Genomic DNA, 227,264 nt, shown 5'->3' with positions numbered 1-227,264 from the left:
CTCGATTAATGTTGAACTGCCGACCGACAGCGGCCTGACCCGTCTCGCGCCCGACAAGGATGCGCGCCAGATCGAAGGCGCGATGGGCAAGGTAAAATCCGACCTCGTCGAGGCGAAGGATGCGAGGAAGCGCTTCAAGCACGCTCCGCGTTTCGCGCCCGCGGGCCAGTCGACTCAGATGATCGTCGGTGCCGATGCCGCGACCGATGCCGATATCGTGGGCAAGGCCAGCCGGCTCTACGACAATTTCCGCCTGCGCCGCGTCTATTACAGCGCCTTCTCGCCGATCCCCGATGCCAGCGCCGTGCTGCCGCTGAAGCGCCCGCCGCTGATCCGCGAACACCGGCTCTACCAGTCCGACTGGCTGATGCGCTTCTATGGCTACAAGCCCAGCGACGTGATGCAGGCGACCGAGGCGGATGGAAACCTGCCGCTCGATATCGATCCCAAGCTCGCCTGGGCGCTCAAGTTCCGAGAGGCCTTTCCGGTCGACGTGAACCGCGCGAGCAAGGAGCAATTGCTGCGCGTGCCGGGTCTCGGGGTAAAGGCGGTGGGCAAGATCCTCGCCAGCCGCCGCCATCGCGCGCTGCGGCTGGACGACGTGGCACTGCTCACCCAGTCGATCACCAAGGTGCGACCTTTCATCTGCACCGTCGACTGGCGGCCTATCACGCTGACCGACCGCGCCGACTTGCGCAGCCTGCTCGCGCCCAAGGCAGAGCAGCTTGAATTGTTCGCGGCATGACTGCGCTCCAGCACGTCAAGCTCGGCACCTATTACGTGGTGCATTTGCCCGAAGCCGATGACTTCGACTTCTGGCGCGAGAGGGCGCGGGCGCTGGTCCAGTGCGATGTCCCGCCCGATCGTATCGCGTGGGTTGAACCGGGCGGAAGTGGCGACCTGTTCGCTCACGGGGAACGGCGCATGCCCGTGCCGCCGATGGATGCGAAGCCGGTGCGCGCCAACCGGCGCTTCGTGAGCCTGGCGAGGAATGCGATCCTGCATTCCGACCCCGAGCGGTTCGCGCTGCTCTACCGCCTGCTCTGGCGGCTCCAGTCTTCCCCGCGGATGATGGAAGACAAGGCCGATCCCGATGTCCGCCGCGTGGAAGAACTCGACAAGAACGTGCGGCGCGACAGCCACAAGATGCACGCCTTTGTCCGTTTTCGGCTGGTGGAGAGCGAGGACGAGGAAGTGGGCGAGCATTACGTCGCCTGGTTCGAGCCCGAGCATCACATCCTGCGCGCCAATGCGGGTTTCTTCATGCGGCGCTTCTCCAACATGCGCTGGTCGATCCTGACCCCGCGCGGCAGCCTGCACTGGGACGGGGAGACCATGTCCGAAGGTCCGCCTGCCGAGCGCCACGATGCGCCCGGCGGCGATCCGATGGAGGACCTCTGGCGCACCTATTACGCCTCCATCTTCAACCCCGCGCGTCTGAAAATCGGCGCGATGCTAAAGGAAATGCCGAAGAAATACTGGAAGAACATGCCCGAGGCATCGCTCATCCCCGAGCTGGTCGCGGGCGCGCAGGGACGCGAGGCGAAGATGGTCGAGAAAGGCGCGCTCGAATTCGAGGAGCGGCCCGATACGCTCGCCGCGATCGACAAGGCGATCCATGCCTGCCGCAAATGTCCTATCGGCAGCCTCGATAACCATGCGGTCATGGGCGAAGGACCTCAGGACGCTGCGCTGATGATTGTCGGCGAACAGCCGGGCGACCAGGAGGACCAGATCGGCCGTCCCTTCGTCGGTCCTGCCGGTCAGCTGCTGGACGTGCACCTGGAAAAGGTCGGGATCGACCGGCGCGCTGCTTATGTCACCAATGCGGTGAAGCACTTCAAATATGTCCAGCGCGGCAAGCGGCGGCTCCACCAGAACCCGGGTGCGAAGGAGATCGACACCTGCCGCTGGTGGATCGAGAGCGAGCGCGCGATCGTAAAACCGAAACTGGTGCTCGCCATGGGGGCGAGTGCGGCGCGGGGGCTGCTCGGCAAGACGGTGAGCATTTCCAAGGTCCGCGGCGCGCCCATTCCGCTCGAAGACGGCAGCGAGCTGTGGGTCACCGCGCACCCCTCCTATCTCCTCCGCCTCGAAGGCCCCGCGCGCGAAGAGCAGGCACGGCTGTTCGATGCCGATCTCGCCGCAGTGAAGACGCGGCTGGAGGAGCTGGCGTGACATGCCCGAGAACGACCTCCAGATACCCAAGCGGACGATCGATCTCGACCCTGCGGGCATAGACGCCCCTCCGCGCAGCCCCTTTGTCGAACTCGGCCTTGTATCCTGTTTCAGCTTCCTTCGCGGCGCGTCGGACGCGGTCGACCTCGTCCTGCAGGCGCGCGCGCTGGGCTATGACGCGGTCGGGATCGCCGATGCCAACACCATGGCAGGCGTGGTGCGCGTCCATACCGAGGCGAAGACACTCAAGCTGAAGCCCTGCATCGGCTGCCGGATCGAAACGGTCGAGGGGCTGGCCTTCCTCGCCTATCCCAATAACCGCAAGGCCTATGGCCGCCTGTGCCGCCTGATTTCCGCCGGGCGCATGCGCACGCTGTCGGGCGAATGGCAGGAGAAGGGCGAGTGCGACATCTCGCTTCTCATGCTCGCGCGACATAGCGAGGGCGTGCAACTCATCCTGCTTCCCCCGCGCGACCTTGCGCGCGAATTCACCGTCCCCGCATGGGCAAGCAATGTCGTCGGGCTCGGCGGCGAGAAGGTGCAGGAACTGGTCGCCGCCCCCTTCGAGGACATCATCCCGCACCTTGCCGCGGGCCTGCCGACCCTGCGCCATATCGCTGCGGCCTTTCTTTATACCGATAGTGACATCGCGCGGATCGAGCGGCTCGATGCGCTGGCCCGTGCGAACGGCCTGTCGATCCTTGCCACCAACGATGTCCATTACGCGACGCCTGACAGGCGGCCGCTGCAGGACGTGATGACCGCGCTCCGGCATAAGACCACCGTGGCGCGGGCTGGGCACCTGCTCCACGGCAATGCCGAGCGTTACCTGAAACCGCCCGAGACCATGTGCCGCCTGTTCGAACGCTGGCCGCACGCCATTTCCGCCGCGCGCGAAGTGGCCGATGCCTGCGATTTCAGCCTCGACGAGCTGAAATACGAATATCCCGAAGAACTCTATCCCGGCGGCGTCGAACCGCAGGAATATCTCGAAAGCGAAACGTGGAAGGGTGCCGAGTGGCGCTATCCGGCAGGCATTCCCGATAGCGTCACCGAAACGCTGCACAAGGAACTCGCGCTGATCGACAAGATGGAGCTGGCGCGCTACTTCCTGACCATCAAGGACATCGTCGATTTCGCGCGCGAGAAGGTCGACCCGCCGATCCTGTGCCAGGGACGCGGCAGCGCGGCCAATTCGGCCGTCTGCTATTGCCTCGGCATCACCAATGTCGACCCGGCACAGCACCAGCTGCTTTTCGACCGCTTCATCTCCAAAGACCGCAAGGAGCCGCCCGATATCGACGTCGATTTCGAGCACGAGCGGCGCGAGGAGGTGATCCAGTATCTCTACCGCAAATACGGCCGACACCGCGCCGGGCTATGCGCCACGGTCATCCATTACCGCCCGCGCATGGCGATCCGAGAAGTGGGCAAGGCGATGGGGCTGACCGAAGACGTCACCGCCGCGCTCGCCAAGACGGTGTGGGGCGGGTGGGGCCGCGAGATCAGCGAGAAGCACGCCCAGGAAACCGGCATGGACGTGACCGATCCGCACCTGAAGCGGGTTCTTAAACTGACCGAGCAAATGATTGGAATACCGCGCCATTTGTCGCAGCATGTCGGCGGGTTCATCCTGACCGAAGGCGCACTGACCGAGACGGTGCCGGTCGGCAATGGCGCCATGCCCGATCGCAGTTTCATCGAGTGGGACAAGGACGATATCGAGGCACTGGGCATCCTCAAGGTCGATGTGCTGGCGCTGGGCATGCTGACCTGCATCAGGAAATGCCTCGACTTGCTCGACGATCATCACGGCCGCACGCTGACGCTGGCCAATGTCCCGCGCGAGGACCCGGAAACCTATGCCATGTTGCGCACAGGGGACTCGCTCGGCGTCTTCCAGGTCGAAAGCCGGGCGCAGATGAACATGCTTCCGCGCCTGCGCCCGCGCCAGTTCTACGATCTCGTCATCCAGGTCGCCATCGTGCGTCCCGGGCCGATCCAGGGCGACATGGTCCACCCCTATCTGAAGCGCCGACGCGGAGCCGAACCCGTGGTCATCCCGGCGCCAAGTCCGCAGCATGGCCCGCCGGACGAATTGTCGAGCATTCTCGAGCGCACGCTGGGCGTCCCGATCTTTCAGGAACAGGCGATGAAGATCGCCCTCGATGCGGCGAAGTTCTCCTCCAAGGAAGCGAACCGGCTCAGGAAGGCCATGGCGACCTTCCGCAGCCGCGGGATGGTGGACGAGCTTCAGGACATGATGGTCGAGCGCATGGTGACGCGCGGTTATGATCGCGACTTCGCGCAGCGGTGCTTCAACCAGATCCGCGGCTTCGGCGAATACGGCTTTCCCGAGAGCCATGCGGCGAGCTTCGCGCATCTCGTCTACGTATCGAGCTGGCTCAAATGCCACTTCCCCGCCGCCTTCGCCTGCGCGCTGCTCAATTCGCAGCCCATGGGCTTTTACGCGCCTGCCCAGATCGTGCGCGATGCGGCGGAACACGGCGTGCGTGTGCTCCCGGCGGACGTGAACCTGTCGCAGTGGGACTGCACGCTGGAGCGGACCGGCGAAGGCGGTGCGGGTGCGGGCGATAGCGGACGGCTCGACAAGCATATCGCGCTGCGCCTTGGCCTGCGCCAGATCGACGGCTTACCCGAGGCGGTGGCGGCGCAGCTGATCGCGGAGCGCGAGGCGAACGGCGCCTATGCCGATGTGCGCGCCCTGCGCGACCGTGCCCGCACCGGTCCCGCCCATGTCGAGCGGCTGGCGAGTGCGGATGCTTTCGGCTCGATGGGCCTTACGCGGCGGCAGGCCCTGTGGGATGCCCGCAGCCTTGTCGGCGGACCGGACCTGCCCTTGTTCGCTGCAGCGGTTGCGCGGGACGAAGGGGCGGAAAAACAGCCTACGCGCCTGCCGCAGATGCCGCTGTCGGAAGAGGTCGTTGCGGATTACCAGACCACGCGCCTCAGCCTGAAAGCGCATCCCATGGCCTTCCTGCGCGCCAGCCTTGCAGAGCGCGGCTTCGTGCGCGCCTGCGACCTGCGCGCGAAGAAATTCCGCTCCATGGTCCATGTCGCAGGTGTGGTGCTGATCCGCCAGCGTCCGGGCAGCGCCAAGGGCGTGTGCTTCATCACGCTGGAAGACGAGACGGGCGTGATCAATCTCGTCGTCTGGCCGGACCTGAAGGAAAAGCAGCGCCGCGTGGTCATGGGCGCGCGCCTGATGGAGGTGCGCGGGCGTGTCGAATATGATGACGAGGTGATCCACGTGATCGCGCATCACATGACCGATGCGACCGACCAGTTGCACAGGCTGTCCGACGACATGCTCAACGCCCCGCTTGCGCGTGCGGACCATGTCTCTTCGCCGCTGCCGGACAAGTTCAATCCACGCGACAATCTGCGCGAGGGCAGGGACGATCCCTACCAGCCCGTCGAGCCGTGGCAGGAACCGCCGCCGGGCAATCGCGAATGCGGCTGGCATGGCAGCCACCCGCGCGATGTGCGCATCATTCCGAAATCGCGCGACTTCCATTGAGGCCGCGGTTAAGGGCGCTGGCGTGATCGGCACCGAAACCCTCCTCGCATTCCTGATCGTCACGGCCACGACCAGCATAGTGCCCGGCCCGTCGATGATGTTCGTCATGGGACAGGCCATCTGGCGCGGGCCGCGCTCGGGATGGGCGGCGCTGATGGGTATGCAGGTCGGCTATTTCGTCTGGTGGGCTTTCGCCGCGCTCGGCCTTGGCGCCTTGGCGAGCGCCTATCCGCTGGCTTTCCGGCTGCTCGCGATTGCCGGCGTCGCTTATCTCGCGTGGCTCGGCATCAAGGCTATCCGCCATTCATTTCACGCGGACGAAGGCGAGGGCGAAGCGCCGCCGCGCAAGGTATCCAACCACGCTTTCCGTGACGGTATCGCGGTCGCGATCGGCAATCCCAAGTCCCTTGTCTACATGGTCGCAATCATCCCGCCCTTCGTCGATCCTGCGCGCAGTGTGCCGATGCAAATCGTAGTATTGGCGGTGGTCGCCCTGGTGGCGGACCTCGTGATCGGTTGGCTCTACATTGCAGCGGGAAAGCGGCTCGCCCGCCTGATGGAGCGCGCGGCAACACGCGTCTGGATCGATCGGAGCATCGGAATCGTATTCGTCCTGATAGCGATCGCCATCCTGGTCGATCTCATGGGTACGCAGATTTGAAGTTCACGCTTTCGCGCCACATCGGGAAGTTCGTAGGAGACCGGCGGGTGATCGCCTTGCTGATCCTGATTGGATTGGCTGTTGCTGGCCGTGCCTGGCTGGCCGCGCATCCAGAGCATGATCCGTGGGCACCGCTAGACCTGAACGACCCGGTTGGCTGGGCTACCGAAGCGAAGCTGTTGGCCCTGCGCGGCGATGTCCCGCAGTGCCGGGCCGTGCTGGAGCGGAGCGCCGTTGCGTTCAACGCGCTCGAACCTGCCGGCGAGGGGCCGTGCCGGCGCGAAGACCGCACGCAACTGTCGGATTTCCCCCTCAGCCCGGACACGCCACCCACGACATGTCCGGTCGCAATCGCATTGCAGTTATGGAAGCGCGACGGCCTCGATCCTGCGGCGCAGGAGATTCTCGGCAGCGAAGTGGCTCAGATCGAGCATTTGGGCGCGTATTCCTGCCGCCGCCTCTATGGTCGTGGTGAAGGGCCCTGGAGCCAGCACGCCACGGGCAACGCGCTGGATATCGCAGGCTTCGTCCTCGCCGACGGAACGCGCATCAGCGTTCTGGGCGACTGGGAGGGGGAGGGGGACAAGGCCCGCTTCCTGCGCGAAGTCCGCGACCGCGCCTGCGACAGCTTCGGCATCGTGCTGTCACCCGATTACAATGCCGCCCACACCGATCACTTCCACTTCGACATGGGAGCTCGGCGCGGGGGGCTGTGTCGCTAGACCGCTTCGAGCGAGTATCCGGCGCTGCGGACGGTACGGATCGGGTCTTTCAATCCTTCGACCTCCAAGGCCTTGCGAAGGCGCCGGATGTGCACATCGACGGTCCTGAGTTCGATATCGCTTTCCGTGCCCCAGACCGCGTCGAGCAGCTGGTTGCGGCTGAACACACGGCCCGGGCTCTCCATGAAGAACTTCAGCAGGCGGTATTCGGTCGGCCCAACCTTGAGCACCTTGCCGCGGCGCATGACCTTGTGCGCGACCGGATCGAGCGAAAGGTCGCCAGCCTCGATGGTCTCGCCTGCCAGAACCGGCCGGATGCGCCGCATCACGGCGGCGACACGGGCGAGCAGTTCGCGCGGTGAGAAAGGTTTGGTGAGGTAATCGTCGGCGCCGGTCTCGAGGCCGCGCACTCGGTCGTCCTCGGTCTCGCGCGCGGTGAGCATGATGATCGGGACATGCGCCGTCGATTTGTCGCGTCGCAGCCTGCGGCAAACCTCGATCCCGCTCGTCCCCTCGATCATCCAGTCGAGGATGACCAGATCAGGCGTTTCCTCACTCGCAAGCAGGATCGCTTCATCACCGTCCGGCGTGGTCCGGACGTTGTAGCCTTCATTCGAAAAGCGGTATTCCAGAAGCTCGGAGAGGGCGGGATCGTCCTCAACCAGAAGAAGTTTGGCAGCCTGCACTTTCGCGTCTCCATGCGAGCGTGGTTTCTCGTTGGACACGTCTTTATGACCCCCAGGCTACAGGAATGTGTCAGCCGTCCTCGTCTACCGGATATTGTCCGGTAGCTGCAAAGTGCACCATTTCGGCTACGTTAGTCGCGTGATCCCCTATACGTTCGAGATTGCGGGCTACAAAAAGTAGCTGCGCCGCGCTCGAGATCATCGAGGGATTTTCGACCATGTGGCTGACGAGGTTGCGGAAGATCGAGTTGTAGAAGGCATCGACCTTCTCGTCGGCCAGGATGACTTCCTTGGCGAGTTCCGGATCCCGAGCAGCGTAGGCAGTCAGCACATCGTGGACCATCTCGCTGGCGACTTCGGCCATGGCGGGAAGCAGGGTGAGCGGTTCGAACTTCTTGCGATTGTCGCCGATCTCGCGGCTCGCCTTGGCGATGTTCTTGGAATAGTCGCCGATACGTTCCACCACTCCGGCGATCTTGAGCGCGGCGATCACTTCGCGAAGGTCGTCCGCCATGGGTGCGCGCAGGGCAATGATGCGCACGGCAAGCTTGTCGATCTCGCTTTCCAGCGCGTCGATCTTCTTGTCGCCTTTGACGACCTTCTTCGCCAGATCATCGTCGCCGCGCACGAGTGCGTCGAGCGATTGCTGGATCGCGACTTCGGCCAATCCGCCCATTTCGGCGATCAGGCCGCGCAGGCGCGTGATGTCTTCGTCGAAGGCTTTTACGGTATGTTCTTGCATCTTTTCCAAAGCCTTATCCGTACCGGCCGGTGATGTAATCCTGGGTCCGCTGTTCGAGCGGATTGGTGAATATGTCAGAAGTACGACCATATTCCACCATCTTTCCGAGGTGGAAGAAGGCCGTGCGCTGGCTGACGCGCGCCGCCTGCTGCATCGAGTGCGTGACGATCACGATGGCATATCGGCCATTGAGTTCGTCGATCAGTTCCTCAATCTTCGCCGTGGCGATCGGGTCGAGGGCCGAGCAGGGCTCGTCCATGAGGATGACTTCGGGATCGACCGCAATGGCTCGCGCGATGCACAGGCGCTGTTGCTGGCCGCCCGAAAGCGCGGTGCCGCTGTCCTGCAGGCGATCCTTCACTTCTTCCCATAGACCGGCACGGCGAAGCGATTTCTCGACGACCGCGTCCAGTTCGTCTTTACCTTCGGCCAGACCGTGAATCTTCGGACCGTAGGCGATGTTCTCGTAGATCGACTTGGGGAAGGGGTTGGGCTTCTGGAAGACCATGCCGACGCGGGCGCGCAGCTGCACCACGTCCATGCCTGATTTGTAGATATCTTCGCCGTCGAGCATGATGTCCCCTTCGACGCGGGCCGAAGGGATGGTGTCGTTCATGCGGTTAAGCGTGCGCAGGAAAGTCGACTTGCCGCAGCCCGAGGGGCCGATGAATGCCGTGACGTAGCGCGTGGGGATATCGATCGACACTTCGTCGATCGCTTTCTTGTCGCCGTAGTAGACGGACACGTCCCGCGCGCTCATCTTGGCGTCGGTATCTTCCAGGTTTTCGTGAACTACGGTCACCACTTTTTCTCGAACTTGTTGCGCAGGTAGATGGCGAGGCCGTTCATCAGCAGGAGGAACAGCAATAGGACGATGATAGCCGCACTTGTCCGTTCCACGAAACCGCGGTCGATTTCATCCGACCAGAGGAAGATCTGCATGGGCAGGACGGTGGCAGGCGATGTAAAGCCGTCGGGCGGGCTGGCGACGAATGCGCGCATCCCGATCATGAGCAGCGGAGCGGTCTCGCCGAGCGCGCGGGCCATGCCGATGATCGTACCCGTCAGGATACCGGGCAAGGCCAGCGGCAGGACGTGGTGGAACACCACCTGGACCGGCGATGCCCCGACGGCCAGCGCGCCGTCGCGAATGCTCGGCGGCACCGCCTTGATCGCGTTGCGGCCTGCGATGACGATGACCGGCATCGTCATGAGCGCGAGCGTCATACCACCGATGACGGGGGCGGAACGCAGGTTGGGGAACAGGGTCAGGAATACGGCGAGCCCGAGCAGGCCGAAGATGATCGACGGCACGGCCGCAAGGTTGTTGATCGAAAGCTCGATCAGGTCGGTCCAACGGTTCTTCGGCGCGTACTCTTCGAGATAAAGCGCGGCCAGAACGCCGATCGGGAAGGCCAGCAGGAGCGTGACGATCATCGTCAGCATCGAGCCCTTGAGGGCGCCCCAGATGCCCACCTGCTGCGGGTTGGTGGCATCGGCGCGGGAGAAGAAGCCGGCATCGAAATTCTTGTCGATCTTACCCGCTGCATCGAGCTCTGCGGCCAGCGCTTGCAGGTCTTGCGACCCTTCGCCCGAATATCCGCTCGCGAGGTCTGCACTCGCGGGGAGCCAGAAGGTTTCCTGTCCGCGAACGATCGACGGATCGTCGATTATTGCCTGCGCGACGTCACGCCAGGCCTGTGCACCAAGCTCTTCGGCTCCGGCTTCGCCCAAGGATTCCTGCGCGAAGTACTGAACCACTTCGGGAAGTCCCTGACCTTGCAGCGATTGCAGCGCTTGGGGGGAATCCATCGTCGCGGGGTCTGCGGATAGACCTGCTTGGGTAAAGTCGATCGGCACTTCCAGCTCGGCGCGCTGGAAGCCGCCGATGCCGTTCAGCGTCATCGTGCCAAGCAGGTAAACCAGCACGGCGACCGAGAAAACGATCGCTGCAAGGCCAAGCGACCGGAAGCGCTTCTCCGCTGCATAGCGCTTTTTGAGACGCGCCTCGAAAGCGGGCGTACGCGTGGGGGCGATGTGCTCACTCATAAGCTTCGCGGAACCTCTTAACGACGCGCAGGGCGATGAAGTTGAGACCGAGCGTGACCATGAACAGGACAAAGCCGAGCGCAAAAGCGCTGAGCGTGGCCGGGTGGTCGAAGCTGCCTTCGCCCGTCAGCATGGCCACGATCTGCACCGTGACGGTGGTCATGGAATCGAGCGGGTTGGCGCTGAGGTTGGCCGCGGTCGATGCGGCCATCACCACGATCATGGTTTCGCCAATCGCGCGGCTGATCGCGAGCATCACACCGGCCACGATGCCGGGAAGGGCTGCCGGAACCAGAACACGGCGAATGGTCTCGTTCGTGGTGGCGCCCATCGCAAGGCTGCCGTCGCGCATGGATTGCGGCACGGCTGCAATGGAATCGTCGGCCATGGAAGACACAAACGGAATGATCATGACACCCATGACCAGGCCTGCAGCGAGCGCACTTTCGGAAGACGGGTTCGATGCGCCTAGGTCGACGGCCAGGTCGCGGATCGCAGGGGCGATGGTGAGCGCGGCGAAGTAACCGTAGACCACGGTCGGCACGCCAGCGAGGATTTCGAGGGTCGGTTTCACCCAGGCGCGCAGGCGCGGGTTGGCATACTGCGTCAGGTAGACAGCGCTCATCAGGCCGAGCGGTATCGCCACGATCATGGCGATGATCGCACCGATGAACAGTGTGCCCCAGAAGAGCGGGATCGCGCCGTAGCGGGTGGCATCCGGGTTCTCCGGATTGCTCATCGGGTCAGGTGCCCAGTGCGTTCCGAAAAGGAAGTCGATCGGGTTGACCATTCCGAAGAAGCGCAGAGTCTCGAAAACGAGGCTGACGAAGATCCCGATGGTCGTCAGGATGGCCACCAGCGAAGCGCCCAGCAGGATCGCCATAACGATACGTTCCACCCGCGTGCGCGCAGTGAAATCGGGCTTCAGGCGCAAGAAGGCGAAGGCCCCGCCGAGGAAGGCGATGACCAGCGTCGCGGCGATGCCGATCCAGTTATAGAACGACAGGGCTTCACGATAAGGCTCGACGAACTCGCGGGCGAGGGGGTTGAAGACACCCTGGGCAGCCCCGGTGGCAACCGCACGCGCTTCGTTGAGGATCGTCTGGCGCTGGAAGCCGAAGGCAGGAAGCTGGTCGGCCGCGGGCGCAGCCAGCACCGATTGGGTCACGAGACCTGGCGCAACCGCACTCCATATAGCTATGAAGACAAGGACGGGCAGGACTATCCAGAGCGCGACGTACCACGCGTGATAGCTCGGCAAGCTGGCGAGCCGCCCGGTCGGGCTCGCCTTGCGGAAGGTCCACGCACGCGCACGAGCCGCCAACCATCCGGCGAGCCCGAGCCCGAGGGCCAGGAGGAGCAGAATGGTTAGCGACATTGTGTGCGTGGTTACCCTTACTTCAGCTCGGAACCGTCGAGCGTGGTGTACTCGGTGACAGCAGCATTGGCTGCAGCTGCCGCATCATCGGGATTGGCGACGAGGCCGATCTTGGCGAGCGGTCCGTCCTTGCCCCACATGCCTGCCCACTGGCCGAGGAATTCCTTCAGGCCGGGGATGGCGTCGAGGTGCGCCTTCTTGACGTACATGAAGAGCGGACGTGCGCCGGGATATTCGAAGCTGGAGATGTTCTCGTAGGTCGGGTCGACGCCGTTCATCGGCAGGCCCTGCACCTTGTCGAGATTCTCCTCAAGATAGGAATAGCCGAAAATCCCCACGGCATTCGGATTGCCTTCGATCTTCTGCACGATCAGGTTGTCCTGCTCGCCCTGGTCGACATAAGCGCCGTCGCTACGGACTTCGGTGCAGACCTGGTCGTAACGGTCTTCGTCGGTTTCCTTGAGAGCCTTGGTGGCTTCGTCGGTCTTGCAGCCTGCTTCGAGGATCAGTTCCTTGAGCGCGTCGCGCGTGCCCGAGGTGCTCGGCGGACCGTAAACGAGGATCGGCTCGGCCGGGAGCGAGGGATCGACATCCGCCCAGGTCTTGGTGGTCTGCTCACCGCCATAGGGCGACGCAGCAAGCGCTTCGTACACCATCTTGGGCGTGAGGTTCATCATGATGCCACCCTTGGAGGAGGCAAGGGCGATGCCGTCGAGGCCGACCTGGACTTCGATGATGTCGGTCACGCCATTGGTCTGGCAAGTCTCGAACTCGCTGGCCTTCATGCGGCGCGATGCGTTGGCGATGTCCGGCGTTTCGGCGCCGACGCCGGCGCAGAACAGCTTCATGCCGCCGCCAGTACCGGTCGATTCGATGATCGGCGATGCGAACTGGGTGCCGCGGGCAAAGGCTTCCGAAACGGCCTTCGAGAACGGGAAGACGGTCGAGGAGCCGACGGCCTTGATCTGTTCGCGCGAACCGCCACCGGCGGAATTGTCACCACAAGCGGTGAGCGCGAGAGCCGAAGCGGCGGCGAGAGCAATCTTGAAAGTCTTGGTCATGGTAGAACCCCTATGTTGTCCAACTAGCCGCGCAAGAGCGCGGGATTGTTACAAGGTGACGACAAAAGTGTGACTTCCGCTCCGGGGCACCGAATCGTTGTCGATGCCCCTAGCGGGATATGGATCAGAAATCGACCTGAGCGCGAATTCCGAAAGCATCTACGGTGTAATCCGTGTCGCCATCCGCCTTGGCATGGACTGCATCGGTGTAGTCCATCTTGCCGTAGTTGAGGCTGAAGAGCGTGTAATCCGTCGGTTTCCAGATCAGCGACGCGAGGTAGCCGTTCTGGATTCCGCCTACGATTCCTGCGCTGTTGAGGTCGAGATAGTCATAGCGCAGGTTCAGCTGAACCGAACCCATGCCGCCTTCGCCGACGGGGCTTTCAGGCTTTGTGCGATCGAACTTACCGCCCTTGTAACCGCGGCTGTCCCCCTCGGTGAGGAAGTAGCCGACTTCGGCATAGCCGCCGAAGAAAGTCGGGTTGTCGGTCATCGCGGGCATGTCGACGTTCTGCCAGAAGCCTTCGGCAGCAGCATGGAAAGGACCGGAGATTACGGCGCCTTCGAGCCCGACGCCGAACTCGCTGTCGGCATCCAGATTGCCGGTGTTAACGAACCGCTCGGAGGTGAAGTGCACGAGCGGGCGCTGGCGATAACGTACGCTGGCGTCATCCTCGCCCAGATCGTTGTAGTGAAGCGATCCGCCGAGGTGGAACTGGGTGTTGCCGCTTTTCGGCATCACGACCACGCGACCGTCGAAGCCGCGATTGTTCGTCCCGGTGTCATCGAAATTGTCGGTGAAGACACCGGCCTGCGCCAAGACGATGCCGGTGCTGTAACTGACCGATGCGCCGATGCGGCGTTCGAACCCGAAAGCATCCGTGAAAGCGGCACGTTCGATGAAGGTCGTGTGCAGGCTGCTGGTCAGTTCCTCGAGGGACTGGAAATTGTTGTGGTGGCCGATCGCGATGTCCAGCCCGCCGTCCTCGTAGGTCAGGATGGCATCGGCCGCTTCGACTTCGTTTCCGGCGAAATCGAGCTCGAACTTGTAGCCGAAGCCACCGCCAAGCCCACCGGATGCACCAAGGCGCGCGCGGCGCACTTCGTTTCCGAAGCCGTCGTCGCGGCCCGTCGATTCGGGAACGCTCGTGAAACCGACATCATACATCAGGCGGCCGCGCGGCTTGAAGCTCCAGCCATCCTTCTTCTCAAGGGTAGCAACCTGCGGCTCTGGTGCGGGGGCAGGAGCGGCGACGGCTTCCGCGTTGGCGGCGATCGTCGCGTCCTGCGCAGCGTTTGCAGCCTTCTCTTCAGCGAGTTCGCCTTCGAGCTGGTCGATACGCGAGACAAGCGCAGCAAGCTGGGCGCGCATCTCTGCCAGTTCCTGGGCAGCCGAAGGGGCCGTCTCGGCCTGAGCAAATACGGGTGTGGCGATGGTGCAGCTTAGTGCGGCGGCAATGACGGAGAGCCGGATTGGCGAATTCATGTGACGAATCCCCTACAAGGTTACGATCCGGAGACGCCTCTATGACCCGATAATTACGGGTTTGTGACACAAGTTCACACGACGCTCCAAGCCTGTGGATTACATGTGCATAGCTGTGGGAAAGCCCGGAAAACGGGGCATTGGGCGCGCTCAGTCGGCAAGGGGAAGGGTGATCTTCACCCGCGTTCCTTCACCTTGCTTGCTCTCGATCACAAGCTTGCCGCGATGCCGTTCGACGATGTGCTTCACGATGGCAAGGCCGAGCCCGGTTCCTCCGGAGGCGCGGCTTCGCCCGGGATCGGTACGGTAAAACCGGCGCGTGAGATGCGGAATGTGTTCCGGAGCGATACCGTCGCCCCGATCGGTTACGGTCATCAGCACTCGTGCATCGCCCTGAGGCACGAGCCTGACCGTGACCGGCGTACCCGGCGCGCCGTATTTCATGGCGTTGTCGACCAGGTTGCGGACCAATTGTTCAAGCTGCTGTTCGTCGCCGCGGACGAGGAAGTCGCCATGGGACTCGAAATCCAGGCGATCCAGGCGTTCTGCTCCGGCGCCATCCTGGGACGCGCGCTTGGCAAGATCTGCGAGCGCAACCGTCTTGGCGGGCAGGTCGTGTTTCTCAGCCTCGATACGCGACAGCGACATGAGATCGCTGACAAGGTCCTGCAGGCGCTTCGCCTCGCGCTGGATCGTCGCGAGGAACTTCTCAGCCATCTTCGGTTCGATATCCGGCCCGTCCTCGCGAAGCGTTTCGACATATCCGAGGATTGCTGCAAGCGGCGTGCGCAATTCGTGACTGGCGTTGGCGACGAAATCGGTGTGGGCGCGACTGATATCGGCCTCGGCCGTCTTGTTGACCAGTTCGATGACAGAGAGGTTCTTGTCCAGCTTCTTGCGATTGATTCGCCAGATGTCCTTGCGCCGAGCGAGGCCTCTCACAACGGCGGCACCGTCTTCCGGCTTTTCCAGCAGTCGCACCGCTTCCGGCTGGCGCAAGGCCATCTTCACATCCTGTCCAAGGATGTGTGCCCCCAGCAGCCTGCGCGCGGCAATGTTCGCGATGATGACCCGTCCGCCCTCTGTGAGCAGGACTGGCGTTTCTGAGTGCTCGAAGAGATCGCCCATGGAATCGCGCGAGATCGCGCCGTCGCTGTTCTTTTCCGCAGGAGGGGGCGGCGTCGAGCCGACAAGCCAGAGTGACCCCGCCCAGACGAGCAGGATGACAGTCACAACAAGCAAGGGAATCTCGAGCACGAGAAGACCGATGGCCGTCGCAATCGCCAAGGCAAAGGCGGACCAGGGGAAGGAGCGCGCGCTCATGCCAAGCCGCTTAGCTTGGCGCGATTGCCTGCGCCAGCCGTAATCGGAGCGAAATTTGGGAGAAGTGGTGACCCGTACGGGAATCGAACCCGTGTTTCAGCCGTGAAAGGGCCGCGTCCTAACCGCTAGACGAACGGGCCACAGAAGTGGCGCTTTGCGCGGATTGCAGATGCAATAACGCCACCGTGGTGACCCGTACGGGAATCGAACCCGTGTTTCAGCCGTGAAAGGGCCGCGTCCTAACCGCTAGACGAACGGGCCACACCCGTTGCCGGGTCGGTGGCGTGGCGCGGCACTTAGGCGGGGGCGTCGAAAGCGTCAAGCCTCGAATTGTGCAACTTGCCGATCAGTCTGCGAAAGCGGCGTCTTCGAGGTGCAGTTCCGCTTGCGGACGGCTGCCCCAATCGTCGATCTTCGCGCGGCCTGCCAGCCACAGTCGTCGTCCACGCGAGCCATGGAGCAGGGCCTGGCCCATCTCGCTGTCGGCGGCCCGGAATGCGATTCCCTTAAAGCTTTTTCCGTCATCGCCGCTGGCGATCAGGCGGACATGGTCCGTGCCCACGATATCGCATTTTACGAGCCTGACGGGACCGACTGCTACACGCGGACCGGGCCAACCAACCCCGTAAGGTCCCCCGGCATCAAGCGTGTCGACCAACTCGGGCGTGAGACCTCCCGGAGCGACCGCGATATCGAGCAGCATCTCGAGGTTGTCGGAAGCGCGTGCGACCGCCTGCTCGAGATGGCTGTCGAGCCAATCGGCCAGGGCATCGATCTTGCCGGCCTCTACCGTGAGGCCTGCGGCCATCGCGTGTCCGCCTCCCTTGACCAGAAGGCCTTCCTCGCGCGCACGGATAATGGCAGCGCCCAGATCTACGCCGGAGATCGAACGTCCCGAGCCTTTGCCTTCTCCTGACGCTTCGTCCACCGCGATGACCACCGAGGGTTTGCCGGTCTTTTCCTTGATCCGCCCGGCGACAATGCCAATCACGCCGGGATGCCATCCTTCGCCGTTGAGGACGTGGACCGCACGATTGTGCTGGGCGCCGAGCTGTTCTTCCGCTGCCTGCTGGACTTCGGCCTCGATGGCGCGCCGTTCCTCGTTGAGTGCGGAAAGCTGGGCGGCAATCTGCGCAGCTTCCTCCGGATCCTGCGTGGTGAGCAATCGCACGCCCAATGTGGATTCGCCGACACGCCCACCCGCGTTGATGCGCGGTCCCAACGCAAAGCCCAGGTCGGAGCAGACCGGGCTGCGCTTGAGGCGGCTGGCATCAATCAGTGCCGCCATGCCCGTATTGGCGCGCTTGCCCATCACTTTCAGACCTTGTGCGACGAATGCGCGGTTGAGGCCATGCAAGGCGGCGACATCGGCAACGGTGCCAAGCGCGACGAGGTCGAGTAGGGCCAGCAGGTCGGGGGCGGGACGGTTCTCGAAGTATCCGCTTTCGCGCAGGGTACGAACCAGCGCGATCGCTAGCAGGAAGGCCACGCCAACTGCCGCGAGGTGGCCATGCGCTGCGGCAAGGTCGTTCTCGTCGAGCCGGTTCGGATTTACGAGCGCGACCGTGCGCGGCAACTCGGGCGAGCATTTGTGGTGATCGACGACGATCACGTCCACGCCCGCATCGCTCGCCATGGACAATGCGTCATGAGCCATTGCGCCGCAGTCGACCGTAACCACGAGGCTGGAGCCGGATTTACCCAGCTTGACCAGCGCTTCGCCAGACGGACCGTAACCTTCCAGCAGGCGATCCGGGATGTAGTAGTCCGCATCGACCCCGAGTTCCCTAAGCAGCCGGATCAGCAGCGCGGAACTGGTTGCGCCATCGACGTCGTAATCACCGTAAACGGTGATTTTCTCATTCGTCAGAATGGCCTGCGCAATACGTTCTGCGGCCACGTCCATGTCATTGAATTCGGACGGATCCGGAAGGAAATCGCGCAGGGTCGGGGTCATGTGGCGATCGATGTCGTCGGAAGCCACCCCGCGCGCGAGCAGGATCTGCCGCAGGATGTCCTTGCCGCCCGCGAAATTTCCTTGGCCCAAGTCCATATTGCCGCCGCGCCAACGCCAGGCTTTGCCGGTGAGCGAGCGCGAAACGCCATAGACATAGGGAAGTGCAGATGTAGCCATCCTGTCGTTCTACCTCTTCCCGACAGGTCGCAGCAAGCAGGCGCCATTGACAATCGACAGCCATGCTGGATGGTTCAGCGCGAAATGGAAATAGGGCCGCTACTCATAATCTGGCATAGCCGAACAGGCACGAGCGAGGCGCTCGCCAAGGCCGCCAAGGATGGCGCCGGAGAAGCTGCAATCATTCTTGCCGCGGGCGAGGTGGAACCGGCCGATATACTCAAGGCGGGCGGGTATCTTTTCGTGTGCCCGGAAAACCTCGCATCGATGAGCGGCTGCATGAAAGAGATGTTCGATCGCTGCTATTATCCGGTGCTGGGAAAAATCGAGGGTAGGGCCTTCGCCACCATCATAGCCGCAGGTTCCGACGGGGAAGGTGCGCAGCGCCAGATCGATCGCATCGCGAAAGGCTGGCGGTTGAAACGCGTCTTCGATCATTTCATCGTCAACACGGATGCCCAGACTGCCGAGGCGATATTGGCATCGAAGGTCGTGCCTGAAGATCATTTGAGGACCGCGAGAAGTCTGGGGGAGGCATTCGCCGAAGGCATCGGGCAGGGTATTTTCTAGACGCAGTAGAATCATCCAATCTGGAAGTAATTCGGCGCAAGAGCCTCGACGTCATAGAGCTTTTCGCTAAAGGCATTGAAGGAGTGGGATCGGGGGTTTGGGACGCAGTATGGGGAAGGGGTCGGACAAAGCGAATGATCGCTCGGCCCCCGTCAATGCCCTGTTCCTGATATTCGAGCGCGACTGTCGGCCACATCGGTCGGATTTGACCGATGCTATCTCGACTATCCAAGACATTACGATCAGTCATGACCCTTTCCAGCGCGATGCTGCGCACCGCCACGCTCGAGAAGCGTTGGGGGACATGCCGGAAGGTACGTGGCTGGAACTGCTCAAATGGGGCATGACTTTCGACTGTCTCGGGCTCGCCCCGGGACCGAAGCTCGTATTGCCCCCTGTCAGGCACCGGTTGAGCCTTTCCTCCGACATCGACCTGGCTTCTCATGACGCCATTGCACTTACGCCGGGGCCTCACCTCGCCGATGCTTCGAGCAGTATCCCTGTGGTGCGAGCCTTGCTTGATGCCGCAATGGCACTGATCGAGGCCCTCGGAGGCGTTCAAGCCGTATATTGGGGGCCGAGTGGTTCGGCGATGTCCCGGGCTGTCTTCACCTCGCTCGCTTCTTCCTGGATGGAAGGGGGGGCATTTCCCGCTCTCGGAATGGTTGGACACATTGTCGATGGGCAGGGGCGCCTCTGCACAGATGGGCTGCGGTGGTTTGTGGGACGCGAGCTTGCACTCTCGCCGGAGCTCTCGCTCGATCGAAGTGCCGCAATGCGCATCGCGATAAGATTGATCCACGAACTGGTCCCTCTCGGGCGGCTGGATCAGGAGACGCGGTTCATCCTGGATGATGGGGTCGAGCTGGGTCTTATGCCTGTCGATGACGCTCTGATCGAGGTTCGGACGATGTAAGGAATTCGCTTTGGGTCGCCATCTCTACCTGGAACAGCGCTTCCGCGTTCCCTTTCGTGCGGTTAACCGGCGAGGTGCGCAAGGCCATGATCCGGCAATGCAACGCCATCATCTTCTCCCGCGGCAATTGCTGAATCGATCATGCTTCGGCTCGATGTTCGCTGCCTTGGGACGAGAGCGCATCGGTTTCGACGACTTCAGGATAAACGGGATGCTGTTGCCGTCGTGCGAAAAGGCTGCACGGCGCACGGCCCTGCCTCTCCATCGCGGTCCGCATCAGGACTATAACGCAATGGTCATAAACCGGGTCGGAGATATCGAGGCACTATGGCAAATTCGTCGCAAATCCGATTGCGACGCAGCCGGTCAGGATGCGATTGCCGAGTTGCGACTGCTCCAGAAAACCCTTCGTAAACAGCTATTGGACGAAGCGCGCCCAATCCGTCTCAATCGCAAGAATCCAGCTGGCCAGGGCATCGATTTCTCCGAACTCGATGCTCTGGCCGATGATCTGTGGGCGGCCGCGGCCTAGGCGGTCGCTTCGGCGAGCGCTTTCTTGGCCGCGGTATATTCGGTTTCGAGCCGGGCAACCATGTCCTCTACCGGCCCGACGCTCTTCACCGTTCCGATACCCTGTCCCGAACCCCAGATGTCCTTCCACGCCTTCGCCTTGGTATTGCCGCCGCTGCCGAAGTTCATCTTGCTGGGATCGCTTTCCGGGAGGTTTTCCGGATCGAGGCCTGCCTTCTCAATGCTCGAACGCAGGTAATTACCATGCACCCCGGTGAAGAGGTTTGAGTAGACAATGCCGTCTGCGCTGCCTTCGACAATGCCTTCCTTGTATCCGTCGACTGCGTTTGCTTCCTCGGTAGCGATCCACGGCGAACCGATATAGGCAAAATCCGCTCCGAGAGCTTGCGCTGCAAGGATGGAGCGACCGTGAGCGATCGAACCGGATAGCGCGACCAATCCATCGAACCACTCGCGGATTTCCTGCATCAAAGCGAAGGGGCTGAGCGTACCGGCATGGCCGCCAGCGCCTGCGGCGACCGGGATGAGCCCATCGGCGCCCTTCTCGATGGCTTTGTGAGCGAAGCGATTGTTGATGACGTCATGCATGGTGATGCCGCCCCAGCCGCGGACCGCGTCGAAGATTTCTTCCCTCGCGCCTAGGGAGGTGATTACCAGAGGAACCTGCCATTTCGCGCAGGTCGCCATATCTGCTTCGATGCGGTCATTGGATCGATGAACGATCTGATTGACCGCGAATGGCGCTGCCGGGCGATCCGGGTTGTCCCGGTTGTGGGCTGCCAGTTCTTCGGTAATACGATGAAGCCATTCGTCCAGCTCGCTTTGCGGACGCGCGTTGAGAGCCGGGAAGCTGCCGACGATGCCTGCCTTGCATTGGGCGATCACCAACTCCGGCCCGGACACGATGAAGAGAGGCGAACCGATTACCGGAATACGCAGTTTGTCGAACGGGGCAGGCAGGCTCATGCTGGAAGGCTCCTCTACTCTTCTGAAGCAGCGTGCCTATGGCGCAGCATCGGACTTGTCGAGTGTGACGTTACGTAAACGTTAGGCCCCCTCCAGCAAGTGCTCGACCCCATATACGCGTGCCGCGGTTCCAGCGAAGAGCGCGCGCTTCTCATCGGCGGAATGGCCTTGTGCCAGGCGCTTGAATGCATTCCACAGGACAGGATAGCTCGCACCCCATCTGTCGACAGGATAATTGCTTTCGAACATCGCGCGATCCGGGCCAAAGCTCTCGATGCAAGTCTCGACATACGGGCGCCAGAGCGCTGCCAGATGCTCCGACCCGAGACCCTTCGCCGGGCCTTCTTCGGGCATGCCGCAAAATGCCATCGCCAGGCCTCCCAGCTTCACCGATACGTTGGAGCATTCGGCGAGAGCGTGGATCGATCTGCGCCAGCGATCAAAGTTTTCATGCAGTTTGCCGCGATAACTCGCGATGTTGAGCGGTGTACCGCAATGGTCGAGGATGATTGCCTGGTCCGGAAACCTTTTCGCCAATTCGATGACGTCGCCAAGTTGCGGCTCGAGAAGCCAGGCATCGAAGGTCAGTCCGTATTCGGAATAGGCTTCGAAACCGGACAGGAATGCGTCACTGCGATACAGGCCTTCGGGGGCGTGGAAAGGCGGGCCCAGCACCTCCGGGTCGGCGTCCCACGCACTTGCATGCCGTATGCCTCTGAAGCGGCCATTGCCTGCCGCGACCAAGGCTTCGATGACGGGGCGAACCGCATCCCCGAGCGTCAAATCGGCATGGCCGACAATCCCGGCACAAGGGCGAATGTCTCCGTAGAGTCCGCTGGCACCCTGCGCAGCTACGCCGTTCACAAACTCGACTTCGCCGACGCTTTTGAGCGCATCATCCCGTGCAGCATCATAAAATGCACCGCACTCCATGAAGACGGTGCCGATGATGTTGTGGCCTGTGCTGGTGTCGGCCAGCAATTCGTCGAAAGTGTAATAGGCTGCAACTGCGATCGCTTCGATAAAGTCGTGGCGAGGTTCGGGAAAGGCAGGAACGAGCGGCCTCAGGTCCCACAGGTGATGATGGGGATCAATGATTGGCAGTTCGGGTTCGAGAATTTCTTCCGACATCTTCAATCTCCTGCAAAGGCACTAGGATAGGCCGCCAGATTCAAGTCCTGCCGTCTTGCCGCCGGCTTCGTCGAGCGTCTTGTGGATCTTGGCCGGATCGCAATTTGCATCGACGCAGTCGACCGATACGAAGACGCGTCCTTTCCGAATTTCCTGTTCGTATAGAGTGGCAGCAACACCATCCACATCATGGTCGGTCAGCATCTTGGCAATCCCGCTTCCGGTTGCGCCGACAATCCCCGAGAATGCAGCCACGGAAGAGAACGCAGAGGCAGTAAGCGCCCCGGCAACCGCGACCGGTCCGACGCCGGGAATGATAAGGATTGCCGTTCCCAGCATCGCACCTGCAATACCACCGCCAGCCATGGCAGAGGCAATGCCGAGATAGCCATGCCCCTCGCTCGGCTTGTAATCCGCATCGAGATATTGGCTGGTGCGCCACACCATAGACACGGCTTTGTCCGGAATACCTTCCTCACGCAGCTTCTCTACCGCCGCTTCCGCACTTTCGGAGCCCTCGAAGACCGCCGTTACTATTCGGGCGGAGTTAGACCTCATGTGACGCCGCGCTTCCAGGAAGGTGCGGGCGAACTTGTCTCTTTCGGACTCGCCAGCGAATGTAACCCTCAGTCCGGAGGTTTCGTGCAGTTTCTTGACGCTTGGCGAGCGTGGATGCCTGAAAAGGGTGCGCAACAGCATATCGACCGTGGACGGACGCAGCACCGAATTGGTGCCCCGATTGATCCATTCCATACGACGCGGGCGAGGGTGCGAACGCTCCAGATAATAAAGCGCCGGCAGATGGTCAGCCTTGATGACGTAGAAGGGGTCTTCCAACGGGATTGCTACTCAACCAGCGGCGATAACAGCCTGTTTTATTGCGATAGTGACCCTTCCTCTACCATACACGGTATGATGTGCTTGTATAGAACCAGCATGTAATCCCGCTATGGGACAAGTTTCCTCTCAGGGCGTCTTCGCCACTGCGGAGTTGGCCGCACTCAGAACCGACCGGACACTGGCCGTCGCGACATCTTCATCGATGCCGCACCCCCATATGGTGTTGCCCTCTCCGTCGCGGCATTCGAGATATGCTGCGGCCTGGCTGTCGCGACCGGTGGTCAGTGCGTGCTCGCTGTAATCGACGATTTCGAGTTGCAGGCCAAACGCCTTTTCGATGGTCGAAAGCACCGAGGAGATCAGGCCGTTGCCGCGGCCGGAAACGCTTTGCTCGACACCATCGACCGCGATCGTCCCGCTGAACAGCCTGGTGCCGTCCGACGCGCGCCGCTCGTCATAATCGACAAGCTGGAAGCGCTTCTCGCTGGTTTGGACGTGGTAAGCCCGTTTGAAGGCTTCCCAGATGTCCGCTGCACCCAGTTCGCGGCCGAGTTCGTCGGCCATGCGCTGGACATGCGGGCTGAAATCGGCCTGCATTTTCTTCGGCAGCTTGAGGCCCTGATCCTGTTCGAGAACCCATGCGAAGCCTCCCTTGCCGGATTGCGAATTGACGCGGATGACCGCCTCGTAGGTCCGCCCGAGATCGGCGGGATCGATTGGCAGGTAGGGGACGCGCCAATGAGGATCGTTCTGCACCTCATGGGCCGCGAAGCCTTTCTTGATGGCGTCCTGATGGCTGCCCGAGAACGCGGTATAGACCAGCTCGCCGCCATAGGGATGGCGCTGGTGCACGGGCAATTCGTTGCAGTACTCCACCGTCTCGATAACCCGGTCAATGTCGGAGAAATCGAGGCGGGGATCGATACCCTGCGTGTACATGTTGAGCGCCATGGTCACGAGGCAGCAGTTCCCCGTCCGCTCGCCGTTCCCGAAAAGACATCCTTCCACCCGGTCGGCCCCGGCCATCAGGGCCAGTTCGGCTGCAGCAACGCCGGTGCCACGATCGTTATGGGTGTGAAGGCTGATGACCGCACTATCCCGATTGGGCAGGTTGCGGATGAAATACTCCACCTGGTCTGCGTAGATATTCGGAGTGGCCGCTTCCACCGTCGCAGGCAGGTTGAGGATGATCGGATGCTCGGGAGTAGGGGCAAGGACCTCCATCACAGCTTCGCAAACCTCGAGGCTGAAATCGAGCTCTGCGGTGGAGAATGTTTCCGGCGAATACTGGAAGTACCAGTCGGTGCCCGGTTGCTGCGCCGCCTCGTCCCGCATGACCTTTGCGCCGCGAACGGCGATGTCGCGCACCTGCTCCCGTGTCATGCCGAAAACGACTTCGCGCCATGCGGGGCTGACCGCGTTGTAGAGGTGGACGATGGCCTGCTTCGCCCCCGTGAGGCTGGCGAAGCTCGTACGGATCAGGTCTTCCCTGCTCTGGGTGAGGACTTGCACCAGCACATCGTCCGGGACGCGGCCTGATTGGACGAGGCCGCTGATGAAATCGAACTCCGTCGCGCCCGCGCTGGGAAAGCCGACTTCGATCTCCTTGACGCCGATCTCGACGAGGAGATCGAAGAAGCGGTTCTTCTTGTGCGCATCCATAGGGTCGACAATCGCCTGGTTGCCGTCCCGAAGATCGGTCGACAGCCAGCGGGGCGGGGCGGTGATTGTTCTGGTCGGCCACTGACGATCGGTCAGGGGGACCTGGGGAAAGGCCGAGTATTTGGCGCTGGGATCGCTAAGCATTGGCATGGAGAAACTCGTATCGGGGTTCGGCTATCTTCGGAAAGGCCCTTGGGTGCGCGGTGCACCCTGATGGCACACCGAGTTCACGCCCAAGGGCGTGTAAGTCGCAGAAGTAGTCCGATGCGGTTCATGCCATGATGAATTGCGCAATTTTTCGCGCAGGACAAGGTGAAGTTTTCTTTTCTATCGCCAACGCAGGCGATCGCGGGTCAATTCTTGCACGTTTGTAACACCCATGAGGCGCATACCCCGCTCGATTTCGTCCTGCAGGATGGCAAGTGCGCGCTCGACACCTTCCTGGCCGGCCGCGGCAAGAGCATAGAGGTAGAGCCTGCCACCGGAGGCAGCGGTTGCGCCCATCGCAAGGCTTTTCAAAACGTGGGTGCCACGCCGGACCCCGCCGTCGCAGATGATTTCGATCTCGCCTCCGACGGCATCGACGATTTCCTGCAACTGGTCGAAAGGGGCGCGGCTGCCGTCAAGCTGCCTGCCGCCATGGTTCGAGATCATGATCGCGTCCGCTCCGATCTCGACTGCGCGCCTTCCATCGGCAGCGCTCATGACGCCCTTGAGGCAGAACGTGCCGCCCCAGTCCTGCCGTATCCTCGCCGCAGTGTCCCAATCCATGTTCGTGTCGAGCATGGTGTTGAAATAATCCTGAATGCTCACGGCCTTGCCGGTCCCCTCCTGCACATGGCCGTCGAGGTTGGGGAGGCGGAACTTGGGGGAGAAAATGTAATTGAGTGTCCAGTACGGCCGCGTCGCGTAACTCCACAGCGATGAGGCGGAGAAGCGGGGCGGGGTTGTGAATACCGAGCGCAGGCAGCGCTCTCTCTTGCCCGATACGATCGTGTCGACTGTCAGCGCCAAAGCGTCGAAGCCGCTCTCCTGGCAGCGTTCGATCATGCTTGCATTCAGCCCCTTGTCCTTGTGCACATAGAGCTGGAACAACTTGGGGCCGCTGGTCAGGCCGGCGATTTCCTCGATCGAGTGTGTCGCCAGGCTGGAGATACCGAACCACAGGCCGAATTTCTCCGCAGCCAAGGCAACCGCACGCTCGCCGTCGCGGTGAAAAGCCCGCTGCAGGGCTGTCGGGCTGAGCATGAGGGGAAGCGCGCTCTTCCGCCCCATAATCGTGCAGCTGGTGTCGATTTTGCCGACACCGGCAAGCACGTCCGGCACCAGGTCCACATTGTCGAAGGCGCTGGTATTGCGGGCCTTGGTCAGCTCGTCGTCTGCCGCACCGTCGATGTAATCGAAGACCGGCCACGGCAGGCGTGCCTTGGCCAGTTTGCGGAAATCATCGATATTGTGACAGTCGGACAAGCGCATGCGGACCGTCGTGAAGGCTCGCGATGCGCTTGTCGAGAGGCCTTACTGCAGTTCGAAGGCTGCGCTTATGTCGAGGTTGACTTCGCTGCCGACTACTGGCGCGAGGTAATCGATGCCCCACTGCGTCCGGTCGATCGTCGCGCGCGCATGGAAACCAACTGTGCGCGCCTCGTTCATGGGGTTCTGGCCTGCGCCGGTGAAGTCCACGAGCATGGTGACCGGACCGGTGTTACCGTTCATCGTCAGCTGTCCGGTGACGACCGCCGATGTGTCGCCAACCCGGCGAACGGAGGTCGAAACGAACCGTGCAGCTTCCGGATCGGGACCGAAGAAATCCGGTTCCGCCCCGTCCTTGCCAGGGCGCAGGAGATGGTCGCGCAAGCCCTCGCTGGGTACGGCGACGCTGGTGATGGGGATCGAGATGTCGAAACTGCTCGCCTCGATATCGGAAGGATCGAAGGACATCGTCCCCTCGATATCGCCGAACAGGCCGAAGTAGTCGTTGAAGCCGAAGTGGCTCACGCTCCACTGCACGAGGGTGTGCGCAGGATCGAGGGCGTAGGTGCCCGCAGCGACGCGGCTGGCATCGACTGCGCCCGGCACCTGACCTTGTCCATGGGCAGAGAAAGAAGTGACGGCAAGGCCTGCGCTGGTGGCGAGGGCTAGGGCGAGGATCGGCTTTTTCATGTTCGGTCTCCTGCGGGATTGCCCTCTAGGAAAACCGCAGCGTCAGCCTCGTTCCTGAACAGGCGACACGAAAATCCGATCACTCTAACCGAGTGTGCGACGTTCTTCCGGTGTGAGTCTTCGCGGAGTGGCTATCGGCTGCAATGTCGTCGGATCGAACAGCGGATTGCGCCTGCGGTCGCCGGAAAAAATATCGCGGATCAGCCGCTTGAAAAAGCTGCGTAGCAGGGCGTTCATGGAAAGTGGCTTCAGGCCGTCGGTATTGCCCGGAGCGTCTTCCAGGAAGAGGTGTCCGCGCACCGGCCCCAACGCCGATCGGCCGCTCGCCTCGCAATTCGCGACAAGCACGGTGGTATAGGGAAGCTTCCCGTTCGCGTAGGTGTTGAACATCGGCGTGTCGCAGCACTTTGCAAACCAGCGCAAGGTCGGCTTGTCGGTCATGCGAAGACCGGCAAGCTGGTCCTTGCCGGACTGGAATGCCAGCCGGGCGCAGCGGGTCTGGTAAAGCTCGGTCCCACCAGCCTTGTCCAGGATGCGGTCTTCGGCACCAAGGAACTTGGGCACGGACTGGCAATCGGAACAGTGACAATAGACGTGGTCCCCTTCACCGGGGCCGACATCTTTCACGACACCCGTCACGGTGCCGCAAGCGCAAGAGAAGGCGAGGTCCGTCATGACCTCACCCTCTCCGTATCGCACTGAACCGCAAAGGGTTTTCGACTAATTGCGTTCTTTGTCGACGAGCTTGTTGGCGCCGATCCACGGCATCATGGCGCGAAGCTGCGCTCCGGTCTTCTCGATCGGGTGGGCTGCTGCGGCCTTGCGGCTGGCCTTGAGTTCGGGCTGTCCTGCCTGGTTGTCGAGCACGAAGTCCTTCACGAAGCGACCCGACTGGATGTCCTTGAGGACGCGGCCCATCTCGGCCTTGGTCTCTTCTGTGATGATGCGCGGGCCGGTCTTGATGTCGCCGTATTCCGCCGTGTTCGAGATCGAATAGCGCATGTTCGCGATGCCGCCTTCATAGAGCAGGTCGACGATCAGCTTGGTTTCGTGGAGGCATTCGAAATAGGCCATCTCGGGCGCGTATCCGGCCTCGACCAGCGTTTCGAAACCGGCCTGGATGAGGTGGGTGATCCCGCCGCACAGAACTGCCTGCTCGCCGAAGAGGTCGGTTTCGCACTCTTCCTTGAAGTCGGTTTCGATAATCCCAGAACGGCCGCCGCCGACTGCGCTGGCATAAGAGAGCGCCAGTTGCTTGGCGAAGCCGTTGCCGCCGGACTGATTGCTTTCCTGGTGGACCGCGATGAGGCAGGGGACGCCGCCGCCCTTGATGTACTCCCCGCGCACCGTGTGGCCGGGGCCCTTGGGGGCAATCATGATGACGTCCACGTCAGCGGGCGGATCGATCAGGCCGAAGTGGATGTTGAGACCGTGCGCGAAGGCGAGGGCGGTTCCGGGACGCATCTTGCCCGCAACTTCGTTGGCGTAGATCGCCGCCTGGTGCTCGTCAGGTGCGAGGATCATGAGCACGTCGGCCCATTCGGCGGCTTCAGAGACCGTCTTGACGGTGAAGCCGGCACCTTCGGCCTTCTTTGCCGTGGCCGAGCCTTCGCGTAGGGCAATGACGACTTCGCCCACACCGCTGTCGCGAAGGTTCTGCGCGTGAGCGTGGCCCTGGCTGCCGTAACCGACAATGGCGACCTTCTTGTCCTTGATCAGCTGCTGGTCGCAATCGGCGTCGTAATAAACTTGCATTTCTAACCCCATATTAGGCGCGGTCTGGCCCGCGCATCATACCAACGATCCCCGAGCGCCCGACCTCTACGAGGCCGAGTTCACGCATCAGGACGATGAAACTGTCGATCTTGTCCGGCGCGCCGGTCAGCTCGAAAACGAAGCTTTGCGTTGTGGTGTCGACGACATTCGCGCGAAACAGCTCTGCAATGCGTAGCGCCTCGACCCGGTCGTCGCCCTTTCCGGCGACCTTCACCAAAGCCAGTTCGCGTTCGACGTGCGCGCCGTGTTCGGTCAGGTCGATGACCTTGTGAACCGGCACCAGCCGTTCCAGCTGGGCGCGGATCTGGTCGATCACCGGCTCGGGACCGCGGGTCACGATGGTGATCCGGCTGATCGCATGGTCTTCCGATATGTCGGCCACGGTCAGGCTGTCGATATTGTACCCGCGCGCGGTGAACATGCCCGATATCTTCGCAAGGATACCGGCTTCGTTGTCGACGATCACATTGAGTACGTGACGTTCGCTGGACTGTTCGGCGATTTTCACGGCTGGCGCTCCTGCCAGACGGGTTCGAACATTCGGCCTTCGCCGTCGTAATCGCGCAGGAAATCGCGTCCGCGGCGGACAGCTTCGAAATTGTCCGTCTGGCGCGAGAGATCGAGCTGGTCCAGCAGCAGGACCCAGCTGCCGTCATCGCGCTTTTCGGCGACATCCATGCCGATGAAACGGTGACCGTCATCCTCGAGCCAGTCGAGCAGACGCTCCGCATCTTCGCGCGCGAACCATTTCTTGCGTTCCGCGCGCTGCGCGAATTCGGTGGGAATTTTCATATGCATACCCATCACACCAGCGCCTTCGCTTCGTCGTCCATCGTGCCCCCGACCTGGTCGCCATAGAGAAGCATTTCCGTGTGCGCCGCACCGCTCGGGATCATCGGGAAGCAGTTGGCATCCTTGGACACCTGGCAATCGACGATTACCGGCCCGTCATGGGCTAGCATCGCCTCGATCCCCGCATCGAGCTGGCTTTCATCTTCGATCCGGATCCCCTTCCAGCCGTAGGCTTCGGCCAGCTTCACGAAATCGGGCAAGCTGTCGGAATAGCTGTTCGAATAGCGGCTTTCATAGGTCAGTTCCTGCCACTGGCGGACCATGCCCATATACTCGTTGTTGAGAATGAAGACCTTCACCGGGAGACGGAACTGGCTTGCGGTGCCTAGCTCCTGGATATTCATCTGGATGCTCGCTTCGCCAGCGATATCGATGACAAGGCTGTCGGGGTTGCCCAGCTGCGCGCCGATGGCTGCGGGAAGGCCATAGCCCATCGTGCCGAGGCCGCCGCTGGTGAGCCATTTGTTCGGGCCCATGAAGCCGAAATACTGCGCCGCCCACATCTGGTGCTGGCCGACTTCGGTGGTGATGATGGGATCACGGTCTTTCGTCAGGGCAAAGAGGCGCTCGATGCTCTTTTGCGGCATTATGACATCGGAACGTTCTGGATAGGCGAGGCAATCCCGAGCTTGCCAACCAAGGATACGCGCCTGCCATTCCGACAGGTCGTTGGGTTTGCGCGCGCCCCATTCCTGCAGCAGCTGGTCGAGCACATTGCCGCAGTCGCCCACGATGCCGAGATCGACTGGCACGATCTTGTTGATCTGCGCGCGGTCGATGTCGATGTGGATCTTCTTCGCTTGCGGAGCGAATGCGTCGAGTCTGCCGGTCACGCGGTCGTCGAAGCGCGCTCCGACTGCGACAATCAGGTCAGCCCGGTTCATGGCCATGTTGGCCTCGTAAGTGCCGTGCATGCCGAGCATGCCGAGCCAGTCGGGATGATCGGCAGGGAAGGCGCCCAGGCCCATGAGGGTGCTGGTCACCGGGGCGCCGGTTGCCTTTTGCAGTTGGCGCAGGCGTTCAGTCGCCTTGGGTCCAGCGTTGATGACTCCGCCGCCGGTATAGAAAACCGGGCGTTCCGCCTGCGCCAGCATCTGGATGGCCTGCTCGATCTCGCTCGCGCTGCCGTCGACTTCGGGCTGGTAGCGGTGCGAGGGCAGCGGGGCATCGTCCTGGTCGCCCCACGATGCGAGCGCGATCTGGACATCCTTGGGAATGTCGATCACGACCGGTCCCGGACGGCCGGTGGTAGCAATACGAAATGCTTCCTCGATCGTCGCGCGCAGGCGTTCCGGGTCTTTGACCAGATAGTTGTGCTTGGTGCAGTGGCGCGTGAGGCCAACAGTATCGGCTTCCTGGAAAGCGTCGGTGCCGATCAGGCCCGTGGGGACCTGTCCGGTGATGACCACCATAGGAATGGAATCCATGTAGGCATCGGCGATGCCGGTGACTGCATTGGTGGCGCCCGGACCACTGGTGACAAGGACGACGCCCGGTTTGCCGGTCGATCGCGCGTAGCCTTCAGCCGCGTGGGCAGCGCCTGCTTCATGACGAACGAGGATGTGCCGGATATCGTCGTCTGCAAACAGCTCGTCATAGATCGGCAGCACTGCACCGCCGGGGTAGCCGAATACAAATTCGACGCCCTGCCGTTTCAGGCATTCGATCAGGATTGCGGCGCCGCTGCGCTCTTCCGACACGGGTATTCCTCCACTTCCAGTCACAAATCGGCCCGGCGCTGGGGTCATAGCACCGGGCCGACAGGAGCCTCCGTATGAGTAACGAATAGCGCGTTGTCAACTCGATTTGCGTAACAAATAAACAAAATGATCCGCCAACGCGGCATTAATGTTACTCGTCCGCGGCCATGTTTCCGGCGGCTGGTGCCTGAACCACGTGTATTGCCGTTTGGCGTACCGACGTGTCGCAATCTGGCCAGCGATGATGGCTTCATCGCGCGATAGTTCGCCTTTGAGATAGCCCGCGATTTCACGCACCCCGATTGCGCGCATGACGGGAAGCCGGGGTTCGAGGCCTCGCGCGAGCAAGCTTTCCACTTCCTCGACCGCTCCTCCCTCCATCATCAAGACGAAGCGGCGATCGCAGCGTTCGTAGAGCCATTCGCGCTCGGGCAGCAGGACAAGCGGGGAAAGGGTGATTTCGCCACCGATGCCGCCGGTCTTGCGCGCCTGCCAATCCTTGAGCGTTCTGCCGGTCGATCGCACCACTTCCAGCGCCCTGGCGGTGCGCGCAACATCCGCCGGCGCAAGGCGGGATGCGGCCTCCGGGTCCTCTGCCTCCAGCGCTTCGCGCGCCTCTGATTGGGATAGAGCTCTTACCTCATCACGTAGACTTTGTACGATAGGAGGTACGGGCGCGATGCCTTCCAATAGCGTGCGCATGTAAAGGCCAGTACCGCCGCACAGGATCGGGACCGCGCATTCGTTATGAAGTGCGACAATTTCCCGTTTGGCGGCTTCGGCCCAGTCGGCTGCCGAGCATGCGGTCGCACCGTCCCAGGCGCCGTAGAGGCGATGTTCGATGCCTTGCATCTCCTCTTCGTCAGGCCGGGCGGAAAGGACCTGGAGATCGGCATAGACCTGTGCGCTGTCCGCGTTGATGACGACGCCGCGGCCGCCGCGCTCTTCGATGGCCTTGGCCAGGCGTACCGCGAGATCGCTCTTGCCGCTTGCGGTCGGCCCTGCGATGAGCGCCACCGGTTTTTCAAGAGACGGTTCTTCAGGAGAATAGGCAGTGCTCATCGCGCGACTGATAGCAGAGCAGGAGGGACTGGAAACCCGCTTGGAAAATGCGCGGGCGCAGCTGGGCCAGGCGGGAATGCCGCTGGCGTCCGCTGCCATGCTGGATTTCTGCGGCGAGGTACTGGAAATCACCTTCCCCGACGGGCAGGCCGACACTGTCACGCGCATCCTGTCCGAAAGTTTCGGCGGATGCGACATGCTGGTCGCCGACCATGCCATTGAAATTCCTCGGCTCTTCGTGTCCGACATGGATAGCACCATGATCGGGCAGGAATGTATCGACGAGCTGGCGGACTATGCGGGCATAAAGCAGCACGTCGCCGAAATCACCGAACGTGCTATGCGCGGCGAGCTCGATTTCGAAGCGGCGCTCAGGGAACGCGTAGCTTTGCTCGAGGGGTTGGACGAGACGGCGATCCAGCAATGCCTGGATGAACGTATTCGCCCGGTCGCAGGCGCACGCACTCTGGTGCAGACGCTGAAGAGCCACGGTTGCCGTCCAGTTCTCGTCACCGGTGGGTTCCATCATTTCGCGGATCCTGTCGCTGAAACGCTCGGCTTCGATCGGGTGGTCGGCAATCGACTCGCCGTTGCCGAGGGCAAGCTCACTGGCAAGTTGGCAGGGCCCGTAAGCGATGCGTCGACTAAACTCGCCACGCTGGAGGAAGAGCGGGACCAGCTGGGCGAGGGAGCGCGCGTCCTGGCGACCGGAGACGGTGCCAACGACATACCCATGATTGTCGCCGCGGATTACGGCGTTGCGTACCGGGCGAAGCCCAAGGCCCGCGATGCGGCAAGCGGCCGGATAGTCAGCGAAGACCTTAAAGTCTTGCTCTCGCTACTTGGTATCGCGCGATCCGATTGGGTAGAAGGCTGAAAATGATACGGTTTTTTGGCGCATCCTTCCAATAGGATCGCACAATAGGGCGCTACGGTCCCAATAGGGATCAAAAGTGGTAGGCGAAGCAACTCATATGGCCGGACCGGGCGTGGATCACGCGGCAGACGGAATCCCGTTTCGCCATCCAGTGCGCCCCTATCGCAAACGCAATCTTCGCCGGGCCCTTCACCACTACCGCAAGCTGGTCGAAAACAAGGAAGATACCTCCCACGTTTTCCATATCTACGACGCCCTTCCGTCCGAGCATTTCGAACCGGATGCCGAGCGGCTTGCATTAAGCGATCATGGGGAGATGCTCCGCAAAACGGAACCCTATCTTCCGCACATTCTAGACGATCGCGAAGCGCTGCGCGCTATGCCCACCGGGTCGGTCGGACAGGCCTATTGCGATTTCATGGAAGAGCAGGGCCTGACTGCAGAAGGCCTGGCGAGGAAAGGCACATGGTCCGGCAGGCCGATCTACGGCGATATGATCGAATGGTTCGGCTGGCGACAGCGCGATACGCATGATCTGCTGCACGTGATGACAGGCTATGGCCGGGACACTCTGGGAGAGGCGTGTGTCCTCCTCTTCACGCACGGCCACTCGCCAAGTCCCGCGCACCTCCTTCTCGGCTATTCAGGCGCTCTGAAGATCAGGCAGTCGGTACAGACACAGGCACCCGTAATCGATGCCGCACGTGAAGCGCGGCGCGCGGGGAAAGGCTGCGAGGGGCTTGTCGGCCACCCCATCCGCGAGATCCTGCATATGGACCTCCATCACGCTCGCGAGGTGCTGGGGTTCTCGGCACCGCTTGCCTATTTTCGCTGCCACGAGATCTGGCAGGACGAAAATATCGACCCGCACCGTCTGCTGTCGCGTCGGGCCTGAAAAGTCAGAGCCAGGAACTGATCGTCGACAGCGGTTTCTTTTCCAGAGCGTGTTTGGGCACCGTGGCTCCCTCTGCCGGTAGCCCTGCTACGATGACCATCAGCGGCTTCTCGTATTCCGGCCGCTCACAGATTTCGCGCAGGAAACCCATGGGCGAGGGGGTGTGGGTCAACGTCGCGAGGCCCGCTTCGTGCAAGGTCGAGATCAGCATTCCGCAGGCGATCCCGACACTTTCGTTGACGTAGTAGTTCTGCGTTTTCCCGTCTTCGGCGATCCCGCCCTTTCGCTGGGCGAAGACGACGATCAGCCAAGGTGCGGTCTCCAGGAACGGCTTGTCGGCATCGGTGCCCAGGGGCGCCAGCGCATCGAGCCATTCCTCGCTCGCCTTGCCGGCATAGAATGCGCGTTCCTCTGCCTCGGCAGCTTCGCGGATGGCGCGCTTTTTTTCGGGCGATGAGACGACGGCGAAATGCCACGGCTGGTGGTTCGCGCCATTGGGTGCCGTGCCTGCCGCCTCGATCGCGGCTTCGATCACCTCACGCGGAACGGGCGCGTCGGAAAAATACCGGCAGGTGCGCCGCTCCTTCAACCTGTCCCGCATGGAACGCGCGCGCTCGATACGCTGCGCATCGTCCATTGCAGGCAGGGAATAGGCTACTGTCTCGTGATCTTGCATGGTCCCTCCTATCCCTGTTCCGACCGTGAAAGGGAACCCGTTACATGGACAGGCAATTTACAGTATTGTAAGTTGCTGCCTGCAATGGAGTCTCGCATGGCGCTTTCTGATCGACCTCTCGTTCATCCGGACCGCAAGACCAGCGGCATTCGTCCGCTCAAGGCATGGCGGCATTTCCGGAAACTCGTCGCCGACAAGGAAGACACCGCGCAGGTGTTCCACATCATCGAATCGCTGAAGGGCAAGCGTAGCCACCAGCAGGCATGGAATTTCGTGCAATCGGACGAAGGACGCCGGTTCCTGGACAATGGCACGGACATTCCTGCCATGCTCGACGATCATGAACGCTGGGCCGATTGCGGGCCGAATACGGTGGCCGCGAAATACATTGCCTTCATGAAGCGCGAGGGATTGTCCGCAGCGGGCCTGGTCGCAGAGTCGCACAAGTTCAATCCGCCGGAAAACCGCCATGACGACCTGACGGAATGGTATTTCTGTCGCCTGCGCGACACGCATGATCTCTTCCATATCCTGACCGGTTACGGACGCGACGCCCTGGGCGAAGCAGCGCTCTTGGGCTTCAGTTACGAGCAGAATCTCAATCCGGGCGTGCTGTTCATCGCGTACGCCGGTGCACGCCAGATCAAGAAGGGGACAAGCACCTCGGCCCCGATCTTCGCTGCGATCAACGAAGGACGGCGCCTGGGTAAGGAAGCCAAAAAACTCGCGCATATGGATGTCGAGCAGGTGATGCGCGAAGACATCGATGTCGCGCGCAGGCGGCTGAATGTCGGCAGGCCGGAGACCTATTTCCGCTGCCTGGAAATCATGCGGGAAGAGGGTCTGACCGAAGACCAGATCATGCCGCCGCAGCAGCAGGCTGCCTGAGTATCAGCGCAAATCCTTGCGGATGGCGAATTTGAGGCCCGACCAGGTCTCGTCCACCGCGCATTTCTTCGTATCAACGAATCCCAGCGCCAACCCCGCTTCGCGCACGGCGTGTTCGTCGATTTCGGTGGCGACGCCCGACGCCTGTTTGGGCCAGCTGACCCAGACATGGCCGTTTGGCGAAATCGCGTCGCGCAGCACGGCCAGCTTCTCTTCAAGGGCGGCCTGATCGGTCACGAAGATATGGGCGGCGTCCGGCCCGGCTTCCGGGCCCGGTACGAAGGTCAGTTCGAGCGCATATTCATCGATCTCGTCGAGGATGCTTTCGGGCATGCCGTCGAACCAGACGGTTATCCCGTCCCTCAGGGAAAGCTTCTTGGCGAGGGGTGTGTCCGAATAGCCAGCGCTCATCGTGTCAGCTCCAATTCTGCATGCCGCAATCGCCAAGATCGACCGCAAGATGCCATAGCGCGCCCACCGCGAATGCGCGAACCCACCACTTGGGCATCAGCAGCATCGCGCAATAGACGCCTGCCGCAAGCCAGCCGTGGAGTGGATGGAAGCCGATACTGCAACGGTCCGGATCGAACATGGGGTCGGCCAGCAAGTGGTCGAGGTCGATCAGATTTGCCGAAGCGACAACCAGCCCCGCTCGCAGCCAGTTCTTCGCCCGCAGGGCGCGGGCGATCAGGAAGGGGACGAGCCAGTGCCCGCCATAGTGCAGGGCAATCTGCAGCAGCGCCATTGGCGCCGCTTCAGCCCTCCATCCACTTGCTGAAGAAGCTCTTGTGCGCTTCGCGCAGCTTGGTCACCGGAACGCCGAACAGCTCGTTGCCGCCGACGGTGCCAAGACGGCGGAAGCCGACGCGGGCGGTGTCTTCGTTTTCCGTACCCTTGGCGAGATAGGCATTGAACGCCTCTGCATCGGGGACGGTGATGACATAGCGGCCCTGGTCTTCGCCGAACCACCACTGCGCCTGCGTGTAGTCGTCATTGCCGATGGTTTCGGCGCCCATGCCGCTGGCCATCGCCATTTCGGCGAGCGTTACGGCGAGACCGCCATCGGAGACATCGTGTACCGCGCTGACCAGTCCTGCCTCAATCAGTTCGCGCACACCTTCGCCCGCGTTCTTTTCGAGCGTCAGGTCGACCGGCGGTGCGCGGCCTTCGTCGCGGCCGTGGATTTCCGCGAGCCACAGCGACTTGCCGATATGCGAACGTTCAGGATCGGGGGTCGCCCATTCTTCGGGCCAGATGAGGTAGATCGCCTCGCCTTCGGCCTTGAAGGGCATAGTCATCATCTTGGCGTAATCGTCGATCAAGCCGACGCCGCCGATAGCCGGGGTGGGCAGGATCGCGCTGCCGCCGCCGGTCGCCTTGCTCTCGTTGTATAGGCTGACATTGCCCGATACGATCGGGAAGTCGAGCGCGCGGCAGGCCGCGCCCATGCCTTCGAGGGCGTGGACGAACTGCGCCATGATTTCGGGGCGCTGCGGGTTGGCGAAGTTGAGGCAGTTCGTGACCGCGAGGGGACGCGCGCCGACTGCGCATAGGTTGCGGTATGCTTCGGCGATCGCCTGTTTGCCGCCTTCATAAGGGTCTGCGTGAACGTATCGCGGCGTGCAGTCGGTGCTGATCGCCAGCGCCTTCTTCGTGCCGTGCACGCGAACCACGCCTGCATCCCCGCCGGTCTGGAGCGTATCCGCGCCGACCTGGCTGTCGTACTGCTCCGAAATCCAGCTGCGCGAGGACAGGTTGGGGGAGGCCAGCAGCGTGAGCAGATCTCCGCCGACGTCGCTGGTGTCGGGACGATCGGCCATCGGCTTGATCCCGGCCCAGGCGGTGTATTCTTCCTTCGAGAGGTACGGGCGGTCGTATTCGGGCGCATCCGCTGCGAGCGGGCCGAGTGGAATGTCGCACACCACTTCGCCGCCGAATTCGAGCACCATGTGCTGCGTGTCGGTGACTTCGCCGATGACTGCGAAATCGAGTTCCCACTTCTCGAAGATGGCCGCCGCCATTTCTTCCTTGCCGGGCTTCAGCACCATGAGCATGCGCTCCTGGCTTTCGCTCAGCATCATCTCGTAAGGCGTCATGCCCTCTTCGCGGCAGGGAACCTTGTCCATGTCGAGGCGGATGCCCGCCTTGCCGTTGGTCGCCATCTCGACGCTGGAGGAAGTGAGGCCCGCTGCGCCCATGTCCTGGATCGCGACGATAGCGTCCGTCGCCATCAGCTCGAGGCACGCTTCGATCAGCAGCTTTTCGGTGAAGGGGTCGCCGACCTGCACCGTGGGGCGCTTGGCGTCGGCATCTTCCTCGAAATCCGCGCTGGCCATGGTCGCGCCGTGGATGCCGTCGCGGCCTGTCTTCGAGCCGACATAGACGATCGGGTTCCCGACGCCGGTCGCGGCCGAGTAAAAGATCTTGTCGGCGTCAGCGACGCCCACCGTCATCGCGTTGACGAGGATATTGCCGTCATAGGCCGGGTTGAAATTGGTCTCGCCAGCCACGGTCGGGACGCCCACGCAATTGCCATAGCCGCCGATGCCCGCGACCACGCCCTGCACGAGGTGCTTCATCTTCGGATGGTCGGGCCGCCCGAAACGCAGAGCGTTGGCATTCGCCACCGGACGCGCGCCCATGGTGAAGACGTCACGCAGGATGCCGCCGACACCCGTCGCCGCGCCCTGGTAGGGTTCGATGTAGCTCGGGTGGTTGTGGCTCTCCATCTTGAAGATGGCGGCCTGGCCATCGCCGATGTCGATCACGCCCGCGTTTTCGCCCGGTCCGCAGATCACCCACGGTGCCTCGGTCGGCAGCTTCTTCAAGTGCAGGCGGCTGGACTTGTAGGAGCAATGCTCGCTCCACATGACGGAAAAGATGCCGAGTTCGACGAGGTTCGGTTCTCGTCCAAGTGCGTTCAAGACGCGCTCGTATTCTTCTTCGGACAGGCCATGCTGGGCAACGACGTCGGGGGTGATTTCGCTCATGGCCCGCGCCCTTACGGTGCTGCGCGCCGAGGCGCAATATGCTCGGCTACCACAATGGTGGGCTTGCTACCCCGAGGCCGACCTCGTTGCGATGCCAGCGTGTAGTGCCGACCCAGTATGCGAGCGCCGTGAGTAACCCGAAGGCGAACAGGGCGGTCAGCGGCAAGGCTATCGAATATTCCATGGGTTGCGGACCGAACCAGCTGATCGCCTGGAAAACGAGCATGAACCCCATGAGGATAAGCGGGGGTACGATCGGCCCCTTGGTCGCGCGCATGAACCAAATGAATGCGCCAAGGGTTATTCCCAGTTCGAGCGGGATTTCGATCCAGGGATAGTTCCACAAGCCCCAGCCCATCTTCTCCTCTCCACCTGCGAGGGTCAGATCCGGCCGGTGGACGAGGAGGTCGAGCACCCAGTGGCTCATCACGACGATTGCCGTCCAGGTCGCGGCCACCGCGTTGCGCAAGGTGATGCCGACCACTGCAGCAAAAGCGACCGCGAATACGGCCGTACCAAGCAGGCTGTGCGTATAGGGCATGTGATACAGGTCCAGCCCGTTCATCACTGTAATGCCGGGCTCGATGCGCGCCTGCTCTATGCCGACCATGAAGAAGGCCATAAAGGCCCAGTCCACCAGCTGCGCGGCAATGAACAGCGTGCCCAGCTTGGGCGCTTCGCTCGTGATTGCGCTTGCGGCGAAAGCCGGTGCGAAATGACCTATGAACATGGGGCCGCTCTATCCTTCAGGCGAGCTTGCTCGCAGCATAGGTGGCAACGGTTGCGGCAACCGATGTGGCAAACGCGCCCCAGATGATGTCGGCGATCGTGACCGTGGTGGACCATTGCTTGAGCGTCGCCTGGTTCGTCAGGTCGTAGGTCGCGTAACAGATCGCGCCGAGCAGGGCCCCGTTGAGTGCGGCATTGCCGAGCCCTGCGGAAAGACCCGGGCGGACTGCGAACCAGACCATCGCGGCCACGTAAGCGGCGTAGAACACGAGGGCAGGGCCCATGCGGAAGCTATCGGCAAGCATGTCGCCAAGGCGCGGCCTGTAGAAATTATTCCCGGCCCAGCCCAGCCAGAGTGCATCGAGTGCGCCGAATGCCAGCGCCGCCGCGACAAATGCGATAATCCACGTCATACCTGCTCCCCCGGTTTTGCATCTTCTTGACCGCGCGGCTGTGCGCCGTCAATGCTCACCCGATATGACAGAGGGTCAAGACAAGCCGATCGGCGAAATGAGTTTCGAGGAAGCGCTCCGCGCCCTTGAGGGTGTCGTGCGTAACCTGGAAAGCGGCGACGTACCGCTTGATGAAAGCATCGCGCTTTACGAACGCGGCGAGGAATTGCGCAAGGCGTGCCAGGCACGGCTGGATGCAGCGCAGGCGCGGATCGAAAAAATCGTGCAGGGAGCCGACGGGAAGCCATCGGGCACCATGCCTTTCGATGCGGAAAGCTGAGGCGTGAACGCGATGACCGCAATGCCCGATCTCCTGGCAAACGCCTTCGACCAGATCCAGGCCGAGGTCGACGGGGCATTCGATGCTTTCCTTCCCGTGCCGCAAGACACGCGGGCGCGCCTGGTAGAGGCGATGCGCTATGCCGCGATAGGCGGGGGCAAGAGGGTCCGCCCGCTGCTAGTCTGCGCAACGGCGCAATTGTTCGGGGTTACGCGACAGGCCGCCGTCAACGCGGGCTGCGCGGTCGAGGCGATCCATTCCTATTCGCTGATCCACGACGACTTGCCCTGCATGGATGATGACGACCTTCGTCATGGCAAGCCGACGCTGCACAAGCAGTTCGACGAAGCGACGGCAGTCCTCGCCGGCGACTGCCTCCACGCGCTTGCATTCGATATCCTGACCATGCCCGACACCAGCAGCGATCCCTTCGTTCGCGCAGAGCTGGTGGCCGCGCTTGCCAAGGCGAGTGGCCATGAAGGCATGGCAGGTGGCCAGATGATGGACATCGTTTCGGACGAAGAGGATTACGACCTGCGCCAGGTGACGCGCCTGCAACAGCTCAAGACCGGCGCCTTGCTGGCGGCCAGCGTCGAGATGGGTGCCATTCTTGGCCGGGTGCCGCCGGAAGGGCGCACACACCTTCGCGCCTATGCACGCGATATCGGTCTCGCATTCCAGATCGCCGACGATCTTCTCGACGTGGAAGGCGACGAGGAGAAAGCCGGCAAGGCATTGCGCAAGGACGAGGGGCAGGGCAAGCAAACCTTCGTGACTCTGATGGGCCGCGATGCCGCGCGCGCGCAGGCCGAAATGCTGGTCGAACAGGCGGGGCAGCACCTTGCCAGCCACGGTTCGGACGCGGCACTGCTTGTTGAACTGGCACGATTTGTCGTGAAGAGGGATCACTGATGGGCGAACGTATCGGCATTTATCCGGGGACCTTCGATCCCATCACGCTCGGCCATGCGGACATCATCCGCCGTGGATCGAAGCTGGTCGACAAGCTGATCATCGGCGTAACCACGAACCCGTCGAAGAACCCGATGTTCTCGACCGACGAACGCTTCGCCATGGTGGAGCGCGAGATTGCGCGCATGGGCCTCGACAATGTCGAGGTGGTGGGTTTCAACGCGCTGCTGGTAAAATTCGCTCAGAAGATGGGCGCCAACGTCCTTATCCGCGGCCTGCGCGCCGTCGCCGATTTCGAATATGAATACCAGATGGCGGGCATGAACCAGCAGCTCGACGACGATATCGAGACGGTTTTCCTCATGGCCGACGTTTCGCTCCAGCCGATCGCGTCCAAGCTGGTGAAGGAAATCGCACTGTTCGGCGGCGATATCACACCGTTCGTAAGCCAGGAGGTTTGCGAGGATGTCGTCAAGCGTGTGGATGAAAAGGGACGGCTGGGCGACTATTGATCCTGCCAAAGCTATTCATTGAACCGACAGCGCCCGCTCGCTAGGGCGTTCTGCATACCAGACAATTCGACGGAAACCCGATGCTCAAGACCTCGCTTGCCCTTGCTGCCGCCGCCCTGACGGCTCTCGCTCCGCTATCCGCGACAGCGCAGGATGCCGAAGTGCCGGCTGAGCGCGCACCTTTCCAGCCGATCAATTACAGCGTGCAGGAAGATCCGGAGAATATCCTGCTGCTCGACCTTTCCAATGGCGAGCGTGTGGCGATCCGCCTGATGCCGAGCTGGGCGCCCAATCATGTTGATCGTATCAAGACGCTGGCCCGCTCCGGCTTCTATGACGGCGTGATCTTTCACCGCGTGATCGACGGCTTCATGGCGCAGACGGGCGATCCGACGGGTACGGGCCAGGGCAGCTCCGAGCTTCCCGACCTCGAGGAAGAATTCAACATTATGCCGCACGTGCGCGGCACAGTGTCGATGGCCCGCGCAGCCGATGAAGACAGCGCGAACAGCCAGTTCTTCATCGTCTTCTATCCGCGTTTCAACCTGGACAAGCGCTACACCAATTTCGGTCGTGTCATCTCGAACATGGCAGCCGTGGACGCGATCAATCGCGGCGAACCGCCGCAGGACCCGACGCGCATCCTCCAGGCGTCGATCGCGGCTGACAATCGTCCGGTCCCGGCTGCTCCGCGTATCATGGCGGATCCCGAGGTGACTGCCGACGATCTGAACGCCCCGATCGGCTAAGCGCTTTTCCTGACACCGTCCTGCGTCTAGAGGCGCTGGCGATGAAGGTAGACCTGTTCGATTTCGATTTGCCGCCCGAACGCATAGCCTTGCGTCCGGCGCGCCCGCGCGATGCCGCCCGCATGCTCGTCGTCGAGGGTGCCGAAGGGGCAATGCGCGACTGCGGCGTGCGCGATCTCCCGTCCCTGCTGAAGGCGGGCGATGTGCTAGTCTTCAACGACACCCGCGTCATCCCGGCACAGCTCGAGGGGCGCCGCGGCGAAGCGAAGATTGGCGCGACCCTTCACAAGCGCGTCGACCTGCGCCGGTGGCAAGCCTTCATCCGCAATGCGAAGCGGGTGCGGGCAGGGGACCTGATCGAGTTCGGCGGGGGCGTTTCCGCCATTGCCGAAGAGCGCTTGCCGGACGGTTCTTTTATCCTGGCCTTCCAGGGAGATGAACCGGTTGAAGTCCTGCTCGAACGCGCAGGCCGCATGCCCCTTCCGCCCTATATCGCCAGAAAGCGCGAGACCGATGCGCAGGACCGGGAAGACTACCAGACCATGTTCGCAGCCGAGGACGGTGCCGTGGCAGCACCGACGGCGTCACTGCATTTCACCCCCGAACTCGTCGCTGCGCTGGATGATGCGGGCGTGGGCAGGGAAACCCTCACCCTCCATGTCGGGGCCGGGACCTTCCTGCCGGTAAAGGCGGACGATACGGACGATCATGCCATGCACTCGGAATGGGGCCGGATCGAACCCGAGGTTGCAGACCGGCTCAACGCCGCGCGCGCATCGGGCGGCCGGATTATCGCCGTCGGGACGACGAGCCTCCGCCTGCTCGAAAGTGCGACGCAGGACGATGGCGTGATCCGCGCGTTTGCAGGCGACACCGACATCTTTATCACGCCCGGATATCAATTCCGCGCGGTCGACGGCCTGATGACCAATTTCCACCTACCGAAATCGACCCTGATGATGCTGGTGAGCGCGCTTATGGGCAGGGACCGCATGATGGCGGCTTACGCGCACGCCATTGCCAACGAGTACCGTTTCTACAGCTACGGCGACTCATCGCTTCTCATTCCCTGAGCCGGGGATCGGTCCGCAGTCCGAACTTGGCTCTTCCGATCCTTGGCCTATGGTGACCGCGAGGTCCGAATCGCGACCTCAATTCAACGGAGGGACGCAATGAAATTCACCGGTCTGGCAGCGCTAGCCGCAGTCGCCATGAGCACACCGCTCGCGGCGCAAAGCATGGTTGCAGCGCCGAACGAAGCATCGGCCAAATTGGGGCAGTGCCTGGTCGACAGGACCACCGGCAGCGATCGAACGCTGGTCGCTCGCTGGATGGCAGGCAGCATGGCGTCCTCACCGATGATGGAGGGCCTGGTCGAAGTCGATACCTCAGCGAAGGAGCAGGTCGATCGCGAGATGGCCGACCTATTCGCGCGCCTGCTTACCAAGGATTGCAAGGCGCAGGCCAAGGTAGTCATGCAGAGCCGCGACCGGATGGGTATGCAGGCTGCGGGCGGTCGGCTCGGCGAGATCGCGATGGCGGAACTGATGATGGACCCGGCGGCCATGCAGGCGCTGATGGCGTATATCCAGTATATCGATCCCGCTGCCATGACTGCGCTGGCCGAGTAGGAGCGCTATCCTGAGCTCGGACCCGATCCTCGAACTTCAAGGGCTGACCAAGGTCTACCCAGGCGGCCTGAAGGCGCTCGACAATGTCGACCTGACTATCCGCCGGGGAGAGATCTTCGCCCTGCTCGGGCCGAACGGTGCGGGCAAGACGACCCTGATCGGCGCGGTTTGCGGCCTTGTGCGGCCCACATCCGGCACAATGCGTGTATTCGGGCATGACCTAGCTACCGAGTGGCGCCAGGCGCGTAGCCGGATCGGCCTCGTGCCGCAGGAACTGAGCACCGATATGTTCGAGCCGGTGAAGCGGGCTGTGGCCTATTCCCGCGGGCTGTTCGGACTTCCCCCCAATCCGGAGCGGATAGAGGAAATCCTGCGCTCGCTCAGCCTGTGGGACAAGCGGGACGAGCGGATCATGGCCCTGTCGGGCGGAATGAAGCGCCGCGTCCTCATTGCCAAGGCGCTTGCGCACGAGCCGGACCTGTTGTTTCTCGACGAGCCCACTGCCGGTGTCGACGTCGAACTGCGCAAGGGCATGTGGCGGATCATCGACGAGATGCGAGAGCGCGGCGTCACGGTAATCCTCACCACCCATTACATCGAAGAAGCCGAGGAAATGGCCGACCGCGTCGGCATCATCAGCGGCGGCCGCATCCTGATGGTGGACGAAAAAGACGCGATGATGTCGCGCCTCGGCCGGACGGAAGCGCACATCACGCTAGCGAAGCCGCTGGACGCTTTGCCGGAGCAACTGAGCCAATTCCCCGTCGAATTGGAAGATGGCGGCAACAAGCTTTGCTACCGCGGCGGTGACGGGACCGGAAAGGGGAAGGAAGAGGTCGCAGCCCTGACCAAGGCCCTTATCGCATCGGGCATCGACTATACCGGTATCGACACGCGCGAGAGCAGCCTGGAAGACATTTTCGTCACCCTGCTGGGTGAAGACGGGGAGGCCGCATGATCAACTGGCGTTCGACCTGGTCAATATACACGCGCGAGCTGATGCGCTTCCTGCGCACGGCTTTCCAGTCCGTCCTTGCGCCGGTCCTGACCACCTCGCTCTATTTCATCGTTTTCGGAGCGGCCATCGGCGGGCGGATGCCTGACCTTGGCGGGGTCGATTACGGCGCCTTCATCATTCCGGGACTGCTGATGCTGACTTTGCTGGGCGAGACCACCAGCAATTCCAGTTTCGGCATCTATATGCCGCGCTTCACCGGCACGATCTACGAGTTGCTCAGCGCGCCTGTCGGCGTTGGCGAGACCCTGATCGGCTTCGTCGGCGCGGCCATGACCAAGAGCCTTATCCTTGCGGCAATCATCCTCCTGACCGCGCGCCTGTTCGTCGACTATTCGATCGCGCACCCGCTGCTCGCGATAATCTACATCATGCTGGTCGCTGCAGCATTCAGCCTGTTCGGCTTCATCCTCGGGATCTGGGCCGACAATTTTGAGAAGCTGGGGATCATCCCGATGCTGTTCCTGACGCCGCTGACCTTCCTTGGCGGGACGTTCTATTCGATCGATATGCTGCCCAAGCCATGGGACACGATCGCGCTGGCAAATCCGATCGTTTACCTCGTAAGCGGTTTGCGCTGGACCTTCTACGGCAGCAGCGATGTGAACATCTGGATCAGCTTCGGGATTACGCTCGCTTTCCTGGCGGCATGTACCGGCGTGATCGCCTATATCTTCAAGACAGGCTGGCGACTGCGCGCCTGACGCGCTAGGCGCGGGCGCCATGAAGAACCTGCGTCATATCCTGATAGCCCTTTTGGTCGGGTGCCTGGCTGTGCCCGCCAGCGCCGAGCTTCCCGAAGCCGCCCGCACGATGATCGAAAACGCAATCGCGACCGGCGATGCGGCCAAGGTGGATGCCGTGATCTCGGTAGCCCGCTCGAGCTTTCCGGACGATGCCGGTGAAATCGACACGCTGGAGAACGGCTGGAAGGCTACCCTTGCGAAACGCAACGCCGAGGCCGAGCAGGCGCGGATTGCCGCGATAGAGAATGCCGGAGCGCTCGACCTGTGGTCTGGCGAGGGCGAGATCGGTGGCTTCCAATCCTCCGGCAATACCGACAGCGTCGGCATCGCAGCGTCGCTCAAGATGAAGCGCGAAGGGATCGACTGGAGCCACCGCCTGCGCGCGCGCCTCGATTACCAGCGCCAGAACGGCCAGACGAGCCGCGAGCAGTACCTGCTCGCCTATGAGCCCCGCTGGCAGTTCAATGACCGCATGTTCATTTACGGCCTCGCCCAGTACGAGCGCGACAAGATCCAGGGCTTTTCCGGCCGGTATGCGGTCTCGGGCGGCGTTGGATACAAGCTGGTCGATAGCGACACGCTCAACCTGTCGGTCAAGGCCGGACCCGCATACCGCGTGACCGAATATACCGACGGCCGGACGGAAAACAGCATCGCGGCCCTCGCAGGCCTCGATTTCGACTGGCAGATTTTCGAGCGGCTTTCGTTCACTCAGGATGCCAATGCGCTGGCCGAAACGGGCGGGCAGGCGCAGCTCATCGTCGACGGATCGAACACCAGCCTGACCTTCGTCAGCGGCCTCGATTTCGAAATCAGCAATCGCCTCCGCTCGCGCCTGTCTTACCAGATCGATTACGACAGCAATCCGCCGGTCGGAAAGGTGTCGACCGACACGCTGACCCGCGCCACCCTAATTTACGGTTTCTAACATGGCCAATCGGTTCGACTTCACGATCGACGCGACGGACGGCGCTGCGCGTACCGGGCGGATTTCCATGCTGCGCGGTGACATCCGCACGCCGGCGTTCATGCCCGTAGGCACCGCTGCGACGGTGAAGGCGATGAAGCCGGAGACAGTGCGCGCAACAGGCGCGGACATTATCCTTGGCAACACCTACCACCTGATGCTGCGCCCGGGTGCAGAACGGGTCGCCAGGCTCGGCGGCCTCCACAAGTTCATGAACTGGGACCGGCCGATCCTGACCGACAGCGGCGGTTACCAGGTGATGAGCCTGTCGGACCTGCGCAAGCTCACCGAAAAGGGTGTCGAGTTCCGCAGTCACATCGATGGGTCGAAGCATATGCTTACCCCCGAACGCTCGATGGAGATCCAGAGGCTTCTGGGGTCGGACATCGTCATGGCATTCGACGAGTGTCCGCGCGCCGATCGTCCGCGTGACGAAATTGCGGCGAGCATGGAAATGTCGATGCGCTGGGCGCAGCGTAGCCGGGACGGGTTCGATGCTGGCGGAGAGCACGCCGAGCGATCCGCGCTATTCGGCATCCAGCAGGGCGCCCTCGACGAGGAATTGCGCAAGATCAGCGCAGAGAAACTGACCGATATTGGCTTCGATGGTTACGCGATCGGCGGACTTGCCGTGGGCGAGGGGCAGGAGGCGATGTTTGCCACGCTCGATTTCGCGCCGGGCCAATTGCCGAATGACCGGCCGCGCTACCTCATGGGCGTCGGCAAGCCGGACGACCTGGTCGGCGCGGTCGAGCGCGGGGTCGACATGTTCGATTGCGTCTTGCCGAGCCGGTCGGGACGAAACGGGCAGGCATTCACCTGGCATGGCCCGCTCAACCTGCGCAATGCGCGGTTCGCCGAGGACACGGGACCGCTGGACGAGAAATGCACCTGTTCGGTTTGCGCGACCTATTCGCGTGCCTATCTCCATCACCTGCAGAAGTCGGGCGAAATCCTCGGAGCCATGCTGATGACCGAACACAATATCGCATTCTACCAGCAGCTGATGCAGGCCATGCGCGATGCGATTGGTGGCGGTACTTTCGCTGCCTTTGCGGCTGATTTTCGCAGGGATTACCTCGGAGACGCCAAGCAGTGACATGGCGCCGCGCAGCTGTGATCGGCGCATCCGGCGGCATTGGCGCAGCGATTGCCGAAAAGCTTGAGGCGGGTGGAACCACGGTCCTGCGATATGCCCGCTCCGGCGATAGCGCACGCATCGACATCGAGGACGAAGGCAGCATCGCGGCTGCCGCGGATCGAGCTGGCGAGAATGGGCCGGTCGACCTCGTCTTCGTCGCTACTGGCTTTCTCCACGAGGAAGGCAGTGGTCCTGAAAAGGACTGGCGACACCTCGACGCGGAAAACTTCGCGCGCAATTTTGCGATCAACGTCACCGGTCCTGCATTGGTCGCCAAGCATTTCCTGCCGCTCCTGCCCGACGATCGCCGAGGCGGCTTTGCGGCGCTGTCGGCGAGGGTGGGGAGCATCTCGGACAACCGGCTCGGCGGTTGGTATGCCTATCGGGCGAGCAAGGCCGCACTCAACATGATGGTGCGCAGCCTGTCCATCGAACTGGCGCGCAAGAAGCCGGAGGCTTTTTGCGTCGGCCTCCATCCCGGCACGGTCGACACGCGGTTGAGCGAGCCGTTCCAGCGCAATGTGCCGCAAGGCAAGCTGTTCACCCCGGACTATTCGGCAGGAATGCTGGTCGATGTGCTTGCGTCGCTGGAGCCTTCGGACAGCGGCAAGTGCTTCGCCTATGACGGCGAGGAAATTCCGGCGTGATGGCTGCGAGAGGCTCGACATGACGAGATGGCGTTCGGGGGGAGGGCTTGGCTCCAATGACCGCAGCGAGATAACCGCGCTGGTGGTGATGGCGATCATTACCATCCTCCTCTGGCATTCGCCTTACGGCGGATATCTGCTCTACCCGTTCACGATCCTGTCGACCTGGTTTCATGAAATGGGCCACGGCCTTGCGGCGATGGCATTCGGCCACGAGTTCGAGCGCTTGGTCATTTTCCCCAACGGTTCGGGCTATGCTGCGCACCTGTCCGAGGGCGAGCCGTCCAGATTGTCGAGTGCTCTGATCGCAGCAGCCGGACTTCTGGGGCCGACATTCGCAGGATGCGCGCTGATCCTGTCATCGCGCACAAGGCGCGCTACTCGGAATGCGCTGGTCTTGCTGGGCGGGGTATTGTTGATCTCGACGCTTATCTGGGTGCGTTCCCTCACGGGATGGCTGGTCCTGCCCGCAGTCGGGCTGGCCTGCCTGTGGTTCGCTTTCAAGGCACGGGCGAACCAACGCCATTTCGCGGTCCAGTTCCTCGGCGTGCAGGGCTGCATCAGCATCTATCGCGACTTCGGCTATTTGTTCAGCCAAGGCGGCATGCTCGGCGGGCGGCCGCAGCTATCGGACACCGGTCATATCGCGCAGGCGCTGTTCCTGCCGTACTGGTTCTGGGGTGGCCTCATCACAGCGATTATCGTCGCGATGATCTACTGGTCCTTGCGCTTGGCCCATTCGCGCTGACCCGGCTTTTCCTGCATTTCCAGGATCGTCCCGCGATAGGCCGTGAAGCTGCCGCCGGGCCCTGTGAAGCCGGCGCCGATCGCGTTTGCATTGCGCTGTGCGTCGGTGAGCGAGGCATACCATTTGCCGATGCGATTGCGTGTCACGAAGCGATAGAAGACCATAGCATCGACACAACGCCAGACCCGGGTCTGGTTCCTGCAACTTCTTGAAAATGCGACCAATCGAAACGAAAAAGGGCGGCCCCGCAGGACCGCCCTTTCGTGTTTCGTTGCCGAAGTGATCAGCGCGAATAGAATTCGACGACCAAGTTCGGTTCCATGGTGACCGGGTAGGGCACTTCGTCGAGCTTCGGCACGCGGGTGAAGGTCACCTTGTCGTTGCCGTCGGGCGCGACGTAGTCGGGAATTTCACGCTCGGGCAGGCTCTGCGCTTCGATGACGAGAGCCATTTCCTTGGCCTTACTGCCGAGGCTGACGACGTCGCCGACCTTGACGCGGGCCGATGCGATGTTGGTCTTCACGCCGTTGAGGTAGATGTGGCCGTGGCTCACGATCTGACGGGCGGAGAAGATGGTCGGAGCGAACTTGGCGCGATAGACGACCATGTCGAGACGCTGTTCGAGCAGGCCGATCAGGTTCTGACCGGTGTCGCCCTTCATGGCCGACGCTTCCTTGTAGGTGCGCTTGAACTGCTTCTCGGTCACGTCGCCGTAGTAGCCCTTGAGCTTCTGCTTGGCGCGCAGCTGCAGGCCGAAGTCGCTCATCTTGCTCTTGCGGCGCTGACCGTGCTGGCCGGGGCCGTAGGAACGCTTGTTGACCGGGGAGTTCGGACGACCCCAGATGTTTTCACCCATCCGGCGGTCGAGTTTGTACTTGGCGCTCTTGCGCTTCGACATAAGTCTTTCCTTCAATTTGCTGAGCGAACCCAATGTCCGCCATCCAACCCGGCATCGCACCGCTGGAAGAGTGTTCCAGCGCGGCTACCGCTTCACCGGGGTGCGGAGCCAATTAGCGAAGGCGCGCGCATAGCAGGATTGTGCAGCGCGTCAAGCGTTGCGCGCTGCATCGCAGAAGGCGCGGATCAATTCCGGGTCCTTCTGGCCGGGCGCGCTCTCTACACCGGAGGAAGTGTCGAGCAATGGCGCGCCCGTCCGCTCCAGCGCATCTGCTACATTTGCGGGAGAAAGCCCGCCTGCAAGGCCCCATCCGGGCCTGCCGCGCCAGCTGGCCAAGAGCGACCAGTCGAAGCTGAGCCCCATGCCACCCGGGAGCGCCGCGTCCTTCGGCGTTCGAGCGTCGAACAGAAACAGATCGGCAATCCCTTTATACGCCTGAGCTTTTTCGACGTCTCTGCCGGTTGCGACGGGAATCGCTTTCCAGACTGGTAAACCGAAACGATCCTTAACCTGCGCGACGCGTTCCGGCGTTTCTTCGCCGTGCAACTGGATGACATCGAGGCGGCCAGCCTTGACGCTCTCGGCAATGAGACCGTCGTCTGCGTCCACGAACAGGCCGACGCGCCCGATGGACGAACCTGCACGCGCGGCCAGTGCCGCCGCAGCATGGCCATCGACGTTGCGCGGGGATGGCGGGAAAAACACCAGTCCAATGAAATCCGCACGGGCCGCAATCGCCGCGTCGAGGGCATCAGGGGTTGAAATCCCGCAAATCTTGATGGCTACGCTGGTCATGAGCAGAAGCTAGGTGTTCGCAAGCCGCTTTGCCAGCACGGCGAATTCCAGCGGTGGATCGCGCGGAACCGGGAAAGGGCGCGTTTCACCCGTCCGCTCATATCCGCGCCGCTCGTACCATGATATCAATGAGGAACGCTGCGTAATCACGGTCATCTCCAGCGTTTCTATGCCGCGTTTCAAAGCTGCCAGTTCAGCCGCTTCGAGCAGCATTCCGCCAAGCCCTCCCGACTGCATCGTTGGCGCGACGCACAGCATTCCGAGATAGCCGCATGTCGCGTCGAGCTGTGTCACGGCAACGCAGCCGGTCGGCGCTCCGGCATCGCCCCGGGCCACCTGGAAGCTGACTTTCTCGTCTTTGATGAGGCGCTCGATCTCTTCGAGAGAAGTGCGTTCGTCGTCGAGGAGGTCGGCTTCGTGGTTCCAGCCCTGCCGCGCGCTGTCGCCGCGATAGGCGCTCTCTATGAGGAGCTTGATCTCGGCGGCATCCGCAAGGGATGCCTCGATAATGGAAGTCAAAGAGTGGCCTCGATCGCGCGGGCCGCTTCTGCGGGGTCGTCCGCCCGGCTGATGGGGCGTCCGATGACGAGGACGCTGGCGCCGTCGTCGCGCGCCTGGCGCGGTGTGACCACGCGTTTCTGGTCGCCGACCGCGCTGCCTGCCGGACGCAGGCCGGGGACGACGAAATAGCCGTCTTTCCATTGATCGTGCACGGCTTTCACCTCGTGACCTGAACACACGATCCCGTCGAGTCCACTGTCCTTGGCGAGTTCCGCGAGACGCATGACCTGGTCGTGCGCCGTGCCCTGGACGCCGGTGCGCTGTAAATCGCGGTCATCCATGCTGGTGAGCATGGTGACGCCGACCACCTTCGTGTTCTCTCCCGCAGCAGCTTTCGCGTCTTCCATCATTGCGCGTCCGCCGCTGGCATGGATGGTAACAATGGAAGGTTCGAGCTGGTGGATCGCGTGCATGGCGCCGGCCACCGTGTTCGGGATGTCGTAAAGCTTCAAATCGAGGAAGATCGGCAGGCCGAGCTGCCCGATCATGTGCACCCCGTGCGCGCCATGGGCGCAGAAAAATTCCAGCCCCAGCTTGATCCCGCCGACGTGCGCCTTGACCTTTTCTGCCAGTGCAACTCCATCGCGCAGGCGAGGGACGTCGAGAGCGAGATAGACAGGGTTGCTCATGACCGCGTGTCGGGTTCCGGATCTACAGGATTTGCAGGCTCGGCGACTGTCGAGGCCGCCGGCGTAGGGGCAGGTGCAGGTGCAGGTGCAGGGCGATCATCGGCACGCGGTGCCGCCATCTGAGAGGTCGCTTGCTCAAGTGCGGTAATCCGGCGCGTGTGACGCCAGCGTACCCCGCGATGATAGAGCCACATCGGCACGATCCCGATCAGGAAAGACACGATGACGAGGGCAGGCACGCGCGTGTCCCACACGATGCCGGGCCAGATGCGCACATCGATCTGCTTGTCCCAATTGCCGAAGGAAAAGGCGAGGATCGCCACCAGCAGTGCAATCCACAGGATCGTTCGGACGATTTGCATTTCTTAGCTACCCCTCACCGGTTTTCCGGCAATGCTAGGCGCACACCAGACGTGTCGCAAGGCTCAGCCGAAAACGCGGTCGAAGATCGTGTCGACCTGCTTGAAGTGGTAATCGAGGTCGAAGCGCTCCTCGAGCTGCTCGTTCGTCAGCGCGGCGGTCACCTCCTCGTCCTGCTTGAGCAGGTCGAGCAGCATCAGCCTGCCATCCGATTCCCACACCTTCATCGCGTTGCGCTGGACGAGGCGATAGGCGTCCTCGCGGCTCACGCCGTTCTGGGTCAGGGCAAGCAGGACGCGCTGCGAATGGATGAGGCCGCCCATGCGATCCATGTTGGCCTGCATGCGCTCGGGATAGACGAGCAGCTTGTCGACTACGCCGGTCAGGCGCGCGAGCGCGAAGTCGAGCGTGATGGTCGCATCGGGACCGATGAACCGCTCGACCGAGGAATGCGAGATATCGCGCTCGTGCCACAGCGCCACGTTTTCGAGTGCCGGCAGGGCGTAGGCGCGGATCATGCGGGCCTGGCCGGTCAGGTTCTCCGTCAGGATCGGGTTACGCTTGTGCGGCATTGCCGACGAGCCCTTCTGCCCCTTCGAGAAAAATTCCTCGGCCTCGAGAACTTCGGTGCGCTGCAAGTGGCGGATTTCCACCGCAACGCGCTCTATCGATCCGGCGATCACCGCGAGCGTGGCGAAATACATGGCGTGGCGATCACGCGGAATGACCTGCGTGGAAACCGGCTCTGGCTTGAGGCCGAGCTTTTCCGCGACATATTCTTCGACGCTCGGATCGATATTGGCGAAGGTGCCGACCGCGCCGGAAATCGCGCAGGTCGCGATTTCCTCGCGCGCAGCCAGCAGGCGGGTCTTGCAGCGGTCGAATTCGGCATAGGCCTGCGCAAGCTTGAGGCCGAAGGTTACAGGCTCTGCATGGATGCCATGGCTGCGACCGATGGTGGGGGTGTATTTGTGCTCTTCCGCGCGGCGCTTGATCGCGGCCAGCAGTTGGTCGAGGTCTTCTAGCAGCAGGTCGGTCGAACGCGCCAGCTGGACCGCCAGTGTCGTGTCGAGCACGTCGGAACTGGTCATGCCCTGGTGCATGAAGCGCGCTTCGTCACCGACGTTTTCCGCGACCCATGTGAGGAAGGCTATCACGTCGTGCTTTGTTACCGCCTCGATTGCGTCGATCGCTTCGACGTCGATCTTGGGGTCGGTTGCCCACCAGTCCCAAAGGGCCTTTGCCGCGCTTTTGGGGACGACGCCAAGCTCGCCGAGTTTCTCGGTCGCGTGCGCCTCGATCTCGAACCAGATGCGATACTTCGCCTCCGGCTCCCAAATGGCGGTCATGGCTGGACGGGCATAGCGGGGGACCATCGGTCGACTCCGAGTCTTGTGATTGGGGTGCAGGGCAGCGCGCTAGGCAAGGGCGCGCGCGCTGGCAAGGGGAGCGGCGGCATGCATTCGAAATATTGGTGAACAGGCGGTTTCCCAGCCTCACTCACTGTGATTGCATGTAGTTCCAATTGCGGTAAGTTGTTCTGCATGAACGATCAGACGATACTTCCGATTTCTCGAACAAGCCTGGCTGCATCGGCCGCGATGGCCATTATTCTGGCGGCTCCTGCCAATGCGGGTGAAGCCGTTCTTTATGGACCGGCGCCCGATTGGGTTGACGCTGCAACGCTTGACCTTGTCGACGTGGAGGATGCGCCGTCGACGCTGATCTACGACTGGCAGCAGCGCCTCGAGGATGGTGTCGTCACCGAATACGAAGATGCCGCGATCCGCATCGACAATCCCGAGCTACTCATGGACCACGGGACTGTTTCGCTTTCCTGGCTGCCCGACAAGGGCGACCTGACTGTGCATCGGGTCGAGATCATCCGCGCAGGCCAGAGCATCGACGTTATCGGCGGCGGGACACAATTCGAGGTTATCCGCCGCGAACGTGGCCTTGAGCAGCGTCTGCTCGACGGACAGCTTACCGCAACGCTTGCCGTGTCGGGCTTGCAGGTGGACGACATTCTGCGGGTAACCCACTCGGTAACGGTAGATGACCAGGCGCTCGGCGATGAAATGCAGGCGTCGCAATACCTTTTCCAGGAGCCGTGGCAGGTCGGCTTCTCCCGGGCCATCGTCAGCTGGCCGGAAGATAGTGAAGTATACTGGCGAGCCGAAGATGTAGCCGGTGTAGAGCCTCCTGTAGTGGTCGACGGCTATAAGACGCTCACTATCGCGCTGCCGATTGACGAGCTCCCCGATATGCCGGGCGATGCCCCGTCGCGCTTCAATCGCGATCCGGTTCTGCGGGTCGGGACCTTCGCCAACTGGCAGGATTTGTCGCGCGCCTTCGCTCCGCACTACCAAGTAGCGGCCCAAGTGGCTGATAACAGCGACGTCGCCGCCAAGGCTCGCGAAATCATGGCGGCTACCCGCGATCCGCTTGAGCGCACGGCCTTGGCAGTGCGGCTGGTTCAGGACGAGGTGAGCTACCTCCTCAACGGTCTCGATGGCGGCAATTACATGCCGCAGTCGGCGGAAGAGACGTGGGAGAAGCGCTACGGAGACTGCAAGGCCAAGTCGGTCCTTTTGTACTCCCTGCTGTCGCAAATGGGTATCGACGCGATCCCGGTGCTTGTCTCCACCAGGGGAGGCGATGCGATCCCCGAATTGCTGCCGATCCCTGGCAATTTCGATCATATGATCGTGCGCGCAAACATCGACGGCACGGATTACTGGCTCGATGGCACCAGTACCGCAACGCGCCTGTCCAACATCGGCGAAGTCCCGGCATTCTTCTATGCGCTGCCGTTGCCCGTAGCGGGGGCGGACCTCGTCCCGATGACTCAGCGGCGCAAGGCGTCGCCGGACATGGTGATGGAAGCCACCTCCGATTATTCGGCCGGGATCGATTTTCCCGCGCTCTTTTCGCTGACGATGAAAATCTCGGGACCGCAGGGCGCCACGCTCAGGGCGGCTGCGGATGAAGCCGACGAGGAGCAGCTCAAGCGTTTCGCCTCGAGTTTCGCGTCCGGGCCGGGCGGGGCGCTGACTTCGGTTTCCCTTTCCTATGACGACGACCGGGCCTTAGGAATCCTGACCGCCGAAGGAATCATGGCTAGCGACTTCTCCTGGGCTGACGGGCGGATGCGTCTCTCGTCCGACCAGACCGACAAGTTCGCCTTCAATCCCGACCGTGCGCGTCCGGAATGGCGCAACATTCCGGTCCAGACCGGCGGCCCGCAATACAATCGCGTCAACGCCTCCGTCATCCTGCCGGAGGGAATGGACGATTTCGAGGTAACCGGCGATGCCGTAATCGACGAAGGCTTTGCGAATACCGCCATCTACGGCACTCGCGCTATAGAAGGGAATGTCATCCGTTTCAGCGTCGACGTATGGAACGACCTGGGCGAAATCCCCGCGTCCGAGCTTCCGGCGCATAAGCGCAAGGTGCGCCAGCTCAACGCACTGGAGGCCGAGGTGCTTGCGCCAGAGGATTTCGCATGGCGCTGGGAAATCGATAGCGCCACGTTGGCCAAGCGCGTGAAACCGCTCCTCGATGCCTATGACCGGGCCGTGGATTTCTCGGCCGCCGACGACTGGGGGCCGCTTACCCAGCGAGCAACTTTCAAGGCGCAGATTTTCGACTGGGACGGGGTGCTTGCCGACCTCGACACACTCATCGCCAATCAGCCGAGCGCATATCTGCACAGCTGGCGCGGCGGAGTCCACGAGGCGCTCGGCGACCGCGAGGCCGCAATTGCCGATGCACAGGCCGCCTACGACCTGGACCCGAGCACGTATTTCGCGCTCAATCTCGCAGAGCTGCTGGCTTACGGCGGGAAGCGTGACGAGGCACTCGACCTGCTGGCAGACCTTCCCGTCAGCGACGATGAGGAAGGGTCATACGCCAGTACCTTCGCTACGGTCGCCGGTCTCGCCGGTCGTACGGACGATGCGATTGCAGCGCTGGAAGAGCAGGTGGCGGACAAGCCGACCAATGCATCGGTCCTGAATGCAGATTGCTGGTTCCGCGGACTTTTCAATGTCCAGCCGGAAGCTGCCTTGTCTTCCTGCACGAAAGCCATCGAACGCGCGACAAACAGCGCGCCGATGCTCGATAGCAGAGCGATGGTCAGCTACCGGATGGGCGATTACGACGCTGCGCTCAGCGACCTCGACAGCGCTCTGGAACTGGCGCCGGGCCTGTCCGCTTCGCTGTACTTGCGCGGGATCGTGCGGCTCGAAAAAGGCGACAAGGCCGGCCGTACGGATGTCGAGCGGGCGCTGCGCATGGCACCGGAATTGGCTGCCAAATATGCGATGCACGGGGTCGTCCCCAAGAATTGAGGCTATAGCCTAGATCAGGCCCTTGGCGCGCAGCGATACATGGCTGCCGCGCCCCATGATCACGTGGTCGTGCACGGTGATGTTGAGCAGCCGGCCTGCCTCGGCGATCCGGTTGGTGATCTGGATGTCGGCGCGGCTGGGTTCGGGGTCGCCGCTCGGGTGGTTGTGGACCAGGATCAGGGCCGACGCACCGATATCGAAGGCCTTGCGGATCACCTCGCGCGGATGGATCGCCGCTTCGTCCACCGATCCTTCTGCGGCGAGATGATCGAGGATCAGCCGGTTACGGGTGTCTAGGTAAAGCACACGCACGCGTTCGTGCTTCAAATGGCTCATGTCGATGGCGAGATAATCGATAAGGGCCTGCCAGCTGCCGAGAACGGGCTGCTGTTCGATTTCGCCGCGCGCCATGCGGCGGGCCGACAGGGCGATGGCGTGCAATGTGGCGGCGCTGGCATCGCCCATGCCCTTTACCTGCGCCAAGGCACCCGGGTCCGCATTCAACACGCCGGAGAAGGAGCCGAAGCGTTCGATCAGGCGCTTTGCCAGCGGTTTGGTGTCTCCTTGCCGGAATGCGCCGAAAAGGAGGTATTCGAGCAGCTCGTAATCGGCCAGCGCCTCTGCGCCGCCATTAAGCAGGCGGCTTCGCAACCGCTCGCGATGACCGGCGCCTGCATGCGGTTTTGCATTGCTGGTTTCCTGCGACAAATTCGACCCCCGAAGCGCGACCTTTCAAATGCTTGCATTGCCTTCGCGCCGCGATGGGCGCAAGTGTGCACGCGATGGAAGAGGTCGCACCGCCCCCACATTCCGATTCCCGGCCGCGGTGGCGCAAGAAACGCTATGCCGCGCCCGGCCTCACGCTGCTGTTGCTGCTGGCCCTGTCCCTGACCGCGTGGTCGAGCCGCGAATCCATCGCCGACGACTTCATCCGCGACCAGCTCGATGCTTACGGGGTCGAGGCGACTTACGAGATCGAACGGATCGGCGGGCAGACGCAAATCCTTCGCAACGTGGTGGTCGGCGATCCTGACAGGCCGGATTTCACGGCCGAAAAAGTCATCCTCCAACTGCAGCACCGGATCGGATTGCCATCGGTCGGCAGCGTCGAACTGGTCGCGCCGCGTTTGTTCGGAACCTATCGTGACGGGCAACTGAGTTTCGGTGCACTCGACCCGATCGTTTTCGACGATAGCGGCGAATCCACGGGATTGCCCGATTTACGCCTCTCCATTCGCGACGGGCGCGGCCTGCTCGAAACCGACTTCGGCAATGTGGGATTGAAGCTGGAAGGCGCAGGCCCGCTGCGTGACGGGTTCGCGGGGGTCCTTGCGGCCACCGCGCCCGATTTCACCGCATCGGGCTGCGACCTTTCGGGAGCGACGCTGTTCGGGGAAATCACGACAGCAGCGGGAGCACCCGGTTTCGACGGTCCTCTCCGAATCGAAGAGCTTGCCTGCGGGGATCAGGGCGTGACAGTGGCGAACGTCGTCGCACAGCTGGAAGCGGACCTCGAACCCTCGCTGGCGGATCCGAAAATCGCTGCCCGTTTCGATAGCGATGCAGTCTCGCTTCCGGGCGTTGCGGCCCAGTCCCTGTCCGGCAACCTGCGCGTGCAGCTACGGAATGACGATCTCGCCGGAAGCTATACGATCGCTGCCCGCGGCCTCGCCAACGAACAGGTCATGGCAGCACTGCTGACCGCCGATGGGGATGTGCGCGGCAGGGATGGCTTCTCGCGCATCGAGATCGACAGCGCTGTCGAAGGCAACGGCCTGCGGCTCGGGCCAGCGCTGATCGCATCGGTGGAGAGCCTTGCGAGCACCGGCGAGGGTACGCTGGTCGAACCGGTCGCGCGGAAAATCGCTGCCGCATTGCAGGCGCAGACCCGGGGCAGTTCGCTCCAGGGTCGCATTCGTGTGAGCCGGACGGACGATGCGCTGACCCTGCTCGTTCCTGAAGCCGAAGTTCGCGGGGGGCAGGGCGCAAGGCTGCTGTCCGTGTCGCGGTTCGAGGCGAGCAGGCAGGGCGATACGCCGATGCGCTATTCGGGCAATCTCGCGACCGGCGGACCCGGCATCCCGCGCATTTCTGGACGGATGGAGCGACGGACCGAGAGCGGACCTGCATTCCGCCTGTCCATGGCCCCCTATGACGCAGGCGTGGCGCGCCTTGCCATACCAAGCCTGTCGATCGTCCAGTCCGATCGCGGCGCATTGGGCTTTTCGGGCGAAGTCGAGGCAAGCGGGCCGCTTCCGGGCGGCGCGATCGATGGCCTGTCGATGCCGGTGTCGGGCCGATATGAGCCCGGTGGCAGCCTGGCACTGTGGCGGGATTGCACGCGCCTGTCCTTCCGCCGACTAGCCGTGTCGAACCTCAATATCGAAGGTCCGGGCCTGACCCTGTGCCCGCCCCCCGGCAAACCGATCCTCGCTTACTCGGCCAGCGGGTTGCAGCTTGCTGCAGGCGCACCGCAACTGGATGTGAGGGGAACCCTCGCGGATACGCCGATCCGCATTGCCAGCGGGCCGATCGCCTTTGCCTGGCCCGGCGTGGTGAAGGCGCGCGATCTCGATGTCGTGCTCGGCCCCGAGGAAACGGCAAGCCGTTTTGCAATCACCGATCTGGATGCGCGGCTTGGCGAGGATATCGAGGGAAGTTTCTCCGATGCCGAGATCACCCTCGCATCCGTGCCGCTGGATATCCGCAACGCCCAAGGAAACTGGTCCTATGCGGGCGGGGTCTTCGCGATTGCCGATGCCGCCTTCCGCCTCTTCGACAGGGCAGAGCCCGACCGGTTCGAACCACTAGAAGCGCGCGAGGCTTCGCTTGCCTTGCGCGACAATATCATCACCGCGCAGGCTGACCTGCGCGAACCGGAGAGCGACCGTCTCGTCACCGCAGTGGACATCGACCACAATCTCGGCACGGGAGCAGGATCGGCGCGGCTGGTGGTGGACGACCTGCTGTTCGACGATCGCCTGCAATTTGCGGACCTCATGCCGCTCGCGCTGGGCGTGATTGCCAATGCGCAAGGGTCTATCGACGGGGTGGGGCGCATTGCCTGGTCCACCGATGGTGACGTGACCAGCAGCGGCGAGTTTTCGACCGACAGCCTCGACTTTGCGGCCGCCTTCGGCCCGGTAAAAGGCGCAAGCGGGACCATCCGTTTCACCGACCTCCTCAATCTGACGACCGCTCCCGGCCAGAAGCTGCGCGTCGCGTCGATCAATCCGGGGGTCGAGGTGCTGGACGGCGAAATAGAGTTCGCGCTGCGCAACGGCGAAGTCCTTGCCATTGCAGGCGGCAGCTGGCCCTTCATGGGCGGACGCCTTGTCCTGCGGGACTTCGACTTCAACCTCGGTGTCGAGGAGGAGCGACGCTACGTCTTCGAGATCATCGGGTTGGAAGCGGCGCAGTTCGTCGCCCAGATGGAGCTGGAGAACATCTCCGCCACCGGCACATTCGACGGCACGGTGCCCATCGTGTTCGACAGCGACGGCAACGGCCGGATCGACGAAGGCATCCTTATTTCGCGGCCGCCGGGAGGCAATCTCTCCTATGTCGGCGACCTGACCTACGAAGACCTTTCCGCAATCGCCAATTTCGCCTTCGATGCGCTACGAAGCATGGATTATTCGCAAATGCGCGTGGTCATGGAAGGGCCGCTTGCGGGCGAGATCGTCACCCGCGTGCGCTTCGATGGCGTGCAGCAGGGCGAGGGCGCGAAACGCAACATCATCACGCGCCAGATCGCCAAGCTGCCGATCCAGTTCCGGATCAACATCCGTGCCCAGTTCTACCAGCTGCTGACCTCCATGAAGGCGCTCTACGACCCTTCGGCCGTCCGCGATCCGCGCGAGCTGGGACTGCTGAGCGACGACGGACAGCGCCTGCTGCGCCGCTCCATCACCGGCGAGGAAGCCGCACCCGAAATCGACCCGGAAGATGTCATTCCGGATGAACCCACCATTCAGGACCAGGAAAGCGAGGATGCGCGATGATACGAGCATATTTGACTGACCCTTCGCCCCTTGCGACAAGCGAATTCATGCAGATCACGGGGGCCACGATGGGCAGACGGTTATTGGCGATTGCGGCGGTTCCGCTCGCGCTGGGAGGGTGCATCACAGTCGAGGCACCGACCGAGCCGATCGTGATCGAGTTGAACGTCAATATCCGCCAGGAAGTGATTTATCGTCTAGCCGAAGATGCCGGCGATACGATCGAGAATAATGCGGATATCTTTTGATGGGTGAGAATATGACCAGGTCGATTATCAGGACTGCACTCGGTGCGGCAGCCGTCGCAACCGCTCTAGGCGGCATCGCCGCGCCCGCTTTCGCCCAGCGCGACCCCGCCTATGCCGCGGCGCGCGCGGCCGGACAGGTCGGTGAGAAGATGGACGGCTACCTCGGCATCGTCGGTGCGGAGACCGCCGAACTGCGCCGTGTCGTCAACGATATCAACATCAAGCGCCGCGCCGTTTACGCAGAGCGTGCGCAGGCGAATAACGCAACTCTGGAAGAGTATGCGCTGACGGCCGGTTGCCAGGCGATTCTCGCCACTACCCCAGGCGAAAAATACCAGGCGCCCGACGGCACCTGGCAGACCCGTACCAGCGCCGCACCCCTGCGCGATTCGCGTTGCCCGTAAGGCCGATTGGCGGGTGCACGAAGCGGGCTGCCTGCGGAACGCTAGTCACTAAGTCCTAGAAACACGCAATTCACACCCCCTTCGTGTTGACTCGCCAATGCCCCCCTTCTAAGGGGGCGGCGCCCTTGGCGGGCAAGTCCCTGCGCGTGCCGCGCAACCCCCTGTAGTAAGGAGCAAGGCATGAGCGAAGACGAACCCGCACGGGAACCCATCGAGGAGGATGCGCGGATCGACGCGCTGGAAAAACGGCTAGCAGCCGCCCAGCAGCGCGAAGAGCAGCGTAACCGACCCCAAGGCTCCGGAGCCGATGCGAATTATCGCAGTGGAAACCGGGTATTGGCGGATCTTCTTGGCGGGCTCCTTGGCGGTACGGTGATCGGATATGCCATCGGCTATTTTACCGGCACCAACCCGTGGGGTCTGTTGGTCGGGCTGTTCCTCGGGATAGTCGTGGCTTTCAGGAACATCATCCGCGCGGCAAATCAGGGCCCCGGCGAATAATCCGCAAGGATTTCCGGGGCTTTCGTTACAGGATTTGAAGGACTAACTGACGTGGCAGCCGAACAGGCCAAAGTCGATCCGATGTACCAGTTCACCATCAAGCCGCTCGGCGGTTCGGATGAGTGGGTGCTGGGCGAAGGCTTCAACATCGCCTTCACCAACAGTGCAATGTGGATGCTCATCACGACCGTGGTGCTCTTCCTCTTCGTGCTGGGCGGAATGAGGCGTCAGCTGGTCCCGGGCCGCTGGCAGATGATGGTGGAAACCTTCACCGGCTTCATCGACAACATGCTCGAAGCGAACATCGGCAAGGCAGGGCGCAAATACGTGCCTTACGTCTTCAGCCTGTTCATGTTCATCCTCTTCGCGAACCTGCTCGGCCTCCTGCCGCTCGGCGTCGTGGGCGTTCACCCGTTCACCTTCACGAGCCACTTCACCGTTACCGGCGTGCTCGCGATCATCAGCTTCTCGATCGTCCTGCTGGTCGGTTTCTGGAAGCACGGCTTCCATTTCTTCAGCCTTTTCGTGCCGCACGGCACGCCGCTGCCGATGATCCCGGTCATCGCACCGATCGAATTCATCTCCTTCATGGTCCGTCCGTTCAGCCTGGCCCTGCGACTTTTCGTTGCAATGATGGCCGGCCACGTCCTGCTGGAAGTCCTTTCCAGCTTCGTGATCGACGGCACCAATGCCGGTGTAGGCTTCGGCCTCCTCGTCGGCCTGCCAAGCTTCATCCTGATGATCGGCATCTGCGCGCTCGAACTGCTCGTCGCCGGTATCCAGGCCTACGTCTTCGCGCTGTTGACTGCACTGTACATCAACGACGCTGAAAATCTTCACTAAGACCTTTCAACAATACACGTTTTTCCCAAAGGAGTTTGTCATGGAAATGGAAGCTGCAAAGCTCATCGGTGCGGGCCTCGCGGCGATCGGTGCCGGTATGGCTGCGATCGGCGTTGGTAACGTCTTCGGTTCGTTCCTCGAAAGCGCGCTGCGCAATCCGGGTGCTGCCGACGGCCAGCAGGGTCGCCTGTTCATCGGCTTCGCCGCTGCCGAGCTTCTCGGCCTGCTGGCGTTCGTCGTTGCCATGATCCTGATCTTCGTCGCCTAATCGACGACAATCGAGATCGCGCCGGTCGGGTCTGACCCGGCCGGTGCATTGAATTTCCCGTACCCGCTTTTCGAGAGCTGCAATGCCACAGATAGCACAGCTTGCCGATACATGGTCCAGCCAGGTTTTCTGGTTGCTCGTGTTCTTCGGCATCACTTTCCTCGTTGTCGGCAACCTCATGGTGCCCAAGGTGATGAGTACCGTCGCTGAACGCGATGGCCAGATCGCTGCCGACCTCGCCGCTGCCAAGGCCGCGCGCGATGCTGCCGACGAGCAGGAAGAGGCATGGCGGGTGCGTGAAAACGAGAACCGCGCTGCCGCGCAGGCAATCGTTGCCAAGGCCAAGGACGAGGCTGCCGCCAAGTCCGAGAAGAAGCTGAAGGCGGCGCAGACGCGTATCGACAAGAAGCTGGCCGATGCGGAAGCTCGGATCGGCGACGCCCGGACGGAAGCGCTGGCAGAAGTCGAAAGCGTTGCCGTCGAAGCTGCGCAGGACATCGTCAAGACGCTTGCAGGCGTCAAGGTGACCAAGCCTGTCGCAACCAAGGCGGTGAAGGAGGCCATGGCAAATGGCTAACACGACTGTTCCCGAAGTGTTTGCGACAGAGACGCCCGAAGCGACTGTCGAAATCGATGCCGGTGCCGGCAAGCATGTAGAGCCGATGCTGTGGGGCCTTGCGCCCTACCAGTGGGTTTCGATCTCCATGCTGGTCCTGCTCCTGTTCGCTTTCTTTGGTGCCAAGGTGCACAAGACGATTGCAGGCGGCCTCGACGGCAAGATCGCAGCGATCAAGCAGCAGCTCGACGAAGCCAAGCAACTTCGCGCCGAAGCGGAAGCGCTTCGCAAGGAGTATGCCGACAAGATCGCCGGTGCCGAAAAGGACGCCGAAGCCATGCTGGAAAATGCCCAGCATGAAGCCGATGCGATCCTGGAAAAGGCGGAAGCCGACAGCAAGGCGATGGTCGAACGTCGCAAGCGCATGGCGGAAGACAAGATCGCCGCTGCCGAACGCGAAGCCGTCGAAGACGTCCGCAATCGCGCAGCACTGGCGGCCACTTCGGCCAGCCGCAAGCTGATCGGAGAAAAGCACGATGCGGAAGCGGACAAGGCACTGGCCGACAAGGTTATCGCCGGGATCTGATCTCGCTCTTAAGCGACACGGAAATAGCGCGTGAAGCCTCGGGTTTCGCGCGCTTTTTCGTCGTCTGAAGGGAAGGGGCCGGGCTGACGGTCCGTGGAGCGCAGATCAGGGTTCCAGCACAATCTTTCCGAAGACTTCGCCCGACTGCATCGCCTCGAAGGCTTCCCGCCAGTCCGACATCGGCAAGACACGGTCGATATGCGGCGTGATCTTGCCGGTGCTGGCCAGATCGTCGAGTTCTCGAGCTATCCGCGCGCCTCGCTCGGGGAAGCGGCGGCTGTATTCGCCCGCTCTCACACCAACGACCGAGAAGCCCTTGATGAGGGGGATGTTGACGGCGATTTCGGGAATCCGTCCCGCCACGAAGCCGACGACCAGCAGCTTGCCGCCAAAGGTGACGCAGCGGGTGCTCTCGTCGAAGACATCGCCACCGACAGGATCGAAGACGAGGTCGCAAAGCCGCCCGTTCGTGAGCGCCGACACATCCTCACGAAATCGGCCCTGATTGCTGATGACGGAGTCGGCACCGGATGCTGCAGCCAGGCGGTCCAGCTTGCCTGCGGAGTGGGATGCCGCGATCACTTTCGCTCCGAGCGCCTTCGCTAGATCGCATGCAGCCAGGCCGACCCCGCCGCTTGCCCCATGTACCAGGATCGTCTGGCCAGCCTCCAGTTTGCCCAATTCGACCAGGGCGACATATGCGGTCTGATAGGCGGCACCCATCGCTGCAGCCTGCGGGAAGTCCAGCCCCTCGGGCACATGCCTGAGGGCGGAGGGGGGTAGCGCGATGGCCTCGGCAAAGGCGCCGGTCTTGGCACCGCCCATTACCCGGTCACCCGGTACGAACCCGCTGTCCGGCTCCGCCTTGATGACCTCGCCGGCCATCTCCAGGCCGGAGGTGAAAGGAAGCTCCGGTTTGAACTGGTACTTGCCCTGCGTCATCAGCAGGTCTGGATAATTGAGCGATGCAGCGCGCACGCGAACCAGCACTTCGCCTTTTGTGCGCACAGGATCTGGAATGTCGACCAATTCGACGCCGGACAAGTCGCCCGTCAGGTCTTGGACGCGAACTGCCTTCATTTCAGGCGAAGATCGATAGGTCGAGTGCTTCGGAAGTGCCGAACCAGATGACGTGCTGCGTATGATCGGCCAGGTCGTCGCCGCTGAGGCCATGCACGAAAAGAGTAAGGTCGCCGCGGTTCTCTACGGCCCAGGAGGCGAAAGGACCGAACTGGTCGGCCCTGAGTGTGAGCTGGCACGATCCGCGCGGATGGGGGCCGACCGGCCTGGTGTGGAAATGCCCGACCGGAACGCCGAATGCGGCGCGTGCCGCAGCAGCGAATTCCTGGGCCTGCGCCAGCTCGCTCTCATCGAAATAGATGTGAGCGTGGTATCCCTTGATGCTCATCGTCAGAAACTGTCCTTGGCTGCGCGAAGTGCGGCGAAGGTTTCCGCGGGCGAACTGCCACCCCAGCGGTCACGCAATTCGGCGCTGTCCGCGCGCAGGAACGGGTTGGTAGCGAGCTCTCGCGAAAGCACAGTCGGCACTGTCGGCTCGCCCTTGGCGCGCTTCTCTTCGACACGCGCGGCGTAGAGCTGCAGTTCGGTATTGTCCGGATCCGCATGCAGGGCGAACTTCGCGTTCGCGGCGGTGTATTCGTGTGCGCAGTAAAGCTGGGTATTATCGGGAAGCTGCCGGATGCGGTCGAGGCTGTTCCAGAATTGCTCCGGCTCGCCCTCGAACATCCTGCCGCAGCCCAGCGCGAACACGCTGTCACCCACGAAGGCGGTATCGGCTTCGGCGATATGGTAAGCGATGTGGCCGTTAGTGTGGCCCGACACGTCGATCACCCGGGCCTTCCACTCGCCGAGCTCGACGCTGTCGCCATTACCGACTACCCGGTCGATCGGGCTCAGTTTCTCGACCTCCTGCGGAGCGATGACCTTCGCTCCGGTAGCCTCGACAATAGCCTTGTTCCCGCCTGCATGATCGGGATGCCAGTGGGTGTTCCAGATCTGGGTGATGGTCCAGCCCTTGGCCTCGGCCTGCCGCAGGTATTCCGCCCCGTCGGGCGTGTCGATCGCCGCGGTCTCTCCGCTATCGGGATCGTGAAGAAGGAATCCGTAATTGTCGGACAGGCAGGGGAACTGGTGAACTTCTAGCATGTGTTTCGGTCTGTCCTAACGCTGCGCTACTTTAGGACAGGGAACGTAAGCTCCCCGGCGCCAAAGGGAAAGGCCCGCCTGCTCCTGAGAGCAAGCGGGCCTTCCTTATTAGCCTTGAGAAGGCAGGAAGAGTTTAGTCTTCCTTCTTCTTCAGTGCTTCGCCGAGGATGTCGCCGAGCGATGCACCCGAATCCGACGAACCGAACTGTGCAACCGCTTCCTTCTCTTCCGAGATCTGGCGAGCCTTGATCGAGAAGGTCGGCTTCTTCGAACGATCGAAGCCGGTGACCATGGCGTCGACCTTCGCGCCGGGCTGGAAACGGTCGGGGCGCTGTTCGTCACGATCGCGGCCGAGGTCCGAACGCTTGATGAAGCCGGTTGCGCCATCTTCGCCGACCTGGACTTCGAGACCGCCATCGCGGACTTCGAGGACGGTGACGGTGACGACCTGGTTCTTGCGGAGCGAGCTGCCTGCGCCTGCTTCGGTCGGAGCGCCCTTTTCGAGCTGCTTCATGCCGAGGCTGATGCGTTCCTTCTCGATGTCGACATCGAGAACGACGGCTTCGACTTCCTCGCCCTTGCGGTGCAGGGCAAGCGCGTCTTCACCCGAGATGCCCCATGCGATGTCGGACATGTGGACCATGCCGTCGACGTCGCCCGGAAGGCCGATGAAGAGACCGAATTCGGTGGCGTTCTTGACTTCGCCGGTGACCTTGGCGCCAACGGGGTGCGCTTCGGCGAATTCTTCCCACGGATTGCGCTGGGCCTGCTTGAGGCCGAGCGAAATGCGGCGCTTTTCGCTGTCCACTTCGAGGACCATGACTTCGACTTCCTGCGAGGTCGAGACGATCTTGCCGGGGTGGACGTTCTTCTTGGTCCAGCTCATTTCCGAAACGTGGACCAGGCCTTCGATGCCCGGCTCGATTTCGACGAATGCGCCGTATTCGGTGATGTTCGTAACCGTACCGGTCATCTTCATGCCGACCGGGTACTTGGCTGCGACACCGTCCCACGGATCCGATTCCAGCTGCTTCATGCCGAGGCTGATGCGCTGGGTGTCTTCGTTGATGCGGACGATCTGGACGGTCACGGTCTGGCCGATTTCGATCATCTCGCTGGGGTGGTTGACGCGCTTGTAGCTCATGTCGGTGACGTGAAGCAGGCCGTCGATGCCGCCGAGGTCGACGAATGCACCGTAGTCGGTGATGTTCTTCACGACGCCGTCGATGACCTGGCCTTCAGCCAGCTTGTCGATCAGTTCGCTGCGCTGTTCCGCACGGGTTTCTTCCAGCACGGCGCGACGCGAAACGACGATGTTGCCGCGACGACGGTCCATCTTCAGGATCTGGAACGGCTGCGGCATGTCCATCAGCGGGGTGACATCGCGCACGGGGCGGATGTCGACCTGCGAACCGGGCAGGAAGGCTACGGCACCATCGAGGTCGACGGTGAAGCCGCCCTTGACGCGGCCGAAGATGCGGCCGTCGACGCGCTTGCCTTCGCCGAACTCGCTTTCAAGCTTGTCCCAGGCAGCTTCGCGACGTGCGCGATCGCGCGACAGCATGGCTTCGCCGTCGGCGTTCTCGATGCGGTCGACGAAAACTTCGACTTCCGAACCGACCGAGAGGCCGTGGTCGTCTTCGCCGCGCATGAATTCCTTGAGGTCGACGCGGCCTTCGCTCTTCAGGCCGACATCGATATGCGCCATGCCGTTTTCGATGGCAGTGACGGTGCCCTTGACGACGCGACCTTCGAAGCCGCCGTCATCGGCGCCACCGAGTTGCTCGTCGAGCATTGCCGCGAAATCGTCGCGGGTGGGATTGGCTGAGGTTGCCATAGGTTGTGTAGTCCTAACGTTCGTTTTGCTACCGGCCACCGGTTTTACCGGGGTCTTTCTCCGTCTGCCTGTGCACCATTGCACGGGCCGTACGGGGCAAGAGGGCCGTGATCTCCGCAGAGCCGTATGCCGCTGCGAAGGTCCATCGAATCCAGCAGGTTTCGTGAACGGGCGCGCGCCTAGGCCAATGTGGGCCGGAAAGCAAGGAAATACGGCGCTCTTACGGCGTCTTTGCGCTGGCCGGTCGAGGTGATACGAAAAGCTCTATGACCGCTCTTGTCCAATCGCTCGCCAGCTACCGCGAATTCCATCGCGACCATCGCAATGTCCTCACGCACGCGCTCGGAATCCCGATGATCGTGCTGTCGGTGGAAGTTCTGCTCTCTCGGCCCGTCTGGGACGTGTCCGGCATAGTGCTGACACCGGCGATCGTCGCGAACGTCCTCGCGGCCTTGTGGTATCTCAGGCTGGACCTGAAGTTCGGCGCGCTGATGACGTTGCTTCTTGCCGTCTTTGCCTTCGCAGGTCACCAGATAGCGCAGGTGTCCGACCTTGCCTGGCTTGGCGGGGGGATCGGCCTGTTCGTGATCGGATGGCTGTTCCAGTTCGTCGGCCACCATTACGAGGGGCGCAAACCGGCATTCGTCGACGATATACGCAGCCTGCTGGTCGGGCCGCTGTTCATGGTGGCGGAAGGCCTTTTCGCGCTCGGCCTGTGCCAGGACTTGCAGCGCAAGGTCGAGCAGGGCCCGGCGCAGGCGCCGGTCAGGAGCTGATTGCTTCTTCGACCGCCGCGATTGCCGCGGCGATCGCCTCGTCGCGGTCGAGCGAGCTGGTATCGATCACCATGGCATCCTCTGCCGGGACGAGCGGAGCGACGGCCCGGTTGCGGTCGCGTTCGTCGCGACGGCGCAAATCGTCCTGTATCTCCAGCAGTGTAACGCCCGCACCCCGGTCGCGCATTTCCAGGAAGCGGCGGCGGGCGCGCGCTTCCACACTGGCCGTCACGAACAGCTTCGCGTCTGCCTCGGGAGCGATCACCGTGCCGATGTCGCGTCCGTCGAGCACTGCGCCGCCGTCGCGTGTGGCGAAAGCGCGCTGTCGCTCGAACAAGGCCTCTCGCACTGCGGGATGGATGGATACGCGGCTTGCAAGGCCGCCGGTCGCCTCATCGCGTAGATGCGGATCGCCCAAGAGGCTGTCTGGAAAGCTGGCGGCCGCCAGCGCGTCGGCTCCGTTGTCGGGATCGCCTCCGTCCAGGAAGACCTGTCGGCCGACTGCGCGATAAAGCAGTCCGGTATCGAGATGGGGAAGGCCGAAATGCTGGGCGAGGGCCTTGGCAATCGTGCCCTTGCCCGAGGCGGTCGGTCCGTCGACGGCGATGATCATTCCGTGATTTCCTTCGCCTCTTCTTGTTCGATCCGCCTGCGTTGGCGAGCCTTGTCGCGTTCATCCCACCACATCTTGATAATTGGACCGGCGAGAACAACGAAGAAGATTGCGGCGGCGGCCCGGCCTGGCTCGATCTCGCCTCCACCACGGAAAACATAGGTGAGGACGGCGAAACTGCTGATCGCCGCGTAAATATACAGCAACTTTCGGCTCATGCGCTTTTCCTGCGCGTCTTGAGCGCTTTCGCCAAGCCCCAGACGGCGATCGCTGCCCAGAAACCTTCGAGCACCAGGCTCGGCCAGTTGGTGTGCACCACCAGGGAGACGGTCAGCAGGGCGGCGCCCGTCAGGTTGGTGCCATGCAGGATGAACGGGTTCGGCTCTTCCTTGTAGGTCAGGTAGGCATAGGCGCCGATGATGCAGGCCGTGCCGACGAAGCCGACCATGGACGCCCAGTCGAGATTGATCATGCCGATGCCTCGTCGATCAGCGCAGTGAAGTTGGGGAAGCTGGTTGCGATGGGTTCGGTGCTGTCGATCTCGACGCCGGTTTCGCTGGCGAGGCCCGCGACCGCCATACTCATCGCTATGCGGTGGTCGAGATGGGTGGTGACCGTGCCGCCTCCGGGCAGTGGCTCGCCGCTCGAACCGGTGATCAGCAATCCGTCTTCGCGCTCTTGCACTTTCGCTCCGGAGATTTTGAGCGCGGCTGCCATGGCGGACAGACGGTCGCTTTCCTTGACGCGCAGCTCCTCCAGCCCGCTGGTAATCGTGGCCCCTTTCGCCATAGCGGCTGCTACAAAGAGGACCGGGAATTCATCGATCATGCTCGGCGCGATATCGGGATCGACCTCGATGCCGGTGAGGGGCGCATGCCGCACCTGCAAATCAGCGACAGGCTCGCCGCCGACTTCGCGCGGGTCGAGATAGTCGATGTCGGCGCCCATCTGTTTCAGCACCCGGAAGATACCGTCGCGCGTCGGGTTGAGGCCGACATTCTCGATCAGGAGATCGCTTCCCGGCACGATGCTTGCCGCCACGGCGAAGAATGCTGCCGAAGAGGGGTCGCCCGGCACTTCTATATCGCAGGGAGACATATCTACCGGTCCGGTGACGGAGATGTGTTTTTCGCCGTCGATCTCCTCGACCGTGACTTCGACACCGAAGGCGCGCAGCATGCGTTCCGTGTGGTCGCGGGTTGGAACCGGCTCGATGACAGTGGTCGTGCCGGGAGTATTGAGGCCAGCCAGCAGCACGGCACTCTTCACCTGCGCGCTGGCGACAGGAAGGCGATAGGTCATCGGGACGGCTGGCTGCATCCCCTCCGTGATGAGCGGCAGCGTGCCGCCGGGGGAGGGGGTGAAGCTCGCGCCCATGTCCGACAGCGGATCGATCACGCGGCCCATCGGGCGCTTGGAAAGGCTCGCATCGCCGGTGAAGGCCGCTGTAATGCCGTGGCTCGCGACGAGACCCATGAGGAGGCGTGTCGACGTGCCCGAATTGCCCATGTCCAGTGCGCCTTCGGGTTGCAGCAGCGTGCCGACCCCGACGCCATCGACGCTATAGGTGCCATCGTCCGCCTTGCGGACCTTCGCGCCCATTTGCTCGAGCGCGCGGCCGGTCGCCAATACGTCCTCGCCTTCCAGCAAGCCGCGGATGGTGGTGGTCCCTACCGCCAGGGCCCCGAACATGAGCGAGCGGTGGCTGATCGATTTGTCGCCCGGCACGCGAATGCGTCCGGTCAGCGGGCCACGGGGAGTAAAGCGATGGGCGGTCAAGCGGGCTTCCGGCTGGAATTGCAGGGATGGAGCGCGGGTCTTTGACAGTGGCAATGGCTTCTGGCAAGGCGCGCGCGCAGTTGATTCCTGCCCAGCGGGATCCCATCAATACAATTACGAATTCACGGCGACCCGGCCCGATGCCGGGGCGGCAAACATCAAGGATTACACATGGTCAAACCTGAATGGGGCACCAAGCGCACTTGCCCGAATTGCGGCACTCGCTTCTACGATCTGAACAAGGAAGATCCGGTCACCTGCATCGAATGCGGTGAAGAATGGACCCCCGAACCCGTTCTCAAGTCCAAGCAGCCGATCCTCGCCGAGGAAGAGAAGAAGGACAAGAAGGGCGAAGCCGACAGCGATCTGGGCGGTGACGACGATGACGATCTGGATATCGACATCGACGAAGACGACGATTCGCCCGACAATGAAGTCGATCTGGGCGGCGACGACGACCTCGGCGTCGAAACCAAGTCCAAGGGCGACGACGACGACGCCGACGATTCTTGATTGACCCTCAAACGCCGGGCTCACGCCGTCCGGCGTGCTTGGCTTCGCCGCAGTGGCGGCGTCGAGCGGTCGCTCGCTGACTGCCGTGACCAGGAACCGGGCCGACGGAGGCCCGGCAAGGCCGACTGGCCGCCCGCAGGGGCCTGTAGCGAAGCGGAAGAATAGCCCCAAGGACGCTCGCACGGAGGTGCGAGCGAAAAACAAAAACTCAATCTTCGGAGGCGAAGAAAAACCTGTTGCAATGGGAGGTCACCCCTTATATTGGGCGCCTCCCGCAAGGGTGACGCACCTCCCAGGATGCGTCGTTTGAAAATGGCTCGGGGCCTTAGCTCAGCTGGGAGAGCGCTACAATGGCATTGTAGAGGTCAGCGGTTCGATCCCGCTAGGCTCCACCATTTTCCCGGATTTGATGGTAGCAGGCCGTGGCGACGGCTGCGGCTTGCTTCCACCACACCCGGGCACACGTTTGGGTTTCATAGGGGTTTGACCCCACGCTGGCCGACGAGTTTTCGTCCGCCGGCGTTTTTCGCGTTTATCCGGTGCCCAGGCATCGGGAAGGAGTAGAACGGCCATGTTCGACAATCTGTCCGACCGGCTCGGCAATGTCTTCGACAAGCTCAAGGGCCGCGGCGCGCTGTCCGAAAGCGATGTGCGCGAAGCCATGCGCGAAGTTCGCATCGCGCTGCTGGAAGCCGATGTCGCGCTGCCCGTCGTCCGCCGTTTTATCGATGCCGTCACCGAAAAGGCGATCGGCTCGGAAGTCCTGAAATCCGTCACTCCCGGCCAGCAGGTCGTCAAGATCGTGGACGACGAGCTGGTCGACATGCTCGGCGGCACCGAGGTCGAAGGGCTGAACCTCAACGCCAAGCCGCCCGTCGTCATCATGATGGTCGGCCTGCAGGGTTCGGGTAAGACGACCACGACGGCTAAGCTCGGCAAGCTGCTGCGCGAAAAGCACGGCAAGAAGGCCATGATGGCCTCGCTCGACGTCAATCGTCCGGCGGCGCAGGAACAGCTCAAGGTGCTGGGCGAACAGGTCGATGTCGCGACCCTGCCGATCGTGCCCGGCCAGCAGCCGGTCGATATCGCACGCCGCGCCATGGAAAGCGCAAAGCTCCAGGCGGCAGACGTCCTGCTGCTCGATACCGCGGGCCGCCTCCACGTCGACGAAGCGCTGATGGCGGAAATGAAGGCGATCAACGCCGTATCCGCGCCGACCGAAGTGCTGCTGGTTGTCGACAGCCTGACCGGCCAGGACGCGGTCAACGTCGCGCAGAGCTTTACCGGCGAAGTGCCGCTGACCGGCGTGGTGCTGACCCGCATGGACGGCGATGCGCGCGGCGGTGCGGCGCTTTCGATGCGCTATGTCACCGGCAAGCCGATCAAGTTTGCAGGTACGGGCGAAAAGCTCGACGCGATCGAGGCCTTCGATCCCAAGCGTGTGGCCGGCCGCATCCTCGGCATGGGCGATGTCGTCAGCCTCGTCGAAAAGGCTGCGACCGCGATCAAGGAAGAAGAGGCCGAAGCGCTCGCCAAGAAAATGGCGAAGGGCGAATTCGACCTCGACGACCTTCGCATGCAATTGAAGCAGATGCAGAACATGGGCGGCCTTGGCGCGCTTGCAGGCATGATGCCGGGCATGAAGAAGGCCAAGCAGGCGATGCAGGCCAGCGGCATGGACGACAAGGTCCTCGTCCACATGGACGCGATCATCTCGTCCATGACCCCGAAGGAGCGCAAGCATCCCAAGCTGCTCAACGCCAAGCGCAAGAAGCGCGTGGCAGCAGGTTCGGGCACGCAGGTCCAGGAAGTGAACAAGGTGCTCAAGATGCACCAGGAAATGGCCAAGGCCATGAAGCAGATCAAGAAGATGGGCGGGTTGAAGGGTCTCGGTGCCCTGTTCGGCAAGGGTGGCCTCGGTGCCGCCATGCCGGGCCTCGGCGGCCCCGGCGGGCCCGGTCCCATGGGCGGACTGCCCGGACTGGGTTCGGGCGGCGACAAGGGACCGAGTGTCGATCCCGACACGCTCCCCGCCGATCTGCGTGACATGTTGAACAAGAAATAAACGAAATTACCGATATTTACATTCGAAAGGTGAAGTAAAATGGCAGTTGCAATTCGTCTGTCGCGCGGTGGCGCGAAGAAGCGTCCCTACTACCGCATCGTCGTGTCGGACTCGCGCAGCCCGCGTGACGGCAAGTATCTCGAGCAGATCGGCACCTACAACCCGATGCTGCCGAAGGATTCGGGCGAGCGCGTGAAGCTCGACGAAGACCGCGCACGTCACTGGCTGAACGTTGGCGCCAAGCCGAGCGATCGCGTGCTGCGTTTCCTCGACGCAGCCGGCATCCTCGAGCGTGCGCCGCGCAACAACCCGAAGAAGGGCGAACCGGGCGAAGCCGCCAAGGAACGCGCTGAAGAGAAGGCTGCGAAGGCTGCAGAAGCTGAAGAAGCTGCCAAGGCTGCTGAAGAAGAAGCCAAAGCAGAAGCCGAAGCTCCGGCTGAAGAAGCTGCTGCTGAAGAAGCGCCGGCCGAAGAAGCTGCTGCAGAAGAGTCTCCGGCTGAAGACGCAGCCGAAGAAAAGGCCGAGTAAGCCTTTTCCATGCAGGACAAGCCCGCCACCCTTGCCGCCGTCACTGGTGCGCATGGCGTGGCGGGCGAAGTCCGTCTGAAGCTGTTCGGGGAGGGCGTCGATGCCCTGAAAGCCCATAAGAGCTTCAACGACGGTACGCTGACGCTTTCCAAGGTGCGCAGCGACAACAAGGGCGGCGCAATCGCGCGCTTTGCCGAGATCACCAGTCGCAACGATGCCGAGGCCCTGCGCGGCACGGTGCTGACGGTTCCGATCGATGCCCTCCCGCCGCTGGAGGAGGGCGAATTCTACTACTCCGACCTGCTCGACCTGCCGGTGGTGACCGATGCGGGCGAGGCCGTGGGCCGCGTGTGCGCGGTCGAGAACTTCGGCGCGACGGATATCGTCGAGATCGAGAAGCCCGACGGCAAGAAGTTCATGGTCCCCCTGACCGAGCAGGCGGTGCCCGGCTGGGACAGCGAAAAGCTGACGATCAGCGCCGACTTCGCGGAATAGCCGCTCGCAGATCGCTGTATTGCTTATGTAGAGCGCCTGTCGACCTGGCGGTTCGGCGCGGACACGGTCCTGACCTCGTTAGAATGCCATTCCCGGGGTGACCGCCATGTTTGATTCCGTACCCTTCCTTATCGCCTATTACGCCGCCATGAGCGCGGGGATGAGCCTCGCCGTGCGCAAGGTGTCCCCGACGATGGGTCCCCGGTTGCGGCACCTTTTCGCGGGTGCGGCGCCGCTTGCAGTCCTTCTTGCGATCAGGCTCGAAGGCGGGCCGAGCACGACGCTGGATGGCATGGATCTGTTCGGCGCAGGCGGCCTGCTCGCCCTCGGGGTGGCCACCTCCAGCCTTGTCGGGAGGTACCTCCCGACGCGCAAGGCAGGTGCAAGCCAGCTTCCATCCCGCTGAGTATCGCTGGAGCGTAAGACCGCGCGGGATAGCCAAGCGGTTCCACCCGCGCTAACCGCGTCGGCATGACGACGCTCAAGGTAGCCATTGTCCAGGCCGCGCCGATCCCGCTCGCGATTGACGACGGGATCGAGAAGGCCGTGCGCCTTGCGTGTGACGCGGTGGAGGGCGGGGCGCAGCTTGTGGCGTTCGGAGAGACCTTCCTCGGCGGCTATCCGCTTTGGCTGGACGAAGCGCCCGGCGCGGCGCTGTGGGACCATCCGGGAACCAAGGCGCTGCACCGCATCATGCTCGAACAAGCGGTAGTGGCGAATAACGAGCGGCTGCTGCCCTTGCAGGAACTTGCCGACGAGAGTGGTGCGGTCCTCAGCATCGGCGCGCATGAGCGTAGTCGCCAGAGCCTCTACAACAACCAGATGACCTTCCGGCCCGGCCTGCCGGTGCTCGACCACCGCAAGCTGGTGCCCACACATGGCGAGCGCCTCATCTGGATGCGCGGCGACGGTTCGACGCTCGGCGTGCACCAGGCGGAAAGGGGCAACATCGGCTCGCTGATCTGCTGGGAGCACTGGATGCCCTTGGCACGCGCGGCGATGCACAATCTCGGCGAGAGCGTCCATGTTGCGGCGTGGCCCACCGTGCGCGAGGAATATGCGCTCGCCTCGCGGCACTATGCGATGGAGGGGCGGTCCTTCGTGCTGGCGGCGGGGCTGGTGCAGGCGAAGGACGATTTGCTCGACGGACTGGAGCGCGTTGGCGGCGACGTGGCGGCTAAGGAGTTGATCGAGGCGATTGAGGGCGATGCGCTCAATCGCGGCGGTTCGATGATTATCGCACCCGATGCGCGGATTGTGGTGCAGGCGGGCGAGGGTGAGGAGACGCTATTTGCTGACATCGAACTCGGCGAGATCGGGCAGGGACTGGCGAGCCTCGATACTGATGGCCATTACTCGCGGCCGGATGTGTTCGAGCTTCAGATCGATACGCGGGCAAAAGATGGCATCTTATGGAGCAGTACATTGTGAGCGATTTTGTGGGCTGGTTCGGGATGCTTCTCGGTTATGGCTTGCCCTTAGCCATGTTTTCCATGGGGATTGCGTTCTGGTTGAGCACTGCTCCTCGCATTGCGTCGGTTCGAAAGCGTGCGACAATCTCGGGCACAATTGCTTCAGTCATCCTCACCCTGATTCCCATCGTCATAGTGGCTACCGAAGAGTTAGGAGCCGAGCTTTTGATTGTTGGGATCGTTCTCGTTGCGCTTGGAGCGTTCATGACTGCTGTGGCGGGTTTTCCCGCAGCATACTTCGCCTCTCAGCGATTTGACCGACGGCGTAGTGGCGAAGAATTGGCAGAGTAATGACCTTCGCAGCCACCATCCTCACCCTCTATCCCGAGATGTTTCCCGGGCCGCTGGGCGTGTCGTTGGCGGGCAGGGCGCTCGATCGGGGGGACTGGTCGTGCGAGACTGTCCAGATCCGCGACTTTGCCACGGACAGGCACCGCACGGTAGATGACACGCCCGCCGGCGGCGGGGCGGGCATGGTGCTCAAGGCCGATGTCCTTGGCCCCGCTATCGAAAGCGTGGGCGAGGGAAGGCCGATCCTCGCCATGACCCCGCGCGGCAAGCCGATTAGCCAGGCGCGCATCCGCGAGATCGCGGCCGGACCCGGGGTTGCCATACTGTGTGGCCGGTTCGAAGGCTTCGACGAGCGGATATTCGACCATTACCCACAGATCGAAGAGGTCAGCCTTGCCGATATCGTCCTGTCGGGCGGAGAGACCGCCGCGCTGGCCATACTCGACGCTTGCATTCGCCTGCTTCCCGGAGTAATGGGCGCGCCCGATAGCGGAGTCGAAGAGAGCTACGAAAACGGCCTCATCGAATATCCGCAATATACCCGACCTCAGGAATGGGAAGGGCGCACGATCCCTGAAGTGCTGCGATCGGGGGATCATGCGAAGATCGCTGCTTGGCGCAAGGCAAGGAGCGAGGAAGACACACGGTTACGCAGGCCGGACCTTTGGGATCGCTATAGTGGCGATCGGGACCAGTCTGCCTCTGGCGCGCGGCGAAAAGACTAAGGAAACGGTTCGATGAACCTGATTCAGCAGCTCGAAGCAGAAGCTATCGAGAACCTCGGCAAGGACGTTCCGGAATTTCGCGCCGGTGACACTGTACGTGTCGGCGTGAAGGTCAAGGAAGGCAACCGCGAGCGTGTCCAGAATTTCGAAGGCGTTGTCATCGCCCGCTCCAACCGCGGCATGGGCAGCAACTTCACCGTCCGCAAGCTTTCGTTCGGCGAAGGCGTGGAACGCGTGTTCCCGCTCTACAGCCCGATCGTCGACAGCATCACCGTGGTCCGCCGCGGTATCGTGCGTCGCGCGAAGCTCTACTATCTGCGTGGCCGTACCGGTAAGCGCGCTCGTATCGCCGAGCGTCGCGACAACGCCCCCAAGGCGTAAGGCTCGCAACAGCGAATTCGAAGGGCGGTCCTGCGGGGCCGCCCTTTTTCGTTTGGCCAAAAAAGAAAGGGCGGTGCTCCTGAAAGCACCGCCTCCCAAGAACCCAAAAGAAAGGGCGGTGCTCCTGAAAGCACCGCCTCCCAAGAACCCAAAAGAAAGGGCGGTGCTCCTGAAAGCACCGCCCTTGTCACGTGGGGATCATGATGAGCCTTGCGGCCCGTTCTGATGCCTCCGGAAGCCGTTGAGCCGGAAAGTGGCTCCCGATGACAGGGACCCTTCTGCAGGACAGGCGTTAAGGGGATTTAAGGAAGCGCGCTTAAGGCGAAATTAGGCATGAATTGCGCGCTTTTTTCCAAGGCTTGCTTTCCACCCCGCAGCTTGCGAGAGCATGGCACCGCAATCAGGGAGAGAAAATTGCGCGTTTTGACCTTTGCCACGGCCCTGGCGCTCGGCACCTGCCTTGCAGCGCCTGCGCTGGCCGACGATCACACCACTACAACACAGGCGGCCCCCATGGACCTGACCTTCGAACGCGTCTTCGCCTCTCCCTCGCTCGATGGCCCCGCGCCGCGCCAGGCGAAACTCTCGCCGGACGGGCGTTACCTGACCTTGCTGCGCAACCGCGAGGACGACCGCGAGCGCTACGATCTGTGGGCCTATGACCGCGAGAAGGACGATTGGTCGATGCTGGTCGACAGCGAGAAGCTGTCTTCGGGCCGCGAATTGTCAGAGGACGAGAAGATGCAGCGCGAACGTGCGCGTGTCGGCAGCCTCAAGGGCATCATCGACTACCAGTGGACCAAGGAAGCCGATGCCGTGCTCGTGCCGCTCGACGGCGATCTTTACCTCGCCCGGATCGGCGGCGAAGTCGTCCAGCTTACCGATACTGAAGAAAGTGAGCTTAACCCCTCGCTCAGCAGCACGGGTGCCTATGTCAGCTTCGTGCGCGACAGGCAGCTGTGGGTCGGCGACGTGGGCGCCGAGGCCAGCCCCGTCACCCCGAAGGAAGGCGAAGATATCCGCTGGGGCGAAGCGGAATTCGTCGCGCAGGAAGAAATGGCCCGGCTCACCGGCTATTGGTGGAGCCCCGACGACCGCCGGATCGCAGTCCAGCGCTTCGACGAAAGCGGGGTGGGTATTGTCACCCGCGCAGCCATCGGCGCGACCGGCACCAAGGTCTTCGACCAGCGCTATCCCGTCGCCGGCAGCGCCAATGCGATAGTCGACCTGTTCGTCATGGATCCGAACGGGCGAAACCGCGTGAAGGTGGACTTGGGCGATAATCCGGACATCTACCTCGCCCGCGTGGACTGGGCACCTGACGGATCGGCGCTTTATGTCCAGCGCCAGAACCGCGAACAGACGCTTCTCGATGTTCTCAAGGTCGATCCTGCCACCGGTGCTAGTGAAGTGGTCTTCACCGAGAACGCCGCGATGGAAGATTACTGGATCAACCTGTCGGACGACTACAAATGGCTCGACGATGGCAGCCTGATATGGTGGTCGGAACGCGATGGATATGGCCATCTTTATCGCTACGCCGAAGGAAACTGGCAGCAGCTGACGAGCGGCGACTGGGTGGTGACGAAGCTGCTCGGCGTCGACCAGGTGCGGGGCCGCGTCTATTTCCAGGGGACGAAGGACGATGTGCTGGCGCAGCAGATCTACATGTTCGACCTTGCCGATCCGGCGCAGGTTACGCGCCTCACCGACCTGTCCTATGTCAATTCGGGCACCATGGATAACAAGGCGCAGACGCTGCTTGTGACGCGCTCGAATGACGACCGCCCGCCGCAAAGCTACCTCGCCGATGCGGAGGGAACGCGTCTCGCGTGGATCGAGCAGAACGAGCTCGACGCCGATCATCCCTATACGCCTTATTTGGCCAGCCACAGGCCCACCCAGTACGGCGTCCTACCGGCCGAGGATGGCACGCTGCTCTATTGGGAAATGGTTGCGCCCGACCTTGAGCCGGGCAAGAAATACCCGGTCTATTTCTACCATTATGGCGGTCCCGGCCCGCAGATTGTCACGAAGGGCTGGAATGGCGCGCTACGCCAGGCGATCGTCGACAAGGGCTACATCTGGTTCGCGCTCGACAATCGCGGCAGCGCCAATCGGGGGGTCAAGTTCGAACAGCCGATCTACCGCGCCATGGGCGGCGTCGAAGTGCGCGACCAGAAGGCGGGCGCGGAATTTCTCACCCAGTTCGATTTCGTCGACCCGGACAAGATCGCAATCGATGGCTGGTCTTATGGCGGCTACATGACATTGAAGCAGCTCCAGGCCGACCCGGGTCTCTATGCCGCCGGTATCAGCGGCGCGCCCGTCACGCGGTGGGAACTTTACGACACGCATTATACCGAGCGTTACATGGGCACGCCGCAGGACGATGCGGAGGCTTACGAGGCCGCTTCGGCCATTCCGGACGCAACGAAGATTACGGATCCCATGCTGCTGATCCACGGGATGGCGGACGACAACGTCGTGTTCGAGAACGCGACCGAGCTGATTTCGGCGATGCAGGAAGGCAATGTGCCTTTCCAGATGATGCTCTACCCCGGCTACACGCACCGTGTTTCGGGCGAACAGATTTCGCCGCACCGTTACAACACCGTGTTCAGGTTCCTCGAACATCACGGTGTAACCCCGCCGGAGTGACGCTTTACCGCCCGCAATCGAATGTGCGCTTGCGGGCGCGGCGGCAATCGCTATCTCGGCGGCAGATTGATTTTGGAGAAGTGATTTGGGCTATCGTGTTGCCGTAGTCGGCGCGACCGGGAATGTCGGACGCGAAATGATGATGGTGCTGGCCGAGCGCGGGTTCCCCTGCGACGAGGTGGCGGCCGTTGCCTCCAGCCGTTCGCACGGCACCGAGGTCGAATTCGGCGACACCGGCAAGATGCTCAAGTGCAAGAATATCGAGCATTTCGACTGGGCGGGCTGGGACATTGCCCTGTTCGCCGCCGGTAGCGGTCCTGCGAAAGAATATGCGCCCAAAGCCGCTGCAGCGGGTTGCGTGGTGATCGACAACAGCTCGCTTTACCGGATGGACCCGGACGTGCCGCTGATCGTGCCGGAAGTGAACCCGGAAGCGATCCACGACTATTCCAAGAAGAACATCATAGCGAACCCCAACTGCTCGACCGCGCAGCTGGTTGTCGCACTCAAGCCTTTGCACGACGCAGCGACGATCAAGCGCGTCGTGGTTTCCACCTACCAGTCGGTTTCCGGCGCGGGCAAGGCGGGCATGGATGAGCTGTTCGAACAGAGCCGCAATATCTTCGTCGGGGACTCTGTCGAGCCGGTGAAGTTCACCAAGCAGATCGCCTTCAACGTGATCCCGCACATCGATGTCTTCCTGGACGATGGATCGACCAAGGAAGAATGGAAGATGGTGGTCGAAACCAAGAAGATCCTCGACCCGAAGATCAAGCTGTCGGCGACCTGCGTGCGCGTGCCGGTCTTCGTCGGGCATTCCGAAGCGGTGAACATCGAATTCGAGAACGAGCTTTCGGCAGAACAGGCGCAGGACATCCTGCGCGAAGCACCGGGATGCATGCTCGTCGATAAGCGCGAAGATGGCGGCTACACCACACCTGTCGAAGCGGCCGGCGACAGCGCGACATACATCAGCCGCGTGCGCGAAGACGCCACGGTCGAGAACGGCCTTGTCTTGTGGTGCGTATCCGACAACCTTCGCAAGGGTGCGGCGCTCAACGCAGTACAGATCGCCGAACTGCTGGGTCGCGAGGTCCTGAAGAAGGGATGATCAGAGCGGTTTCTCTTGCGGCGCTGCCGATCGCTATTGGCCTTGCGGCTTGCAGTGACGAGCCTGCCCCCGAACCCGCACCGACGCAGGTGGTCGACCGGTTCGAGGAAGCGCGCATCATCGTCAATGCCAACGGATTGGCCGCGGCAAGCGACAAGGGTGCTATGGTCATGCGGTTCGGCTCGCCTCGTGCGGAGGTCGACGCCATGGCTGAAAGTGCCTGGGGCGAGGCTGGCGAACAATCGCGTCAGGAAGAATGCGGTGCAGGCGCTATGGATTTCACCTCCTACGGCCCGCTCCAAATCGCTTACCAGGATGATCGCTTTGCGGGATGGTTCGTGCGTGGGGGCGACGGCGTCGTCACGTCGGATGGCATCCGGACAGGCGCGACACTTGAAGCGCTGAAATCAGAACGCCAGGTGCGCGAGATCGACAGCACGTTACCCGGCGAATTCGAATATACGACCGGTGATTTCGGCACGATCAGGGGGTTCGCGGAGGACGGGACGATAACGGCCCTACAGGCCGGATTGAGCTGCTTCTTCCGCTGAGGCTGCGCGTCTGTATAAGGCAGGCATGACCCTTACCGCAGAGCTCTATTTCAGCTTTCGTTCGCCCTACAGCTATCTTTCGGTCGGTCGCTATCGAGGGATGACCGAAGAGTTCGATCTCAAGATCGCTCTGAGGCCCGTCTACCCGCTTGCGATCCGGCAGCCAGATTTCTTCGAACGGAACCACCCGAACTGGCTCGGCTACACCATGCGGGACATGATCCGCGTGGCTCAATTCCACGAAATTCCCTTCGGCGCGCCGCGGCCCGATCCCATCATCCAGGACATGGCGACGCGGCAGATCGCCGACGACCAGCCCTATATTCGCCGCGTGACGCGCATGGGGCAGGCCGCCGCCCGACGCGGTGCCGGGCTGGTTTTCGCAGCCGAAGCGGGCCGGATGATCTGGGGCGGGCAGGAGAACTGGCACGAAGGCGGACACCTCGACCGCGCGCTGGAGGCGGCCGGGCTGGGGGTCGAGGAAATCATCGCCGAGGTGCAGGGCGATGCAGAGACGCTCGACGCCGAGATTGCCACCAACCAGGAAGCGCTCGAAGCCGCCGGCCACTGGGGCGTCCCCACGCTTGTCTTCGACGGAGAGCCTTTCTTCGGGCAGGACCGTATCGAGATGGTCAAATGGCGGATGGAGCAGAAGGGATTGGAAAAGCGGTGAAGGGAGAATTGACCGGCGGGTGCTTGTGCGGCTCGGTGCGCTATGTGCTCAAGGAAGGCATGCGGCTCGCGCCATATGCCTGCCATTGCACCGACTGCCAGAAGCGGACCGGCACGGCGTTTTCGGAACACATGCTGTTCGCGGAGAAAGATATCCAGGTCGAAGGTGCGCTCGATACTGCGGAATATACGCAGCCTTCCGGCGCGAAATCTACGATTTATGGATGTGGGACCTGCAAGGCTAGGATCTACGCGGTAAACGACCGCCGGGCGGGCTTCGCCAGCTTGCGGTGCGGAACACTGGACGTCAGCAGCGACATCGTCCCCGCGGCACATGTCTGGGTGAAGAGCAAGCAACCGTGGATCTTGATCCCGAAGGATAGCAAGACGATGGAAACGCAGCCGTCCTCTACGGAAGAATGGGTCTCGCTGGTGGGGCTGGCATGAGCGCCGAACATTTCGAAAGCTTCGACGGTACCCGGCTGGCCATTCACCGTGTCGGCGAGGGCAAACCGCTGGTCTTGCTCCATGGCCTGTTTTCAAGCGCGCAGATGAACTGGATCAAGTTCGGGCATGCCGAGGAGATCGCCTCGCGTGGGTACGAGGTCATCATGCTCGATTTTCGGGTCCATGGTGACAGCGACGCTCCAGAGGAGCCGGAGAAGTACCCGCTAAACGTCCTCGTGCGCGATGTGGCGGCGCTTGTCGATCATCTAGGGCTCGAGGACTATGACCTCGGCGGATTTTCTCTGGGGGCGCGGACATCGCTGCATGGCGTGGCGCATGGAATCCTCTCGCCAGAGCGGCTGATCGTGGGAGGCATGGGCACGGCGGGTCTTGGCGAATGGGGCAAGCGCAGCGCATTCTTCAAGCGCGTGATCGATGAATTCGACACGATCGAGCGCGGTGACCCCGCCTACTTCTCGATGCAGTTCCTGAAGTCGCAAGGCGTCAATCGCACCGCGGCGCGGCTCTTGCTCGACACGATGCCGGATCTCGATCTCGCGATGCTGGACAATGTCTCCATGCCGACGCTGGTCGTTTGCGGTGACGAAGACCGCGATAACGGCTCTGCAGAAGCGCTGGCCGAACTCTTGCCGAACGCCGAATATGCCGAAGTCCCGGGCACACACATGGGGAGCGTTACCAAGCCCGATCTCGGACTGGCCATGGCCGACTGGCTGGATCGGACCGCGTGAATTTGCTTGTCCGTTACTGGTGGATCATCTGGCTCCTGGGCCTGCTGGTGTTTGCCCTGTTGCGTATCCCGCACGGGCCCTTGGCCATCCCCGAGGTTCCCGGCGGCATATTCGATCACCAGGCTGCGGGTAGTGCAGCCGAAGTCAACCGCATCCAGCAGGCGTGGAGCGAAGCAGGCCTGCTTGGCCATGCACGATGGGGGATGATCGGCGATTTCCTCTTCATCGGGCTCTACGGCATCGGTGCGACCTTGGGCGGCATCGCCATGCGCCGTACATTTCCCACTGCGGGCCTGGTCGTAAGTGCAATGGGCGGGATTTTCCTCATCACCGATTACGCTGAGACGATCGCACAGTTCATCCAACTGACTTCCATGCAAGGGGATGACGGGCTCGCTCGCCTCGCCGCAACAATGCAGCCTATCAAGATGGCCGCGTTTGGCGTGAGCTTCCTCGGCATATTGGCCTTGCTTGTCGTTCGTCGAATGAGAAATCGAGCGGGTTGATAAAGCCTCCAGACAGGTGCAATCCGGTGACATACGAAACCGGATTACCCTGTTCGAGAGGATACACATGAAATTCGCACCCGTAGCGCTGTCCGCGCTCGCCATTTCGCTTGCTGCCTGCACCACCGCAAATGCGGAGCCGATGCCTTCCGCACCGATCGCGCCGGTGGAAGATGCCGATCCTTACCCGATGACGCCGACAGGGGCGGCTGCATGGGTCGACATGGTCGAGAAGGACCTCTTCGATTTCGGCGTCGAATACGCGCGCGTTGCCTGGCTCAACTCGACATATATCGTTCACGACAGCGATATGCTCGCTGCGAAATACGGGGCCGAAGCGACCCAGAAATCGGTCGCCTATGCGAACAAGGCGGCTGAATATGCACGCGTTGCCGGCCTCGATGCCGAAGTGGCTCGCAAGCTCGATATCCTGCGCAACGGCATCGTCATGCCCGCTCCGGTCCGTGATGGCGCCGCAACCGAGCTGTCCGACATCGCGACGCGTCTTGGTTCCGCCTATGGCAAGGGCAAGGGCACGCTGAACGGCGAGGAGATCAACGGCTCCGATATCGAAGCCGAGATGGGCAATCTGGAACGCACTCCCGAAGAACTCGCGGAAATGTGGGCCAGCTGGCACGACAATGTCGGCGCGCCGATGCGCAGCGACTACCTGCGCATGATCGGCATTGCGAACGAGGGTTCGAAGGAGCTTGGCTTCAACGACCTGGGCGCAATGTGGCGCTCCAATTACGACATGGACCCCAACCAGTTCGCCGCCGAGACGGAACGGATGTGGCAGGAAGTGAAGCCGCTCTACATGGCGCTGCACACCTATGTCCGCTCCAAGCTCAACGAGAAGTATGGCGACGCTGTGCAGCCCGCGACCGGACCCATTCGCGCCGATCTGCTTGGCAATATGTGGGCGCAGGAATGGGGCAATATCTACCCGCTCGTCGCTCCCGAGGGCGCCGGCGACATCGGCTATGACCTTACCGAGCTCATCGAAGAAGACGGCGTGGACGAGGTCCAGATGGTCCGCGTGGGCGAACAGTTCTTCTCCTCGCTCGGCTTCGAACCGCTCCCGGAAACCTTCTGGGAGCGCAGCCAGTTCACCAAGCCGCGCGACCGCGAAGTTGTCTGCCACGCCAGCGCCTGGGACGTGGACAATGTCGACGACCTGCGCATCAAGATGTGCATCAAGCGCAATGCGGACGACTTCAAGGTCATCCACCACGAGCTTGGTCACAACTACTACCAGCGCGCCTACAACCAGCAGGATTACCTGCATCTCAACGGCGCGAACGACGGCTTCCACGAAGCGATCGGCGACATGATCGCCTTGTCCATCACGCCGGAATACCTGGTGCAGATCGACATGCTCGATCGTGCAGACGTGCCGAGCGCGGACAAGGATATCGGCCTGCTGCTGCGCGAAGCGATGGACAAGGTGGCCTTCCTGCCGTTCGGCCTGATGGTCGACCGCTATCGCTGGGGCCTGTTCGACGGGTCGATCCCCGCCGAAGGCCTCAATGCCGGCTGGAACGACCTGCGGCTCGAATACCAGGGCATAACGCCACCCGTTGCGCGTGACGAGACGAAGTTCGACGCGGGCGCGAAGTACCACATCCCGGGTAACGTGCCGTACACGCGCTACTTCCTCGCGCGGATACTGCAGTTCCAGTTCTACAAGGCTGCGTGCGACCAGGCAGGCTGGGAAGGGCCGCTTCACCGCTGCTCGTTCTACGGCAATGAGGAAGTGGGCAAGAACCTCAACGCCATGCTGGAAATGGGCGCGAGCAAGCCGTGGCCCGATGCTCTGGAAGCCTTCACCGGCGAGCGGCAGATGTCCGGCAAGGCAATGGTCGAGTATTTCGCCCCGCTGATGGCGTGGCTGGAAGAGCAGAACCAGGGCAAGCCGCAGGGATGGTAAGAATGCGGATCGCGGCTCTCCTCTCCATCCTGCTCGCGTCATGCGCGCCGGTGGCGGAGGACGGGCCGCGTGCCGTATCTGACAGTCCTGCAGATGGCGCGCTGTTCGTGGCGGGCAAGTTCGGCAACACGCTGGCCAAGATCGACCTTGCCAGCGGGACCGAGGTTGCGCGGGTGGACAGCTGCGCCAACCCGCACGAACTGGCGACGTCACCCGACGGCAAATACGTGGCACTCGCGTGCTATGGCGGAACCAGTCTCGACATTTTTCGCACCAGCGACCTCGGCCGCTTGAAGTCGGTGGAGCTTGGTGAAAACGCCCGTCCGCACGGGATCGTGTGGCACCCGAACGGCGATCTTTACGCAACCGCCGAGGGGCGCCAGTCAGTCTTCTGGATCCGCTCCCCGATGGGCGAGCACGAGACGTTCGAATATTCGACAGGGAAGGAAGGCAGCCACATGGTTGCGTCTCGCCCGATGCGCGTCACGCCTGGACGACCGATCTCGGCTCGAAAACAGTCACGATGGTCGATTTGAAGACCCGCCGCGCCCCGCTTTCGGTCGAAGTGGGCGAGGAACCAGAAGGCATTGCGCTAAGCCCCGATGGCGAGACGCTGTGGGTCTCCGCACGCGGCTCGAACAAGGCCTTCGCGCTTGATCCCATGTCCCTCGCGATCCGCAATGAGATCGACACCGGACGCTTCCCGCTGCGTATCGCGGTCCGTCCGCAAGGAGACTTCGCGGTGACCAGCGACCTCGCCGATGGCGGTCTGTCGGTGATCGATACTGCGATCGGAGAAGTCGTGCGCAATATCGCGGTGTCCAGTCCCGAAGAAGCGCAGACCCGCTTTCAGGTCACGATCCTGTGGTCCCCCGACGGGGAACGGATTTACGCCGCTGAGACACGTTCGGACACGATCGCGGAAGTCGATTTCGCTAGCGGAGAGGTCTTGCGCCGCCTACCGGGTGAAGGAGGTGGAGACGGACTGGCGATAATTGAATGAGTGATATTAAGGTTTTGCCCGTAGTGGGGTGGCGGGAGCTGGTACACCTGCCTGAGCTTGGTCTGCGGGGTATTCCCGCGAAGATCGATACCGGAGCGCGCACGTCCTCCTTGCACGGCGTGGTGCTCGACGAGTTCGAACGTGATGGCGAGAAATACGTCCGTTTTGCCGTCGACTTCGAAAAGCCCCATGTGCGCCAGATATGCGAGGCCGTTCACGTCGACATCCGCGGGATCACCAGTTCCAATGGCGAAACCCAGTATCGCTATGTCATCAAGACGCCGCTGAAGATCGGCGACGTTAAATTTCGTGCGGAAATCAGCCTGGCCGACCGGTCGGACATGAAGTTCCCGATGCTGATCGGTCGCTCGTCCCTACGTCGTAGATTTGTCGTGGATTCAGGGTATTCCTGGCTCCAGACGCCTGAAATGAAGGTCAAGAAAGGCCACAAACCATGAAAATCGCCATGCTTGCGCGCAATCCCAATCTCTATTCGCACAAGCGCCTCAAGCAGGCGGCGGAAGAGCGCGGACACGAACTCGATATCCTCAACACGACGCGTTGCACGGTGCACATCGCGAGCCACCGGCCCGAGGTGTATTACAATGGCGAGGCCTGTGTCGGCTATGATGCGGTCATCCCGCGTATCGGCGCCTCGATCACGAACTACGGTCTCGCAATCCTGCGCCAGTTCGAGATGCGCGGATGCTGGCCGCTCAACGAAAGCGTCGCCATCGGCCGCAGCCGCGACAAGCTGCGCTCCATGCAAATCCTCGCCAAGCACGGCCTCGGCCTGCCGCTGACGGCCTATGCCAATGATCCCAAGCAGGCCGAGGAGATCATCAAGGCGGTGAAGGGCCCGCCGGTGGTCATCAAGCTGCTGGAGGGCACACAGGGCATTGGCGTCGTGCTTGCCGAAACCATGTCTTCGGCCAAGTCGGTGATCGAGGCCTTCCGCGGGGCCAATGTGAACATCCTCGTCCAGGAATTCATCAAGGAAGCAGGCGGCACCGACATTCGCGCGCTGGTGGTCGGCGGCAAGGTCGTCGCCGCGATGAAACGCACCGGCGCAGCGGACGACTTCCGCAGCAACCTCCACCGTGGCGGCAGTGCAGAGCTGATCAAGATCACGCCTGCCGAACGCTCGACAGCGGTGAGCGCGGCAAAGCGTATGGGTCTCAATGTCTGCGGCGTGGATATGCTGCGCAGCAATCATGGTCCGGTCATCATGGAGGTGAACTCCTCGCCCGGCCTCGAAGGCATCGAGAATGCCACGGGCAAGGACATCGCCGGGATGATCATCGATTACATGGCGGCCAACGCAAAGGTCGGGAAGACGAAGACGAAGGGTAAGGGTTAGCGCAAATCCAGCAGGAGGTTCGATGGACCGGACAACTCACAATCCCACCGAATGGCTGACGCATTTCGGTGTGAACCACGCAGTCGAAGTGAAGGGTGGGGAGCGAACGCTCTACCTATCCGGCCAGACGGCTTCCGATCCGGACGGCAACGCCATGCATCCCGGTGATCTCGTCGCTCAATACGAGGCAGCGTGGGGCAATCTGCTTGACGCGTTGAAGTCCGCAGGCATGGACGCGACGAACCTTGTCCGGCTGAACTTCTATACGACCGATGTGCCGCAATTCATGGAAAAGGCCGAACACATCGTGAAGTGGCATGTCGGAGCCGGAGCGCAGGTTTGCAGCACCCTGCTTGGGGTGAAAGAACTCTACGATCCGGCTCTCATGATCGAAATCGAAGCGACTGCCGTCGGCTGACGGGCCCTTGATTTACCTGAACGGCGGCTCGTTGAAGGCGCGCAGCTTGCGGCTGTGCAGTTTCGGGCCTTCCTGGCGTAGCAGGTCGCAGGCGGTAACGCCGATCTGCAAGTGGGCCGCGATGGCTTCCTCGTAGAACTTGTTTGCCTGGCCTGGCAACTTGATCTCGCCGTGGAGCGGCTTGTCCGAAACGCATAGCAGCGTGCCGTAGGGGACGCGGAAGCGGTAGCCCTGGGCAGAGATGGTCGCGCTTTCCATGTCGATGCCGACGGCGCGGCTGAGGCTCAGGCGCTTTGCCGACTGGGTATAGCGCAGCTCCCAGTTACGATCGTCGGTGGTGACGACGGTACCTGTACGCATGCGCTTCTTGAGGTCGCTGCCATGCTCGCCGGAGACAGCCTCCGCCGCTTCGGCCAGCGCCTGCTGGACTTCTGCGATGGCGGGAAGGGGGATTTCCGGCGGGAGAACCGGGTCGAGCACGTGATCGTCGCGCAGGTATGCATGGGCGAGCACGTAGTCGCCGATCTTTTGGCTGGGGCGCAGACCACCGCAGTGGCCGATCATCAGCCAAGCTTCGGGGCGCATCACCGCCAAGTGATCGCAGATCGTTTTCGCGTTGGACGGACCGACGCCGATGTTCACCAGCGTGATGCCGCCGCCGTTCTTACCGACAAGGTGGTAGGCGGGCATCTGGTGGCGACGCCACGCGGTATCGGACAATTGGCCGCGCGCATTGTCGGTCGCCTCGGTGATCATCAGGCCACCGGCACCAGCCAGCGCGGTGTAGCCGTTCTTGCCAAGCTGCGATCCTGCCCAGTCGACGAACTCGTCCACATAGCGGTGGTAATTGGTGAACAGGATGAACCGCTGGAAATGCTGCGGATCGGTCCCGGTGTAATGCGCAAGCCTAGCAAGGCTGAAATCCGTGCGCAGGCCGTCGAACAGCGACAGCGGGATGGGATCGTCGGGATTTTCCAGCTCGATGCCGTCGGCCAGCTCGTCGCCGATATCGGCGAGGTCGGTGGAGGGGAAGTGGCGAGCGATCTCGTTGGGATCGATACCCGCCAGTACCGCGCCTGCTTCGCCGTCGAGGACATAGGGGAAGGGGATTTCCTGGCGCGATGAGCCGACCTCCACCTCGATCTCGTAATTCGATCCGATCAGTTCGAGCTGTTCGCGCAGGTAATTGCGAAAGAGGCTGGGACGGGTGACGGTCGTTGCATAGAGCCCTGGCATGTTCAGCCGGCCGAATGCGCGGTTGGAACCGTCGGGCATCTGGCCGCCGCGGAACAGCAGGCGGAGTTCGGGATAGGCGTAGCTGCCGTCTTTGCGCCGTTCGGCGGCGGGCAGTTCGCGGGTCTTGCCGAAAGCGATCACATCTTCCCGCAGGCGGGAAATCGCCGCGTCATAGACGGTTTCGAGCTTGTCGAGGATCTGGTCGATTGATTCCATGGCTGGATTTTCTCCTGGCTTCTTGTTGTTTTGATGACACCTCCTGCCACAGGAAGGGGCCTGTTACAAAAAGGGCGCGGAGACCGAAGTCGCCGCGCCCTGTTTGTTCGAGGTCGATGCGCTTACGCGTCGTCGCCTTCCGGCTTGGTAGCTTCGATGAGGGCTTCGCTTTCGCTGGTGCCTTCTTCGGTGCTGACGCCGTCTTCGAGCATGTCGGCGGGGATTTCACCCGGCTCGAGGCCCGTGTCGATGCGGTTGGCTTCGGCCTGCTCTTCGATTTCGCGCTGTTCTTCTTCGAACATCTGCGCGAGCACGTCGACGCCCTGGCTCTGCAGTTCGGCTTCGTCGTCCGAGCGGGCGACGTTCGCCTTCACGGTGACGGAAACCTCGGGGTGGAGGTCGATGCGCACGTCATGCATGCCGATCGTCTTGATCGGGTTGCCCATGATGACCTGCTTCTTGTCGATCTCGTGACCCTTGTCGGAAAGGCCGTTCACGATGTCGCGAACGTTGACCGAACCGTACAGCTGGCCTGCGTTCGAAGCGGCGCGGATCAGCACGACTTCGACGCCGTCGACCTTTTCACCGGCCTTTTCGGCTTCGGCGCGGCGTTCGGCGTTTTCCTTCTCGAGGCGTTCGCGGTTGGCTTCGAAGACCTTCTTGTTCGCAGCATTGGCACGAAGGGCCTTCTTCTGCGGAAGGAGGAAGTTACGCGCGTAGCCGTCCTTCACGGTGACGACGTCACCGATCGTGCCGAGCTTTTCGATGCGCTGGAGGAGAATGATATCCATGGTCTCTGCTCCTTACTTCACGATGTACGGAAGCAGGCCGATGTGGCGTGCGCGCTTGATCGCCTTGGCGAGTTCACGCTGCTTCTTCGCGCTGACGGCGGTGATGCGGCTGGGTACGATCTTGCCACGCTCGGACATGAAGCCCTGAAGGAGGCGAACGTCCTTGTAGTCGATCGCGGGGGCATTCTTGCCAGCGAACGGGCAAGACTTGCGGCGGCGGAAAAACGGACGGGCCATCAGTTACGCTCCTCGCGTTCGCGGCGCTTCTTGGAATCGCGCTCGTTCTTGCGCATCATTACCGACGGACCTTCTTCGTGTTCGTCGACACGGATGGTCATGTAACGGATGACGTCTTCGTTGATGCGCGTCTGGCGTTCGAGTTCTGCAACAACGGAGCCGGGGCCCTCGATGTTGAGCATTACGAAATGCGCCTTGCGGTTGCGGTCGATCTTATATGCGAGGCTCTTGAGGCCCCAGGTCTCGGTCTTGGTGACCTTGCCTTCGTTCTTTTCGACGATTTCGGTCGCCGTGGCTGCGAGCTGGTCAACCTGAGCCTGGCTCAGGTCCTGTCGCGCCAAGAAAACATGCTCGTAGAGAGCCATGCTCTTGTCCTTTCAACTGTCGGCCGATCGCTGGCTTGTCCGCGGGATTGCGGGGCCCCTCCGGCTTTCTTCATTCCTTCGCCCGGAAGCGAGGGATGCGCGCACATAGCCGGATTCTGCGCGAATGCAAGGCAAACTGTCCCCTTGCGCGGGTGGAACGTGCAAGGCAGGGGGCCGTTGGCAGTGGAAACACAGGAGATTTTGCGTGCCCGGCGGACTTGTAGCGCTTTTGGACGACGTTTCGGTAATCGCGCGGGCGGCCACCGCATCGGTAGACGACATCACCGTCGCTGCGAGCAAGGCCGGGACGAAAACCGCCGGTGTGATCATCGACGATGCCGCTGTGACGCCTTCTTACGTCACTGGCCTCAGTCCGGCACGTGAACTCCCGATCATCTGGAAAATCACCAAGGGGTCGCTGAAGAACAAGCTTCTGTTCCTTCTTCCTGGCGCCCTGATACTCAGCTGGCTGCTGCCCTCGGCCATTATCTTCATCCTGATGCTGGGCGGGGCTTACCTGTCCTACGAAGGCGCCGAGAAGGTCATGGAGAAGCTCGGCGGCGAGAAGCACGGCAAGACACTCGAGGACGAGATTGTCGATCCAGTCGCCTTCGAGAATCAGCGCGTCGCAGGGGCGATCAGGACAGACCTCATCCTGTCGGCCGAGATCATGGCGATCACGCTCAACGAGGTGGCGTCGGAAGACTTCATCGTGCGGGCCGGAGTTCTGGCAGTCGTTGGCATCGCGGTTACGCTGTTCGTCTACGGCGCGGTGGCGATCATCGTGAAACTGGACGACATCGGTTTGCATCTTTCCGAACGCAAATCGCAAGCCGCCGAGCAGTTCGGTCGTTTCCTGGTGCGTTCGGTACCTTACATCCTCACGGCACTCTCATTCATCGGCACCATTGCCATGCTGTGGGTCGGCGGAGGGATCATCCTGCATGGCCTGCACGAGCTCGGCCTTCACGGCCCGTCGGACTGGGCGCATGGAGTCCAGCACGCTGTGGAGACGGTCACAGGCGGATTGTCAGGCCTGCTTGGATGGGCGACCTACGCCGCGATCTCGGCGCTTGTCGGCCTTGGCCTGGGCTTCGTGATCGTGATCCTGCTGCATAAGGTCTTCAAGATGGGCCATGGCATGGGCGAGGGCGCCGAAGCCCACTGATCTGTCAGGACAGGCGCTGGAAAATCCGCAGCGCAAATTCGCTCAGCGTGTCGTCGCGCGCGCCCATGATCACGATCCGGTCACCGGGACGGGCGAGCGAGACCAGGCGGTCCTCGACATCCTTGCGCGACGGCACGTGTTCAGCCCTTGCGCCGCCCTCGGCGATGAGTTTCACGATCCGCTCGCTCCCCTCGCTGCGGTCGACAGTACCGCCGAAATAGACAGGGTCTGAAAAGATTACGCGATCATCCGCTCCCATGACGTCGATGAAGGTCTCGGCCAATTCGGCACCCATCTGGCGCAAAGGGCCATATCCGTGGGGCTGGAAGAAGGCGAGCACCCGGCCGTCGTGGGATTTAAGCGTCTTCAGCGTGGCAGCGCATTTCTCGGGATTGTGTCCGAAGTCGTCGATGACGGTGATGGCAGCGTGTGTCGTGCCTACAATGTCGAAACGCCGGGCCAGCCCGTCGAAACCGGCCAGCGCCTGTACTGATTCCGCAACCGGCACACCGGCTGCGGCCGCGCCGGCAATCGCCGCAAGGGCGTTCGAGAGGTTGTGGCGACCGGGCATGTTCAACCGCAGCGCGTGCTGGCTGCCGTCATGCCGGTCGACGACCATGGCGGCTTGCCGGACGGGCCCCTCGGCGATGCTTCCCGGCTCAATGCCGATTTGCGCTTTTTCCTGATCGATCCCGAAGGTGATGACCTCTTTCGCATGAGGCAGGAGGGCGAGCGCTTCCGGATCGTCCGCATTGAGGACCGAAATTCGGCTGCGCGACAGATAATCGCCGAACAGTTGGCGCAACTCTTCCATGCTCTTGTGATCGAGCGAGACGTTGAGAAGTATGCCGACCGCGGGTTTGTAGAGCGCGATCGACCCGTCGCTCTCGTCCACTTCGCTGACATAAAGGCTCTGCGAGCCGACGACAGAACTGGCGAAGGGGCGCTCCGGCGAGACGAAATTCTTCATCACCGCGCCATTCATGACCGTGGGCGCGCGACCGGTTGCTTCGAGTATCCACCCGAGCATTCCGGTTACCGTCGATTTCCCGCTGGTCCCAGCGACTGCCAATCCTGCGCCGCTGGTGTTGAAGAGGATCGAATTGAGTTCGGCGCGCGTCAGGCGAAGGCAATCGAGATCGTTCGCCTGTTTGATTTCCGGAACGCTGTCTTCAATCGCGGCAGACGCGACGACGATCTGGTCGCTCGACACGATCCCGCTACCGTCCTGGGGATGGAGTTCGAAACCTTGCTTTTCGAGGGCGGCGAATTTCTCCGGAGTTCGACCCTGGTCGAAGCTGCGGTCGGATCCGGCTACCTTGCAGCCGCGGCCCTTGAGGATCTGCGCAAGCGGCAGCATGCCTGATCCGCCGATGCCGACGAAAAAGAACGGGCGGGCGAATAGTTCGTCGGGGCTGGGGAAGTCGCTCATCCCAGCCTCGCTATGCAGTTGCAGCCGTCAAGACAAGCAGGCATGACCGCAGATGTGCACCGTCCGATCCGAAAAGTGGCCATTTGCGCCCCCGCAACCCCGCTCAAGCGCAAATATGCGCAGGCCGTAAGCAGGCTCGCGAGCGACGAATTTCCTGAACTCGAATTACATTTCCACGAGCAGTGCTTCGTCGAGGAAGGCCACTTCGCAGGCTCCGACGACACGCGCCTGGCGGCGCTGCTCGAGTGTGCGAACGACGCCAGCAACGACGCGGTGTGGTTTGCCAAGGGCGGATATGGCTCGAACCGGATCGCGGCTCAATTCCTCAAACAGGCTGGTGATGCTGCGAAGAACAAGCCGTTCCTGGGCTATTCCGACTGCGGGACGCTGCTGGGTGCACTTTATCGGGCCGGGATCGGCAGCCCGGTCCATGCGCCCATGCCAGTCGATATCAAGCGCGAGGGAGGCGAGGCGGCCATTCGCCGGGTCCTCGCCTATATGTCGGGAAATCCGGACGGACTGGAGCCTTCGCTCACCGATAGACCGGTCGCTGCGTTCAATCTCTATACGCTTGCCATGCTCGTCGGCACTCCGTTCATGCCCGACCTGACAGGACACGAAGTCCTCATCGAAGAAGTCGGCGAGTACGAATACGCCATCGACCGCCTGCTCTTCCATGTGACCGCCCAGATCGGTGACATCGCGGGAATCAAGCTGGGCGAGGTGACGGCGGTTCCCGAAAACGATCGGCCATTCGGCGCGAGCGCGCAGGAAATCGTGCAAGACTGGTGCCGCCGTAGCGGCATTTCCTACCTCGGCCGGGCGGAGGTCGGGCATTCCTCTACCAACAAGATCGTGCCTTTCGGTCTTGAGGGACGGACCTTGCGCGCCTAAGCGCCGCTCCCAACAGGAGAGAAACATGACTGCATTCATTTTCCCTGGTCAGGGAAGCCAGAAGGTCGGCATGGGAACGGAACTGGCCGATGCCAGCACCCACGCACGCGAAGTCTTCGAGGAAGTGGACGACGCGCTGAACCAGAAACTGTCTTCCGTCATGCGGGACGGCCCTGAAGGCGAGCTGACGCTTACCTCGAACGCACAGCCGGCCATCATGGCAAACTCGATCGCCACTCTGCGCGTCCTGGAAAAGGAATTCGGCGTCGTTCTTGCGGATAAGGCCAGCTGCGTTGCGGGCCATTCGCTGGGTGAATACTCCGCGCTGTGTGCCGCCGGCGCGTTCGGCCTTGCCGAAACCGCGAAGCTGCTGCGCCTGCGCGGCATCGCGATGCAGGATGCCGTGCCGATCGGTGTCGGCGCCATGGCGGCCTTGCTCGGTGCGGACATCGAGAAAGCCACCGCGCTGGCAGAAGCAGCAGCCGAGGGGCAGGTGTGCGAAGTCGCCAATGACAACGATCCGACGCAGGTCGTGATTTCGGGCCACGCGGAATCCATCGATCGCGCAATCGAACTCGCGAAAGAGCACGGGATCAAGCGCGGTATCAAACTGCCGGTGTCCGCGCCCTTCCACTGCTCGTTGATGGAACCCGCCGCACAGCGCATGAAGCTGGCGCTGGAAGAGACATCGCCCTCGGCTTTCTCCGTGCCCCTGTTCGCCAATGTGACGGCATCGCGGGTCACGGACCCCGCCGAAGAGCAGCGCCTGCTGGTCGAACAGGTCACGGGCCGCGTTCGCTGGCGCGAAAGCGTGCTCGCCATGCGTGAGGCGGGCGTCGAACGCTTCGTCGAGCTCGGCGGCAAGGTGCTCGGACCGATGGTCGGCCGCATCGACAAGGAGGTGACCACTATCAGCCTCGTCACCATGGAAGATCTCGAGAATTTCGCGAAGGAGAACGCATGATGTTCAGCCTCGAAGGCAAGACCGCACTCGTTACCGGCGCCAGCGGCGGCATCGGTTCGTCCATCGCCTATGCTTTGGCGCGCCAGGGTGCGCGTTTGGCGCTGTCGGGTTCCAATGGCGACAAGCTACGCGCCTTCCGCGAACAGCTGAACTCGGATACCGGCGGTGACCACGTCGAGATTACCTGCAACCTGTCCGACACGACGCAGGTGGAGGAGCTTGTTCCGGCGACTGTCGATACGCTCGGCAAGATGGACATCCTCGTCAACAATGCCGGGATCACGCGCGACAATCTGACGATGCGTATGAAGGACGAGGAGTGGGACGAGGTGATCCGCATCAACCTCGAAGCCAGTTTCCGTCTCATGCGAGCGAGCGCGCGTCCGATGATGAAAGCCAAGGGTGGCCGCATCATTTCGATCACCAGCGTCGTGGGCCATACCGGCAACCCCGGGCAGATGAACTATGTCGCTGCAAAAGCCGGCCTCACCGGCATGAGCAAGAGCCTCGCCCAAGAGCTGGCCAGCCGCAATATCACCGTCAATTGCGTCGCTCCGGGCTTCATCCGCACGGCGATGACCGACGCACTTACTGACGACCAGAAGGCCGCCATCAACGGCCGGATCCCGATGGGCCGGATGGGCGAGGGCGACGAGATCGGCGCGGCTGTGGCCTATCTCGCCAGCGACGAGGCTGCCTATGTCACCGGCCAGACGCTGCACGTGAACGGCGGCATGGCGATGATGGGCTAAATACCCCTTTATCCCCAAGGAATCGATCAGGGGGCGGGTTCGGGACGTGACGGAGCCTTGCCCCCGTAGGCGGCCTCGCTAAGGTCGTTATCCGTATTCCGGCGCGCGGGGGCGATTCCGGCCCTTGCTTCGCCCAACAGGGACGAAAGAAGGACCCATGAAGGCCACTATCGAACGCGCTACGCTGCTGCGCTGTCTCTCCCACGTTCAGTCCGTCGTCGAACGGCGCAACACCATCCCCATCCTGTCGAACGTCCTCATCGAGGCGGAAGGCGACGGTCTGCGCGTGATGGCGACCGACCTCGACCTGCAAGTGGTCGAACATATGGAAGCCAGCGTCGAAAGCGACGGGTCCGTGACCGTTTCCGCGCACCTCCTGTTCGATATTGCGCGCAAGCTGCCCGACGGCAGCCAGGTCAGCCTTGAAACCGCCGACAACCGTATGGCGATCAAGGCGGGCCGCAGCCGCTTCTCGCTGCCCACTCTGCCGCGCGACGACTTCCCGGTGATTGTCGAAGGCGACCTGCCGACCAGCTTCGAACTTCCGGCCAAGACGCTTGCCGAGATGATCGACCGCACGCGATTTGCGATCTCGACGGAAGAGACCCGCTACTACCTCAACGGGATCTTCCTGCACGTGTCGGACGAAGACCAGCCCGTGCTGAAGGCTGCCGCGACCGACGGCCACCGCCTCGCACGCTTCACCCTGGCGCGTCCCGATGGCGCGGAAGGCATGCCGGACGTCATCGTGCCGCGCAAAGCCGTCGCCGAACTGCGCAAGCTGCTGGAAGAAAAGATGGACGGCAACGTCCAGATCGACCTGTCGGCCAGCAAGATCCGTTTCACCCTCGGCGGCGAAGGCGGAATGGTCCTCACCAGCAAGCTGATCGACGGTACCTTCCCGGATTACTCGCGGGTCATCCCCACGGGTAACGACAAGCTGCTCAAGATCGACCCGCGCACCTTCCACGAAGGTGTCGACCGTGTCGCCACGATCGCGACGGAGAAGACCCGTGCGGTGAAGATGGGGCTCGACAAGGACAAGGTGACACTGACCGTCACTTCGCCCGACAATGGCACCGCAACCGAAGAACTTTCGGCCGAATACGGTGCCGATGGCTTCGAGATCGGTTTCAACGCCGGGTATCTCAAGGACATCCTTGGCCAGATCGACAGCGACACCGTCGAGATCCATCTGGCCGATGCCGGTGCGCCGACGCTGATCCGCAAGGATGATGACAGCCCGGCGCTATACGTCCTGATGCCGATGCGGGTTTAACGCTCGCATTCGGGTTCTTGCTTGGCTAGCGTCTCTCTCAAAGAGGGAGATGCGCCATGCAGCAGGTTCACGTCGAAAAATCGCAACTGACCAACGCCGATCTGGTGGAGGTCGACGCTGGTCCGCTGGCCGCCGGCGGTGTGCGCCTCGCCATCGAGAGCTTCTCTGTCACGGCAAACAACATCACCTATGCGGTGGTCGGCGACGGGTTCGGCTACTGGAATTTCTTTCCCGCGCCCGATGGCATGGGCATCGTCCCGATGTGGGGCCACGCGCGCGTGATCGAAAGCAGACACCCGGAGTTCGCTGAAGGGGAGCGGGTCTACGGCTATCTCCCCATGGCGACCCATCTGGATGTAATCCCGGGCAAGGTATCGCCTTCGGGCTTCGTTGACATGGCCGAGCATCGCCAGCCCATGAGCCCGATCTACAACCAGTATTCCCGACTTGCCGCAGACCCGGAGCATGATCCCGCGCGCGAGGGTGAGCGCATGATCTTCGGACCGCTCTTCAAGACGGGCTTCCTCATCGAATACTTCATGCGCACGCAGGACTGGTTCGGCGCAGGGCAAGTGATCCTCACCAGCGCAAGCTCGAAGACGGCTATGGGCCTAGCCAGCGTGACCAAGCGGCGTTCGCCCGAGATCAGGCGCATCGGCCTGACGTCGGCAGGCAATGTGGAGTTTGTGAAAGCAAGCGGCCTCTACGATGAAGTCCTGCCCTACGATGCTGTCGGGCAGATCGCCGCCGAGCCCAGCGTTACGGTGGACTTTGCCGGGAATGCCGGACTGCTAGGCGATCTGCACAAGCACTTCGGGGATGCACTCAAATATTCCTGCCTCGTTGGCGCGACCCATATCGAGGAACGAGGAGCGGGCATGGGCGGCGCGGCGGATCTGCCCGGGCCGACGCCCACGCTCTTCTTCGCCCCGGACCATGCAGTGTCGCTCTTCAAGGAGCATGGCCCGGAAAAGGCAGGCGCGATGGTCGCCGAAAGCTGGCGCGGCTTCCTGGAAGACGCAGGCGATTCCATCGAGATCGAACGCCATTCCGGGCTTGCCGCAGCCCGCGACATCTTCGTGGAAATGGTGAGTGGCAAGGTCGATCCCGCGAAGGGGATCGTGATCGAGCCTTAGATCTCGATAGCGATCTTGCCGAAGTGTCCGCCGCTTTCCTGGTGACGGAAAGCGTCTGCCAGTTCGGCCAGGGCGAATGTGTCGCTGATAACGGGCTTGATGCCGTTGGCCTCGATCGCGGCGATCATGTCCTGCTGCATCGCACGGCTACCCACGGTCAGGCCCTGCACCTTCAGGTTTTTGGAGAATAAAAGGGCGGTCTGGACGGGACCGGCGAAACCGGCGAGCACTCCGATCAGGGCAACATGGCCCCCGACCCTGGTGGCCAGCATCGATTGGTCCAGAGTGCCTGCGCCGCCGATCTCGACGACGCAATCTACGCCGCGGCCGCCGGTCAGTTCCAGGGCTTTCGGACCCCAAGCCTCGACTTCCTTGTAATTGATGAGGTGGTCCGCACCCATCGATTTTACCCGTTCCAGCTTTTCGTCGGAGGAACTGGTGGCGATGACGGTGGCGCCCGCAGCCTTGGCGAACTGCAAGGCGAAGATCGAAACGCCGCCGGTGCCCTGGACGAGCACGGTATCGCCCGGCTTCACCGCGTAATCGACGAATAGAGCGCGCCATGCCGTCAGCCCGGCGCAAGTCAGCGTGGCCGCTTCCGCGTGACTGAAACCGGCAGGGGCGCGGGTGAACCAGTGGGTCGGCGCGGTGATGCGTTCTCGCGCATATCCGTCGATCCCGTCACCGGGAACGCGCGTGAAAGCGGATTGTGGCGGCCGCCCGTTGAGCCAGTCGGGAAAGAATGTGCTGACGACATGATCGCCGACAGCGAACTCGGTCACGCCTTCGCCCACTGCAGTGACCACTCCGGCACCGTCCGACATGGGAATGCGTCCCTGCTCGGTCGGTATCATTCCTTTTACGACCGCATAGTCGTGATAGTTCAGCGAGCTCGCCTTGATCTCCACGCTGATCTCGCCCACCGACGGGGGAGGGGGCGCGTCCATATCGACGAGTTCGAGAGCGTCCAGCGTGGATGGTGTGGCAGTAGTGCGGATAGCTTTCATTCTGCGGCCTCCGCCAGTTCGGCACGCTGCGGCCCGCGGATCAGTCCTCCCGGCGTCTCGCCAGTCCACTCTCCTTCGCGGAACGTCACGACGCCATTCTTTATCGTCGCGACATATCCATCGGCCTTTTGCAGCAGTCTCTTGCCGCCAGCGGGCAGGTCGAACGCGAGCCAGGGCTTGCCCAGTTTCAGGCGTTCCATGTCGATGATGTTGATGTCCGCGAGATAGCCCGGTGCGAGTACACCGCGATCTTCGAGGCCGTAGAGGCGGGCCGTGTCACTGCACTGGCGCTTGATTGCGTTCTCGAGACTGATGGTCCCGCGGGAACGGTCGCGCACCCAGTGCTGGAGCATGAAAGTGGGCGAGGCAGCATCGCAGATCGTACCGCAATGCGCGCCGCCGTCCGACAGCGAGTTGACCGTGTCGTCGGCGTGCTGGAGGTCGTGGAGGAAATCGAGGTTGCCGTCCGCGTAATTCAGGATGGGAAGGTAGATGAAGCCCTTGCCATCGTCGCGGCAGAGCAGGTCGTAGGCATATTCGTCACCCGAGACGCCCGCAGCCTTGGCGCGTTCGAGAATGCTTTCCTCGGCGGTCGGTTCGTAATTGAAGTCGGGGTCCATTTCGAACTGCTTGTTCCAGCCGCCGCACACGACCATGATCAGGCCGATAATGTCCTGGTTGACCTCGAAAAAATCGTGTTGCTCGCCAAGCAGCCTAGCCTTGAATTCGGGTTCGAACAGCTTTGCCTTCTGCTCTTCCCACGGGAGGTCCTCGATCTCTTTCCAGCTCGGCTTGAGGCGGAAAGGATGGACCGTGCCGCGCCATGCCATGACGATGCCGTTCCCGCGTAAGGCGATCTGGGCGACGATGTTCGCGCCATTGTCATTCTCGGCGCGCATGGAGGTAATCTGCTCGTCGAGCGGCATCTCTTTGGCGATCGACTGTAGCGCGGCATAGGTGCAGGGTAGGCCCGTTTCTCGGCTCAGCGCGCCCATCCAGCCGAACTCGTCCCAGTCGCGCTTCATGTCGCTGGCCATCTCGAATACGCCGTGACCCGCACGGCCCATGGCGCGGCCGATCTCGATCAGTTCTTCCTTGGTAGCCGTGGTTCCCGGCACGACCTCGCCGTCGACATCGCGGTGCAGGACGGTGCGCGAGGTCGAGAAGCCCAAGGCACCGGCGCGCACACCTTCCTCGACGATGGCAGACATCTTCCTGATGTCCTCGTCGGTCGGAACAGCACCGGGGCGTTCGCGGTCGCCAAGCACGTAGGCGCGCACAGAACCGTGCGGGACGTGGGTTCCGACATCGACAGTTCGTGGCAGCTTTTCGAGTGCGTCGAGATATTCGGGGAAGGTCTCCCAGTCCCAGCTCATACCCTCGGCGAGTGCGGTCCCGGGAATGTCCTCGACCCCTTCCATCAGGCCGATCAGCCATTCATGCTTGTCGGGCTTGGCGGGCGCGAAACCCACGCCGCAATTGCCCATCACGACTGTGGTGACGCCGTGCCAGCTGCTGGGGGCCATTTCCTGGTCCCAGGTCGCCTGTCCGTCATAGTGGGTGTGAATGTCGACGAAGCCTGGCGTCACCAGCAGGCCGGAGGCGTCGATTTCCTCTGCCGCATCGCCTGATATCTCGCCGACTGCGGCGATCAGTCCGTCATTTACGGCGACATCTCCGGTAAAGCGATCTTCTCCGGTCCCGTCGACGATGGTCCCGCCGCGGATGATCAGGTCGTATGCTGGCATGGTGTGGCTCCTCTCTCGAATGAGAAAGTTCCACATTGCAACCTATGAGTCCAGCGGCGACTAGTCGGGACGACGTGCCATTCGCACGCTCAACAGCGTTGCGACCCCGACGAGGAAGAGCAGGTTGATCGAGAGCATGCCGATGCGCTGGTCGCCCGACCACAGGGTGAACTGCTCGACCAGGAGAGGGCCCATCCCGACCGTGATCGTACCGGCGATCGCGTATAGCCCGAAGAATTCACCGCTCCGGCCTTCGGGTGCGAGTGCAACCAGCATGGTTCGGCTCGAGGAGATGCTGGCCGTCGCAGTGACAGCGATGATGCTGATAAGGCCGAGGTATGCGAGATCGGAAAGAGTGGGGAATATGATACCGTCCCAGACCTCGAAATTCGCAACGAGGCCGAGGAAAAGGCTCTCCTGCGTGATCGACAGCTGGACGAGGCCGGTGACAATCATAGCCCCGATTTCCAGCGCCAGAGCGCGCTTCACGCCGGCCTTTTCCTCCAGCCACCCGCCGAAGATTCCGCCCCCGAACGCGCAAATGCTCGCAAAAATCGCGTAGCAGAGCATCTCGAGAAAATTCCATTCGAGGAACAGCGCGACATAGACCGCGCCGAGTGCCAGCAAGGCTGCCATCCCATCGGCATAAAACATGCGGGCGAGGAGGAATTTCATGAGTTCGCGGTAATGCGCTGCCTCGCGGACCGTGCGAATGACGCTCTTGGCGCCCTCGCGAAAGGCCTTGGGCCAGCTCGCACCGGGCGTTCCTGGGTCCTTTGCGTTAAGGAAGAAGGGAATCGAAAAGCCGGCCAGCCATGCGGCACAGACCGGTCCTGCCAGCCGCGCGTGCTCGAATTTGGTGAGGTCGACGCCGAACTGCGCTTCGGCGAAGGGCCAGCCAACCAGTGCGGGAAGGACGAAGAGCAGGGCGATGGCGATGAAGATGAGCGAAGCGGCGAGGTTTCCGAGGCCGAGGCCGAGACCCGATATCATCGCCAGCCGCCGCGGTTCACCCGCAACGCTCAGCATCGCATTATGTGTGACCTCGGAGTAGGTGTAGCTGACATAGGCGATTACCAGCAGTGTCATGATTAGCGGCACCGACAGGCCCTGTCCGCCGGGCATTGCGAACCACAGCAGAGCCGAGGAGATCGTGATGGCGCCGAGGAAGATGGCAAGGATTGGCTTCAATCTGCCGCCCCGGTCCAGAGCCGCCCCGAGGAACGGTGCTGTAAGCGCGGCTATGAATCCCGCCCATTTGGTGACCGAAGCGATGGTCGCTTGCCCGCGTGCATTTGCCGCTGCCTGCGCATCTTCGGCGGCAAGTCCATCGAGCTCTCCGCTTGCGAGCAGGTCGGCCCCGATAATGTCGCTCGCAAAATACGGCGCGAAAATGTAGATGACGATCAGGATATAATAGGGGTTGCGGGCCCACTCGAACACGGCCCAGGCAAACCCGGTCTTACCCAATGCGCCCCCGGTCCCCCGTGGTTCCCGCACCGCCAGAGGGCGGACGAGAGGATCGGGAGCGGCGCTGTCCATCAGCCGCCTAAACGGGCATCAGGCTGCGGCACGGTCCTCGCCTTCCGGAGCGTCGAGGAACTCGCGCAAGGCTGCCACGCTTTCATCGGCGTGGGTGAGAAGGAAGAGGTGCCCTCCGCCCTTCATGACTTGCAGCCGGGCATTGCGGATCGCGGAGGCCAGAATGCGGCCATTGATCAAGGGTACGATCTGGTCGTCGTCGCCCATCATGATCAGCACTTCCTTGCTCAGGAAGGGCAGGGCGGGCAGGCTCGTCCAGCCCAGCATCGCCAGGAGCTGGTACATGTAACCACGCGGAGAAGGCGGCTTGAGCCGTCCGATGTGGCTGTCTTTCTGATGCGCCTCGCCATCAGGATCGACACCGCCATACAGCGTGGCGAAGTGTTCGTTCATGAACTCCGGATCGATGTAGCGGCGCGGATCGGCCATCTTAGTGAGCGCTGCCGGATTGCCCGGTACCATCAGCATGCCTGCGGTGGTTGCCGCAAGTACCAGCCTGCGCGTGCGCTTGGGGTGCTGGAGCGCGAAATGCTGAGCCATGGCACCACCCCAGCTCACACCCATCACGTCCACTGTCTCGACGCCAAGGCGGTCAAGGATCTGGCTGGCAGTCCAGCACATCGTGAAAGGATTGTACGGCAAGACCGGATCCGGACTTTCACCCGTGCCCGGCATGTCGAACATGACGAATGCGCGTTCCGTCAGCATTTCCGCCAGCGGTGCGACGGCTTCGATATTCGCCCCGATGCCGTTGAAAAACAGCAGCGGCGGATGCTCGCTTTGCTGGTCCAGACGCCAATGCGCGACGCGCAAGGTCCGACCGCCTGCCTCGATCATCTCGATAGTGGCGGTCATGGGTTCGTCTTTCGATGCGGTCACGCGCGTATCCTGTTGCTTGCCGACGAGGGTGTCAGCACTCTTCCATAACGTAGAGACCGGGGGCAGGGTCCAGCGGCTGGTACGCTTTGTTCCCCAATTTCGCAGGCGCTTTCTTCTTCTCGCCGGCGCGGTTCTGCACCCATTCCATCCAGTATGGCCACCAAGAGCCTGAAACTTCTTCGGTTCCTTTGAGCCATTCGTCGGCAGTTTCGGGCAGCTTTTTCTTTTCGTCCTGCTGGATGTAGTAGCGCGCTTTCGGATTGCCCGGCGGGTTGAGGATGGCCTGCATGTGCCCGGAATGCGACAGGACGTAGGTTACGTCCTTCGAGCCGAACAGGCGTGTCGAACGGTACGTCGCCTTCCACGGAGTGATATGGTCGGTCACACCGCCAAGGATGAACAGGTCGCTGGTCACCTTCGAAAGGTCGATTTTGTGGTCGACCATTTCGACTTCGCCCTGCTTGGTGAAAGCAAGCGTTTCGAAGACGGTCAGAAAGTCACCCATGAGGGCAGCTGAAAGGTTGGTCGCGTCCGCATTCCAGAACAGGACGTCGAAGGCTGGCGGGTCCTGACCGAGAAGGTAGTTGTTGATCACGTAGTTCCAGATCAGGTCGTTCGGACGCAGCCAGGCAAAGCCGCGCGCCAGATCGTCGCCCTTGATCACGCCCTTCTTGGATGCGCGACGCTTGGCGAGAGCGAGGCCGTTTTCCGACACCAGCGAACCGGCTTCGATATCGTTCTGCTTGGGATGCAGGACACAGACCATCAGCGTTAGTGCACCGAGCAGGTCGTCCTTGTCGGACGCCATCTTGCTGGCCAGCATCGAGGCAGTCTGGCCGCCTGAACAACCGGCCGAGACATTGACCTTCTTGGAGCCGGTGATCTTGCTCACCGCTTCCATCGCTTCACGGCAGGAGCGGACATAGTCGGCCATGTCCCAGTGGCCCTGTTCCTTGGTCGGGTTCTTCCAGCTGATCACGAAGGTCTGGATGCCGTTGTCGAGCTGGTACTTCACCACCGATTTTTCCGGCGAAAGATCGTTGATGTACATCTTGTTGATCTGCGGCGGGATGGTGAGCTGCGGGATCTCGTAAACTTCGTCTGTGGTCGGTGCGTATTGCACCAGTTCCATCATTTCGGTGCGCAGGACCACCGAGCCTTTCGACGTGGCGATATTTTCGCCCAGCTTGAACGGCTTCTTGTCGACCTGGCTGACCATGCCCTTGTTGTGGACCATGTCGTCGTAAGCGTTCTTGAGCCCCTTGATGAGGCTAAGGCCGCCGGAGTCGATAGCCATCTTCTGTGCCGTCGGATTGCCGACCAGCGTATTCGTAGGGGCGAGCCCGTCGATGATGATATTCGAGATGAAGCGGGCGCGGTCGCGCTCCAGTTCGTCGAGTTCAAGGTCTTCGAGCCAGCGGGAAGCGCCCTTCTGGACAGCCAGGTAGTACTGCATGCCAGCCCGCATGAACGGGTTGTACTGCCATGCAGGATCGCGGAAACGCTTGTCCTTGGGGTCGGGTGCCAGTTCGCTCTTGCCGGTCATGATCTTGATCATGTCCTGGCCGACTTCCTGGCTATGCTTCATCAGTCTTTGGGGATCGGATGCGGTCTCGCGCAGCATGACGGCAACCGCACCGAAGATATCCTCCCGCGTCAGGCCGATAAGCGGGCCAAGTGCGCTAGTGGATTGTGCGGCTTCGTCTTCGAGCTGTGCCATATCGTGGGGATCCTCTTATTATTTGTTCTTGCTACTATTCCAATGCAGCGCGCCGCGCCAGTGTTCCGCTTATTTGCGCGCGGCAATCATGCTTTTGATATCGACGAATTTCTCGCGTGGGGCACCTTCACGCGCTGCGGCGGCTTCCGCTTCCTCGATCTTTTGCCAATCGCGGAAGGTGACGATGTCGAGACCGCGATCGCGCGCGAGTTCATCGAAACCTTCGCGGCCACGTTTGCGCCCGCCTTGCCCGATATCCTCTGCCACTTTCTCGATCACGCCGTAACCGTCCGGGCGGTTCGTCCCGATAGTGCCCGTGGGGCCGCGCTTGGCCCACCCGACGCAATAGAGGCCCGGCAGGATGCGACCCTCGTCATTGGCGAAGCGGCCCTGCCTTTCGTCGAATGGAACACCGTCGATGGCGGACGAACGGTAGCCGATGCATGTCACCGCCACATCGGCCGGCACTACATAGGTCTCGCCGGTGCCGGTGGCGCGTCCTTTCTCGATGGTGGTGCGTTCGACTTCTACTCCGGTGAGTCGACCGCCTTCGCTTATGAAGCGGACCGGGTTCGCGAAGAAATCGAATTCGATGGCAATCGCCTTCTCCCCGTGAATGCTTTCCGGAATCGCGGCGAAGTCGCGCAGGAGCGTCACGGATTTGCGCAGGCCGGGTTCGAGTATCGCGTCATCATCGACGGGAGGAAGATCGTCTCCGTCTACCCAAGGGCTTGCACGGTCCAGGTGCATCAGCTCGCCCAATTCCTTGGGGGTCATCATGATCTGGTGCGGTCCGCGCCGCCCGAGAATGGTGATGGTTTCGAGGTTGGACCCGCGCAGCATCGCGAGGGCATGTTCGACGATGTCCGATCCCGCCAGCTCGGCTTCGGTCTTGGAGAGGATGCGAGCCACGTCGAGAGCGACATTGCCCATGCCGATCACGACCGCGTGGCGCTTCGACAGGTCCGGATCGATGGAGGCAAATTCGGGGTGACCGTTATACCAGCCGACAAAGGCAGCGCTTCCGAAGATATTCGCGGAATCCTCGCCTTCCAGCCCGAGCGACCGGTCCTCGGGGGCGCCGGTGGCGAACACGACGGCATCGTATAGGTCCTGCAACTCTTCCACGGAAACGTCTTCGCCGACCGTCACATTGCCTACGAAGCGGACGTTGTCGCTCAGTGCGGTCTTTTCGTACCTACGAGCAACTCCCTTGATCGACTGGTGATCCGGCGCAACGCCGGTCCGGATGAGGCCATAAGGAACCGGGAGCTTGTCGAAAACATCAATGCGGGCATCATCCTCCCACTGCTTTCCTGCAGCTTCGGCCGTGTAATAGCCGGCCGGACCGGACCCGATGATTGCGATATGACGCATGAGCGGTTTTCTCCCCCCGCAGTTCTGTCGATGACAATGCCTTGACGCATGCCGTGACGCAAGCGCCCTCGCGAAACCCGCAAAAGCAGCGCCTCTGATGGTTATGCATTGGGTAACGATTTCCCGCTAAACGAGCGCCTCAACCGCGGAAATAGCGCGGATCAACAGGGCAATCGGGTTTTACATATGAGTGGATTTTTCTCGAAGCGGGGCAAGAAGCCCTCCAAGGCAAAGGTTGCGGCCAACGAAAATCCGGGCGGCGAAACCAATGCGCCCGAGGCATTCTCGCGCATCCAGATGCTCGACAGCTTCGAGAACGCAGGGCTGGGATGGTTCTGGGCGACCGACGCCGAAAACCGCCTGATCTACCTCTCTCCGTCTGCCGTCACGCAGGCCGGACTGACCAAGGGTGAAGCGATCGGTCGATCAATCGCTGACTTCTTCCATCAAGATGAAGAGCACGTTCGCGAAGGCCGCCCTTTGAAGTTCCTCGTCAGCGCCCGGAACTCGATTTCGCATCACCCCGTAAAGGTTGCCGCGAGTAGCGAAGAAAGCCCGCAATACTGGGAAGTGACCGGCGTACCGCAATACGATGAGGATAAGAACTTCATCGGCTATCGCGGAAGTGCGAAGGATGTAACCGCCAGCCGTGCTTCGCGTATCGACGCCGAGCGCATGGCGCAGTACGACTCCCTCACTGGCCTCGCCAATCGGCACCGGATGACCAAGCGGCTCACTTCGACGCTGAAGGCATTCCACGCATCCCAGCGTAGCTGTGCGCTGCTGATGCTCGATCTCGATCGGTTCAAGCAGGTCAACGATACGCATGGCCACCCGGCTGGCGATGATCTGCTCAAACAGGTTGCAAACCGGATCGAGCGCATCGTCGGCAATAAGGGCGAGATTGCGCGACTTGGCGGCGATGAGTTCCAAGTCATGCTTCAGGACATGGATGACCGCGCCGAACTGGGCGAGCTTGCCGATCGCCTGATCAAAATGATCTCCCAGCCATACCAGGTGAACAACACCCGCGTGACCATCGGCACTTCGGTTGGCATTGCGGTTTCTCCGTTCGACGGCGTTGAGCCAGACGAGCTGGTCAAGGCGGCCGACCTTGCGCTGTATGCTGCGAAGAACAAGGGCAAGGGCTGCTATCGCTTTTACAATGTCGACATGCGCGACGGGGCGCAGAAGCGTAACCAGATCGAGACGGATTTGCGTCGTGCAATGGAAGACGGCGAGCTGCGAATGTATTACCAGCCGATCGTCAGCTCCAAGGACCACAATCTCAAATGTCTCGAAGCGCTGATGCGCTGGGAGCACCCGGAACGTGGTTTTATCCCGCCATCGCAGTTTATCCCGGTCGCCGAGGAAATCGGCATGATCAACGAGCTTGGCGATTGGGCATTGCAGCAAGTCTGCAAGGAAGCAGCTGGCTGGCCTTTCGAACTGCGTGTCGCCGTCAATGTGTCGGCTATCCAGTTCGCCCAGGATAATTTCCCTCAAAAGGTCAAGGAAGCTCTGCGCGAGGCTCGTATGCCTCCAGGCAGGCTTGAGCTCGAAATCACGGAAAGTGTCTTCGTCGGCGACACCGGCCGGACACAGGAAATGTTCGAAGATCTGAAGCGAATTGGGGTCCGACTGGCTCTCGACGATTTCGGGACCGGCTATTCCTCGCTCAGCTATTTGCAGAAGGCGCCGTTCGACAAGATCAAGATCGACCAGGCGTTCGTACGGGGCGCGACGGAGAAGGGTAACAACAACCCTGCGATCATGTCGGCAATCGTCAGTCTGGCTGAATCGCTTGGAATGGAGACGGTGGCGGAGGGCGTCGAAACGAAAGACGAGCTCACGCTGGTCAAGGAACGCGGCGCAAGCCACGTGCAGGGCTTCATTTTCTCGCCGGCAATCAGCCACGAAGAGCTTCTCGAACGGCTGGAGAGCAAGGAACTGAAGTATCAGGCGCGTGGCCCGGAACGGTTCCGTTCCGAACGCAAGAGCGTTTTCCGCAGGGTCGGGCTCATCCACGAAGATCACCGGTATCACGTGACCATGCGTGACCTGTCGAAAACGGGTGCCAGGGTCGAGGGCCTCCTCAACGTGCCGGTCGATACGCAGGTCGTTCTCGATCTGGGTGGCGGACAGCTTGCAGTCGCAGTCGTTCGCAGGTCCGAAGAGTACACGCAGGGTCTCGAGTTCGAGACGCCTCTGATCAGTGACGGCGCGGACGGCCTTTGCACGCGTCATCGCGTATCGCCTTACGAGATAGCGTCCGCGTCCAACGCGCCGCTGGCCAGCCTGCCGGAGGACCCTTACGCACTGCTCATGGCGGAAAACGCCGCAAACGGCACGCGAAAGCAGTTTCTCGAGGTGGATATCAGCAATTCGTCCCGCAAACGCAAAGCTGGATGAAGGCGATTACAAGCCCGGCGTTAGGGTAAAAATAACCATTCCCGCCTAGACCCGAACCTGCAAGTTCAATGTAGTAGAGGTCTACCCGCCATGGGGGCCATGCCCTTTTCCAACCTGTTCTCGTCTCGTGGCGAAGCACCTGCGTCTGCGGTCCGCCAGGGGATCGCTGCGGAGGACAAGCTTCGAATCATCGACGAAATCGAGAGCAGTGGAGCGCTGGGTTTCTGGTCGACTGATCGCAACGGGAATATCGCCTATCTGTCGCCTGCTATTGCGGAGCGACTGGGTGCCTTGCCCGAAGAACTGATCGGCACGCCGCTCCAGCAGGTCCTGATCCCGGTCGAAGGCGAAACGGATGGCCGCTCGCTTGGGCTCAAGCTCAACACCCGCAAATCCTTTTCAAACCTTTCGGCGCAGGCACAAGCAAGCGACAATGACGCCGTGCTATGCCTGTCGGGCAGGGCGCTCTACGACGAGAATACGGAATTTGCCGGCTTCCGCGGCAGTGTCGTCGACATCACCGAAGACTTCCGTGCTGAGGCCGAAGCGAACCGGCTCGCTAAATTCGACTCCCTCACCGGGCTCGCCAACCGGCACCGGATGGAGCAGCGCATCGATTCCACGCTCAAGACATTCTGCGCGGCCGAACGTACCGCCGCTTTGATGATGCTCGATCTGGATCGATTCAAGCAGGTCAACGACACCCTCGGGCACGCCGCTGGCGACCAGCTTCTCCAGCAGGTCGCAGACAGATTGCGCAGCGCCGTTGGCGGCCGCGGCGAGATAGGTCGACTTGGCGGTGACGAGTTCCAGGTCCTGATCCCCGACATGGACGATCGCGGCGAACTGGGCGAAATCGCCAAGAAGATCATCCAGATGCTCTCGCAGCCATATTCGGTCGAAGAAGGGCGCTGCACGATCGGCTGCTCCGTAGGCGTGGCGATCGCGCCCTACGACGGCCTTGAACGCGACGAACTGTCACGTGCCGCCGACCTCGCGCTGTACGCGTCGAAGAATGGCGGCCGCGGTCAGTTTCGCTTTTACGGCGCGGACCTCGAGCACGAGGCCAATCTGCGCAAGCGCATGGAAGACGATCTTGCTGCGGCGATCGAGGCAGGTGATTTCGCCCTCGAATACCAGCCGGTTGTCGACCTCGGCTCCAATACGGTTATCGGGTTGGAAGCCAAGTACACTTGGGAAGATGAAGATCGCGGTCGGGTGGCTCCCGAAACGTTCCTCCCTATTGCCGAGGGCAGTCGTCTCATCGTGCCGATTGGCGAATGGGCGCTGCGTCGTGCGTGTGAGGATGCGGTCCAGTGGCCGGGCAACTTGCGACTTTCCATGAATATCTCGCCTGTCCAGTTCGAAGCCAACGGATTTGCCGAGCTGGTCGAAAAGATCCTCGAAGAGACTGATCTCGACCCGGCGCGGTTGGAGCTTGAGCTCAATGAGAGCGTCTTGCTGGGCGATGCGTCGAAGGTTGATGCGACGCTCGGCCACCTCTTCAAACTCGGGGTGCGGCTGACGCTTGATCAGTACGGGACTGGGCGTTCCTCGCTGGCCTACCTGCGCCGCGCACCCTTCAATACGTTGAAAATCGGAGCGAACTTCTTCGAACCCATGTTGGGCAACGACCTTGGCGACATGGAACTGGTTCGTGCGGTGGTTGCGCTCGCAAATGCGCTTGGCATGGAAACTGCCGCTTCGGGCGTCCATGCGCTCAAATTGATGCAGGAACTGAAGCACCTGGGTGTCGGGCAAGTCCAGGGCTTCGTCTATTCCGATGCCGTCAGCCACAGCCAGGTTCTCGAAGAGATAGATAAGGGCGTCTGGGTCCTTGAACCGACCGACCAGGGCAACCAGCGCGCCAATCGCAGGACGGTCTACCGCAAGATCGGTGTGATCCACGAAGATCACTACTACGATGTGACCTTGCGCAATCTGTCGCGCTCGGGTGCGATGATCGAAGGGCTCGAGGATGTGCCTGTTGGCACCATGTTCGTGCTGGATTTCGGCGGCGGACAACTTGCCGTCTGTACGGTTCGCCGGACCATGGGCGATACGCAGGGGCTCGAATTCGAACAGGAACTGGTCGACGACGGGGCAGGTGGCTTGTGCACGCGGAACCGTGTCAGTCCATACGAACTGGCGGCCGCCGGGGCTCCGCTCGAAGCACTGCCTGCCGGCAAGTATGCGATGGCCGCTCAATCGTCTGCGCCGACGAGCTATCCCAAGTTCAAACTTTCCGAAAACGCATCGGGAGCGAGCAAAGGCTAGCTCGAACACTATTCGCGCAATTGCGGCTGACACGCATTCAAAGCGCGGCTAAAGGGCGGTCGCAATGACTGACCTTTCCAAGATCCGTAACTTTTCGATTATCGCGCATATCGACCATGGTAAGTCCACGCTGGCCGACCGGTTGATCCAGCATTGCGGCGGGCTGACCGATCGCGAGATGTCCGAGCAAGTCCTTGATAATATGGACATCGAAAAGGAGCGCGGCATCACCATCAAGGCGCAGACCGTGCGCCTCAACTACACCGCCAAGGATGGCGAGACCTATGAGCTCAACCTCATGGACACGCCCGGCCACGTCGACTTCGCCTACGAGGTCTCCCGCAGCCTCGCTGCGTGCGAAGGCGCCCTGCTGGTCGTGGACGCGGCGCAAGGCGTCGAGGCCCAGACCCTCGCCAACGTCTACCAGTCGATCGAGCACGATCACGAAATCGTCCCCGTCATCAACAAGATCGACCTCCCCGCCGCCGAGCCCGACAAGGTCCGCGCGGAAATCGAGGAAGTCATCGGCCTAGACGCATCCGACGCCGTCCTCACCTCCGCCAAGTCCGGCATCGGCATCGAGGACACGTTGGAAGCCCTCGTCGCCCGCATCCCCGCGCCCTCGGGCGACCGCGACGCGCCATTGAAGGCCATGCTGGTCGATAGCTGGTACGACCCCTACCTCGGCGTCGTCATCCTCGTGCGCGTCATGGACGGGGTCATCAAGAAGGGCCTCAACGTCAAGTTCATGCAGGGCGGCACCCAGCACCTGATCGACCGCGTCGGCTGCTTCACCCCCAAGCGCACCGACCTGCCCGAACTCGGCCCCGGCGAGATCGGCTTCATCACCGCGCAGATCAAGGAAGTCGAACAGGCCCGCGTCGGTGACACCATCACCACTGTGAAGGGCGGGGCGGACAAGGCGCTGGCCGGCTATAAGGAAGTGCAGCCCGTGGTCTTCTGCGGCCTCTTCCCGGTCGACGCTGCCGAGTTCGAGAAACTGCGCGAAAGCATCGGCAAGCTGCGCCTCAACGACGCCAGCTTCAGCTACGAGATGGAAAGCTCCGCCGCGCTCGGCTTCGGCTTCCGCGCCGGCTTCCTCGGCCTGCTGCACCTGGAGATCATCCAGGAACGCCTTAGCCGTGAATACGACCTCGACCTCATCACCACGGCCCCGTCCGTGGTTTACCGCGTGCACCTCGCCCATACGAAGAACGAGGACGCCGCCGTCGTCGACATCCACAACCCCGCCGACTGGCCGGACGTGAACCGGATCGACGCGGTGGAGGAACCGTGGATCAAGGCGGTGATCTACACGCCCGACGAATATCTCGGCGCCATCCTCAAGCTGTGCCAGGACCGCCGCGGCATCCAGACCGACCTCACATATGTCGGCGGCCGCGCACAGGTGAGCTACGAGCTGCCGCTGAACGAAGTGGTGTTCGACTTCTACGACCGCCTGAAATCGATCAGCCGCGGCTATGCCAGCTTCGATTACGAACAGATCGGCCTGCGCGAAGGCGACCTCGTGAAGATGAACATCCTCGTCAATAACGAGCCGGTCGACGCGCTATCGCTGATCGTTCACCGCTCCGTTGCGGAAGAGCGCGGCCGCGGCATGTGCGAACGGCTAAAAGATCTCATCCCGCGCCACCTGTTCAAGATCCCGATCCAGGCCGCGATCGGCGGCAAGATCATCGCCCGCGAAACCATCGCTGCGCTCCGCAAGGACGTCACCGCCAAATGCTACGGCGGCGACATCAGCCGCAAGAAAAAGCTGTTGGAAAAACAGAAAAAGGGCAAGGCTAGGATGCGCGAGTACGGGAACGTGAGCATCCCGCAGGAGGCGTTTATAGCTGCGCTGAGGATGGGGGAGGAGTAGCGAGCTACTTTCGGGAAGAAACTGCAGAGAATTTAGCTTTTATTGATAAGGTGATTATTTGCCCGATGGCGGGTCGGAACCCGTTCAAATTATTTTGGGCTGAAGCCGGGAATTTTGGCTAATTTTTCAGGCCAACGGGTCTCTGCTTCACGGATCAGCTCGCTCAGGTTTTCCCGTTGCCAAGATGTTTCGAATGGCACTGTTGAGACAGTAAGGTCTTCCTGACGACCAACAATCATCGATCCGAGGCCTTTGACTTCTTTTTCACTAATTTCCTTGTGGATGTGTGCAATAAGCCCGTCGAAATAGAACCGAAAGATTGGATAGCTTGGTCCATTGTTTAACCAAGGATGTTTCGGCTTCCGCTGCTCTAATGGGGCAAGGTTGTGGATCGGACCAACCGTCGAAAGTTGAACGAGCACTATTGGAAATCTTCCAGAAGGGTTTGGGTCGCCGTCGCACACCATTTTGCGAAGGCGACGGACATCTGACGCGTGCAGCCTCACCTTTTTGAACTCGACCATCTCACTCACCGCTGCTCGCCAAAGAAGGCTGAGGAAAAATAACCTCAATCGACGACCATCGATTCCCTTGATCTTCCTGACGCCCCAACCATCAGAATCGGGAATTTTCATTACTTCCGCCGGCAGCGTTTTGCTTTTCCCCCAACCACTCCAAACTAACTTACTGGAGCGCAGTTCACGAATTGCCCAATCGTCGTATGCCTCGAGTATCGTTTCGCCAGCTTGCGTAACCATCCGCTTATCGTACCAACTGTCCCAGCGCTTAATTGGTGCGATATCCCGACCAGCTTGAGCGAAGGGGAATTGATTGTTTGCTCCATATGTCAAAGCCTTCGGGATAATGTGCGACTTGACGAAAGGTCCCTTGTCGCCCGTTAGCTTACATGTACCATTTGCCATTCCGTGATGATTCCTAACCTGGTTCCACATCTAGCGGTGGTTATTGAGAGAGATTGAATGGTGTAATTCATTGGATAAATTACCGACTGTGTCCGCAAAATGTAGTTATATTTCGATTTCAAGGCAGTGAGGAATTTTGATGGCACGTAGTTCCAGTGGGCGCAGTCTGGAAAGAATAAAGCGAGAAATCGCAGACCAAAGACTACGCCGGTCGAGCGATATTAGGGAAAGCGATAAGTGGGATGCGCAGCGACGGATAACGTCTCTTCGAGCTTCGCTTTTCAAGTTCCCCGATGAGAACGAACTGTGCCGCCACGCAATTGTAGGTGGTGTCGCGGCACTTCAAACATATCACCGTGGTTTTCTCGCAGATGTAATGGAGAAGGAAGCCGAGTTTCGGCTAAGAGGCGCAGAGATGCTGGGAGAAAAGTACTTTCTCGGAGACACGCTGAGACACATTGGCGATGAGCAGTTGAGCGCGGCTGAGTTAATTGCGCACGCAGCTCCTGCGAATTCGGTAAACGATCTAATGAATTGGTTGGACCACATTTTCGGAGCGAGTTTCAAAGACCTACTCGCGAACGCTGTGCATCCCTCGGTCAGAAAAAACCCAAGAGGCAATCCTCCTATTCTTGAGAACGTCGATGAAGTGCTATCGGCGCTGTCAGACATATTTCAAAAGCGACACATCCTCGCCCATGAGGCTGCAGTCGGATATGAGATTAGCGCGGACGCTGCGCTGACGGCACTCGATGCAATTCAAAAATGGATCGATGCAACAGATGGAGTTCTTTGGCAGACCATTTTGATTAATGAACCTTATACGCAACTTAAGATGAATTTCTCAGCGTCCGATTCACTTTTCGCTGCGCGGAAAAGGCTTGCAGAAGCCATGATGAGATGCCGTGATCTTAGTGACCGACAACAAAACGCTGCCCTGCTTCGCAATCACGTTGCTTGGAAAAATGCGACGCTTGAATTTGGCGAGATTAGTTTCGGTCGGCTTGACGGCACGATGTGGCCTGCAGTTCGCGCGGGCGTATTGACTGCTCTGTTTGAAGCCCGATCGAGCGCGCTAGAAGAGTGGTCGTCTTACCTGGATATGTAGGCATTACGTCGAGAAGAGGGAATCGAAATGACTTTCGGCGTTTTCATGCACAAGGATGGGTCGATCTACGACGACATTCCTGAGGTTCATTACCAGTTTCCGAAAAGCTATCTCAGCCGCGCGAAGCAGATGGTCGGCGACTGGATTGTCTATCGCGAGCCGGTCAAGATTCCGAACTCCAAGGGCTTCTTCGCCGTGGCGAAGGTCGAGGAAATCATTCCTGACCCGGCAGAGCCTGACCGCTATCGTGCGATTATCGAGAAAGGTAGCTATCTGCCTTTCGAGCCGACCGTTCCGCATATCGTGAATGGCGAGCAGGTCGAGCGCGGTGTTCTCAATGAGGAAGGCAAAGTATCTGGCCGCGCTCAAGCTGCCGTCCGCCCGCTTTCGCATTCCGACTTCGCACGCATCATTTCGCTCGGCCTGCCTGATGAAGACTTCCTGCCTCGCAGCGATGACGAAGTAGTCGAAGACAACCGTGTCCGCGAGCATCAGACTCCGTTCGAGATCGAGCGGCCTATTGTGCAGTCGCTCGTTTCCAAGCCCTTTCGCGACCGCGCCTTCCGCCGCGCCGTGATGCACGCCTATGATGGCCGCTGCGCTGTGACAGGCTGGAAGCTGGTCAATGGCGGCGGTCGCTTGGAAGCGCAGGCCGCGCATATCCGCCCGGTCGAGCATGGCGGCCCTGACAGCGTGCGCAATGGTCTCGCGCTATCGGGGACCGCACATTGGATGTTCGACCGTGGGCTGATCGGCTTCAGGGACGACCTTGAGATTATCGTGCACAGGAAGGTCAATGACCGCGAGGGGGTTGAGGCGATCATCAACCCTACCGGCAAGCTCAAGGCGCCGGAGATTGAGTCCTACCGACCGCATCCCAAGTTTCTGTCTTGGCATCGCGAGTTTCATGGGTTCCAGAGTTAATCGGGTAAGCAAGGGATCAGAAGAATGAGCGGCCAGAACGAGATGTATGACTACCATCGCGAGATGACCGACGCTGTTTCGCAAATTTCCGGCGATGAAGAAGAATGGGTGTGGGTGATGAATGAAGAACATCGTCGACGCTATCGATACTTCCTCGAGCATGTGATGGGCACCTATCCTGACGACAGCGAGAACTTCGGTATTGGGATAATGACTGGCGAACCCTCGAACGGTGAGCCTTTTGAACTGGTTCGGCGTCATTGGCTCGGGTTCGATGAGGACGAAGAGGCCTAATCCAACTCTAATCCCACCCATCATCCTTGAGCGTCCGCGTGCGAGGGGTTTCCTCCTGCTGCGGCTCCGGGGGGCGCTTTTGCCAGTGGGGCGGGGGTAGGGGAATGGAGTCCTCGGCACGGCGTGCGGCGGGGTCGTCGGGGGCGGTGCGCTTCGCGTAGTGGGGGTGGTCCGGGTCATCCTGGGCGCGGTAGCCGTTCGCTGCGTCCTCTGCCCTGATGCGCTTGTATTCCTGCCATGCGGCCCAGGCGCGGGGGCTGTGGTTGCGCTCCATCTGGGCCAGCGTGTCCTGCACCTTGCGCTCGATACTGGCGCGCACCTGTGCAGGAGTAACGCGGGCCTGCTCGGCCTCCCATTCGGCTCGCCACTCCTTCTTCTTGCGTTTCAGATCCATCTTGCCGATCGCGTTCATCGCCTTGGCGCGGCCCTCGCCAAACCGCTCGGGCGCGCGGTTTCTCAGCATGAACATGAGCAGGCAGTCGCTATAGGAAATGCGCGTGCCGACGAGCTGGCCGTATGAGTATACGGGCACCTCCACGCCGTTGAGCGCGCGGTCCATGGCGACGTCCTCGATCCGCTTCATGCCGAAATCGAGCGCGGCCTCCCATGCGGCGGCGAATTCCTCGGCTCCGGGCTGGCGGCGCAGGCTGTAGGCGCCGTGGGTGGACCGGTTCACCGCGCGGCAGGCGGAGGCGACGCTGCCGGTATCGGCCAGCGCCTCGATGAAGGCGCGCTGGACATGCGGTTTCCATCCGTTGCTGCGGTCCCTCTGGCGCGGGACGGGGGTGAAGTCGGGCAGGTGGGTAGCAGGTTTGGTGTCGGACACGGCGGCTCTCCCATGCGAAAAGGGCCGGGGAATGCCCCGACCCTTCGCAGTAGGAAAATGGTTTGTGCCGGGCCCTCAGGCCCACAGCTTACGGCCGCGTCTGGCCGTCGCCGTGGACGAGGTATTTAAAGCTGCACAACTGCTCGAGGCCGACGGGGCCGCGGGCGTGCATCTTGCCGGTGGCGATGCCGATCTCTGCGCCCATGCCGAATTCCCCGCCGTCGGAGAACTGGGTGGAGGCGTTGTGCATGACCACCGCGCTGTCGACCGAGGTGAGGAACTGGCGGGCAGCATCCGCGTCTTCGGTCAGGATGGCGTCGGTGTGGTGGCTGGAGTGGTCCTCGACCCAGGCGATGCCTTCCTCGAGGCCGTCCACGATCTTCACGCTGGCGATCGGATCGAGATATTCGGTGCTCCAGTCTTCCTCGCTTGCGGGCTTGAGCCGGTCGTCGATGGCAACCGCTTCCGCGTCGCCGCGCAATTCGCAGTCTGCCGCCATGGCGTCGGCGATTTTCGGCACGACCTGGTCGGCGATGGCGCGGTCGATCACGATGCTTTCCGTCGCCCCGCAGATGCCGGTGCGGCGCAGCTTGGCGTTGCGGATGACCTTCACGGCCTTGTCGACGTCTGCCGCGGCATGGACATAGGAGTGGCAGTTGCCGTCGAGGTGGAGGAGGGTGGGCACGCTCGCCTGGTCGCGGACCAGTTCGACGAGACCGCGGCCTCCGCGCGGGATGACGAGGTCGACGAATTCATCGGCCTTGAGCAGCGCGGCAACCGCAGCGCGGTCGGTCGTCTGGACGGTCTGGACGGCATCCTTTGGCAGGCCTGCCGCTTCGAGGCCCTTCTGCATCGCTTCCACGATGACGCGGGTCGAATGACGGCTTTCGCTACCGCCGCGCAGGATGATGGCATTGCCGCTCTTGAGGCACAGGGCAGAGGCGTCCGCGCCAACGTTCGGGCGGCTTTCGTAGATCATGCCGATCACGCCGATCGGTACGGCAACGCGCTCGATGCTGAGGCCGTTGGGGCGTTCGAAGGTCGCGAGCTTGCGACCGACGGGGTCGGGCAGTTCGGCGATTTCTTCCAGCGCCTTGGCCATGCCTTCGATGCGGTCTTCGGTCAGGCGCAGGCGGTCGATGAAGCTTTCCGGCTTCTTGCCTTCCACGCTGGCGACGTCCTTGCCGTTCGCATCGAGCAGGTCCGGCGTCGCATCGCGCAGCGCCCTGGCGGCTTCGCGCAGGGCGGTGTTCTTCGCCTCGGTGCTGGCGGTAACCAGGCCGCGCGCTGCCTTGCGGGCGCGCTGGCCGAGATCGTGGATATGGATTTGCGGGTCGAGTGTCTGGTCGGTCATGATGTCTCTTCTATCAAATTATTGTGGCAGGCGGGAGGCAACGCGTTCAGCGCAGCTCGACCGCCCGGTCGTAGCAAGCCTGCAAGGTCGCACGCAGGCGTTCGGTTAGGCCGCCATCGCCATTGAGCGCATTGAGGCCGGCGGCCGTGGTCCCGCCCTTGCTGGTCACGCTGTTGCGAAGCTCTTCGAGCGACAGCGCGCCCGGTTCTGCGGCCATGTCGATCGCACCGCCCATGGTGCCGAGCACCATGTCGCGGGCCTGTTCTTCGGTAAAGCCGTGTTCCATGGCGACCTCGACATAGGCGCGGGCGATTTCGAACACATATCCCGGTCCCGAGCCTGCAACGGCAGTAACCCGGTCGAGCTGTTCTTCGGTGTCCACGGTGACGGTCGTTCCCGCGCGGGCCATGAATTCCTGCGCATGGGCGAGATGTGCTCCGCTGGCTGTGGGGGAGGCGAAAATGCCGCTCACTCCGCGGCCGATGGCGGCGGGCAGGTTGGGCATCACGCGAATGACGGGCGCATCGCCCATCGTCGCGGAAAGGCGCGCGGAAGAATAGCCGGCCGCAATCGAGATGACGTAGCCATCCGGTGCGAGGTGTTCGACATAGTCCGGCATGATGTCGTCGATCATCTGCGGTTTGACGGCAACGATAATGCAATCGAAGCGTTCATTGTCCAATGCAGCACGATCGGAAACCAGCCTGGCGCCGCCCGGCACGCTTTCTTGTCCGGGATCAACGACCGTGATGGTCTCCGGGCCCTTGGACCATTGTTCCAATAAAGCGGATCCCATCTTTCCGCATCCGACTATCAGGACTGTATTTGTAATGTTCGCTCACCGTTTCCGCGCTGCTATCGCGCCTCTGCAAGTATTAAATTCTTCAAGGGACTACAAATAGTTTCCCAGTAATACAAAATACGAAACCCGAATTAGGGTCATAACTTGTCGCCCGGGAAAATGTTCAAATTCCTATTGTGCACTGCACCATTACTATCTATATAGGTTTCCGAAAATTTCAAGGCTGAATAACTTTTTGATTATGACCAAACCCAAAACCATCGTTGTAAAGATCGGCTCCGCGCTGCTCGCAAACCAAGAACTTCTGACCCCACGCTATGGTTTCCTCCAGCGGATGATGGAGGATATTACCCATCTGCGGTCCGAAGGGTGGAATGTAATCGTGTGTTCCTCCGGGTCTGTCGCGCTTGGCCTGCGTATCATTGGTGAAACGCCCGAAAGCGCTGGCGTTTCCGATAAACAGGCCGCTGCCGCTTGCGGCATGCCGCTCCTCCTGAATGCGTACAAGCAGGTCGGTCACGAATTCGGCTTCGAGATCGCACAGGTTCTTCTGACGCTGGGCGATTTTGAGGATCACCGCCGCTTCCTCAATACGCGCAATACGGTTCACCGCCTGCTGGAATCCGGGATCATGCCGATCGTCAACGAAAACGACACGATCACGACGGAGGAAATCCGCGTCGGCGACAACGATCGGCTCGCGGCTAAGGTCGCGCAGATGGTCGGTGCGACCGATTTCATCATCCTGACCGGCGTCGATGGTCTATACGACCGCAACCCCGACGATCCCGACGCGCAGTTCGTGGCTGAAGTCCACGATGTGAACGAGTACATGGATGCGACGAAGGGCAAGTCCACACTGGGCACCGGTGGCATGGCCACCAAGCTGCAGGCCGCCAACATGGCGCAGGAAGCCGGTGTCACCACCTGGATTGCCCAGGGCGAAGTCGATCGTCCGCTGTCACGCGTGCTCGACGGAACAGGCCGCGCCACCAAGGTCATTCCCAATCCCGAGCCGCTTTCGGGCTGGGACAGCTGGATCGCGAACCGCCTGCAGATGGCCGGCAGCATCGTGGTTAGCGAATCCGTCGCGGCGAATATTGCGAATGGCGACAGAGCGATCCGCCGTTCCGATGTCATTTCCGCCGATGGTGATTTCACCCGCGGGGACGTGCTGCACATCTACGATAACAAGGGGATCGAACGGGCACGCGGCCTTTCCGACTTCACCTCGGAAGAATTGCGCGTCATGATCAACAACCCCGATACCGATGCCGAACAGCTGTTGGGCTATCGCACGAAGGGCGAAATCATCCGGAGCAATAATCTGGTCGCCCTGGATACGCGGCACCTCTTGTGGGACGCGCCTGCCGCGCTCAGCGAGGGCTGATCCCCTGTGCATTGGACGGCTCACCGATTTATCCGGTGGGTTAGGCGCGAACTTCACTTGGCGTTCAGCGGGGGTCTGGCTATAGGCTCGCCACCATGACGACCCATTCGCGTTTCGCTCGCAAGCTCGCCCTCGGTGCCCTCGTCGGTGCCACCCTTGTCACTGCCGGTTGCGCAAGCCGCGGCGGGGGCGGGGCGGAAGACACCGCTTACATCGCGCGTGACGTCGAAACGCTCTACGCCGAGGCGAAGGAACGGCTCGATCGCAACCAACCCAAGCTGGCCGCCGCGCTGTTCGACGAAGTGGAGCGTCAGCATCCCTATTCGCCGTGGGCCCGCCGCGCCCAGCTGATGAGCGCATTCAGCTATTACGTCGCGCAGGATTACAACAAGACGATCACCACAGCGCAGCGCTTCCTGTCGATCCACCCGGGTAACAAGGATGCGCCTTACGCCTATTACCTGATCGGGCTCAGCTATTACGAGCAGATCAGCGATATCCAGCGCGACCAGAAGGTGACCGAACAGGCGCTGACCGCGCTGCGCGAAGTCGACCGCCGTTTCCCGCAGACCGAATATGCTGCAGACGCGCGCCTCAAGGTCGACCTTGTGCGCGATCACCTTGCCGGCAAGGAAATGGAGATCGGCCGGTATTACCAGCGTTCGGGCAAGTGGATTGCATCGCAGATCCGTTTCCAGAACGTGGTCGAAAATTTCGAAACGACCAGCCACGCTCCCGAAGCGCTTTACCGCCTGACCGAATCCAGCCTCGCGCTCGGCATCCCCAGTGAAGCGGTAAAATACGCGGCCGTTCTCGGCGCCAACTATCCGGGCAACGAATGGTATGAAAAGGCTTATGAACTGGTCCAGGACCACGCCGCAGGCGTCAGCGCCAGCTAGGGCAGGGCACACCTCCATCGAAAAAGGCGCCACGGCAACGCGGCGCCTTTTTTCTTGCCTGATATCGGGCGGTTATCGGCGAGACGGAAAAAATCTGCGGAATCCTTGAAACCAGATCGATCCGTTCGCATTTAATTACTGCGGACCGGGCCCCTCTGGCGTGCGCGAGAAAGTGCACGTGATGTCGGACCGCATCGGACAACCGATGCGCGCTGGCAGGCCTTTCCCCTCCCCCCTCCCAGCCTGACAGCGCCATCGGGTGTCCGATCGACATAAGCCTCGATTTCGGAGACTACGATGACGGCCCGTACTTACAGACTGACCCAGATCCACCAGCGGATCGACGAGCGCCTGCGCCTCGAATTGCGCAAGCGGACGCCCGACTGGCTGGAAATCTCCCGCCTCAAGAAAATGAAATTGCGCGCGAAAGACGCGCTCCACCGCATGGCCAAGCGTGCCAGGCCTGCCTGACGGCAGCTAAGGGGGCCGTCGCCGCGCAGCCATCCCCATGCGCAGGCGGCGGCTGCCCACTCGTTTAAAGAATTCCGGAGTTACCCATGGTCAAAGCTATCGCCCCCATGTTGCGAGACTTCCTGCAGAAGGAATCAGCCGGCGGCATCGTCCTGATCTTTGCCGCGCTGCTCGCCCTTGCGGTAGCCAATTCTCCGCTGCTTTCAGCCTATCAGGATGGGCTGGCGACGCCCGTGGTGTTCGGTATCGGCGGCTTCGTCATCGACAAGCCCCTGTTGCTGTGGATCAACGACGGCCTGATGGCCGTGTTCTTTTTCCTCGTCGGCCTGGAGGTGAAGCGCGAGATTTTCGAAGGCCAGTTGTCCAGCTGGGACAAGGCCTCGCTCCCGCTGATTGCCGCGATCGGTGGCATGGCGATCCCGGCAGTGATTTTCCTGTCGCTCAATGCGAACTCGCCCGAGAGCATCAACGGCTGGGCCATTCCCGCTGCGACCGACATCGCATTCGCGCTCGGTATTCTCTCGCTACTTGGCTCGCGTGTCCCCGTTGCACTCAAGGCGCTGCTGCTGGCCATCGCCGTGATCGACGACATCGGCGCGATCGCGATCATCGCGCTGTTCTATTCGGGTGAGCTCGACACCGGCATGCTCGGCCTTGCCGCGATCGTCTTCGTGGTGATGCTGGCGATCGGCCGGGCGAAGGTCCAGTCGACCATTCCCTATATCCTGCTCGCGATCCTGATGTGGGCATTCGTGCTCAAGTCTGGCGTCCATGCCACGCTCGCCGGTGTCGCTGCGGCGATGACCGTCCCGCTCGATGCGAAGAGCGATCACGGTCCGCTCGAGACGATGGAGCATGCGCTGCACCCCTGGGTGGCATTCCTGGTGATCCCGATCTTCGGCTTCGCCAATGCGGGTGTGACCCTGTTCGGCCTGTCGCCCTCCGCGCTGCTCGAACCCCTTCCGCTCGGCATCGCTCTCGGCCTCCTGATCGGCAAGCAGATCGGCATTTTCGGCTTCGCATTTGCAGCCGTGAAGCTGGGGCTGGCAAAACTGCCGGAGGAAGTGAATTGGGCGCAGGTCCACGCGATGAGCCTGCTGGCTGCGATCGGTTTCACCATGAGCCTGTTTATCGGCAATCTTGCCTTCGCTTCGCCGGAGCAGATCGACGCGGTGAAGATCGGCGTGCTGTCCGGGTCGACCATTGCGGCGCTGGCCGGATATCTCCTCCTCAGGCGCGCCCTGCCTCTGGGTGAGCAGGCCGCGGATGAAGCTGTTGCTAACGGAACAAAGGGTGGATGACGCGAGGCTTCTGGTGGGCTAGGAGGTCTCCTGATGCTCACCCGGCTGGCCATCCGCAATATCGTACTGATCGAAGCGCTCGACCTCGATTTCGGGCGCGGGCTCGGCGTGCTTACGGGCGAGACCGGGGCGGGTAAGTCGATCCTCCTGGATTCGCTCGGCCTCGTGCTCGGCAACCGTGCCGACAGCGGCCTTGTGCGCGGCGGCGAGGACAAGGCGAGCGTTAGTGCCAGCTTCGAATTCGCTGCTCTGCCCGATCCGCTCGCCGAATTGCTCGACGATGCCGATATCGAGATCGAGGAGGGCGAACCGCTCATCATCCGTCGCCAGCTGAAAGCCGACGGCAAGAGCAAGGCCTTCGTCAACGACCAGCCGGTCAGCGTCGGCCTGCTGCGCGAGATGGCGGGCCACCTCGTCGAGCTGCATGGCCAGCACGACGACCGCGGCCTCGTTAACCCGCGCGGTCACCGTGCCCTGCTGGATCGCTTCGCCGGGGGCGATACCGCCAAGGTCGAGCAGGCCTGGGCGACCTGGCGCGATGCCGAAGACAAGCTCGCCGAGGCGCGCGGCAATCTGGAACAGGCGAAACTCGACCAGGATCTGCTGCTGGCCCACCTGTCCGAACTGACCGCGCTCGAACCGCAGGCGGGCGAGGAAGCGCGTCTCGCCGAAACGCGCGCCGCGATGCAGAAGGGCGAGAAGCTGTCAGGCGATCTCGAGGAATTGCGCCACCTGTGGGAAGGCTCGGACTCGCCGCTCGCATCGATGCGGGTTGCGGCACGCCGCCTCGACCGCATAGCGCCCGAACACCCGCTGCTAGCCGAAGCGCTTGCCGCCCTCGACCGCGCTGTGATCGAGGCAGGCGAGGCGGAGGACAAGCTGCAGGCTGCGGCCGAAGCGCTCGAACACGATCCGCAAGCGCTCGACGCTGCTGAAACGCGCCTGTTCGACCTGCGTGCAATCGCCCGCAAGCATCGCTGCGAGGTGGACGAACTACCCGAGAAGATGCGCGAGATGCGCAGCCAGCTCGACTCGATCGAAGGGGGCGAGGCCGAGCTGGACGCGCTGGAGCAGGCGGCCAAGACCGCTGGCGCGCGCTACACGGCAGAGGCAGAGGCGCTGCATGCCAACCGGGTCGCCGCGGCCATGCGCCTCGACGAGGCGGTGGCGCGCGAACTCGCTCCGCTCAAGCTGGATGCCGCGCGCTTCAAGACGGCTGTCGCCGCGCTCCCGGAAGAGCGCTGGGGTCCGCACGGGATGGACAGCGTCGAATTCCTCATCGCCACCAATCCGGGCGCCGATTTCGCACCGCTCAACAAGATCGCCAGCGGCGGCGAACTGTCGCGCTTCATCCTTTCGCTCAAGGTCGCGCTGGCCGAGCAGGGCGGGGCGGCAACCGTGATTTTTGACGAGATCGACCGCGGCGTGGGCGGCGCGGTGGCAAGCGCAATCGGCGAACGTCTCGCCCGTTTGGCAAGCGACGGACAACTGCTAGCCGTCACCCATTCCCCGCAGGTCGCGGCACGCGGCGGCATGCATTACATGATCGCCAAGAGCTCCGAAGGCACGGTCACCAAGACAAGTGTGACCAGACTCGACGAAGCGGGGCGGCAGGAAGAGATCGCCCGCATGCTCTCGGGCGCGGAAGTCACGCCGGAAGCGCGCGCGCAGGCCGACAGGCTGCTGGAAAAGGCCTGACCGGGGCACTGGTCGGCATTTCGGGCGTTATTCGCCGTAATGCCTTGGATACGAACCCTTTGTGCGACGTTGGCGCTTACCGCCCTTGCGGGCTGTACGACCTATTTGCCGCGCTATGAACCGCAGAAAGGCGCGTTCGCGACCGGTTATTACGAGAACATCCAGACGCCTCGCCTCGCGCTGCTGGAATACCGGTTGGCGAATTATTTCGCGCAATCGAAGCGCCCTTATCCCGTCGTATGCGCGGCAGCTGAAAGGGTCGATCTATATAACGAGGCGTCGCGCGCCCGTCCGCTGGATCCGGAAGTCGAAGTCAAGCTGATCGTGCGCTTTCCTGCTCTCTCGCCTTTATCTCGCTGCGAGCGGGACGGCTTGGATATCGTGGCAGGTGACACCGGACAGCCAGCCGCTATCTTCGACGTGCACGATCTGGTGTGCGACACGCCGACAGTCTGTCTTGCATGGGCAGGCTATTATGCGAACGGCCAGCACGGCTGGAGCTACTTCCGGATGACCTTCGCGGATGGCGAATGGCGTATAGAGCGTGAGGAACTCGACATTGTCCTTACCGCCGCCGACCCCGCTCCCCAACCGATACCCGAACCCCGTGTAGAACTGCCGGACACACCGCAGATGGCAGTGCTGAAAACCCTGCTGGACGAGCAATTCGCCAATCCCGAACGCTATGCCACGACCTGTGCGACGATCGTGCAGGGAAACCAGACCTCACAGGCATTGCCGGACGAGGTCGAAGTCGCGCTGATCCAGCACTATCCCGAGCTTGCCCCGTTCGACCGCTGCGTGTGGAAGGATGATGCGCTTGTCGTGGATGCCATCACGGGCGAACGGGCGGTGATCTATTCGGTGCGCCGGACGGTCTGCCCGACGAAGGACGAATGCACGGCATGGGGCGGGTGGATCACGGCAAATCTTGGCGCGCAGGCATGGGAATACCGCATTCGTCGCGTCGACGGCAGTTGGACCGTCGAACGCACCGGCAATGGGGTGATATCCTGAGCGAAATGGAAAATGGCGCACATCGGCAAGGGCGGCATAATCCGGCGCTGTCTCTCCTCTGCGCGCCGCTTTTAGCTGTCGCGCTGACGGCCTGTTCCGGGGAAAGAGACGGGCGGACACCTGAAGTGCCCGAAGGGAAATTACCGGCGGATCAGCCAGGCGAGGTAATGCCGGCACTGCTAACCTACACCAACATCGGTGCGCTGGAGGCGATCCAGGCGGGTACAGTGGTCCAGCGCGGACCATGTTTCTACCTGTCCGGCGCTCCGGAAGAGGCTGTGATCCTCTGGCCCGAAGGCACGCAAATCGTCCGCGACGCGGAACGCAGCGCGGCCGTCGAATTGCCGGATGGCTTGCGCATAGCGGTGGGCGACAGGATCCGCGGCGGCCGTGGCTCCTTGCCACCTGCTCAGCCGATCTCCGACTTTGCCAGTCAGGAGGTGCCCGAAAGCTGCGCAACGGGGCCTGCCGTGCAGCTCCATAGCGTCGAATTGGTAGAGCGCGTTTATGTGCAAGACGAAAACTTCCGTCCGCCACCGCCTCCGCCGCCGCCACCTGCACCAGACTTCCTCGATAGCGTGAGAAATCATCCAGCTGACAGCGGGAGCGATGCGATCGAAATTCTCGGTATCGACGATCCGCGAGAGGCCTTGTTTGCCCACATGATCGCAGGATTACGCGAAGGAGAAGCCTTTCACGATCGCCCGGTTTGCCTGCGCGAAGTGGACGACGCCCTGTTCTCGCGCCTCTCGATCAGATTCGAGCACGTCTATCGCGCCGGTGCATGCCGCTGGCAGGACGGGGGTGTGAGGCTGCGTGCCGATGACAGTCCCGCGGTCTTCTTGGAAGCGCGGCTCGATTGCGACGGGCGCAGCCGCTGTGTTGCCGAAGGGGCCCGCATATTCGGCAACGTGGGCGGCGAAGGGCAGGGCTACGTCATGAAGCCGATACCCGGTGGATGGTCGCTCACCACCTCGGGAATATCGTGGATCTCATGACTCTGACTATCGGCTTGCCCGCCTACGCAGGTTGCTCTTCCGGCATGCTGACATAGATCAGCGTCATCATGGCCATCCCGCCATAGACCCACGACCCGTCGAAGGGCCCTTGCCCGAGCGGCATCTGCCAGAGCTGGTATCCCGCCACGGCCACGCCCTGAAACAGTCCCCACCAATTCAGCACCGCTGCACCCATGGCGATCTTCGTCCATGTCTTGCCTGCCTGGAACTCTGCGCTCGAAGCCTTGCGGAGCGTGAAGAGCTTCCAGGCACCGTAAAGGCCGCCAAGGCCCGCGATCAGTTCCAGCGAAAAGACCAGGATGATGCCTATGACGATGAGAAACGACGGCGGGACCGGGAGCAATGTGACGGGATAGGCTTCCTGGTCCGCATGGCTCGTCGTGTAGACGAAGAAATCGTAAGCCTGCGGAAGGTTCGCGATATTGTGCGCGACATAGAGCAGCGCCATCAAGGCGACGCTGGCGGTAATTCCTGCTTTGAGAAGGCGGTCGATCATCCCATTTCCCCCAAATCGGTGATGCGACCTTGCAGCACTTTTCCCCGTGCCTGTGCTGGGGCATAGCGCAGGATATGGGAATCGAGCAAACCGTACCTGTGGACATGAGCGAGGCTGACGCTGCCAACGAGCTTATGCGCCTCGCGAAACAGATCGCACATCACGACCGGCTGTATCATGCCGAGGATTCTCCCGAGATCACCGATCCGGAATATGATGCGCTGGTGCGCCGCAATGCCGCGCTGGAAGAAGCATTCCCGCATTTGGTCCGCGAGGATTCCCCTTCGCGTAAAGTCGGCCACGCAATCGCCGCATCGCCCTTGTCGAAGGTGACGCACGAGGTTCGCATGATGAGCCTCGACAACGGCTTTTCCGACGAAGAGATCGGCGAGTGGGTGGCGCGCGTGCGGCGCTTCCTTTCGCTCGACGACGATGCGCCGCTCGCCTTCACTGCCGAGGACAAGATCGATGGCTTGTCCTGTTCGCTCCGTTACGAAAACGGTGCCCTGACAGTCGCGGCCACGCGCGGTGACGGACAGGTCGGTGAAGACGTCACTGCTAATGTGCAGCATATTGCGGATATCCCGAAAATGCTGCGCAGCAATGCTCCCGAAGTTTTCGAGGTGCGCGGCGAAGTATACATGGAAAAACAGGCTTTTGCTACGCTCAATGCTGCGCAGCAAGAGGCAGGCGGAAAGCTCTTTGCCAACCCGCGAAATGCTGCGGCGGGATCGCTGCGTCAGAAGGATGCAAACGTCACCGCACAGCGTCCCTTGCGCTTCTGGGCGCATGGCTGGGGTGCAGCATCAAAGGTGCCGGGCGTTACGCAGTCCGAGGTGGTCGAAGCCTTGCGCGAATGGGGCTTTCCCATCTCGCCGCTGTTCACCCGTGTCGAAAGCCTGGACGGCCTGCTGGCCCACTATGCCGCCATCGGCAAGGCGCGGCCCGACCTGCCGTATGAAATCGACGGCGTCGTCTACAAGGTCGACCGGCTCGACTACCAGCAGCGGCTCGGCTTTGTCGCCAAGGCTCCGCGCTGGGCGCTGGCGCACAAGTTCCCTGCAGAGCGCGCGGAAACGACGCTGGAGGCGATCGATATCCAGGTCGGGCGCACGGGCAAGCTGACACCCGTCGGCAGGCTCGCCCCTGTGCTCGTGGGCGGCGTTACCGTGACCAACGTCACGCTGCACAACCGCGACGAGATCGAGCGGCTAGGCGTGCGTCCCGGCGACCGCATCGTCGTCCAGCGCGCAGGCGACGTCATCCCGCAAGTGGTCGAGAACCTGACGCGTGATGCCGAGCGCGAACCTTTCGTTTTCCCGGACCACTGTCCTGAGTGCGGTAGCGAAGCCGTGGCCGAGGAAGGCGAGGTCGATGTGCGCTGCACGGGCGGTCTGATTTGCCCCGCCCAGCGCACCGAAAGGCTCAAGCATTTCGTCAGCCGCGGTGCGCTCGACATCGATGGGCTGGGCGAAAAGACCATCGACCAGTTCTTCGCGCTCGGCTGGCTGGAAAGCCCGGCGGATATCTTCCGGCTCAAGGACCGTCGCGAGGACATCCTCGCGCTGGAAGGCTGGAAAGAGAAGTCGGTCGACAACCTCCTCGCCAGTATCGAGGCGCGGCGCGAACCCGATGCGGCACGGCTGCTGTTCGGGCTGGGTATCCGGCATGTCGGCGCGGTCACTGCGCGGGACCTGTTGAAGAATTTTCACGAACTGCCTGCCCTTCGCGATGCGGCTGAGAAGGCGAGGGCGGGTGACGAAGAGGCCGCCAATTCCCTGACCTCGATTGACGGGATCGGCAGCGCTGTCGTCGAGGCGCTCGGAGACTTCTTCCATGAAGAGCACAACCGTGCGGTGTGGGACGATATCCTGGACGAAGTTTCGCCGCCGCGGTACGAGATCGAGACCCGCGACAGTCCGGTTGCGGGAAAGACCGTCGTATTCACAGGCAAGCTGGAAACGATGAGCCGCGACGAGGCCAAGGCGCAGGCGGAACGGCTTGGCGCCAAGGCCAGCGGCTCTGTCAGCGCCAAGACCGACCTGCTCGTGGCGGGGCCGGGTGCTGGCAGCAAGCTCAAGAAGGCCGCCGATCTCGGCATCGAGGTGATCGACGAGGCCGGGTGGGCGGCCATCGTGGCTGCCGCCGAATAATCCCGACTTTCCGGAAACTTATGCGCGCGCCTTTGTTGGCATTACCGTGACCCGACCGCTTGTAACCCTCACGCTCCTGATCGTCTCCGCGTTCTTCCTGCTCGGTACCTGCGTGCAGGGTCCGGCAGAAAGCGCTGCGGAATTCACAGAGCGGGTCATGCCCGAAGAAGTGGTCAAGGAGGAACCGGAACTGGACGCCCGGCAAGAGATGCTCGAGGCGAGGCTGCAGCAAATCGGCGAGGGCTTTGCGGGCGAAGTCGGCATCGCTGCCGTCGAAGTCACAAGCGGCGCGACCATGGCGTACAATGGCGACAGGCCGTTCCCCCAGCAAAGCGTCAGCAAGCTGTGGGTCTCGCTGACCGCGCTCGACCTGGTGGATGAGGGCGCTCTGGACTTGTCCGAACCGGTCGCGATCCGGCGCGGGGACCTGACCGTTTTCTACCAGCCGATCCGCGACATCGTGCGCACGCGCGGCGTGTTCCGCACCGATTACCGCGACCTCATGGAGCGGGCCCTCACGCAGAGCGACAACACCGCCAACGACCGGCTCTTGCGCCGTGTCGGCGGCACGCAGGCGGTCGAGGCCTTCATGCGCCGCAAGGGAATCGAGGGCGTGCAATTCGGTACCGACGAGCGCAGCAAGCAGAGCGCGATCGCAGGGCTCGACTGGCGACCCAGCTATTCCATCGGGCGTAATTTCTACGAAGCGCGCGACCGCGTGCCGGACGACAGGAGGCGCGAGGCCTTCGAGGATTATCTCGACGATCCCATAGACGGGGCAAGCGCTTCCGGGATGGCGCAGGCATTGGCGCGCCTGGCGCGGGGCGAATTGCTGTCATCGCGGTCTACCGAATTCATCCTGTCGACACTGGAAAATACGAAGAGCGGTCCGCGGCGGCTCAAGGGCGGGGTGCCCTCGGGCTGGTCGATTGCGCACAAGACCGGCACCGGCCAGGTCTTCGATGGCGACCATTCCGGTTACAACGACGTGGGTGTGCTGACTGCGCCCGATGGCACGCAATATTCGCTGGCCGTGATGATTGCGCGGACCCGCACTTCCTACGCGGCGCGCTTCGAGATGATGCAATCGGTGACGCGCTCGGTAGTCGAGTATCATGAAGCCATGATGGCGAGCGAGACTACTTAGTTTGGTACGGGCGAGGGGATCCATTTCATCACCCCTCCGGCCAGCGGCGTCCAGTGACCCATCTTCACCCCGGCCTTCGCCAGCGTGTCACCGACCCACTGGTTGCAGGCATTGGCCAGCGTATAGCGACCAAGCGCATCGTAATTGCGCGCGCCGTGTTCGAAACTGTCGTGGCTGAACCGTTCTTCGCCACGCGGCACATGGGGTAGGGCAGCCTCCACTTCGGCTACCAATACGCGGTATTCCTCGGGCCTCAGCACAAGCGGTCGATGATATTCGGAAGGCTGCGGCCAGGCATAATGACCGACCCGCATCAGACCGTCGCCGCCCTGAAAGACAATGCGCAGCGCAGTGCTGGCCTTCAGGTCGCCCCAGGTCGGGGTGTTGAGGAAAACCTCCTTCTCGCCCCACCCGATTGCGACATGGGTCGGCATCCGCCCGTCCGACCGGGTCATTCCTGCCGAGGGGAAAGTCTGCCGCCAGTCCTTCACATCGGTGACGACGGGCATGACAATTCCGGTGTGAATGCCATTGGTCTCTACCATGATGACAATCCCGTCATCGGCTTCGGCCCAGTCCGAATTGCGCGGCACGGAACTGCCGATCCACGCCGAGGCGAGGAAAAGCGCGACGACAAGCAGGGGCAGGGCGAGTAATGCTGCCGTCAGCTTGAAGGCGCGCCGACCGGTCACCGGATGCGGCTCTTGCGTAGCCAGAGAATGGACCAGTCGCCATTTGTGACGCGCCGCGCCAACCGCAGGCCCTTTGCCTGATAGGCGCGCCGGACCTCGGCTTCTTGGGTTTGCAGCAGTCCTGCCAGAAGGAGGCTTCCACCCGGCGTAATCGAAGATGCAAAGTCGGGCGCGAGCTCGACCAGCGGGCCGGCAAGGATATTGGCGATCAACAGGTCGTAGGGCGCGCGTGCCTGCAGCAAAGCGTGATCCATGCCGGGCGCAATGATCATCGTCAGCTGGCCGGACCTGTTACCCATCGCGACATTGTTGAGGGCTGCATTGTCCTCCACCACGCCGGCACAGACGGCATCGATGTCCGAAGCCGTCGCCAGCGCATGGGGCCACAAATGCATTGCCGCGAAGGCGAGCAGTCCGGTGCCGGTGCCGATGTCGGCGTGGTTGCGAACCGTGACGCCCTCGCGCTTCATCAGGTCGAGCATGGCAAGGCAGGCGGCGGTCGTCTCGTGCTGGCCGGTGCCGAATGCCTGGCTGGCGGGGATGATGAAATCCACCATGGAGGGGTCGGGATCATGTTCCGGTGTGCGCACGTGAAAACGGCCTGCGCGGATCGGATCGACGCCCTGCTGGCTCAAAGTTACCCAGTCCTGATCGGGCAATTTTTCCGCATCGAGTTTCGGTGCTTTGCCTTCGAACAGGCCAGCTACGGCTTTCTTGTCCGCCGCAGTCGGCTTGCGTTCGAGCCAGACCTCCAGAATCCAGTCGTCCGGCTTGTCTTCTGCGATTTCGCGACCGGACACGACCAATTCTTCGGGGAAGTCCCAGGCCTCGTCATGCTGGAGCAGGGCGGCCTGCACCACCGGTTTCGACGCTTCTGCCGAGAGTTTCCAGGCGCTCACTCGGCAGCTTCCTTGGCAAGGCGTTCATCGAGGCGCTTGCTCAGCCGCTCTGCATAAAAGCCGCATCCCTTGTGCAGGTAGAGCCCGTATTCGCCGCTCATCAGGTCGAGCATGGACCCGGCCGAAGGGTGCGGCGTCACCAGAAACTCACACTGGAGCATGCGTGCCTTATCGATGCTGGTCCGGAATGCGCGGACCATTTCCGGGTGATCGGTGAAGCGGAAATCGTCTGCGGAAACCGCGGACAGGCTGTCGATATAGGCGAAGCGGTTGCACACGGGCGGCTCGCCGGGGAGCGAACACGACCACCATGTCCAGCTGAGCGCCCCGGGCGAATGGCCGGGGGTTTCATGCGCCGTAACACGTAGGTTGCCGAGATCGAGCATTTCTCCATCGCCGACCACGCGGTCGACCTTTACCGGGACCATGTCGGGATGGCCGGACGCGGCCTGCGGATCGTCGGCGGCGACTTTCCCCGTTTCGAGCACGGGCTTGGCTCTTGCCGACGCCACGACTTGCGCACCTGTCGCTTCCTTGATGGCAGCATGCGCTCCGACATGGTCGAAATGCTCGTGGCTCATCAGGAGATAGCGCACATCCTTCGCATCGAAGCCGAGCGAGGCGATGTTCGCGAGGACCAGCGGGGCGGCTTCGGGCACGCCGCTGTCGATCAGGATATGTCCTTCATCGCCGGTAATCAGGACCGCCGAGATGCCGCAAGTGCCGACATACCAGCTGTTGCCCATCAACTGGAACGGTGGAGCGGGCTTGTCCCACTCGTCCCACGGCTCGCACGCGTCGAGAAACGCCATCTGCATTTCGTGGGCGTTCACCGGCTTTGCCGTTGGCGCGGGCGAGGGGGGCGTGTCTGCATCCTCAACTTGCGGTGCAGGAACCGCCGCACACGCAGCGATGAGCAAGGGCAGGGCCGCGACCAGCGCTTTAACGGACATAGCTTGCTCCATTGGCGTCGAGTGTTGCACCGGTAAGCGATGGCGGGGCATCCAGCGAGAGGAATTCGACGATCCGGGCGATCTCCTCCGGTTCCGCCACGCGGCCAAGCGGAATGTCGGCCAACAGGCCCGCGCCGCCCCGGCTGTCCAGGTAATCGCCCGCCATGGCGGTGTCGGTGAAGCCGGGCGTGATCGCGAAGCTCAGGATACCTTCTGCGGCATATTGGCGCGCGATGGTCTTGTGCATCGCCAGCATCCCGCCCTTGCTGGCCGCATAGTGCCAGTGCGCCGGCGAATCGCCGCGGTGGCCTGCCCGGCTGGCGACATGGACGATCCGGCCCGTGGCCCCGCGCTCCTGCCAATGGCGGACCGCCAGCCTGCTCAACTGGGCGGAGGCAGTCAGGTTGATGCGCATGGTTTCTTCCCATGCCTCCAGCCAGTCACCGTCCGGTTTCTCGATCGGATTGGGATCGAACAGGCCCGCATTGTTGACGAGAACGTCGATTTCGCCGCCTGCCTGCGTGAGAGCGGCCTGCCACAAGGCCTCCGGCGCGTCGGGGTCGCGAAAGTCCGCCGCGAGGGTGCCGAAGCCTTCGCCCGAGGTCGATTGCCCAATCACTTTCGCGCCGCGCGCTTCGAGTGCCGTACGGGAAGCGGCGCCTATCCCGCGAGAGGAGCCGGTGAGAAGGATGCATGTCATGCATCACGCTATTCGAAAATTTGCGCCTTTTGTCGAGGCCGCACGCCTTGCCTTGCACCGGCAGTTCGCTAAGGAGGCGGCACGAATTCAGCGATATGGAATAGATGCATGGCCAACCGCCCGCTTTCACCACACCTGCAGATCTGGAAATGGGGACCGCATATGGCGGTATCCATCCTGCACCGCATCACCGGTGACGGACTGGCGCTGGTCGGTCTCGGCGTGCTGCTGTGGTGGCTCGGTTCGATGGCCGCTGGCGAAGCGGCCTATTCGACCTTCGCAGGCATCATGGGTTCGCCCGTCGGCATGATCGTTCTGGTCGGTCTGACCTGGGCATTCTTCACCCACATGATGAGCGGGCTGCGCCACTTCGTGCTGGACATCGGTGCCGGTTACGAACTCGACACCAACAAGACGTGGTCGATCCTGTCGCCCGTCATCGCAATTATTCTCACCGCCCTTTTCTGGGCCGTGATCCTGCTTAAGTGAGGCCGCGCAATGGGTAACGGAACTTCCATCGGACGCGTGCGCGGGCTCGGCCCGTCGCATGAAGGCGCGCATCACTGGCTGGTGCAGCGCTTCACCGCCATCGGCAACCTCGTGCTCATGCTGTTCCTCGTGGTCAGCCTGGCGATGCTGCCGTCCTACGATTACGCCTCCATGACCGGCTGGGCATCGCAGACGCTGCCCGCCACCGCACTCGCGCTGCTGATTGTCAGCGTGTTCTGGCACGCGCGCCTCGGCCTCCAGGTCCTGATCGAGGATTACGTTCACGACGCCGGCACCAAGTTCGGCGTGCTCACCCTTCTCAACCTTGCAACAATCGGCGGCGCAGCCTTCGGTCTCGTATCGATCGCGCGCCTTGCCCTCGGAGGAGCCGCCTGATGGCCCGCACCGAAACTTTCGAAATCGGCGGTCGCAGTTACCCAATCATCGACCACACCTATGACACCGTCGTCGTCGGCGCCGGTGGCTCGGGCCTGCGCGCCACGATGGGCAGCGCGGAAAGCGGCCTGCGCACGGCCTGCATCACCAAGGTTTTCCCGACCCGTTCGCACACCGTTGCAGCGCAGGGCGGCATCGCCGCTTCGCTCGGCAACAACACGCCCGACCACTGGTCGTGGCACATGTACGATACGGTGAAGGGCTCCGACTGGCTCGGCGACCAGGATGCGATCGAATACATGGTCCGCGAAGCCCCGCAGGCGGTCTACGAGCTGGAGCACGCCGGTGTGCCCTTCAGCCGCAATGACGACGGCACGATCTACCAGCGCCCCTTCGGCGGCCACATGCAGAACATGGGCGAAGGCCCGCCCGTGCAGCGCACCTGCGCCGCGGCCGACCGTACGGGTCACGCCATGCTGCACGCGCTCTACCAGCAGAGCCTGAAGTACGACGCGGACTTCTTCATCGAATATTTCGCGCTCGACCTGATCATGGAAGACGGTCCGAACGGCAAGGTTTGCCGCGGCGTCATCGCCATGTGCCTCGACGATGGGACGATCCACCGTTTCCGCAGCCACGCGGTCGTGCTGGCGACGGGCGGTTATGGCCGCTGCTATTACACCGCGACCTCGGCCCATACCTGCACCGGCGACGGTGGCGGCATGGTGCTGCGCGCCGGCCTCCCGCTGCAGGACATGGAATTCGTGCAGTTCCACCCGACCGGCATCTACGGTGCTGGCGTGCTCATCACCGAAGGTGCGCGCGGCGAGGGCGGTTACCTGACCAATTCCGAAGGCGAGCGGTTCATGGAACGCTATGCGCCTTCCGCCAAGGACCTTGCATCGCGCGACGTCGTGTCGCGTTCGATGGCGCTGGAAATGCGCGAGGGACGCGGTGTCGGCCCCGATGGCGACCACATCTACCTGCACCTCGATCACATCGATCCCAAGGTTTTGGGCGAGCGCCTGCCGGGCATCACCGAAAGCGGCAAGATCTTTGCCGGTGTCGACCTGACCAAGCAGCCTCTGCCGGTCACGCCGACGGTCCATTACAACATGGGCGGCATCCCCTGTAACTATCACGGCGAAGTGATGGCGGGCGATCCGAGCGATCCGGAAAAGATCGTCCCCGGCCTATTCGCCGTCGGCGAAGCGGCCTGTGTGTCGGTCCACGGCGCGAACCGCCTCGGCTCGAACTCGCTGATCGATCTCGTGGTCTTCGGCCGCGCGACCGGCCATCGCCTGAAGGAAATCGTCAAGCCCGGCGTCAGCCATGACGAACTTCCCAAGGACAGCGCCGACCTCGCGCTGACGCGCCTCGACCACTTCCGTCATGCCGACGGCAGCATCCCGACCGCTGTCCTGCGTTCCGACATGCAGAAGAGCATGCAGAAGCACGCTGCCGTGTTCCGCGACAGCAAGCTGCTTTCCGAAGGCGTCGAGCTGCTCCGCGACGTTAACAAACGGATGGAGGACGTGAAGGTCCACGACCGCTCGATGATCTGGAACAGCGACCTCATCGAAACGCTCGAACTCGACAACCTCATGGCGCAGGCCAATGTGACCATCGCTTCGGCCGAAAACCGCAAGGAAAGCCGCGGTGCCCACGCGCACGAGGACTTCCCTGAGCGTGACGACAAGAACTGGATGAAGCACACCATCGCCTGGTTCGACGGTTGGGGCGGCAATGGCGGCGGCGTGAAGATCGATTATCGTCCGGTCCACGAGTACACGCTGACCGACGACGTCGACTACATCGAGCCGAAAAAGCGGGTCTACTAAACCCGCGGCAAGCAGGTCATGCCGTTTCGTGTCGCCATCATCGGAGGCTACGGCAATTTCGGTGGCTACGTCGCACGCCAGCTGGCTGCGGACAGAGCGATCGAACTCGTCATCTGCGGACGTAACCTGGCAAAGGCACAGAAGTTCGCAGCTGGCTTGCAGGCTGCCAATCCGGCGCACGCGGCCCGTGTCGATATCGCGGATCCTCCTGCCGTCATGCTTGGCGAGATTGCGCCGGACCTCGTTATCAACATGGTCGGCCCGTATCAAGGCCAGGGGTACGGCGTAGCGAAGGCGGCGATCGCGGTCGGCGCCCATTATTGCGACATCGCGGATGCGCGCGCATTCGTGTGCGGCATCGGAGAGCTGGATTCAGTCGCGCGGGAAAAGGGCGTCACGGTCCTCTCCGGCGCCAGCTCGGTCCCGGCGCTGACGGCTGCCTATTGCGACGCGGCGCTTGAAGACATGACGGAACTGCGCCGTGTCGAATACGGGATCAGCGGCGCAGAACAAGCCAATCGCGGCGCGGGGACGGTGGCTGCGGTGCTGTCCTATGTCGGAGAGCGGTTCACGCGCCTTCAGGCTGGCCGGATGCAGGAAGAGATCGGATGGCGCGGCGCTATCCCAGTCGACTATCCCGATCTCGGGCGCCGCTGGTTTGCTACCGGCGATGTTCCGGACCTCGAACTCTTCCAATCGCGATACCCGGGATTGCAGGACCATCGCTTCCTTGCCGGACACGAAATCGCACCCCTACATTTCGGGCTGTGGGTGATGGGCGCGCTGCGGAGGGTGCGGTTGATCCCGAACCTGTCGCGCTTTGCCGACCTGTTGGTCAGCCTGTCGAAGCCTTTCAATGTCCTCAGCCGGGGGCGCAGCGGTTTCCACATGGTGATCGAGGGGGTGGACGCTAGAGGCGCTCCGGTCATCCGGCGACACTGGATCATCGCCCGCAGTGGCCACGGGCCGAACATCCCGGTCATCCCGCCGATCCTGATTGCCCGCAAGCTTGCTCGTGGAGAGCAACTGGCACCCGGAGCGCGGCCATGTCTCGACGTGATTTCCCTGGATGAATACCGCGCGGCTTTCGCGGGCCTCGATATCGAGTGTATCGACGAATGACGCATCCACCATACAGCTATCGCGACGATCCGCAGGTCCCCGACTTCGACGACAGCCGTCCACTATTCGTTTTCGATAATGTCTGCGTCCTCTGTTCGGGCGGAGCGCGGTTCATCATGCAGCATGACCGGAAGGAAAGGATCGCGCTCACCAGCGCGCAAGGCGAACTGGGCAGCGCGCTTTACCGGCATTACGGGTTAAGGATGGATGACAGCTACCTGTTCCTGGCGGATGGGCAGGCATATGAAATGAGCGAGGGATACTTTCAGTTGGCGCGCCGCTTGGGCGGCCTGTGGCGGCTTGCCGGGGTTTTTCGCATCGTCCCGCGGCCCCTTCGCGACGCAATATACCGCTTCGTTGCGCGCAACCGCTATCGCTGGTTCGGCAAGACCGAAGCCTGTGCATTGCTTACGCCCGACCAAAGGGCGAGGTTGCTGTGAAGGGTTACTTGTCGCCTGCATTGATTCTCGCACTCGCGGCCTGTGCGGTGACGCCCGCCGCACCGCCTTCGTCGATTGGCGCCGAACCCTTTTATGCAAAGCACGTCGACGCCTCGGGCATTCCGATCCTGTCGTCGGCCCGGGTATCCGACGAGGCGCTCCTTTCCGCGCGTGACATGGCACGCGGGATGCTGGCGCACCGACCTGACTTCGCGACATGGCTGGCGGCGAACGACTATCGCGTCGCGATTATCGCCGAAGACGAAGCATTGCTCGACCTGCCCGACAAGGCGCATTGGACGAAGCCTGCTCGTGACGATCCGCGCCTGACGCGCTGCGAACTCAAGCATTACGACGTGCGCATCGGTGCCAAGTCCGATCGCGAATATTGGGACGAGCGCGCAAGAGGGATTGGCGGCGAGCGCACGGTCGGATCGGAAGAGGACGTCCTCGGCCTGCCGACGTCACGCTATTTCGGCGAAACCATTTTCGTCCACGAGATGGCGCACAATGTCCTGTTTGCGATCGAAGCGGTCGATCCCGCGCTATTTGCCGAAATCGAGGCTGCCTATGCCCATGCGCTCGCCAACGATCTCTGGCTGAACGAATACGCGACCACGACCATCCAGGAATACTGGGCCGAAGGCACGCAGATCTGGTTCAATTCGAACCGTTTGGTCGTCGTAGACGGGCTGCGCATCCTCGATCACCCCGATCTTGCGGCATATGATCCGAAGCTGTTCGCCGCATTGGGCGCGGCATACGGTATGCGGCACCGGCTCAAATCCGACCCCTTCCACGCCAGCCCGGCGCGCGTACCGCCGGGACCAATTCCGGAAAACACCGCCGAGGTCTGTTAGTCCTCGCTCGGAGAGGCGAGGCGGCGCGCCTCTATGAGCTTGACCGGCTCGGCCAGCATCTGTCCTTTCATCCAGCCTTCTCCCTTTTCGGGATCGGTGGGCATGGCATGGATTGCGGCGACCACGTCCATCCCTTCGACGACATAGCCGAACACCGCATAGCCGTTCTGCCATACGGGGTCTTCGGACTTGGGATCGGCGTCCATGCCGGTCGAATCCTGAAGGAAGATCGAGAAGTCTCCATTGGCCGTTCCCGGTTCGCCCATCGCCATGGAGAGCGCACCCTTGGTGTGGCTGAGGCCGGTTACCGTCGTCGGTTCATGTGGGATGCCGGGCAGCACCCTGTCCGGGTCCCACTGCGTGCCGCCCTGGATCAGTCCGTTGGGCTGGTCGCCCCAGTCCAGCGTCATCGCGCGGTAGAAGACCGTACCGTCGAAGCGGTCTTCATCGACATAGCGCAGGAAATTGCCCGCCGTGATCGGTGCCCGCTCGGTTTCAAGCTCCACGGTAATGTCGCCTGCCGTCGTTTCGAGGACGACGCGGACGGTTTCGGGTTCGCCAGGCTGGGGAGGGGCGACTTCCGCCTCCTGCGCGCCAAGCGGTGCGGCAATCAAGGCGAGGGCAGGGAGGAAAATCTTCAGCATGCAAGGCAGGCTACATCAGCATTGTGCGTCGTCAATCCCGAGCTTTGTTGCCGTTCATCGATAGTCGGGCGTCCCGTGCAGAGCCTTTGTTGCAACCCGTGCCTCGATACTTTCTGCCAGATGCGGGTGCGGGAATCGTTTTATGTTTACACGCGTAGTCAAACTGTCTACAGCCGTAAACGAAATCAGCGAATTCCGAGGGAAGAGGTACGTTATGGGACAGCGCAAGCAATCGCCGGGTGACCGGATCAGCGAAGCTGAACACGCGGTCATGGAGGCCCTGTGGACCGAAAGTCCGCTGTCGGCTGCCGAAGTGTGCGAGCGGGTCTGTGCCGATAACGACTGGTCGATCCCGACGGTAAAGACGCTGCTTGGCCGCCTGGTGGCAAAGCGCGTTATCGGTACCGAACCGCAGGGGCGCAAGTTTCTCTACCACCCGCTCATCGAGCGTTCCGACTATGTCGGCGGCGAATCGCGCAGGCTGGTCGACCGCCTGTTCGGCGGCCGCGCCGCGCCGCTGTTCGCCCATCTGGCCGAGAATGAAGCGCTCACGGATTCCGACCTCGAAGAGATCGAGGCGCTCCTCAAGGAGATGCGGAAATGATCGAGCTTCTTCGCGAATATTGGGAGTGGTTCCTGTTCGACACGCTGGTGTGGACAGGCGCCCTGATCGCGATGGTGATGGTGCTTCGCCGTCCCGTTGCCAAACACTTCGGCTCCGGCGCGGCCTACGCGCTGTGGTTTATTCCGCTGGCGCGGCTCTTCGTTCCGCCATTCACGCTTCCGGCATGGATGAACCTCACCCCGCGCGAAGAGGTGTCGTTCGAAACCGCGCCGCTCGCCCTGGACGAGGCCGCGGTAGAGCCTGCCACCTTCTTTGCCGATATGGCCGCTCGTTCGCCTGCGCCGCAAACCTTCGCGGACCCCACCGACTTCGTGCTGCCGCTGGTGGCAATCTGGCTGGTCGGTGCTGCGGTCATGCTGACGCGCCGTTTCTATCTCTATTTCGAACTGCGCCGCGATTTGCTCGACGATGCGCGCCCGGTGGGCGATGTCGGCAGCGTGCGCCTGATCGAAACGCCTGCCATTTCGGGGCCGATGGCATTCGGTGTGCTCGACCGCGTCATCGCCTTGCCAGCAGGCTTCATGGCCAGCCGCGACCGGATTTCGCGCGACCTCGCGATTGCGCACGAGCTCGCCCATCATCGCGGCGGGGACCTGATCGTCAACATGGCCGTCCAGCCGCTGTTCGCGATCCACTGGTTCAATCCGCTTGGCTGGCTGGGCTGGAGCGCGCTGCGCCGCGACCAGGAAGCTGCCTGCGACGCGCGTGTCGTGGCCGCCCGCCCGCGTGAAGAACGCGCTACCTATGCCGGCATCATTGCCGATTTCGCTCGCCATCCGCAGGGGACGCCGCGACCGGCGCTCGCCGCGCCGATGGCGTGTCCAGTTCTGGGGGACAAGTCGATCATCCATCGTTTGAGGAGTTTGAACATGTCCGATATTTCGCCGCGCCGCCGTATTGCCGGCCGCGCAACGCTGGCCGGCGCCTTCCTCGCCGTGCCGCTCACCGCCTCGGTTTGCTTTGCGGAAGTGTCGGCCATGCCGACTTCGGACGAAGTCGCCGTCGTGGAAGCAGCGCCGCTGGCAGACTTCGCCTATCCGGTCGCCCCTGCAGCGCCCGAAGCACCGCTGCCCGCAGCCTATCCGGAGGCGCCGCTGCCGCCCATGGCGCCCGAAGCTCCGCTTGCACCGCCTGCGCCCGACCACGAACGCGCCATGGCTGACGCCGCCCGCGCGAAGGCCGATGCGCGCCGCGCCTTGGCCGAGGCAAAGCGGGTGGAGAAGCGCTGGACTTCCCGCGACTATGACGAGGGCCGCAAGGCATGGGCGGAATCCCGCATTGCCTATGCCGAAAGCCGTCAGGATTGGGCCGAAGGCCGCATCGCTTATGCCGAGGGCCGCAAGGACTGGGCGGAAGGCCGCGTGGCCTATGCCGAAGCCAAGCGGGAGAAAGCCGAAGCCAAGGCCGAAGCGCGCCATGCGAAGCTCGAGGCGGAAACCGAAGCAGCCGTCGCACAGGCGGTGGCGCAGGCCATGGCGGCGGTGCCTGAAGTGATCGAGAAGTGCGTCTATCCCGACCAGCCGGTCACCACGAAGGTGAAGTCCAACGGCAAGACCGTGATGTATGTGTGCGAGACCGCTGGTGACCGCATTGCGCTCAGTGCAATCCGCGGGGCGCGGACGGCGATCGCAAAGGATCGCTCGCTGGATGCAGAAACCCGCGCGGAAATCCTGCGCGACCTGGACGAGGAAATCGCCGAACTCGAATCCTCGCTCTCCTGAGTTAATACAAACTCCTGAGAGGCCGGTCTCCGCGTGGAGGCCGGCCTTTTGCGTGCCCGGACGGGTTCACAAGGCATTCAGTTCGTCGCTCACAAAAAACGTTTCATCGCAATAGATGGAGATGAAACGATGCGAGACAGATCCCCCACAGTCAAACTGGTCATAGCGGGGCTGATCGGCCTCGTGCTGCTGATCCCGATCATCATGGTCTATGATCTGGTCAACGACCGGCAAAACCAGGCCCGCATCGCGGAATCGACCATCACGGCGGGCGCGGGAGGATCGCAGGTGGTCTCCACCCCGATCCTTGCCGTCCCCTATCTCGCCCAGAAGCAGGTCCCGGTTCTGGTCGATGGCAAATCGGTCATGCAGACGCAGCAGGTGCGCTCGGAAATCCTTATTGCCCCGGTGCAGCATTCGCTCGAAACGCAGCTCGATACGGAGCGCAAGAAGAAAGCGATCTACGAAACGGTCTTCTTCTCTGCCGACATGGCTGGACAGGCGCGGTTCGAATTGCCCGACGATCTTTCCGGCTATGATGTGACGCGTGACCAGCTCGTCCTGTCCGAGGCGCGGCTGCGCTTCGGGGTGAGCGATGCACGCGGTTTGCGCGGCGGCGCGAAAGCGAGCCTCGGCGGAGAAGCGGTCGAGCTGTCACCGGGCCAGCGTGCCCGCGGCGAGGGCAGCGGCTTCCACGGCACCTACGACTGGAGCGAGGGTGACGCGCTCGACCTCGAATACAGCTATACCCTGCGCGGTAGCCGGTCCCTGTCACTGGCTCCGGAGGGCGGCGACACGCGCTGGAACGTGACCTCGTCCTGGCAGCACCCCGGATTCGAAGGTCGCTATCTGCCGGACACCAGCGACATCTCCGACGAAGGCTTCAGCGCGAACTGGTCGATCGGGACGCTCGCTATTGGCCAAGGTCCGGCAGACGGACCGGCTGACGAAGCCGAAGCGGAACTGGAACGTCGCATGATGTCGGAATACGGCGCCGTCGAAGAAGCCTCGAACGTTGCCTGGGCGACAATCGCCCTGGTCGAGCCTGGCGACATCTACTCACAGGTCGACCGCAGCGTGAAATATGGCTTCCTCTTTATCGGCTTCACATTTCTTGCCTTCCTGCTGTTCGACGTGATCGGCGGAGCCCGCGTGGCGGCGGCGGAATACCTCCTGACGGGGGCAGGGCTGGTGCTGTTCTTTGTGCTGCTTTTGGCCTTCGCCGAAGTCGCGGGGTTTGCCTTGGCGTATCTGATCGCCAGTGCAGCCATTATCGGGCTGCTGACCGCCTACAGTGCCGCAGTTCTTGGCGGGTGGAAGCGGGCAGGCTTTATCGGCGGTCTGCTGACGGCACTCTACGCCGGACTTTACGTGCTGATGAGCCTCGAGGAAGCCTCGCTGATCGTTGGCTCGGTCGCGATGTTCTTCGCGCTGGCGGGCGTGATGTATGCCACCCGCAATCTCGACTGGTCGCAGGCCGTAAGGGAGCCTGGAGAACCGCTGGAAGCCTGACGCCGCGAGCGTTGGAAAAAGAAAGGGCGCGGGCCGAGAGGACCGCGCCCTTTTCTGTGCCTTGGCTGGACTATCAACCGATATTGGTGATCGCGTCGCACTGGCGGTCATCGCCCTGCAGGCCGAGGCGCAAGGCCTGGCTGCGCTGGGCGCTGGTGCCATGGGTGAAGTTCTCGCTCGACACGCGGCCGCCGGTCAGGCGGTCGTCACCGATGGCGGCGGCAGCTTCCATGCCTTCCTCGATATCGCCCGGCTCGATGAGGTTGCGGTTCTTGCCCGCCCATACACCGGCATAGCAATCGGCTTGCAGTTCCATGAGTACTTGCAGCTGGTTCGCCTGACGGCGGTTCTGCGCCTGCGCACTGCGAATCTGCTGCGACACGCCGGTCAGTGTCTGGATATGGTGGCCGTATTCATGGGCAAGCACGTAATAGCGCGCGAAATCTCCGCGATTGCCCGCCATTTGCGCCAGCTGGTCGTAGAAGCTGGTGTCGATATAGATCGTCTCGTCGGCCGGGCAGTAGAACGGACCGGCGGCCGAAGTCGCGCTGCCGCAACCCTGCGTGGTGACGCGGCCATTGCGGAACAGGTCGAGCGTGGGCTGGCGGAAACTGTCGGCGTACCCCTGCTCCTGGAAAGTGCGCGCCCAGGTTTGGTTGAGCGATTGGAGGCCGTTGCACGCCTCGCGCGCATATTCGCTGGAGTTGCAGATCGCCTCTTCGTCGGTGTTGGCGGGGCCTGCCTGCTGCGAGCCCTGCTGCACGCTTTCGACCGTGCTTGCAGTCTGCATCGGATCGAGGCCGAAGACGAAATAGCCGATGGCGGCGATGATGATCGTACCGCAGCCGATGCCGCCTGCCTTGCCGGCGCCCCCGCTGGAGCGAACCTGGATATTGTCGGTATTGAATGGATTTAGCCGCATTCCTGCATCCCCCGCGATTGACCGTTCAGCGCTGCTGCGCAATGGCTTGCATGTTAGTCACAACACTTGAGGCCACAAATGTTTCTCGAAGGAAAGCGCGCATTTGTCACCGGATCGACTTCGGGCATCGGTCTGGCGACCGCACGGGCCCTTGCGGCAGAAGGCGCCGAGGTGGTCCTGAACGGCTTCGGAGACGAGGGCGAGATCGCAAAGTTGTGCGAGGAACTGGGCGCGACCCACTCGGGCGCGGACCTGACCGATGTCGCCCAGATCGAGGCGATGATGGCCGACAGCGGCGGGATCGACATCCTCGTCAATAACGCCGGGATGCAGCATGTCGCCCCGGTCGAGGAGTTTCCGGTCGACAAGTGGGACACGATCATCGCGCTGAACCTGACAGCCGCCTTTCACACCACGCGGCTTGCCGTGCCGCACATGAAAGAGAAGGGCTGGGGTCGCATAATCAACACCGCCAGCGCGCACTCCAAGGTCGCCTCTCCCTTCAAGAGCGCCTACAATTCGGCCAAGCACGGGCTCGACGGATTTACCAAGACCATCGGCCTCGAACTGGCGCCGCATGGCATCACCGCCAACTGTATCAGCCCGGGCTACGTCTGGACCCCGCTGGTCGAAAACCAGATCCCCGACACGATGAAAGCGCGCGGGATGACCCGCGACGAGGTCATCAACGACGTGCTATTGGTGAAGCAGGCCACCAAGAAGTTCGTCCAGCCGGAAGAGATCGGCGCACTGGCGGTATTCCTGTGCCGCGACGAGGCGCAAAACGTGAACGGCGCGAACTGGAGCGTCGATGGCGGTTGGACGGCGGAGTAAACGTCCCCGAGCCACTAGCTAATCCCGCGAAGCGTCGTTACATGGGCCGCCACATTTACTCCGGCAGGCGATTCTCAACGTGGCATCCATCGACATCCCCCTCGGCCTCACTTTCGACGACGTTCTCCTGCGTCCGGCAGAGAGCGATATCCTGCCTTCGATGGCCAAGACGATCACGCGGTTGACGCGCGACATCCAGCTGAACATCCCGGTCATCTCCAGCGCGATGGACACGGTGACGGAAGCCGACATGGCCATCGCCATGGCGCAGCTTGGCGGCATCGGTGTGTTGCACCGCAATTTCGAGGTCAAAGACCAGGCAGCGGCCGTGCGAGCGGTGAAGCGCTATGAAAGCGGCATGGTGGTCAACCCGATCACCATCAACCCGGAAGCCACGCTGGGCGATGCGCAGCAGATCATGACTGCCAACCGCATCAGCGGCATTCCCGTGACCGATCGCGGCGGCAAGCTGGTCGGCATTCTCACCAACCGCGACGTGCGCTTCGCCGAAAATCCCAACCAGCCGGTCAGCGAGCTGATGACCACCGAAAACCTCGCCACCGTGCCGCTCGGCACCGGGCAGGAAGAGGCGCGCCGAATGCTGCACCAGCGCCGGATCGAGAAGCTGCTCGTGGTCGACGATGACGGGCGCTGTGTGGGTCTCATCACGGTAAAGGACATCGAGAAGGCCGTGGCCTATCCCGATGCGACCAAGGATCTTAGCGGGCGGCTGCGCGTCGCCGCTGCATCGACGGTCGGCAACAAGGGTTTCGAGCGCACCGAAGCGCTGATTGATGCCGAAGTCGACGTGGTGGTGATCGACACCGCCCACGGCCACAACAAGGAAGTTTCCAAGGCCGTCGAACGGGTGAAGAAGCTGTCCAACAGCGTGCAGGTGATCGCAGGCAATGTCGCGACCGCCGAAGCCACGCGCGCCCTGTGCGATGCGGGTGCGGACGCAGTGAAGGTCGGCATCGGTCCGGGTTCTATCTGCACCACGCGTGTTGTCGCGGGTGTCGGCGTGCCGCAGCTGACGGCAATCATGGATTGCGCCGAAGCGGCAGAAAAGGCCGGCGTGCCTGTCATCGGCGATGGTGGTCTTCGCACCAGCGGCGATGCGGCCAAGGCGCTGGCTGCAGGCGCATCGAGCATCATGATCGGTTCGATGCTGGCAGGTACTGAAGAAGCGCCCGGCGAAACCTTCATCTACCAGGGCCGCAGCTACAAGAGCTATCGCGGCATGGGCAGCGTGGGTGCGATGGCGCGCGGCAGTGCCGACCGCTATTTCCAGGCCGACGTCAGCCAGCAGAAACTGGTGCCCGAAGGTATCGAAGGCCAAGTGCCCTACAAGGGTGCCGCCGCCGCCGTGGTCCACCAGCTTGTCGGCGGGATCAAGGCCGCCATGGGCTACACCGGCAGCGCCACGATCGACGATCTGCGCAAGCGCGCGCAGTTCGTGCGCATCACCAACGCCGGTCTCACCGAAAGCCACGTGCACGACGTTTCCATTACCCGCGAAGCGCCGAACTACCCTTCGCGTTAAACCATGGAACTCTTCGTCCCTTTCATGCTGTTCGTCCTCAAGATCGTGGACGAGCAGCCGGTGCACGTCGTTCTCGAACGCCAGGCTATCCTGTTCGAGAGCCAGGAAGAGTGCTTCGCCGCTGCAGACGCGATGCTCGATGAGATTGCGCGCGAAGCCCACATGGAGCGCGACGACTTGCGCCACTGGTGCCTTCCGATGCCCGATCCGAGCGAGTTCGAGCAATTGATCGAACGGCGCGATACCGCGAAACGCGAAGGAAAATGACCCCCGCCGCCAGAGTCCAGACCTCGATCGAACTGCTCGATGCGATTATCGCGTCGGCACGGTCGAAAGGTGCGCCTGCCGACCGCATTCTCGCGGAGTGGTTTCGTAGCAACCGGTTCGCCGGGTCCAAGGACCGCCGCGCCATTCGCGAGCTGGTCTATGCGGCCATTCGCGCATGCGGTCCGGTCCCGGAAACAGGCCGCGCCGCGATGCTGCGCCTTGCAGAGACGGACGAGCATATACGCGACCTGTTCGACGGTTCGAATTACGGTCCTGCAGAACTCGTCAACGAGGAACCGGTAGCGGCAGGCGGAATTGCGCCCGACTGGTTGGACCGAAAGCTCGCCGGATCGGACATCTCGGGCCCTGAAGCGCAAGCCCTGCTGGATCGCGCACCCCTCGACATCCGCGTCAACACGCTGAAAGCCGAGCGCGCCACCCTGGCGCTCCCGGTCGAAGGCACACCCACCTCTGCGCCGAATGGCCTTCGCCTCGAGGCTGGCACGCAGGTCGAACAATGGCCGGACTGGCGCGAAGGCAAGGTCGAGATCCAGGACACCGGCTCCCAGATCGCCTGCCTTGCCGTCGGCGCGCAGCCCGGCGAAAACATCATCGACCTATGCGCGGGCGGGGGCGGCAAGACCTTGTCGCTTGCAGCAGCGATGGACAATCTCGGCCGCCTTGTCGCGAGCGATACCGACCGCAATCGCTTGTCTGCCCTGATGCCGCGGGCGGAGCGTGCCGGGGCGACCAATATCGAGACGGCGCTGCTCAATCCCGGACAGGAACTTGATGCTCTCGCTAGTCTCGAAGGTCAGGCGGATGCAGTCCTGATCGACGCCCCGTGTTCGGGCGTCGGCACATGGCGACGCAATCCCGAAGCGCGCTGGAGGCTGGACGAGAAGGAACTCGCGCGCCTGACCGACCTGCAGGCTCGCCTGCTCGACATCGGCGCTCGTCTTGTGAAGCCCGGTGGGCGCTTGATCTACGTCACCTGCTCCTTGCTGGACGAGGAGGGTGCGGAGCAGTTCGACGCTTTCATTTCGCGCAGCGCAGGTTTCAGCGCCACAGCGATGGACCTCCCCGCCGGACTTGCACGAGGGCAGGGCATCCGCCTCACCCCGCACCATGACGGGACGGACGGTTTTTTCATCGCCCGTGCAGAAAAGTCGTGATAGCCTTGTGACATGGCCGACCCGCGCCCAACTGCGACTACGCCCCTGACGGAGACGATAATGCGTTTTGCTCCCGCCGCTGCTGCCCTTTCGCTAGCTCTCGCGCTTACGGCGAGTGTCAGCTGGGGGAACGAGCGCGATCCGGCGCCGCGGGCAGGCGTTTTGATTGCGGAAGGCCAGTCTGCGCTGGATGCCGGCGATACGCAGGGCGCAATCGACGCGTTCGAGGCCGCACTGGCAGTCGATCCCGGGTACACCCCCATTTTCATCCACCTCGCCGAAGCGGCGCGCGCGGATAATCTTCAGGGCAAGGCGATCCGCTATTATCGCGAAGCGCTCGACCGCGATCCGCAGAACCTCGTCGCCATGGCTGGCGAAGGGGCCGCGCTGGCAGAGAAGGGCGCCCTGGAAAAGGCGCGTGAAAAGCTGGCGGCGGTTCAGTCGCTATGCGGCGAAACCTGCCCCGAAACGCAGCAAATCGCGGCCGCCATCGCCGCGGGTCCGCGCACTCCTGTGATGACCGCCGAAGCGACCCTGCCGGAAACGCAGGGCGTGCAAGCCAACTAAGCGGTCAGACCAGTTCGCGGAACGCCTCGACTACGGCGCGGTAGACGCGCTTCTTGAACGGCACGATCAGCTCGGGAAGCTGCTCGGGTTCGGCCCATTTCCAATCGCAGAATTCCGCCGGATCATGGGCGTTGAGGTCGATATCCTCGTCGCTGCCCGAGAAGCGGGCGAGGAACCACACCTGCTCCTGACCGCGATACTTTCCGCCCCATAGCTTGCCGATCAGTTCTTCGGGTAGGTCGTAGCGCACGGGTTCGGCCATGCGGTCGATGATGGCGACGTGTTCGGGCCGTGCTCCGGTTTCTTCCGCCAGTTCGCGCAGGGCGGCCTCGTCCAAGTCTTCGCCTTCGTCGACACCGCCCTGGGGCATCTGCCACCAGTCGCCTTCCTTGTTGTCGATCCGACGACCAACGAACACGCGCCCGTCGCCATTGACCAGCATCACACCGACGCAGGGCCGGTAACCCAATTCACTCACCTGTAACGCTCCACCATCAGCTTGATCGCATCGAGGAAGGCATCGAGATCCTTCTGCCCGCTCGGTATCGCTTTTCTCAGCGTGGTAAAGCCGTGAATGATCCCGGGAAATTCGAGATAGATGACTTCCGTGCCTTGCTGGATCAGGTGCGAGGCATATTCGCGGCCGGAATCGCGCAAGGGATCGAGACCTGCCGTGCACACCACCGTGGGCGGGGTGTTGCTGCAATCGCCGACCATCGGCGTATTGCGCGGGTCCTTGGGGTCGCCGCCATATTGCTCGGTGAACCAGGCCATCGCCGCACCGGTGAGGAGGAACCCTTCGGCGAAGTCCTTGAGGCTGCGATGCTGCGACACGTCGCTCGCCACAGGATAGATCGGTGCCTGGACGATGACCGGCACGTCGGCAGGTTCGTTCACGAGCTGGTTGGTGGTGACGATGGTGAGGTTGCCGCCCGCGCTGTCACCCGTGATGACGAGCCCGGTGATCTTGCGGCCCAGCGCTTCGGGCGAAGATGCCACCCAGCGCGCCGCGGCTTCGCAATCGTCGGGTGCTGCGGGGAAGGGGTGTTCGGGGGCAAGGCGGTATTCGACCGACACGACGGGCAGGTCGAGCTGGTGGGCGATTTCGGTGCAGAGCGAATCGTAAACCTCGATATCGCCGATCACGAAACCGCCGCCATGGATGAAAATCACGCAGGGACCGGCTTCGCGCGTGTCCTTGGCGTCATAGAAGCGCAGCGGGATATCGCCTGCGGGGCCGGGGCAGGTGAGGTCCTTCTTGACCGCGAGGTCGCGGGGCGGGGCTTCTGCCAGCTGGCCCATGGTCTTCATCTGCACACGGCCTTCGACCGCGCCGACTTCCTCGACGCCCTTGCCGCCGATCTGCTCCAGCATGTCCAGGAAGCCGCGTACATCGTCGCGCACAAAATGTTCGGTATCGGCCATGGCGTCTCTCTCCTCTTTCGTTGCGAAAAGAGACTTAGCGTGTCGGCTACGCTTTTCCACTGCGCTTTTTACCGCTAGCAGAGAAACTTCATTGCGAGAGGAGGGAGCGGGTCCTAGGTGGCGCTCCCATTGACAATGCGCCGTGAAACTCGGTGCGCGACAAGGAATTGACCGGATGGCAACAGCCGCCCCGAGCGACGCCGACCGGCCGCATAGCGGCCTTCCCGCAAGCCCCGAAGCCGTGGTTGTGCGCTTCGCCGGAGATTCCGGCGACGGCATGCAGCTGACCGGCGGACAGTTCACGCTCTCCACCGCACTGGCGGGTAATGACCTTGCGACATTCCCCGATTTCCCGGCAGAAATCCGCGCGCCGCAGGGCACGCTGTTCGGTGTTTCGGCTTTCCAGATCAATTTCGGCAGCCGCGAGATCAATACCGCAGGCGATGCGCCCGATGTGCTGGTGGCGATGAACCCTGCCGCGCTGAAGGTGAACCTCGCTGCCCTGAAACCCGGCGGCCTGATCATTGCCGACACCGGCGCCTTCACCAAGCGCAACCTCGACAAGGCGCATTACGACGCCAATCCGCTTGAGGACGGCAGCCTCGCCAAGTTCGACGTGCTGGCCTTCGACATTTCCGAAAAGACGATCGAGGCGGTGAAGCCCTTCGGCCTCGGCAACAAGGATGCGCTGCGGTCCAAGAACATGTGGACGCTGGGCCTTGCCCTGTGGATGTTCGATCGCCCGCGCGAGCCGATCCATGACTGGCTGAAGGCGAAGTTCAAGTCGAAGCCCGATATTGCCGATGCCAATATCGCCGCGCTCGATGCTGGCCATGCCTATGGCGAGACGGCGGAACTCGCCGGTCCGCTCAAGCAGGTCCACATCGATCCGACGCCGAGCGCGCCGGGTCTCTATCGCACCGTCACCGGCGCGGAAGCCGTCAGCCTTGGCCTTGTTGCGGGTGCGCAGCTGGCCGAACTGCCGATGTTCTTCGGCGGCTATCCGATCACGCCTGCTTCGGCGATCCTCCATCACCTCGCGCGGCTGAAGGAATTCGGCGTCACGACCTTCCAGGCGGAAGACGAGATTGCCGCGATCTGCGCAGCCATCGGCGCGAGCTATGCCGGCCAGCTTGGCGTGACCTCCTCCTCCGGCCCGGGCATTGCGCTCAAGACCGAAGCCATCGGCCTTGGCATCATGACCGAGCTTCCTCTGGTGATCGTCAATTCGCAGCGCGGCGGCCCGTCGACCGGCCTGCCGACCAAGACCGAACAGAGCGACCTTTATCAGGCCGTCTATGGCCGTAACGGCGATGCACCCATGCCGGTGATTGCGGCGCGCAGCCCGTCCGACGCGTTCGAAGTCGCCATCGAGGCCTGCCGCATCGCGACCCAGTACATGACGCCCGTCATGCTGCTGACCGACGGCTATATCGCCAATGCGGCTGAGCCGTGGAAGGTGCCCAACCCGGCCGATTTCGAGCCGTTCCCCGCCCAGTTCCTGACCGAACCGCGCGGAGAGGAACTGCTACCCTACAAGCGCGACGAGAAGGGCGCGCGTCCGTGGATCAAGCCCGGCACGCCCGGCATGATGCATCGCATCGGTGGAATCGAAAAGCACGAGCTGACCGGCAACATCGATTATTCGCCTGACAACCACCAGCGCATGACCGACCTGCGCAAGGCCAAGGTCGACAATATCGCCGTGCCCGACCAGGACGTCTGCCTCGGCGAGACCTCCGGCAAGCTGGCCGTGGTGGGCTGGGGTTCGACCTATGGCCCGATCCACCGCGCGGTCGACAATTGCCGCGCAAACGGCATGGACGTGAGCCACATCCACGTGCGCCACATCTGGCCCATGCCCAGTAACCTCGGCGACCTGTTGCGCGGGTTCGACCACGTCCTCGTGCCGGAAATGAACACCGGCCAGTTCAAGACGGTGCTGCGCGACCAGTTCCTCGTCGATGCGCAGCCGCTCACCAAGACCAGCGGCCAGCCCTTCCAGATCGCCGAACTGGAACGCGAGATCGGCAAGTTCTTCGACGGCGTCCCCGGAAACGAAGGCGGACAGGTCCCCGCCAACGACCAACAGCTTCCGAGCACGGATGGAGGTGCGAAATGAACGCTCCCGTTAAAATCGAAACGACGCTCAAGGACTGGGAAACCGACCAGGAAGTTCGCTGGTGTCCGGGGTGCGGTGACTATGCCATCCTGAAAGCCGTGCAGCGCACGCTGCCGCAGCTGGGGGCAGATCCGGCGAACACGGTGTTCATTTCGGGCATCGGCTGTTCGAGCCGTTTTCCCTATTACATCGAAAGCTACGGCTTCCACACCATCCACGGGCGCGCGCCTGCTTTCGCCACGGGTGCTAAGCTCGCCAATCCGGACCTCGACGTGTGGCTCGTGACCGGTGACGGTGACGGCCTGTCCATCGGCGGCAACCACTTGATGCATGTTCTGCGCCGCAACGTGAACATGCAGATCATGCTGTTCAATAACGAGATCTACGGCCTTACCAAGGGTCAGGCCTCGCCGACCAGCCGTGAAGGCACCAAGTCGCCCTCGACCCCGATCGGCAGCTACGACCATCCGGCACGCCCCGCGGCATTCGCCCTCGGCAGCGGCGCGCGCTTCATCGGGCGCGGGTTCGATGTGTCGAAGCACCTGCCCGACGTGCTCAAGGCGGCGCATGCCCACAAGGGCGCGGCCTTCATCGAGATTTTCCAGAACTGCATCGTCTACAACAAGGACGTCTTCAACGACTTCGCAGCGCCCAAGGGTGCGGAAGATCGCCAGCTCTGGCTGGAGAATGGCAAGCCGATGCTGTTTGCTGGCGACACCAAGGGCATCGCGCTCAATCGCGAGACGCTGAGCCTGGAGGTCGTCGATGTGACGGATGGCGATTGGGAAACGGCGGGAGTGATCGTTCACGACGTCACCAATCGCTCGGTCGCGCACATGCTGATCGAAATGCCCTTCGGCCCGTTCCCGATGGCGCTCGGCGTGCTTTACGACGATCCGCGCCCGACGTTCGAGGACGCGGTGATCGAAGAGCGCAAGAAGGCGAGCGAAGGCAAGGAAGCCAATCTCGCCAAGCTGCTCGGCAAGGGTCAGACCTGGACCGTCAGCGGTACGGCGCAGGACCCGGTTTAAAGCTTTTCCTCGGATTCGGTCGTATCGTCGACCGGTTGTTCGATCTGGCGGCGTTTCTGAAGGGTGATGGCGATCATCCCCATCAGCAGCGCCCACGCGAGGCCGACCAGCCAGCCGGCCGCGACGTCGGTCGGCCAGTGAACCCCAAGATAAAGCCGTGAGAACCCGATTGTCAGCGTTGCCAGCGCCGCGAGGCCGACGATGAAACTGCGCGTGCGGGGGTCTTCGTAACTGCGCGCGATCAGCACGGCGACCGTGAGGTAGATGATGGCGCTGTTCATCGCATGTCCGCTGGGGAAGCTGCCGGAACTGACCTCGGCAAGGCGCGGCACGACATCCGGACGCGCACGGGAGAAAAGCGATTTCAGGATGCCACTGAGGATAGCCCCGCCGCCGACCGCTGCCGCCACCAGCAAGGTCTGCCGATAGCGCTTGCGCAGGAGGAGGAACCCCAGCGCCATCAACGTGACAAGCGTCAGGATCGTCTCGCTTCCCATGGCGGTGATGTCCACCATGGCGGTCTGGATGAAGTGCGGCCCGATCGGAGTTGCGAGGTCATCCGAATGACGGAGAGCGAGAAGAAAATTCTTGTCGAAGGCACCGAAGTCACCCTCCAGCATTTCTCCAGCCAGAGCTCCGAAGGTGACCGCGAGACCAATCGCGGCAACAAAGCCGAGAAGCAGCCGGTATTCGTCCTGGATTTTCTGCCAAAGGCCTTGCGCGAGGCGCAGCAATTGCGGAGTGGTCATAACAGTCCAACTCACGAAGCAAGCTATCGGGTATCGGCGGGAGGAAATGCTTGGACAATCTGACTCACAGCCTGGTCGGTGCATTGATCGGACAGGCGGGGCTTAAAAAGAAAACCGGGCTCGCCATGCCCGCGCTGATCATCGGCGCGAACCTGCCCGATGTGGATGCGGCGTGTTTTTTCTGGCTGGAGGGTGTTGAGCATCTCGGCTTCCGGCGCGGGATTACGCACGGGCCGCCTGCGCTGATATTGCTGCCGTTGATCCTCGCGGGGCTGCTCTACGGCTTCGACCGCTGGCAGGCGAGTCGCGGGAAGCGGCCGGACGACCGGTTGCCGGTCAGCTTCAAGTGGCTGTTCCTGCTTAGCTTTATCGGCTGCCTGACCCACCCGGCGCTCGACTGGCTGAACGTCTACGGCATCCGCCTGCTCGAGCCGTTCAGCAGTCAGTGGTTCTACGGCGACACTCTGTTCATCATCGACATCTGGTTGTGGCTCGGGATGGGCTTCGCGACATGGTTTTCCCTGCGGCGCGAGAAGCGGGGCGGGGAATGGAAGCAGCCTGCGCGCATCGCGCTTTCGCTCGCGGGCATTTACATCGCTCTGCAAGGCTTCATCACTGGCAATGCCGAGCGCGGTGTCACCGGCAGTCCGACCGGTACCGAGATCGTGATCGCCAGCCCGCCGCCGCTGTGGTCGTGGAAACGCGACATGATCACAGGGGGCAACGGGCTCTACACACTTGGCGAGGATACCACCTTTCCCGGTGTGCCGCTCGACCGCTGCGATCTCGAGCGTGCTCGCGCCTCCGACAGCCAGATCGACGCCTTCCTGTTCTGGGCCAGAACGCCCTATATCGTGCCCGAAGAAGACGGCACGCTTTGGCTGAGGGATGCGCGCTTTTCCGATCCCCGCGCGACGGGTCGGTTCGAGGTCCGGTTACCGTCCGACATTTGCGACGGCGTGAAAACGGAACCGTCGGGAGGGAACGGCGGTTAGGTCCGCATGAGCTCTCCCCAAATCGTCTGGCTGCGGCGCGACCTGCGCATGGCCGACCAGCCCGCCCTCCATGCTGCCGCCCAGGCCGGTCCAGTCATACCAGTATTCGTCCTCGACCAGGACCGGGCCAGCGACCATGCCTATGGCGGCGCCTCGCTGGTGTGGCTGCATTACTCGCTGGAAAGCCTCGGCAGGAGCTTCGGTAGCCGCCGCTGGAAAATCGTCCTGCGCAAAGGCGATGCGCCGCAAATCCTCGCCTCGATCGCCGATGAAGTCGGGGCAAGCTGCATCCACGCCATGCGCCATTACGAGCCGTGGTGGAAAGAGGCAGAGGACGAGCTTCGCGATGCGCTGGGCGAAGATCGCAAACTGTGCCTCTACGATGGCAATTACCTGTTGCCGCCCGGCTCCGTCACAACCGGATCCGGCGATCCCTACAAGATCTACACGCCTTTCTCGAAGGCCATGCTGGAAGTGATGCCCCCGCGCGATGTGCTGGGTGAGCCGGAGACTATCTCGTCACCCGAAACCTGGCCGGAGAGCGATGAACTTTCCGATTGGGACCTGCTTCCGACAAAGCCCGACTGGGCGGGCGGTATCCGCGATTTCTGGGAGTTCGGCGAGGCTGCCGCACACGACCGGCTCGACTGGTGGACAGACGAGGTCGCGGACTATGACGAGGGCCGCAACCTGCCGTCCAAGGACATCACCTCGCGCCTCTCGCCGCACCTTCACTGGGGCGAAATCAGCCCGGCGCAGGTCTGGCACAAGCTCAAGGACAAGCGCAACGACGGTTGGAAAACCTATGCCAAGGAGATCATCTGGCGCGACTACGCGCAGAACGTGATCGACCAGTTCCCCGACTATCCGCGCGAGAGTTACCGCGATTACGACGAGCGGACCTTGTGGCGTAATCCGAATGCCGGGCACCTCATCGAAGAGGATCTCAAGTGCTGGCAGCGCGGGATGACCGGCTACCCAATCGTCGATGCGGGGATGCGCCAGCTGTGGCAGACGGGCTGGATGCACAACCGCGTGCGGATGATCTGCGCCAGCTTTCTCGTCAAACACCTGCTGATCGACTGGCGCTTCGGCGAGCAGTGGTACTGGGATTGCCTGGTGGATGCCGATTACGGCAACAATGGCGTCAACTGGCAATGGATCAGCGGCACAGGCGTCGACAGCAATATGTTCAGCCGGATCATGGCCCCGCTTACGCAAAGCGAGAAGTTCGATGCCGCGGACTATATCCGGGAATATGTTCCCGAACTTGAAGGCCTGTCCGACGACAATATCCACGACCCGCCCGACGACAAGCGCGGCGATTATCCGGTCAAGATGATCGGTCACAAGGAAGCGCGCGAACGGGCGCTGGAAGCGTATAGGGCAAGCAAGTCGTAGCGGGCTTGTCGCCCGCTTCGCCGCACGGCATAGCGGCGCCCATGGATATGCCTACCAGCCAGCGCGGACGCGACCTGCTCGACGGGGCGAAACCCTTCGCCCGCAAGCCGGGGTTTCTGGCACGGCTCGTCGCTCCCGGCTTCGGCAAGATCCTCGATCGTATCGACGAGGCAATCGTCTCAGGTGCGATCCGCGCAACTTTGCCAGATGATACGAAGCGTGTCCTTGGCGGCTGCAATCCCGGCTTCGAGTGCGACGTCGAATTGCGCAGCTGGAATGCGCTGGTGCGCCTCGCCAGCAACGGCTCGGTAGGTTGGTACCAGGCATGGGAGGCGGGCGAGTGGTGGAGCCCCGATCCCGTGCCACTCTTTGCCCTGTTCATGCAGCATGCGTCCCGCCTCGGCGACACGGCGAGGGCCAAGGGGCCTTTCCGCCACGGATTGAAACTGGCCCATCTGATCAATCGCAATACGCATGAAGGTGCGCAGAAGAACATCAGCGCGCATTACGATCTCGGAAACGATTTCTACGCCGCCTGGCTCGATCCGACGATGAGCTACTCCTCCGGACTGGGAGTCGCTGAAAACGATCTCGAAGCCGGTCAGAGACGCAAGTGGGATGCCTTGGCGTCACGGCTCGGCGATCACGAGCGCCTGCTCGAGATCGGCTGCGGTTGGGGCGCCCTGGCCGATTTCTTTGCATCACGAGGCAGTGGCGTCACGGCGATCAGCCTGTCCGACGAACAGCTGCAATGGGCGAGGCAGCGCCACGATCCGGCGGTCGATTTCCGCAAGCAGGATTATCGCGACACCGCGGGCAGATACGATGCAATCGTCAGCGTGGAGATGGTGGAAGCGCTTGGCCGGGAATACTGGCCCACCTTCATGGACTGCATCGCGCGCAATTTGAGACCGGGCGGACGCGCCGCAATCCAGTACATCTCGATGCGCGACGAGCTGTTCGACGAGTACGCAAAGAGCGCCGATTTCATCCAGGCCTACATCTTCCCCGGCGGCCTGCTGATCAGGACGAGCGAGTTCCGCAAACTCGCAGAGGAGCGCGGCCTTGCGTGGCGCGACCAGGCCGATTTCGGGCTCGACTATGCGGAAACCCTGCGCGTCTGGCGCGAGGAATTCGACCGCGCCGCACGTGATGGCGAATTGCCGCAAGGCTTCGATGCGCGGTTCTGCAATCTGTGGCGCTACTACCTGATGTATTGCGAAGGCGGCTTCCGCGGGGGCGGCATAGATGTGCACCAAGTAACACTGGTGAATGAGGGAGAGAGATGATGCGTGCGATACTTGCTTCGATGACCGCCTTGGCCGTGGCCGGATGCTCTGCAGCCTATTCGGGTCCGGTCGAAACGATCGATGCCGCGCCTCCCGCCGTCACGCAAAGCATGCCCGAACAGATGGCCAGCATGGACCCCGGCGATTCGATCCTGTTCTGGAGCGACGAACGCCGTTCCGCTGCTTTTCGCGATATGGAGTCCCTGTTCCCGGGCCTGGAAGTTGCGCCGGCCAATACGGTGCGCGCTTTCCCCCGCGGAGAAAGCCTCGATGCCGAAACCGTCGCCGCAATCCGCAGCTTCATGGCCGACACGCAGGCCGGCGGGGTGATGGTGCTCGAAGACGGCAAGGTCCGGTTCGAGGAATATGGCCTGGGCCTTGGCGCGCAGGACCGCTGGACGAGCTTCTCCGTCGCCAAGAGCTTTACCTCATCCTTGCTCGGTTCGGCGATCGAGGATGGCTATATCGAAAGCTTCGACACGCCGGTGACGTCGATCATTCCCGCTCTCGCGGGTACCGCTTACGATGGCGTCACGGTTGGCCAGATCGCCACGATGACGTCGGGCGTGGCTTGGAACGAGGATTACACCGATCCGGACAGTGATGTTGCGAAAATGCTGGCCATCGCGCCGGTTGCAGGGGAATCGCAGGCAGTGACCTATGCCCGCACGCTGACGCGCGAGGCTCCGGCGGGTGAGAAATGGGTCTACAAGACGCTGGAGACCAATTTGCTCGGCCTCATCGTCGAGGAAGCTACCGACAAGTCGCTTGCTGCCTATGCGGCGGAGAAGATCGTGGAGCCCGCAGGCTTCGAAGGCGGGCTGTTCTGGATGCAGGACCTGACCGGCGGCAATATCGGCGGCTGCTGCCTTTCGCTGCGCCTTTCGGACTATGCCCGTTTCGGCCAGTTCGTGCTCGAAGGCGGGGAGGGTGTCGTACCCGAAGGCTGGTTCGCCGATTCAGGCGCAGCGCAGGTTTCCTTCGCTCCCAATGCACCGGGCTTCGGATACGGTTACCAGTGGTGGGCTTACCCGCAGGGCGCCTACGGTGCGCAGGGCATTTTCGGCCAGGCGATTACCATCGTACCGGAAAGCGATCTGGTTGTGGCCGTGGTCAGCAACTGGCCGATGGCAACGAGCAACGCCTACCGAGGCAAGTTCCGCGATCTCGTCTATGGCATTGCTGCCGGATCGGACTGAGCCTGAATACGAGTGGTGGCGGAGGCCGGTAGGGCGCACCGCCACCGACGACGAGATACCGGACGAAGGTTCAGGCCAGCGCCCAGCGGTCGCCGCCATTGCGTCGGCACTGTCGCCTGTCTTGCGTAATCAGTAGGGGCGGTAGGCGCCTTCGCCGCTATAACGGGCGAGGATGTTATCATGGACGATCGGCGAAAGCAGTTCGCTGAATGCGCAACCGACCATGCAGTTTTCCCACCACACGACCTGCGCCTGCAGCGATTCCAGGCCGGGCAGTGTGAGCCAGCACATCTGGCCTTCGTGCATCCGGTTGATGGCCGCTGCCGAGAAGCCGGAGATCGACAAATCGTGGACCACCGTCTGGAACGCGCGGCCACCGCTGGCGCGAAGCTGGCCGGGGATGGTGAGCTTGGTACGCGGTGCGCACCGGTCTTCCTGCGCTGCTACCGAGTAGCGATCCTGGGTCTGGTAGGTCATATCCGGCACCTTGCTGAGACTGAATTATTCCGAAACTGCACGTCCGGGTAAAAACGCGCGTGTTGTTTAGCGGAATCTCTCTCAGGAGGATTACGGAAGAGTCGCGGTTTAGGGTTAACCTAGCTTTCGATCCGCTCTCGGTGACGGGTCTCGAAATCGTTAACAAGCAGCTCCACGAGGCGCGCGCCGACCGCTTGGGGCGGCTTGACCGTCTGCGGGTCTTCGCCGGGGTAGGCCTTTGCCCGCATCGAGGTACGCGTTGCGCCCGGATCGACGATCGCCACACGCACGCCGGAGATTTTCTCCACTTCCTGCGCATAGGAATCGAGCAGGTTGTCGAACGCGGCCTTCGTACTGCCATAGGCCGACCAGTAGGCGCGGGGCGTATCGCCGACACTGCTGGTCAGCCCGATCACGCGGGCGGCGTCCGCTCGCTTCAACAGCGGGTCGAAATTCGCCAGCAGCGCCTGCGTTGCCAGCACGTTGACCGTGACCGCCTGGCTCAATTGCTTGCCGTCGATCTGCGTAACCGGTGTCAAGGCCGGAAGGTAAGCTGCAGAAATAACAAGGATATCGAGCTTGTCCCACCGGCCCGAAATAGCCGTCGCCAGGCGAGCGATGCCGTCGCTTTCGGCCAGGTCGACAGGGGCGATGGTCGATGCCCCGCCAACGGCATGGATCTGGTCCTCGACCTGTTCGAGCGCCCGGACATCCCTGCCGGTAAGGACCACGTGGGCCCCCGCTTCGGCAAGGGCGATGGCCGTTGCGGCGCCGATACCCTTGCTCGCACCCGTGACCAGGGCGAGTTTTCCATCGAGCGGTTTCGTCATGTCAGGCGACCTTGTTTACCGGAAATGCGAGCTGCTTCTGCTTGTCGTCACGCCGATTGAGATCGGTCAGCGAGGTGGGATAGTCCCCGGTGAAGCAGGCGTCACAGAATTGCGGACATTCCTTCACGCGCGGCTTTTCGCCGACAGCGCGATAAAGGCCATCAATCGAAACGAAGGCGAGGCTGTCCGCTTTGATGAATTCGCGCATGGGTTCGACATCCATGCGTGCGGCCAGCAGCTTGGAACGCTCGGGCGTATCGACGCCGTAATAGCAGCTGTGTGCGGTCGGCGGGCTGGCCACGCGGAAATGCACTTCCTTGGCGCCCGCATCGCGCATCATCTCCACGATCTGCATCGAAGTGGTGCCGCGCACGATGGAATCATCGATGAGGACGATACGCTTGCCTTCCACGAGCTTGCGGTTGGCGTTGTGCTTGCGCTTCACGCCGGCATGGCGCGCGCCGTCGGAAGGCTGGATGAAAGTCCGGCCGACATAGTGCGAACGGATAATGCCGAGTTCGAAGGGGATGCCCGCTTCTTGCGCATACCCGATGGCGGCAGGCACGCCGCTGTCCGGAACAGGGACCACGAGATCGGCCTCGACCGGTTTCTCCTTGGCGAGTTCCGCGCCGATGGCCTTGCGCGCTTCGTAAACGCTGCGGCCTGCGAAAAAGCTGTCGGGACGGCTGAAATAGACGTGCTCGAAAATGCAGGGGCGCGGCTTGTGCGTGCCGAAGGGGTGGAGCGAATCCACATTGCCGTCGTAGTCGACCCTGATCAGTTCGCCCGGCTCGACCTCGCGCACCATTTCCGCGCCGACGACGTCGAAGGCAACGCTTTCGCTGGCAAAGGCGATGGCATCGCCGATCCGGCCCATGACGAGCGGACGGATACCGAGCGGGTCGCGGCAGGCGATCATGCCTTCCGGCGTCATCACGATGAGCGCATAGGCTCCTTCGAGCAGGCGCAGCGCGTCGACAAGGCGATCGACGATCGTGGGATAGCGGCTCGTCGCGACGAGATGGATGATGACTTCGGTGTCGGAGGTCGACTGGAAGATCGCCCCGCGCTGCACCAGTTCTTCGCGGAGCTTGCCCGCGTTCGAGATATTGCCGTTATGCGCTACCGCGAAGCCGCCGCTCGCAAGGTCGGCATAGAGAGGTTGCACGTTGCGCAGACCCGCGCCGCCCGTGGTCGAATACCGCACGTGCCCGGCTGCCATATGGCCCGGCAATTCGGCGATTGCCTCTGCGGAAGAGAAGTTTTCGGCGACATGGCCGAGGCCGCGACGGGCGCGGAATTCTGCGCCGTCCCAAGCGACGATACCGGCTGCTTCCTGGCCGCGATGCTGCAGAGCATGAAGTCCGAGCGCGGTGGCCGCCGACGCGTCCGCCGCGTTGATAACGCCGAATACGCCGCACTCTTCGCGCAGCTTGTCGCCATCCTCGTCGAGGAAAGGGTGGGTGAGGTTCCCAAGGGGCGTTTTCACAGGGTGCTGTCCGCGCTGCCAACCGATGGCGGTCCAATGGCGATGTTACGGCCCGATTACAAGGGTATTGGTCAGGAGAATGGTGGACCAAACGGCGCAATTCATTGCGCGGCCAGATTTGTCTGCCTAAACGCTCTGGCCACGGACAACGACAGACAAGAGCCGCCTTGATCCTTTCTCCATTCGAACGTGCCATTGCCAAGCGCTACCTGCTCCCCGGCAGGAGCGAAGCATTCATTGCGCTTGTCGCAGGCATTTCCATCACCGTGGTCATGCTCTCGGTGGCCATGCTGGTCATCGTGATGAGCGTTATGAACGGCTTCCGCGCCGAACTGCTCGACAAGATCGTGGGCCTGAACGGCCATGCCATCGTGCAGGCCTATGGCGGAAAGCTGGATGACTGGGAAAACGTGCTTCAGGAAGTGCGCGAGACCCCGGGCGTGGTCGAGGCTTCTCCGCTGATAGAACAGCCCCTGCTGGTGACGTTCAACGGCCGCGCCAAGGCCATCCTGCTGCGCGGCAACACGCTAGAAGACCTGCGCGAACTGGGACAGAAGACGCTCAGCGGCAATATGGACGCGCTTCAGCCCGGTGCGGGCAAGGTCGCGATAGGCGTGCGGCTTGCAGAAGATATCGGCGCGCGCGTCGGCGATACGATCACGGTCATCAATCCGCAGGGACGCTCGACCCCTTTCGGCACGGTCCCGCGCCAGGTCGGCTACGAGGTGGCAGCCATCTTCGAGATCGGCGTCTACGATTATGACGGCGCTTTCGTGGTCATGCCGATGCAGGACGCGCAGACGTTGCTGTTGATCGGTGACACGGTCGGCATGATCGAGGTGAAGGTAACCGATCCGGACGAGGTCGAAACCATTCTCGAGCCAGTACAGATGCAATTGGCGGGCAGGGCAGTCGTCCAGGATTGGAAGACGATAAACTCGACCCTCTTCGAAGCGCTCCAGGTCGAACGCGCTGCGATGGCTTTCGCATTGAGTTTCATGGTCTTGGTTGCCGCTTTCAACATTCTTTCGAGCCTGGTCATGCTGGTCCGTGCCAAGACGCGCGACATCGCGATCATGCGCACGATGGGTGCGACGCGCCGCAGCCTGACCAAGATTTTCGTGACGACCGGCTTCACTGTCGGCGCGCTCGGCACCCTTGCGGGTCTGCTGCTCGGGGCGCTGGTTCTCGCATTCAGGGAGCAGATCGTGAAGGGCATCAGCTGGCTGACCGGCGCGGACCTGTGGGACCCGCAAGTGCGCTTCCTCAGTACCATTCCTGCCAAGGTCGATCCGGTCGAGATCGCCATGATCGTCGGGCTTGCGCTGGTGATGAGCTTCCTCGCCACCCTTTATCCGGCGCTCAAGGCGGCGAGCACGGACCCCGTACAGGTGCTTCGCTATGAGTAATCCCGTCGTCGAACTCAAAGGCCTGACCCGCAGTTTCGAGCAGGGCGGTGAACGGATCGACGTGCTTCGCGGGGTCGATCTGAAGATTATGCCCGGCGAGATCGTGGCACTGCTCGGACCCTCGGGGTCGGGCAAGTCTACGCTGCTGCAAGCTGTCGGCCTGTTGGAAGGCGGCTTTGGCGGTGAGATCGTGATTGCCGGGAATTCGGCAGAGAAATCCGACGCCAATGCACGCACGAGCTTGCGCCGCGATCATCTCGGCTTCGTGTACCAGTTCCACCATCTCCTCCCGGACTTCGATGCGCGCGAAAACGTGGTTCTCCCGCAGCTCGTAGCAGGACGGCCGCGAGGCGAGGCGGAAGAGCGTGCGGAGCAATTGCTGACCGCGCTGGGCCTCGGCCACCGCCTTACCCACCGGCCAAGCCAGCTTTCCGGCGGCGAACAGCAGCGCGTTGCGGTCGCGCGCGGTCTCGCCAATCGGCCGGCGCTGGTCCTTGCAGACGAGCCAACCGGCAATCTCGACGAGGCGACTTCCGACAAGGTGCTGGAGCAGTTCCTGCAGCTTGTCCGCGGGGAAGGCAGCGCGGCGCTGGTCGCGACGCATAACGAACGCCTCGCCCAGCGGATGGACCGCGTCGTCCGGTTGCACGAGGGCGTGTTGGGTTAGCGGACCCGAAGGTCTTCTCGCTCGTTAATCGGGAAAGGAGACAATCGATGACCGACCACCCAAGCACTTTCAAAGCGGAAGACACGCACACGCCCGGCATCCAGTGGGATGACAGGGCATCCTTGCATCGCACCGGCGATGGCGACGGTGTCCTCGACGCAGCCAAAGGCTTGCGCTCCGGCACATTCGCCGACCTCGTGAAGCATTTGATGCTGCTGCCCGCAGAAGAGCGGGCCGGCTATTACATCGAGAAGGCCGGCGACCGTGAGTACCATGCTGAAGAGATAGCGGAGCTCTCCAAACGTCCGGATTTTCCACGCTCGTAGGGGTTACTTGCCAGTCGGTCGAAAGCTTGTGACCTGGCGGAGCGCCTCAGGCTACGGCGGGATCAGGGAGGACCTTTTGCATGATCACGACGAGTATCGCGCTGCTATTCCTGCAAGCCGCCAGCACCGACGCGCCTCAACCAGCAACGCCACCTCCGCCACCGCCTCGCTGCGAGGGGGAGAATTACGAGGCCTTCGATTTCTGGGTCGGCGAATGGCAGGTGACCCCTGCTGCAGGAGGCGATCCGATCGCCGACAGCCGGATAGAGAAAGTCAGCGCAAACTGCGCAATTCGCGAGACCTGGATGCCCTATCGCGGCGGTCACGGGACGAGCCTGTCGGCCTATGATCCGCAGACGAACAACTGGCACCAGCTATGGGTCGGTGCGCGCCCGGGGCGCGTTTTCTTCGACGGTGGGCCGCACGAGGGCAAGATGATCCTCACCGGCTATTGGGGCAAGGATGCGCAGGGAAATTCGCAGCTTGTGCGTATGACCTACAGCGTGCAAGGCGACGGTTCGGTCCGCCAATATGGACAGGCCAGTGTCGATCACGGCCAGACCTGGACCGACAGTTTCGACCTCATCTATCGCCGCAAGGACGCAGCCGAATGACAACCATCGCCGATTTCACCGTAGCCAACAACAAGGGCGAGGAAGTCGACCTGTCAGAAAAGCTCGGCAAGGTCCTGCTGGTGGTGAATACGGCCAGCAAATGCGGTTTCACGCCGCAGTATGACGGGTTGGAAAAGCTGTTTCAGAAATACTCGGACAAGGGGTTCGAGGTCATGGCCTTTCCCTGCAACCAGTTCGGCAACCAGGAACCCGGCGACGCGGAAGAGATCGAGCAGTTCTGCAAGGTGAATTTCGGCCTGACATTCCCTCTGATGGCCAAGGTCGACGTCAACGGCGATGATGCCAGTCCGCTGTTCGACTGGATGAAGAATGAAAAACCCGGCCTCATGGGTTCCCGCTCCATCAAATGGAACTTCACCAAGTTCCTGATAGATCGTGATGGCAAGGTCGTGAAGCGCTACGGTCCGAACGATGCGCCCAAGGCCATCGCCAAGGATATCGAGAAGCTGCTGTAACCGCGCGGGCGTAGCGAGCGAAGGATAGGCCATGCTTGCCGATATCAATCAGTGGTTTCTGTCGCTTGGCTCCGAATATGGCGTCAATCCGTACATTTTCGGCGCCATCTATGTTGGCGCGATCCCCTTCTTCCTCGCCTCGATGGCGTGGCTCGTGAAGCGGGCGAGGGCGAAGAAATCCACGGTCCTCCCGACGCTGTGCGCAGGGTTTTGCTTCGTGTCGGCCTATCTCTATCTCGCCATCGCGGGCCGAAATATCCCGGTCTGGGTGTGGGTCTTCCTCGGCGTGCTGGTCGCCTATGGCGCGTGGTCGACCATCCGCGACGCACGGCGCAAGATCGCGGCGGTGAGGGACGACTGATTTTCTCCACCGTCTGTGGAGAATAAGACTTCCCGCGCTCTTCCGAATTGGTGGGAAATCACTAATTTGTAGCGATGCCCTACAAGCCCTTCGTTCCCCTGCGTGTCCTGTCCGCCTATTCGATGCTCGAAGGGGCCATCGACCCCAAGGCAATGGCCAAGCTGGCGAAGGAACGCGGCTTTCCCGCGATCGCGATTGCCGACCGCAACGGGCTTTATGGCGCGGTCATGTTTGCCAATGCCTGCAAGGCGGAGGGCATCCAGCCGATCACCGGCACACTCCTCGGCGTCGCGCGTGACGAAGAAGGGCGAGTGGTCGATTACGTGCCGCTCTATGCGCAGGACGAGAAGGGCTATGACAATCTCTGCCACCTCGTCAGCCGCGCGCATCTCGATCGGCCGCTCGAATTCGAGCCGCATATCAGGATCGAGGATTTCGAAGGCCACACCGACGGTCTGATTGCACTTACCGGTGCCAGCGAAGGCGGCGTCACGCGCTTGCTTGCTGAAGGTCAGGTAAGTCACGCGACAGCCATGCTCGACAAGCTCGAAGCGCTTTTCCCGGGCCGGCTTTATGTCGAACTTGCGCGCCGCGGAAACGCGGTGGAGGAGGCCGCCGAGGCGGCGCTGATCGATCTGGCGTATGACCGCGACCTGCCGCTGGTCGCCACCAATCCGGCCAACTTCGCCGAACCGCACATGTACAAAGCGCATGACGCCATGCTGTGCATTGCCAATTCCACGCATGTCGACGCGGAGGAGCGGCCCAAGTCCAATCCGGAAGGCTATGTTAAGACCGCGCATATGATGGAAGAGGCCTTCGCCGACCTTCCCGAGGCGACGGCCAATTCGCTCGTGATCGCGCAACGCTGCGCCTATGCGCCGCCCTATCGCGATCCGATCCTGCCCAGCCTCGCGGGCGACCTCGAAGGCGAGGCGCGCATGCTCGAAGCCGATGCCCGGAAGGGACTGGAAGCGCGCCTCGAACCCTATGGCGAAATGTCGGAGGAAGAGCGCAAGGTCTATCTCGACCGGCTCGATTACGAGGTCGGGATCATCAACCAGATGGGCTTTCCCGGCTACTTCCTGATCGTTGCCGACTTCATCAAGTGGGCCAAGGATCACGATATCCCGGTCGGGCCGGGCCGTGGTTCGGGTGCGGGCAGCCTGGTCGCATGGGCGCTGACGATTACCGACCTCGACCCGATCCAGCTGGGCCTGCTGTTCGAACGCTTCCTCAACCCGGAACGCGTTTCGATGCCCGACTTCGACATCGACTTCTGCGAAACGCGGCGCGGCGAGGTGATCCGCTATGTGCAGCAGAAATACGGGCACGATCACGTCGCGCAGATCATCACCTTCGGTAAGCTGAAAGCCCGCGCCGTGCTGCGCGATACGGGCCGCATCCTGCAGATGAGCTACGGCCATGTCGACCGCATTTGCAAGATGGTGCCGAACCATCCGACCGACCCGTGGACACTGCCGCGCGCGCTCAACGGGGCAGCGGATTTCAAGGCGGAATACGACAACGATAACGAGGTCAAACGCCTCATCGACCTCGCGATGCAGCTGGAAGGATTTCCGCGCAACAGCTCGACCCACGCGGCCGGCGTGGTGATCGGGGACCGTCCTCTGGCGCAGCTTGTCCCGCTTTACCGCGATCCGCGCTCGGATATGCCGGTCACGCAATACGACATGAAGAATGTCGAGAGTAGCGGCCTCGTCAAGTTCGACTTTCTCGGGCTGAAGACGCTGTCGGTGCTCAAGAAGGCGACCGACCTCCTCAAGAAACGCGACATCACGATCGACCTCTCGCAGCTCGAACTGGACGATCCGGCCGTCTACGAACTGATGAAAGCGGGTAACACTGTCGGTGTCTTCCAGCTGGAATCGGAAGGCATGCGCCGCACGCTGACGGCGGTGAAGCCGACCAACTTCGGCGACATCATCGCACTCGTCTCGCTCTATCGTCCGGGCCCGATGGACAACATCCCGCTCTTCGGCAAGCGCAAGGCGGGCGAGGTGCCGATCGAGTATCCGCATGAGAAGCTGGAGGGCATCCTCGCAGAAACCTACGGCATCTTCGTCTATCAGGAGCAGGTCATGCAGGCCGCGCAGATCCTCGCCGGATACTCGCTCGGCGATGCCGACTTGCTGCGCCGCGCGATGGGTAAAAAAGTCCAGGCGGAAATGGACATCCAGCGCGAACGGTTCGTGACCGGGTGCAAGGAAGTCTCGGGCATCGAGAAGGCCAAGGCGAATGAGCTGTTCGACTTGATCGATAAGTTCGCGGGCTACGGTTTCAACAAGTCGCACGCTGCCGCTTACGCACTGCTCGCGTACCAGACCGCATGGATGAAGGCGCATTACCCCGAGGAGTTCTTCGCCGCTTCCATGTGCTTCGACATGCACCAGTCGGAAAAGCTGACGATCTTCGTCGACGATGCGCGGCGGCAGGGTATTGCGGTCGAACCGCCGTGCCTCAACAAGTCCGAGGCCGAATTCACGGTCGAACAGACCGACGACGGTTATGCCGTTCGATATGCGCTGGCAGGCATCCGCAATGTCGGCGAAAAGGCGATGGATGCCATCGTCCATGAACGCGAGGTTTCGGGCCAGTTCGAAAGCCTGCAGGACCTCTTCCAGCGCATCCCCAAGGGCTCGCTCAATTCGCGGCAGCTGGAAGCGCTGGCGAGTGCGGGCGCGCTCGACGCGTTGGAGCCCAACCGTGCCAAGGTCTTCGAGAATGCCGACCTCCTCTTGGCCGTGGCCGATGCCGCGGAACGCGAACGCTCGAGCGGGCAGGCGGGCCTGTTCGGCGGTGAGGAAGAACAAAGCGACACGCTGCGGCTGAAAGAAGTTGAGGATTGGCCGCGGGTCGAACGCATGGCGCGCGAACGCGAGAATTTCGGGTTCTACTTCTCCGCCCATCCGGTGGCAGCGTGGAAGGACGTAGCCTCTGCCAATGGCGCGCGGACCTACGCCTCGCTCATGGCGGGCGGTGCGCCTGCTGGTGGCCGCTCGAACGCGGTCATGGCGGCCATGGTGGAGAAAGTGAACAAGGGCACCACGCGGCGCGGCAAGCCGTTTGTCCGCGCGGATTTCTCGGATGCCTCAGGCCAGTTCAGCGCGGCCTGCTTTGAAGAAAGCATGGTCGACAAATTCCTCACCTGGGCGGAAGAGCAGACCTGCATCCTGCTGCAGGTGGAGCTGGATTCCCCCAGTCCCGACGAGCCGCCGCGGATCACCGTTCGCGGAGGCACGCCGCTTGCCGAAGTGCGTGGGTCCATGCCGATGATCATGACGCTGGACGTGCACGATGCGGCAGCGCTTGAGGCCCTGAAAGCAGAATTGCTCGAGGCCGTCGGGGGCAAGGACGAAGTGCTCGTGACGCTACGGACTGGCGAGGCTGCCGATCCCGTCATGCGTCTTGGCCGCAATTTCGCGCTCGACGGGGAGCTAGCCGAACGCTTGGCAAGCGTGCCGAGCCTTGCCAAGGTGCAGCTCGACAAGCGGCGCGGCGGAGCACACCTCCGACTCGTCAGCTAATTCGGGCTCGCGAAGACGGGCCGGGGACGAGAGAGGAGAGACGAATGCTCGGAGCGATGCAGGACTGGACCATGCGCGTGACCCACGTGATCGATCACGCGGCGCGCGAAGCACCGGATCGCGAAATCGTCACACGTTGGGCAGATGGAAGCGAAACGCGCACGAATTGGGCCGGCATTCGCACCGATGCGCTGAAAATGGCGCAGGCCCTGCAGGCACTCGGCCTGAAGAAGGGCGACAAGGTTGCCAGCCTCGCGATGAACCACTCCCGCCACCTCGTCAGCTGGTATGGTGTCGCGGGGATGGGCGGCGTCCTCCACACGGTGAACCCGCGCCTGTTCGAGGACCAGCTCGAATACATCGTCAATCACGCCGAAGACCGCGTGATGATCTACGACGCCGCCTTCCAGCCGATCGTCGACAAGATGCGTGACCGGTGGAAGACGGTTGAGCATTACATCTGCTTCGACAGCGGCGAGCATACGACTTCCTTCGAAGACTGGATCGGCGAGCAATCGGGAGACTTCGAATGGGTCGAAGGCAACGAGCGCGATCCCTGCATGATCTGCTACACCAGCGGTACGACGGGCAATCCCAAGGGCGTCCAGTACGAACACCGCAGCACGGTGCTGCATGCGCTTGCGGGCCTTCAGCCTTCGACCTTCAACTTCAGCGCATCCTCGGTGATGCTGCCGGTGGTCCCTATGTTCCACGCGGCCAGCTGGGGGCTTCCCTATGCAGGCGCGATGGCGGGCATCAAATTCGTGTTCAGCGCGGTCAACGACCCTGCGGTACTGCACGAAATGATGCTCAAGGAAGGAGTCACTGACAGCGCGGGCGTTCCCACCGTCTGGCTCGCCCACTTCCAGTATTGCGATGCAGAGGGCATCGACCTGCCGCCGCTCAAGGCCGCCACCATCGGCGGTTCCGCCGCACCGCGGTTCATGATCGAGCGATTGATGAAGAACGGCACGCGCGTACAGCACGCCTGGGGCATGACAGAGACCTCGCCCATCGGCACGGTCGGCGGTCCGACGCATGACTGGGACCAGCTCAGCTTCGAGGAAAAGGTCCTCAAGACCATGAAGCAGGGCCGTCCGATCTTCGGCGTCGAGCTGCGTACTATCGACCTCGACGATCCGACCAAGGTCCTGCCGCGCGATGGCGAGACCTCGGGCGCGTTGCAGATCCGCGGTCCCTGGGTGGTGAAGCGCTACTTCAAGGCCGAAGAGGATGCGGTGACCGAGGATGGCTGGTTCGACACCGGCGATGTCGGGATGCTGCATCCCGACGGCACCCTGCAACTGACCGACCGGACCAAGGACGTGATCAAGTCGGGTGGCGAATGGATCAGCTCTGTGGAGCTTGAAAACGCGGCCGTGGGTCACCCCGGCGTCGCCGAGGCCGCCTGTATCGGCATGTACCACCCCAAGTGGGACGAACGCCCGGTCCTGTTCGTGGTCAGGAAAGAGGGACAGGACGTTACTGCGGAACAGGTCGTCAACTTCCTGTCTGACAAGATCGCCAAGTGGTGGCTGCCCGATGCGGTCGAATTCGTGGACGACATCCCGCACACTGCCACCGGCAAGATCAGCAAGAAGGACCTGCGCGACCGGTTCGCCGACTACAAGCTCGAGACGTGAGCAGGCTTATCCTGCTGAACAAGCCCTTCGGTGTGCTGTCGCAATTCACCGGGGGCAAGGAAGGGGTGGACGATACGCTGGCGCATCTGGTCGATGTGCCGGGCGTCTATCCTGCGGGCAGGCTCGACAAGGATAGCGAAGGGCTGCTCCTGCTGACCGGCGACGGTCGGCTGCAGTCGCGTATCGCCGAGCCGCGCTACAAGATGGCGAAGACTTATCTCGTGCAGGTAGAGGGCGAAGCGGTTGACGAGGCTTTGGAGAAACTGGCGCGCGGCGTCGAACTCAAGGACGGCGTGACGCGGCCAGCCCGAGCGAAACGCATCGAACCGCCGCCCGTGTGGGACCGAGACCCGCCAGTTCGCTATCGCAAGAGCGTGCCCGATAGCTGGATTGCGCTGGAGATCACCGAGGGGCGCAATCGCCAGGTCCGTCGGATGACCGCCGCCGTGGGCCTACCGACCCTGCGCCTGATCCGCTGGCGCATCAGGGATTGGAGCGTCGACGGCATCGCACCCGGCACCTATCGTGAAATCGAAGTCTGAGGAGAGAGACGTGAGCGCAACCTACATCGACCCGAGCCCTGCAAACTTCCAGGCGTTCAAGGACCTCCCGCGCGACGAGCCGATCCATATGCTCAACCTCCTTCAATATCGCGATGAGGCAGATTACCCCGACGGGCACGAGCATCACGGCAAGGGCTGGAGCGGCCGCCGCGCTTACGAGGAATACGGCAAGACGAGCGGCCCCATCTTTCGCCGCGTCGGCGGCAGCATCGTGTGGCGCGGCGCGTTCCAGACGGTGGTGACCGGGCCGGAAGCGATGCAATGGCACGACGGTTTCGTCGCGCAATATCCCAATGCAGGGGCCTTCTTCGAGATGATCAAGGATCCCGATTACCAGAAGGCGGTGGTCAATCGGACAGCGGCTCTGGCAGACAGCAGGCTGGTGCGGTTCGCTCCGGGCGACGCGGGAGAAGGGTTTTGAGGAACAGAGATTGTCTGCTCTTAGCGAGTGTCTTGGCCCTGGCCGGATGCGCAACGACAGAAAAGCCGGTACACTTCACCGTATCGGGTGACGAGATCATATCGGCGACGATCCGCGCCGACACCTCGAATTGCGATCCGGTGCATGGCAGTTGCCCATGGCCTGATGACTATGGACCGGCTGAATGCAGCTACGTGAACTCCTATTTGCTCGAGGCGACTTGCGAGCAGAAGGCGATGGACATCTACGGCAAGCCATTCGTCATCGTCACGAGACTTGAACGGGAAACGCAGTATTCGGAGTGGTTTACCAAGGGGCCTGCAACGACCTACCGCCCCTAGGTAGCTCCCTAAAGTAGCCGTAGCTGACCGCCCACCGCAGGCGGCCTGAACTGCGTGCAATCCAGCTCGAATTTCGCCTTACCCAGTCCTGCGCGCTTGCAGGCCACGCGGAACCTGGCGCGGAAGAGGTCGGCCCAGACGCCAGTGGGCCTTAGGCGAGAGAAGAAGTTCGGATCGTTGTCCTTTCCGTTCCGGATAGACTGGACGATGCTCATCACCTTGTCGCCGCGCTCCGGATAGTGGACCGATAACCACTCGCGAAACAGCGGGGCGACTTCGTGCGGCAGGCGGAGCGGAATCCAGCCTACGCTGTCGACCGCGATGGCGGCGGCGCGCTGGACGATCTCTTCCATAAATTTGTCGGTAATGGCCGGGATTACAGGCGCAACGGAGCAATGGGTGGGAACTCCCGCTTCGGCCAGTTTCTGCAATGCGGAGAGTCGCTTGGCAGGCGATGCTGCGCGCGGTTCGAGCTTTCCCGACAGCTTCGGATCGAGGCTGGTCACCGAAATCGCGACCGCGACAAGCCTGCGCTCTGCCATCTCTGCCAGCAGGTCCAGATCGTCGCACACCCTGTCCGACTTGGTCGTGATCGTGACGGGATGGCGCGCGTCGAGGCATACTTCCAGCACCTGCCGCGTGATGCGATAGCGCCGCTCGATCGGCTGGTAGGGATCGGTGTTGGTACCCATCGCGATTGGTTTGGGGCGGTATTTCGGCTTCGACAGTGTCGCGCGCAGAAGTTCCGCCGCGTTTGGTTTCGCAAACAGCCGGGTCTCGAAATCCAGTCCGGGCGACAGGTCGTGATAGGCATGGGTCGGGCGGGCGAAGCAATAGACGCAGCCATGCTCGCACCCTCGATAGGCGTTGATCGAACGGTCGAAAAAGATGTCGGGCGACTGGTTGAAGCTGAGGATGGTGCGCGGCTTTTCCTCCGTCACATGCGTGCGCAGCTTTACCGGCGGACCATCCAGAGCTTCCATGTGATCGCGCCAGTCGCCATCCGCCTCGCGCGTGGAAAGGCCGAAGCGGGTAGGGACCGCGCGCGACTGCGCACCACGTTCCGCGACGGGCGACTCAATGCTTCGTTCCATGAGTTGAACATAAGAAGAACATAAGGGCGCGTCCAGACAAAGTGTGGCGGTGTCTTGTATCGGCTCGCGTGATGCGCGAAGTTGTCGCCGATGGCTTTGAACGGACCCTATACCTATCGCGTCGCCGAGGCAGACCTTGCCGAGGCGGGGCGACATTATTTTCAGCGCCGCGTGTTTCAGAAGCCGATGCGCTACCTCTTCATCGCGGTCATTTTGCTGGCGGTCGTGCTGGTGGCACTCGATCTATACGAGGATGGCGCCTTGCGGTTGACCACCGTTCTGCTGGTAGTCTTGGGTATCCCGCTGATCTGGCTGATCCCCTATCTGATCGCGCCCATCATCATGCGCCGGCAGTATCGGCAAAGCGCCGCGCTGCGTGACGAAAACCAGATCGAATTCGATAACGAGGCGGTCCATTTCTCAAACGCGCGCGGCCATGCCCGCATTCCGTTCGAGGAGTTCTATGCCTGGTCCGATACCCGCACGATGATCCTGCTCCACCAGACCGAGGCCTTTTTCAATCCGGTCCCGAAAGCTGCACTGGGCGAGGATCATCGCCTGCTGATCGCCGCGCTAGAGGCGGCTGGAATCAGGCGCTTCTAACGCTCCCGCAGGCGCGGCATGATGTCAACGAAATTGCACGGACGGTGCCTACTGTCGAGCTGGTAGGCGAGGATCTTGTCCCACCCGTCTTTCACCGCGCCGTTCGATCCGGGCAGGGCAAAAATATAGGTGCCGCGCGCCAGCACGGCGCAGGCGCGGCTCTGGATGGTGCTCGTCCCGATGCTTTCGATGCTGATGTAGCGGAAATATTCGCCGAAACCGGGAATGTCCTTGTCCTTGACGCGGTCGAGCGCTTCGGGGGTCACGTCCCTGCCGGTGAGGCCGGTGCCGCCGGTCGTGATGACGGCATCGACGTTCTCGTCGTCGATCCAGCGGTGGAGGTGCGCTGCTATCTCGTTCTTGTCGTCCTTGCTGATCTCGCGCGCAGCGAGGCGATGGCCGCTCGCCTCGATCCGGCCGGCAAGAATATCGCCCGACGTATCTTCGGCGGCGCTACGGCTGTCGGAGATCGTCAGCAGCGCGATATTCACCGGCTTGAAATCGAGGCTTTCGTCGATCGCCATCAGCGTGCCCTCTTCATCGCGTCCGGGGGAACTGCGGCCAGTCATTCTGGGCCAGCGCAGTGCGGCTTTCCGCCATGGCTTCGGCCTGCCGCAGGTACATCCAGTAATTGCGCATCACGATGGCGACATACCCGCGCGTTTCCCAATAGGGGATCGATTCCATCCAGAGCAGCGGATCGCCCTGGTCATTGATTTCGCTGTTCCAGCGCGAAACCGGCGTCGGGCCGGCATTGTAAGCAGCCATGACCTTGGGCAAATGACCCCGCGTGTATCCGGCATCGGCCAGCGCCTGCAGCGCGCGCTGACCAAAGGCGAGATTGGTGCGCGCATCCTTGAGGTTGGCGCTGGCGCTCATGTTGATCGAGGCGGCATATTCACGCGCGGCGATCGAGCGGATCTGCATCAGGCCGATGGCATTGGCCGGGCTGACCACGGTCTCGCGGAAATTCGATTCCTGTAGCGCATGGGCGAAGGCGAGGGCGGGATCGACGCGCCAGCCGCCGGTCGGTTCGTGATAGGCGATTGGGTAGCGCAGGTTCGGCGGCGACGATGCCCCGCGCGGCGCGTTGTACGCCATGAAGGTCTGTGTGCCTGCGAGGCCGAGCGCGCGGGCGAGGCGGGTGAGTGCAGGGTAATCGGATGCCTCGATATGGCGGGCCTGCCAGCGCAGCGCCTCGTCTGCGAGATCGCGGCGACCGACCTCGGCTAACATGACAGCTTCGCGCACGGCAGCCTCATCCTGCAACCTGCGCCAGTCGTCGGACGTGAGATCGGGCGAGGCGTGGTCACCGGGCAGTTGCTGCGACAACTGCTCGTGCGCGAGCATGCCGTACAATGTTTCGTCGAAGCGCGCGGCCCCGCGTAGCTGCTCGTCAGCCTTCTCCGGTTGGCGGCAGCGGACCAGTGCTCGCGACGCCCAATAGTGGGCCGCCGCAGTCAGAGAGGGGTTGGTCGAACCGGCGGCGCTGCGACGGAAGAAATCGGCCGAGTTCGCACAATCGCCGAGGCGCCAGGCGGCAAGCCCCGCGACCCAGTCACCTTCCGCGACCCATGCGCCCGAGCCCTGCGCGACAAGCTGCGCCATTCCGAAAGCTTCGCGGTCGCGGTTCTCGATATAGTAGGACCATGCGACGCGCTGACGCCATTCTGCGCGCGCCTCGCGCGAAAGCGATGCATCGACGCCGTCGAGGAGCAAGCGCGCTCCATCCGGATCGTCGTTGGAAATGCGATCGAGGATGGCGCTCTTGATGTCGTCGCGCATGGTGCCGTCATCGACGGTGCGAGGCAGGATCCGCTTCGTCGAATAGGGCTGGCGCGACAGCTGTTGTGCGCGCGGGAGGGAAGGCGGGTTTTCGAGACCTCTGGTCTGGCCCAGGCGGATGATTCCCGCCGCCTCGGGTAAGCGGGAATAGCGGTCGAGCCAGGCCTCGATGCGCGGCAGTTCGATCCGCGGGCTTTCGGGATGCAGATAATAGGCCGCAAGCGCGGAGCCATGGAGCGGCCCGTTATCGCGTTGCTGGAGCATGACTTCGACGCGGTCCCAGTTGCGCGCCTCGATCGCTTCGAACAGCGAGCGGTAGTAAAGCTGGTCGTCCTGCGAAAGCAGTTGCGGCAGTGCTGCCGAGTGCGAGCGCGTGAAATAGCGCAGGCTGTCGGACGACTGCGCCATCACGGGAGTTGCGAGCGTGCCTGCAGCCGATGCAAGGCAGGCGAGGATAAGCAGGCGTTTGGTCATGCGGTCCATTCGAGCCAGCGGTTCCAGAAATTACGGCGGCGCTGCGGCGAGCGCGAAAGTTCGGCGAGATCGGGTGCGAGCAACAGCGGCACCTTGCGACCTGCGATATCGAGCGAACCGGCCTCGCGCGCCTGTGCCGCGTCGATACCGAAGAGCGGGGCAAGTCCGCGCCCGAAGGCAAGCACGCGCTCCGGCTCGGCAAGCTTGATGTGATGTGCCAGCACTTCGGATAGGCCGCTGGATGCGAGGGCATTCCAGCCGGGATAAGCCGTGGGCGCGGGCAGGGCGCTCGCCAGATAGGCCTCGTGCGGGGCGATATTCATTGCCCGCAGGATTGCGCCTGCAAAGCGTCCAGCGCCGCCCGAGAGCAATTCTCCAGCATCATCGCCATAGGGTTCGGCCACGATAATCATCAGGCGCGACTTCGCGACTCCGCGCGGGGGAAGCCGGTCTTCGACCCGCGCTTGGCCAAGCGAAGGCTCGCTCAGCCACCATTCGCGAAATTTTGCGAGGTCTTCGGGCCAGCCTGTCCGATCGCCTCCGATGGACACGGGTTGCGCGGCTCCCTCGAATGCCCGTTCGACGGGTGTCTGCTTGGGCTCTTCGACGCGTTTGACGGGCTTTGGCGCCGCTACGGCTTCTTCGACTTCGGGTTCTGCCAGCCAGTTGGCGGTGTCATCGGAATAATCCATGTCGACACCCGCCTCCAGCCACCAGTCGAAGGCCGCTTCGAGAGCTTCTGCGGTGGCGAAATCGCCGTTTTGCTTGGGATTTTCGTGCATCATCCGTCCAGCGCAGGTCTTGACCTCGAACGCTCCAACAATCAAGGCATCGCGCAAGCGAATAGCGACGAAAAGAGAGAGACATGAGCGAACGTGAATCCATGCCCTGTGACGTCGTCATCATCGGCGGCGGTGTGGCGGGCCTTGCAGCGGCAATCCGGCTGAAGCAGATCAACGAAGAACTCGAAGTCGTGGTGCTCGAAAAGGGCAGCGAAATCGGGGCGCACATTCTCTCAGGCGCGGTGGTCGATCCCAAGGCGCTCGACGAGTTGCTGCCCGAATGGCGCGACATGGACTGCCCGATGGCGCAGACGCCGGTTACGGAAAACCATCACTGGGTCCTCTCGGCCACCGGCAAGTCGGACCTGCCGGAATTCATGATGCCGCCGTTCATGTCGAATGAAGGCAAGTACACCGGTTCGCTCGGCAACCTCGCTCGCTGGCTCGGCGAACAGGCCGAAGGGCTTGGCGTGATGGTCTTTCCGGGCTTCCCGGCCTCAGAAGTCCTGTTCGACGACAAGGGCGCGGTAACGGGCGTCGTGACGCAGGACATGGGCATTGCTGAAGACGGCAGCCACAAGGGCGATTACCAGCCCGGCATGGAAATCCACGCGAAATACACGCTCTTCGCTGAGGGCGCGCGCGGCAACCTCACCAAAAAGATGAAAGCCAAGTACGACCTGGAGGCGGATTGCCAGCCGCAGGTCTACGGGCTCGGCATCAAGGAATTGTGGGACGTCGATCCGGCAAAGCACGAACCGGGCAAGGTGATCCACACGCAGGGCTGGCCCCTGTCGGAAAGCGATACCTGGGGCGGCGGTTTCATCTACCACCAGGCTGCAGGTCAGGTCGCGATCGGCTTCGTTACCTCGCTCGACTACAAGAACCCCTATGTTTCGCCCTATCAGGAATTCCAGCGCTACAAGCATCACCCGGCCATCGCCGAGCTGCTCGAAGGCGGGAAGCGCGTGGCCTATGGCGCGCGCGTCATCAACGAAGGCGGCTGGCAGAGCGTGCCCAAGCTCGCTTTCCCGGGCGGCGCACTGATCGGCTGTGCGGCCGGTTTCGTGAACGTGCCGCGCATCAAGGGCAGCCACACCGCGATGAAGAGCGGCATGCTGGCAGCCGAAAGCATCGCAGCCGCCGTCGCGGCGGGTAGCGAACACACCGAACTGATGGATTACGACGAGGCCGTGCGCTCCAGCTGGATCGCGGACGAGCTCAAGCTGGTGAAGAATGCCCAGCCTGCCGTTGCGAAATACGGCGGCGACATCGGCACCGTGCTCGCTGGCATCGACATGTGGATGCGCACGCTCAAGATCGGCCTGCCGATCACGATGAAGCACCATCGCGACTACGAAACGCTCGAGCGGGCCGACCTGCACAAGAAGATCGCCTATCCCAAGCCCGACGGCGTGCTCAGCTTCGACCGCCTGACCAACGTGGCATACAGCTACACCAACCATGCGGAAGACCAGCCGGTCCACCTCAAGGTCTGCGACCGCGAATTGCAGCGCGAAAGCGAGCTGGAAGTCTTTGCCGGTCCTTCGACCCGCTACTGTCCGGCTGGCGTTTACGAATGGATCGAGGAAGAGGGGCAGGAGCCCAAGTTCCAGATCAATTCGCAGAACTGTGTCCACTGCAAGACCTGCGACATCAAGGATCCGAACCAGAACATCGAATGGACCACGCCCGAAGGTGGCGGCGGGCCGAACTATCCGAATATGTGATCCGCGCCCCGCGTGACGATCGCAGAAACCGCATACGCCAAGATCAACCTCGCGCTGCATGTCCGCAAGCGGCGCGAGGACGGCTATCATGAGCTCGAGACACTGTTTGCCTTCGTCGATGCGGGTGACAGGCTGACCGCAAGCCCGGCAGACCAAGATACGGTTTCATCTGTCGGGGAATTTGCATCCGGGCTGGACGATCCCTTCGACAATCTCGTCGCGAAGGCCCTCGGTAAATTGCCGCGCAATGGCGGGCTGGCTGTCACGCTGGAGAAGAACCTGCCCGTCGCGGCTGGCCTGGGTGGCGGCTCTGCCGATGCAGGTGCCGTTTTCCGCATCGTTCGCGAGCTACACGGCCTCCCGGACGATTGGCATGCGCGCGCAACCGCTCTTGGTGCGGATGTACCCGCTTGTGTCGAAAGCCGGACGTGCATCGGACGGGGGACCGGAACCGACCTCGAACCGGCCGACGACAGCCTTTCTGACACACCCGTATTGCTGGTCAATCCGCGCCAGCCGCTCGCGACGGGGCCGGTCTTCAAGTTGTGGGACGAGAGCGATCGTGGTCCGTTACCGCAAGGCGATGCACGGGAAATCACGCTTGCCGGCCGCAACGACCTCGAAAAGCCGGCGATTGAATTGTGCCCGGTCATTGCCCAGATACTAGATGAAATGCGCGGAACCGACCCGTTTCTGGCCCGTATGTCAGGCTCGGGTGCAACCTGTTTCGCACTCTACGACAATATTCCCGCGCGGGATGCGGCAGCCGAAACCATCGTTGCCTCATATCCCGACTGGTGGCAGATGAAGGGCCTTCTCAGATGATGATCGACAATTTGCCGTATCGCCAGGTCGGCACGGACGACCTGCGAGCCGGCGGACTGCTTTGCGTTGCCGACCACGCGTCAAATTTCGTGCCCGAGGATATCGAACTCGGCATCGATCCTGCGCTGCTGGACCAGCACATCGCCGTCGACATTGGGGTGGAGGGCATCGCCGACCGCCTGGCACGTCGTCACAATATCCCTGCTCACATCGCCTGCGTCAGCCGCCTGGTCTGCGACTTTCATCGAACGGAAGACGACCCTGCCGTAGTTCCGACCGAAAGCGATGGCCGCCTTATTGCCGGCAACATCGGCGCAAATATCGAAGCGCGCCTGGAGCGTTTCCACCGCCCCTATCATGACGCCCTGAGCAAGCTCATTTCCAAGGTGCAGCCGCGGATGATCGTGGCCCTGCACAGCTTCACACCGAAAATGAAAACCAGCGACGAGGACCGTCCCTGGGAGGTCTCGCTGCTCTACAACCAGGACGACCGTGCAGCACGTCACGCGATCCGCCTGTTTGGCGAACAGGGTCTGACCGTCGGCGATAACGAGCCCTATTCGGGCAAGGAACTCAACGCCACGATGGATCGGCACGCCGAAGCTGCGGGCATTCCTTATTGCACGGTCGAGATCCGCCAGGACCAGATCGCCAACGAAGCGGGTCAGGCACGCTGGGCTGTAATGCTCGCTGATGTCATGGGCCGCGTCGCTCTCGAAGTCTGATAGCAGCGCGCGCATAAAGCCCAACTTGGGCGATCTGCGGTAAATCTGCCGCCGAATACCCGTTATCCCGCATCGATCTGTCTGCTAGGGCTAGGGCTCCAGACGGAGAAGATTGCCATGCCCGCCTATCGTTCACGCACCACCACTCATGGCCGCAACATGGCCGGAGCGCGCGGCCTGTGGCGGGCGACAGGCATGAAGGACGAGGATTTCGGCAAGCCGATCATCGCCATCGTCAACAGTTTCACCCAGTTCGTGCCGGGCCACGTGCACCTAAAGGACCTGGGCCAGCTGGTCGCGCGCCAGGTGGAGGAGGCCGGCGGCGTCGCCAAGGAGTTCAACACCATCGCCGTCGATGACGGGATCGCGATGGGTCACGACGGGATGCTCTATTCGCTGCCCAGTCGCGATCTGATCGCCGACAGCGTGGAATACATGGTCAACGCCCACTGCGCCGACGCGATGGTGTGCATTTCCAACTGCGACAAGATCACTCCGGGCATGTTGATGGCGGCGATGCGGCTTAACATCCCTGCAGTGTTCGTCTCTGGCGGGCCGATGGAGGCGGGCAAGGTCGTGCTCGATGGCAAGGAAAAGGCGCTCGACCTCGTGGACGCGATGGTGGCCGCCGCCGACGATTCCTATACTGACGAGCAGGTGACCGAGATCGAACGCTCCGCCTGTCCGACATGCGGATCGTGCTCCGGCATGTTCACCGCCAATTCGATGAATTGCCTCACCGAAGCGCTTGGCCTTTCCCTCCCCGGTAACGGTTCCACACTCGCAACCCACGCCGATCGCCAAGGCCTGTTCGAGCGGGCAGGGCGGCTGATCGTCACGCTTGCGCGCCGCTATTACGAGGAAGACGACGCCAGCGTCCTTCCCCGCAGCATCGCCAGTTTCGAAGCCTTCGAAAATGCGATGAGCCTTGATATCGCCATGGGCGGGTCGACCAATACGGTTCTCCACCTTCTTGCCGCCGCGCACGAGGCAGGGGTCGATTTCACGATGAAGGATATCGACAGGCTCAGCCGCAAGGTGCCGTGCCTTTCCAAGGTCGCCCCTGCGAAAGACGATGTCCACATGGAGGACGTTCACCGCGCTGGCGGCATCATGTCGATCCTCGGCGAACTCGAGAAAGCAGGCCTGCTGCACACGGCTTTGCCCACGGTGCACAGCCCCACGATGGGCGATGCGCTGGATGACTGGGACATCGGCCGCACGCAGAACAACAAGGTTCGCGAGTTCTTCTCCGCGGCGCCGGGCGGCGTGCCCACGCAGACCGCCTTCAGCCAGTCGCGGCGGTGGGAATCGCTCGACCTCGACCGCGAGAAGGGCGTCATCCGCAGCGCAGAGCATGCCTTCAGCCAGGATGGCGGCCTTGCCGTTCTGTACGGCAATATCGCCCGCGACGGGTGCATCGTGAAGACCGCCGGTGTCGACGAGAGCATCCTGACCTTTTCCGGAACGGCGAAAGTCTACGAAAGCCAGGATGACGCCGTCACTGCCATTCTCACCGAACAGGTGGTCGCAGGAGATGTGGTCGTCATCCGCTATGAGGGGCCGCGCGGGGGGCCGGGGATGCAGGAAATGCTCTACCCGACCAGCTATCTCAAATCCAAAGGGCTGGGGGCAGCCTGCGCCTTGCTCACCGACGGTCGTTTCTCGGGCGGAACCTCCGGCCTGTCGATCGGCCACGTCTCGCCCGAAGCGGCAGAGGGCGGTGAGATCGCACTCGTCGAAAATGGCGACCGGATCGAAATCGACATCCCGAACCGCACGATCAACCTGATGATCGACGAAGGCGAGATGGAACGGCGGCGTGCGGCGATGAATGAGCAGGGCGATAATGCCTGGCAGCCTGCGAACGAGCGTCCCCGCGCCATCTCTCCGGCGCTGAAGGCCTATGCCGCAATGACGACTTCGGCTGCGCGCGGTGCAATTCGCGATGTCGATCAGCTGAGGCGCCGCTGAGCCGAGCACGCTTGCACCTTGGCGCCCGAAGTGGCAGCGCCGCCAGCAATGAGATTTGTGCTCCCGACCCTCGCCATCGGTCTTCTCGCGGCCTGTTCGCCCGAGCCAGAGGCTGCTCCCGGTATTGCCGAACAGGGCGGTATCGCGATCGAATGTGCTCTCGACGGCTCGGACGAGTTCGTTCGTCAATGTCGCCTCTCCGAGGAAATACCGGGCGCAAATGCCGAATTCGTCGTGCGCCATCCCGACGGGGGTTTCCGCCGTCTCGCCCTGTCCGAAAGCCCTGCCGGTTTCGACGTAGGTGACGGTGCCGGGGAAGCGAGCAGCGAGCGGCAAGGTGACTGGGTCGTCCTCACGATCGAGAATGACCGATATCGCTGGAAGGAGCCGGTCGGTGAGTGAAGCCGTCCTGACCGTCGCGCAAATGGTTGCGGCCGAGAAAGCGGCGATGGCTGCTGGAACCAGCGAATGGGAACTGATGCTCAAGGCCGGGCAGGGCGCCGCCCAATGGGTGCACCGCGCGGCAGGCGGAAGGCCGGTGACCGTCCTGTGTGGTCCGGGAAACAATGGCGGCGATGGATATGTGATCGCCGAGGATTTGGGGTCCCGGGGATACGATGTCGACGTCATCGCACCGGTCGAACCCTCGACGGATACTGCCCGAACGGCGCGAAGCCAGTTTGGAGGCGACACGCGCGAGCAGGGTCCTTTCGAGCATGCAATCGTGGTCGATTGCCTCTTCGGCTACGGCCTGTCGCGGCAAGTCGAGGGTGTGTATCGCGAATTGCTCGAAGAACTATCTGCAAGTGATTGTTTTAAAATTGCAATCGATGTCCCAAGTGCTGTGCGAAGCGATTGCGGTTCCACTCTCGGACCTTTGCCGCGATACGACCTGACGCTCGCATTGGGTGCGTGGAAGCAGGCGCATTTCCTGATGCCCTCCATGGCGATGATGGGCGCGAAAGAGCTGATCGATCTTGGCTTGCCGCTCGACGACGCGCATGGCGTCCTCTCCAGCCGGCCAGCGCTCTCGGCACCGGCAGCGGATGCGCACAAATATACGCGGGGCCTCGTCGCCGTTGTGGCCGGCGAAATGCCCGGTGCGCCGCTCTTGTCCTGCGAAGCGGGGATGCGCGCGGGTGCGGGTTATGTGAAGCTTTTCAGCGACCGATCGCACCCGGACGCACCGGCCGACCTGGTGATCGTCGAAGACGATCTGGATGAAGCACTGGAAGACGATCGCATCGACGCTTTGCTGGTCGGACCAGGGCTGGGTCGAGGCGAAACCTCGCGCGAACGACTGGCAGCGGCTTTGACGTCAGGCAGGCAATGCGTACTCGACGCCGATGCGCTTCACTTGCTCGACGACGATCTTCTGGAAGGTGTCGATCCGTCCCGCATTCTGCTGACGCCGCACGAGGGAGAACTGGCGGCATTGTGCGAATCCTTCGGCGTCGAAGCGGATGGCAAGCTCGATCGGGCACGCTCATTGTCGGCGGCGACAGGCCTGACGGTCCTAGCCAAGGGGCCGGACACGATCCTGGTGGGCGAGGGCACTACGCTGTTCTTTCCGCAAGGAAGCAGCTGGCTGTCGGTGGCCGGGTCCGGGGATGTGCTCGCCGGGATATGCGCGACGCGCCTCGCCGGATCGCGTAGTCCCATGGAGGCTGCCCAGGACGCAGTCTGGTTGCATCACGAGGCAGCGCGCCTCGCCGGTCCGGCTTTTACCGCCTTGCAGCTTGCACATTGCGTCAAACCGGCCATGGCGTCGTTCTTATGAGCGAGACAGAGGAAATCGTCCGTATTGCCGCCAAGGGCGACGGCGTCACACAGTCGGGCAGGCACATTGCTGGTGCCGTCACCGGAGACACAACGACGCCGGATGGATCGATCGAGGCCGGTCCACATCACGTGACGCCACCTTGCCGTCACTTCGGCAAGTGTGGCGGGTGCCAGCTCCAGCACGCGGATGAAGCGGCCCTCATGCAATTCGTGACCGACCGTGTGGTCAATGCCGCGCGGGGCCAGGAGATCGAGATCGGGGAGGTCTTGCCGACCCACCTTTCGCCGGCGCGCTCGCGGCGGCGTGCGACCCTCCATGCGCTCAAGGCGGGAAAGGGCGCCGTCATCGGTTTCCGCGAACCGCGCAGCAACCGCATCGTCGACATGCAGCAATGCGAGATCCTCGATCCACGTCTGTTTGCGCTGGTCGCACCCCTTCGAAAGCTGGTTGCCAGCCATGCCGAACGGGGTCCGGTGGATGTTTCGCTGACCCTTGCCGATCAGGGCATCGATTGCGCAATCAAGGGGATCGAGGCTGACGGACTGGCAGCCACCGAAGCCCTGCTGGACTTTGCGCGGGACCATTCCCTTGCGCGTCTCTCGCTGGACCAGGGGTTCGGCCCGGAAGCAGTCTGGGAACCGGAACCCGTGACCATAACGCTCGGCGACGTTCCGGTCGGCCTGCCGCAAGGCGCATTCCTCCAGCCGACGACGGACGGCGAGGAGGTGTTGCTCGCCGATGCGAAGCGCTGGCTGGCAGGGGCGAGCACGGTAGCCGACCTATTCTCTGGCCTCGGGACATTCGCATTCGCTCTCGCAGGTCCGGCCAAGGTTCTTGCTGCAGAAGCGGCGCGCGACGCGCATCTCGCTAGCAAATCGGCCGCCAACAGCCGCGGCATCGCTGTGCACGCCATGCATAGAGACCTGTTCAGGAATCCATTGCAAGCTGCGGAGATATCGAAGTTTTCTGCCACCCTCCTCGATCCGCCCCGTGCAGGAGCACGGGAACAAATCGCGCAAATCGCCGCGAGCGAAATCGAACGGGTGGTGTATGTGAGCTGCAACCCGTCAAGCTGGGCGCGCGATGCGAAGACGCTGATCGATGCCGGCTTCAAGCTGGAAGCGCTGCGTCCGGTCGGTCAATTCCGCTGGTCGACCCATGTAGAGCTTACCAGCTACTTCACCCGCTAGGACCGCAGCGCGGCCAGCACCTGCGTCCGCAGCCATTCCCGGGCGTGCGGTTCGGCATAGGCATGGCCGGCCGAACTGCAGATGGCAATACGTTCGTCATGCCCCCAATCGGCAGCGAAAACCTGCGCAGTGCGGTCGTTTTCGGCGATGAGGAAGCGGACCTTCCCTTCGAATTGGGAAAGACCCTCGCGGAGCGGGGCAATTAGGGGATTGGTTGTCTGACCGCTTCCCGACGCGTGCCGGATGCCGGTTGCCAGCTTCTCAAGGTCGACCTTGCCGCTCAGGAGGCGCCAGATTTCCTTCGGCTTGCCGAGTTTTGCGAGATAGCGCGATCGTACAGTGGCGGCAGGCGGTAGCGTCTGCGAACTGTCAGCAATCGCCCAGGGGTTGCTCAGCACGAGACGATCGAACCCGGCACCCTCTGCCAACATGAGCGCCGAGGCACCATCGCAATTGCCGAAACCGACCACGCGGTTCACTTGGGGCGAGAGCGCGCGAAAGGCCTGTAGTGCGGAGGCGATGTCCTTGCGCGACTTCTCGTATCCGCGATCTTCGCCTTCGCTATCGCCGATCCCGCGCCTGTCGAAACGGAATACCGGAAAACCAGCTTTGGCGACTTCGGCAGCAAGTCGTGCCTGCCATCCGAACGCCCCCGCGCGCGGCTCCTGACCTCCCGTCACGATCAGCAATCCGGTCGTGCCGGGCGCATTGTCGAGCGTTCCGCCGAGGCTCAGCCCGCCGCAGTGGAAGGCAAGATGGAGGCGGCTCATAAGGCTCCAGCCTCTTTTGCGACGACAGCGGCGAGGGCTTTCGCCTGCTTCTCATCTATGCCGCCCTCACTGCTTAGCCAGAGTGCGCGCCCTCCGATTTCCTCTTGCGCGATAGGTGTGACCCCATCGCTCTGATCCGTTTGCGTTTCGCAAAGCTGCTGCGCCATGGCAGGCCCGATCTGCCAACCGGCAATGGTGCCTCCGCTTGCGCGGGCGCCATCGAGAATTTCCGAGGGGCTGCGGTGGTTGCCTGCCTCTTTCTCGGCAAGGCTCTGCGCACGTACCATGGCGCGCAGCAGTTTTGCGGGATCGTGCGAGGCGTAATGGAAGGCTGGAACCGCGCCCGTACCGAGCGCGCATGCCGATCTTACGAAGAGTGCGCGGCTGACACCGAAATGTTCGGTCGCTGAAATGACTGCCGCACGCCATGCCGACAGGGTTTGCGCGGCCTGCGGCTGGAGGCTTTCGTTCGTTCCCGGCAAGTCCGGCATGACGCTGGTTACGCCGAGATCCTGCAAGGTGCGCATCATCAGAACGAGCTGCGCGCGCATGCGGTTGGCCTCGTCGAAGAGCGGCGGGATGATCAGCAGGTAGGGATTGGCCTTGCGGGCAGTGGAGACCGCCATTTCCATGCTCGTCCCGCCATCGGGAAGCGGGGCGGGCCATTCAAGAAACATGGAAAAGCGCGCTCAGCCTTCGATGACCTTGGCTTCGGCAAAGGCCAGGAGAGCGCCGTAGGTCTCCAGCATTTCTCCGTCGACGTCGTCGTCTTCGATGATGATATCGAGGCGGTCTTCCATCTCGGTAAGGAGAGTTGCGACGGCCATGGAGTCGAGTTCCGGCAGGTGGCCGAACAACCCGGTATCGCCGTCGAATTCGGCAACCTGCTCGGGATCGAGTGCCAGCACGTCGGACATGATGGACCGCAAGGCGGTATCGATGGCGGTGCGGCTCGGACCGGTCGGCTCGGATGTGGCGGTTTCGCCCATAGGTCTGAAAGGTTCCCCTCTTGAAGCGGAGGCCGCCTTAGCCTCGCGCCTTGCGCGGTGCAAGGCGGCCCAGCATCCGCTTGGCAAGGGCCGGCCAGGCAGCCGGTTGCCGGATGTCGAGGCAGGTAAGGTGGAAGCGAGGGCGGCACTCCTCCATCCAGTCGCGTTTGTAGGGGTCCGAACCCGTCCCGAAGTCGATCAGGTCTACGCGATCGACGTCGATCGCATATTCGAACAGCGCCGCGGTGAGGACAGTGCCTGCCGAATAAGGCTCCGCGCTCTCGAGGTGGGCGAGCTTATGGATGGAGGCGACACCGTTTTCGACGCTCCAGAACTGCGCTGCAACGGGTTCACCGTCGACCCGTGCGATGCCTAGACGGTAGGCTCCGCGACTGTCTTCCTGCCGTGCAAATGCCTTCAGGATGTCGGCCCGCACCTCACGTGGTTTCCAGCTCCTGTCATAGATTTCTTCGTAAGTTTCCCACTCATCTTCATGGAATGAATGTGAAATTTCGATATCGACCTTGGCTGCCTTGCGCTTGACTGTCGTTTTCATCCGGCCCGGACGCGCGTTCCAGTATTGGGCGAAGCTGCGTCCCTGGACGTTTAGGATGTGGTTCTTATCGCACTGCTCGCCATGCACGGACCAACCTGCATGCTCGAAAGCTTCGCATAGCTCTTCGTAGCACCCGTCTTCCGCCGCTAGCGGGTACAGGTCGAGGCGATGCGTGGTCTTCTTCAGGTCGTGGGCGATCTCGACGAGAATGCGCGATGTATCGCCGCTGCTGGCAAGCGGTTTCCAGGAAAATGCGAACCAGTTCGTGAGCGGCTCGAGACCCTTTTGCCCGCGCGTCAGCGAAAGGGCGACGGTCCTCTCCCCGTCGGTGCCGACAGCGACCAGCGACGCCGCGCCATGCGATTCCAGCAGGCGGTACCATTCATATCGGTCGAAAGGTCCGGCTTCCGGGCTGCCGAGCCCTTGCAGTTTTGTAACCGTGTCGTGATAGCTGACCGTGATGACCACCGGTAACTCCCCGCCTGGATCGCCCAAGCCTGATCCCACGTCGCAACCGTTGGATCAACTCGCCGAGCTTGGCGATGCACAGTCACGCGCTCTCGTATTGCGGGACAAGGTCCTGACCTATGCCGACTTGCGCGCAGGTGTAGCGCTGCTTGCAGGATGGCTGGCGAGCAAATGCGAAGTGGGATCGCGTGTCGCAAGCTGGGCCGCGAAGGGAGAGCTGACCTGTCTCCTGCCACTCGCGGCAGCGCGCGCCGGCATGATCCATGTACCTATCAATCCCCTGCTCAAGCATGGGCAGGTTGCGCATATCCTGCGGGACAGCGGCGCCTGCCTGCTGATGGCGACGCCTGCGCGGCTCAAATCGCTGGAAGAAGGCGATATCCCGCCGAATTGCGAAGTAATCGCGGAGGACGATGTTTTCGGGCTGGCCAGTGCTGCCGGCCAGTCGCTGGGTCCTTCGGCTCGCGACCCGGAAGACCTCGCTGCGATCCTGTACACCAGCGGATCCACCGGAGCGCCCAAGGGCGTAATGCTGAGCCATGCGAACCTGTGGCTGGGCGCGGTTTCGGTCGCCCACTACCTTGGCATGGAAGCGGATGATGTAACGCTCGCCGTGCTTCCCTTGAGCTTCGACTACGGGCAGAACCAGCTGCTCAGCACCTGGTACGCAGGCGGCTGCGTCGTCCCGCTCGATTACCTGTTCCCCAAGGACGTGGTGAAGGCCTGCGCCAAACATGCCGTGACGACCCTTGCGGCCGTACCTCCGCTCTGGGTGCAGCTTACCGAGGTCGAATGGCCTGAAGAGGCTGTCGCATCGATGCGCCGGATGACGAACAGTGGTGGGGCATTGACCGAAGACTTGGTCGCAGACCTGCGGGCGATGTTCCCCGAAGCAAACCTGTTTCCGATGTACGGCCTGACCGAAGCGTTCCGGTCGACATACCTCGATCCCTCTCTAGTAGACACGCATCCGACCTCGATGGGCCGGGCCATCCCGTTCGCGGAGATCCTGGTGATCGACGATAGCGGCGCTCCTGCGGCTCCTGGCGAAGAAGGCGAGCTGGTCCACTGCGGCCCCCTTGTTGCCCAAGGTTACTGGCAGGATCAGGCCCGTACCGCCGAACGGTTCAAGCCGGCTCCCGCTTTTTCCAGCTTTGGCAGCGTTGCCGTTTGGTCCGGCGACAGGGTCAGGCGCGACCATGACGGCCTGCTGTATTTCGTCGGTCGACGCGATGCGATGATCAAGAGCGCGGGAAACCGCATCAGCCCGCAGGAAATCGAAAGCGCGGCGCTGGCGACGGGACTGGTCGCAGAGGCGGTCGCTTTCGGTATCGCTGACGCCAAGCTGGGCCACGCGATACACCTTGTTTCGCGTCCCGAGGGGGAGGGGGCTCTCGATGAACTGGAGAAGCAGTTGAAACGCCAGCTATCGCGCGAATTGCCCAATTTCATGCAGCCTCACGTCTATCACTGGCGGGATACGATGCCGCTCAACCCGAACGGCAAGATCGACCGGACCGCGCTGAAAAGGAAGCTGGAGGCATGAAGCCGACCGGTCCGATACCCGCAGGCTTCGAAGCCCTGGACGGTGAACTTGCCCTCGGCGGTGTTCGCGTGTCGGAGATGGAAGCAAGGGCAGGGCGTACGCCGTTCTTCGCCTATTCCAAGTCCCTGATCGCGCAGAGGATCGCGGATCTGCGTGCATCTCTGCCCCAGCGTATCAAGGTCAATTACGCAATCAAGGCAAACAGTTACGCACCACTTCTCGAATTGATATCGGACCTTGTCGATGGTCTCGACATCGCCTCGGGCGGCGAATTACAGATGCTGCAGGACCTCGGTGTCGACGGTCGCCGCATCAGCTTCGCCGGACCGGGCAAGCGCGACGCCGAACTGGAAGCTGCGATCGCCGCCGGGGTAACGCTGAACCTGGAAAGCGAGAATGAGGCATCGCGCGCGCTGGCCATTGCGGAGCGTATCGGGAAGACGCCCCGACTCGCAGTGCGGGTCAATCCGGATTTCGAGCTCAAGGGATCGGGTATGAAGATGGGGGGCGGAGCCAAGCCCTTCGGTGTCGATGCCGATCGCGTTCCCGCGCTGATCCGGACGATCGTCGACGCAGGCTGCGAATGGCGGGGGCTGCATATCTTCACCGGCAGCCAGGCCTTGAGTGCGGATGCCATAATCGAGGCGCAGGCCAATATCCTCGCCCTGGCCGACAGGTTGGCGCAAGAGGCTGATGTCGCCTTGCCCAAGCTCAACATGGGCGGTGGCTTCGGTATTCCCTACTTCCACGGTGACGAGCCACTCGATCTCGATCCTGTGGGAGAAGCCTTGTCCAAACATCTGCAAACACTTCCGAAATCTTTGCAGGATGCAGAGCTTTTCGTGGAACTTGGCCGTTATCTGGTGGGGGAAGCCGGGGTCTACGTCACCCGCATCGTCGACCGGAAGGAAAGCCACGGACAGACCTACCTCGTGACCGACGGTGGCTTGCATCACCAACTGGCCGCATCGGGCAATTTCGGCACCGTCGTTCGGCGGAACTACCCCGTCGCGATCGCCAGCCGTTTCGACGAGGAGCCTACGGAGGATGTGAACATCGTGGGTTGCCTGTGCACACCGCTCGACAGGCTGGCCGACAAGGCTTTCCTCCCGCGTGCGGAAGTGGGCGACCTGGTGGCGGTGTTCTGTGCGGGCGCCTACGGAGCGAGCGCTTCTCCTAGCGCATTTCTTGGTCAGGGCCCGGCTGCAGAAGTCCTGATTTGAGACACTCTGATAATTCGTGCTAAATCCTAGCGATTCCGCGCGTTCGCGGGTCTATGACTAACGGTATGTTCACCTTTTTCGCGCAAGAAGCGGGGCGAATTTGGGAAGGTGCGTTTGTAGCGTTCGCTGCAGGTGCATCCACTATCAGGGATTTTCGGAATGCAATCGTCGCGATCTGCCGCTCTCGCTCTCGTCCTTGGCGCAGGCGTTTCCTTGGGCGGCTGTGCCACCACCGGTGGTGAAGAGCTGCCGCCGGCAACCTTCGTGTCCGCCCAGGAAGAGCCGGGTGCGGAATACATCATCGGACCGCTCGACGAGCTGACCATCCACGTGTGGCGCAATCCGGAACTGGGTGCGGAAAACATCCAGGTGCGCCCCGATGGACGTATAACGATCCCTCTGGTCAAGGACCTTGCTGCAGTCGGCAAGACGCCTTCGGAGCTGGAAGAAGACATCCGGGCGCAGCTGAGCCAGTATATCGAAGAACCGCTCGTGTCGGTCATCGTCAACGAGTTTGCGGGCACTTTCAGCCAGCAGATCCGCATTGTCGGCGCGACGGAGAAGCCTGCTTCGCTGCCGTATCGCGCGAATATGACCGTGCTCGACGCCATGATTTCGGTCGGTGGCCTCAGCGAATTTGCCGCGGGCAATCGCGCCAAGCTGATCCGGTTCGACAAGAACGCCGGAACGCAGCGGGAATATGCGTTGCGCCTTACGGACCTGCTCAAGCGCGGCGATAGCGATGCCAACGTGCTGCTCCAGCCCGGAGATGTCATCATCATACCGGAAAGCGCCTTCTAAGGCGGAGCAGGGGGCATGCAGGACATCATCGACCAATTTCGCAGCGCGCTGCACACGATCTGGAACCGCCGCTGGATAGCGCTTGCGGTTGCCTGGGGCGTGTGCGTGCTGGGCTGGATGGCTGTCGCCCTGATCCCCAACAGCTACGAGAGCCGTGCGCGCATTTTCGTGGAACTGGAAGATGTGCTGGGTGAAGAGCTGCAGATCGCAAATGGCGGCGAAGAAGCGATCACGCGGGTTCGCCAGACCCTGACCAGCACGACCAATCTTGAGAAGATCATCCGCTCGACGCGATTGGGCGACAAGATCCAGACCGATCTCGAAATGCAGAACGCGGTTGCGGACCTGTCCGAAAATATCCGTGTCAGCCTGCAGCAGGAAAACCTGTTCGAAATCACCGCGACCATCGGGCGGAGCGGGTTCTCCGATGCGGAAAATGCAAAGCTTGCGCAGGAAGTCGTCCAGCGCATGATCGACCTGTTTCGCGAACAGAACATTGCCGACAACCGCGGCGATGTGGCGCAGACGATGATCTTCCTCGAGCAGGCCCTTGAAGAGCGCAAGGCCGAGCTCGAAGCGATCGAGGAGCGTCGCCTCGCCTTCGAAGCTGCAAATCCCGAAGCCGTTGCCGGAGCGGGTGCGAGCGCCATGCGCCTCCAGACGATGCGTAGCGAGATGCGCAATGTCGATTCTGATATCGCCGCTGCGCAGAGTTCGCTTGCCGCCATCAACGGCCAGATCGCAGGCACTCCGCGTACTATCGTGACCGCAGGCGCCGGGGGCGGCCCGCAGGGCGCGTTGATCCAGGCGGAATCGCAGCTCGCAGCGATGCGCGCACGCGGCCTGACTGACAACCACCCCGACGTCGTAGCCCAGCTTCGGCAGGTAGAGGCGCTGCGGCAGCAAGCTAGCGCAGCACCGGCCAATTCCGGTGGCACGATCAATCCGGCCTATAGCTCGCTGGTATCAATCCGTGCAGAGCGACAGGCCAACGTGCAGGCTCTTCAGGCCCGCAAGGTTGCCCTGCAGTCCGATATCACGGCCCTGATCGCCTCGCAGGCCTCCGAACCGGCAGTCGCTGCCGAGGCCCGCCGCATCAGCCGCGATTATGAAGTCCAGAAAGAGAAGTACGACGAGCTTCTGCAGAGCAGGGAGCGCATGCGTGTCCGCGGCGATTATGAAACCAACCGCAACTCGTTCCAGTTCGACGTGATCGACCCGCCGATCCTGCCGCAGACACCTGCAGCACCCAACCGGCCACTTTTGCTCGTGGGCGTCCTGATGGCCGGTCTTGCAATCGGAGCGGGCGTCGCCTTCATCCTTGGCTTGCTGCGTTCAAGCTTCACCACGGCCGAACGGCTCGAAAGTGCCCTGGACCTGCCGGTCATCGGCACGATTTCGCGATCCATGACCGATGCAGCTGCAAGGCACCAGAAATTGAGACTGAAGCAGTTCTTTGCCGGTAGCGGTGCGCTTGCCGCACTGTGCCTGCTGCTGCTGGTCGTCGAGATCGTGCAAGTAAGCTCGGTTGCGTGAGGAGATGAGCGTGAACAAGCCCACCAAGCTTTCTCCTGACGGCAAGGCTGACGCGAAGGACAAGCGCGATTCGCTGCTCGAAAGGGCGAGCGGTGCCTATGGCTTGGACAAGCTGGCACCCGCTGCCGTTCCGGTCATGCTCGACGCCAATGCCAAGAAGAAATTCGCGCCTGCGCGCAAGCCCGCACAGGAGCCCGCGCCGGTGGAGCGGCGAGATGAGACGAGGACACAGGCAGAGCCGAGGGCGCAGGCGGAGCCCGCAATGGAAGGTCGGCGCCGTAGCGATGCGCACCCTGCGGTCCAGTTTAGCGGTGAAAAACATCCCGTTTCGCGTGAGCTTCTGCGCGAGCAGGGCCTTATCGATCCCGACGGCGGCGCCTCGCGTCTGCTGGAGGAATTCCGGATCGTGAAGCGCCAGGTCCTGGCTTCCGCACGCTCCGAAGGGACTTCCGTCGCAAGGCGCGTGCTGCTCTGCTCGCCGCATCCGGATGAGGGCAAGACCTTCTGTGCGCTGAACCTGGCGCTGGCCATGGCCGCAGAGCGTGACAGCGAAGTCCTGTTGATCGATGCCGATTTCGGGAAGCCCAGCATCCTTTCCAAGCTCGGCCTCTCCAGCGATACCGGTTTCATGGACGTGCTGGCCGATCCTGCCAGCCACGTGGAAGATCACGTAATCGGCACCGACATTCCCGGCCTCTGGGTGCTTGGGGCAGGCGCGCGTACGGGGCGTGACAGCGAGTATCTCGCAAGCGAGCGGACGTGGGAAGTCCTCAACCGCCTCACGCGCGGTACACCGAACCGCATGATCGTTTTCGACAGCCCGCCGGCACTGGCGGCGACGCCTGCGAGCGAGCTGGCGAAGCACGTCGGTCAGGCGCTGCTGGTCGCCCGCGCCGACGTGACCGGCCAGGTTGCGCTCGAAGATGCGATCGACCTGCTTTCGGCGTGTCCCGACATCCGCCTCTTGCTGAACGATGCCACGTTCAGCCCGAGCGGCCGCAAGTTCGGTAGCTATTACGGGTACGGGGATTAAAGGCGTGACCCGCCTCTTCGCTCTTCTTGCGACAGTGCTTGCGCTGTGTGCGGCCCCTGCGGCTGCACAGGGCTATGGCAATGGCGAGCGCGAGGAAGAACGCTCGGGCGCGGTCGAGCGGACACGGATCGATCCCTACATCGAAGCCTCGCAGATTTTCACGTGGCAAATGTCGCCGGGCGACGATGTCGTCACTTACACGCAGGTCGCTGCCGGTGTGGACGCCCAACTGCGCGGACGGAACAGTGGGGCTGCCGTCTCTGTGCGCTACGAGCGTAATTTCGCCTGGGATGACAATGCCCGCGATACGGACCGCATTACCGGGATCGCGCGCGCCTATACGGCCATCATCCCGCGCACCCTTCAGGTCGAGGCGGGCGCTCTAGCCAGTCGGACGCGCACGGCCGGGGCGGGCGGGTCCGTTATTGCCCCGATTATCGGCGACGACGACACGACCACTAAGACCTATTCGCTCTATGCAGGACCTACGCTGACGACGCGCGTGGAGGATGTTCAGATCGATGCGAATTACCGCATCGGCTATACCCGGATCGACGGTCCGGATTTCGTGACATTGCAGGGCGACGAAGTCGATCTGTTCGATGAGAGCGTCTCTCACTCCGCAATGGTGCGTGCGGCAACCTCGCCGGGAATGCCTTTCCCTGTCGGCGTGGGAGTGGGCGCAGGCTTCTACCAGGAAGATATCGACAATCTCGACCAGCGGGTGAGGGATGCCTTCGTGCGCGGCGACGTAACCATTCCGGTTTCGCGCACGCTCGCGATCGTGGCCGGTGCCGGCGTTGAAGATGTCGAGGTCTCGTCGCGAGATGCGGTGCGCGATGGCGATGGCAATCCGGTTATCGGTTCGAACGGCCGCTACCTGGTCGACGAAGGCAGCCCCCGTCGCATCGCCTACGAGGCCGACGGCCTCATCTGGGATGTCGGCGTTATCTGGCGCCCCAGCAGCCGCACGCAGCTGCAAGCCAGTTTCGGCCGTCGCTATGACAGCGATACCTTCTACGGTAGTTTCAACTGGCAGCCGAACAGCAGGTCCAACGTGTCCGTAGGTGTTTACGATTCGCTGCAGGGTTTCGGCGGGCGCGTGAACGATGCGCTGGCCGCGCTTCCGACCGATTTCGATGTGCTGCGCGATCCCGTTTCGGGCGATATCACCGGCTGCACCAGTCCTACGGTGGGCAGCAATTGCCTTGCCGGCCTGCTCGGCTCGGTCCGCTCTTCGGTGTTCCGCGGACGCGGGGCGGTCGCCAGTTACTCGCACCGCGTCGGGCTGATGATCGCCGGGATCGCTGCCGGATACGACAATCGCAAATTCATCGCCGCGCAGGGCACCGTGCTGGCTGCGGCGAACGATGTGGTGGACGAGACCTATTACGTAACCGCCGGGGTCAGCGGACCTATCTGGGAAGGCAGTTTCAGCGTGAACACCTTCGGCAGCTGGTTCGACAGCGGTGTTGGCGAATTCGGCGATACCTTCTCCTACGGAAGTTCCGCCTCCTACTACCAGTCGATCTGGCAAAACCTTTCCGCACGTGCGGCGATTTCCATCTATGCCGTTGATTCCGAACTCAGCGAGACGGATATTCGCGCGGCAACCGCGCTTCTCGGCCTGCGCTACGATTTCTGATAAGGACGCCCTGATGTACGAGGAATTCTACGGCTTAACCGAGCGCCCTTTCCAGCTCACCCCCGATCCCGCTTTCTATTTCGAGAGCATCACCCACAAGAAGGCGCTGAGCTATCTCGGCTATGGCCTCAACCAGGGTGAAGGCTTCGTTGTCATCACGGGTGAAGTCGGCGCAGGTAAGTCCACGCTGGTTGCGCATCTCAAGCAGAAACTCGACGATCGCCGCATGACGGTGGGCGAAGTCGTGACCAGCGCACTCGACGGCGAGGAGATGATCCACGTCGCAGCGCGTAGCTTCGGCCTCGATGTCGAAGGCGGTGACAAGGCGAGCGCGCTCGCCGCAATTGAGCTGTTCCTCCATGAAGAAGCGCGCGGCGGCCGCCGTGTCCTGCTAATCGTCGACGAAGCGCAGAACCTGTCCATTGGCGCGCTCGAAGAATTGCGGATGCTGTCGAACTTCCAGCTCGGTTCGCACCCGCTGCTGCAAACGCTCCTGCTGGGCCAGCCGGAATTCAAGCACCTGCTTGCCCAATCGGACGAACTCGAACAGCTACGCCAGCGCGTGATCGCGGCACATCATCTGGAGCCCATGCAACCGGGCGAGATGGAGCCTTATGTCACCCACCGGCTCGAGCATGTTGGCTGGACTGGCAATCCCGAGTTCGCCAGCGCGATCTGGCCGCGCCTCCACAAGGCCACGCTGGGGATCCCGCGTAAGGTCAACCAGGTTATGAACCGCCTGCTACTGATGGGCTCGCTGGAAGAGCAGTCGATGCTCGAAGTCGATATGCTCGACGCGGTGATCGAAGAGATGAGCGGAGACGCTTCTCCCGAAGTGCAGGAGGCCCCGCAGCGTGCGCGTCCGGATCGTAACCTGCCCGCGTCGGATGCGATCGCCAAGGCACGGACGGAATCTGCCCCGGCGATGACCCAGGCCGATACGGCGGCGCGCAAGAAGGGGCTGCTCGATCACCAGATCGAAGCGATCGAAGGCGCATTCGCCCAACGGGACAAGCACATGGCGGCGCTGCGCCGCGAGGTGGAAAAACTTGCCGCCGCCAAGGATAGTGGCGGTGCTCTTCCGGAAGACATCGACCAGCGCCTCTCCGCCATCGAACAGCGCCTCGACGACCAGGAACGTTCGCTGCGTCACGTGCTGACGATGATGATCGACTATTTCGAGTCGACCGGAACCCGCGAAGCGGCGTGACGGCGTCGGAGGGGGCGTCCATGAAACCGGGAAAAATCGTCAACGGCCTGTCGGTCGACGTCGAGGACTGGTTCCAGGTGGGCGCTTTCGAAAAGACCCTCAAGCGCGAGGACTGGGACGGGCTGGAATTGCGCGTCGGCGACAATGTGGCGCGCATCCTCGACCTTTTCGACGAAGCTGGGGTCAAGGCGACCTTCTTCACGCTTGGCTGGATCGCCGAGCGCAACAAGGCCGCCATGCGGGCTATCGTCGAGCGTGGTCACGAACTCGCCAGCCATGGCTATGACCACACGCGCGTGTTCACCTTCACGCGGCGGCAGTTTTCCGACGATCTCGTGAAATCGCGCGCCATCCTCGAGGACGCGGGCGGGTGCACGATCACCGGCTATCGCGCGCCGAGCTTCTCCATCGATGCGCGCAACGCCTGGGCTCACGAGGTTCTGGCCGAGCATGGCTACGCCTATTCCTCCAGCGTCGCGCCGGTGGTCCATGACCACTATGGTTGGCCTGACGCCCCGCGCTTCGCCTTCAATCCGGTAGCGGGTAGCGACCTCGTCGAAATTCCGGTGACTACTGCCGTACTCGCCAACCGCAGGCTGGCGGCGGGAGGAGGAGGCTTTTTCCGCGTGCTTCCCTATGGGTTCAGCCGCTGGGCCATCCGGCAGGTCAATCGGGAGGAAGGTCGTCCGGCGATCTTCTATTTCCACCCATGGGAAATCGACCCCGAGCAACCGCGCGTTGCCGAGGCGCCGCTGCGCTCGCGGCTGCGTCATTACACCAATCTTTCGCGGATGGCGGGCAAGCTGGGCGACCTGCTCGGGGATTTTGCCTGGGGTCGCATGGACGAGCTCGCCCGGATCGAACGCCCGCGTGCCATGGATTGGGCTGCGTGAATGCGCCTGTCGCCATGAATGTATCGGTCGCGCTTGCAAATCTCGCCAGCGCGCAGGATTGCGCGCGTATCGAGGATTTCGTGCGCGACCGGGAAGGTACCATCTTCCAGCGTCCCACTTGGCTGGCCGCGATAGAAGCGGGTACCGGGCAGACGGCCTTGGGACTGGTCGCCGAGCGCGGCGGGGTGATGTGCGGGTGGTTGCCGCTAAGCGATGTCCACTCGCCGCTCTTCGGCAGGGCGCTGGTATCGAGCGGTTTCGCGGTCGGGGGAGGTCCCCTGTTTGCCGATGAGCGGGTGCTCGAGGCGCTGCTCGCTTCCGCTGCCGAACTCGCCATGCGCAACAGCGTCCCGACCATAGAGCTACGCTCATCAGAAGCGGTCGAAGGCTGGGACCGGATCGAGGGTCGGCACGCCGGCTTCGTCGGAAAGCTGGCAAGCGACGACGACGCACAATTGCTCGCCATCCCCCGCAAGGCGCGCGCGGAGGTTCGCAAGGGCTTGGCGAACGATCTGGAGGTCACTGTCGGTCGCAGCGAGCAGAATCTGGAGGCGCACTACCGGTGCTATTCCGAAAGTGTCCGCAACCTCGGCACGCCGGTCTTCCCGCGCAGCCTGTTTGCGGCGGTAATCAAGGCGTTCGGGGACGACGCGGATATCCTCACGGTGTCGCACGAAGGCCGCCCGATTTCGAGCGTCCTGTCGCTCTATCACGATGGGGCGGTCATGCCCTACTGGGGCGGCGGGCGCTGGGAAGCGCGAAGCCTGCGTGCGAACGAGCGCATGTATTACGAACTGATGTGTCATGCCCGTCGCAAGGGTATGGAAAGGTTCGATTTCGGCCGCTCCAAGACCGGTAGCGGTCCCTTTGCATTCAAGAAGAACTGGGGCTTCGAGCCGGAGCCGCTCACCTATCGGCGCTGGAGCGCGCCGGGGGTTGAGGCCCGCAATATCGACCCCACCGACGAAGGCTATTCGGCCAAGATCGAGCTTTGGAAGAAACTGCCCCTCCCGGTCGCGAACCTGATCGGCCCGTGGATCGCACGCGGATTGGGTTAGGCATGGGCGAAATCCTCTTCCTTGCGCACCGGATGCCCTTTCCGCCCAATCGCGGTGACAAGATCCGCTCGCATCACCTTCTCAAGGCCCTGGCGCGCCTTGCGCCCGTGCACGTCGGCACCTTCGCCGAAACTCAGGAAGACCGCGATCATCATGGCGAGCTGTCTGCTATCGCGGCGTCAATCCATATGGCGGACAGGACCAAGCCCCTGGTGCTCGCGGGCATTCAGGCGGTCTTGTCGGGCAAGCCGGTGAGCCTTGCAGCCTTCCATGACCGCGGCTTGCAATCCTGGGTCGAACAAACACTTGCCGCGCAACCCATCGACACCGTCGTGATATTTTCGGGTCAGATGGGCCAGTACCTCCCCGATAGCTTCGATGGACGCGTGATCATCGACCTTTGCGATGTCGATAGCGCGAAGTTCGAAGCTTATGCCGAGGCGGGAAACATGGCCTGGATCAACGCGCGGGAGGGGCGCTTGTTGGCCGCCGAGGAAGAGCGTCTCGCCCGACGCGCCGATGTGACGGCCCTGATCAGCGAGAGCGAAGCGGCTCTCCTGCGTTCGCGAATTTCCCCTCGGGCGGAAGCGGATATCCGTGTCTTCGGCAATGGCGTCGACACGCAATTCTTCGATCCGGCGACCGGTCTTGACCAAGCGCCATATGACCATCGAGGGCCAAATCTGGTCTTCACGGGCCAGATGGATTACGCCCCGAACGTAGCGGCGGTGGAGCGGTTCACCCACCGAGTGCTGCCGGAACTCGCAGCCAGGTACGACGCGCAGTTCCACATCGTCGGACGTGCGCCGACCGATAGCGTTCATGAACTCGGTAAGCTCCCCGGTGTCACGGTTTGGGGCGGGGTGCCGGATATGCGACCGTTTCTCGGCGCGGCAACCGCTGTAGTCGCGCCTCTGTCCATCGCGCGCGGGGTGCAGAACAAGGTCCTGGAAGCGATGGCGATGGCACGGCTGGTTGTCCTGTCGGAAGAAGCCGCAACCGGCATTCCTGCGCAGGATGGTCAGCATTTCCTGATCGCGCGAGATGACGCTGCCATGGTTTCGAAATTACGGGATCTGCTCGAAGGTCGTCGCGATGGCAGGGCAATCGGGGCAGAGGCGCGGCAATTCGTCGCGAACGAAATGAGCTGGGAAGCGATCTACGAGCAGGTGGCCACTCTCGTGCAGCCCGATGGTAAGAACAGCCGTGCAGCTTGACGTCGCTTCTGCCGAAAGCCCGACACAGGAAGGGCGGAGCTGGTCGGGCGTGGTCCTGCGCGTGCTTGTCGCATGGGCGGCCCTCTTCGCACTCACATTCCGCGAATGGACGCGCATGGCGCACCAGTGGTGGAACATCGACACATACAGCCACATCCTCCTCATCCCGGCGATTATCGCGTGGCTGGTGTGGTTGCAGCGCGAGGAATTGCGCAAGATTCGCCCCTCGGCGGGCTGGATCGGGGTCGCGTGGCTGGCTCTCGGCCTGGTCGTCTGGCTTGCAGGGCGTGCACTCGACATCAATCTGATTGCGCAGGCAGGGACGCTGGCCGCATTCCAGGGCGCAGCTATGGCCATGATCGGCACGCGCGCCAGCCTCGTCCTCGCCTTTCCGCTGTTCTATTCCTCATTTCTGGTGCCCTTCGGCGACGAGATCATCCCGCAGCTTCAGGCGATTACCGCACACATCACCACTTGGCTGACGGTCGCGAGCGGGATCGAAACGGTCTCGGACGGTATCTATATCGACACGCCTGCCGGACTGTTCATCGTTGCCGAGGCCTGTTCCGGGGTGAAGTTCCTGATCGCGATGGTAACGCTCGGCATTCTGGTGGCACACGCCTGTTTCACCAGCTGGAAGCGGCGGTTCTGGTTTCTGTTTGCCTGCGTAGTCGTGCCGATCATCGCTAACGGCGTAAGGGCGTGGGCTACCATCTTCATCGCGCAATATGTCGGCGCGGAGGCGGCGGGCAGCTTCGACCACATCGTCTATGGCTGGTTCTTCTTCGGCATCGTGATCGCGCTGGTGCTGGGCGTGGCGTGGCGCTGGTTCCAGCGCGACCCGGAAGATGCAGGGTTCACTGCTGAAGAGGCTACCGGATTCCTGGCCATCGTGCGCTTCGACGGCGCACCCACGGCCATGCATGTCGGCCTGGCTATCGCAGCGGTGCTAATCGCTTTTGCCGTTCTGGTGCGTCTGGTCTAGGGCACTCCGCCATGTGCGGGATCGCGGGTATCTTCCATTACGAGACGGTGAAGCCGGTCGATCCAAAGCGGGTCGAGGCGATGACCCTTGCCCTGGCCCATCGGGGGCCGGACGGGGCGGGCGTATGGACTGCGCCCGGCGTAGGGTTGGGTCATCGACGGCTTTCGATCATCGATCTCGAAGGTTCGCCGCAGCCGATGCATTCGGCAGATGGCCGAGCGACCATCGTCTTCAACGGCGAGATCTATAACTACCGCACGCTGCGCCGCCAGCTTGCGCAGGACGGGGCCAAATTTCGCACCGAAGGCGACACCGAGACCATCCTCGCCGCGTGGCAGAAATGGGGGCCGGATTGCCTGTCGCGCCTTGATGGGATGTTCGTTTTCGCACTCTACGACCATGACCGGCGCCAGCTGTTTATCGCGCGCGACCGCCTGGGGGTAAAACCGCTCTATCTGGCGCAGCTTCCCGGAGGCGCACTCGGCTTTGCGAGCGAGTTGAAGGGCCTGATGGCACACCCGATGATGCGGCGGGAGATCGATCCGCTCGCGATCGAGGATTACATGACCTGGGGCTATGTCCCTGATCACCGCGCGATCCTGAAGAATGTCACCAAGCTGCCGGCAGGGCATTTCATGCTGCTCGACCATGGACGCCCCCTGCCTCAGCCCAAACAGTGGTGGGATGTGAGCTTCGAGGGGAGGGCGAAGGGCAAGACCGCCGACCGCTCTGCCGAATTGCTGCACCTGATGCGCGAAGGCGTAACCAGCCGCATGGTCGCAGACGTGCCGCTGGGCGCCTTCCTATCCGGTGGGGTGGACAGTTCTTCGGTCGTTGCCCTAATGAGCGAGGCGAGCAATCGCGCGGTGACGAGCTGCTCGATCGGCTTCGATGTCGAGAGCGTCGATGAAACGGCACACGCCCGGCAGGTGGCGGAGCTGTTCGCGACGGACCATCACGAGCGCATCGTATCGTCCGACCAGTTCGGCGAGATCGACCGCATCGCCTCGATCTTCGACGAGCCCTTTGCCGATGCCAGCGCCCTTCCGACCTTGCGGGTCTGCGAACTGGCGCGGGAGCACGTGACGGTTGCCCTGTCCGGCGACGGGGCGGACGAGGCCTTTGCAGGCTACCGCCGCCACCTCTTCCAGGTGAGGGAAGAACAGGCACGCGCGGTTCTGCCGGCAGGTCTTAGAGGCGCTGTATTCGGCGCGCTCGGCAAGGCGTGGCCCAAGGCGGACTGGGCGCCGCGCCCCCTGCGCGCGAAAACGACTTTGCTGTCCTTGGCCGAAAGCGGGGAAAGCGGATATGCGCGCGCCCTTGCGATCCTTTCACCGGAGCTGCGCGAAGGCCTTTACGGAGACGCGCTGCTCAAGGCGCGGGGTGATTACTGCGCCGAACAGCCCTTCGAACAGTTGATGCGCGATGCACCGGCGCGCTCCGGCCTCGACCGGGCGCAATATGCCGACCTCAAATTCTGGCTGCCCGGCGATATTCTTACGAAGACTGATCGCACCAGCATGGCAGTCGGCCTCGAAGCACGCGAGCCGCTGCTGGATCATCGCCTCGTCGAGTTCGGTGCCACACTACCGCAACGTGAGCGCATCCGTGGCAATGACGGCAAATGGCTGATGAAGCACACGATGGAGCGCTATCTCCCTCACGACATCCTTTATCGCAAGAAGCAGGGGTTCGTGACTCCGCTGGCGCAGTGGTTCCGCGGCCCGCTGGCCGACGAGGCGCGGCGTATCGCTTCGAGCAGCCTGCTGGTGGACAGCGGTTGGTTCCAGCGCAATGCGCTTGTCCGCCTCGCGGAAAACCATATCGAAGGGCGGTCCGACAACGGTCGCACCCTGTGGCAATTGCTGATGCTGGAGCGCTCGCTGCGCCACCTGCGGCCGAGCGCCTAACCCGCCAAGCCGTGGCCCCGCGCCATGTAATCCGCGCTCTGCATTTCCTTCAGGCGGCTGACGGTCCGCTCGAACTCGAACGATCCATCGCCAGATGTGTAGAGGTCTTCCGGCTCCGTGGCGGCGGTCGCGAACAGCTTAACGCTATTCTCGTAAAGCGCATCAATCAGCTTGGTGAAGCGTATCGCTTCGTTGCGGTTCTCCGGTGACAGGCGCGGGATGCCGACGATGATTACCGAGTGGTATGCATGCGCGATGGCAAGATAATCGGCAGCGCCACGATTCTCGCCGCAAAGGCGCTTGAAGCTGAACACGCCGACGCCCTTGAAGCTTTTGGGCACATGCAGGGTTCGCCCGCCGCCGAGGTCCAGTTCGCCGCTCGGCACGTGCTCTGCATCTTCGGGAGCGTAATCGGTGAGCCGGAAGAACGCTTCCCGGACCTGCGCTGTAGCGTCGTCGCCAAGGGGAGTATGCCAGGTGGCTAGATCGCCGAGGCGGTCGAGGCGATAGTCGGTCGGCCCGTTGAGTGGAACGACATCGAGCTCTGCCTGCACCAGATCGATGAACGGCAGGAAGAGGGAGCGGTTGAGACCGTCCTTGTAGAGGTCGCTCGGCGGGCGGTTCGAGGTTGTGACGATGGTCACGCCCTCGTCGCAAACCAGGGCGGTGAAGAGGCGCGCCATGATCGCCGCGTCCGCGGTGTTATTGACCACCATCTCGTCGAACGCGAGGCAACGGACGTCGTTAGCGATCCGGGCGGCCACAGGCGCGATGGGATTGCCCGCTTCCTTGGCCCGCTCGTCGCGGATCATGCGGTCCACCTCGAGCATGAACTCGTGGAAATGGACGCGCCGCTTTTCCGCGATCGAAAGGCTTTCCACGAAAAGGTCCATCAGCATCGACTTGCCGCGTCCGACGCCGCCCCACATGTAGACGCCTTGCGGCCGCGTTTTCTTTGCCTGGAACAGTCGCGAGAGGAGACCGCCGGGTTCGTCGGCCTCAAGGTCTTTCTGTAGCCTGTCGAGCCGCTGGGCAGCGCGCCTCTGGTCCTGATCCGGCTGCAATTCGCCTGCCGCCACCAGGCGTTCGTAGCGGGCGAGCATTCCGGTCATTGGGAGAGGGGGCGCGGGCGCATCTTCTTCACGATGCCGGAGAAGGCGCAGATGACATCCTCTTCCTGCACGACTGAACCCCGTACGAACACGAGACTGCCGGTCTCGCGAACGATCTCGCACACCGCGTCCAGCGGCCTTTTCGGATCGCCACCGCCGACAAATTGCGTCGACAGTTCAAGCGTGACCGAAGGGCCTGCATTGCCTGTCCCGATCGTATGCATGGTCGTGAACAGGGAGATGTCGATCAGGGACAGCGAGACCGCCCCGTGAATGATGCCCTGCAAATTCTCGTGCCGGCGTTCCGGGAACATCCGGAGGCGAGACCGCCCGTCTTCGTCGACGCGCGTGATGAGCTTGCCCATCACGGCGCCGTTGAAAAGGGTCTGGTCTTTCAGGTTCCAGTGCCGCCAACCCGGATTTTCCGGATCGGGGCCATGTTCGAATACGGTGTCGGGCAGCACCACGTCAGATAGCGCGTTCGGCCATCATCTTCTTGGTTTCCGCGATTGCCTTTGCCGGGCTGAGACCCTTGGGGCAGACATTCGCGCAGTTCATGATCGTGTGGCAGCGATACAGGCGGAATGGATCTTCCAGCTGGTCCAGGCGCTCGCCGGTCATTTCATCGCGGCTGTCTGCGAGCCAGCGATAGGCCTGCAGGAGGATGGCGGGGCCAAGGAACTTGTCCGAATTCCACCAATAGCTGGGGCAGGCGGTCGAGCAGCAGGCGCACAAGATGCATTCGTACAGGCCGTCGAGTTGTTCGCGCTGTTCGGGGGTCTGGAGCCGTTCCTTGCCGCTGGGCGTCGGGCTGACGGTCTGCAGCCAGGGACGGATCGAGGCATATTGTGCGTAGAAGTGCGTGAAATCGGGTACCAGGTCCTTCACCACTTCCATGTGCGGAAGCGGCGTAATGCGGATTTCGCCTTTCAGATCGTCAATCGCCGTGGTGCAGGCGAGGCCGTTCTTGCCGTTGAGGTTCATCGAGCAGGAACCGCAAATGCCTTCACGGCAGGAGCGACGGAAAGTGAGCGTGGGATCGATCTCGTTCTTGATCTTGAACAGGGCGTCGAGGACCATCGGGCCACATTCGTCGAGATCGATCTCGAACGTGTCGTAGCGCGGGTTTTCGCCGCTGTCGGGATCGTAGCGATAGATCTTGAATTTCTTTACCCGCGTCCCGCCGTCTGCCGTATGCGCACGGCCCTTGCCGCTGATCTTGGAGTTCTTGGGGAGGGTAAACGTAGCCATTTTCAAGCGATCCTGTTGCTTTACGCAACCCATCTAGCGGTTCGTGCGAGTGGCGCAAGGCCCGGAACGGCCAATTTTCAGCGGACTTGCGTGCAAAACACGCACATGGCAGCGCATCGAAGTGCACATCGCGATTTACGACCTCGACCGGACCTTGACCCGCCGTCCGACCTTCACCCCGTTTCTCGCCTTCGCGGCGCGGCGGCATGCGCCTTGGCGACTTGGCCTCTTGCCCGTCTGGGTCATAGCCATGATCGGTTACCGGATGGGTATCTACTCGCGCACTGCGCTCAAGCGGTTCGGGATGAAGCTGATGCTCGGCAATGTCCGGCTCGACCGGTTGGAGGAACTCGGCGATGACTATGCCGGGGCACGCATAGAGCATCCGGGCCTGATGCCGGCAGTCATGAAACTGGTCGAAGAAGACCGCAATTCCGGCGCCAGAATCATGGTGGCGACGGCTGCGTTCGGTTTCTACGCCCAGTCCTTTGCCACCCGTCTAGGGTTCGAGGATTTGATCGCAACACGCTGGGACGGCTCGCAAATTCCGGGCGGGAACTGTTATGGCGAGGTGAAGAAGGACCGCGTCCTCGCATGGTTTGCCGAACAGGCCATTGACCGGGATGCGGCGCATGTGCGGTTTCTCAGCGATAGCTTCGCCGACGCGCCCCTGCTCGACTGGGCGGACGAGCCCTTGTTCGTCACCGCTTCGCCGGCGGAGGCGGCGAAGGCGAGGGCACGTGGCTGGCAGGTTATCGACCCGCTTGCTCCTTGACGGCGTCGGCAATCGCGTCTGCCGCGCGCTCGCTGGCCGGCCGATCGCCGAGGTCGATGGTATAGGAAAATAACTCGACCTGCTTGTCGCGATATTCGGATGCGATGCGCTCGTAATCGGGCAAGAGGGCCGCAAGATCGGCGGTGGTTTGGACGACGGGGCCGGCGTCCCAGAACAGGTGCCATTCGTCGTCTTCCTCCAGCTTCTCGCGGCGGCTGTCGTAGAAGAACGCGGCGCGCGGTCGGGCGAGGAACTCGTAAATCTGGCTCGACACGTCACCGATATAGCCATCGGCAGCGAGCGTGTAGCTCATGTCGAACAGGCGCGGTGAATTGACGTCGATTAGGACGTTTTCGGCTTCGAGTGCCACTTCCGGCACATCCGGACGCTTGCGCGCAATCTTGTACTCGGGCGAGACGTGGAGCTCTTTCTTGAAGAGCATGACGTGCGGCGCAAAGATGAGGTTGAAGTCTTTCCCTGCATCGCTCGCGAACCATCTCAACAGCTCCGGTCCCTCGTCGTACCAGCTGGACAGGTTCGGGTCGAAGTGCGGGTTGTAGACGAAGGTCGGATTGTCGTTGTCGAAGAAGCTTGGCTTGGCATCGAGGTCGATGCCTTCGAACTTGGGATAGCCGACGATGACGAGCCGTTCGCGCGAGACGCCGTGGGCGACAAGCTGGTCGACGACCTTTGGACCGGCAACGAAGCTGCGGTCGAAGCGCGTGTAATCGGGATGGTAGGCCACGCTGCGATCCCCGGCGCCGTGCGGCACCTTCGCAAAATAGGGCATGCTGTCTTCCGGAAGGTGCTTCTTCAGCCGCAGGCAGGTCCGCTCCGTCGAGATGATCATGTTCGCGCTCGAAAACAGCGCAATGTTGGCGCGCAGGCGCATCAACCGGCTTGCAGGAAGCACGCGGTCTAAAATCGTAGCGACAGCCCTGCGCCAGCCGGGCAATTTCAGTTCTTCCCAGCGGATCAGCTGAGCCGAGGCGGGCTCGATCAGTTCCTCCAGGCGGCTGCGTATCTCGGGCGTCGCATAGGCAACGACCGTCTCGATATCGGGATGCAATCTGGCCGTCGCGGCGGCGATACCGGCAAGGTGAGCAACCTGGTGACCTGCGTCGTGATTGAAAAGGAAAATGGCCCGCATGGCAGGCGCCATAGTGCGGGCGGTGGGTAGTCGCAAACCATGCAATTGCGCCGCAAGGACAATTCGTTCAAAGGTCCGCGCCATGCAGCCGGCTTCAGAACCCGCAAAAAGACGAGACGGGTTGTCCAATATCCTGCGCAACCTGGCCTGGATTCTCGGTGGCAAGGGGTTCGGCGCGGTCTGCAGCTTTTTTTATCTCGCCATCCTTGCCCGTTCGCTTGGACTGAAGGATTTCGGCCACTTCTCCCTGATCTTCGGTACCGCGCAGGCGCTGGTGGCTGTCGCCGGTTTCCAGACCTGGCAGACCCTGGTGCGGTTCGGCGCGCAGCCCGTTCTCGAAGAAGACCATCCCCGGTTCGGTCGCCTGATCTGGTTCTGCACTTCTGCGGATGTCCTCGGAGCGATCACGGGCTGCGTGATCGCGGCCTTGCTGTATTTCGGGTTCGCCGAAATACTCGAGCTGAACCCCGAATATGTGACGATGGGCTTCCTGTTCGCCTGCGCCCTGATGTGGTCGCGCCTGACCACGCCGAGCGGCATCGTCCGGGTTCTCGGGCGTTTCGACGTGGGCATGTATATCGAAGCGGTCGTTCCCACCGGCCGCCTAATCGCCAGCGGCATCATCCTCTGGACGGGCGCGAGCGTGGGGAAGTTCCTTTTCGCTTGGGCATTCTTCGACCTGCTATCCGCCGCATTGTACTGGATCGCGGCAAGGCGCCTTGCCCCGCAAGCGTTCCATCGCAGGCACTTCGGACATTGGAACCAGATGCTGCGCGAGAACGAGGGGGTACGGAGCTTTTTCGGCGTGACCTACGTTGCAACGACGCTCGACGCGGCCGTGCGGCAGGGTCCGCTCCTTGCCGTCGGTTACTTCCTCGGGACGTCGGCTGCGGGTCTATACCGGCTTGCAGACCAGCTGGCCCAGGGGGTGAAGCAGTTCGCCGTCCTCATCGCGCGCGCCGTCCTGCCGGAATTCGCTATTTCATCCATGGCTGACGAGGCCCATCGCTTTGAGGGACTTGTGAGGAAGGTCACCCGGATTGCTGCCCTGGCGGGAGTAACCGTGCTTGTGCTGGCGGTGTTCCTCGGTGAACCGCTGCTCGTCCTTATCGGCGGTTCCGACTATGCGCGCGGAGCGGTGGTGCTCATTCCGCTGGCCGTCGGTGCCGCGTTCGAATTGGCCAGCGTATCCTACGAACCGATGCTCTATTCCACCGGCCATGCGAAGTACGCCCTGCGCGTTCGCGTGCTGGCCCTTGCGGTGCTGGTCGGCGCAATCCTTGCGTTCGTGTCGTCGGGCCCGGTCGGGGTCGGATGGGCGGTGGCGCTCGCTATGAGCATTTTCTACCTCGCCATGAGCGCGACCGTGTGGGTCATTCTCCGCCAGCTTCGCAGGAAGGCAGCTGCGGCGTGACCTGGTCAGCATTGATCCTCGCGGGCACGCGGCCGGGCGGGGACCCGCTGGCCGGAACCGAAGGAAAGCCGCACAAGGCGCTGATCGAGCTCGAGGGCACAGCGCTGCTTGAGCGCGTATCGGGCGCGTTGCGAGAAGCAGGGGCGGACCGCATAGCGGTATCGTGCGATCACCCGGATGTCGTTGCCCTGGCTCGCTCGCTCGATCTGGAGGTTCTCCCTACCGGGCAGGGGCCGAGCGAAAGCACGGCGATCGCATTTGCAGAGCTGGGTGCTCCGCTGCTGGTGACCACCGCGGACCATGGCCTGCTGAAGCCCGAATGGGTCAGGCACATCGTCGAAAGCACACCGCGAGCGGCAGACCTGTCGATCATGCTGGCAGAGCGTGGTGATATCGAAGCGGCCTTGCCCGGTTCGAAGCGGACCTACCTTCGCCTGGCGGACGGGGCGTGGTCCGGGTGCAACCTGTTCTACCTCCAGCACGAAGGGGCAGGGCGGGCCATCGAAAGCTGGAAAGCTGTCGAGGCCGACCGCAAGCGCCCGTGGCGTATCGTTCGGCGTCTGGGTGTTTCCACGCTCGTCAAATATGCGCTCGGCCGCTTGTCGATGGCGCAGGCTATCGAAATGCTAGGCCTGCGGATGGGGGTGCGGGCAAGTCTCGTGAAAGCACCTGACGGCCTTGCCGCAGTCGATGTCGACAAGCCGCAAGACCTCAACGATATCCGCGAGTTACTCCACGAGGGACGCGCTTAGACGCCAAAAGCGGTTTTCACCGCCATTTTTTCAGGCATAGTGCGGTCAAAACGTGGGGAGAGAGCGTTTGGGCTTGCGCAGTCTTTACGACCGGCATGTCATGCCGAGGATGATTACCCTTGCCTGCGGGCAGAAGGGAATCGAGGACAGGCGCAGGCAGGTAATTCCGCTCGCCGAAGGCCACATTTTTGAACTGGGGTGCGGCGGCGGCCTCAACCAGCCGCTTTATGATCCCGACCGCGTGGAAAGCTTCGCGGGCATCGACCCGAACGAGAAACTGCTCGCAAATGCTCGAGACAGGGCGCGCGAGCGTGGCTGGAATGCAGATATTCGTGAGGGCGTCGGGGAAGATATTCCGTTTGCAGACAGCACGTTCGATACGGCGGTGTACACTTACACGCTTTGCAGCGTCGAAGATCCCGCAAAAGTGCTGGGAGAATTACGCAGGATATTGAAGCCGGGAGGGCGGCTGCTCTTCCTCGAGCATGGGCGGGCGCCCGATGCAACGGTTGCCAAGTGGCAGGACCGGATCGAGCCGGTCTGGAAGCCGCTGGCTGGCGGATGCCATCTAACGCGACCGATCGGCTCTGCCCTGCGCGGCGCAGGCTTTGAAGTGGAGCCGCTGGGCCAGGCCTATCTCGACCATGCGCCCAAGGTGATGGGTTGGATGGAATGGGGCGTGGCCCGCCGGGCCGGGGTCTGAAAGAAAACCGCCCACCTGACAGGAGCCAGGCGGGCGGTTAGCTACAAATTATTCGCCGAAAGTGCGTTGCCACCAGCCGCGCTTGGGCTTGCCGCCTTCGTCGGATGACTGGTCGTCCTGCTTCGCTGTCGCCTCGGCAGTTTCGGGAGTGCTTTCGGGACCGGCGACGACGGGCATGTCTTCCTTGACCTGCTCGGCTACGTCTTCGGTCACCTTCTTCTTGCGCGTACGCTTGGGCTTGGGCTTCTCTTCAGCCTCCGCAGCGGCTTCCGCAGGTTCTGCCGGAGCCTCGTCTGCCTTCTTCTTGCGCGTGCGCTTGGGCTTCGGCTTTTCCTCGGCAGCATTGTCGCTGGAGGTTTCCTCCGCAGCCTTGTCGTCGGCCTTTTTCTTGCGCGTACGTTTGGGCTTCTCGGCAGGAGCTTCCTCGGCAACGGCCTCGGTGTCTTCTGCTGCCTTCTTCTTGCGCGGGGCCCGCTTCTTCTTGGGCTTTTCCTCTTCGGCGGCCTGCTCGGCAGTTTCCGGAGCGTCCTCCGGACCGGCGACGACCGCCATGTCCTCGGCCATCTGTTCCGAAACCTGTTCGAGCTTCTCGGCGTCCTCAGCCGTTACCTCGTCAGACTTGCCGCCACGACCGCGACCACCGCGCCGGCGTCCGCCGCGACGGCGGCGCTTCTTCGGCTTGTCGCCACCCTCGTCGTCTTCGGAATGCGCTTCGTTATCGCTATCCTCGTCGGACTCGTCTTCGTTGTTGCCGTCCGAATCCTGCTCGCGGTTCCGGTTGCGGCCGCGTCCACCCCGGCGACGACGGCGCTTCTTGCGCGGACGGTCATCGTCCTCGTCTTCGTCCGAGGTGTCGACGAACTCTTCTTCATCGTCGTCCTCGTCATCAACGATAGTGTCGAATTTCGGCGCGTCCTTCGGCTTGGGGCCGTGGCTCGACACCGTCATCTTCGCGCCTTCGTCTTCGCCTTCCGGCACGACTTCGGCGATGACGCCGTAACGCTGTTCGATCTCGATCAGGTCGTTGCGCTTTTCGTTGAGGAGGTAAACGGCGGCCTCGGTGCTGGCAGCAAGGCGGATGCGCGATCCCTTACCCTTGGCCGCTTCCTCTTCGATCAGGCGCAGCGCCGAAAGACCGGCAGAGCTGGCGGTGCGGACGAGGCCGGTACCGTCGCAGTGCGGGCATTCTCGCGTGGTCGCTTCGAGCACGCCGGTACGCAGGCGCTGGCGGCTCATTTCCATGAGGCCGAAGCTGGAGATGCGACCCACCTGGATACGCGCACGGTCACTCTTGAGCGCATCCTTCATGGCGCGCTCGACCTTGCGGGTGTTGGAATGGTGCTCCTGGTCGATAAAGTCGATCACGACCAGGCCGGCCATGTCGCGCAGGCGCAGCTGGCGGGCGATTTCCTTGGCCGCTTCCAGGTTCGTGTGGAGCGCCGTCTGCTCGATGTTGTGCTCCTTGGTGGAGCGGCCCGAGTTGATGTCGATCGAAACCAGGGCTTCGGTCGGATTGATGACGAGATAGCCGCCGCTCTTCAGCTGGACGACCGGATCGTACATCGCCTTCAGCTGGTCTTCCGCGCCATAGCGCTGGAACAGCGGCACCGGGTCGACATATTGCTTAACCCGCCGCGCATGGCTGGGCATCAGCATTTTCATAAAGGCCTTGGCGGATTTGTATCCTTCCTCGCCTTCGACCACGACCTCTTCGATCTCGCGATTGTAGATGTCGCGGATGGCGCGCTTGATCAGGTCGCTGTCCGAATGGATCAGGGCGGGCGCCGCAGAAGACAGCGTCTTCTCGCGAATTTCGTCCCACAGGCGGGCGAGGTAATCGAAGTCGCGCTTGATTTCGGTCTTGGTGCGCGAAAGGCCGGCGGTGCGAACGATCAGGCCCATGGTCTTGGGCAGGTTCAGATCACCGACGATCTGCTTCAGGCGCTTTCGGTCGCTGGCAGAGTTGATCTTGCGCGAAATGCCGCCGCCGTGGCTGCTGTTCGGCATAAGAACCGTGTAACGGCCGGCGAGGCTGAGATAGGTGGTGAGGGCAGCGCCCTTGTTGCCGCGCTCTTCCTTGACGACCTGGACGAGCAGCACCTGGCGGCGCTGGATGACGTCCTGGATCTTGTATTTCCGACGAAGGGCCATGCGCTTGGCGCGGGCTTCATCCACTTCCTTCGCGCGGCTGCGACCTTTGCCCTGGCGGCGGCCACGACCACGCCGCGAGCGGGACTTGGACTTCGAGCCGTCGTCCTCGCTCTCTTCATCGTCGTCGCTATCGTCCGAATCGTCATCGTCTTCGCCGTCGAGATGGCCTTCCTCGATCGTGGCGACCTTGTCCTTGTCGGACGTGTCCACTTCTTCGAGGCCGTCTTCGGCGAGGTCTTCCGCAAGCGCTTCGGAGCTTTCATCCTCGGCGTCGTATTCTTCGCCGGGAAGTTCGCCGCGCTCTTCCTCTTCGGCGCGGAGGCGCTGTTCTTCCTCGGCAGCTTCCGCTTCGGCGGCGAGCAGCGCGGCGCGGTCTTCCTTGGGAATCTGGTAATAGTCTGGATGGATTTCGCTGAAGGCGAGGAAGCCGTGACGGTTGCCGCCGAAGTCGACGAATGCCGCCTGCAACGAGGGTTCGACCCTCGTAACCTTGGCTAGATAGATATTTCCTTTGATCTGCTTCTTGTCGGCAGATTCGAAATCGAATTCCTCAATCCGGTTTCCCTTGAGGACTGCCACCCGGGTTTCTTCCTGGTGGCGCGCGTCGATGAGCATGCGCGTTGCCATTAATTATTCTCCATGCGCGGCGGGGCGGGGCGAGCCCGTCCTTCCTGCTGCGCGATTGTGTGTGAAATCCGCGTCCCATGCGTGGAATCGCGGCATTAGCGGTCCGGTTCAGAACACTGCGATCGTCTGTCCGGATATTCGTGTCTGCATCCGACGCACTGCGCAAAATCTGCGCCCCTGCATCCGTCGCGGCAGCCGTCTTGCCGAAGATCGGCGCAGGGACTGCGGAAAGGGATGAGTGCGTTCTGTGCATCAACCTGTACAAATAAGGGCCACGCCAGGATGGCGGGGCGAATACGATATCGGCGACCCTCTTCGTCGCGACTTACGCGCCGATCGGAGGCACCGAACCGATATGAGGAGCGCTAGCACCGTGGGTTTCGATCGGCAACTATATTGCGCATAAGGTGCACGAAGCCTTAAGGTTTTGGTGACCATGAAATCGATCATGCATCTCGCCGCGCCCCTTCTCGTCACGGTAACTGCGCTTGCCGCAACGATCGGTGTCGTCGCTGGCGGCGGTTTGGCCGCAGCCGAGCCCGGGCTGGTCTTGAGGGCGGCTTTGCCGGGCAAGGCGGACGAGCCCGAATTGCCCGAGGTTCGCGGTCAGGCGGAATTGCCGCTGGTCGTCATCGACCCCGGTCATGGTGGCTTCGATCCCGGCGCCACCGCATCGGGTTATCGCGAAAAGACGCTCGTGCTCGGACTGGCGCGGGCGCTTCGCGACGAAATCGAAGAAAGGAATATCGCGCGCGTGGCCCTTACCAGGGACGATGACCGCTATCTTCTCCATGCGGAGCGCTACGGTTTGGCCCGGCGGCTGAATGCGGACCTGTTCATCTCCATTCACGCCGACAGCGCAGGGGACGCAGGAGAGGTCGAGGGGGCGAGTATCTACACGTTGTCCGATCGCGCATCGAGCGCGGCAGCGGCCCGGTTCGCCGCGCGCGAGAACGCCGCCGACACGCTGAACGGCGTATCCCTTGGCGGGGCCAGTGCCGAAGTGAACGAAATTCTCGTCGAATTGTCCCGGCGGCGGACCCGCGCCGAATCCGACGAATTTGCAAGGCTTATCCAGCGGGCAGGCGAAGGAAAGGTGCAATTCCATCCACAGCCGCGCCATTCCGCCGACCTCCTGGTGCTTCGCGCGCCCGATATTCCCTCGGTCCTTTTCGAAAGCGGCTTCATCACCAATGAGGAAGACGCGAAAAGGCTCGCGTCGGCCGAGGGACGGGAGGACTTTGCCGAGGTGATGTCCCAGGCAATCGGTCTGTATTTCGCCCGCCAGCAGCAGCGCTCGTCGCAAATGCAAATGTAGGTATAGCGCGCCGGATAAACGGCGTGCTAGAGGCCTGCGTTGATCATGGATTACGCCAGCCACCTCCAGTATTATCGCGAGCGCCTCACCGGCGATCCCGTGCGCTTTGTCAATTGGATGCGCGAGAACTGGCACGACAACCAGCGCCTGCGGGTCATGACCTACCTGACCGGCATTGCGCTGATGCTGCTGGTGCTCTTGTGGGCCTCGCTCGCGCGCAACCTTCCGGACGCCGAATCCCTGCTGGAATATGAAACGCCGCTTCCTTCCGTGGTGCGCGGCGTGGACGGGGAAATCGTCCATTCCTATGCCCGGGAACGGCGCGTCCAGTTGCAATATGTCGATTTCCCGCAGCCGATGATCGAGGCTTTCCTCTCGGCCGAGGACAAGACGTTCTTCAGCCACGGCGGGGTCGATTTCACCGGCACGCTGAATGCCGTGTTCGATTATGCCACTAAATACGGCTCTGGCGAACGGGCGGTCGGCGGTTCGACCATCACCCAGCAGGTGGCCAAGAACCTCCTGCTTGGCGACGAATATTCGGTCACCCGTAAGCTCAAGGAGATGATCCTTGCGCAGCGGATCGAGCAGGTTCTGACCAAGCAGGAAATTCTCGAACTCTATCTCAACGAAATTCCGCTCGGGCGGAGAAGCTTCGGCGTACAGGCAGCCGCGCGCGCCTATTTCGACAAGGATGTCGACGAGCTGGACCTGCATGAGACCGCGTTCCTCGCGATCCTTCCGAAGGCGCCGGAACGTTACGGACGCGAGCGCTACCGCGATCTCGCCGTGACGCGCCGCAATTTCGTTCTCGACCAGATGGTCGCCAATGATTTCGTCTCCGCCGCAGAGGCGAACACTGCCAAGGCGCAGCCGCTTGGCCTCGTCCAGCAGCGCAGCGAACGTTCGGCCGATGCCGGCTATTTCCTCGAAGAGGTACGCCGCCAGCTGATCTCGGAATTCGGCGAAACCGCCGATGATGGCGGGAATAGCGTTTACGCCGGCGGCTTGTGGGTGCGCACGTCGCTGGACGTGGAGCTTCAGGATGCGGCGCGCGATGCTCTGAGGGCACAGCTGCTGAGCTATCACGGCAATCGCGGTTTCACGGGTCCGATTGCAACGCTGAACCCGGAGAATGGGAGCCTGCACTCGCAGCTCGCCTCTTCGAACCTAAGCATCAACTACGAGAATTGGCGTGTCGGCGTCATCACCAAGGCAGGCAGTTCGCCGACGATCGGCCTGACCGATGGCGAGGACTATGCACTCTCGGGCGCCCCGAGCACGCTCAAGATCGGCGACGTCGTTGCTGCGGAGCCGTCGGGTTCCGGTTACCGGCTGCGGGTCGTGCCCGAGGTGTCGGGCGGCTTCCTGGCGGAGGCCCCACAGACTGGCCGGGTCCTCGCAATGCAAGGCGGGTTCGACAGCCGCCTGGGCAGCTTCAACCGCGCCACGCAGGCCGATCGCCAGCCAGGTTCGACCATCAAGCCCTTCGTCTACGCCTCTGCGCTCGACAACGGCATGACGCCTGCCACGCAGGTTCCCGACCAGACGTTCTGCGTTTGGCAGGGCGCACAGCTTGGCGAGAAGTGCTTCCGCAACTTCGGCGGTGGCGGCGGCGGTGAACATACGCTGCGCTGGGGTCTCGAGCAGAGCCGTAACCTGATGACCGTCCATATCGCCGACGACACGGGCATGCAGAACGTCGTCCAGACGATCTCGCGCGTCGGTATCGGCGACTACGAACCCTATTACTCCTTCGCTCTCGGAGCGGGGGAGACGACCGTGGCGAAGATGGTCAATGCCTATGCCGCGCTTGCGAACTGGGGACGCCAGAACGAAGGCTCGGTCATCGACTACGTGCAGGATCGCCGCGGAAAAGTGATCTACCGCACGGACAAGCGCGAATGCACCGGCTGTAACATGGCGGAATGGGACGGGCAGCCGATGCCTCGCTTCGAACCGTCGGGTAAACAGGTCCTCGATCCGCGCACCGCTTTCCAGATGGTTCATATGCTGCAGGGCGTCGTAACGCGCGGTACCGCCGTGCGCCTGCGCAGCCTCGAACTGCCGCTCTTCGGCAAGACGGGGACCACCAATGGCCCGACCAATGCATGGTTTGTCGGGGGCACGCCCGATATCGTTGCGGGCATGTATGTCGGCTTCGACCAGCCACGGAACCTTGGTGGCTGGGTGCAGGGCGGCAATACCGCGGCGCCCATCATGAAGCGCTTCGTCGAAGCCACGAAGGACCGCTGGACATCGCCCGATTTCGTCGCTCCTCCCGGCATTCGCATGGTCAAGATCGACCGCCGCACGGGCAAGCGAGTGTTCGACGGCGAGCCTTCGAACGATCCCAAGGCATCCGTGATCTGGGAGGCTTTCAAGCCTGATACCGAACCGCCGCGTTCGACCCGTTCCGACGAAATGGCCGCGCAAAGGGCCGAGATTCTCGAGCTCATCAAACGGGCTCGCGAAGGGGTCAGGGCGAACCGTCGGGTCGAAGCCGAAGGCCGCGAGGATTCCGCCGGAGACTTCGTCGAAGAGAACGAAGGGCTCTACTAGCCAGTCCCCTCCAACCCGGCCCGCGCAGCTTTACAATTGCGGCCTGCGCGCTAGGTGGGCGAACCAACGGAATACAAGGAATTCGACTTATGCGTGCCGAAGGGCAGGCCAATATCGACCGTATCGAAGCTGCTCTCGCGCTTGTGCGCCAGTCGCTCGACTGGGACCATGCGCTGCGCCAGCTGGACGAGCTCGACGCCCGGGTCCAGGACCCGACCCTGTGGGACGATCCCAAGCAGGCACAGGCCATCACGCAGGAGCAGAAACGCCTCGAGACCGCGATCAATACCGTTCGCGAAATCGAGAGCGAGATGGGCGATGCCATCGAGTTCGTCGAAATGGGCGAAGCCGAGGGCGATGACGATATCGCCAATGAAGGGCTCGCGAGCCTTGCCGCGCTCGCCGACCGGGCCGACCGCGACAAGGTGCAGGCGCTTCTTTCCGGTGAGGCCGACGCCAACGACACCTATCTGGAAATCCACGCAGGCGCGGGCGGTACCGAAAGCAACGACTGGGCGGAAATGCTCTTTCGCATGTACGTGCGCTGGGCAGAACGCCGCGGCTTCAAGGTCGAAACGGTGGAATACCAGGCCGGGGACCAGGCCGGGATCAAGTCGGCGACGCTGCTGCTCAAGGGCGAGAACGCCTATGGCTATGCCAAGACCGAAAGCGGCGTCCACCGCCTCGTCCGCATCAGCCCCTACGACAGTTCGGCGCGGCGCCACACCAGCTTCTGTTCGGTCTGGGTCTATCCGGTGATCGACGACAATATCGACATCGAGATCAACCCGGCCGACCTCAAGATCGACACCTACCGCGCATCGGGTGCTGGCGGCCAGCACGTCAACACGACCGACTCTGCCGTGCGTATCACCCACCAGCCGACCGGTATCGTGGTCGCCAGCCAGAACGACCGCAGCCAGCACAAGAACCGCGCCACCGCGATGAACATGCTCAAGGCGCGCCTGTTCGAACGCGAGATGGCGGAACGCGAAGCGGCTGCATCGGGCGAATACCAGGAAAAGAGCGATATCGGGTGGGGACACCAGATCCGTTCCTACGTCCTGCAGCCGTACCAGATGGTCAAGGACCTCAGGACCGGCGTGACCTCGCCGACGCCTGACGACGTGCTCGACGGCGCGCTCGATCCGTTCATTTCGGCAGCCCTGGCACAAAGGGTTACGGGCGAAACCGTCGAGGTGGAGGACGCCGAGTGAGACGCGCTCCGCTCATCCTGATTGCATTCGGCGCCCTTGCCGGATGCGATGCGGTCATGAGCGACGCCGATGGTGGGGCGGTATTCCCCGAGCCTGACCGGCCCGTATCAGAGGTAATCTCCTACCAGTTCTCGACCGAAGACGCCCGCGACAGCCGCGGCGAAGCGCAGAAGGTCATGGACCTGGCGGAAATCGAGCCCGGCATGACCGTGGCCGATATCGGTGCGGGCAATGGCTATTACACCGTCCGCCTCGCGCCGCGCGTGGGCGAATCCGGGCGTGTGCTGGCGCAGGACATCGATCCCGAAGCGATCCAGAGGCTGGGCCGACGTGTCGAGCGCCAGCGGCTCGACAATGTCTCGATCAGGTTAGGTGAGCCGAACGATCCGCGCTTGCCGGACAACAGTTTCGACCGGATTTTCATGGTCCACATGTACCATGAGATCCAGCAGCCCTACGAGTTCCTGTGGAACATGTGGCCGGCCTTGCGGGACGGGGGACAGGTGATCGTCGTGGACGTCGATCGCCCGACCGACCAGCATGGGATCGATCCCCTGCTGCTGTCGTGCGAATTCCGCCGCGTCGGCTATGAACTCGTGGCATTCAAGGACGCGCCCGAGCTTTCGGGGTACTATGCACAGTTCAAGGCAGCGGCTAACAGGCCAGAGCCGGAAGAGATAACGCCCTGCCGCGCAGATAGCGGCAACGAGGGCTAGGCACGATAAAGTGCCCAATCAGGGAAAGAGGATTGCATGAGTTTCAAGGGTCTTAGCCCGATCGTCTATGGTGGACGCGAAGTCTGGCCGCTTATCGAAGGCGGCAAGGGCGTCTCCGCGACCAACCACGCAAGCTCCGGCGCCTGGGCGGCAGCCGGGGGCATCGGCACCGTCAGCGCAGTTAATGCGGACAGCTATGACGAGGATGGCAACCCGATCCCGCAAGTCTACCCGCAGGCGACCCGTGTGGAACGCTTCGAACAGCTCGTACGCTATGCCATCGACGGCGCGACCGAGCAGGTGAACCGCGCCTACGAGATTTCCGAAGGCCGCGGCGCGATCAACATCAACGTCTTGTGGGAACAGGGCGGGGCGCAGCAGGTGCTCGAAGGCGTGCTGGAAAATTGCGCCGACAAGATCACCGGCGTCACCTGCGGCGCAGGCATGCCCTACAAGCTGGCCGAAATCGCCCAGCGCTATAACGTTCACTACCTGCCGATCGTCTCGTCCGCGCGCGCCTTCCGCGCCCTGTGGAAGCGCAGCTATTCGAAGGTTCCGGACCTGCTCGCCGCCGTGGTCTACGAAGACCCGTGGCTGGCGGGCGGACACAATGGCCTCTCCAACGCGGAAGACCCGACCAAGCCGGAAGATCCCTATCCGCGCGTGAAGGCGCTGCGTGAAACGATGCGTGCCGAAGGTGTCTCGGAAGATACGGCAATCGTCATGGCGGGCGGCGTCTGGTTCCTGCGCGAATGGAACGACTGGATCGATAACCCGGAATTGGGCAAGATCGCCTTCCAGTTCGGCACACGCCCGCTGCTGACCGAAGAAAGTCCGATCCCGCAGGTCTGGAAGGACATGCTGCGCACGGTCGAGCCGGGCGACGTCCTGCTGCACAAGTTCAGCCCGACCGGTTTCTATTCGAGCGCGGTGAAAACGCCGTTTCTCTACGATCTGATGCACCGTTCGGAGCGCCAAATCCCGATCTTCAAGCGCGACGAGGAAGACGGCACCATCCCGCTTTCCGACCACGGCAAGGCGAAGTACTTTTTCGTCCACCCGGGTGACCAGCGCAAGGCGCAGGCCTGGATGCACGAAGGCTTTACCGAAGCGCTCAAGACCCCGGACGATACCGTCGTCTTCGTGACGCCCGAAAGCGCGGAGCAGATCCGTGCCGACCAGCAGGGCTGCATGGGCTGCCTGTCGCATTGCCAGTTCTCGAGCTGGAAGGATCACGACAACCACACGACCGGCCGTCTCGCCGACCCGCGCAGCTTCTGCATCCAGAAGACGCTGCAGGACATCGCCCACGGCGGCGACCCGGACGAGAACCTCGCCTTCGCGGGTCACGCTGCCTACCGGTTCAAGCAGGACCCTTTCTATTCGAACAACTTCACCCCCACGGTGAAGGAACTGGTCGAACGGATTTTGACGGGGGACTGAGGTTCCGGCCTAGCGCCAGAGCTGCATCGACCTGATGGCGTCGGGCATCTTGGCATCCACGTCGGGCCGCGAGATCGTGCGTTCGACGATCCGCCATTTGCGGCGCACCTTGCCCTTTTGCCACAGGTCCATGAGCCAGGTTTCGCCCGACCAGTCATGGTCGCCCATGGTCGCGTCGAGCGTCATGCGGGTGGCGAAAACCGCGATGTTGCCATGGCGGCGGACGTAGACTTCGTCGAAACGATAGCCGTTGCAGCGAAAACGCGTGGTCGCCGCCTCCAGCCAGCTTGCGCGGTCGAGGATCGCGGGGCTGTTCGATCCGAGCAGGAAGATGAAGTCCTTCGACGCGAGCGCCTTCATCACATTGCGGTCGCGTTGGGCCCAGGCGCGCATCCACTGGTGTTCGAGCGCTTCGATCCGGCTTGAAAATTCATCCATGGGGCGGAGCGCTTAAAGCCACTCGCCGACAATGCAAAGCCGGTATCGGTTGCGATTGGGGAACAAGGTTTTCCTACTCGCTCATATTATGCTCGCTAGGCCCAGATGCATTCCCGCAAATTCTCGAAACCACTTCCACTCGCGGTTGCCACTTCGGAGCTGTGCAACTCGCCGAGATTCGACATGGCAATGTGTCACCTTCGCGAGAGGAAAGAAAATGCTCGTATTATCATCGAGTTACTAGGCGAATTTGAAGGCGACACACTGTCGCCTTTGTCACCTTCGGCGTCAGAAACCGCTCAGCACTTGGTCGGGCGGCCGATGGCCGTCGGCCCACATGCGGATATTGGCGATCACCTTGATGCCCGATTCCTCGCGGCCTTCGCGGGTGGCGCTGCCGATGTGGGGCAAGGTCATGACATTGGGGTGCCGGATCAGCCGCTGATCCACATTGGGTTCGTCCGGATAGACGTCGAGGCCTGCGCCGGCGAGCTGGCCGCTCTCCAACGCGGCTATCAGCGCCTCGTAGTCGACGAGGTCGCCGCGCGCGGTGTTGATGAGGCTCGCACCCTCTTTCATCAGGCCGAGCCGGCGGGCGTCGATCATGTGCCGGTTTTCCGCATCGGCGGGGCAGTGCAGGGTGAGGATATCCGCTTCGGCCACAAGCTCGTCGAGGGTTTCGACGTAGCGAGCGCCGAACATCCGCTCGATCGCCTCGGGGAGGCGCTTGCGGTTGTGATAGATCACCTCCAGCCCGAAAGCGCGTGCGCGGTGCGCAACGGCCTGCCCGATCCGTCCCATTCCGACGATGCCGAGGGTCTTTCCGCCCAGCTTGCGGCCGAGCATGGCAGTGGGTGCCCATCCGGTCCACTTTCCGCTCCGGATAAGCTCGACACCCTCGCGGATACGCCGCGGAACGCCGATAATCCCGGCCATGGTCAGGTCGGCGGTATCGTCGGTGAATACGCCGGGCGTATTGGTGACGATGATGCCTTTTTTCGCCGCCGCCTTGAGATCGATATGCTCGGTCCCGGCGCCGAAATTCGCGATGAGGCCGAGGTCGCTACCCGCAGCGTCGATCATCTCCGCATCGATCCGGTCGGTGACCGTGGGAACCAGCACGTCGCAGTCCTGCATTGCGGCGACGAGCGCATCGCGGTCCATCGGGTGATCATCCGTGTTGAGCCGCGCATCGAACAGTTCGGACATGCGCTGTTCCACCGCCTTGGCGAGGTGGCGCGTAACGGTTACGCGCGGCGTCCTGTCGAGGCGCTTTTCGGGTCGGTCGAATGAAGTGTCGTGCTCGCTCATGTTGTTCACATCGCTACGCTTACGTGCGGGAAACGGTCAAGCGATGCTTGATGCGAAACCCTCGCCATTCTACAGCTATCGCCATGTCGCGAGTGCCGCTTCTCCTCCTGCTTGTCTCCATGCTCGCATTCGCGTCGCCTGCCTCTGCGCAGGATCGCGAAGTGCCGTACTGGGCAAGCATTCGGGCCACCGAACTCAATATGAGAGTGGGGCCGAGTGCGGACTACAAGATCGCGTGGGTCTACCGGCGCAAGGGACTTCCAGTGAAGGTCCTGCGCATCATGGAAGGATGGCGCCTGATCGAAGATCCGGACGGATCTCGCGGATGGGTCGTCTCGCGTTTGCTGACACCCGATCGCGCAGCCATCGTTGTCGGCGAAGGTGAGGGGGCCATTCTCGCAGATCCGGAGGCCGGAGGTTCGGTCAAATGGCGCGTGGAGCCCGGTGTCGTCGGTACGCTTGGCGATTGCGACGAGGGCTGGTGCGAATTCGCCGTGGGGAACCGGGCGGGATATATCGAGCAAGCCCGCCTCTGGGGTGCGGGCGAGCCCTGATCACTCGGGGGTCGGTGCGTCGGCTTCGATCCGTTTCACCGAGGCATTTGCGCCCTGGTCGTAGCAGGCTTCGGGTTCGCTGCCTTCGGGATCGTAGCAAAGCTGCGTTCCTTCCAGCCGCCAGTTGCCGTTTTCGACCGGGTTCCCATCCGCATCCGTGTCGAGATAGGTCCCGTCGGCATTCAGGGTGTGTCGGATGGTGGAGCCATCCGCCAACGTCGCCTCGTAAGTCCCGGCGATTTCCTCGGGAGAGGGAGCTTGCTGCGCTGGCTTGGGTTCGGACTGATCCTGATTGCAGGCTGCAAGCAGGAGCACGGCAGCGATCGGAAGGCAGGAGGCGCGTCGGCCCCTCCTGCCGTCCCGTTCGCTATCGTAAGTCACTTCAGGCCAGTTCGACTGCAACGGCAGTCGCTTCACCGCCGCCGATGCACAGCGATGCGACGCCGCGCTTCTTGCCCTGCTGCTTGAGCGCATTGAGCAGGGTGACGATGATGCGGGTGCCGCTTGCACCGATGGGGTGGCCGAGTGCCGTGCCGCCGCCATTGACGTTGATCTTGTCGTGCGGGATGCCGATGTCGCGCATCGCGAACATCGCGACGCAGGCAAACGCTTCGTTCACTTCCCACAGGTCGACATCGTCGGCCGACCAGCCGGCCTTTTCGAGGACCTTGTTGATCGCGCCGACCGGAGCGACCGTGAATTCGGAAGGCTCTTGCGCATGGGCGGCCATCGCGACGATCTTGGCGATCGGAGCCTGGCCGTTTGCCGAGGCCACGCTCTCGCGGGTCAGGACCACGGCAGCTGCGCCGTCGGAGATGGAAGAGGACGTCGCGGCGGTGATCGTGCCATCCTTGGCGAAGGCAGGGCGCAGCTGCGGGATCTTATCGGGGCGGCCCTTGCCGGGCTGCTCGTCGTGTTCGACCGTCACGTCGCCCTTGCGGGTCGAGAAGGTGACGGGGACCACTTCGTCGGCAAAGGCGCCGCTGTCGATGGCTGCATTCGCGCGGCGGAGCGATTCGATGGAATATTCGTCCATCTGCTCGCGCGTCAGCTGGTAGTCGTTGGCTGTATCCTGTGCGAAAGTGCCCATCGCGCGGCCTTCCTCATAGGCATCTTCGAGCCCGTCGAGGAACATGTGGTCGTAGGTCGTGTCATGGCCGAGGCGCGCGCCGGAGCGGTGCTTCTTGAGGAGGTAAGGCGCATTGGTCATGCTCTCCATGCCGCCGGCCACGACATAGTCGACCGTGCCGCTGGCGAGGGCTTCGGCGCCCATGATGACGGTCTGCATGCCGCTGCCGCAAACCTTGTTGACCGTGGTTGCCTGTACGGATTTCGGCAATCCCGCCTTGATCGAGGCCTGGCGGGCAGGGGCCTGGCCGAGACCTGCGGGAAGGACGCAGCCCATGTAGGTCCGGTCGAACTTGTCGGCTGCGACGCCCGAACGCTCTACCGCGGCCTTGACTGCCGTCGCGCCGAGATCGGTAGCGGATACGTCGGCAAGGGCGCCTTGCATGCCGCCCATGGGGGTGCGGGCGTAGGAAAGAATTACGACGGGATCGTTTGCGCTGAACTGGGTCATGCTTGTGCTGGTCCTCTGGTTCTGGAATATCTTGCCGCCGAGATAGGATAGGCGTCGCTGCGGCGCAACACAGACCAAGGGAGAATATCATGGCTGATGAGCGACTGAACCGGATGGAAGAGGTCCTTCGCAAGCAACGCGCGGCTCATCACCAGATGCGGCCCGAGCCCATGGCGTTGCGCAAGGATCGTATCGAGCGTTCGATCAAGCTCCTGAAAGATCACGCTGACGACCTGTGCAAGGTCATGAGCGCAGACTTCGGCAACCGCTCTCCGCAGCAATCGATGATGACCGACATCGTCGGCACCATCAATTTCGGGAAATATTGCCTGAAACGCATGGATGGCTGGGCCAAGGCGGACAAGCGCCACGTGCAGTTCCCGCTCGGCCTGCTGGGGGCAAAGGCGGAGGTCCGCTATGAACCCAAGGGCGTGATCGGCATCCTCAGCCCGTGGAATTTCCCCGTGAACCTCACGTTCGGTCCGCTGATGCAGATTTTCGCGGCCGGGAACCGGGCGATGATCAAGCCCAGCGAATTCACCGAGAAAACCAGCCTGCTCATGAAGGAGCTGGTCGAGGAATATTTCACCGAAGACGAATGCGCCGTTTTCACCGGCGGCCCGGAAATCGCCGGAGCGTTCTCCGAACTGCCGTTCGACCACCTGGTCTTCACCGGCTCTACCGCAACGGGCCGCAAGGTGATGGAGGCGGCCTCCAAGAACCTGGTCCCGGTTACTCTCGAACTGGGTGGCAAAAGCCCCGTGTTCATGGGCGAGAGCGCCGATTTCGCGAAAGCTGGCGAACGCATCGCGATGGGCAAGATGATGAATGCGGGCCAGATCTGCCTCGCGCCCGACTACCTCTACGTTCCAGAAAGCAAGCAGGACGAGGCGATCCACGGTGTCTGGCAGGGCACAGCCAACATGTACCCCACGCTGCTCGATAACGACGACTATGCGAGCGTCGTCACCGACCGCCATTTCGATCGCCTCCAGGGCCTGGTTGCCGACGCGCGCGACAAGGGTGCGGAGGTCATCGAGGTCAATCCGGGCAACGAGGATTTTTCGAACACCAACAGCCGCAAGATGCCGCTGACGATCCTCAAGAACGTGACCGAGGACATGAAGGCGATGCAGGAGGAAATCTTCGGGCCGGTCCTGCCGGTGAAGACCTATCGCCACATGGACGAGGCGATCGAATATGTGAACGAGCACGACCGTCCGCTGGGTCTGTATTATTTCGGGCAGGATTCCGACGAGCAGTCGAAGGTCTTGACGAAGACGATCAGCGGCGGCGTCACCGTCAACGACGTGATTTTCCACGTTTCCATGGACGACCTGCCATTCGGCGGGGTCGGTCCTTCCGGAATGGGAAGCTATCACGGTATCGAGGGCTTCCGCGAATTCAGCCATGCTCGCAGCGTCTACACCCAGCCGAAGATCGACGTTGCCAAGCTGGCCGGTTTCAAGCCGCCATATGGCGACGCCACACGCAAGGCGATCGACAAGATGATGAAGTGATGGGCGCGTTCCGGCGGACCGTTGGCCCTTTCGGCCGTCGGTGCGCCGGACGATAGCTCTGCGCCCGGACAGTTGTCCGTAACAGGGGCTATGTGCATCCGTTGCAA

Annotated in this window: 226 protein-coding genes and 3 tRNA genes (1 of these 229 running past the window's edge); 139 read left to right on the top strand and 90 right to left on the bottom strand. The window is 62.3% G+C overall.

Annotation, left to right across the window (positions count from 1 at the left end):
• The 5 genes in view from BM173_RS08390 to BM173_RS08370 are tightly spaced (at most 22 nt apart) and all read left to right on the top strand, a layout consistent with a single transcriptional unit that may run on beyond the window.
• Positions 1-745 carry the 3' portion of a putative DNA modification/repair radical SAM protein gene (locus BM173_RS08390; protein WP_090479912.1) on the top strand. 500 nt of this gene lie to the left of the window's left edge, so only the last 745 of its 1,245 coding nucleotides appear in the window; its start codon lies off the left edge, out of view; its stop codon occupies positions 743-745.
• Entirely contained in the window at positions 742-2,178 is a 1,437-nt protein-coding gene (locus tag BM173_RS08385; RefSeq protein WP_090479909.1) for a UdgX family uracil-DNA binding protein, read from the top strand. Before BM173_RS08390 ends, BM173_RS08385 begins: the two co-directional genes overlap by 4 nt.
• A 1-nt stretch (position 2,179) precedes the next feature.
• Positions 2,180-5,719, top strand: coding sequence for an error-prone DNA polymerase (locus BM173_RS08380; RefSeq protein ID WP_090479906.1), 3,540 nt, complete (start codon positions 2,180-2,182; stop codon positions 5,717-5,719).
• 22 nt (positions 5,720-5,741) lie between these two features.
• A complete protein-coding gene (locus tag BM173_RS08375) occupies positions 5,742-6,380 on the top strand; it encodes a LysE family translocator (RefSeq protein WP_177201842.1) in 639 nt (212 codons plus the stop codon).
• Positions 6,377-7,102, top strand: coding sequence for an extensin-like domain-containing protein (locus BM173_RS08370; protein WP_245755823.1), 726 nt, complete (start codon positions 6,377-6,379; stop codon positions 7,100-7,102). Before BM173_RS08375 ends, BM173_RS08370 begins: the two co-directional genes overlap by 4 nt.
• Here the strand turns inward: BM173_RS08370 and phoB are convergent.
• The 11 genes from phoB to recJ form a co-directional block, all read right to left on the bottom strand.
• Positions 7,099-7,788 (bottom strand): phosphate regulon transcriptional regulator PhoB, encoded by a 690-nt coding sequence (gene phoB / locus BM173_RS08365; RefSeq protein WP_090480309.1) that lies wholly within the window; start codon positions 7,786-7,788, stop codon positions 7,099-7,101. The genes BM173_RS08370 and phoB overlap by 4 nt on opposite strands.
• Before the next feature lie 70 nt (positions 7,789-7,858).
• Entirely contained in the window at positions 7,859-8,530 is a 672-nt protein-coding gene (gene phoU, locus BM173_RS08360) for a phosphate signaling complex protein PhoU (RefSeq protein WP_090479900.1), read from the bottom strand.
• Between the two features lie 13 nt (positions 8,531-8,543).
• Positions 8,544-9,290 carry a phosphate ABC transporter ATP-binding protein PstB gene (gene pstB / locus BM173_RS08355; protein WP_218152636.1) on the bottom strand — a complete coding sequence of 249 codons (747 nt, stop codon included), beginning with the start codon at positions 9,288-9,290 and terminating at the stop codon, positions 8,544-8,546.
• A gap of 38 nt (positions 9,291-9,328) precedes the next feature.
• Positions 9,329-10,579, bottom strand: a complete 1,251-nt coding sequence (gene pstA / locus BM173_RS08350) for a phosphate ABC transporter permease PstA (protein WP_090479897.1) — start codon at positions 10,577-10,579, stop codon at positions 9,329-9,331.
• Positions 10,572-11,957, bottom strand: a complete 1,386-nt coding sequence (pstC, locus tag BM173_RS08345) for a phosphate ABC transporter permease subunit PstC (RefSeq protein ID WP_090479895.1) — start codon at positions 11,955-11,957, stop codon at positions 10,572-10,574. Before pstC ends, pstA begins: the two co-directional genes overlap by 8 nt.
• 17 nt (positions 11,958-11,974) lie before the next feature.
• A complete protein-coding gene (locus BM173_RS08340; RefSeq protein WP_090479893.1) occupies positions 11,975-13,018 on the bottom strand; it encodes a substrate-binding domain-containing protein in 1,044 nt (347 codons plus the stop codon).
• A gap of 124 nt (positions 13,019-13,142) precedes the next feature.
• Positions 13,143-14,504 (bottom strand): porin, encoded by a 1,362-nt coding sequence (locus tag BM173_RS08335; RefSeq protein WP_090479890.1) that lies wholly within the window; start codon positions 14,502-14,504, stop codon positions 13,143-13,145.
• 150 nt (positions 14,505-14,654) lie between these two features.
• The gene (locus BM173_RS08330; RefSeq protein WP_090479887.1) at positions 14,655-15,827 is read right to left on the bottom strand and encodes an ATP-binding protein; all 1,173 of its coding nucleotides are present in this window, start codon (positions 15,825-15,827) and stop codon (positions 14,655-14,657) included.
• A 65-nt stretch (positions 15,828-15,892) separates the two neighbouring features.
• A tRNA-Glu gene (locus BM173_RS08325) sits at positions 15,893-15,967 on the bottom strand.
• A 46-nt stretch (positions 15,968-16,013) separates the two neighbouring features.
• A tRNA-Glu gene (locus BM173_RS08320) sits at positions 16,014-16,088 on the bottom strand.
• Between the two features lie 85 nt (positions 16,089-16,173).
• Positions 16,174-17,961 carry a single-stranded-DNA-specific exonuclease RecJ gene (gene recJ / locus BM173_RS08315; protein ID WP_090479884.1) on the bottom strand — a complete coding sequence of 596 codons (1,788 nt, stop codon included), beginning with the start codon at positions 17,959-17,961 and terminating at the stop codon, positions 16,174-16,176.
• A gap of 69 nt (positions 17,962-18,030) precedes the next feature.
• Between recJ and BM173_RS08310 the strand changes: the two genes are divergently transcribed.
• From BM173_RS08310 to BM173_RS08300, 3 genes are all read left to right on the top strand, one after another.
• The gene (locus BM173_RS08310) at positions 18,031-18,531 is read left to right on the top strand and encodes a flavodoxin family protein (protein ID WP_245755822.1); all 501 of its coding nucleotides are present in this window, start codon (positions 18,031-18,033) and stop codon (positions 18,529-18,531) included.
• Between the two features lie 205 nt (positions 18,532-18,736).
• Positions 18,737-19,447 (top strand): hypothetical protein, encoded by a 711-nt coding sequence (locus BM173_RS08305; RefSeq protein WP_143089603.1) that lies wholly within the window; start codon positions 18,737-18,739, stop codon positions 19,445-19,447.
• Between the two features lie 10 nt (positions 19,448-19,457).
• Positions 19,458-19,979, top strand: coding sequence for an AHH domain-containing protein (locus tag BM173_RS08300; protein WP_281247528.1), 522 nt, complete (start codon positions 19,458-19,460; stop codon positions 19,977-19,979).
• Here the strand turns inward: BM173_RS08300 and BM173_RS08295 are convergent.
• The 12 genes from BM173_RS08295 to miaA form a co-directional block, all read right to left on the bottom strand.
• On the bottom strand, positions 19,976-20,944 hold the full coding sequence (locus BM173_RS08295; protein WP_090479879.1) for an NAD(P)H-dependent flavin oxidoreductase: 969 nt from the start codon (positions 20,942-20,944) through the stop codon (positions 19,976-19,978). The genes BM173_RS08300 and BM173_RS08295 overlap by 4 nt on opposite strands.
• Before the next feature lie 81 nt (positions 20,945-21,025).
• Positions 21,026-22,075, bottom strand: a complete 1,050-nt coding sequence (locus BM173_RS08290) for an amidohydrolase family protein (protein WP_090479878.1) — start codon at positions 22,073-22,075, stop codon at positions 21,026-21,028.
• 21 nt (positions 22,076-22,096) lie between these two features.
• Positions 22,097-22,912: a hypothetical protein gene (locus BM173_RS08285; RefSeq protein ID WP_090479875.1), complete on the bottom strand. Its 816-nt coding sequence runs from the start codon at positions 22,910-22,912 to the stop codon at positions 22,097-22,099.
• A 129-nt stretch (positions 22,913-23,041) separates the two neighbouring features.
• Positions 23,042-24,727 carry a 2-isopropylmalate synthase gene (gene leuA / locus BM173_RS08280; RefSeq protein WP_090479872.1) on the bottom strand — a complete coding sequence of 562 codons (1,686 nt, stop codon included), beginning with the start codon at positions 24,725-24,727 and terminating at the stop codon, positions 23,042-23,044.
• 177 nt (positions 24,728-24,904) lie between these two features.
• Positions 24,905-26,053 carry an alpha-hydroxy acid oxidase gene (locus BM173_RS08275; protein WP_090479869.1) on the bottom strand — a complete coding sequence of 383 codons (1,149 nt, stop codon included), beginning with the start codon at positions 26,051-26,053 and terminating at the stop codon, positions 24,905-24,907.
• 42 nt (positions 26,054-26,095) lie between these two features.
• Positions 26,096-26,740, bottom strand: coding sequence for a YceI family protein (locus BM173_RS08270; protein WP_090479866.1), 645 nt, complete (start codon positions 26,738-26,740; stop codon positions 26,096-26,098).
• An 84-nt stretch (positions 26,741-26,824) separates the two neighbouring features.
• Positions 26,825-27,415 (bottom strand): DUF6151 family protein, encoded by a 591-nt coding sequence (locus tag BM173_RS08265; RefSeq protein WP_090479863.1) that lies wholly within the window; start codon positions 27,413-27,415, stop codon positions 26,825-26,827.
• 45 nt (positions 27,416-27,460) lie between these two features.
• Positions 27,461-28,495 (bottom strand): ketol-acid reductoisomerase, encoded by a 1,035-nt coding sequence (gene ilvC / locus BM173_RS08260; RefSeq protein WP_090479861.1) that lies wholly within the window; start codon positions 28,493-28,495, stop codon positions 27,461-27,463.
• A gap of 13 nt (positions 28,496-28,508) precedes the next feature.
• Entirely contained in the window at positions 28,509-29,024 is a 516-nt protein-coding gene (gene ilvN, locus BM173_RS08255; RefSeq protein WP_090479858.1) for an acetolactate synthase small subunit, read from the bottom strand.
• The gene (locus BM173_RS08250; RefSeq protein ID WP_090479855.1) at positions 29,021-29,308 is read right to left on the bottom strand and encodes a hypothetical protein; all 288 of its coding nucleotides are present in this window, start codon (positions 29,306-29,308) and stop codon (positions 29,021-29,023) included. Before BM173_RS08250 ends, ilvN begins: the two co-directional genes overlap by 4 nt.
• A gap of 11 nt (positions 29,309-29,319) precedes the next feature.
• Complete coding sequence (gene ilvB / locus BM173_RS08245; protein WP_090479852.1) at positions 29,320-31,068, bottom strand: biosynthetic-type acetolactate synthase large subunit; 1,749 nt, start codon at positions 31,066-31,068, stop codon at positions 29,320-29,322.
• A 96-nt stretch (positions 31,069-31,164) separates the two neighbouring features.
• Positions 31,165-32,130 carry a tRNA (adenosine(37)-N6)-dimethylallyltransferase MiaA gene (gene miaA, locus BM173_RS08240; protein WP_090479850.1) on the bottom strand — a complete coding sequence of 322 codons (966 nt, stop codon included), beginning with the start codon at positions 32,128-32,130 and terminating at the stop codon, positions 31,165-31,167.
• On the opposite strand from miaA, the gene serB reads away from it, so the two are divergent.
• Both serB and BM173_RS08230 read left to right on the top strand, forming a co-directional pair.
• Complete coding sequence (serB, locus tag BM173_RS08235) at positions 32,123-33,007, top strand: phosphoserine phosphatase SerB (RefSeq protein WP_090480293.1); 885 nt, start codon at positions 32,123-32,125, stop codon at positions 33,005-33,007. The genes miaA and serB overlap by 8 nt on opposite strands.
• A 76-nt stretch (positions 33,008-33,083) precedes the next feature.
• Positions 33,084-33,902, top strand: coding sequence for a Coq4 family protein (locus BM173_RS08230; RefSeq protein WP_245755821.1), 819 nt, complete (start codon positions 33,084-33,086; stop codon positions 33,900-33,902).
• 4 nt (positions 33,903-33,906) lie between these two features.
• Here BM173_RS08230 and BM173_RS08225 read toward each other — a convergent pair whose 3' ends face one another.
• Positions 33,907-34,578, bottom strand: coding sequence for a nitroreductase family protein (locus BM173_RS08225; RefSeq protein WP_090479844.1), 672 nt, complete (start codon positions 34,576-34,578; stop codon positions 33,907-33,909).
• Positions 34,579-34,674: 96 nt separating this feature from the next.
• On the opposite strand from BM173_RS08225, the gene BM173_RS08220 reads away from it, so the two are divergent.
• Complete coding sequence (locus BM173_RS08220; RefSeq protein ID WP_090480290.1) at positions 34,675-35,466, top strand: Coq4 family protein; 792 nt, start codon at positions 34,675-34,677, stop codon at positions 35,464-35,466.
• A 3-nt stretch (positions 35,467-35,469) separates the two neighbouring features.
• On the opposite strand, the gene BM173_RS08215 is transcribed toward BM173_RS08220, so the two are convergent.
• The 5 genes from BM173_RS08215 to BM173_RS08195 are packed head-to-tail and all read right to left on the bottom strand — an operon-like array spanning position 35,470 to position 39,598.
• The gene (locus BM173_RS08215; protein WP_090479840.1) at positions 35,470-35,877 is read right to left on the bottom strand and encodes a YdeI/OmpD-associated family protein; all 408 of its coding nucleotides are present in this window, start codon (positions 35,875-35,877) and stop codon (positions 35,470-35,472) included.
• A 4-nt stretch (positions 35,878-35,881) separates the two neighbouring features.
• Positions 35,882-36,211, bottom strand: coding sequence for a DUF6122 family protein (locus tag BM173_RS08210; protein ID WP_090479837.1), 330 nt, complete (start codon positions 36,209-36,211; stop codon positions 35,882-35,884).
• A gap of 10 nt (positions 36,212-36,221) precedes the next feature.
• A complete protein-coding gene (gene purL, locus BM173_RS08205; RefSeq protein WP_090479834.1) occupies positions 36,222-38,456 on the bottom strand; it encodes a phosphoribosylformylglycinamidine synthase subunit PurL in 2,235 nt (744 codons plus the stop codon).
• Between the two features lie 46 nt (positions 38,457-38,502).
• Positions 38,503-39,186 (bottom strand): hypothetical protein, encoded by a 684-nt coding sequence (locus tag BM173_RS08200; RefSeq protein WP_090479832.1) that lies wholly within the window; start codon positions 39,184-39,186, stop codon positions 38,503-38,505.
• Positions 39,187-39,202: 16 nt separating this feature from the next.
• Positions 39,203-39,598: a DUF2177 family protein gene (locus BM173_RS08195; RefSeq protein WP_090479830.1), complete on the bottom strand. Its 396-nt coding sequence runs from the start codon at positions 39,596-39,598 to the stop codon at positions 39,203-39,205.
• 64 nt (positions 39,599-39,662) lie between these two features.
• Here BM173_RS08195 and BM173_RS08190 point away from each other — a divergent pair, with 64 nt between their 5' ends.
• From BM173_RS08190 to BM173_RS08135, 12 genes are all read left to right on the top strand, one after another.
• A complete protein-coding gene (locus BM173_RS08190) occupies positions 39,663-39,917 on the top strand; it encodes an exodeoxyribonuclease VII small subunit (RefSeq protein WP_090479827.1) in 255 nt (84 codons plus the stop codon).
• A gap of 21 nt (positions 39,918-39,938) precedes the next feature.
• On the top strand, positions 39,939-40,829 hold the full coding sequence (locus BM173_RS08185) for a polyprenyl synthetase family protein (protein WP_090480287.1): 891 nt from the start codon (positions 39,939-39,941) through the stop codon (positions 40,827-40,829).
• Positions 40,829-41,341, top strand: coding sequence for a pantetheine-phosphate adenylyltransferase (coaD, locus tag BM173_RS08180; RefSeq protein ID WP_090479824.1), 513 nt, complete (start codon positions 40,829-40,831; stop codon positions 41,339-41,341). The genes BM173_RS08185 and coaD overlap by 1 nt, the downstream gene beginning before the upstream one ends.
• 80 nt (positions 41,342-41,421) lie before the next feature.
• Positions 41,422-42,090, top strand: a complete 669-nt coding sequence (locus BM173_RS08175) for a peptidylprolyl isomerase (RefSeq protein WP_090479822.1) — start codon at positions 41,422-41,424, stop codon at positions 42,088-42,090.
• 41 nt (positions 42,091-42,131) lie between these two features.
• A complete protein-coding gene (queA, locus tag BM173_RS08170) occupies positions 42,132-43,163 on the top strand; it encodes a tRNA preQ1(34) S-adenosylmethionine ribosyltransferase-isomerase QueA (protein WP_090479819.1) in 1,032 nt (343 codons plus the stop codon).
• A gap of 99 nt (positions 43,164-43,262) precedes the next feature.
• Positions 43,263-43,721 (top strand): hypothetical protein, encoded by a 459-nt coding sequence (locus tag BM173_RS08165; RefSeq protein ID WP_090479815.1) that lies wholly within the window; start codon positions 43,263-43,265, stop codon positions 43,719-43,721.
• A 7-nt stretch (positions 43,722-43,728) separates the two neighbouring features.
• Positions 43,729-44,679 carry an ABC transporter ATP-binding protein gene (locus BM173_RS08160; RefSeq protein WP_090479812.1) on the top strand — a complete coding sequence of 317 codons (951 nt, stop codon included), beginning with the start codon at positions 43,729-43,731 and terminating at the stop codon, positions 44,677-44,679.
• Positions 44,676-45,440, top strand: a complete 765-nt coding sequence (locus BM173_RS08155; protein WP_090479809.1) for an ABC transporter permease — start codon at positions 44,676-44,678, stop codon at positions 45,438-45,440. Before BM173_RS08160 ends, BM173_RS08155 begins: the two co-directional genes overlap by 4 nt.
• A gap of 19 nt (positions 45,441-45,459) precedes the next feature.
• Positions 45,460-46,410, top strand: a complete 951-nt coding sequence (locus tag BM173_RS08150; RefSeq protein ID WP_090479806.1) for a DUF481 domain-containing protein — start codon at positions 45,460-45,462, stop codon at positions 46,408-46,410.
• Between the two features lies 1 nt (position 46,411).
• On the top strand, positions 46,412-47,548 hold the full coding sequence (tgt, locus tag BM173_RS08145; protein ID WP_090479803.1) for a tRNA guanosine(34) transglycosylase Tgt: 1,137 nt from the start codon (positions 46,412-46,414) through the stop codon (positions 47,546-47,548).
• The gene (locus BM173_RS08140; RefSeq protein ID WP_090479799.1) at positions 47,545-48,237 is read left to right on the top strand and encodes an SDR family NAD(P)-dependent oxidoreductase; all 693 of its coding nucleotides are present in this window, start codon (positions 47,545-47,547) and stop codon (positions 48,235-48,237) included. The genes tgt and BM173_RS08140 overlap by 4 nt, the downstream gene beginning before the upstream one ends.
• Before the next feature lie 19 nt (positions 48,238-48,256).
• Positions 48,257-48,985: a M50 family metallopeptidase gene (locus tag BM173_RS08135; protein ID WP_090479797.1), complete on the top strand. Its 729-nt coding sequence runs from the start codon at positions 48,257-48,259 to the stop codon at positions 48,983-48,985.
• On the opposite strand, the gene BM173_RS08130 is transcribed toward BM173_RS08135, so the two are convergent.
• The 7 genes from BM173_RS08130 to purB form a co-directional block, all read right to left on the bottom strand.
• Positions 48,952-49,131 (bottom strand): hypothetical protein, encoded by a 180-nt coding sequence (locus BM173_RS08130; RefSeq protein ID WP_245755820.1) that lies wholly within the window; start codon positions 49,129-49,131, stop codon positions 48,952-48,954. The genes BM173_RS08135 and BM173_RS08130 overlap by 34 nt on opposite strands.
• Positions 49,132-49,268: 137 nt before the next feature.
• A complete protein-coding gene (gene rpsD, locus BM173_RS08125) occupies positions 49,269-49,883 on the bottom strand; it encodes a 30S ribosomal protein S4 (protein ID WP_090479793.1) in 615 nt (204 codons plus the stop codon).
• 150 nt (positions 49,884-50,033) lie between these two features.
• On the bottom strand, positions 50,034-50,678 hold the full coding sequence (locus tag BM173_RS08120) for a phosphoribosylanthranilate isomerase (protein ID WP_090479790.1): 645 nt from the start codon (positions 50,676-50,678) through the stop codon (positions 50,034-50,036).
• 9 nt (positions 50,679-50,687) lie between these two features.
• On the bottom strand, positions 50,688-51,197 hold the full coding sequence (locus tag BM173_RS08115; RefSeq protein ID WP_090479789.1) for a GNAT family N-acetyltransferase: 510 nt from the start codon (positions 51,195-51,197) through the stop codon (positions 50,688-50,690).
• Positions 51,194-51,868: an orotidine-5'-phosphate decarboxylase gene (gene pyrF / locus BM173_RS08110; protein ID WP_090479786.1), complete on the bottom strand. Its 675-nt coding sequence runs from the start codon at positions 51,866-51,868 to the stop codon at positions 51,194-51,196. The genes BM173_RS08115 and pyrF overlap by 4 nt, the downstream gene beginning before the upstream one ends.
• Entirely contained in the window at positions 51,865-52,230 is a 366-nt protein-coding gene (locus BM173_RS08105; protein WP_090479784.1) for a hypothetical protein, read from the bottom strand. Before BM173_RS08105 ends, pyrF begins: the two co-directional genes overlap by 4 nt.
• Positions 52,231-52,293: 63 nt before the next feature.
• Positions 52,294-53,604, bottom strand: coding sequence for an adenylosuccinate lyase (gene purB, locus BM173_RS08100; RefSeq protein ID WP_090479782.1), 1,311 nt, complete (start codon positions 53,602-53,604; stop codon positions 52,294-52,296).
• Positions 53,605-53,772: 168 nt separating this feature from the next.
• Between purB and BM173_RS08095 the strand changes: the two genes are divergently transcribed.
• Complete coding sequence (locus tag BM173_RS08095) at positions 53,773-56,583, top strand: DUF3857 domain-containing protein (RefSeq protein WP_090479779.1); 2,811 nt, start codon at positions 53,773-53,775, stop codon at positions 56,581-56,583.
• A 9-nt stretch (positions 56,584-56,592) separates the two neighbouring features.
• Here the strand turns inward: BM173_RS08095 and radC are convergent, their stop codons facing one another.
• On the bottom strand, positions 56,593-57,291 hold the full coding sequence (radC, locus tag BM173_RS08090) for a RadC family protein (RefSeq protein WP_090479777.1): 699 nt from the start codon (positions 57,289-57,291) through the stop codon (positions 56,593-56,595).
• A 74-nt stretch (positions 57,292-57,365) separates the two neighbouring features.
• On the opposite strand from radC, the gene BM173_RS08085 reads away from it, so the two are divergent.
• The 8 genes from BM173_RS08085 to BM173_RS08050 all read left to right on the top strand — a co-directional run bounded on the left by BM173_RS08085 (position 57,366) and on the right by BM173_RS08050 (position 63,993).
• On the top strand, positions 57,366-60,587 hold the full coding sequence (locus BM173_RS08085) for an intermembrane phospholipid transport protein YdbH family protein (RefSeq protein WP_090479774.1): 3,222 nt from the start codon (positions 57,366-57,368) through the stop codon (positions 60,585-60,587).
• Positions 60,588-60,655: 68 nt separating this feature from the next.
• Positions 60,656-60,835, top strand: a complete 180-nt coding sequence (locus BM173_RS08080; RefSeq protein WP_090480285.1) for a YnbE family lipoprotein — start codon at positions 60,656-60,658, stop codon at positions 60,833-60,835.
• Between the two features lie 11 nt (positions 60,836-60,846).
• Entirely contained in the window at positions 60,847-61,239 is a 393-nt protein-coding gene (locus BM173_RS08075; RefSeq protein WP_090480282.1) for a YdbL family probable chaperone protein, read from the top strand.
• 180 nt (positions 61,240-61,419) lie between these two features.
• The gene (locus BM173_RS08070) at positions 61,420-61,740 is read left to right on the top strand and encodes an AtpZ/AtpI family protein (RefSeq protein WP_090479771.1); all 321 of its coding nucleotides are present in this window, start codon (positions 61,420-61,422) and stop codon (positions 61,738-61,740) included.
• 51 nt (positions 61,741-61,791) lie between these two features.
• Complete coding sequence (locus BM173_RS08065; RefSeq protein WP_281247527.1) at positions 61,792-62,583, top strand: F0F1 ATP synthase subunit A; 792 nt, start codon at positions 61,792-61,794, stop codon at positions 62,581-62,583.
• Positions 62,584-62,623: 40 nt separating this feature from the next.
• A complete protein-coding gene (locus BM173_RS08060; protein ID WP_006832363.1) occupies positions 62,624-62,851 on the top strand; it encodes a F0F1 ATP synthase subunit C in 228 nt (75 codons plus the stop codon).
• Between the two features lie 82 nt (positions 62,852-62,933).
• Positions 62,934-63,428 (top strand): F0F1 ATP synthase subunit B family protein, encoded by a 495-nt coding sequence (locus BM173_RS08055; RefSeq protein WP_090479768.1) that lies wholly within the window; start codon positions 62,934-62,936, stop codon positions 63,426-63,428.
• On the top strand, positions 63,421-63,993 hold the full coding sequence (locus BM173_RS08050; protein WP_090479766.1) for a F0F1 ATP synthase subunit B: 573 nt from the start codon (positions 63,421-63,423) through the stop codon (positions 63,991-63,993). Before BM173_RS08055 ends, BM173_RS08050 begins: the two co-directional genes overlap by 8 nt.
• 105 nt (positions 63,994-64,098) lie before the next feature.
• Here BM173_RS08050 and BM173_RS08045 read toward each other — a convergent pair whose 3' ends face one another.
• From BM173_RS08045 to rpsA, 4 genes are all read right to left on the bottom strand, one after another.
• Complete coding sequence (locus BM173_RS08045) at positions 64,099-65,073, bottom strand: NADPH:quinone oxidoreductase family protein (RefSeq protein ID WP_090479763.1); 975 nt, start codon at positions 65,071-65,073, stop codon at positions 64,099-64,101.
• Position 65,074: 1 nt separating this feature from the next.
• Entirely contained in the window at positions 65,075-65,401 is a 327-nt protein-coding gene (locus BM173_RS08040) for a DOPA 4,5-dioxygenase family protein (protein ID WP_090479760.1), read from the bottom strand.
• 2 nt (positions 65,402-65,403) lie between these two features.
• The gene (gene gloB, locus BM173_RS08035; RefSeq protein WP_090479757.1) at positions 65,404-66,159 is read right to left on the bottom strand and encodes a hydroxyacylglutathione hydrolase; all 756 of its coding nucleotides are present in this window, start codon (positions 66,157-66,159) and stop codon (positions 65,404-65,406) included.
• 133 nt (positions 66,160-66,292) lie between these two features.
• The gene (gene rpsA / locus BM173_RS08030) at positions 66,293-67,996 is read right to left on the bottom strand and encodes a 30S ribosomal protein S1 (protein ID WP_090479754.1); all 1,704 of its coding nucleotides are present in this window, start codon (positions 67,994-67,996) and stop codon (positions 66,293-66,295) included.
• A 266-nt stretch (positions 67,997-68,262) separates the two neighbouring features.
• On the opposite strand from rpsA, the gene BM173_RS08025 reads away from it, so the two are divergent.
• Positions 68,263-68,772: an Mpo1 family 2-hydroxy fatty acid dioxygenase gene (locus BM173_RS08025; protein WP_090479751.1), complete on the top strand. Its 510-nt coding sequence runs from the start codon at positions 68,263-68,265 to the stop codon at positions 68,770-68,772.
• Here BM173_RS08025 and BM173_RS08020 read toward each other — a convergent pair.
• Genes BM173_RS08020 through aroA form a run of 4 tightly spaced genes read right to left on the bottom strand, consistent with a single transcriptional unit; the run spans position 68,762 to position 71,164 of the window.
• Positions 68,762-69,385, bottom strand: coding sequence for a (d)CMP kinase (locus BM173_RS08020; RefSeq protein WP_090479748.1), 624 nt, complete (start codon positions 69,383-69,385; stop codon positions 68,762-68,764). The two genes, BM173_RS08025 and BM173_RS08020, sit on opposite strands and share 11 nt — an antisense overlap.
• The gene (locus BM173_RS08015; RefSeq protein WP_090479745.1) at positions 69,382-69,603 is read right to left on the bottom strand and encodes a hypothetical protein; all 222 of its coding nucleotides are present in this window, start codon (positions 69,601-69,603) and stop codon (positions 69,382-69,384) included. Before BM173_RS08015 ends, BM173_RS08020 begins: the two co-directional genes overlap by 4 nt.
• The gene (locus BM173_RS08010; RefSeq protein WP_090479742.1) at positions 69,600-69,857 is read right to left on the bottom strand and encodes a CBU_0592 family membrane protein; all 258 of its coding nucleotides are present in this window, start codon (positions 69,855-69,857) and stop codon (positions 69,600-69,602) included. The genes BM173_RS08015 and BM173_RS08010 overlap by 4 nt, the downstream gene beginning before the upstream one ends.
• On the bottom strand, positions 69,854-71,164 hold the full coding sequence (gene aroA, locus BM173_RS08005) for a 3-phosphoshikimate 1-carboxyvinyltransferase (protein ID WP_090479739.1): 1,311 nt from the start codon (positions 71,162-71,164) through the stop codon (positions 69,854-69,856). The genes BM173_RS08010 and aroA overlap by 4 nt, the downstream gene beginning before the upstream one ends.
• Positions 71,165-71,335: 171 nt before the next feature.
• On the opposite strand from aroA, the gene BM173_RS08000 reads away from it, so the two are divergent.
• The 23 genes from BM173_RS08000 to BM173_RS07895 all read left to right on the top strand — a co-directional run bounded on the left by BM173_RS08000 (position 71,336) and on the right by BM173_RS07895 (position 89,045).
• Positions 71,336-71,677, top strand: a complete 342-nt coding sequence (locus BM173_RS08000; protein WP_090479736.1) for a TIGR02300 family protein — start codon at positions 71,336-71,338, stop codon at positions 71,675-71,677.
• A gap of 319 nt (positions 71,678-71,996) precedes the next feature.
• Positions 71,997-72,072: transfer RNA gene (locus BM173_RS07995), tRNA-Ala, on the top strand.
• 176 nt (positions 72,073-72,248) lie between these two features.
• Entirely contained in the window at positions 72,249-73,742 is a 1,494-nt protein-coding gene (gene ffh / locus BM173_RS07990; RefSeq protein ID WP_090479734.1) for a signal recognition particle protein, read from the top strand.
• 39 nt (positions 73,743-73,781) lie between these two features.
• Positions 73,782-74,270 (top strand): 30S ribosomal protein S16, encoded by a 489-nt coding sequence (gene rpsP, locus BM173_RS07985; protein ID WP_090479731.1) that lies wholly within the window; start codon positions 73,782-73,784, stop codon positions 74,268-74,270.
• A 9-nt stretch (positions 74,271-74,279) separates the two neighbouring features.
• Positions 74,280-74,765: a ribosome maturation factor RimM gene (gene rimM / locus BM173_RS07980; protein ID WP_090479729.1), complete on the top strand. Its 486-nt coding sequence runs from the start codon at positions 74,280-74,282 to the stop codon at positions 74,763-74,765.
• Positions 74,766-74,871: 106 nt separating this feature from the next.
• Complete coding sequence (locus tag BM173_RS07975; RefSeq protein ID WP_090479726.1) at positions 74,872-75,171, top strand: hypothetical protein; 300 nt, start codon at positions 74,872-74,874, stop codon at positions 75,169-75,171.
• A 65-nt stretch (positions 75,172-75,236) separates the two neighbouring features.
• Positions 75,237-76,196 carry a carbon-nitrogen hydrolase family protein gene (locus BM173_RS07970; RefSeq protein ID WP_090479723.1) on the top strand — a complete coding sequence of 320 codons (960 nt, stop codon included), beginning with the start codon at positions 75,237-75,239 and terminating at the stop codon, positions 76,194-76,196.
• A complete protein-coding gene (locus BM173_RS07965) occupies positions 76,193-76,528 on the top strand; it encodes a hypothetical protein (RefSeq protein ID WP_143089602.1) in 336 nt (111 codons plus the stop codon). Before BM173_RS07970 ends, BM173_RS07965 begins: the two co-directional genes overlap by 4 nt.
• The gene (gene trmD, locus BM173_RS07960) at positions 76,528-77,253 is read left to right on the top strand and encodes a tRNA (guanosine(37)-N1)-methyltransferase TrmD (RefSeq protein WP_090479719.1); all 726 of its coding nucleotides are present in this window, start codon (positions 76,528-76,530) and stop codon (positions 77,251-77,253) included. Before BM173_RS07965 ends, trmD begins: the two co-directional genes overlap by 1 nt.
• A gap of 12 nt (positions 77,254-77,265) precedes the next feature.
• Positions 77,266-77,634: a 50S ribosomal protein L19 gene (gene rplS, locus BM173_RS07955; protein ID WP_090479716.1), complete on the top strand. Its 369-nt coding sequence runs from the start codon at positions 77,266-77,268 to the stop codon at positions 77,632-77,634.
• Between the two features lie 414 nt (positions 77,635-78,048).
• Positions 78,049-80,295 carry a S9 family peptidase gene (locus BM173_RS07950; RefSeq protein WP_090479713.1) on the top strand — a complete coding sequence of 749 codons (2,247 nt, stop codon included), beginning with the start codon at positions 78,049-78,051 and terminating at the stop codon, positions 80,293-80,295.
• A gap of 85 nt (positions 80,296-80,380) precedes the next feature.
• Positions 80,381-81,406, top strand: coding sequence for an aspartate-semialdehyde dehydrogenase (locus tag BM173_RS07945; protein ID WP_090479710.1), 1,026 nt, complete (start codon positions 80,381-80,383; stop codon positions 81,404-81,406).
• Positions 81,403-81,957, top strand: coding sequence for a hypothetical protein (locus BM173_RS07940; RefSeq protein WP_090479708.1), 555 nt, complete (start codon positions 81,403-81,405; stop codon positions 81,955-81,957). Before BM173_RS07945 ends, BM173_RS07940 begins: the two co-directional genes overlap by 4 nt.
• Before the next feature lie 25 nt (positions 81,958-81,982).
• Complete coding sequence (locus tag BM173_RS07935) at positions 81,983-82,630, top strand: 2-hydroxychromene-2-carboxylate isomerase (protein ID WP_090479705.1); 648 nt, start codon at positions 81,983-81,985, stop codon at positions 82,628-82,630.
• Positions 82,594-83,076 carry a GFA family protein gene (locus BM173_RS07930; protein WP_090479702.1) on the top strand — a complete coding sequence of 161 codons (483 nt, stop codon included), beginning with the start codon at positions 82,594-82,596 and terminating at the stop codon, positions 83,074-83,076. Before BM173_RS07935 ends, BM173_RS07930 begins: the two co-directional genes overlap by 37 nt.
• Positions 83,073-83,828 carry an alpha/beta fold hydrolase gene (locus tag BM173_RS07925; protein ID WP_090479699.1) on the top strand — a complete coding sequence of 252 codons (756 nt, stop codon included), beginning with the start codon at positions 83,073-83,075 and terminating at the stop codon, positions 83,826-83,828. Before BM173_RS07930 ends, BM173_RS07925 begins: the two co-directional genes overlap by 4 nt.
• Entirely contained in the window at positions 83,825-84,334 is a 510-nt protein-coding gene (locus BM173_RS07920) for a hypothetical protein (RefSeq protein ID WP_090479697.1), read from the top strand. The genes BM173_RS07925 and BM173_RS07920 overlap by 4 nt, the downstream gene beginning before the upstream one ends.
• A gap of 67 nt (positions 84,335-84,401) precedes the next feature.
• Positions 84,402-86,264 (top strand): M2 family metallopeptidase, encoded by a 1,863-nt coding sequence (locus BM173_RS07915; RefSeq protein WP_090479694.1) that lies wholly within the window; start codon positions 84,402-84,404, stop codon positions 86,262-86,264.
• Positions 86,265-86,266: 2 nt separating this feature from the next.
• The gene (locus BM173_RS14775; RefSeq protein ID WP_245755819.1) at positions 86,267-86,800 is read left to right on the top strand and encodes a YncE family protein; all 534 of its coding nucleotides are present in this window, start codon (positions 86,267-86,269) and stop codon (positions 86,798-86,800) included.
• Entirely contained in the window at positions 86,788-87,267 is a 480-nt protein-coding gene (locus BM173_RS14770; protein WP_245755818.1) for a YncE family protein, read from the top strand. Before BM173_RS14775 ends, BM173_RS14770 begins: the two co-directional genes overlap by 13 nt.
• Entirely contained in the window at positions 87,264-87,725 is a 462-nt protein-coding gene (locus BM173_RS07905; protein ID WP_090479691.1) for an ATP-dependent zinc protease family protein, read from the top strand. Before BM173_RS14770 ends, BM173_RS07905 begins: the two co-directional genes overlap by 4 nt.
• The gene (gene rimK / locus BM173_RS07900; protein ID WP_090479688.1) at positions 87,722-88,627 is read left to right on the top strand and encodes a 30S ribosomal protein S6--L-glutamate ligase; all 906 of its coding nucleotides are present in this window, start codon (positions 87,722-87,724) and stop codon (positions 88,625-88,627) included. Before BM173_RS07905 ends, rimK begins: the two co-directional genes overlap by 4 nt.
• 22 nt (positions 88,628-88,649) lie before the next feature.
• Complete coding sequence (locus BM173_RS07895) at positions 88,650-89,045, top strand: RidA family protein (protein WP_090479685.1); 396 nt, start codon at positions 88,650-88,652, stop codon at positions 89,043-89,045.
• 12 nt (positions 89,046-89,057) lie between these two features.
• On the opposite strand, the gene BM173_RS07890 is transcribed toward BM173_RS07895, so the two are convergent.
• The 4 genes from BM173_RS07890 to rpsF all read right to left on the bottom strand — a co-directional run bounded on the left by BM173_RS07890 (position 89,058) and on the right by rpsF (position 91,890).
• Positions 89,058-90,497, bottom strand: a complete 1,440-nt coding sequence (locus tag BM173_RS07890) for an AMP nucleosidase (protein ID WP_090479681.1) — start codon at positions 90,495-90,497, stop codon at positions 89,058-89,060.
• Between the two features lie 122 nt (positions 90,498-90,619).
• Entirely contained in the window at positions 90,620-91,288 is a 669-nt protein-coding gene (gene rplI, locus BM173_RS07885) for a 50S ribosomal protein L9 (RefSeq protein WP_090479677.1), read from the bottom strand.
• A 12-nt stretch (positions 91,289-91,300) separates the two neighbouring features.
• A complete protein-coding gene (rpsR, locus tag BM173_RS07880; protein ID WP_090479673.1) occupies positions 91,301-91,525 on the bottom strand; it encodes a 30S ribosomal protein S18 in 225 nt (74 codons plus the stop codon).
• The gene (rpsF, locus tag BM173_RS07875) at positions 91,525-91,890 is read right to left on the bottom strand and encodes a 30S ribosomal protein S6 (RefSeq protein WP_090479670.1); all 366 of its coding nucleotides are present in this window, start codon (positions 91,888-91,890) and stop codon (positions 91,525-91,527) included. The genes rpsR and rpsF overlap by 1 nt, the downstream gene beginning before the upstream one ends.
• Before the next feature lie 205 nt (positions 91,891-92,095).
• On the opposite strand from rpsF, the gene BM173_RS07870 reads away from it, so the two are divergent.
• Positions 92,096-93,058, top strand: coding sequence for a DUF808 domain-containing protein (locus tag BM173_RS07870; RefSeq protein WP_090479668.1), 963 nt, complete (start codon positions 92,096-92,098; stop codon positions 93,056-93,058).
• 4 nt (positions 93,059-93,062) lie between these two features.
• Here the strand turns inward: BM173_RS07870 and BM173_RS07865 are convergent, their stop codons facing one another.
• The gene (locus tag BM173_RS07865; protein ID WP_090479665.1) at positions 93,063-94,490 is read right to left on the bottom strand and encodes a glutamate ligase domain-containing protein; all 1,428 of its coding nucleotides are present in this window, start codon (positions 94,488-94,490) and stop codon (positions 93,063-93,065) included.
• A 42-nt stretch (positions 94,491-94,532) separates the two neighbouring features.
• Between BM173_RS07865 and BM173_RS07860 the strand changes: the two genes are divergently transcribed.
• The 5 genes from BM173_RS07860 (at position 94,533) to BM173_RS07840 (ending at position 99,515) form a co-directional block, all read left to right on the top strand.
• Positions 94,533-95,384, top strand: coding sequence for an LD-carboxypeptidase (locus tag BM173_RS07860; RefSeq protein ID WP_090479662.1), 852 nt, complete (start codon positions 94,533-94,535; stop codon positions 95,382-95,384).
• 25 nt (positions 95,385-95,409) lie between these two features.
• The gene (gene fabD, locus BM173_RS07855; RefSeq protein ID WP_090479660.1) at positions 95,410-96,348 is read left to right on the top strand and encodes an ACP S-malonyltransferase; all 939 of its coding nucleotides are present in this window, start codon (positions 95,410-95,412) and stop codon (positions 96,346-96,348) included.
• Positions 96,348-97,100, top strand: a complete 753-nt coding sequence (fabG, locus tag BM173_RS07850; RefSeq protein WP_090480276.1) for a 3-oxoacyl-[acyl-carrier-protein] reductase — start codon at positions 96,348-96,350, stop codon at positions 97,098-97,100. Before fabD ends, fabG begins: the two co-directional genes overlap by 1 nt.
• 157 nt (positions 97,101-97,257) lie before the next feature.
• Complete coding sequence (dnaN, locus tag BM173_RS07845) at positions 97,258-98,379, top strand: DNA polymerase III subunit beta (protein WP_090479659.1); 1,122 nt, start codon at positions 97,258-97,260, stop codon at positions 98,377-98,379.
• Positions 98,380-98,435: 56 nt separating this feature from the next.
• Positions 98,436-99,515 (top strand): DUF2855 family protein, encoded by a 1,080-nt coding sequence (locus BM173_RS07840; RefSeq protein WP_090479656.1) that lies wholly within the window; start codon positions 98,436-98,438, stop codon positions 99,513-99,515.
• Here BM173_RS07840 and BM173_RS07835 read toward each other — a convergent pair.
• The 6 genes from BM173_RS07835 to BM173_RS07810 form a co-directional block, all read right to left on the bottom strand.
• On the bottom strand, positions 99,512-100,522 hold the full coding sequence (locus BM173_RS07835) for a zinc-dependent alcohol dehydrogenase family protein (RefSeq protein WP_090479653.1): 1,011 nt from the start codon (positions 100,520-100,522) through the stop codon (positions 99,512-99,514). The two genes, BM173_RS07840 and BM173_RS07835, sit on opposite strands and share 4 nt — an antisense overlap.
• Positions 100,519-102,270, bottom strand: a complete 1,752-nt coding sequence (locus tag BM173_RS07830) for an N-acyl-D-amino-acid deacylase family protein (protein WP_090479650.1) — start codon at positions 102,268-102,270, stop codon at positions 100,519-100,521. Before BM173_RS07830 ends, BM173_RS07835 begins: the two co-directional genes overlap by 4 nt.
• Before the next feature lie 60 nt (positions 102,271-102,330).
• Positions 102,331-103,740 (bottom strand): MFS transporter, encoded by a 1,410-nt coding sequence (locus BM173_RS07825; protein ID WP_245755817.1) that lies wholly within the window; start codon positions 103,738-103,740, stop codon positions 102,331-102,333.
• Between the two features lie 90 nt (positions 103,741-103,830).
• Positions 103,831-104,691 carry an alpha/beta fold hydrolase gene (locus tag BM173_RS07820; RefSeq protein ID WP_245755816.1) on the bottom strand — a complete coding sequence of 287 codons (861 nt, stop codon included), beginning with the start codon at positions 104,689-104,691 and terminating at the stop codon, positions 103,831-103,833.
• A gap of 31 nt (positions 104,692-104,722) precedes the next feature.
• Entirely contained in the window at positions 104,723-106,411 is a 1,689-nt protein-coding gene (locus BM173_RS07815; RefSeq protein WP_090479642.1) for a PHA/PHB synthase family protein, read from the bottom strand.
• A 69-nt stretch (positions 106,412-106,480) separates the two neighbouring features.
• Positions 106,481-107,788: an FAD-dependent oxidoreductase gene (locus tag BM173_RS07810; RefSeq protein WP_090479639.1), complete on the bottom strand. Its 1,308-nt coding sequence runs from the start codon at positions 107,786-107,788 to the stop codon at positions 106,481-106,483.
• Between the two features lie 186 nt (positions 107,789-107,974).
• Here BM173_RS07810 and BM173_RS07805 point away from each other — a divergent pair, with 186 nt between their 5' ends.
• From BM173_RS07805 to lepA, 3 genes are all read left to right on the top strand, one after another.
• The gene (locus tag BM173_RS07805) at positions 107,975-110,200 is read left to right on the top strand and encodes an EAL domain-containing protein (protein WP_090479637.1); all 2,226 of its coding nucleotides are present in this window, start codon (positions 107,975-107,977) and stop codon (positions 110,198-110,200) included.
• 90 nt (positions 110,201-110,290) lie between these two features.
• Positions 110,291-112,477 (top strand): EAL domain-containing protein, encoded by a 2,187-nt coding sequence (locus BM173_RS07800; protein ID WP_090479635.1) that lies wholly within the window; start codon positions 110,291-110,293, stop codon positions 112,475-112,477.
• A gap of 64 nt (positions 112,478-112,541) precedes the next feature.
• Positions 112,542-114,359: a translation elongation factor 4 gene (lepA, locus tag BM173_RS07795; protein ID WP_090479631.1), complete on the top strand. Its 1,818-nt coding sequence runs from the start codon at positions 112,542-112,544 to the stop codon at positions 114,357-114,359.
• Positions 114,360-114,448: 89 nt separating this feature from the next.
• Here the strand turns inward: lepA and BM173_RS07790 are convergent, their stop codons facing one another.
• Positions 114,449-115,282 (bottom strand): hypothetical protein, encoded by an 834-nt coding sequence (locus BM173_RS07790; RefSeq protein ID WP_143089601.1) that lies wholly within the window; start codon positions 115,280-115,282, stop codon positions 114,449-114,451.
• A gap of 139 nt (positions 115,283-115,421) precedes the next feature.
• Here BM173_RS07790 and BM173_RS07785 point away from each other — a divergent pair, with 139 nt between their 5' ends.
• Genes BM173_RS07785 through BM173_RS07775 form a run of 3 tightly spaced genes read left to right on the top strand, consistent with a single transcriptional unit; the run spans position 115,422 to position 117,608 of the window.
• Positions 115,422-116,390 (top strand): hypothetical protein, encoded by a 969-nt coding sequence (locus BM173_RS07785; protein ID WP_143089600.1) that lies wholly within the window; start codon positions 115,422-115,424, stop codon positions 116,388-116,390.
• Between the two features lie 27 nt (positions 116,391-116,417).
• Positions 116,418-117,314 carry an HNH endonuclease gene (locus BM173_RS07780; RefSeq protein ID WP_090479622.1) on the top strand — a complete coding sequence of 299 codons (897 nt, stop codon included), beginning with the start codon at positions 116,418-116,420 and terminating at the stop codon, positions 117,312-117,314.
• A 24-nt stretch (positions 117,315-117,338) separates the two neighbouring features.
• A complete protein-coding gene (locus BM173_RS07775; RefSeq protein ID WP_090479619.1) occupies positions 117,339-117,608 on the top strand; it encodes a hypothetical protein in 270 nt (89 codons plus the stop codon).
• A gap of 7 nt (positions 117,609-117,615) precedes the next feature.
• Here the strand turns inward: BM173_RS07775 and BM173_RS07770 are convergent, their stop codons facing one another.
• From BM173_RS07770 to BM173_RS07760, 3 genes are all read right to left on the bottom strand, one after another.
• Positions 117,616-118,434, bottom strand: coding sequence for a hypothetical protein (locus BM173_RS07770; protein ID WP_090479616.1), 819 nt, complete (start codon positions 118,432-118,434; stop codon positions 117,616-117,618).
• Between the two features lie 88 nt (positions 118,435-118,522).
• Positions 118,523-119,788, bottom strand: coding sequence for a glutamate-5-semialdehyde dehydrogenase (locus tag BM173_RS07765; protein ID WP_090479613.1), 1,266 nt, complete (start codon positions 119,786-119,788; stop codon positions 118,523-118,525).
• Between the two features lie 46 nt (positions 119,789-119,834).
• The gene (locus tag BM173_RS07760) at positions 119,835-120,602 is read right to left on the bottom strand and encodes a pyrroline-5-carboxylate reductase family protein (protein WP_281247531.1); all 768 of its coding nucleotides are present in this window, start codon (positions 120,600-120,602) and stop codon (positions 119,835-119,837) included.
• Between the two features lie 229 nt (positions 120,603-120,831).
• Between BM173_RS07760 and proB the strand changes: the two genes are divergently transcribed.
• The 7 genes from proB to BM173_RS07725 all read left to right on the top strand — a co-directional run bounded on the left by proB (position 120,832) and on the right by BM173_RS07725 (position 128,364).
• Positions 120,832-121,980, top strand: coding sequence for a glutamate 5-kinase (proB, locus tag BM173_RS07755; protein WP_090479607.1), 1,149 nt, complete (start codon positions 120,832-120,834; stop codon positions 121,978-121,980).
• A 95-nt stretch (positions 121,981-122,075) separates the two neighbouring features.
• Positions 122,076-122,879, top strand: a complete 804-nt coding sequence (locus BM173_RS07750; RefSeq protein ID WP_090479604.1) for an outer membrane protein assembly factor BamD — start codon at positions 122,076-122,078, stop codon at positions 122,877-122,879.
• Between the two features lie 297 nt (positions 122,880-123,176).
• A complete protein-coding gene (locus BM173_RS07745; RefSeq protein ID WP_090479601.1) occupies positions 123,177-123,350 on the top strand; it encodes a DUF465 domain-containing protein in 174 nt (57 codons plus the stop codon).
• Positions 123,351-123,436: 86 nt separating this feature from the next.
• Positions 123,437-124,651 (top strand): Na+/H+ antiporter NhaA, encoded by a 1,215-nt coding sequence (gene nhaA, locus BM173_RS07740; RefSeq protein WP_090479599.1) that lies wholly within the window; start codon positions 123,437-123,439, stop codon positions 124,649-124,651.
• Between the two features lie 33 nt (positions 124,652-124,684).
• Positions 124,685-126,349: a DNA repair protein RecN gene (gene recN / locus BM173_RS07735; RefSeq protein ID WP_090479596.1), complete on the top strand. Its 1,665-nt coding sequence runs from the start codon at positions 124,685-124,687 to the stop codon at positions 126,347-126,349.
• A 69-nt stretch (positions 126,350-126,418) separates the two neighbouring features.
• Positions 126,419-127,366, top strand: a complete 948-nt coding sequence (locus tag BM173_RS07730) for a hypothetical protein (RefSeq protein ID WP_090479593.1) — start codon at positions 126,419-126,421, stop codon at positions 127,364-127,366.
• 167 nt (positions 127,367-127,533) lie between these two features.
• Positions 127,534-128,364 (top strand): hypothetical protein, encoded by an 831-nt coding sequence (locus tag BM173_RS07725; protein WP_090479591.1) that lies wholly within the window; start codon positions 127,534-127,536, stop codon positions 128,362-128,364.
• Positions 128,365-128,386: 22 nt separating this feature from the next.
• Here BM173_RS07725 and BM173_RS07720 read toward each other — a convergent pair whose 3' ends face one another.
• Positions 128,387-128,881: a DUF2165 family protein gene (locus tag BM173_RS07720; protein ID WP_090479588.1), complete on the bottom strand. Its 495-nt coding sequence runs from the start codon at positions 128,879-128,881 to the stop codon at positions 128,387-128,389.
• A 74-nt stretch (positions 128,882-128,955) separates the two neighbouring features.
• On the opposite strand from BM173_RS07720, the gene ligA reads away from it, so the two are divergent.
• Together ligA and bla are read left to right on the top strand one after the other, a co-directional pair.
• Positions 128,956-131,034 (top strand): NAD-dependent DNA ligase LigA, encoded by a 2,079-nt coding sequence (ligA, locus tag BM173_RS07715; protein ID WP_090479585.1) that lies wholly within the window; start codon positions 128,956-128,958, stop codon positions 131,032-131,034.
• Between the two features lie 46 nt (positions 131,035-131,080).
• A complete protein-coding gene (gene bla / locus BM173_RS07710; protein ID WP_090479582.1) occupies positions 131,081-132,181 on the top strand; it encodes a class A beta-lactamase in 1,101 nt (366 codons plus the stop codon).
• Here bla and BM173_RS07705 read toward each other — a convergent pair.
• From BM173_RS07705 to BM173_RS07690, 4 genes are read right to left on the bottom strand one after another with little or no spacing between them, the layout of a single operon-like run.
• The gene (locus tag BM173_RS07705) at positions 132,178-132,873 is read right to left on the bottom strand and encodes a DUF2459 domain-containing protein (protein ID WP_245755815.1); all 696 of its coding nucleotides are present in this window, start codon (positions 132,871-132,873) and stop codon (positions 132,178-132,180) included. The two genes, bla and BM173_RS07705, sit on opposite strands and share 4 nt — an antisense overlap.
• Positions 132,870-133,772: a 50S ribosomal protein L11 methyltransferase gene (locus tag BM173_RS07700; RefSeq protein ID WP_090479576.1), complete on the bottom strand. Its 903-nt coding sequence runs from the start codon at positions 133,770-133,772 to the stop codon at positions 132,870-132,872. Before BM173_RS07700 ends, BM173_RS07705 begins: the two co-directional genes overlap by 4 nt.
• Positions 133,769-134,725, bottom strand: coding sequence for an EAM family subclass B3 metallo-beta-lactamase (gene blaEAM, locus BM173_RS07695; RefSeq protein ID WP_090479574.1), 957 nt, complete (start codon positions 134,723-134,725; stop codon positions 133,769-133,771). Before blaEAM ends, BM173_RS07700 begins: the two co-directional genes overlap by 4 nt.
• Positions 134,715-135,425, bottom strand: a complete 711-nt coding sequence (locus BM173_RS07690) for an SDR family NAD(P)-dependent oxidoreductase (protein WP_090479571.1) — start codon at positions 135,423-135,425, stop codon at positions 134,715-134,717. Before BM173_RS07690 ends, blaEAM begins: the two co-directional genes overlap by 11 nt.
• Before the next feature lie 108 nt (positions 135,426-135,533).
• Here BM173_RS07690 and sdhC point away from each other — a divergent pair, with 108 nt between their 5' ends.
• The 6 genes from sdhC to BM173_RS07660 are packed head-to-tail and all read left to right on the top strand — an operon-like array spanning position 135,534 to position 140,573.
• Positions 135,534-135,914: a succinate dehydrogenase, cytochrome b556 subunit gene (gene sdhC, locus BM173_RS07685; RefSeq protein ID WP_090479568.1), complete on the top strand. Its 381-nt coding sequence runs from the start codon at positions 135,534-135,536 to the stop codon at positions 135,912-135,914.
• A gap of 9 nt (positions 135,915-135,923) precedes the next feature.
• Positions 135,924-136,310 (top strand): succinate dehydrogenase, hydrophobic membrane anchor protein, encoded by a 387-nt coding sequence (gene sdhD, locus BM173_RS07680; protein ID WP_090479565.1) that lies wholly within the window; start codon positions 135,924-135,926, stop codon positions 136,308-136,310.
• Positions 136,310-138,151 carry a succinate dehydrogenase flavoprotein subunit gene (sdhA, locus tag BM173_RS07675; RefSeq protein ID WP_090479562.1) on the top strand — a complete coding sequence of 614 codons (1,842 nt, stop codon included), beginning with the start codon at positions 136,310-136,312 and terminating at the stop codon, positions 138,149-138,151. Before sdhD ends, sdhA begins: the two co-directional genes overlap by 1 nt.
• A gap of 18 nt (positions 138,152-138,169) precedes the next feature.
• A complete protein-coding gene (locus BM173_RS07670) occupies positions 138,170-139,273 on the top strand; it encodes a saccharopine dehydrogenase family protein (protein WP_090479559.1) in 1,104 nt (367 codons plus the stop codon).
• Positions 139,270-139,713 (top strand): thiol-disulfide oxidoreductase DCC family protein, encoded by a 444-nt coding sequence (locus BM173_RS07665; RefSeq protein ID WP_090479556.1) that lies wholly within the window; start codon positions 139,270-139,272, stop codon positions 139,711-139,713. Before BM173_RS07670 ends, BM173_RS07665 begins: the two co-directional genes overlap by 4 nt.
• Before the next feature lie 20 nt (positions 139,714-139,733).
• A complete protein-coding gene (locus BM173_RS07660) occupies positions 139,734-140,573 on the top strand; it encodes a glycoside hydrolase (protein ID WP_245755814.1) in 840 nt (279 codons plus the stop codon).
• Here BM173_RS07660 and BM173_RS07655 read toward each other — a convergent pair.
• The gene (locus BM173_RS07655; RefSeq protein ID WP_090479553.1) at positions 140,570-141,217 is read right to left on the bottom strand and encodes a peptidylprolyl isomerase; all 648 of its coding nucleotides are present in this window, start codon (positions 141,215-141,217) and stop codon (positions 140,570-140,572) included. The genes BM173_RS07660 and BM173_RS07655 overlap by 4 nt on opposite strands.
• A gap of 214 nt (positions 141,218-141,431) precedes the next feature.
• On the opposite strand from BM173_RS07655, the gene BM173_RS07650 reads away from it, so the two are divergent.
• The 3 genes from BM173_RS07650 (at position 141,432) to creD (ending at position 145,075) form a co-directional block, all read left to right on the top strand.
• Positions 141,432-141,821 (top strand): BlaI/MecI/CopY family transcriptional regulator, encoded by a 390-nt coding sequence (locus BM173_RS07650; RefSeq protein WP_090479550.1) that lies wholly within the window; start codon positions 141,432-141,434, stop codon positions 141,819-141,821.
• On the top strand, positions 141,818-143,563 hold the full coding sequence (locus BM173_RS07645; protein ID WP_090479547.1) for a M56 family metallopeptidase: 1,746 nt from the start codon (positions 141,818-141,820) through the stop codon (positions 143,561-143,563). Before BM173_RS07650 ends, BM173_RS07645 begins: the two co-directional genes overlap by 4 nt.
• Positions 143,564-143,692: 129 nt before the next feature.
• Positions 143,693-145,075 (top strand): cell envelope integrity protein CreD, encoded by a 1,383-nt coding sequence (gene creD, locus BM173_RS07640; protein WP_245755813.1) that lies wholly within the window; start codon positions 143,693-143,695, stop codon positions 145,073-145,075.
• A 73-nt stretch (positions 145,076-145,148) separates the two neighbouring features.
• Here the strand turns inward: creD and ypfJ are convergent, their stop codons facing one another.
• A complete protein-coding gene (ypfJ, locus tag BM173_RS07635; RefSeq protein ID WP_090479544.1) occupies positions 145,149-145,997 on the bottom strand; it encodes a KPN_02809 family neutral zinc metallopeptidase in 849 nt (282 codons plus the stop codon).
• A 78-nt stretch (positions 145,998-146,075) separates the two neighbouring features.
• On the opposite strand from ypfJ, the gene BM173_RS07630 reads away from it, so the two are divergent.
• The 5 genes from BM173_RS07630 to BM173_RS07610 all read left to right on the top strand — a co-directional run bounded on the left by BM173_RS07630 (position 146,076) and on the right by BM173_RS07610 (position 150,383).
• Positions 146,076-146,831 (top strand): 3-hydroxybutyrate dehydrogenase, encoded by a 756-nt coding sequence (locus tag BM173_RS07630; protein ID WP_090479541.1) that lies wholly within the window; start codon positions 146,076-146,078, stop codon positions 146,829-146,831.
• Between the two features lie 88 nt (positions 146,832-146,919).
• Positions 146,920-148,374: an IMP dehydrogenase gene (gene guaB / locus BM173_RS07625; protein ID WP_090480264.1), complete on the top strand. Its 1,455-nt coding sequence runs from the start codon at positions 146,920-146,922 to the stop codon at positions 148,372-148,374.
• Between the two features lie 3 nt (positions 148,375-148,377).
• On the top strand, positions 148,378-148,641 hold the full coding sequence (locus BM173_RS07620; RefSeq protein WP_090479538.1) for a hypothetical protein: 264 nt from the start codon (positions 148,378-148,380) through the stop codon (positions 148,639-148,641).
• The gene (locus BM173_RS07615; RefSeq protein ID WP_090479534.1) at positions 148,638-149,816 is read left to right on the top strand and encodes an RsmB/NOP family class I SAM-dependent RNA methyltransferase; all 1,179 of its coding nucleotides are present in this window, start codon (positions 148,638-148,640) and stop codon (positions 149,814-149,816) included. The genes BM173_RS07620 and BM173_RS07615 overlap by 4 nt, the downstream gene beginning before the upstream one ends.
• Positions 149,817-149,876: 60 nt before the next feature.
• Positions 149,877-150,383, top strand: coding sequence for a tetratricopeptide repeat protein (locus BM173_RS07610; RefSeq protein WP_143089599.1), 507 nt, complete (start codon positions 149,877-149,879; stop codon positions 150,381-150,383).
• A gap of 4 nt (positions 150,384-150,387) precedes the next feature.
• Here the strand turns inward: BM173_RS07610 and BM173_RS07605 are convergent, their stop codons facing one another.
• Together BM173_RS07605 and BM173_RS07600 are read right to left on the bottom strand one after the other, a co-directional pair.
• A complete protein-coding gene (locus BM173_RS07605; RefSeq protein ID WP_245755833.1) occupies positions 150,388-150,825 on the bottom strand; it encodes an RNA pyrophosphohydrolase in 438 nt (145 codons plus the stop codon).
• Positions 150,826-150,857: 32 nt separating this feature from the next.
• Positions 150,858-151,808 carry an alpha/beta hydrolase gene (locus BM173_RS07600; RefSeq protein ID WP_090479523.1) on the bottom strand — a complete coding sequence of 317 codons (951 nt, stop codon included), beginning with the start codon at positions 151,806-151,808 and terminating at the stop codon, positions 150,858-150,860.
• A gap of 175 nt (positions 151,809-151,983) precedes the next feature.
• Here BM173_RS07600 and BM173_RS07595 point away from each other — a divergent pair, with 175 nt between their 5' ends.
• Positions 151,984-153,930, top strand: a complete 1,947-nt coding sequence (locus BM173_RS07595) for a 2-oxoacid:acceptor oxidoreductase subunit alpha (RefSeq protein WP_090479520.1) — start codon at positions 151,984-151,986, stop codon at positions 153,928-153,930.
• Positions 153,927-154,961, top strand: a complete 1,035-nt coding sequence (locus BM173_RS07590) for a 2-oxoacid:ferredoxin oxidoreductase subunit beta (RefSeq protein WP_090479517.1) — start codon at positions 153,927-153,929, stop codon at positions 154,959-154,961. The genes BM173_RS07595 and BM173_RS07590 overlap by 4 nt, the downstream gene beginning before the upstream one ends.
• On the opposite strand, the gene BM173_RS07585 is transcribed toward BM173_RS07590, so the two are convergent.
• Entirely contained in the window at positions 154,958-155,725 is a 768-nt protein-coding gene (locus BM173_RS07585) for a phosphatase PAP2 family protein (protein WP_177201839.1), read from the bottom strand. The two genes, BM173_RS07590 and BM173_RS07585, sit on opposite strands and share 4 nt — an antisense overlap.
• 35 nt (positions 155,726-155,760) lie before the next feature.
• On the opposite strand from BM173_RS07585, the gene BM173_RS07580 reads away from it, so the two are divergent.
• From BM173_RS07580 to BM173_RS07565, 4 genes are read left to right on the top strand one after another with little or no spacing between them, the layout of a single operon-like run.
• A complete protein-coding gene (locus BM173_RS07580) occupies positions 155,761-156,705 on the top strand; it encodes a metal-dependent hydrolase (protein ID WP_090479514.1) in 945 nt (314 codons plus the stop codon).
• Positions 156,706-156,711: 6 nt separating this feature from the next.
• Complete coding sequence (locus tag BM173_RS07575) at positions 156,712-158,106, top strand: cryptochrome/photolyase family protein (protein ID WP_090479511.1); 1,395 nt, start codon at positions 156,712-156,714, stop codon at positions 158,104-158,106.
• Between the two features lie 41 nt (positions 158,107-158,147).
• A complete protein-coding gene (locus BM173_RS07570) occupies positions 158,148-159,395 on the top strand; it encodes an SAM-dependent methyltransferase (RefSeq protein WP_090479508.1) in 1,248 nt (415 codons plus the stop codon).
• Complete coding sequence (locus BM173_RS07565; protein ID WP_090480256.1) at positions 159,395-160,594, top strand: serine hydrolase domain-containing protein; 1,200 nt, start codon at positions 159,395-159,397, stop codon at positions 160,592-160,594. The genes BM173_RS07570 and BM173_RS07565 overlap by 1 nt, the downstream gene beginning before the upstream one ends.
• Before the next feature lie 129 nt (positions 160,595-160,723).
• Here BM173_RS07565 and BM173_RS07560 read toward each other — a convergent pair whose 3' ends face one another.
• The 3 genes from BM173_RS07560 to purF all read right to left on the bottom strand — a co-directional run bounded on the left by BM173_RS07560 (position 160,724) and on the right by purF (position 163,390).
• The gene (locus BM173_RS07560) at positions 160,724-161,071 is read right to left on the bottom strand and encodes a PilZ domain-containing protein (RefSeq protein WP_090479507.1); all 348 of its coding nucleotides are present in this window, start codon (positions 161,069-161,071) and stop codon (positions 160,724-160,726) included.
• Positions 161,072-161,190: 119 nt separating this feature from the next.
• A complete protein-coding gene (locus BM173_RS07555; RefSeq protein ID WP_090479505.1) occupies positions 161,191-161,901 on the bottom strand; it encodes an SDR family NAD(P)-dependent oxidoreductase in 711 nt (236 codons plus the stop codon).
• Between the two features lies 1 nt (position 161,902).
• A complete protein-coding gene (purF, locus tag BM173_RS07550; RefSeq protein ID WP_090479502.1) occupies positions 161,903-163,390 on the bottom strand; it encodes an amidophosphoribosyltransferase in 1,488 nt (495 codons plus the stop codon).
• 167 nt (positions 163,391-163,557) lie between these two features.
• Between purF and BM173_RS07545 the strand changes: the two genes are divergently transcribed.
• From BM173_RS07545 to BM173_RS07495, 11 genes are all read left to right on the top strand, one after another.
• The gene (locus BM173_RS07545) at positions 163,558-164,799 is read left to right on the top strand and encodes a lipoprotein-releasing ABC transporter permease subunit (protein WP_090479500.1); all 1,242 of its coding nucleotides are present in this window, start codon (positions 163,558-163,560) and stop codon (positions 164,797-164,799) included.
• On the top strand, positions 164,792-165,466 hold the full coding sequence (locus tag BM173_RS07540) for an ABC transporter ATP-binding protein (protein WP_090479497.1): 675 nt from the start codon (positions 164,792-164,794) through the stop codon (positions 165,464-165,466). The genes BM173_RS07545 and BM173_RS07540 overlap by 8 nt, the downstream gene beginning before the upstream one ends.
• A 47-nt stretch (positions 165,467-165,513) precedes the next feature.
• Complete coding sequence (locus BM173_RS07535; RefSeq protein ID WP_090479494.1) at positions 165,514-165,792, top strand: hypothetical protein; 279 nt, start codon at positions 165,514-165,516, stop codon at positions 165,790-165,792.
• 80 nt (positions 165,793-165,872) lie between these two features.
• Positions 165,873-166,406: a hypothetical protein gene (locus tag BM173_RS07530; protein ID WP_090479490.1), complete on the top strand. Its 534-nt coding sequence runs from the start codon at positions 165,873-165,875 to the stop codon at positions 166,404-166,406.
• Positions 166,403-166,882, top strand: a complete 480-nt coding sequence (locus tag BM173_RS07525) for a glutathione peroxidase (RefSeq protein WP_090479487.1) — start codon at positions 166,403-166,405, stop codon at positions 166,880-166,882. The genes BM173_RS07530 and BM173_RS07525 overlap by 4 nt, the downstream gene beginning before the upstream one ends.
• Positions 166,883-166,913: 31 nt before the next feature.
• Positions 166,914-167,243 (top strand): hypothetical protein, encoded by a 330-nt coding sequence (locus BM173_RS07520; RefSeq protein ID WP_090479484.1) that lies wholly within the window; start codon positions 166,914-166,916, stop codon positions 167,241-167,243.
• Positions 167,244-167,317: 74 nt separating this feature from the next.
• Complete coding sequence (dnaE, locus tag BM173_RS07515; protein ID WP_090479481.1) at positions 167,318-170,791, top strand: DNA polymerase III subunit alpha; 3,474 nt, start codon at positions 167,318-167,320, stop codon at positions 170,789-170,791.
• A 44-nt stretch (positions 170,792-170,835) separates the two neighbouring features.
• Positions 170,836-172,434 (top strand): long-chain fatty acid--CoA ligase, encoded by a 1,599-nt coding sequence (locus BM173_RS07510; protein WP_090479478.1) that lies wholly within the window; start codon positions 170,836-170,838, stop codon positions 172,432-172,434.
• Entirely contained in the window at positions 172,431-172,976 is a 546-nt protein-coding gene (locus tag BM173_RS07505; RefSeq protein WP_090479475.1) for a pseudouridine synthase, read from the top strand. The genes BM173_RS07510 and BM173_RS07505 overlap by 4 nt, the downstream gene beginning before the upstream one ends.
• Positions 172,977-172,986: 10 nt before the next feature.
• Positions 172,987-173,418: a DUF1330 domain-containing protein gene (locus BM173_RS07500; RefSeq protein ID WP_090479472.1), complete on the top strand. Its 432-nt coding sequence runs from the start codon at positions 172,987-172,989 to the stop codon at positions 173,416-173,418.
• A 32-nt stretch (positions 173,419-173,450) separates the two neighbouring features.
• On the top strand, positions 173,451-173,759 hold the full coding sequence (locus BM173_RS07495; protein WP_090479469.1) for a hypothetical protein: 309 nt from the start codon (positions 173,451-173,453) through the stop codon (positions 173,757-173,759).
• 8 nt (positions 173,760-173,767) lie between these two features.
• Here the strand turns inward: BM173_RS07495 and BM173_RS07490 are convergent, their stop codons facing one another.
• Positions 173,768-174,853, bottom strand: coding sequence for a PA0069 family radical SAM protein (locus tag BM173_RS07490; protein ID WP_090479467.1), 1,086 nt, complete (start codon positions 174,851-174,853; stop codon positions 173,768-173,770).
• Positions 174,854-174,943: 90 nt separating this feature from the next.
• Between BM173_RS07490 and BM173_RS07485 the strand changes: the two genes are divergently transcribed.
• Complete coding sequence (locus BM173_RS07485) at positions 174,944-175,456, top strand: YcxB family protein (RefSeq protein WP_090479464.1); 513 nt, start codon at positions 174,944-174,946, stop codon at positions 175,454-175,456.
• Here BM173_RS07485 and moaB read toward each other — a convergent pair.
• From moaB to BM173_RS07470, 3 genes are read right to left on the bottom strand one after another with little or no spacing between them, the layout of a single operon-like run.
• On the bottom strand, positions 175,453-175,980 hold the full coding sequence (gene moaB, locus BM173_RS07480) for a molybdenum cofactor biosynthesis protein B (RefSeq protein WP_090480253.1): 528 nt from the start codon (positions 175,978-175,980) through the stop codon (positions 175,453-175,455). The genes BM173_RS07485 and moaB overlap by 4 nt on opposite strands.
• A 13-nt stretch (positions 175,981-175,993) precedes the next feature.
• On the bottom strand, positions 175,994-177,715 hold the full coding sequence (locus tag BM173_RS07475) for a lytic transglycosylase domain-containing protein (RefSeq protein WP_342741973.1): 1,722 nt from the start codon (positions 177,713-177,715) through the stop codon (positions 175,994-175,996).
• On the bottom strand, positions 177,712-178,542 hold the full coding sequence (locus tag BM173_RS07470; RefSeq protein WP_143089598.1) for a hypothetical protein: 831 nt from the start codon (positions 178,540-178,542) through the stop codon (positions 177,712-177,714). The genes BM173_RS07475 and BM173_RS07470 overlap by 4 nt, the downstream gene beginning before the upstream one ends.
• A gap of 38 nt (positions 178,543-178,580) precedes the next feature.
• Between BM173_RS07470 and BM173_RS07465 the strand changes: the two genes are divergently transcribed.
• From BM173_RS07465 to BM173_RS07435, 7 genes are all read left to right on the top strand, one after another.
• Entirely contained in the window at positions 178,581-180,227 is a 1,647-nt protein-coding gene (locus tag BM173_RS07465; protein ID WP_090479455.1) for an electron transfer flavoprotein-ubiquinone oxidoreductase, read from the top strand.
• A 12-nt stretch (positions 180,228-180,239) separates the two neighbouring features.
• Positions 180,240-181,052: a 4-(cytidine 5'-diphospho)-2-C-methyl-D-erythritol kinase gene (locus BM173_RS07460; RefSeq protein WP_090479452.1), complete on the top strand. Its 813-nt coding sequence runs from the start codon at positions 180,240-180,242 to the stop codon at positions 181,050-181,052.
• Positions 181,052-181,777, top strand: a complete 726-nt coding sequence (locus tag BM173_RS07455; RefSeq protein ID WP_090480250.1) for an N-formylglutamate amidohydrolase — start codon at positions 181,052-181,054, stop codon at positions 181,775-181,777. Before BM173_RS07460 ends, BM173_RS07455 begins: the two co-directional genes overlap by 1 nt.
• Positions 181,778-181,894: 117 nt before the next feature.
• Positions 181,895-183,751 (top strand): dihydroxy-acid dehydratase, encoded by a 1,857-nt coding sequence (gene ilvD / locus BM173_RS07450; protein WP_090479450.1) that lies wholly within the window; start codon positions 181,895-181,897, stop codon positions 183,749-183,751.
• A 48-nt stretch (positions 183,752-183,799) separates the two neighbouring features.
• Positions 183,800-184,153, top strand: a complete 354-nt coding sequence (locus BM173_RS07445) for a hypothetical protein (protein WP_090479447.1) — start codon at positions 183,800-183,802, stop codon at positions 184,151-184,153.
• Entirely contained in the window at positions 184,146-185,531 is a 1,386-nt protein-coding gene (locus BM173_RS07440) for an NAD(P)H-hydrate dehydratase (protein WP_245755812.1), read from the top strand. Before BM173_RS07445 ends, BM173_RS07440 begins: the two co-directional genes overlap by 8 nt.
• Positions 185,528-186,724, top strand: a complete 1,197-nt coding sequence (locus BM173_RS07435; RefSeq protein WP_090479443.1) for a class I SAM-dependent RNA methyltransferase — start codon at positions 185,528-185,530, stop codon at positions 186,722-186,724. Before BM173_RS07440 ends, BM173_RS07435 begins: the two co-directional genes overlap by 4 nt.
• Here BM173_RS07435 and BM173_RS07430 read toward each other — a convergent pair.
• Genes BM173_RS07430 through BM173_RS07415 form a run of 4 tightly spaced genes read right to left on the bottom strand, consistent with a single transcriptional unit; the run spans position 186,721 to position 189,507 of the window.
• A complete protein-coding gene (locus BM173_RS07430; RefSeq protein ID WP_090479440.1) occupies positions 186,721-187,494 on the bottom strand; it encodes a hydrolase 1, exosortase A system-associated in 774 nt (257 codons plus the stop codon). The genes BM173_RS07435 and BM173_RS07430 overlap by 4 nt on opposite strands.
• On the bottom strand, positions 187,491-188,171 hold the full coding sequence (locus BM173_RS07425) for an alpha/beta hydrolase family protein (protein WP_090479437.1): 681 nt from the start codon (positions 188,169-188,171) through the stop codon (positions 187,491-187,493). The genes BM173_RS07430 and BM173_RS07425 overlap by 4 nt, the downstream gene beginning before the upstream one ends.
• A gap of 12 nt (positions 188,172-188,183) precedes the next feature.
• Positions 188,184-188,483 carry a phosphopantetheine-binding protein gene (locus tag BM173_RS07420; RefSeq protein ID WP_090479434.1) on the bottom strand — a complete coding sequence of 100 codons (300 nt, stop codon included), beginning with the start codon at positions 188,481-188,483 and terminating at the stop codon, positions 188,184-188,186.
• Between the two features lie 37 nt (positions 188,484-188,520).
• Positions 188,521-189,507: a GNAT family N-acetyltransferase gene (locus BM173_RS07415; RefSeq protein WP_245755811.1), complete on the bottom strand. Its 987-nt coding sequence runs from the start codon at positions 189,505-189,507 to the stop codon at positions 188,521-188,523.
• On the opposite strand from BM173_RS07415, the gene BM173_RS07410 reads away from it, so the two are divergent.
• From BM173_RS07410 to BM173_RS07355, 12 genes are all read left to right on the top strand, one after another.
• The gene (locus BM173_RS07410; RefSeq protein WP_090479431.1) at positions 189,500-191,053 is read left to right on the top strand and encodes an acyl-CoA ligase (AMP-forming), exosortase A system-associated; all 1,554 of its coding nucleotides are present in this window, start codon (positions 189,500-189,502) and stop codon (positions 191,051-191,053) included. The genes BM173_RS07415 and BM173_RS07410 overlap by 8 nt on opposite strands.
• A complete protein-coding gene (locus BM173_RS07405) occupies positions 191,050-192,276 on the top strand; it encodes a pyridoxal-dependent decarboxylase, exosortase A system-associated (protein WP_090479428.1) in 1,227 nt (408 codons plus the stop codon). The genes BM173_RS07410 and BM173_RS07405 overlap by 4 nt, the downstream gene beginning before the upstream one ends.
• A gap of 159 nt (positions 192,277-192,435) precedes the next feature.
• Positions 192,436-193,077, top strand: coding sequence for an XrtA/PEP-CTERM system exopolysaccharide export protein (locus BM173_RS07400; protein WP_090479425.1), 642 nt, complete (start codon positions 192,436-192,438; stop codon positions 193,075-193,077).
• 15 nt (positions 193,078-193,092) lie between these two features.
• On the top strand, positions 193,093-194,613 hold the full coding sequence (locus BM173_RS07395) for an XrtA system polysaccharide chain length determinant (RefSeq protein ID WP_090479422.1): 1,521 nt from the start codon (positions 193,093-193,095) through the stop codon (positions 194,611-194,613).
• Between the two features lie 4 nt (positions 194,614-194,617).
• Complete coding sequence (locus tag BM173_RS07390; RefSeq protein WP_090479419.1) at positions 194,618-195,646, top strand: P-loop NTPase family protein; 1,029 nt, start codon at positions 194,618-194,620, stop codon at positions 195,644-195,646.
• Positions 195,647-195,650: 4 nt separating this feature from the next.
• Complete coding sequence (locus tag BM173_RS07385; protein WP_245755810.1) at positions 195,651-197,291, top strand: preprotein translocase subunit YajC; 1,641 nt, start codon at positions 195,651-195,653, stop codon at positions 197,289-197,291.
• 13 nt (positions 197,292-197,304) lie between these two features.
• Positions 197,305-198,501, top strand: a complete 1,197-nt coding sequence (locus BM173_RS07380) for an XrtA/PEP-CTERM system-associated ATPase (protein ID WP_090479417.1) — start codon at positions 197,305-197,307, stop codon at positions 198,499-198,501.
• A 20-nt stretch (positions 198,502-198,521) separates the two neighbouring features.
• A complete protein-coding gene (locus BM173_RS07375) occupies positions 198,522-199,394 on the top strand; it encodes an XrtA system polysaccharide deacetylase (protein ID WP_090479415.1) in 873 nt (290 codons plus the stop codon).
• Positions 199,391-200,452: a FemAB family XrtA/PEP-CTERM system-associated protein gene (locus BM173_RS07370; protein ID WP_425438801.1), complete on the top strand. Its 1,062-nt coding sequence runs from the start codon at positions 199,391-199,393 to the stop codon at positions 200,450-200,452. Before BM173_RS07375 ends, BM173_RS07370 begins: the two co-directional genes overlap by 4 nt.
• 2 nt (positions 200,453-200,454) lie before the next feature.
• Positions 200,455-201,669, top strand: a complete 1,215-nt coding sequence (locus BM173_RS07365; protein ID WP_090479412.1) for a TIGR03087 family PEP-CTERM/XrtA system glycosyltransferase — start codon at positions 200,455-200,457, stop codon at positions 201,667-201,669.
• Positions 201,659-202,654: an exosortase A gene (xrtA, locus tag BM173_RS07360; RefSeq protein ID WP_245755809.1), complete on the top strand. Its 996-nt coding sequence runs from the start codon at positions 201,659-201,661 to the stop codon at positions 202,652-202,654. Before BM173_RS07365 ends, xrtA begins: the two co-directional genes overlap by 11 nt.
• A gap of 11 nt (positions 202,655-202,665) precedes the next feature.
• A complete protein-coding gene (locus tag BM173_RS07355) occupies positions 202,666-204,564 on the top strand; it encodes an XrtA/PEP-CTERM system amidotransferase (RefSeq protein ID WP_090479407.1) in 1,899 nt (632 codons plus the stop codon).
• On the opposite strand, the gene zapE is transcribed toward BM173_RS07355, so the two are convergent.
• From zapE to BM173_RS07340, 3 genes are read right to left on the bottom strand one after another with little or no spacing between them, the layout of a single operon-like run.
• Entirely contained in the window at positions 204,561-205,676 is a 1,116-nt protein-coding gene (zapE, locus tag BM173_RS07350; RefSeq protein WP_090479404.1) for a cell division protein ZapE, read from the bottom strand. The genes BM173_RS07355 and zapE overlap by 4 nt on opposite strands.
• Positions 205,673-206,143 carry a PaaI family thioesterase gene (locus BM173_RS07345; RefSeq protein ID WP_177201838.1) on the bottom strand — a complete coding sequence of 157 codons (471 nt, stop codon included), beginning with the start codon at positions 206,141-206,143 and terminating at the stop codon, positions 205,673-205,675. The genes zapE and BM173_RS07345 overlap by 4 nt, the downstream gene beginning before the upstream one ends.
• A 1-nt stretch (position 206,144) precedes the next feature.
• Entirely contained in the window at positions 206,145-206,927 is a 783-nt protein-coding gene (locus BM173_RS07340) for a succinate dehydrogenase iron-sulfur subunit (protein ID WP_090479401.1), read from the bottom strand.
• Positions 206,928-207,048: 121 nt separating this feature from the next.
• Between BM173_RS07340 and BM173_RS07335 the strand changes: the two genes are divergently transcribed.
• Positions 207,049-207,702: an HAD family hydrolase gene (locus BM173_RS07335; RefSeq protein WP_177201837.1), complete on the top strand. Its 654-nt coding sequence runs from the start codon at positions 207,049-207,051 to the stop codon at positions 207,700-207,702.
• On the opposite strand, the gene BM173_RS07330 is transcribed toward BM173_RS07335, so the two are convergent.
• Positions 207,680-208,852: a hypothetical protein gene (locus BM173_RS07330; protein WP_143089597.1), complete on the bottom strand. Its 1,173-nt coding sequence runs from the start codon at positions 208,850-208,852 to the stop codon at positions 207,680-207,682. The genes BM173_RS07335 and BM173_RS07330 overlap by 23 nt on opposite strands.
• A gap of 82 nt (positions 208,853-208,934) precedes the next feature.
• Between BM173_RS07330 and BM173_RS07325 the strand changes: the two genes are divergently transcribed.
• The 3 genes from BM173_RS07325 to BM173_RS07315 all read left to right on the top strand — a co-directional run bounded on the left by BM173_RS07325 (position 208,935) and on the right by BM173_RS07315 (position 211,721).
• Positions 208,935-210,266 carry a lipopolysaccharide biosynthesis protein gene (locus BM173_RS07325; RefSeq protein ID WP_090479392.1) on the top strand — a complete coding sequence of 444 codons (1,332 nt, stop codon included), beginning with the start codon at positions 208,935-208,937 and terminating at the stop codon, positions 210,264-210,266.
• On the top strand, positions 210,263-211,018 hold the full coding sequence (locus BM173_RS07320; protein WP_245755808.1) for a nucleotidyltransferase family protein: 756 nt from the start codon (positions 210,263-210,265) through the stop codon (positions 211,016-211,018). The genes BM173_RS07325 and BM173_RS07320 overlap by 4 nt, the downstream gene beginning before the upstream one ends.
• A gap of 109 nt (positions 211,019-211,127) precedes the next feature.
• Positions 211,128-211,721, top strand: a complete 594-nt coding sequence (locus tag BM173_RS07315) for a class I SAM-dependent methyltransferase (protein WP_342741972.1) — start codon at positions 211,128-211,130, stop codon at positions 211,719-211,721.
• Positions 211,722-211,769: 48 nt separating this feature from the next.
• On the opposite strand, the gene BM173_RS07310 is transcribed toward BM173_RS07315, so the two are convergent.
• Positions 211,770-214,499: an Rne/Rng family ribonuclease gene (locus BM173_RS07310; protein ID WP_090479383.1), complete on the bottom strand. Its 2,730-nt coding sequence runs from the start codon at positions 214,497-214,499 to the stop codon at positions 211,770-211,772.
• A gap of 436 nt (positions 214,500-214,935) precedes the next feature.
• Here BM173_RS07310 and BM173_RS07305 point away from each other — a divergent pair, with 436 nt between their 5' ends.
• The 5 genes from BM173_RS07305 (at position 214,936) to BM173_RS07285 (ending at position 221,755) form a co-directional block, all read left to right on the top strand.
• Positions 214,936-215,817 carry an N-acetylmuramoyl-L-alanine amidase family protein gene (locus tag BM173_RS07305; RefSeq protein ID WP_090479380.1) on the top strand — a complete coding sequence of 294 codons (882 nt, stop codon included), beginning with the start codon at positions 214,936-214,938 and terminating at the stop codon, positions 215,815-215,817.
• Between the two features lie 117 nt (positions 215,818-215,934).
• Positions 215,935-218,379 (top strand): penicillin-binding protein 1A, encoded by a 2,445-nt coding sequence (locus BM173_RS07300; protein WP_177201853.1) that lies wholly within the window; start codon positions 215,935-215,937, stop codon positions 218,377-218,379.
• A gap of 89 nt (positions 218,380-218,468) precedes the next feature.
• Complete coding sequence (gene prfB / locus BM173_RS07295; protein WP_090479374.1) at positions 218,469-219,596, top strand: peptide chain release factor 2; 1,128 nt, start codon at positions 218,469-218,471, stop codon at positions 219,594-219,596.
• 56 nt (positions 219,597-219,652) lie between these two features.
• Entirely contained in the window at positions 219,653-220,312 is a 660-nt protein-coding gene (locus BM173_RS07290) for a class I SAM-dependent methyltransferase (protein ID WP_090480237.1), read from the top strand.
• 36 nt (positions 220,313-220,348) lie between these two features.
• Positions 220,349-221,755 (top strand): NAD(P)H-dependent flavin oxidoreductase, encoded by a 1,407-nt coding sequence (locus tag BM173_RS07285; protein ID WP_090479371.1) that lies wholly within the window; start codon positions 220,349-220,351, stop codon positions 221,753-221,755.
• 9 nt (positions 221,756-221,764) lie between these two features.
• Here the strand turns inward: BM173_RS07285 and BM173_RS07280 are convergent, their stop codons facing one another.
• Positions 221,765-222,193 (bottom strand): nuclear transport factor 2 family protein, encoded by a 429-nt coding sequence (locus BM173_RS07280; protein WP_090479368.1) that lies wholly within the window; start codon positions 222,191-222,193, stop codon positions 221,765-221,767.
• A 288-nt stretch (positions 222,194-222,481) separates the two neighbouring features.
• On the bottom strand, positions 222,482-223,504 hold the full coding sequence (locus BM173_RS07275) for a 2-hydroxyacid dehydrogenase (RefSeq protein WP_090479365.1): 1,023 nt from the start codon (positions 223,502-223,504) through the stop codon (positions 222,482-222,484).
• A gap of 83 nt (positions 223,505-223,587) precedes the next feature.
• On the opposite strand from BM173_RS07275, the gene BM173_RS07270 reads away from it, so the two are divergent.
• Entirely contained in the window at positions 223,588-224,058 is a 471-nt protein-coding gene (locus tag BM173_RS07270; RefSeq protein ID WP_090479362.1) for an SH3 domain-containing protein, read from the top strand.
• On the opposite strand, the gene BM173_RS07265 is transcribed toward BM173_RS07270, so the two are convergent.
• Positions 224,059-224,475 carry a hypothetical protein gene (locus tag BM173_RS07265; RefSeq protein ID WP_143089596.1) on the bottom strand — a complete coding sequence of 139 codons (417 nt, stop codon included), beginning with the start codon at positions 224,473-224,475 and terminating at the stop codon, positions 224,059-224,061.
• Positions 224,441-225,637, bottom strand: a complete 1,197-nt coding sequence (locus BM173_RS07260) for a thiolase family protein (protein WP_090479356.1) — start codon at positions 225,635-225,637, stop codon at positions 224,441-224,443. The genes BM173_RS07265 and BM173_RS07260 overlap by 35 nt, the downstream gene beginning before the upstream one ends.
• A gap of 89 nt (positions 225,638-225,726) precedes the next feature.
• On the opposite strand from BM173_RS07260, the gene BM173_RS07255 reads away from it, so the two are divergent.
• The gene (locus BM173_RS07255) at positions 225,727-227,157 is read left to right on the top strand and encodes a coniferyl aldehyde dehydrogenase (protein ID WP_177201836.1); all 1,431 of its coding nucleotides are present in this window, start codon (positions 225,727-225,729) and stop codon (positions 227,155-227,157) included.
• The last annotated feature ends 107 nt before the right edge of the window (positions 227,158-227,264 follow it).

Source organism: Qipengyuania nanhaisediminis, from assembly GCF_900115585.1.
Classification (GTDB): domain Bacteria; phylum Pseudomonadota; class Alphaproteobacteria; order Sphingomonadales; family Sphingomonadaceae; genus Qipengyuania; species Qipengyuania nanhaisediminis.
Note: the sequence above shows the minus strand (reverse complement) of the source record. Positions and strands in the feature narration are given on the sequence as shown.

Excerpts from the sequence above, each read along its gene's own strand:
- BM173_RS08385 (WP_090479909.1), top strand. The coding sequence starts at position 742 with ATGACTGCGCTCCAGCACGTCAAGCTCGGCACCTATTACGTGGTGCAT.
- BM173_RS08380 (WP_090479906.1), top strand. The coding sequence starts at position 2,180 with ATGCCCGAGAACGACCTCCAGATACCCAAGCGGACGATCGATCTCGAC.
- phoU (WP_090479900.1), bottom strand. The coding sequence starts at position 8,530 with ATGCAAGAACATACCGTAAAAGCCTTCGACGAAGACATCACGCGCCTG.
- pstB (WP_218152636.1), bottom strand. The coding sequence starts at position 9,290 with ATGAGCGCGCGGGACGTGTCCGTCTACTACGGCGACAAGAAAGCGATC.
- pstA (WP_090479897.1), bottom strand. The coding sequence starts at position 10,579 with ATGAGTGAGCACATCGCCCCCACGCGTACGCCCGCTTTCGAGGCGCGT.
- pstC (WP_090479895.1), bottom strand. The coding sequence starts at position 11,957 with ATGTCGCTAACCATTCTGCTCCTCCTGGCCCTCGGGCTCGGGCTCGCC.
- BM173_RS08340 (WP_090479893.1), bottom strand. The coding sequence starts at position 13,018 with ATGACCAAGACTTTCAAGATTGCTCTCGCCGCCGCTTCGGCTCTCGCG.
- BM173_RS08335 (WP_090479890.1), bottom strand. The coding sequence starts at position 14,504 with ATGAATTCGCCAATCCGGCTCTCCGTCATTGCCGCCGCACTAAGCTGC.
- BM173_RS08330 (WP_090479887.1), bottom strand. The coding sequence starts at position 15,827 with ATGAGCGCGCGCTCCTTCCCCTGGTCCGCCTTTGCCTTGGCGATTGCG.
- recJ (WP_090479884.1), bottom strand. The coding sequence starts at position 17,961 with ATGGCTACATCTGCACTTCCCTATGTCTATGGCGTTTCGCGCTCGCTC.
- BM173_RS08310 (WP_245755822.1), top strand. The coding sequence starts at position 18,031 with ATGGTTCAGCGCGAAATGGAAATAGGGCCGCTACTCATAATCTGGCAT.
- BM173_RS08295 (WP_090479879.1), bottom strand. The coding sequence starts at position 20,944 with ATGAGCCTGCCTGCCCCGTTCGACAAACTGCGTATTCCGGTAATCGGT.
- BM173_RS08290 (WP_090479878.1), bottom strand. The coding sequence starts at position 22,075 with ATGTCGGAAGAAATTCTCGAACCCGAACTGCCAATCATTGATCCCCAT.
- leuA (WP_090479872.1), bottom strand. The coding sequence starts at position 24,727 with ATGCCAATGCTTAGCGATCCCAGCGCCAAATACTCGGCCTTTCCCCAG.
- BM173_RS08275 (WP_090479869.1), bottom strand. The coding sequence starts at position 26,053 with ATGCGCTTGTCCGACTGTCACAATATCGATGATTTCCGCAAACTGGCC.
- BM173_RS08270 (WP_090479866.1), bottom strand. The coding sequence starts at position 26,740 with ATGAAAAAGCCGATCCTCGCCCTAGCCCTCGCCACCAGCGCAGGCCTT.
- BM173_RS08265 (WP_090479863.1), bottom strand. The coding sequence starts at position 27,415 with ATGACGGACCTCGCCTTCTCTTGCGCTTGCGGCACCGTGACGGGTGTC.
- ilvC (WP_090479861.1), bottom strand. The coding sequence starts at position 28,495 with ATGCAAGTTTATTACGACGCCGATTGCGACCAGCAGCTGATCAAGGAC.
- BM173_RS08250 (WP_090479855.1), bottom strand. The coding sequence starts at position 29,308 with ATGAAAATTCCCACCGAATTCGCGCAGCGCGCGGAACGCAAGAAATGG.
- miaA (WP_090479850.1), bottom strand. The coding sequence starts at position 32,130 with ATGAGCACTGCCTATTCTCCTGAAGAACCGTCTCTTGAAAAACCGGTG.
- BM173_RS08225 (WP_090479844.1), bottom strand. The coding sequence starts at position 34,578 with ATGCAAGATCACGAGACAGTAGCCTATTCCCTGCCTGCAATGGACGAT.
- BM173_RS08220 (WP_090480290.1), top strand. The coding sequence starts at position 34,675 with ATGGCGCTTTCTGATCGACCTCTCGTTCATCCGGACCGCAAGACCAGC.
- BM173_RS08215 (WP_090479840.1), bottom strand. The coding sequence starts at position 35,877 with ATGAGCGCTGGCTATTCGGACACACCCCTCGCCAAGAAGCTTTCCCTG.
- BM173_RS08210 (WP_090479837.1), bottom strand. The coding sequence starts at position 36,211 with ATGGCGCTGCTGCAGATTGCCCTGCACTATGGCGGGCACTGGCTCGTC.
- purL (WP_090479834.1), bottom strand. The coding sequence starts at position 38,456 with ATGAGCGAAATCACCCCCGACGTCGTTGCCCAGCATGGCCTGTCCGAA.
- BM173_RS08200 (WP_090479832.1), bottom strand. The coding sequence starts at position 39,186 with ATGTTCATAGGTCATTTCGCACCGGCTTTCGCCGCAAGCGCAATCACG.
- BM173_RS08195 (WP_090479830.1), bottom strand. The coding sequence starts at position 39,598 with ATGACGTGGATTATCGCATTTGTCGCGGCGGCGCTGGCATTCGGCGCA.
- BM173_RS08190 (WP_090479827.1), top strand. The coding sequence starts at position 39,663 with ATGACAGAGGGTCAAGACAAGCCGATCGGCGAAATGAGTTTCGAGGAA.
- BM173_RS08185 (WP_090480287.1), top strand. The coding sequence starts at position 39,939 with ATGCCCGATCTCCTGGCAAACGCCTTCGACCAGATCCAGGCCGAGGTC.
- coaD (WP_090479824.1), top strand. The coding sequence starts at position 40,829 with ATGGGCGAACGTATCGGCATTTATCCGGGGACCTTCGATCCCATCACG.
- BM173_RS08175 (WP_090479822.1), top strand. The coding sequence starts at position 41,422 with ATGCTCAAGACCTCGCTTGCCCTTGCTGCCGCCGCCCTGACGGCTCTC.
- queA (WP_090479819.1), top strand. The coding sequence starts at position 42,132 with ATGAAGGTAGACCTGTTCGATTTCGATTTGCCGCCCGAACGCATAGCC.
- BM173_RS08165 (WP_090479815.1), top strand. The coding sequence starts at position 43,263 with ATGAAATTCACCGGTCTGGCAGCGCTAGCCGCAGTCGCCATGAGCACA.
- BM173_RS08155 (WP_090479809.1), top strand. The coding sequence starts at position 44,676 with ATGATCAACTGGCGTTCGACCTGGTCAATATACACGCGCGAGCTGATG.
- BM173_RS08150 (WP_090479806.1), top strand. The coding sequence starts at position 45,460 with ATGAAGAACCTGCGTCATATCCTGATAGCCCTTTTGGTCGGGTGCCTG.
- tgt (WP_090479803.1), top strand. The coding sequence starts at position 46,412 with ATGGCCAATCGGTTCGACTTCACGATCGACGCGACGGACGGCGCTGCG.
- BM173_RS08135 (WP_090479797.1), top strand. The coding sequence starts at position 48,257 with ATGACGAGATGGCGTTCGGGGGGAGGGCTTGGCTCCAATGACCGCAGC.
- rpsD (WP_090479793.1), bottom strand. The coding sequence starts at position 49,883 with ATGTCGAAGCGCAAGAGCGCCAAGTACAAACTCGACCGCCGGATGGGT.
- BM173_RS08120 (WP_090479790.1), bottom strand. The coding sequence starts at position 50,678 with ATGACCAGCGTAGCCATCAAGATTTGCGGGATTTCAACCCCTGATGCC.
- pyrF (WP_090479786.1), bottom strand. The coding sequence starts at position 51,868 with ATGAGCAACCCTGTCTATCTCGCTCTCGACGTCCCTCGCCTGCGCGAT.
- BM173_RS08105 (WP_090479784.1), bottom strand. The coding sequence starts at position 52,230 with ATGCAAATCGTCCGAACGATCCTGTGGATTGCACTGCTGGTGGCGATC.
- purB (WP_090479782.1), bottom strand. The coding sequence starts at position 53,604 with ATGGTCCCCCGCTATGCCCGTCCAGCCATGACCGCCATTTGGGAGCCG.
- BM173_RS08095 (WP_090479779.1), top strand. The coding sequence starts at position 53,773 with ATGAACGATCAGACGATACTTCCGATTTCTCGAACAAGCCTGGCTGCA.
- BM173_RS08085 (WP_090479774.1), top strand. The coding sequence starts at position 57,366 with ATGGAAGAGGTCGCACCGCCCCCACATTCCGATTCCCGGCCGCGGTGG.
- BM173_RS08080 (WP_090480285.1), top strand. The coding sequence starts at position 60,656 with ATGGGCAGACGGTTATTGGCGATTGCGGCGGTTCCGCTCGCGCTGGGA.
- BM173_RS08075 (WP_090480282.1), top strand. The coding sequence starts at position 60,847 with ATGACCAGGTCGATTATCAGGACTGCACTCGGTGCGGCAGCCGTCGCA.
- BM173_RS08070 (WP_090479771.1), top strand. The coding sequence starts at position 61,420 with ATGAGCGAAGACGAACCCGCACGGGAACCCATCGAGGAGGATGCGCGG.
- BM173_RS08060 (WP_006832363.1), top strand. The coding sequence starts at position 62,624 with ATGGAAATGGAAGCTGCAAAGCTCATCGGTGCGGGCCTCGCGGCGATC.
- BM173_RS08055 (WP_090479768.1), top strand. The coding sequence starts at position 62,934 with ATGCCACAGATAGCACAGCTTGCCGATACATGGTCCAGCCAGGTTTTC.
- BM173_RS08050 (WP_090479766.1), top strand. The coding sequence starts at position 63,421 with ATGGCTAACACGACTGTTCCCGAAGTGTTTGCGACAGAGACGCCCGAA.
- BM173_RS08045 (WP_090479763.1), bottom strand. The coding sequence starts at position 65,073 with ATGAAGGCAGTTCGCGTCCAAGACCTGACGGGCGACTTGTCCGGCGTC.
- BM173_RS08040 (WP_090479760.1), bottom strand. The coding sequence starts at position 65,401 with ATGAGCATCAAGGGATACCACGCTCACATCTATTTCGATGAGAGCGAG.
- gloB (WP_090479757.1), bottom strand. The coding sequence starts at position 66,159 with ATGCTAGAAGTTCACCAGTTCCCCTGCCTGTCCGACAATTACGGATTC.
- rpsA (WP_090479754.1), bottom strand. The coding sequence starts at position 67,996 with ATGGCAACCTCAGCCAATCCCACCCGCGACGATTTCGCGGCAATGCTC.
- BM173_RS08025 (WP_090479751.1), top strand. The coding sequence starts at position 68,263 with ATGACCGCTCTTGTCCAATCGCTCGCCAGCTACCGCGAATTCCATCGC.
- BM173_RS08020 (WP_090479748.1), bottom strand. The coding sequence starts at position 69,385 with ATGATCATCGCCGTCGACGGACCGACCGCCTCGGGCAAGGGCACGATT.
- BM173_RS08015 (WP_090479745.1), bottom strand. The coding sequence starts at position 69,603 with ATGAGCCGAAAGTTGCTGTATATTTACGCGGCGATCAGCAGTTTCGCC.
- BM173_RS08010 (WP_090479742.1), bottom strand. The coding sequence starts at position 69,857 with ATGATCAATCTCGACTGGGCGTCCATGGTCGGCTTCGTCGGCACGGCC.
- BM173_RS08000 (WP_090479736.1), top strand. The coding sequence starts at position 71,336 with ATGGTCAAACCTGAATGGGGCACCAAGCGCACTTGCCCGAATTGCGGC.
- ffh (WP_090479734.1), top strand. The coding sequence starts at position 72,249 with ATGTTCGACAATCTGTCCGACCGGCTCGGCAATGTCTTCGACAAGCTC.
- rpsP (WP_090479731.1), top strand. The coding sequence starts at position 73,782 with ATGGCAGTTGCAATTCGTCTGTCGCGCGGTGGCGCGAAGAAGCGTCCC.
- rimM (WP_090479729.1), top strand. The coding sequence starts at position 74,280 with ATGCAGGACAAGCCCGCCACCCTTGCCGCCGTCACTGGTGCGCATGGC.
- BM173_RS07975 (WP_090479726.1), top strand. The coding sequence starts at position 74,872 with ATGTTTGATTCCGTACCCTTCCTTATCGCCTATTACGCCGCCATGAGC.
- BM173_RS07970 (WP_090479723.1), top strand. The coding sequence starts at position 75,237 with ATGACGACGCTCAAGGTAGCCATTGTCCAGGCCGCGCCGATCCCGCTC.
- trmD (WP_090479719.1), top strand. The coding sequence starts at position 76,528 with ATGACCTTCGCAGCCACCATCCTCACCCTCTATCCCGAGATGTTTCCC.
- rplS (WP_090479716.1), top strand. The coding sequence starts at position 77,266 with ATGAACCTGATTCAGCAGCTCGAAGCAGAAGCTATCGAGAACCTCGGC.
- BM173_RS07940 (WP_090479708.1), top strand. The coding sequence starts at position 81,403 with ATGATCAGAGCGGTTTCTCTTGCGGCGCTGCCGATCGCTATTGGCCTT.
- BM173_RS07935 (WP_090479705.1), top strand. The coding sequence starts at position 81,983 with ATGACCCTTACCGCAGAGCTCTATTTCAGCTTTCGTTCGCCCTACAGC.
- BM173_RS07930 (WP_090479702.1), top strand. The coding sequence starts at position 82,594 with ATGGCGGATGGAGCAGAAGGGATTGGAAAAGCGGTGAAGGGAGAATTG.
- BM173_RS07925 (WP_090479699.1), top strand. The coding sequence starts at position 83,073 with ATGAGCGCCGAACATTTCGAAAGCTTCGACGGTACCCGGCTGGCCATT.
- BM173_RS07915 (WP_090479694.1), top strand. The coding sequence starts at position 84,402 with ATGAAATTCGCACCCGTAGCGCTGTCCGCGCTCGCCATTTCGCTTGCT.
- BM173_RS14775 (WP_245755819.1), top strand. The coding sequence starts at position 86,267 with ATGCGGATCGCGGCTCTCCTCTCCATCCTGCTCGCGTCATGCGCGCCG.
- BM173_RS14770 (WP_245755818.1), top strand. The coding sequence starts at position 86,788 with ATGGTCGATTTGAAGACCCGCCGCGCCCCGCTTTCGGTCGAAGTGGGC.
- BM173_RS07905 (WP_090479691.1), top strand. The coding sequence starts at position 87,264 with ATGAGTGATATTAAGGTTTTGCCCGTAGTGGGGTGGCGGGAGCTGGTA.
- rimK (WP_090479688.1), top strand. The coding sequence starts at position 87,722 with ATGAAAATCGCCATGCTTGCGCGCAATCCCAATCTCTATTCGCACAAG.
- BM173_RS07895 (WP_090479685.1), top strand. The coding sequence starts at position 88,650 with ATGGACCGGACAACTCACAATCCCACCGAATGGCTGACGCATTTCGGT.
- BM173_RS07890 (WP_090479681.1), bottom strand. The coding sequence starts at position 90,497 with ATGGAATCAATCGACCAGATCCTCGACAAGCTCGAAACCGTCTATGAC.
- rplI (WP_090479677.1), bottom strand. The coding sequence starts at position 91,288 with ATGGATATCATTCTCCTCCAGCGCATCGAAAAGCTCGGCACGATCGGT.
- rpsR (WP_090479673.1), bottom strand. The coding sequence starts at position 91,525 with ATGGCCCGTCCGTTTTTCCGCCGCCGCAAGTCTTGCCCGTTCGCTGGC.
- rpsF (WP_090479670.1), bottom strand. The coding sequence starts at position 91,890 with ATGGCTCTCTACGAGCATGTTTTCTTGGCGCGACAGGACCTGAGCCAG.
- BM173_RS07865 (WP_090479665.1), bottom strand. The coding sequence starts at position 94,490 with ATGAGCGACTTCCCCAGCCCCGACGAACTATTCGCCCGCCCGTTCTTT.
- BM173_RS07860 (WP_090479662.1), top strand. The coding sequence starts at position 94,533 with ATGACCGCAGATGTGCACCGTCCGATCCGAAAAGTGGCCATTTGCGCC.
- fabD (WP_090479660.1), top strand. The coding sequence starts at position 95,410 with ATGACTGCATTCATTTTCCCTGGTCAGGGAAGCCAGAAGGTCGGCATG.
- fabG (WP_090480276.1), top strand. The coding sequence starts at position 96,348 with ATGTTCAGCCTCGAAGGCAAGACCGCACTCGTTACCGGCGCCAGCGGC.
- dnaN (WP_090479659.1), top strand. The coding sequence starts at position 97,258 with ATGAAGGCCACTATCGAACGCGCTACGCTGCTGCGCTGTCTCTCCCAC.
- BM173_RS07840 (WP_090479656.1), top strand. The coding sequence starts at position 98,436 with ATGCAGCAGGTTCACGTCGAAAAATCGCAACTGACCAACGCCGATCTG.
- BM173_RS07835 (WP_090479653.1), bottom strand. The coding sequence starts at position 100,522 with ATGAAAGCTATCCGCACTACTGCCACACCATCCACGCTGGACGCTCTC.
- BM173_RS07830 (WP_090479650.1), bottom strand. The coding sequence starts at position 102,270 with ATGCCAGCATACGACCTGATCATCCGCGGCGGGACCATCGTCGACGGG.
- BM173_RS07815 (WP_090479642.1), bottom strand. The coding sequence starts at position 106,411 with ATGGCACAGCTCGAAGACGAAGCCGCACAATCCACTAGCGCACTTGGC.
- BM173_RS07810 (WP_090479639.1), bottom strand. The coding sequence starts at position 107,788 with ATGCGTCATATCGCAATCATCGGGTCCGGTCCGGCCGGCTATTACACG.
- BM173_RS07805 (WP_090479637.1), top strand. The coding sequence starts at position 107,975 with ATGAGTGGATTTTTCTCGAAGCGGGGCAAGAAGCCCTCCAAGGCAAAG.
- BM173_RS07800 (WP_090479635.1), top strand. The coding sequence starts at position 110,291 with ATGGGGGCCATGCCCTTTTCCAACCTGTTCTCGTCTCGTGGCGAAGCA.
- lepA (WP_090479631.1), top strand. The coding sequence starts at position 112,542 with ATGACTGACCTTTCCAAGATCCGTAACTTTTCGATTATCGCGCATATC.
- BM173_RS07790 (WP_143089601.1), bottom strand. The coding sequence starts at position 115,282 with ATGGCAAATGGTACATGTAAGCTAACGGGCGACAAGGGACCTTTCGTC.
- BM173_RS07785 (WP_143089600.1), top strand. The coding sequence starts at position 115,422 with ATGGCACGTAGTTCCAGTGGGCGCAGTCTGGAAAGAATAAAGCGAGAA.
- BM173_RS07780 (WP_090479622.1), top strand. The coding sequence starts at position 116,418 with ATGACTTTCGGCGTTTTCATGCACAAGGATGGGTCGATCTACGACGAC.
- BM173_RS07775 (WP_090479619.1), top strand. The coding sequence starts at position 117,339 with ATGAGCGGCCAGAACGAGATGTATGACTACCATCGCGAGATGACCGAC.
- BM173_RS07765 (WP_090479613.1), bottom strand. The coding sequence starts at position 119,788 with ATGACCGACCAGACACTCGACCCGCAAATCCATATCCACGATCTCGGC.
- proB (WP_090479607.1), top strand. The coding sequence starts at position 120,832 with ATGACCAAACCCAAAACCATCGTTGTAAAGATCGGCTCCGCGCTGCTC.
- BM173_RS07750 (WP_090479604.1), top strand. The coding sequence starts at position 122,076 with ATGACGACCCATTCGCGTTTCGCTCGCAAGCTCGCCCTCGGTGCCCTC.
- BM173_RS07745 (WP_090479601.1), top strand. The coding sequence starts at position 123,177 with ATGACGGCCCGTACTTACAGACTGACCCAGATCCACCAGCGGATCGAC.
- nhaA (WP_090479599.1), top strand. The coding sequence starts at position 123,437 with ATGGTCAAAGCTATCGCCCCCATGTTGCGAGACTTCCTGCAGAAGGAA.
- recN (WP_090479596.1), top strand. The coding sequence starts at position 124,685 with ATGCTCACCCGGCTGGCCATCCGCAATATCGTACTGATCGAAGCGCTC.
- BM173_RS07725 (WP_090479591.1), top strand. The coding sequence starts at position 127,534 with ATGCCGGCACTGCTAACCTACACCAACATCGGTGCGCTGGAGGCGATC.
- BM173_RS07720 (WP_090479588.1), bottom strand. The coding sequence starts at position 128,881 with ATGATCGACCGCCTTCTCAAAGCAGGAATTACCGCCAGCGTCGCCTTG.
- ligA (WP_090479585.1), top strand. The coding sequence starts at position 128,956 with ATGGGAATCGAGCAAACCGTACCTGTGGACATGAGCGAGGCTGACGCT.
- blaEAM (WP_090479574.1), bottom strand. The coding sequence starts at position 134,725 with ATGTCCGTTAAAGCGCTGGTCGCGGCCCTGCCCTTGCTCATCGCTGCG.
- BM173_RS07690 (WP_090479571.1), bottom strand. The coding sequence starts at position 135,425 with ATGACATGCATCCTTCTCACCGGCTCCTCTCGCGGGATAGGCGCCGCT.
- sdhC (WP_090479568.1), top strand. The coding sequence starts at position 135,534 with ATGGCCAACCGCCCGCTTTCACCACACCTGCAGATCTGGAAATGGGGA.
- sdhD (WP_090479565.1), top strand. The coding sequence starts at position 135,924 with ATGGGTAACGGAACTTCCATCGGACGCGTGCGCGGGCTCGGCCCGTCG.
- sdhA (WP_090479562.1), top strand. The coding sequence starts at position 136,310 with ATGGCCCGCACCGAAACTTTCGAAATCGGCGGTCGCAGTTACCCAATC.
- BM173_RS07670 (WP_090479559.1), top strand. The coding sequence starts at position 138,170 with ATGCCGTTTCGTGTCGCCATCATCGGAGGCTACGGCAATTTCGGTGGC.
- BM173_RS07665 (WP_090479556.1), top strand. The coding sequence starts at position 139,270 with ATGACGCATCCACCATACAGCTATCGCGACGATCCGCAGGTCCCCGAC.
- BM173_RS07655 (WP_090479553.1), bottom strand. The coding sequence starts at position 141,217 with ATGCTGAAGATTTTCCTCCCTGCCCTCGCCTTGATTGCCGCACCGCTT.
- BM173_RS07650 (WP_090479550.1), top strand. The coding sequence starts at position 141,432 with ATGGGACAGCGCAAGCAATCGCCGGGTGACCGGATCAGCGAAGCTGAA.
- BM173_RS07645 (WP_090479547.1), top strand. The coding sequence starts at position 141,818 with ATGATCGAGCTTCTTCGCGAATATTGGGAGTGGTTCCTGTTCGACACG.
- creD (WP_245755813.1), top strand. The coding sequence starts at position 143,693 with ATGCGAGACAGATCCCCCACAGTCAAACTGGTCATAGCGGGGCTGATC.
- ypfJ (WP_090479544.1), bottom strand. The coding sequence starts at position 145,997 with ATGCGGCTAAATCCATTCAATACCGACAATATCCAGGTTCGCTCCAGC.
- BM173_RS07630 (WP_090479541.1), top strand. The coding sequence starts at position 146,076 with ATGTTTCTCGAAGGAAAGCGCGCATTTGTCACCGGATCGACTTCGGGC.
- BM173_RS07620 (WP_090479538.1), top strand. The coding sequence starts at position 148,378 with ATGGAACTCTTCGTCCCTTTCATGCTGTTCGTCCTCAAGATCGTGGAC.
- BM173_RS07615 (WP_090479534.1), top strand. The coding sequence starts at position 148,638 with ATGACCCCCGCCGCCAGAGTCCAGACCTCGATCGAACTGCTCGATGCG.
- BM173_RS07610 (WP_143089599.1), top strand. The coding sequence starts at position 149,877 with ATGCGTTTTGCTCCCGCCGCTGCTGCCCTTTCGCTAGCTCTCGCGCTT.
- BM173_RS07605 (WP_245755833.1), bottom strand. The coding sequence starts at position 150,825 with ATGCTGGTCAATGGCGACGGGCGCGTGTTCGTTGGTCGTCGGATCGAC.
- BM173_RS07600 (WP_090479523.1), bottom strand. The coding sequence starts at position 151,808 with ATGGCCGATACCGAACATTTTGTGCGCGACGATGTACGCGGCTTCCTG.
- BM173_RS07595 (WP_090479520.1), top strand. The coding sequence starts at position 151,984 with ATGGCAACAGCCGCCCCGAGCGACGCCGACCGGCCGCATAGCGGCCTT.
- BM173_RS07590 (WP_090479517.1), top strand. The coding sequence starts at position 153,927 with ATGAACGCTCCCGTTAAAATCGAAACGACGCTCAAGGACTGGGAAACC.
- BM173_RS07575 (WP_090479511.1), top strand. The coding sequence starts at position 156,712 with ATGAGCTCTCCCCAAATCGTCTGGCTGCGGCGCGACCTGCGCATGGCC.
- BM173_RS07570 (WP_090479508.1), top strand. The coding sequence starts at position 158,148 with ATGGATATGCCTACCAGCCAGCGCGGACGCGACCTGCTCGACGGGGCG.
- BM173_RS07565 (WP_090480256.1), top strand. The coding sequence starts at position 159,395 with ATGCGTGCGATACTTGCTTCGATGACCGCCTTGGCCGTGGCCGGATGC.
- BM173_RS07560 (WP_090479507.1), bottom strand. The coding sequence starts at position 161,071 with ATGACCTACCAGACCCAGGATCGCTACTCGGTAGCAGCGCAGGAAGAC.
- BM173_RS07555 (WP_090479505.1), bottom strand. The coding sequence starts at position 161,901 with ATGACGAAACCGCTCGATGGAAAACTCGCCCTGGTCACGGGTGCGAGC.
- BM173_RS07540 (WP_090479497.1), top strand. The coding sequence starts at position 164,792 with ATGAGTAATCCCGTCGTCGAACTCAAAGGCCTGACCCGCAGTTTCGAG.
- BM173_RS07535 (WP_090479494.1), top strand. The coding sequence starts at position 165,514 with ATGACCGACCACCCAAGCACTTTCAAAGCGGAAGACACGCACACGCCC.
- BM173_RS07530 (WP_090479490.1), top strand. The coding sequence starts at position 165,873 with ATGATCACGACGAGTATCGCGCTGCTATTCCTGCAAGCCGCCAGCACC.
- BM173_RS07525 (WP_090479487.1), top strand. The coding sequence starts at position 166,403 with ATGACAACCATCGCCGATTTCACCGTAGCCAACAACAAGGGCGAGGAA.
- BM173_RS07520 (WP_090479484.1), top strand. The coding sequence starts at position 166,914 with ATGCTTGCCGATATCAATCAGTGGTTTCTGTCGCTTGGCTCCGAATAT.
- dnaE (WP_090479481.1), top strand. The coding sequence starts at position 167,318 with ATGCCCTACAAGCCCTTCGTTCCCCTGCGTGTCCTGTCCGCCTATTCG.
- BM173_RS07510 (WP_090479478.1), top strand. The coding sequence starts at position 170,836 with ATGCTCGGAGCGATGCAGGACTGGACCATGCGCGTGACCCACGTGATC.
- BM173_RS07490 (WP_090479467.1), bottom strand. The coding sequence starts at position 174,853 with ATGGAACGAAGCATTGAGTCGCCCGTCGCGGAACGTGGTGCGCAGTCG.
- BM173_RS07485 (WP_090479464.1), top strand. The coding sequence starts at position 174,944 with ATGGCTTTGAACGGACCCTATACCTATCGCGTCGCCGAGGCAGACCTT.
- moaB (WP_090480253.1), bottom strand. The coding sequence starts at position 175,980 with ATGGCGATCGACGAAAGCCTCGATTTCAAGCCGGTGAATATCGCGCTG.
- BM173_RS07475 (WP_342741973.1), bottom strand. The coding sequence starts at position 177,715 with ATGACCAAACGCCTGCTTATCCTCGCCTGCCTTGCATCGGCTGCAGGC.
- BM173_RS07465 (WP_090479455.1), top strand. The coding sequence starts at position 178,581 with ATGAGCGAACGTGAATCCATGCCCTGTGACGTCGTCATCATCGGCGGC.
- BM173_RS07455 (WP_090480250.1), top strand. The coding sequence starts at position 181,052 with ATGATCGACAATTTGCCGTATCGCCAGGTCGGCACGGACGACCTGCGA.
- ilvD (WP_090479450.1), top strand. The coding sequence starts at position 181,895 with ATGCCCGCCTATCGTTCACGCACCACCACTCATGGCCGCAACATGGCC.
- BM173_RS07445 (WP_090479447.1), top strand. The coding sequence starts at position 183,800 with ATGAGATTTGTGCTCCCGACCCTCGCCATCGGTCTTCTCGCGGCCTGT.
- BM173_RS07435 (WP_090479443.1), top strand. The coding sequence starts at position 185,528 with ATGAGCGAGACAGAGGAAATCGTCCGTATTGCCGCCAAGGGCGACGGC.
- BM173_RS07430 (WP_090479440.1), bottom strand. The coding sequence starts at position 187,494 with ATGAGCCGCCTCCATCTTGCCTTCCACTGCGGCGGGCTGAGCCTCGGC.
- BM173_RS07425 (WP_090479437.1), bottom strand. The coding sequence starts at position 188,171 with ATGTTTCTTGAATGGCCCGCCCCGCTTCCCGATGGCGGGACGAGCATG.
- BM173_RS07420 (WP_090479434.1), bottom strand. The coding sequence starts at position 188,483 with ATGGGCGAAACCGCCACATCCGAGCCGACCGGTCCGAGCCGCACCGCC.
- BM173_RS07410 (WP_090479431.1), top strand. The coding sequence starts at position 189,500 with ATGACCACCGGTAACTCCCCGCCTGGATCGCCCAAGCCTGATCCCACG.
- BM173_RS07405 (WP_090479428.1), top strand. The coding sequence starts at position 191,050 with ATGAAGCCGACCGGTCCGATACCCGCAGGCTTCGAAGCCCTGGACGGT.
- BM173_RS07400 (WP_090479425.1), top strand. The coding sequence starts at position 192,436 with ATGCAATCGTCGCGATCTGCCGCTCTCGCTCTCGTCCTTGGCGCAGGC.
- BM173_RS07395 (WP_090479422.1), top strand. The coding sequence starts at position 193,093 with ATGCAGGACATCATCGACCAATTTCGCAGCGCGCTGCACACGATCTGG.
- BM173_RS07390 (WP_090479419.1), top strand. The coding sequence starts at position 194,618 with ATGAGCGTGAACAAGCCCACCAAGCTTTCTCCTGACGGCAAGGCTGAC.
- BM173_RS07380 (WP_090479417.1), top strand. The coding sequence starts at position 197,305 with ATGTACGAGGAATTCTACGGCTTAACCGAGCGCCCTTTCCAGCTCACC.
- BM173_RS07375 (WP_090479415.1), top strand. The coding sequence starts at position 198,522 with ATGAAACCGGGAAAAATCGTCAACGGCCTGTCGGTCGACGTCGAGGAC.
- BM173_RS07365 (WP_090479412.1), top strand. The coding sequence starts at position 200,455 with ATGGGCGAAATCCTCTTCCTTGCGCACCGGATGCCCTTTCCGCCCAAT.
- BM173_RS07355 (WP_090479407.1), top strand. The coding sequence starts at position 202,666 with ATGTGCGGGATCGCGGGTATCTTCCATTACGAGACGGTGAAGCCGGTC.
- zapE (WP_090479404.1), bottom strand. The coding sequence starts at position 205,676 with ATGACCGGAATGCTCGCCCGCTACGAACGCCTGGTGGCGGCAGGCGAA.
- BM173_RS07340 (WP_090479401.1), bottom strand. The coding sequence starts at position 206,927 with ATGGCTACGTTTACCCTCCCCAAGAACTCCAAGATCAGCGGCAAGGGC.
- BM173_RS07330 (WP_143089597.1), bottom strand. The coding sequence starts at position 208,852 with ATGCGGGCCATTTTCCTTTTCAATCACGACGCAGGTCACCAGGTTGCT.
- BM173_RS07325 (WP_090479392.1), top strand. The coding sequence starts at position 208,935 with ATGCAGCCGGCTTCAGAACCCGCAAAAAGACGAGACGGGTTGTCCAAT.
- BM173_RS07315 (WP_342741972.1), top strand. The coding sequence starts at position 211,128 with ATGATTACCCTTGCCTGCGGGCAGAAGGGAATCGAGGACAGGCGCAGG.
- BM173_RS07310 (WP_090479383.1), bottom strand. The coding sequence starts at position 214,499 with ATGGCAACGCGCATGCTCATCGACGCGCGCCACCAGGAAGAAACCCGG.
- BM173_RS07305 (WP_090479380.1), top strand. The coding sequence starts at position 214,936 with ATGAAATCGATCATGCATCTCGCCGCGCCCCTTCTCGTCACGGTAACT.
- BM173_RS07300 (WP_177201853.1), top strand. The coding sequence starts at position 215,935 with ATGCGCGAGAACTGGCACGACAACCAGCGCCTGCGGGTCATGACCTAC.
- prfB (WP_090479374.1), top strand. The coding sequence starts at position 218,469 with ATGCGTGCCGAAGGGCAGGCCAATATCGACCGTATCGAAGCTGCTCTC.
- BM173_RS07290 (WP_090480237.1), top strand. The coding sequence starts at position 219,653 with ATGAGCGACGCCGATGGTGGGGCGGTATTCCCCGAGCCTGACCGGCCC.
- BM173_RS07285 (WP_090479371.1), top strand. The coding sequence starts at position 220,349 with ATGAGTTTCAAGGGTCTTAGCCCGATCGTCTATGGTGGACGCGAAGTC.
- BM173_RS07280 (WP_090479368.1), bottom strand. The coding sequence starts at position 222,193 with ATGGATGAATTTTCAAGCCGGATCGAAGCGCTCGAACACCAGTGGATG.
- BM173_RS07275 (WP_090479365.1), bottom strand. The coding sequence starts at position 223,504 with ATGAGCGAGCACGACACTTCATTCGACCGACCCGAAAAGCGCCTCGAC.
- BM173_RS07270 (WP_090479362.1), top strand. The coding sequence starts at position 223,588 with ATGTCGCGAGTGCCGCTTCTCCTCCTGCTTGTCTCCATGCTCGCATTC.
- BM173_RS07260 (WP_090479356.1), bottom strand. The coding sequence starts at position 225,637 with ATGACCCAGTTCAGCGCAAACGATCCCGTCGTAATTCTTTCCTACGCC.
- BM173_RS07255 (WP_177201836.1), top strand. The coding sequence starts at position 225,727 with ATGGCTGATGAGCGACTGAACCGGATGGAAGAGGTCCTTCGCAAGCAA.